193 protein-coding genes and 5 pseudogenes are annotated in these 205,368 nt (G+C 33.8%); 107 read left to right on the top strand and 91 right to left on the bottom strand.

What is annotated here, in order from left to right:
• Window positions 1-539 (bottom strand): helix-turn-helix domain-containing protein (locus SYN6308_RS25645; protein WP_017295825.1); only part of this gene is annotated, 539 nt, incomplete at its 3' end.
• Between the two features lie 267 nt (window positions 540-806).
• Between SYN6308_RS25645 and SYN6308_RS17900 the strand changes: the two genes are divergently transcribed.
• Both SYN6308_RS17900 and SYN6308_RS17895 read left to right on the top strand, forming a co-directional pair.
• Window positions 807-1,286 carry a hypothetical protein gene (locus tag SYN6308_RS17900; RefSeq protein WP_017295823.1) on the top strand — a complete coding sequence of 160 codons (480 nt, stop codon included), beginning with the start codon at window positions 807-809 and terminating at the stop codon, window positions 1,284-1,286.
• Between the two features lie 51 nt (window positions 1,287-1,337).
• Window positions 1,338-1,574 carry a hypothetical protein gene (locus tag SYN6308_RS17895; RefSeq protein ID WP_144051466.1) on the top strand — a complete coding sequence of 79 codons (237 nt, stop codon included), beginning with the start codon at window positions 1,338-1,340 and terminating at the stop codon, window positions 1,572-1,574.
• A gap of 178 nt (window positions 1,575-1,752) precedes the next feature.
• Here SYN6308_RS17895 and SYN6308_RS22925 read toward each other — a convergent pair whose 3' ends face one another.
• Window positions 1,753-3,897 carry a ComEC/Rec2 family competence protein gene (locus SYN6308_RS22925; protein ID WP_017295821.1) on the bottom strand — a complete coding sequence of 715 codons (2,145 nt, stop codon included), beginning with the start codon at window positions 3,895-3,897 and terminating at the stop codon, window positions 1,753-1,755.
• A gap of 30 nt (window positions 3,898-3,927) precedes the next feature.
• On the opposite strand from SYN6308_RS22925, the pseudogene SYN6308_RS17885 reads away from it, so the two are divergent.
• Window positions 3,928-4,188 (top strand): annotated as a pseudogene (locus SYN6308_RS17885) (TetR/AcrR family transcriptional regulator); the annotation flags it as partial.
• Here SYN6308_RS17885 and SYN6308_RS17880 read toward each other — a convergent pair.
• The 5 genes from SYN6308_RS17880 to SYN6308_RS17860 form a co-directional block, all read right to left on the bottom strand.
• Complete coding sequence (locus tag SYN6308_RS17880) at window positions 4,185-4,889, bottom strand: PHP domain-containing protein (RefSeq protein WP_017295819.1); 705 nt, start codon at window positions 4,887-4,889, stop codon at window positions 4,185-4,187. The pseudogene SYN6308_RS17885 and the gene SYN6308_RS17880 sit on opposite strands and share 4 nt — an antisense overlap.
• A 106-nt stretch (window positions 4,890-4,995) precedes the next feature.
• Window positions 4,996-5,226 (bottom strand): hypothetical protein, encoded by a 231-nt coding sequence (locus SYN6308_RS17875; protein ID WP_017295818.1) that lies wholly within the window; start codon window positions 5,224-5,226, stop codon window positions 4,996-4,998.
• A 266-nt stretch (window positions 5,227-5,492) separates the two neighbouring features.
• On the bottom strand, window positions 5,493-6,473 hold the full coding sequence (ygfZ, locus tag SYN6308_RS17870) for a CAF17-like 4Fe-4S cluster assembly/insertion protein YgfZ (protein WP_017295817.1): 981 nt from the start codon (window positions 6,471-6,473) through the stop codon (window positions 5,493-5,495).
• A 133-nt stretch (window positions 6,474-6,606) separates the two neighbouring features.
• On the bottom strand, window positions 6,607-7,347 hold the full coding sequence (locus SYN6308_RS17865; protein ID WP_017295816.1) for a nucleotidyltransferase family protein: 741 nt from the start codon (window positions 7,345-7,347) through the stop codon (window positions 6,607-6,609).
• A gap of 84 nt (window positions 7,348-7,431) precedes the next feature.
• A complete protein-coding gene (locus SYN6308_RS17860; protein WP_026102149.1) occupies window positions 7,432-8,427 on the bottom strand; it encodes a glycosyltransferase in 996 nt (331 codons plus the stop codon).
• A 51-nt stretch (window positions 8,428-8,478) separates the two neighbouring features.
• On the opposite strand from SYN6308_RS17860, the gene SYN6308_RS17855 reads away from it, so the two are divergent.
• Complete coding sequence (locus SYN6308_RS17855; protein WP_017295814.1) at window positions 8,479-8,730, top strand: AbrB/MazE/SpoVT family DNA-binding domain-containing protein; 252 nt, start codon at window positions 8,479-8,481, stop codon at window positions 8,728-8,730.
• A 131-nt stretch (window positions 8,731-8,861) separates the two neighbouring features.
• On the opposite strand, the gene SYN6308_RS17850 is transcribed toward SYN6308_RS17855, so the two are convergent.
• The 5 genes from SYN6308_RS17850 to cysK form a co-directional block, all read right to left on the bottom strand.
• Window positions 8,862-9,203: a type II toxin-antitoxin system PemK/MazF family toxin gene (locus SYN6308_RS17850; RefSeq protein WP_017295813.1), complete on the bottom strand. Its 342-nt coding sequence runs from the start codon at window positions 9,201-9,203 to the stop codon at window positions 8,862-8,864.
• Window positions 9,190-9,414, bottom strand: a complete 225-nt coding sequence (locus tag SYN6308_RS17845) for a hypothetical protein (RefSeq protein WP_017295812.1) — start codon at window positions 9,412-9,414, stop codon at window positions 9,190-9,192. The genes SYN6308_RS17850 and SYN6308_RS17845 overlap by 14 nt, the downstream gene beginning before the upstream one ends.
• Before the next feature lie 67 nt (window positions 9,415-9,481).
• Window positions 9,482-10,414, bottom strand: coding sequence for an NAD-dependent epimerase/dehydratase family protein (locus SYN6308_RS17840; RefSeq protein ID WP_017295811.1), 933 nt, complete (start codon window positions 10,412-10,414; stop codon window positions 9,482-9,484).
• Window positions 10,415-10,765: 351 nt separating this feature from the next.
• A complete protein-coding gene (locus SYN6308_RS17835) occupies window positions 10,766-11,455 on the bottom strand; it encodes a J domain-containing protein (RefSeq protein WP_017295810.1) in 690 nt (229 codons plus the stop codon).
• A gap of 1 nt (window position 11,456) precedes the next feature.
• Entirely contained in the window at window positions 11,457-12,395 is a 939-nt protein-coding gene (gene cysK, locus SYN6308_RS17830; protein ID WP_017295809.1) for a cysteine synthase A, read from the bottom strand.
• An 81-nt stretch (window positions 12,396-12,476) separates the two neighbouring features.
• Here cysK and SYN6308_RS17825 point away from each other — a divergent pair, with 81 nt between their 5' ends.
• The 3 genes from SYN6308_RS17825 to SYN6308_RS17810 are packed head-to-tail and all read left to right on the top strand — an operon-like array spanning window position 12,477 to window position 15,460.
• Window positions 12,477-14,765, top strand: coding sequence for a CHASE2 domain-containing protein (locus tag SYN6308_RS17825; protein ID WP_237741232.1), 2,289 nt, complete (start codon window positions 12,477-12,479; stop codon window positions 14,763-14,765).
• Between the two features lie 10 nt (window positions 14,766-14,775).
• Window positions 14,776-15,075 (top strand): hypothetical protein, encoded by a 300-nt coding sequence (locus tag SYN6308_RS22920; protein WP_017295807.1) that lies wholly within the window; start codon window positions 14,776-14,778, stop codon window positions 15,073-15,075.
• Window positions 15,056-15,460 (top strand): type II toxin-antitoxin system VapC family toxin, encoded by a 405-nt coding sequence (locus SYN6308_RS17810; RefSeq protein WP_017295806.1) that lies wholly within the window; start codon window positions 15,056-15,058, stop codon window positions 15,458-15,460. Before SYN6308_RS22920 ends, SYN6308_RS17810 begins: the two co-directional genes overlap by 20 nt.
• 114 nt (window positions 15,461-15,574) lie before the next feature.
• Here SYN6308_RS17810 and SYN6308_RS17805 read toward each other — a convergent pair whose 3' ends face one another.
• The 5 genes from SYN6308_RS17805 to SYN6308_RS17785 form a co-directional block, all read right to left on the bottom strand.
• The gene (locus SYN6308_RS17805; RefSeq protein WP_017295805.1) at window positions 15,575-16,891 is read right to left on the bottom strand and encodes a TIGR03279 family radical SAM protein; all 1,317 of its coding nucleotides are present in this window, start codon (window positions 16,889-16,891) and stop codon (window positions 15,575-15,577) included.
• Between the two features lie 326 nt (window positions 16,892-17,217).
• A complete protein-coding gene (locus SYN6308_RS17800) occupies window positions 17,218-18,138 on the bottom strand; it encodes a diguanylate cyclase (protein WP_017295804.1) in 921 nt (306 codons plus the stop codon).
• Window positions 18,139-18,793: 655 nt separating this feature from the next.
• On the bottom strand, window positions 18,794-19,417 hold the full coding sequence (locus SYN6308_RS17795; RefSeq protein ID WP_017295803.1) for a precorrin-8X methylmutase: 624 nt from the start codon (window positions 19,415-19,417) through the stop codon (window positions 18,794-18,796).
• A gap of 130 nt (window positions 19,418-19,547) precedes the next feature.
• Entirely contained in the window at window positions 19,548-20,321 is a 774-nt protein-coding gene (locus SYN6308_RS17790) for a hypothetical protein (protein ID WP_017295802.1), read from the bottom strand.
• A 167-nt stretch (window positions 20,322-20,488) separates the two neighbouring features.
• Window positions 20,489-21,001: a cupin domain-containing protein gene (locus tag SYN6308_RS17785; RefSeq protein ID WP_017295801.1), complete on the bottom strand. Its 513-nt coding sequence runs from the start codon at window positions 20,999-21,001 to the stop codon at window positions 20,489-20,491.
• Window positions 21,002-21,173: 172 nt separating this feature from the next.
• Here SYN6308_RS17785 and SYN6308_RS17780 point away from each other — a divergent pair, with 172 nt between their 5' ends.
• From SYN6308_RS17780 to htpG, 4 genes and pseudogenes are all read left to right on the top strand, one after another.
• A complete protein-coding gene (locus SYN6308_RS17780; RefSeq protein WP_017295800.1) occupies window positions 21,174-21,491 on the top strand; it encodes a cupin domain-containing protein in 318 nt (105 codons plus the stop codon).
• Between the two features lie 111 nt (window positions 21,492-21,602).
• A pseudogene (locus SYN6308_RS17770) lies at window positions 21,603-21,770 on the top strand (CHAT domain-containing protein); the annotation flags it as partial.
• Between the two features lie 191 nt (window positions 21,771-21,961).
• The gene (gene blaOXA / locus SYN6308_RS17765; protein ID WP_144051465.1) at window positions 21,962-22,837 is read left to right on the top strand and encodes a class D beta-lactamase; all 876 of its coding nucleotides are present in this window, start codon (window positions 21,962-21,964) and stop codon (window positions 22,835-22,837) included.
• A gap of 338 nt (window positions 22,838-23,175) precedes the next feature.
• A complete protein-coding gene (htpG, locus tag SYN6308_RS17760) occupies window positions 23,176-25,134 on the top strand; it encodes a molecular chaperone HtpG (RefSeq protein ID WP_017295796.1) in 1,959 nt (652 codons plus the stop codon).
• Window positions 25,135-25,162: 28 nt separating this feature from the next.
• Here the strand turns inward: htpG and SYN6308_RS17755 are convergent, their stop codons facing one another.
• Window positions 25,163-26,281 carry a glycosyltransferase family 4 protein gene (locus SYN6308_RS17755; protein WP_017295795.1) on the bottom strand — a complete coding sequence of 373 codons (1,119 nt, stop codon included), beginning with the start codon at window positions 26,279-26,281 and terminating at the stop codon, window positions 25,163-25,165.
• A gap of 251 nt (window positions 26,282-26,532) precedes the next feature.
• Here SYN6308_RS17755 and proB point away from each other — a divergent pair, with 251 nt between their 5' ends.
• From proB to SYN6308_RS17730, 5 genes are all read left to right on the top strand, one after another.
• Entirely contained in the window at window positions 26,533-27,642 is a 1,110-nt protein-coding gene (gene proB, locus SYN6308_RS17750; RefSeq protein WP_017295794.1) for a glutamate 5-kinase, read from the top strand.
• A gap of 444 nt (window positions 27,643-28,086) precedes the next feature.
• Complete coding sequence (locus tag SYN6308_RS17745; protein ID WP_017295793.1) at window positions 28,087-29,613, top strand: peptide ligase PGM1-related protein; 1,527 nt, start codon at window positions 28,087-28,089, stop codon at window positions 29,611-29,613.
• A 69-nt stretch (window positions 29,614-29,682) separates the two neighbouring features.
• Window positions 29,683-30,429 (top strand): group I intron-associated PD-(D/E)XK endonuclease, encoded by a 747-nt coding sequence (locus SYN6308_RS17740; protein WP_017295792.1) that lies wholly within the window; start codon window positions 29,683-29,685, stop codon window positions 30,427-30,429.
• Between the two features lie 35 nt (window positions 30,430-30,464).
• The gene (gene dcm / locus SYN6308_RS17735; RefSeq protein ID WP_202803869.1) at window positions 30,465-31,544 is read left to right on the top strand and encodes a DNA (cytosine-5-)-methyltransferase; all 1,080 of its coding nucleotides are present in this window, start codon (window positions 30,465-30,467) and stop codon (window positions 31,542-31,544) included.
• Window positions 31,545-31,644: 100 nt separating this feature from the next.
• Entirely contained in the window at window positions 31,645-33,534 is a 1,890-nt protein-coding gene (locus SYN6308_RS17730) for a S9 family peptidase (protein ID WP_017295790.1), read from the top strand.
• A 441-nt stretch (window positions 33,535-33,975) separates the two neighbouring features.
• Here the strand turns inward: SYN6308_RS17730 and SYN6308_RS17725 are convergent, their stop codons facing one another.
• On the bottom strand, window positions 33,976-34,980 hold the full coding sequence (locus SYN6308_RS17725) for a vitamin K epoxide reductase family protein (protein WP_017295789.1): 1,005 nt from the start codon (window positions 34,978-34,980) through the stop codon (window positions 33,976-33,978).
• A 314-nt stretch (window positions 34,981-35,294) separates the two neighbouring features.
• Between SYN6308_RS17725 and dnaK the strand changes: the two genes are divergently transcribed.
• The 5 genes from dnaK (at window position 35,295) to truB (ending at window position 44,614) form a co-directional block, all read left to right on the top strand.
• The gene (gene dnaK / locus SYN6308_RS17720) at window positions 35,295-37,493 is read left to right on the top strand and encodes a molecular chaperone DnaK (RefSeq protein ID WP_017295788.1); all 2,199 of its coding nucleotides are present in this window, start codon (window positions 35,295-35,297) and stop codon (window positions 37,491-37,493) included.
• A gap of 102 nt (window positions 37,494-37,595) precedes the next feature.
• Window positions 37,596-41,810 (top strand): DEAD/DEAH box helicase, encoded by a 4,215-nt coding sequence (locus tag SYN6308_RS17715; RefSeq protein WP_017295787.1) that lies wholly within the window; start codon window positions 37,596-37,598, stop codon window positions 41,808-41,810.
• 138 nt (window positions 41,811-41,948) lie between these two features.
• Entirely contained in the window at window positions 41,949-42,728 is a 780-nt protein-coding gene (locus tag SYN6308_RS17710) for a photosystem II S4 domain protein (RefSeq protein ID WP_017295786.1), read from the top strand.
• Window positions 42,729-42,746: 18 nt separating this feature from the next.
• Window positions 42,747-43,304: a manganese efflux pump MntP gene (locus SYN6308_RS17705; RefSeq protein WP_017295785.1), complete on the top strand. Its 558-nt coding sequence runs from the start codon at window positions 42,747-42,749 to the stop codon at window positions 43,302-43,304.
• 422 nt (window positions 43,305-43,726) lie between these two features.
• The gene (gene truB, locus SYN6308_RS17700) at window positions 43,727-44,614 is read left to right on the top strand and encodes a tRNA pseudouridine(55) synthase TruB (RefSeq protein ID WP_017295784.1); all 888 of its coding nucleotides are present in this window, start codon (window positions 43,727-43,729) and stop codon (window positions 44,612-44,614) included.
• A 52-nt stretch (window positions 44,615-44,666) separates the two neighbouring features.
• Here truB and SYN6308_RS17695 read toward each other — a convergent pair whose 3' ends face one another.
• A complete protein-coding gene (locus SYN6308_RS17695; protein WP_017295783.1) occupies window positions 44,667-45,287 on the bottom strand; it encodes a M23 family metallopeptidase in 621 nt (206 codons plus the stop codon).
• A 173-nt stretch (window positions 45,288-45,460) separates the two neighbouring features.
• On the opposite strand from SYN6308_RS17695, the gene SYN6308_RS17690 reads away from it, so the two are divergent.
• Window positions 45,461-45,757, top strand: coding sequence for a hypothetical protein (locus tag SYN6308_RS17690; RefSeq protein ID WP_017295782.1), 297 nt, complete (start codon window positions 45,461-45,463; stop codon window positions 45,755-45,757).
• A 56-nt stretch (window positions 45,758-45,813) separates the two neighbouring features.
• Window positions 45,814-46,230: a DUF3750 domain-containing protein gene (locus SYN6308_RS17685; protein ID WP_017295781.1), complete on the top strand. Its 417-nt coding sequence runs from the start codon at window positions 45,814-45,816 to the stop codon at window positions 46,228-46,230.
• 138 nt (window positions 46,231-46,368) lie between these two features.
• Here SYN6308_RS17685 and psbM read toward each other — a convergent pair whose 3' ends face one another.
• On the bottom strand, window positions 46,369-46,473 hold the full coding sequence (gene psbM, locus SYN6308_RS17680) for a photosystem II reaction center protein PsbM (RefSeq protein ID WP_015221999.1): 105 nt from the start codon (window positions 46,471-46,473) through the stop codon (window positions 46,369-46,371).
• Between the two features lie 414 nt (window positions 46,474-46,887).
• Between psbM and acsF the strand changes: the two genes are divergently transcribed.
• Window positions 46,888-47,964, top strand: a complete 1,077-nt coding sequence (gene acsF / locus SYN6308_RS17675; RefSeq protein WP_017295780.1) for a magnesium-protoporphyrin IX monomethyl ester (oxidative) cyclase — start codon at window positions 46,888-46,890, stop codon at window positions 47,962-47,964.
• A gap of 184 nt (window positions 47,965-48,148) precedes the next feature.
• Here acsF and SYN6308_RS17670 read toward each other — a convergent pair whose 3' ends face one another.
• The 6 genes from SYN6308_RS17670 to clpS form a co-directional block, all read right to left on the bottom strand.
• Window positions 48,149-51,508, bottom strand: coding sequence for a methyl-accepting chemotaxis protein (locus SYN6308_RS17670; protein WP_017295779.1), 3,360 nt, complete (start codon window positions 51,506-51,508; stop codon window positions 48,149-48,151).
• 109 nt (window positions 51,509-51,617) lie between these two features.
• Complete coding sequence (locus SYN6308_RS17665; RefSeq protein WP_017295778.1) at window positions 51,618-52,226, bottom strand: Uma2 family endonuclease; 609 nt, start codon at window positions 52,224-52,226, stop codon at window positions 51,618-51,620.
• Window positions 52,227-52,528: 302 nt separating this feature from the next.
• Entirely contained in the window at window positions 52,529-52,729 is a 201-nt protein-coding gene (locus tag SYN6308_RS17660) for a DUF6887 family protein (protein ID WP_017295777.1), read from the bottom strand.
• A gap of 92 nt (window positions 52,730-52,821) precedes the next feature.
• A complete protein-coding gene (locus SYN6308_RS17655; protein ID WP_017295776.1) occupies window positions 52,822-56,202 on the bottom strand; it encodes a methyl-accepting chemotaxis protein in 3,381 nt (1,126 codons plus the stop codon).
• A gap of 284 nt (window positions 56,203-56,486) precedes the next feature.
• Entirely contained in the window at window positions 56,487-56,783 is a 297-nt protein-coding gene (locus SYN6308_RS17650) for a DUF2103 domain-containing protein (RefSeq protein WP_017295775.1), read from the bottom strand.
• Window positions 56,780-57,085 (bottom strand): ATP-dependent Clp protease adapter ClpS, encoded by a 306-nt coding sequence (clpS, locus tag SYN6308_RS17645; RefSeq protein WP_017295774.1) that lies wholly within the window; start codon window positions 57,083-57,085, stop codon window positions 56,780-56,782. Before clpS ends, SYN6308_RS17650 begins: the two co-directional genes overlap by 4 nt.
• 189 nt (window positions 57,086-57,274) lie before the next feature.
• Between clpS and SYN6308_RS17640 the strand changes: the two genes are divergently transcribed.
• The 3 genes from SYN6308_RS17640 to SYN6308_RS17630 all read left to right on the top strand — a co-directional run bounded on the left by SYN6308_RS17640 (window position 57,275) and on the right by SYN6308_RS17630 (window position 58,343).
• Complete coding sequence (locus tag SYN6308_RS17640; RefSeq protein WP_017295773.1) at window positions 57,275-57,706, top strand: bacteriohemerythrin; 432 nt, start codon at window positions 57,275-57,277, stop codon at window positions 57,704-57,706.
• Window positions 57,707-57,828: 122 nt separating this feature from the next.
• Entirely contained in the window at window positions 57,829-58,065 is a 237-nt protein-coding gene (locus SYN6308_RS17635) for a NifU family protein (RefSeq protein WP_017295772.1), read from the top strand.
• A 56-nt stretch (window positions 58,066-58,121) separates the two neighbouring features.
• On the top strand, window positions 58,122-58,343 hold the full coding sequence (locus SYN6308_RS17630; protein ID WP_017295771.1) for a type II toxin-antitoxin system HicB family antitoxin: 222 nt from the start codon (window positions 58,122-58,124) through the stop codon (window positions 58,341-58,343).
• Between the two features lie 421 nt (window positions 58,344-58,764).
• Here SYN6308_RS17630 and SYN6308_RS17625 read toward each other — a convergent pair whose 3' ends face one another.
• Window positions 58,765-61,716, bottom strand: coding sequence for a glycosyltransferase (locus tag SYN6308_RS17625; RefSeq protein WP_017295770.1), 2,952 nt, complete (start codon window positions 61,714-61,716; stop codon window positions 58,765-58,767).
• A 287-nt stretch (window positions 61,717-62,003) separates the two neighbouring features.
• On the opposite strand from SYN6308_RS17625, the gene SYN6308_RS17620 reads away from it, so the two are divergent.
• Window positions 62,004-62,822: a lysophospholipid acyltransferase family protein gene (locus SYN6308_RS17620; RefSeq protein ID WP_017295769.1), complete on the top strand. Its 819-nt coding sequence runs from the start codon at window positions 62,004-62,006 to the stop codon at window positions 62,820-62,822.
• 272 nt (window positions 62,823-63,094) lie between these two features.
• Here the strand turns inward: SYN6308_RS17620 and SYN6308_RS17615 are convergent, their stop codons facing one another.
• On the bottom strand, window positions 63,095-63,619 hold the full coding sequence (locus SYN6308_RS17615; RefSeq protein WP_017295768.1) for an alpha/beta hydrolase: 525 nt from the start codon (window positions 63,617-63,619) through the stop codon (window positions 63,095-63,097).
• A 209-nt stretch (window positions 63,620-63,828) separates the two neighbouring features.
• On the opposite strand from SYN6308_RS17615, the gene SYN6308_RS17610 reads away from it, so the two are divergent.
• The 3 genes from SYN6308_RS17610 to SYN6308_RS17600 all read left to right on the top strand — a co-directional run bounded on the left by SYN6308_RS17610 (window position 63,829) and on the right by SYN6308_RS17600 (window position 66,482).
• Entirely contained in the window at window positions 63,829-65,136 is a 1,308-nt protein-coding gene (locus SYN6308_RS17610) for a hypothetical protein (RefSeq protein WP_017295767.1), read from the top strand.
• An 85-nt stretch (window positions 65,137-65,221) separates the two neighbouring features.
• Window positions 65,222-65,797, top strand: a complete 576-nt coding sequence (locus SYN6308_RS17605) for a nicotinate-nucleotide adenylyltransferase (protein ID WP_017295766.1) — start codon at window positions 65,222-65,224, stop codon at window positions 65,795-65,797.
• A complete protein-coding gene (locus tag SYN6308_RS17600) occupies window positions 65,778-66,482 on the top strand; it encodes an NUDIX hydrolase (RefSeq protein WP_017295765.1) in 705 nt (234 codons plus the stop codon). Before SYN6308_RS17605 ends, SYN6308_RS17600 begins: the two co-directional genes overlap by 20 nt.
• 36 nt (window positions 66,483-66,518) lie before the next feature.
• On the opposite strand, the gene SYN6308_RS17595 is transcribed toward SYN6308_RS17600, so the two are convergent.
• Window positions 66,519-73,295 carry a translocation/assembly module TamB domain-containing protein gene (locus SYN6308_RS17595; protein ID WP_158412765.1) on the bottom strand — a complete coding sequence of 2,259 codons (6,777 nt, stop codon included), beginning with the start codon at window positions 73,293-73,295 and terminating at the stop codon, window positions 66,519-66,521.
• Between the two features lie 382 nt (window positions 73,296-73,677).
• On the opposite strand from SYN6308_RS17595, the gene SYN6308_RS17585 reads away from it, so the two are divergent.
• From SYN6308_RS17585 to SYN6308_RS17545, 10 genes are all read left to right on the top strand, one after another.
• Window positions 73,678-75,201: a carbohydrate porin gene (locus SYN6308_RS17585; RefSeq protein WP_017295763.1), complete on the top strand. Its 1,524-nt coding sequence runs from the start codon at window positions 73,678-73,680 to the stop codon at window positions 75,199-75,201.
• A 137-nt stretch (window positions 75,202-75,338) separates the two neighbouring features.
• Entirely contained in the window at window positions 75,339-75,860 is a 522-nt protein-coding gene (gene purE / locus SYN6308_RS17580; RefSeq protein ID WP_017295762.1) for a 5-(carboxyamino)imidazole ribonucleotide mutase, read from the top strand.
• Between the two features lie 77 nt (window positions 75,861-75,937).
• Window positions 75,938-77,182, top strand: a complete 1,245-nt coding sequence (gene sbcD / locus SYN6308_RS17575) for an exonuclease subunit SbcD (protein ID WP_017295761.1) — start codon at window positions 75,938-75,940, stop codon at window positions 77,180-77,182.
• A 121-nt stretch (window positions 77,183-77,303) separates the two neighbouring features.
• On the top strand, window positions 77,304-77,492 hold the full coding sequence (locus SYN6308_RS24085) for a (2Fe-2S)-binding protein (protein WP_071590994.1): 189 nt from the start codon (window positions 77,304-77,306) through the stop codon (window positions 77,490-77,492).
• A 153-nt stretch (window positions 77,493-77,645) separates the two neighbouring features.
• Window positions 77,646-79,142 (top strand): protein kinase domain-containing protein, encoded by a 1,497-nt coding sequence (locus SYN6308_RS17570; protein ID WP_017295760.1) that lies wholly within the window; start codon window positions 77,646-77,648, stop codon window positions 79,140-79,142.
• Window positions 79,143-79,451: 309 nt separating this feature from the next.
• Window positions 79,452-79,862 (top strand): tellurite resistance TerB family protein, encoded by a 411-nt coding sequence (locus SYN6308_RS17565; protein ID WP_017295759.1) that lies wholly within the window; start codon window positions 79,452-79,454, stop codon window positions 79,860-79,862.
• A 68-nt stretch (window positions 79,863-79,930) separates the two neighbouring features.
• Window positions 79,931-80,929, top strand: coding sequence for a hypothetical protein (locus SYN6308_RS17560; protein ID WP_017295758.1), 999 nt, complete (start codon window positions 79,931-79,933; stop codon window positions 80,927-80,929).
• A gap of 23 nt (window positions 80,930-80,952) precedes the next feature.
• On the top strand, window positions 80,953-81,786 hold the full coding sequence (locus SYN6308_RS23560; RefSeq protein WP_017295757.1) for a hypothetical protein: 834 nt from the start codon (window positions 80,953-80,955) through the stop codon (window positions 81,784-81,786).
• Window positions 81,787-81,798: 12 nt separating this feature from the next.
• Window positions 81,799-82,251 (top strand): hypothetical protein, encoded by a 453-nt coding sequence (locus tag SYN6308_RS17550; protein WP_017295756.1) that lies wholly within the window; start codon window positions 81,799-81,801, stop codon window positions 82,249-82,251.
• A 43-nt stretch (window positions 82,252-82,294) separates the two neighbouring features.
• On the top strand, window positions 82,295-83,638 hold the full coding sequence (locus SYN6308_RS17545; protein ID WP_017295755.1) for a hypothetical protein: 1,344 nt from the start codon (window positions 82,295-82,297) through the stop codon (window positions 83,636-83,638).
• Between the two features lie 99 nt (window positions 83,639-83,737).
• On the opposite strand, the gene SYN6308_RS17540 is transcribed toward SYN6308_RS17545, so the two are convergent.
• Window positions 83,738-84,976, bottom strand: a complete 1,239-nt coding sequence (locus SYN6308_RS17540; RefSeq protein ID WP_017295754.1) for an LL-diaminopimelate aminotransferase — start codon at window positions 84,974-84,976, stop codon at window positions 83,738-83,740.
• Between the two features lie 278 nt (window positions 84,977-85,254).
• Here SYN6308_RS17540 and SYN6308_RS17530 point away from each other — a divergent pair, with 278 nt between their 5' ends.
• The 18 genes from SYN6308_RS17530 (at window position 85,255) to SYN6308_RS17445 (ending at window position 103,453) form a co-directional block, all read left to right on the top strand.
• A complete protein-coding gene (locus SYN6308_RS17530) occupies window positions 85,255-85,641 on the top strand; it encodes a YidH family protein (protein WP_017295752.1) in 387 nt (128 codons plus the stop codon).
• 180 nt (window positions 85,642-85,821) lie between these two features.
• Window positions 85,822-86,298 carry a diacylglycerol kinase family protein gene (locus SYN6308_RS17525; RefSeq protein ID WP_017295751.1) on the top strand — a complete coding sequence of 159 codons (477 nt, stop codon included), beginning with the start codon at window positions 85,822-85,824 and terminating at the stop codon, window positions 86,296-86,298.
• A 17-nt stretch (window positions 86,299-86,315) separates the two neighbouring features.
• Window positions 86,316-86,903, top strand: a complete 588-nt coding sequence (locus SYN6308_RS17520) for an anthranilate synthase component II (protein ID WP_026102143.1) — start codon at window positions 86,316-86,318, stop codon at window positions 86,901-86,903.
• A gap of 189 nt (window positions 86,904-87,092) precedes the next feature.
• Entirely contained in the window at window positions 87,093-90,248 is a 3,156-nt protein-coding gene (locus SYN6308_RS17515; RefSeq protein WP_017295749.1) for a hypothetical protein, read from the top strand.
• An 81-nt stretch (window positions 90,249-90,329) separates the two neighbouring features.
• Window positions 90,330-93,494, top strand: a complete 3,165-nt coding sequence (locus SYN6308_RS22910) for an Eco57I restriction-modification methylase domain-containing protein (RefSeq protein ID WP_052312617.1) — start codon at window positions 90,330-90,332, stop codon at window positions 93,492-93,494.
• A gap of 104 nt (window positions 93,495-93,598) precedes the next feature.
• A complete protein-coding gene (locus tag SYN6308_RS17505; protein ID WP_026102141.1) occupies window positions 93,599-94,159 on the top strand; it encodes a hypothetical protein in 561 nt (186 codons plus the stop codon).
• Between the two features lie 105 nt (window positions 94,160-94,264).
• Window positions 94,265-94,627 (top strand): endonuclease domain-containing protein, encoded by a 363-nt coding sequence (locus SYN6308_RS17500; protein ID WP_017295748.1) that lies wholly within the window; start codon window positions 94,265-94,267, stop codon window positions 94,625-94,627.
• Between the two features lie 304 nt (window positions 94,628-94,931).
• A complete protein-coding gene (locus tag SYN6308_RS17495; protein ID WP_017295747.1) occupies window positions 94,932-95,159 on the top strand; it encodes a hypothetical protein in 228 nt (75 codons plus the stop codon).
• 213 nt (window positions 95,160-95,372) lie between these two features.
• The gene (locus SYN6308_RS17490) at window positions 95,373-95,594 is read left to right on the top strand and encodes a hypothetical protein (protein WP_017295746.1); all 222 of its coding nucleotides are present in this window, start codon (window positions 95,373-95,375) and stop codon (window positions 95,592-95,594) included.
• 7 nt (window positions 95,595-95,601) lie between these two features.
• On the top strand, window positions 95,602-96,000 hold the full coding sequence (locus SYN6308_RS17485) for a putative toxin-antitoxin system toxin component, PIN family (RefSeq protein WP_017295745.1): 399 nt from the start codon (window positions 95,602-95,604) through the stop codon (window positions 95,998-96,000).
• A 384-nt stretch (window positions 96,001-96,384) separates the two neighbouring features.
• Window positions 96,385-96,573 carry a type II toxin-antitoxin system HicA family toxin gene (locus SYN6308_RS17480; RefSeq protein ID WP_017295744.1) on the top strand — a complete coding sequence of 63 codons (189 nt, stop codon included), beginning with the start codon at window positions 96,385-96,387 and terminating at the stop codon, window positions 96,571-96,573.
• Window positions 96,574-96,575: 2 nt separating this feature from the next.
• Window positions 96,576-96,791 (top strand): type II toxin-antitoxin system HicB family antitoxin, encoded by a 216-nt coding sequence (locus SYN6308_RS17475; protein ID WP_017295743.1) that lies wholly within the window; start codon window positions 96,576-96,578, stop codon window positions 96,789-96,791.
• 139 nt (window positions 96,792-96,930) lie between these two features.
• Window positions 96,931-97,146: a type II toxin-antitoxin system HicB family antitoxin gene (locus SYN6308_RS17470; protein ID WP_017295742.1), complete on the top strand. Its 216-nt coding sequence runs from the start codon at window positions 96,931-96,933 to the stop codon at window positions 97,144-97,146.
• A gap of 1 nt (window position 97,147) precedes the next feature.
• Window positions 97,148-97,372 (top strand): type II toxin-antitoxin system HicA family toxin, encoded by a 225-nt coding sequence (locus SYN6308_RS17465; RefSeq protein ID WP_017295741.1) that lies wholly within the window; start codon window positions 97,148-97,150, stop codon window positions 97,370-97,372.
• Between the two features lie 33 nt (window positions 97,373-97,405).
• The gene (locus SYN6308_RS17460; RefSeq protein ID WP_017295740.1) at window positions 97,406-97,663 is read left to right on the top strand and encodes a hypothetical protein; all 258 of its coding nucleotides are present in this window, start codon (window positions 97,406-97,408) and stop codon (window positions 97,661-97,663) included.
• Window positions 97,664-97,717: 54 nt separating this feature from the next.
• A complete protein-coding gene (locus tag SYN6308_RS17455) occupies window positions 97,718-101,401 on the top strand; it encodes a helicase-related protein (RefSeq protein WP_017295739.1) in 3,684 nt (1,227 codons plus the stop codon).
• 255 nt (window positions 101,402-101,656) lie between these two features.
• Entirely contained in the window at window positions 101,657-102,451 is a 795-nt protein-coding gene (locus SYN6308_RS17450; protein WP_017295738.1) for an MBL fold metallo-hydrolase, read from the top strand.
• Window positions 102,452-102,586: 135 nt separating this feature from the next.
• Window positions 102,587-103,453: a carbohydrate ABC transporter permease gene (locus SYN6308_RS17445; protein WP_017295737.1), complete on the top strand. Its 867-nt coding sequence runs from the start codon at window positions 102,587-102,589 to the stop codon at window positions 103,451-103,453.
• 358 nt (window positions 103,454-103,811) lie between these two features.
• Here the strand turns inward: SYN6308_RS17445 and SYN6308_RS24995 are convergent, their stop codons facing one another.
• From SYN6308_RS24995 to SYN6308_RS17430, 3 genes are all read right to left on the bottom strand, one after another.
• On the bottom strand, window positions 103,812-103,961 hold the full coding sequence (locus SYN6308_RS24995; protein WP_017295736.1) for a hypothetical protein: 150 nt from the start codon (window positions 103,959-103,961) through the stop codon (window positions 103,812-103,814).
• Window positions 103,943-104,218, bottom strand: a complete 276-nt coding sequence (locus SYN6308_RS17435; RefSeq protein ID WP_017295735.1) for a hypothetical protein — start codon at window positions 104,216-104,218, stop codon at window positions 103,943-103,945. The genes SYN6308_RS24995 and SYN6308_RS17435 overlap by 19 nt, the downstream gene beginning before the upstream one ends.
• 426 nt (window positions 104,219-104,644) lie before the next feature.
• Window positions 104,645-107,830: a reverse transcriptase domain-containing protein gene (locus SYN6308_RS17430; protein WP_017295734.1), complete on the bottom strand. Its 3,186-nt coding sequence runs from the start codon at window positions 107,828-107,830 to the stop codon at window positions 104,645-104,647.
• A 14-nt stretch (window positions 107,831-107,844) separates the two neighbouring features.
• Here SYN6308_RS17430 and SYN6308_RS17425 point away from each other — a divergent pair, with 14 nt between their 5' ends.
• Entirely contained in the window at window positions 107,845-108,381 is a 537-nt protein-coding gene (locus SYN6308_RS17425; RefSeq protein ID WP_017295733.1) for a hypothetical protein, read from the top strand.
• Between the two features lie 13 nt (window positions 108,382-108,394).
• On the opposite strand, the gene SYN6308_RS17420 is transcribed toward SYN6308_RS17425, so the two are convergent.
• The 4 genes from SYN6308_RS17420 to SYN6308_RS22905 form a co-directional block, all read right to left on the bottom strand.
• Window positions 108,395-109,213 (bottom strand): hypothetical protein, encoded by an 819-nt coding sequence (locus SYN6308_RS17420; RefSeq protein WP_017295732.1) that lies wholly within the window; start codon window positions 109,211-109,213, stop codon window positions 108,395-108,397.
• A gap of 107 nt (window positions 109,214-109,320) precedes the next feature.
• A complete protein-coding gene (locus SYN6308_RS17415; RefSeq protein WP_144051463.1) occupies window positions 109,321-109,728 on the bottom strand; it encodes a hypothetical protein in 408 nt (135 codons plus the stop codon).
• Between the two features lie 318 nt (window positions 109,729-110,046).
• Window positions 110,047-110,397, bottom strand: a complete 351-nt coding sequence (locus tag SYN6308_RS17410; protein ID WP_144051462.1) for a DUF6444 domain-containing protein — start codon at window positions 110,395-110,397, stop codon at window positions 110,047-110,049.
• Between the two features lie 57 nt (window positions 110,398-110,454).
• Entirely contained in the window at window positions 110,455-112,158 is a 1,704-nt protein-coding gene (locus tag SYN6308_RS22905; protein ID WP_083879543.1) for a TnsA endonuclease N-terminal domain-containing protein, read from the bottom strand.
• A 337-nt stretch (window positions 112,159-112,495) separates the two neighbouring features.
• Between SYN6308_RS22905 and SYN6308_RS17400 the strand changes: the two genes are divergently transcribed.
• Complete coding sequence (locus tag SYN6308_RS17400) at window positions 112,496-112,900, top strand: DNA sulfur modification protein DndB (protein WP_202803868.1); 405 nt, start codon at window positions 112,496-112,498, stop codon at window positions 112,898-112,900.
• Here SYN6308_RS17400 and SYN6308_RS22900 read toward each other — a convergent pair.
• On the bottom strand, window positions 112,889-113,470 hold the full coding sequence (locus SYN6308_RS22900; RefSeq protein ID WP_017295727.1) for a COP23 domain-containing protein: 582 nt from the start codon (window positions 113,468-113,470) through the stop codon (window positions 112,889-112,891). The genes SYN6308_RS17400 and SYN6308_RS22900 overlap by 12 nt on opposite strands.
• 198 nt (window positions 113,471-113,668) lie before the next feature.
• Here SYN6308_RS22900 and SYN6308_RS17390 point away from each other — a divergent pair, with 198 nt between their 5' ends.
• The 5 genes from SYN6308_RS17390 to SYN6308_RS22895 all read left to right on the top strand — a co-directional run bounded on the left by SYN6308_RS17390 (window position 113,669) and on the right by SYN6308_RS22895 (window position 120,418).
• Complete coding sequence (locus SYN6308_RS17390) at window positions 113,669-114,475, top strand: hypothetical protein (RefSeq protein WP_017295726.1); 807 nt, start codon at window positions 113,669-113,671, stop codon at window positions 114,473-114,475.
• Between the two features lie 222 nt (window positions 114,476-114,697).
• Window positions 114,698-115,738: a hypothetical protein gene (locus SYN6308_RS17385; RefSeq protein ID WP_017295725.1), complete on the top strand. Its 1,041-nt coding sequence runs from the start codon at window positions 114,698-114,700 to the stop codon at window positions 115,736-115,738.
• Window positions 115,739-116,064: 326 nt separating this feature from the next.
• Entirely contained in the window at window positions 116,065-117,378 is a 1,314-nt protein-coding gene (locus SYN6308_RS17380; protein ID WP_158412764.1) for a M48 family metalloprotease, read from the top strand.
• 290 nt (window positions 117,379-117,668) lie between these two features.
• Window positions 117,669-119,384 (top strand): tetratricopeptide repeat-containing S1 family peptidase, encoded by a 1,716-nt coding sequence (locus tag SYN6308_RS17375; RefSeq protein WP_017295723.1) that lies wholly within the window; start codon window positions 117,669-117,671, stop codon window positions 119,382-119,384.
• Window positions 119,385-119,470: 86 nt separating this feature from the next.
• A complete protein-coding gene (locus tag SYN6308_RS22895) occupies window positions 119,471-120,418 on the top strand; it encodes a S1 family peptidase (protein ID WP_083879541.1) in 948 nt (315 codons plus the stop codon).
• A 217-nt stretch (window positions 120,419-120,635) separates the two neighbouring features.
• Here SYN6308_RS22895 and SYN6308_RS17360 read toward each other — a convergent pair whose 3' ends face one another.
• The 5 genes from SYN6308_RS17360 to recR all read right to left on the bottom strand — a co-directional run bounded on the left by SYN6308_RS17360 (window position 120,636) and on the right by recR (window position 131,991).
• On the bottom strand, window positions 120,636-124,019 hold the full coding sequence (locus SYN6308_RS17360) for a tubulin-like doman-containing protein (RefSeq protein WP_017295720.1): 3,384 nt from the start codon (window positions 124,017-124,019) through the stop codon (window positions 120,636-120,638).
• A 191-nt stretch (window positions 124,020-124,210) separates the two neighbouring features.
• The gene (locus tag SYN6308_RS22890; RefSeq protein ID WP_017295719.1) at window positions 124,211-127,528 is read right to left on the bottom strand and encodes a tubulin-like doman-containing protein; all 3,318 of its coding nucleotides are present in this window, start codon (window positions 127,526-127,528) and stop codon (window positions 124,211-124,213) included.
• Between the two features lie 83 nt (window positions 127,529-127,611).
• Complete coding sequence (locus SYN6308_RS17350; protein WP_017295718.1) at window positions 127,612-128,523, bottom strand: vWA domain-containing protein; 912 nt, start codon at window positions 128,521-128,523, stop codon at window positions 127,612-127,614.
• 296 nt (window positions 128,524-128,819) lie between these two features.
• On the bottom strand, window positions 128,820-130,697 hold the full coding sequence (gene glmS / locus SYN6308_RS17345) for a glutamine--fructose-6-phosphate transaminase (isomerizing) (protein ID WP_017295717.1): 1,878 nt from the start codon (window positions 130,695-130,697) through the stop codon (window positions 128,820-128,822).
• A 694-nt stretch (window positions 130,698-131,391) separates the two neighbouring features.
• A complete protein-coding gene (recR, locus tag SYN6308_RS17340; protein WP_026102139.1) occupies window positions 131,392-131,991 on the bottom strand; it encodes a recombination mediator RecR in 600 nt (199 codons plus the stop codon).
• A 218-nt stretch (window positions 131,992-132,209) separates the two neighbouring features.
• Between recR and pabB the strand changes: the two genes are divergently transcribed.
• Window positions 132,210-134,294 carry an aminodeoxychorismate synthase gene (gene pabB, locus SYN6308_RS17335; RefSeq protein WP_017295715.1) on the top strand — a complete coding sequence of 695 codons (2,085 nt, stop codon included), beginning with the start codon at window positions 132,210-132,212 and terminating at the stop codon, window positions 134,292-134,294.
• Window positions 134,295-134,480: 186 nt separating this feature from the next.
• Here the strand turns inward: pabB and cobO are convergent, their stop codons facing one another.
• On the bottom strand, window positions 134,481-135,092 hold the full coding sequence (gene cobO, locus SYN6308_RS17330) for a cob(I)yrinic acid a,c-diamide adenosyltransferase (protein WP_017295714.1): 612 nt from the start codon (window positions 135,090-135,092) through the stop codon (window positions 134,481-134,483).
• Between the two features lie 141 nt (window positions 135,093-135,233).
• Here cobO and SYN6308_RS17325 point away from each other — a divergent pair, with 141 nt between their 5' ends.
• The gene (locus tag SYN6308_RS17325; RefSeq protein ID WP_237741231.1) at window positions 135,234-137,903 is read left to right on the top strand and encodes a hybrid sensor histidine kinase/response regulator; all 2,670 of its coding nucleotides are present in this window, start codon (window positions 135,234-135,236) and stop codon (window positions 137,901-137,903) included.
• 290 nt (window positions 137,904-138,193) lie between these two features.
• On the opposite strand, the gene SYN6308_RS17320 is transcribed toward SYN6308_RS17325, so the two are convergent.
• Entirely contained in the window at window positions 138,194-138,679 is a 486-nt protein-coding gene (locus tag SYN6308_RS17320; RefSeq protein ID WP_202803917.1) for a photosystem I reaction center subunit XI, read from the bottom strand.
• 189 nt (window positions 138,680-138,868) lie between these two features.
• Between SYN6308_RS17320 and SYN6308_RS17315 the strand changes: the two genes are divergently transcribed.
• Window positions 138,869-138,985 carry a photosystem I reaction center subunit VIII gene (locus tag SYN6308_RS17315; RefSeq protein ID WP_017295711.1) on the top strand — a complete coding sequence of 39 codons (117 nt, stop codon included), beginning with the start codon at window positions 138,869-138,871 and terminating at the stop codon, window positions 138,983-138,985.
• 156 nt (window positions 138,986-139,141) lie between these two features.
• Here SYN6308_RS17315 and SYN6308_RS17310 read toward each other — a convergent pair whose 3' ends face one another.
• Window positions 139,142-139,861 carry an LmeA family phospholipid-binding protein gene (locus SYN6308_RS17310; RefSeq protein ID WP_017295710.1) on the bottom strand — a complete coding sequence of 240 codons (720 nt, stop codon included), beginning with the start codon at window positions 139,859-139,861 and terminating at the stop codon, window positions 139,142-139,144.
• A gap of 152 nt (window positions 139,862-140,013) precedes the next feature.
• On the opposite strand from SYN6308_RS17310, the gene SYN6308_RS17305 reads away from it, so the two are divergent.
• From SYN6308_RS17305 to SYN6308_RS25195, 4 genes are all read left to right on the top strand, one after another.
• A complete protein-coding gene (locus SYN6308_RS17305; protein WP_017295709.1) occupies window positions 140,014-140,769 on the top strand; it encodes a pseudouridine synthase in 756 nt (251 codons plus the stop codon).
• A 177-nt stretch (window positions 140,770-140,946) separates the two neighbouring features.
• Window positions 140,947-141,771, top strand: a complete 825-nt coding sequence (locus tag SYN6308_RS17300; RefSeq protein WP_017295708.1) for a helix-turn-helix domain-containing protein — start codon at window positions 140,947-140,949, stop codon at window positions 141,769-141,771.
• A gap of 33 nt (window positions 141,772-141,804) precedes the next feature.
• Entirely contained in the window at window positions 141,805-143,019 is a 1,215-nt protein-coding gene (gene ctpA, locus SYN6308_RS17295) for a carboxyl-terminal processing protease CtpA (RefSeq protein ID WP_017295707.1), read from the top strand.
• Window positions 143,020-143,205: 186 nt separating this feature from the next.
• Window positions 143,206-143,343 (top strand): hypothetical protein, encoded by a 138-nt coding sequence (locus SYN6308_RS25195; RefSeq protein WP_192816140.1) that lies wholly within the window; start codon window positions 143,206-143,208, stop codon window positions 143,341-143,343.
• Window positions 143,344-143,349: 6 nt separating this feature from the next.
• Here SYN6308_RS25195 and SYN6308_RS22885 read toward each other — a convergent pair whose 3' ends face one another.
• Window positions 143,350-143,613 carry a hypothetical protein gene (locus SYN6308_RS22885; protein WP_017295706.1) on the bottom strand — a complete coding sequence of 88 codons (264 nt, stop codon included), beginning with the start codon at window positions 143,611-143,613 and terminating at the stop codon, window positions 143,350-143,352.
• Between the two features lie 99 nt (window positions 143,614-143,712).
• Between SYN6308_RS22885 and SYN6308_RS24075 the strand changes: the two genes are divergently transcribed.
• Genes SYN6308_RS24075 through fic form a run of 3 tightly spaced genes read left to right on the top strand, consistent with a single transcriptional unit; the run spans window position 143,713 to window position 144,800 of the window.
• Window positions 143,713-143,952: a DUF4258 domain-containing protein gene (locus tag SYN6308_RS24075; RefSeq protein WP_071591020.1), complete on the top strand. Its 240-nt coding sequence runs from the start codon at window positions 143,713-143,715 to the stop codon at window positions 143,950-143,952.
• The gene (locus SYN6308_RS17285) at window positions 143,949-144,191 is read left to right on the top strand and encodes a DUF2283 domain-containing protein (RefSeq protein ID WP_017295705.1); all 243 of its coding nucleotides are present in this window, start codon (window positions 143,949-143,951) and stop codon (window positions 144,189-144,191) included. Before SYN6308_RS24075 ends, SYN6308_RS17285 begins: the two co-directional genes overlap by 4 nt.
• 3 nt (window positions 144,192-144,194) lie before the next feature.
• Window positions 144,195-144,800: a protein adenylyltransferase Fic gene (gene fic, locus SYN6308_RS17280; RefSeq protein WP_017295704.1), complete on the top strand. Its 606-nt coding sequence runs from the start codon at window positions 144,195-144,197 to the stop codon at window positions 144,798-144,800.
• On the opposite strand, the gene SYN6308_RS17275 is transcribed toward fic, so the two are convergent.
• The 6 genes from SYN6308_RS17275 to SYN6308_RS17255 all read right to left on the bottom strand — a co-directional run bounded on the left by SYN6308_RS17275 (window position 144,797) and on the right by SYN6308_RS17255 (window position 151,231).
• A complete protein-coding gene (locus SYN6308_RS17275) occupies window positions 144,797-145,027 on the bottom strand; it encodes a hypothetical protein (protein ID WP_017295703.1) in 231 nt (76 codons plus the stop codon). The genes fic and SYN6308_RS17275 overlap by 4 nt on opposite strands.
• A gap of 228 nt (window positions 145,028-145,255) precedes the next feature.
• Window positions 145,256-146,302, bottom strand: coding sequence for an MORN repeat-containing protein (locus tag SYN6308_RS17270; RefSeq protein WP_017295702.1), 1,047 nt, complete (start codon window positions 146,300-146,302; stop codon window positions 145,256-145,258).
• 240 nt (window positions 146,303-146,542) lie between these two features.
• Window positions 146,543-146,806, bottom strand: coding sequence for a hypothetical protein (locus SYN6308_RS25335; protein ID WP_202803867.1), 264 nt, complete (start codon window positions 146,804-146,806; stop codon window positions 146,543-146,545).
• 46 nt (window positions 146,807-146,852) lie between these two features.
• On the bottom strand, window positions 146,853-147,578 hold the full coding sequence (locus tag SYN6308_RS22880; RefSeq protein ID WP_202803866.1) for an MFS transporter: 726 nt from the start codon (window positions 147,576-147,578) through the stop codon (window positions 146,853-146,855).
• A 29-nt stretch (window positions 147,579-147,607) separates the two neighbouring features.
• The gene (locus SYN6308_RS17260) at window positions 147,608-148,594 is read right to left on the bottom strand and encodes an iron-siderophore ABC transporter substrate-binding protein (RefSeq protein WP_237741230.1); all 987 of its coding nucleotides are present in this window, start codon (window positions 148,592-148,594) and stop codon (window positions 147,608-147,610) included.
• Window positions 148,595-148,735: 141 nt separating this feature from the next.
• Entirely contained in the window at window positions 148,736-151,231 is a 2,496-nt protein-coding gene (locus SYN6308_RS17255) for a TonB-dependent siderophore receptor (RefSeq protein WP_017295700.1), read from the bottom strand.
• A gap of 240 nt (window positions 151,232-151,471) precedes the next feature.
• Here SYN6308_RS17255 and SYN6308_RS17250 point away from each other — a divergent pair, with 240 nt between their 5' ends.
• Together SYN6308_RS17250 and SYN6308_RS17245 are read left to right on the top strand one after the other, a co-directional pair.
• Window positions 151,472-151,762 (top strand): type II toxin-antitoxin system Phd/YefM family antitoxin, encoded by a 291-nt coding sequence (locus SYN6308_RS17250; RefSeq protein WP_017295699.1) that lies wholly within the window; start codon window positions 151,472-151,474, stop codon window positions 151,760-151,762.
• Window positions 151,746-152,072, top strand: a complete 327-nt coding sequence (locus tag SYN6308_RS17245; protein WP_017295698.1) for a type II toxin-antitoxin system RelE/ParE family toxin — start codon at window positions 151,746-151,748, stop codon at window positions 152,070-152,072. Before SYN6308_RS17250 ends, SYN6308_RS17245 begins: the two co-directional genes overlap by 17 nt.
• Window positions 152,073-152,133: 61 nt before the next feature.
• Here SYN6308_RS17245 and SYN6308_RS17240 read toward each other — a convergent pair whose 3' ends face one another.
• Window positions 152,134-153,153 carry an AraC family transcriptional regulator gene (locus SYN6308_RS17240; protein ID WP_017295697.1) on the bottom strand — a complete coding sequence of 340 codons (1,020 nt, stop codon included), beginning with the start codon at window positions 153,151-153,153 and terminating at the stop codon, window positions 152,134-152,136.
• Window positions 153,154-153,230: 77 nt separating this feature from the next.
• A complete protein-coding gene (locus tag SYN6308_RS17235) occupies window positions 153,231-154,754 on the bottom strand; it encodes a TonB family protein (RefSeq protein WP_017295696.1) in 1,524 nt (507 codons plus the stop codon).
• 167 nt (window positions 154,755-154,921) lie between these two features.
• Between SYN6308_RS17235 and SYN6308_RS17230 the strand changes: the two genes are divergently transcribed.
• The 8 genes from SYN6308_RS17230 (at window position 154,922) to SYN6308_RS17200 (ending at window position 161,984) form a co-directional block, all read left to right on the top strand.
• Window positions 154,922-155,572, top strand: coding sequence for a MotA/TolQ/ExbB proton channel family protein (locus SYN6308_RS17230; protein ID WP_017295695.1), 651 nt, complete (start codon window positions 154,922-154,924; stop codon window positions 155,570-155,572).
• On the top strand, window positions 155,559-155,960 hold the full coding sequence (locus SYN6308_RS17225; RefSeq protein WP_017295694.1) for an ExbD/TolR family protein: 402 nt from the start codon (window positions 155,559-155,561) through the stop codon (window positions 155,958-155,960). Before SYN6308_RS17230 ends, SYN6308_RS17225 begins: the two co-directional genes overlap by 14 nt.
• A 212-nt stretch (window positions 155,961-156,172) precedes the next feature.
• Window positions 156,173-156,865, top strand: a complete 693-nt coding sequence (locus SYN6308_RS17220) for a histidine phosphatase family protein (RefSeq protein WP_017295693.1) — start codon at window positions 156,173-156,175, stop codon at window positions 156,863-156,865.
• Window positions 156,844-156,984, top strand: a complete 141-nt coding sequence (locus SYN6308_RS24990) for a hypothetical protein (RefSeq protein WP_158412763.1) — start codon at window positions 156,844-156,846, stop codon at window positions 156,982-156,984. The genes SYN6308_RS17220 and SYN6308_RS24990 overlap by 22 nt, the downstream gene beginning before the upstream one ends.
• Window positions 156,985-157,203: 219 nt before the next feature.
• Window positions 157,204-157,506 (top strand): hypothetical protein, encoded by a 303-nt coding sequence (locus SYN6308_RS17215; RefSeq protein WP_017295692.1) that lies wholly within the window; start codon window positions 157,204-157,206, stop codon window positions 157,504-157,506.
• An 8-nt stretch (window positions 157,507-157,514) separates the two neighbouring features.
• Entirely contained in the window at window positions 157,515-157,820 is a 306-nt protein-coding gene (locus SYN6308_RS22875) for a type II toxin-antitoxin system VapC family toxin (RefSeq protein ID WP_017295691.1), read from the top strand.
• Between the two features lie 172 nt (window positions 157,821-157,992).
• Complete coding sequence (locus SYN6308_RS17205) at window positions 157,993-160,743, top strand: DNA methyltransferase (protein WP_017295690.1); 2,751 nt, start codon at window positions 157,993-157,995, stop codon at window positions 160,741-160,743.
• Window positions 160,744-160,988: 245 nt separating this feature from the next.
• On the top strand, window positions 160,989-161,984 hold the full coding sequence (locus SYN6308_RS17200; RefSeq protein ID WP_017295689.1) for a helix-turn-helix transcriptional regulator: 996 nt from the start codon (window positions 160,989-160,991) through the stop codon (window positions 161,982-161,984).
• Window positions 161,985-162,062: 78 nt separating this feature from the next.
• Here SYN6308_RS17200 and SYN6308_RS17195 read toward each other — a convergent pair whose 3' ends face one another.
• From SYN6308_RS17195 to SYN6308_RS22870, 4 genes are all read right to left on the bottom strand, one after another.
• Complete coding sequence (locus SYN6308_RS17195) at window positions 162,063-162,755, bottom strand: Uma2 family endonuclease (RefSeq protein WP_017295688.1); 693 nt, start codon at window positions 162,753-162,755, stop codon at window positions 162,063-162,065.
• Window positions 162,756-162,782: 27 nt separating this feature from the next.
• A complete protein-coding gene (locus SYN6308_RS17190) occupies window positions 162,783-163,265 on the bottom strand; it encodes a GNAT family N-acetyltransferase (RefSeq protein WP_017295687.1) in 483 nt (160 codons plus the stop codon).
• A 37-nt stretch (window positions 163,266-163,302) separates the two neighbouring features.
• Window positions 163,303-163,671, bottom strand: a complete 369-nt coding sequence (locus tag SYN6308_RS17185) for a hypothetical protein (protein WP_017295686.1) — start codon at window positions 163,669-163,671, stop codon at window positions 163,303-163,305.
• Between the two features lie 116 nt (window positions 163,672-163,787).
• Window positions 163,788-164,228: a hypothetical protein gene (locus SYN6308_RS22870; RefSeq protein WP_017295685.1), complete on the bottom strand. Its 441-nt coding sequence runs from the start codon at window positions 164,226-164,228 to the stop codon at window positions 163,788-163,790.
• A 316-nt stretch (window positions 164,229-164,544) separates the two neighbouring features.
• Between SYN6308_RS22870 and SYN6308_RS17175 the strand changes: the two genes are divergently transcribed.
• The 5 genes from SYN6308_RS17175 to SYN6308_RS17155 all read left to right on the top strand — a co-directional run bounded on the left by SYN6308_RS17175 (window position 164,545) and on the right by SYN6308_RS17155 (window position 170,356).
• Window positions 164,545-167,049: a TonB-dependent siderophore receptor gene (locus SYN6308_RS17175; protein ID WP_017295684.1), complete on the top strand. Its 2,505-nt coding sequence runs from the start codon at window positions 164,545-164,547 to the stop codon at window positions 167,047-167,049.
• A 27-nt stretch (window positions 167,050-167,076) separates the two neighbouring features.
• Window positions 167,077-168,042 (top strand): ABC transporter substrate-binding protein, encoded by a 966-nt coding sequence (locus SYN6308_RS17170; RefSeq protein WP_017295683.1) that lies wholly within the window; start codon window positions 167,077-167,079, stop codon window positions 168,040-168,042.
• A 102-nt stretch (window positions 168,043-168,144) separates the two neighbouring features.
• On the top strand, window positions 168,145-168,522 hold the full coding sequence (locus SYN6308_RS17165) for a DUF1636 domain-containing protein (RefSeq protein WP_017295682.1): 378 nt from the start codon (window positions 168,145-168,147) through the stop codon (window positions 168,520-168,522).
• A gap of 266 nt (window positions 168,523-168,788) precedes the next feature.
• On the top strand, window positions 168,789-169,016 hold the full coding sequence (locus tag SYN6308_RS17160; protein WP_017295681.1) for a hypothetical protein: 228 nt from the start codon (window positions 168,789-168,791) through the stop codon (window positions 169,014-169,016).
• A 320-nt stretch (window positions 169,017-169,336) separates the two neighbouring features.
• A complete protein-coding gene (locus tag SYN6308_RS17155; protein WP_017294352.1) occupies window positions 169,337-170,356 on the top strand; it encodes an IS630 family transposase in 1,020 nt (339 codons plus the stop codon).
• Window positions 170,357-170,812: 456 nt separating this feature from the next.
• Here SYN6308_RS17155 and SYN6308_RS17150 read toward each other — a convergent pair whose 3' ends face one another.
• From SYN6308_RS17150 to SYN6308_RS17130, 5 genes and pseudogenes are all read right to left on the bottom strand, one after another.
• Window positions 170,813-171,850, bottom strand: a complete 1,038-nt coding sequence (locus tag SYN6308_RS17150) for a FecCD family ABC transporter permease (protein ID WP_017295679.1) — start codon at window positions 171,848-171,850, stop codon at window positions 170,813-170,815.
• A gap of 91 nt (window positions 171,851-171,941) precedes the next feature.
• Window positions 171,942-172,178, bottom strand: a pseudogene (locus tag SYN6308_RS25640) (type II toxin-antitoxin system RelE/ParE family toxin); the annotation flags it as partial.
• 44 nt (window positions 172,179-172,222) lie between these two features.
• Window positions 172,223-172,456 carry a hypothetical protein gene (locus tag SYN6308_RS17140; protein ID WP_017295677.1) on the bottom strand — a complete coding sequence of 78 codons (234 nt, stop codon included), beginning with the start codon at window positions 172,454-172,456 and terminating at the stop codon, window positions 172,223-172,225.
• Between the two features lie 40 nt (window positions 172,457-172,496).
• On the bottom strand, window positions 172,497-172,757 hold the full coding sequence (locus SYN6308_RS17135) for a type II toxin-antitoxin system Phd/YefM family antitoxin (protein ID WP_017295676.1): 261 nt from the start codon (window positions 172,755-172,757) through the stop codon (window positions 172,497-172,499).
• A gap of 87 nt (window positions 172,758-172,844) precedes the next feature.
• Window positions 172,845-173,861 (bottom strand): FecCD family ABC transporter permease, encoded by a 1,017-nt coding sequence (locus SYN6308_RS17130; RefSeq protein WP_017295675.1) that lies wholly within the window; start codon window positions 173,859-173,861, stop codon window positions 172,845-172,847.
• A 213-nt stretch (window positions 173,862-174,074) separates the two neighbouring features.
• Here SYN6308_RS17130 and SYN6308_RS17125 point away from each other — a divergent pair, with 213 nt between their 5' ends.
• The gene (locus tag SYN6308_RS17125; protein WP_017295674.1) at window positions 174,075-174,884 is read left to right on the top strand and encodes an ABC transporter ATP-binding protein; all 810 of its coding nucleotides are present in this window, start codon (window positions 174,075-174,077) and stop codon (window positions 174,882-174,884) included.
• 293 nt (window positions 174,885-175,177) lie between these two features.
• A complete protein-coding gene (locus tag SYN6308_RS17120) occupies window positions 175,178-175,378 on the top strand; it encodes a hypothetical protein (protein WP_017295673.1) in 201 nt (66 codons plus the stop codon).
• A 103-nt stretch (window positions 175,379-175,481) separates the two neighbouring features.
• On the opposite strand, the gene purD is transcribed toward SYN6308_RS17120, so the two are convergent.
• Window positions 175,482-176,744, bottom strand: coding sequence for a phosphoribosylamine--glycine ligase (gene purD, locus SYN6308_RS17115; protein ID WP_017295672.1), 1,263 nt, complete (start codon window positions 176,742-176,744; stop codon window positions 175,482-175,484).
• A 295-nt stretch (window positions 176,745-177,039) separates the two neighbouring features.
• Here purD and SYN6308_RS17110 point away from each other — a divergent pair, with 295 nt between their 5' ends.
• A complete protein-coding gene (locus tag SYN6308_RS17110; protein WP_017295671.1) occupies window positions 177,040-177,261 on the top strand; it encodes a hypothetical protein in 222 nt (73 codons plus the stop codon).
• Window positions 177,258-177,614 (top strand): type II toxin-antitoxin system VapC family toxin, encoded by a 357-nt coding sequence (locus tag SYN6308_RS17105; protein WP_017295670.1) that lies wholly within the window; start codon window positions 177,258-177,260, stop codon window positions 177,612-177,614. Before SYN6308_RS17110 ends, SYN6308_RS17105 begins: the two co-directional genes overlap by 4 nt.
• Before the next feature lie 384 nt (window positions 177,615-177,998).
• On the opposite strand, the gene SYN6308_RS17095 is transcribed toward SYN6308_RS17105, so the two are convergent.
• Window positions 177,999-178,259 (bottom strand): hypothetical protein, encoded by a 261-nt coding sequence (locus SYN6308_RS17095; RefSeq protein WP_017295668.1) that lies wholly within the window; start codon window positions 178,257-178,259, stop codon window positions 177,999-178,001.
• Window positions 178,260-178,261: 2 nt separating this feature from the next.
• Window positions 178,262-178,609, bottom strand: coding sequence for a DUF6883 domain-containing protein (locus tag SYN6308_RS17090; protein WP_237741229.1), 348 nt, complete (start codon window positions 178,607-178,609; stop codon window positions 178,262-178,264).
• A gap of 185 nt (window positions 178,610-178,794) precedes the next feature.
• On the opposite strand from SYN6308_RS17090, the gene SYN6308_RS25190 reads away from it, so the two are divergent.
• Genes SYN6308_RS25190 through SYN6308_RS17075 form a run of 3 tightly spaced genes read left to right on the top strand, consistent with a single transcriptional unit; the run spans window position 178,795 to window position 179,644 of the window.
• Window positions 178,795-178,938, top strand: coding sequence for a hypothetical protein (locus SYN6308_RS25190; protein WP_017295666.1), 144 nt, complete (start codon window positions 178,795-178,797; stop codon window positions 178,936-178,938).
• Between the two features lie 14 nt (window positions 178,939-178,952).
• Window positions 178,953-179,228, top strand: coding sequence for a hypothetical protein (locus SYN6308_RS17080; RefSeq protein ID WP_017295665.1), 276 nt, complete (start codon window positions 178,953-178,955; stop codon window positions 179,226-179,228).
• A 2-nt stretch (window positions 179,229-179,230) separates the two neighbouring features.
• Window positions 179,231-179,644, top strand: a complete 414-nt coding sequence (locus tag SYN6308_RS17075; protein WP_017295664.1) for a type II toxin-antitoxin system VapC family toxin — start codon at window positions 179,231-179,233, stop codon at window positions 179,642-179,644.
• 259 nt (window positions 179,645-179,903) lie between these two features.
• On the opposite strand, the gene pgsA is transcribed toward SYN6308_RS17075, so the two are convergent.
• The 9 genes from pgsA to SYN6308_RS17020 form a co-directional block, all read right to left on the bottom strand.
• A complete protein-coding gene (gene pgsA, locus SYN6308_RS17065) occupies window positions 179,904-180,422 on the bottom strand; it encodes a CDP-diacylglycerol--glycerol-3-phosphate 3-phosphatidyltransferase (RefSeq protein WP_017295662.1) in 519 nt (172 codons plus the stop codon).
• A 241-nt stretch (window positions 180,423-180,663) separates the two neighbouring features.
• Window positions 180,664-181,782, bottom strand: coding sequence for a branched-chain amino acid ABC transporter permease (locus SYN6308_RS17060; RefSeq protein WP_017295661.1), 1,119 nt, complete (start codon window positions 181,780-181,782; stop codon window positions 180,664-180,666).
• A 224-nt stretch (window positions 181,783-182,006) separates the two neighbouring features.
• Window positions 182,007-183,725 (bottom strand): serine/threonine-protein kinase, encoded by a 1,719-nt coding sequence (locus SYN6308_RS23545; RefSeq protein ID WP_017295660.1) that lies wholly within the window; start codon window positions 183,723-183,725, stop codon window positions 182,007-182,009.
• A 506-nt stretch (window positions 183,726-184,231) separates the two neighbouring features.
• Window positions 184,232-184,843: a LabA-like NYN domain-containing protein gene (locus SYN6308_RS17045; RefSeq protein WP_017295658.1), complete on the bottom strand. Its 612-nt coding sequence runs from the start codon at window positions 184,841-184,843 to the stop codon at window positions 184,232-184,234.
• 240 nt (window positions 184,844-185,083) lie between these two features.
• Window positions 185,084-186,694 carry a methionine--tRNA ligase gene (gene metG, locus SYN6308_RS17040; protein WP_017295657.1) on the bottom strand — a complete coding sequence of 537 codons (1,611 nt, stop codon included), beginning with the start codon at window positions 186,692-186,694 and terminating at the stop codon, window positions 185,084-185,086.
• 236 nt (window positions 186,695-186,930) lie between these two features.
• On the bottom strand, window positions 186,931-187,359 hold the full coding sequence (locus tag SYN6308_RS17035) for a PIN domain-containing protein (protein WP_017295656.1): 429 nt from the start codon (window positions 187,357-187,359) through the stop codon (window positions 186,931-186,933).
• A 3-nt stretch (window positions 187,360-187,362) separates the two neighbouring features.
• On the bottom strand, window positions 187,363-187,569 hold the full coding sequence (locus tag SYN6308_RS17030; protein ID WP_017295655.1) for a hypothetical protein: 207 nt from the start codon (window positions 187,567-187,569) through the stop codon (window positions 187,363-187,365).
• 84 nt (window positions 187,570-187,653) lie between these two features.
• Window positions 187,654-188,031, bottom strand: coding sequence for a nucleotidyltransferase domain-containing protein (locus tag SYN6308_RS17025; RefSeq protein ID WP_017295654.1), 378 nt, complete (start codon window positions 188,029-188,031; stop codon window positions 187,654-187,656).
• An 11-nt stretch (window positions 188,032-188,042) separates the two neighbouring features.
• On the bottom strand, window positions 188,043-188,678 hold the full coding sequence (locus SYN6308_RS17020; RefSeq protein WP_017295653.1) for a metallophosphoesterase family protein: 636 nt from the start codon (window positions 188,676-188,678) through the stop codon (window positions 188,043-188,045).
• Window positions 188,679-188,763: 85 nt separating this feature from the next.
• Between SYN6308_RS17020 and SYN6308_RS17015 the strand changes: the two genes are divergently transcribed.
• Window positions 188,764-189,462, top strand: coding sequence for a formylglycine-generating enzyme family protein (locus SYN6308_RS17015; RefSeq protein WP_017295652.1), 699 nt, complete (start codon window positions 188,764-188,766; stop codon window positions 189,460-189,462).
• Between the two features lie 40 nt (window positions 189,463-189,502).
• Here SYN6308_RS17015 and SYN6308_RS23540 read toward each other — a convergent pair whose 3' ends face one another.
• The 5 genes from SYN6308_RS23540 to ndhC form a co-directional block, all read right to left on the bottom strand.
• The gene (locus SYN6308_RS23540) at window positions 189,503-190,714 is read right to left on the bottom strand and encodes a diguanylate cyclase domain-containing protein (RefSeq protein WP_017295651.1); all 1,212 of its coding nucleotides are present in this window, start codon (window positions 190,712-190,714) and stop codon (window positions 189,503-189,505) included.
• Between the two features lie 178 nt (window positions 190,715-190,892).
• Window positions 190,893-191,159, bottom strand: coding sequence for a YciI family protein (locus tag SYN6308_RS17005; protein ID WP_017295650.1), 267 nt, complete (start codon window positions 191,157-191,159; stop codon window positions 190,893-190,895).
• 110 nt (window positions 191,160-191,269) lie between these two features.
• The gene (locus SYN6308_RS17000; RefSeq protein WP_017295649.1) at window positions 191,270-191,797 is read right to left on the bottom strand and encodes an NAD(P)H-quinone oxidoreductase subunit J; all 528 of its coding nucleotides are present in this window, start codon (window positions 191,795-191,797) and stop codon (window positions 191,270-191,272) included.
• A gap of 3 nt (window positions 191,798-191,800) precedes the next feature.
• On the bottom strand, window positions 191,801-192,535 hold the full coding sequence (gene ndhK / locus SYN6308_RS16995; protein ID WP_017295648.1) for a photosynthetic/respiratory NAD(P)H-quinone oxidoreductase subunit K: 735 nt from the start codon (window positions 192,533-192,535) through the stop codon (window positions 191,801-191,803).
• 136 nt (window positions 192,536-192,671) lie between these two features.
• On the bottom strand, window positions 192,672-193,034 hold the full coding sequence (gene ndhC / locus SYN6308_RS16990) for a photosynthetic/respiratory NAD(P)H-quinone oxidoreductase subunit C (RefSeq protein ID WP_017295647.1): 363 nt from the start codon (window positions 193,032-193,034) through the stop codon (window positions 192,672-192,674).
• A gap of 183 nt (window positions 193,035-193,217) precedes the next feature.
• On the opposite strand from ndhC, the gene SYN6308_RS16985 reads away from it, so the two are divergent.
• A complete protein-coding gene (locus SYN6308_RS16985) occupies window positions 193,218-195,140 on the top strand; it encodes a transglycosylase domain-containing protein (RefSeq protein WP_017295646.1) in 1,923 nt (640 codons plus the stop codon).
• Window positions 195,141-195,402: 262 nt separating this feature from the next.
• On the opposite strand, the gene psbU is transcribed toward SYN6308_RS16985, so the two are convergent.
• The 3 genes from psbU to psbD form a co-directional block, all read right to left on the bottom strand.
• Window positions 195,403-195,831 carry a photosystem II complex extrinsic protein PsbU gene (psbU, locus tag SYN6308_RS16980; protein WP_017295645.1) on the bottom strand — a complete coding sequence of 143 codons (429 nt, stop codon included), beginning with the start codon at window positions 195,829-195,831 and terminating at the stop codon, window positions 195,403-195,405.
• Window positions 195,832-196,192: 361 nt separating this feature from the next.
• Window positions 196,193-196,393, bottom strand: coding sequence for a DUF433 domain-containing protein (locus SYN6308_RS16975; RefSeq protein WP_017295644.1), 201 nt, complete (start codon window positions 196,391-196,393; stop codon window positions 196,193-196,195).
• A 107-nt stretch (window positions 196,394-196,500) separates the two neighbouring features.
• Window positions 196,501-197,556: a photosystem II D2 protein (photosystem q(a) protein) gene (psbD, locus tag SYN6308_RS16970; protein WP_017293493.1), complete on the bottom strand. Its 1,056-nt coding sequence runs from the start codon at window positions 197,554-197,556 to the stop codon at window positions 196,501-196,503.
• A gap of 237 nt (window positions 197,557-197,793) precedes the next feature.
• Between psbD and SYN6308_RS16965 the strand changes: the two genes are divergently transcribed.
• Window positions 197,794-198,066: a hypothetical protein gene (locus SYN6308_RS16965; RefSeq protein ID WP_017295643.1), complete on the top strand. Its 273-nt coding sequence runs from the start codon at window positions 197,794-197,796 to the stop codon at window positions 198,064-198,066.
• A gap of 143 nt (window positions 198,067-198,209) precedes the next feature.
• Here the strand turns inward: SYN6308_RS16965 and SYN6308_RS16960 are convergent, their stop codons facing one another.
• Window positions 198,210-199,910, bottom strand: coding sequence for a GldG family protein (locus SYN6308_RS16960; RefSeq protein WP_017295642.1), 1,701 nt, complete (start codon window positions 199,908-199,910; stop codon window positions 198,210-198,212).
• Window positions 199,911-199,951: 41 nt separating this feature from the next.
• Window positions 199,952-200,152 carry a hypothetical protein gene (locus SYN6308_RS16955; RefSeq protein ID WP_017295641.1) on the bottom strand — a complete coding sequence of 67 codons (201 nt, stop codon included), beginning with the start codon at window positions 200,150-200,152 and terminating at the stop codon, window positions 199,952-199,954.
• Between the two features lie 68 nt (window positions 200,153-200,220).
• On the opposite strand from SYN6308_RS16955, the gene SYN6308_RS16950 reads away from it, so the two are divergent.
• From SYN6308_RS16950 to SYN6308_RS25845, 4 genes and pseudogenes are all read left to right on the top strand, one after another.
• Window positions 200,221-200,448, top strand: coding sequence for a photosystem I reaction center subunit IV (locus SYN6308_RS16950; protein ID WP_017295640.1), 228 nt, complete (start codon window positions 200,221-200,223; stop codon window positions 200,446-200,448).
• A 33-nt stretch (window positions 200,449-200,481) separates the two neighbouring features.
• Complete coding sequence (locus SYN6308_RS16945; protein WP_017295639.1) at window positions 200,482-201,339, top strand: DNA-formamidopyrimidine glycosylase; 858 nt, start codon at window positions 200,482-200,484, stop codon at window positions 201,337-201,339.
• Between the two features lie 331 nt (window positions 201,340-201,670).
• Window positions 201,671-202,081: pseudogene (locus SYN6308_RS25850) on the top strand (Uma2 family endonuclease); the annotation flags it as partial.
• Between the two features lie 116 nt (window positions 202,082-202,197).
• Window positions 202,198-202,380 (top strand): annotated as a pseudogene (locus SYN6308_RS25845) (Uma2 family endonuclease); the annotation flags it as partial.
• A 102-nt stretch (window positions 202,381-202,482) separates the two neighbouring features.
• Here SYN6308_RS25845 and SYN6308_RS25625 read toward each other — a convergent pair.
• From SYN6308_RS25625 to SYN6308_RS16920, 4 genes are all read right to left on the bottom strand, one after another.
• A complete protein-coding gene (locus SYN6308_RS25625; RefSeq protein WP_272943065.1) occupies window positions 202,483-202,752 on the bottom strand; it encodes a toxin-antitoxin system TumE family protein in 270 nt (89 codons plus the stop codon).
• A 123-nt stretch (window positions 202,753-202,875) separates the two neighbouring features.
• Window positions 202,876-203,196 carry a hypothetical protein gene (locus SYN6308_RS16930; protein ID WP_017295637.1) on the bottom strand — a complete coding sequence of 107 codons (321 nt, stop codon included), beginning with the start codon at window positions 203,194-203,196 and terminating at the stop codon, window positions 202,876-202,878.
• A 73-nt stretch (window positions 203,197-203,269) separates the two neighbouring features.
• Window positions 203,270-203,584, bottom strand: coding sequence for a type II toxin-antitoxin system RelE/ParE family toxin (locus SYN6308_RS16925; protein WP_017295636.1), 315 nt, complete (start codon window positions 203,582-203,584; stop codon window positions 203,270-203,272).
• The gene (locus SYN6308_RS16920; protein WP_017295635.1) at window positions 203,581-203,838 is read right to left on the bottom strand and encodes a ribbon-helix-helix domain-containing protein; all 258 of its coding nucleotides are present in this window, start codon (window positions 203,836-203,838) and stop codon (window positions 203,581-203,583) included. Before SYN6308_RS16920 ends, SYN6308_RS16925 begins: the two co-directional genes overlap by 4 nt.
• 163 nt (window positions 203,839-204,001) lie before the next feature.
• On the opposite strand from SYN6308_RS16920, the gene SYN6308_RS16915 reads away from it, so the two are divergent.
• Together SYN6308_RS16915 and SYN6308_RS16910 are read left to right on the top strand one after the other, a co-directional pair.
• Window positions 204,002-204,229, top strand: a complete 228-nt coding sequence (locus SYN6308_RS16915) for a hypothetical protein (RefSeq protein WP_017295634.1) — start codon at window positions 204,002-204,004, stop codon at window positions 204,227-204,229.
• Window positions 204,222-204,467 carry a type II toxin-antitoxin system RelE family toxin gene (locus SYN6308_RS16910; protein WP_040466885.1) on the top strand — a complete coding sequence of 82 codons (246 nt, stop codon included), beginning with the start codon at window positions 204,222-204,224 and terminating at the stop codon, window positions 204,465-204,467. Before SYN6308_RS16915 ends, SYN6308_RS16910 begins: the two co-directional genes overlap by 8 nt.
• Window positions 204,468-205,368 lie beyond the last annotated feature (901 nt).

The following is a 205,368-nucleotide window of genomic DNA, read 5'->3' as shown; positions in this document are numbered from 1 at the left end:
TATCCACAAATATCACCCCATAATAAGTGACATTCATCCACAAAAAATATTTTTAAGTTCCCCAACTCTATTTTTTCTTTATTTTTCTCGATATATTCCTTTATTTCTTCTTTTTTTTTATCCACTAAATCTTGATTTTTTTGTGGATTTTTCTTTTGGGATTTTTTCCATGATATTTGTCCTTCATCTAATAGATCATAATAGCTTGATTTTGCCTGATAAGTTACTCCGTACTTTTGGGCTATATAATATTCTAATTCCCCTAAGGTCAAACTTTCTTGACTGTTTAGCCATTGAAACAGTTCTGTTTTTTCCTCTTTACTCAAATATCCCACCGAACCTTTATATCCTAATTTGAGTGCTTCTATGCCATGAATAATATATTGTTCTTTCCATTTACTAATAAATCCTGAACAGACCTGGAGAATTTTCTTGATTGCCCGATGTGAATAACCTTGAAGGGTCATTCTGACTGCTAATGCCCTTTTTAATTCTCTAGAATCTGGATTTGATTCGATAAACTGGTCTAATTCTTTCACAATTTTTCTTACTAATTGTTTTTAGTATTTTCTCACAAATGATTCCTTATTGCTATATAATAAAATTTATTGGAGAAAATAATTACATTTATTTAGACAATACATATCAAACAGAAAAAAGAAATTATACTGTTAGTAAAATCGATAATCAACTTCAAATTACATCCTCAAATTTTATAGAAGTGATGAAACCTCGTTAAATAATCTGCATAAATTACTAATTTTCTCCTGATATATAAATAGCAGAAAAATCAGAAAGTAAAAATTATGGATACTTGGAAACAACTCAAATCCACCTATAGAAAAGCCTACCATCAAATTATCACCGAAAAACCCTATGAAGATGAACAAAAATATAAAACCTTTGCCTCTTGTGTCGCTATACTATGTCATGATAACGTCAAATACTCACTGCGCGATCGACTCTTATATTTAAGTAAATTGGCTGACTTATCAGGAGGACCTACAGTCAGGGAACACGCCTGTATTAATTCTGCCTTTGCCATTGGTGATGCTGTAAAAATGGAAGAAAATGGGTTAATTTGTTATGCTTTAGACGAAAGATTTCCCTTCCCCGGCACATGGGATTATCAAAAAGCCTATAATTTCTCTATTCCCTATATCTTCGGCGAAATAATGCCCATTCATATTACAATGTGGTTAGAAGAAAGATGTTTTGACGACTCCCCCGAAGACATCCAAGAAATTCAAAGACGATTAGAAACTTCATCTGATTATCAGTATTAAAAGCGCATAATTTCCTCAATCTTTGCGGATAAATAAATGGGATATAAAGTTATGAAAAAATCAACTATGGATAATATCAAAGAAATTAGAGACTATCTTTACAACGAATTGTGCAACCTTGAATCCAAAGACAAACATAATCGAGACTTAATGAGGAGAAAAATTAATCAACTTAATTTACTGTTAGAAATGTTAGACAATTTTGAAGAAGAATTAACCCGATATGAATTGATGAAAAATATCCAACTTAAATTAATTCATACAGAAACTCAGGAATATCCCTTATAAAAATATAAAGCAAATATTCAATTTATTTTACTTGATTACCTGATTGCCTGACACCTTATCTTAACCGATGATTTTATGTCGAACTCAGGTGATTTTCTCCCTTCTGCTAAATACTATTATAGCACATAAGATATGTTTAGTATGTTTGTAGTCCAAAATATTGTTGTTTAAAAAATATTTAATTTTCTCCATAACTAATAAATCCTTTTTCTGGTTGCCATTGAATAGCACCATTTTCCCATGATAAAACTTTTATATTATTAGCGAATAAATTATCTAATTTTTCTTGTTTGATGTTGAATAAATTTGTGATTAGTATTTGTGGATTTAGGGCAATAATTTGTTCTAAATTAGTCACATTTGAGGAGATAATTATATCGCTTTTGATAGTATTTGAAGGAATTTTGTTGTTATTATTTTCTATTAAAAGCCATGTTTTATCAAACAATTTAAAGTGAATATAATCATTATTTTTCTCGATTATTTCTAAAGATTTTAAAGGCTTTTTAGTAGGATAAATTACAGATTTGATCGAGATATATTGTTGCAATAATGTTAAAGCTAATTGATTAGTTTTATCGGAATTAATTAAGACTAATTCTAAACTATTAATACCTTGAGATTTCAGAAAGGCAAGGATATTAAAACGAACATTATTTTTATCATTGAGATTAATTACAGCATTTTTTCCTTGATTTTGAATGACAATGACAGGTTTATCTCTGGTAGTCATTATGGTTAATTGTTGGAGAGTAAACTTTTGATAGATGAGGGGAATTGTGAGCAAAATAACAGTAAATAAAGTTAAATTTAACCAATATTTTTGACACCATTTATTAAACTGAATTAATAAAATAAGTCCATAAATCAAAAATATACTTAAAATATTAATTTTACCTACGGCTAAAGAACTAAAAGGCAATTTATTACTTATTTCTACTAAAATAATTAACAACCTAACAATAGGATATAACAAAAGTGCGATCGAACTCCCTAAAACGGGAATAAAAACACCGATAAAACCCGAAAAAATTCCTACTAAAGTAATTATAATTACGAGGGGAGTTGCCAAAATATTGGTAAAAATTCCGTAGGGGGGAATATGATTAAAGTGATAGCAAACCAGAGGTAATGTCCAAATAGTAGCGGAAAGTGGCACGGCGACTAAGTTTGCTATGGTAGGAGGCAACCAATCTAACCTTTTGACAATGGGAGGTAAAGAGACGATTAAGCCCAGAGTAGCCATAAAGCTGAGTTGAAAGCCAATATCCCAAATCCACAATGGATTGATTAATAGCAATATTACTCCGACTAACAACAGACTAGCACAACTTTTCACCGATCGATCGTTGACTATGGCAATCAATCCCGCAACCCCCATTAAGCTCGATCGAAGGATAGAAGGATAAAACCCCGTGATAGTGGCATAAATCACCAGAGAAATCATGCCAATTATTAAGCGTTGACGGGGAGACAGAGATTGACAAAAAAATAAAACAGTGCCTAATAACAAAGAAACATGAAAACCAGAAGCCGCCAGAGTATGGGCTAATCCTGCCAGACGGAAGGAGTTTTGTAAATCCAAATCCAAATCTACCGCGCGACTACCAATCACCATGGAAGAAACCAAATTTCCCCAAGGTACATCTAAATAACGTACATGGGTTTGAATCATCCGCAGACGTAAAGAAAATAAAAATTTTTGCCAACTATTACCTTCTTTTTGCAAAGCCACACTTTTAGCAGACAACCCCGAAAAAATCCCTTCCCTTTCCAGATAACTAGCGAAATCGAAACCTCCCGGATTAAGAGGAGGGAGAGGTTGATATAATTTACCGATGACAGTAACTTGAGTGGAAGGAAATAAACCCTTCACCGATAACAAAGGCGCTGTTACATAAACTTTTCCGGTGACAGGTTGAGAATTACCAGAAATGTTGACTAATTTTTCAACTTGTAAAACGAATCTCGCTTTTTGGTTTTGATTGAGACGAGGATTAGAAATAACTTTCCCTGACACTGCTATATTTTCACCAGAGTTAAGAGTTGATATTTGATTACTAATATCGAGGGTATCGGCAACAGGAAAACGCCAATGATAATAAAAAAAACCACCGATAATAATTAAGGCAAGGAAAAAAGTACTAAAAACCTTGACTCGTCTGATAGGCTTAAAAAAAATGATGCCACTCCCGACTATACAAAGACTAAGGATAAGCAAACAGAAGAATAAACCTTGAGATAGAGTAAATAATCCCGTGAATAATAAGCCGATGATATAGGCGATTAATCCACTGTAGATATAAAGATTTTTTCTTTGCATAGTGCAAATTGATGTGAAGAATGTGGGCGTTTTCCTGAATTAGCAAGGATTCATCTTAATCATGTGGTGAAACCTAGTATTAAGATTATCACCGAATACTTAGCCCGTTTTCCAGACTTAGCCATTGAGGATACCGAAGCCACCGTTAGAATTTTTATGGGCGCATTAGCTAACTTTATTATCTTACAGGAAATCTTAGGCAGTAAAGATATTATACCTTTTGAGTGCGATCGAGTGATTAATACTTTCGTTAATTTAATTTTTCCTCGCAGTAAAATCGATCCTAATTAAAGACGTACTAAAATATTATCACCATGGGTATCAGTGCCACAAGTCTTATATAAATTATATTTATAAGCAAGACTTTTCACCGTTGCAGTTTGTTTTTCACTGGGTTGCCAAGGGTTTGGATTACCATAGGCATAATAAGTTTCTACTCCATCAATACCTAAATCAAAGGCTTCGGGTATCAATTCTTTTGCACTACGGCGGTAACGGGCAGGATGTGCCAACACCACCAATCCTCCAGCCTCATGAAGACTATTTATAACTCTTTTTGCTTCTGCATCTTTTCCTTGGGGTGCATCTCCTCTCAAGTACTTTTGTAAACTTCTAGCCTCAGGATTAAATCCATAACCTAAAATATGAACATTCGTACCATTTAATTCGGAGGTAATTTCAATACCTGTCCAAAGATGGGGTAAATTATGATAACGATGAGATAATTTTGTGAGATAATTTTTGGCTCGATCGAAACCATTAACGCTATGATGATCTGTAATGGTAAATCCTTTCAAACCTATAGATAATGCTTGTTCGACTAATGCTTCTGGTGTTAATTGTCCATCGGAACAATTGGTGTGTAAATGAAAGTTATAATGATTCGGACAACTAAAAGTATCTACTTTCTCCCATATTGATCTTAATTTTACTGTATCCTGCGATCGATCGATCTCCGATAAGAAGGCAGTTTTGTTTGTTGTTAATAGCATATTTTGCTCAACTATTACGAATTATTAAATTCAATGTAACAAAAAATTGGAAACATTGACGAGAAAATATTAAAAAAATCTTAAATTTTTTCTGATGATAGTAATATCAACTCTTTATATCAGTGGAAATACTTATGATAATTTTTACCTTTGCTAATCTCAAAGAATTTCCATAGTTAATACCTATTTCTATATAAGTTGTTGGTTTTAACACTTGATGAAAATTATTTAAAGCATCAAGATAGTTAATTCCTTCTACAGAAAAGTAATTTTCTTGATCTATTTCTTTATTGACATCTTCAAGATATTTTTGTATATTAGATATTTTAAGCCTCATAATTATTATTACCTGAGTGAACTATAAAATTTTAGGTGGTGTAAAGGTTGCGGAAAGGGTGTCAGGTATTAGGTTAAAGAATTTATAAAAAAAATATCTAAATTGATTTTATGATGTTCAATTCGGGAAATTAAATATTTAATGTTCGGAAAAAAAAGCTGAAACCTGCTACCTGATGCCTAAAACCTGCCCTTCTCCGATATTCTTACATCGAACTGAGGTATTATTGATAAAATATAATGGATTTGATTAAATCAAGAATTATTTTAAGATTTAGGCTCATAATATTCATGATTAATAAAAGGTATATTAATTACCTCTCCTTCTACTTCTCCTATGGTAACTTTTAAGCCTATATCTCCAGCTTTTGTGCGGATATAGCCCAAGGCAAAATTTTCTAATTCTGTTTCTAAGTAACTGGTAATTTTCCCAACTTTTTCTCCTTCTACCATAATTATTTTATCTTTTTCAGGATCGATCGAACCCTTTAATTTAATACCCCAAAGTTTTTGTTTTACACCTTTATAAGTATTTAAACGAGCGATAGTTTCTTGCCCAATATAGCAACCTTTATTAAAAGAAATGGCATCCCATAAACCACTTTCAAGGGGATTAAATTCATCGGTTAATTCATGATTAACTCTAGGTTTTCCTCGTAAAATTTGCAGATTTTCATAATCTTCATTATTTAATAAAATAGGATTTTTTGCGGTTAATTTATCCCAGATTTGATGGGCTTTTTCTTGGGGAATAATCAGGTTATAACCAGTTAATTTTAAATTACAACCCACCGTAATAATTAATTCTATATCCTCGATCGTAATTATTTTATGGCTAAATTCTGAACTATTTAAAAACTCATTATCAACCCATTCTGATAATAAATCTTGACTTTTTTCTCCGATTAGTGTAAAAATTCTATAGTCATTAGTAACGTCTTTTATCGCTACTTTATCAAAAGGAAAAATATATCGATCGAGCCAATCATATAAAGGTTTATTTTGATGAGGAGATACTAATAATAATACCTGATTTTCTTGAACATAAGCACTAACTAAATCTATATTTCTGCCCGTAGAATTAACTAAAACAGTATCACAACCTTCCCCTACTTTTAAACCTTGAATATTGTTAGTACTTTGATTATGTAAAAAACGCAGTCGATCGTCTCCTGTTATACTAAGTAAACCATGATGAGTTCGATCGATTAAAGCCACAGAATTGTTAATAAAATTTAAGTCAATCATTATTTTTTAAAATACCAATTAAAGTTTCAATAAAAATTTTTAATTTGTTCGTAGTTAGGGCTTCAGCCCTTGTTTTAGTAATTAATAGAGATGTCTAATAGACATTGATTAAAAGACAGGCAAGATGCCTGTTTTACGGAGTGAAAGTCCAATTATTTTTGATAAATTTTTCCGCTTGAATCAAAGTTTTAGGAGTACCAATATCTAAAAAAGGAGCTTCCGTTATATGTACTTTAATTTTACATCCTTTTTGGAGTAACTCCGGAAAAACATCATATTCAAAACTTAAAGGTTTTTTATCAGGAAATTTGTTAATCACAGAATGTTTAAAAATATAAACTCCTGCATTAATAACCCCTTTTCCCTGCTGTTTTTCCGCAAAAGTAATTAAATTATAATCATCATCATATTTTAACGAACCATAACGAGAAGCATCGGGTAAAGATAACCCTAACATAACCCCTTCTACGTCATCATTTTTCAAATAATTAAACATTGGATTTAAGTCCGTAAAGATGAGAGAATCACCATTAGTGACTAACCACGAATCAGGTATTTGATTAGACAAATTTACTGTATTAATAAAGCCTCCTGCTGTGCCTAATGGTTCATTTTCTTGATAACAATTTATATTAATTTTTGCAAAAAATTCCTGCTTAAAATATTCTTCTATCACTTCCCCTAAATATCCCGTAGAAAGGATAAATTTATCTATATTTTGTTGTTGTAAATAGTTAATAATCCACTCGATAAAAGGTTTATTCGCTACTTTTGCCATGGGCTTAGGAATATTGGGTAAAAGATGCTTAACTCTCGTACCAAATCCCCCTGCTAAAATGACAGCGATCGAGTTTTTAATGTAACAATTTATCATAATATAATTAACAGTTTGTAGTAATGACTTTAGTTTTTTTTACTTATTTTTTTATTAGGGCTAAAGCCCAAACTACGAACAAGTTTAGAAAAAAGACTTAATTTTTTTAATCACTTTCTCTAAAGAAAAAGGCTTATGTTTAATAATAGAAGGAATATTAGCAGGATAGGATTGTTGATGATCAAAAAAGAGATTGATTTCTTTCAATATATGATCAAAACGTTCTTTTATTAAAGGTAAACGATAATTATTTACAATGTCAAGATTAATTGAATTTGGTTGCCAATTTTCTACAGCAGATAAAATTCTTTGCACATCATATTCCTTAGAATAAACTCGCAATTTATGACAGTTAAAACTTGGGTCTAAATAATCCGATAAAGCATCATTTATACTAGAAAAAATTGTACATCCACAAGCCATTGCTTCTAAAGGAGGCAACCCAAAACCTTCACTAGCTCTCGCTTGTACCCAATATTCTGTGGAGTCATAAAGATAGACTTTTGTTTGATTAAAAATAGTGGCTAAATCCTCCACCCAGTAATCAATTAAGGTCAAATTGCAGTGAGGATTTAACGCTGGTACAAGTTCTTCAATTAGATATTTGGAAGATTTGCGTTTCTGTACTAATACATCGATCGATCTCTCTGATGATTGACATTGATATTTGTCGGAAATCTCATTCGGAAGATAAAAAATAAGGTTATTTGGTGCAAATCTGCCCCAATAGGCTTGAGAATGCTTACTAACGTTAATTATTGGCACTTTTGACGGTATTTTAAATTTATATCCAGTACTGTGAGCAAAGTAAACTACATTAAATTTGTTAAGTTTTGTTAAAAGTAGTGGAATATCAGGACCCCAATGAATAACATAAATATTGTTAGCCGCACTAATATCTTTAATTACCTCATCTAAGTACAGAATATTCCCTTCTTTCTTCCGATAGGTGACGGGTTGTACATCGCATATACCTTGAAAATGCTCCTGCGCGATCGACATAAACTTCATTTGAGCGATATGCCCTCCGCTATTGATATTCATTTCGGGGAAGACAAAATAGAGATTCCTTTGTGTCATGGTTTATTTAGTTAGTGTTATTATACAATGTATAATTTCAATCAAAAAATTATGGAAATTGAATTAAAAAAGTGGGGAAATAGTCTTGGTTTGCTTATTCCTCATACTTTAGCGAAAAGTTTAAATTTAGATACACAGTCAGTAGTTGAATTAATTCAAGAAAATGATAGTTTAATTATCAAAAAAAAGAAAGAATCTTTGACTCTTGATGAATTATTAGAGAGTATTCCATCGGATTTTACTTATCCTGATGATGTGAAAGAATTTATGAATAGTGAATCAGTGGGAGAAGAATTAATTTGATAAAAATTCAAAGGGGAGAGATTTTGAGAATTAACTTAAATCCTATTATTGGGAAAGAACAACAATTAGTTTCAATATGTTAACCTATGATATATTTGCTACTGGAAGTAAATGTTTAATAAATTTAACCCTTAAGGATTCAACCCTAAATGCAACTTAATTGCCATGTCAACTATAGTCATTATATTTTGATTAAGAGTAAAAATTCGATCGTCCTTCAATCTTTGTTTAGAAATTGTCCTAATTTGTTGGGCTTGAATTTTTGAGTCTTTGGGTAAACCCGACTCATTTTTAGAGATAAACACCTCAAAAGGATAAACTTTAATGGTATTAGAAGTTATAGGCAATACCGTAACAGTGGAAGCCATGCGATTATTGATGTCATTACTAACGATTAAAACAGGGCGAATTTTGGCAATTTCTGAACCAATAGTCGGATTAAGATTAGCATAGAAAATATCACCACGTTTCATCACTTAATCCATCTCCGGCTAATACATCCCATGAATCATCTATTTCTCTGTTAGCTTCTGTGTAGGCATTTTCTAATTCTTTTTCTCGAAGTAAAATTAATGCTTCTTCTACTATTTGTGAAATAGATTTACAATCTTTACTCTTTTTATAATTCTCCATAAATACTGCTAAATCAGCAGAAATGGAGATAGACATTTTTTTCGCAGTCATAAGATTACTAAAAAGTAGTTAAAATTTTTACTACTCAATAGTAACACTTTATTTTCTTTGTTTTAGTTTAAACGTTAGAGTAAATGGTATTGCGTAAAATAGTATAACCCTTGATTAACTCTTTGATACCTCTGGCTAATGTCCAATCTGGGGTAAAACCAGTACTTAAAATTCGGGCATTAGAAACAATATAATCTCTTTTATCAGGGTCTTCACCAATAGGTGCTTCAATATAATAGAAATTGGGTATCTGTTTCTGAATTTCGGCACATAGCTCTAATTTTGACAGGTTAGCATCTTCCAAGCCTACGTTATAGGGTTTTCCCTTCATACTCTCAAAGTTGTCTAAACCGTGTAAAAACACTTTTACCACGTCTCGAATATGGATATAATTGCGCTTAAAGTGTCCTTCAAATACTACCACAGTTCGATCGGTCACGGCACGATATACAAAATCGTTGACTAATAAATCAACTCTCATGCGAGGAGACATCCCGAAAACCGTAGCCAAGCGGAAACTAATACTATTTTCTCTTTCTAAAATGGCTTTTTCAGCTTCTACTTTAGTCACACCATAGGCGGAAATGGGGCGTAATGGGCTTTCTTCGGTACAAAATTTACCTTTTTCTCCGATACCGTAACCGCTATTGGTAATCGGCACTAAAAATCTTTGCTCTTTACTAGCTAAACGGCATAACATTTGAATAGCGTCTCGATTGGTGGTTTCTGTGGCTATCTTGTCTCTACCGCATAAAGGCGCACCAACTAACGCCGCCAAAGGAATTATTACATCGGCATCTTTAACTAAATCTTTCATTAAACTTTCCTCTCGACAATCTCCCCTAACTACGTTAAAGCCATCATATTGGCAACATTCTGCAAGACTGTTTTGATGAAACATAAAGTTATCAACTACAGTTACTTCGTATCCTTTACTTAATAAGACAGGAGTTAACACAGAGCCGATATAACCTGCACCACCAGTAATTAAAATTTTCATAGTTTATAATATCAAGTTTAAATATTTGTTAATATTTGCCGTATTTAATCATAAAGGATAAGGGTAATTAACAATTAACAATTAATAATTACTTATCATCTTAATTCCTTATTGTACATTCCTATTACCTATTCTCTAAGATGTTTTAATTTGTGGCTCTTCTACAGTAGTTATGATAAATTACTAGAAAATAATCGCTTAAAACTTTAATATATATATAGTTTTGATAATTTTAAAAATGCAATTGTTATAAATTGACAGTTTGAATTTAACCTAATACCTGCTACCTGATACCTGACACCTTTTTTTTAACATAATTTATCACGATGAGAAGTAAAAGAGCCTAATTTGTTAATTAAATTTTTGTGCCATTTCTGAGGCATTTTGACTAATTTCTTCCGCTAAATTAAATAATTCTCTCCCCGTGTGTAAGTAATAATCATCATAGGTTTGAGTGAATCTTTCTAATTCTTCTATACCGTCCATAATATGGTTTAATCCATAGTAAAGATTAGCTGCAATTCCTGCATAAATACTAGGATTTGGTTGAGAGGTTAAAATATTTTTCGCTTTTTCTAATCTAAAATGACAGCTATCCAAATAATTAGTAAATTCTAGCATCAATCGATCGTCAAATAAATCTGCTGATAATTCTTCTATCTCGGTTTCCAGTGGATAAATAATTTTATTAATCAGATTAAATACGGGCAAATAAACTTCTTTTAACCAACGAAATTGCGAAAATTCATCTTGTTTTTGCTGTTGTCTATTATATTGATAATAGCTAGTAGCATGATGACTATTATTGTGTCTATGGTTAACGGAATTATTGAATTTTTCTTTGAGTTTTTGATCATAAATATAACGATTTTTTGCATCACTAAGCACCTCATAGGCTGCATTTAAAGTGATAATATGATCATGATTAGCGTTTTCGTGTTGGCTGTCGGGATGAAATTTCTTGACTAATTTTCGATAAGCCTGTTTAATTTCGATCGAACTAGCGTTAGTTTTTACCTGTAAAATTTCGTAATAATTCATCTTAAACTAAATCTTGAAATAACACTGTACTCAAATAACGTTCTCCAAAACTAGGCTGAATCATGACAATAAGTTTACCTTCGTTTTCTTTTCTTTGAGCCAATTTTATCGCTCCAGCCAACGCCGCACCAGTGGAAATACCTGATAAAAGTCCTTCTTCCCGTGCTAATCTTCTACCATAGTTAATCGCTTCCTCATCAGTAACGGTGATAATTTCGTCTATCAACTCGGTGCGTAATACTTCAGGTATAAATCCTGCCCCAATACCTTGTATTTTGTGGGCGCCGGGCTTTCCACCTGATAGTACAGAGCTGTTACTTGGCTCAATGGCAACGGCACGAAAAGAAGGTTTACGCTCTTTTATGAGTTCTGCAATACCAGTAATTGTACCACCTGTACCGACTCCTGACACCAAAAAATCTATTTTCCCTTCGGTATCTTCCCAAATTTCTTCTGCTGTAGTTTGATGATGAATTTGAGGATTAGCGGGATTTTGAAATTGTTGCAACATATAAGCATTTGGGATAGTATCAGCGATTTCTTGGGCTTTTTGGATACAACCTTTCATGCCTTCACTACCGGGGGTTAACTCTAATTTTGCCCCATAGGCGCTCAACATTGCCCGTCTTTCTAAACTCATGGTTTCAGGCATGGTTAAAATTAATTTATAACCCTTCGCTGCTGCCGCCATGGCTAAGGCAATTCCTGTATTACCAGATGTCGGCTCAACTAAAATCGTTTTTCCTGCCTCGATTAATCCCTCTTTTTCTGCCGCATTAATCATATTAACTCCAATACGATCTTTTACAGAAGCCGCAGGATTCATCCCTTCTAATTTGACGATAATTTCCGCTACACATCCTTCACTTTGAGGAATACGGTTAAGTTTGACTAAGGGGGTTTTTCCGACTAATTCTGTGATGTTATTGGCAATTTTCATCTTTATATCTAATATTTTAATTTCTGTTATCCATTATTTTACTGATTTTTGCTCGATCGTTCACTTCGATTTTCTCAAAATATGAAGACAGTTAAACCATTGAACAGGGGAATGTTAAAATTTATGTTCGATCGAGCTGGATATAATTTAATTAAGCTGAGTAAATTTGCGATGAAGTCTTTTTGGTGGCAATGGCGAGGGGTATGGATTGCGACTCCTTTTATATCTTTTTTGATTATTTTTAGTCGCTATCTGGGGTTATTTCAACCCTTTGAATTATTCGCATGGGATTTTTTAGTCAAAATTCGATCGCACAGCGCCGTTTCACGATCGAACCAACCTCAAGATAATAGAATCGTTATCGTGGGTATAGGAGAAGAAGACGTTGAAAGAATAGGCACTGCTTTAATCTCCGATGAAATTTACGCTAATTTACTTAAAAAACTGCTCAATTTTCAACCTGTTGCCATCGGTTTAGACGTTTATCGAGATGTACCTATGCCCCCGGGTACTGATGAACTAAATAAACTTTTTGCGGAAAATAAAAATATCATCGGTATTGAAAAGATGATAGGTAACAACAGAGAATATCGAGTTAAGCCTAATCCCATTCTTAAGGTAAAGAAACAAATCGGCTTTAATGATGTTATGCTCGATCGAGATAATAAAGTTCGCCGTGCTATACTGGCTTTACCCGATCGAAAAGCCTTTAGTTTGGGGATGTATTTAGCCTTACTCTACCTTGAAAAACAAAACATTACCCTAGAGGTAACAGAAGATAAGTTATGGCAATTAAAAGATACCGTATTTATCCCCTTTGAAAAAAATGATGGGGGTTATCGTAATGCTGACAAAGGTGGTTATCAAATTTTGCTCAACTATCGAGGCAACGTTAACCATTTTGAAACCGTAAGCCTTTTTGATATTTTAAACGATCGAGTGCCTTCAGACTGGGGAAAAGACAAAATTATTTTGATAGGATTTGTCGGGGAGAGTTTCCAAGATGTCCATTTAACTCCCTATACTAACACTCCAGATCAACGAATGTCCGGAGTCGAAATTCATGCTAATATCATCAGTCAAATTATTAGTAGTGTAACCGACGATCGACCTTTAATCAAAACATGGTCGCAAACTCAAGAAAACCTCTGGATTATAACATGGACAATGATCGGTTCAGTGATTATTTGGCAATTCAGAAAAGCGGATAAATTTCTTCTTGGTATTATCATATTTGTTATCGCCCAAATCGTCTTATTAACTTCTACCTATGTAGCTTTTTTAAATAGCTGGTGGATACCGGTAATTCCCCCTTTTGTCGGTTTAGTCGCATCCGCAGGAGGCATAACGATTTATACCGCGCGCAATGCCGAGAAAATTAGACAAACTTTTGGGCGTTATTTGAGTCAAGAAATTGTTAACACTTTACTCGAAACTCCTCAAGGGGTAAAGCTAGGAGGAGAAAGACGCACTATAACTATTTTAACCTCTGATTTAAGGGGATTTACCGCCATTAGTGAACAATTACCACCAGAAGAAGTTGTTAAAATTCTTAATTACTATCTCGGTTATATGGCTAATATTATTACAGAATATCAAGGTACGATCGATGAATTTATGGGGGATGGTATTTTAGTTCTCTTTGGTGCTCCCGTAATTCGTAATGATGACTCTGATAGATCGATCGCCTGTGCATTAGCCATGCAACTGGCAATGGAAGATGTCAATAAACAGATGAAAATATGGGGTTATTCTCCCTTAAAAATGGGTATTGGTATCAACACAGGGGAGGTAGTTGTGGGGAATATTGGTTCAGAAAAAAGAACAAAATATGGTATCGTGGGCAGTGAAGTTAACCTAACTTATCGCATCGAATCCTATACTAAAGGTAGGGATATTTTAATCTCCGAAAAAACCTTAAATATTTTGAAATCGAACGTAGAAATAGCAGAAAAAAAAGAAGTTTCCCCCAAAGGAGTTAAAAAACCTATTTCTATCTATAAAATAATCGGTATAGAAGGTAAATTTAATTTAACTTTACCCGAAACAGAAGAACAAATTATTCCCTTAAAAGAGATAATTCAAATTAGATATTGCCTACTCAATGAAAAAGATGTTAGTCAAGTTTACTTTTTAGGAAATATTGAAAAAATTATTATCAAAGATATTGAAAAAGGAGCACAAATTACCCTTGCTATACCCGATTCTTTTTTACCTAATCCCCTTGATAATTTAAAATTAAATCTTGTTGATAGCCATTATACTGATGATATTTACGGCAAAGTAATTAATAATGATTTAACCACAAAAATTTTTACGATATATTTTACCCATCTACCCCAAACCGCAGAAAAATTATTATACCCCTAAGTAAATTATTATGCACACTATTCAAACCCAAGTTACGGTAAATAAAGATCATATATTAAATCTTACCTTACCTGAAGATATAACAGAAGGAACATATCAAGTGGTAATTGTCATGAATCCCAAACTTGATAATTACAATACCAATGATCAAAAACAAACAATTACACCACAGCAAGAAATGAATGAAATTATGAAATTTGCTGGTTGTTGGGAGGATTTATCGGAGGAAGAATTTAAAGATTTTTCCGAGGAAATAAAACAACGTCGTCAAAATTCAAGGAGATTTTCTGATGAAACCCTGTTTACTTGATACCGATATTCTTTCTCTTTTTTTTCGCAATCATCCGCAGGTAGTTAAAAATTTTAATTTATATTTACAAGAATATCAAAAACTTAACTTTAGTTTAATCACTTATTATGAAATATTAAGCGGTTTAAAACATCGAGATGCTTATAAACAAATTGACAAATTTTTGACATTTTCTTCCCAAAATAATATTATTCTTTTAAACATAAAATCTATAAGTATCTCATCTAAAATTTATGCTAACTTGAGAAAAAAAGGCACTCCTGTTGATGATATTGATTTATTGATTGCAGGAGTTGCTATAGCGAACAATTTAATGTTAGTTACTCATAATCAAAAGCATTTTGGTAAAATTGAGGGATTAGAATTGACAGATTGGACACTCTAAAATTATTAATAAAATTATTCAGAAAAAATTTTTATAAGTTCGTAGTAAGGGTTTTAACCCTTATTTTATTAATGTTTGGAAATGTCTAATAATGATTTTATTAACTGTAAAAAATTACTCAATAATTCGATCGAGCAAATGGTTAATATCTTTGACAGGGATAATATTAATATCCAATTTTTTTGCTACTTCTTCCACTGTTAAATCATCTAAAAATTTTTGCTCATCATGCTTTAACATTACCGATGGTAGTAAGACATTTTTAGGGAAGTTTTTATCTGCTAAATGGTGTAATAAATCTTCCCCCGTTAATAAACCAGTAACAGTGATTTCTTGTCCCCAATATAAACTATTTAAAGCCACTAAATCCACTTGTAAATTATCCACTTGATTTAAGCGATTAATCAGAGGTTGAAAAGCAGTTTCTACCGCATTACCCACAATCCATGTAAATTGTTTGGGAGTAGATATTTGGGAGGGTAATTTTTCTTGAGCAATACTCTGAAATTCTTTGATAAATTGACGAATTGAGCCAACACCGTTACCAATTTGCGGATAGTCTTCGTAGTGAGATTCTGGGGGTAATTCTTCCTTACCTATCAAAAACCATTCATCCGCTAACCATGCAAAAGTTGAGCCACATTTCTGTTTAAATTGTACTTGCAATTCCTGTACTTGTTTAATTACTTCCCTTGCTTTTTCTGTGGTTACGGGGATTAATTCATCTTTGTCGGGTCTAAATTTCGTCAACCCTACAGGTACGATCGCAGCACTAATAACCGCAGGAATGTCGCCTTGATGAAAGGAGAATAAATCTAACAAGGTAGTTTCAAGGTGTTTTCCATCATTAATATTAGGGCAAACTACCACTTGAGCATGAATTTGTAAACGTTTTTCTTGAAACCATGCTAATTGTTGTTTGATTTCTCCTGCACGATGATTTTTGAGTAAACGACTTCTAATATCGGCTTCCGTAGCATGAACAGAAACATATAAAGGAGATAACCGCATTTGTTCAATTCTTGACCATTCTTTTGCGGTTAAATTTGTTAAAGTTAAATAACTACCATAGAGAAAACTGAGTCTATAATCATCATCTTTGAGATAAAGTGTATCTCTTTTGCCTGTCGGTTGTTGATCAATAAAACAAAAAGGACATTTATTATTACACTGAATTAAACCATCAAAAAGTGCAGTTTCAAACTCTAAACCTAAGTCTTCGTCATAGTCTTTTTCTATCTCTAAAAAATGACTTTTTCCCCTTTTATCAATTACTTCTAATTCTAAATATTCATCAGCACAAAAAAACTGATAGTCAATTAAATCTCTCGGTTGTAATCCATTTATAGTTACGATCGAATCTCCCGCTTCAAAACCCATTTCGGAGGCGATCGAATCTGGTATAATACGACTAATAAGGGCTGGTTTCATTTTTTTGAGTTTTTTGTTAAAAAATTTTTGCGGATAATATAATAATATCGATACAAAACAAATCTGATGGTTAATTATGTTTATTTACGGGGAAAATCATTCTCAATTCTCCATTCTCAATTCTCCATTCTCAATTCTCCATTCTCAATTCTCCATTCTCAATTCTCCATTCTCAATTCTCCATTCTCAATTCTCCATTCTCAATTCTCCATTCTCAATTCTCCATTCTCAATTCTCAATTCTCCATTCTCCATTCTCAATTCTCAATTCTCAATTCTCAATTCTCAATTCTCAATTCTCAATTCTCAATTCTCAATTCTCCATCCTCAATTCTCTACTCTATTTCTACCATTATTTTTAGCACGATATAACGCCATATCACCCCTAGAAATTGTTTGATTGACGTTGGCATCATCGGGATTATAGACAGAAATCCCAATACTAACTGTTACACTTATTTTATAATCCTCAATCTCGATCGTGCCATTTTCAATACTTATTCTAATACGATCAGCCGCCATTATCGCACCTTCTAAGGTGGTTTCTGAAAGAAAAACGATAAACTCCTCTCCTCCCCATCTAGCACATAAATCCTCTTGACGAAGACAATCAACACATTTTCGAGCAACAAACTGAATTACTTTATCCCCAATGGGATGACCATAAGTGTCATTAATTTTCTTAAAATAATCAATATCGAGAATTAGTAAAGAAAAATCTCTTTTTTGTCTTTTGGCTAAATTAAATTCCCTTTGCGCTAAGGCAATAAAATGACGGCGGTTAGAAATCCCTGTTAACTCATCGGTTTTGGCTAATTTCTCTAACTCGATTAATGCTTTTCTTAACTCATCTCTCGTGAATTTTAATTCTAAATGATTTTTAACTCTTGCTAATAATTCTTGATTATGAAAAGGTTTTGTAATATAATCAACTGCTCCTAAATCAAAAGCCTTTAATAAATCTTTTTTTTCGTCACTAGCGGTAATAAAAATAATGGGAATTTCCTGCAAATTTGGGTTTATTTTAATAGACTCACATAGCTCTAAACCATTTATATTAGGCATCATTAAATCTAATAGTATCAGATCGGGAGTTACCTTGTTCAAATATGGGATAACTTCTTCACTACTACTTAATATCGTCATTTTATACCCTTCTTTTTTCAGCAATTTTTCCAATAAAATTCGATTAATGGAGTTATCATCCACTGCCAAAATAAGAAAGTTTTTGGGATTATAATTAGCCATACAGATTATCTTACATTTAGTCGATCGATTTCAAAGGACATAACTTCATCTAACAAACATCATAATTGCTCACAAGAACATCATATAATATTATTCAATTATTTGTAACAAAAAATATAGTAAAAAATGACTATCAAGGCTGATGAGTCAATAAAGGTAAGTAGGCAAAAAAACGTTCTGTTTGATGATATTTTCAGAAAAAATATTGTTAAATAGAACATCCATTTGGTAAGATGAAGTTGGTCATTGACCCTCCTAGCTGACTAAGAGGCCGCCCTTGTGGCATAAAGTATGTACTCGGCAGAGTCTAGGGAAGTAATCAGCCCAATACCAAGTAATGGCAAGGTTGAGATGCAAATAGAATTTTTTGTTCTATGAGACTGCGGAAGGCAGTTTCCTGCTCGGGTTGGCGAAAGCCATAAAGGTAGCAATACCAGAGATGCTGTGTAAGTCTTGATCATACTTAGATTGAGTTCGGAGTAAGATAAAGCAGTGGCATTTGAGACGAGAAGCCTACACTATACCGCAAGGTTAGTGTTAGGTACTTCACAAATCTACAATTTATTTTCTATTAGTACTTATAATTTTATCTTACTTCTTACTCTTTTTTGATTAAGGAAAATAGATTTTACTTTTTATTTTGCACTCGTGTCCATTAGGGCAAAAAATTTTCTTTCATTGACATAACTAACAAAGCATTGACAATGGCAGAGGCAACCGTTGAACCGCCTTTATGCCCTATAATTTGTATTTGAGGAATGTCTAACTTGGCTAAATATTCCTTAGATTCTAATACTGACACAAATCCTACGGGTGCACCAATGACTAAAGAAGGGTTAATTTTTTTAGCTTCATATTGTTTGCACAAAGCTATTAATGCTGTGGGTGCGTTACCGATTACATAAATTGCTGTAGGATATTTTTCACAACATTGGATTAAACCTGTTTCTGTCAAAGTTTGTCCTAATTTGGCTTCTTTTACCTGTTTTACCGCTACAATTATCTCATTTTCATGGGTTTTTGCTACCATATTACGGATACCTTCTTTGATCATGCTAACATCCGTGATAATGGGTGTTTTTGCTTTTAAAAGTTCGATCGAGCTTTTAATGACACTGGAACTACACTGAAGCCGATGTAAAAAATCAAAATCCGCTGTTGTGTGAATAATACGGCGTACAATATTATATTCAGCATCACTGAGATCATGTTTACCGATAATATTATCGATGATGGCAAAACTTTTTTCGATAATAGGATTACTTAAATTGCTATACAAAATAATAATATTTATTAATTAATAAGTCTAATTTCTAATTTATAAGTTACATAAAATAACTATTTATATGAGATTAAAATACTATTTTTGGAAGCGGGTGGGCATTGCTCACCCTACTAATTTTGAGTTTTTAATTAAGTTTTATAGTTGCCCATTCTGGTTGACGATTATAATTAATCATATCGGTAAATTTTCTTAACTCAAATTGTTTTAATTGAAAAAGATGAGCAGGATTTTCTATCCATAAATCATTAACTTCTTTAATGGCAGATTCTACTTTTCCTAAATCAATATCCCCATCAATTTTATCAAAATATCCTAATGTCACATGGGCTGCAAAATCATATTGTTGCTCAATGCCTAGCTTCATGATTTGCTCATTTTGATAGATTAATTGACGCAGTTTAATAATAGGCTCATAACTAGCCTCAGTGGGAGAAAGGCATACTGCAATAGCCCTAGGGAAAATAGATAAACCTAAAACTTCTAATTCTAAAGGTGGTATTTCTCTTAAAGAAAATTTATATTCTTGAAAAATTTTGTCCATTTCTGCAATTAATAAACTATCAAAATTAGGATTCTGTTTAACTGCATTAATATAGGTTTTCTCCCAAATTAAATCGGCAATGGTAAGATGGAAACTTTCTAAGGGTAAACCTAAGAAAAAATCAGAGCCTAACTTTTCTTTTAGTTGAGAGACAATAAGCTCTAAATCTTGGTAAAATTTTTGGTTATAATTATCTTCCCCTTGGGGTGGGGTAATAATACTAAATCCAGGAAATTCTACAGGTTTGCCATTAATAAATTTAGGAGATGACTGTATATTTTTTAGTTGTTGTTTATAGTTAGAAGGTACAGTCATTTGTACCACTCTATTTACATAATTTTGATAATTTCCATCCATTTTTTTTATCCTTTTTTATAGTTGTATAATGAGTTTATGTTGACTTATTTAGGCAATATTTATAATTTGAGTTTATAGTCAATGACTATTATAAATTTATCTGCTTTTTTCTGTCAATCAAAAGTGTTAATTTTATTCTCTAATCATCATAAATTATTGATTAATTCTCATGCCATAGCATTGTTATAAGTGAATTTGGTAATAATATCTGTCAAATGAGGGTATAATTTTATTAATTCAGTTCGATCGCCCAATGTGAAGTCAGCAAAATCGAAACCCGGAGATACGGTACAACCGATTAAACTATAGGAATTCGGTTGACTAACATGGGAGGCAAACCAACAACCATGAGGAATTACTAATTGTAAAACTTCATTTTCTTCGGGGTTTTGCCCTAGTTTAAATCGGTGATATTCTCCTTGATTATCGATGATATGAACTGTTAAGGTTGTGCCACTATAAAAATGAAAAATTTCATCACTTTTAAGTTTATGAAAAGCGGAAAATTCTTCATCTAATAAAAGATAGTAAATAGCTGTACTGACGTTTCTATCTCCATCATATCTTGTTAATAATTTATCTTGATTAATTCGATCGAGACTACGATAAGTTTCTTTATAGTATCCTCCTTCGGGATGTTTTTGTAGGTTTAATTTTTCAATCCAAAATTGTGCATTCATTCTTGATCATTATCTTTAATTTTTATTTAATATACTATAACTATGGCAATCCTTCTTGTCTATCTATCTTTTGTAGAGATATACCTGTAACAATTATACTTTAATGTTGCAAAAAACCATTGCCTATTGCCCATTTGACTTTCCCTACTTTCATCAATAATAAATTTTGTCTATGAAAACCGTTAATAATTTATGGCATAATTTGCCTTCTCTAACTAATGGCGAAGACTTTTCTGAACTGCTCAAATGTGGTAATATTACGATCGAAAGAATTGTGAGTAGTAATCAACCTGATGATAAAATTTACTGTCAAAATCAAGATGAATGGGTAATTTTATTAGAAGGAAAAGCACAGTTAAAGATTAAGGATGATCTGATTAATTTACAAGCTGGAGATTATCTTTTTATTCCTTCCCAAACACTCCATCAAGTAGTCAAAACATCGGTTAATTGTGTTTGGTTAGCAGTGCATATTTATCCTTATAATTAAGTTTAATATATCCTTTATATATGGGTAAAAATTTAGAAGAAACTATCGCTAACTTTTTAGTAAAATATCATAAAGAATATGTGTTAATTATCGATCACCAAGGAAGAAATTATCTTTATTAATCCTCAAGAAAGTCTGAGTATTAATGAATTGAAAACCGCTTTAAATCAAGCTATAAAACAAGGATTAAATTTAGCTATATTTAACTCCTGTGATGGTATCGGATTAGCCCAAGAATTAAGTAAATTAAACATTCCCCAAGTGATTGTGATGAGGGAAAATGGTATGACTAGCTATGAATTAAATGAGTATTTTTCATTAATTCATATTTGATCTAGTTCGATCGACTGTGATATGATAACAAGTAGATTGGGTTGAGGTAACGAAACGCAAAACACCTTCAAATCTCTGATAAAAAGAAGATAAAATTATAATCCGTAGCAAAAATATGCTTTTCTTCACCAGAAACTATGATGTTATTAAATCTTCAATTCAAACTTTTTATTTCCATTCCGATTTTACTAATTTTTTCCACATTTAATCTCTCTCCCCCCGTGTTAAGTGAAAACAGATTTTCCCTTTCTCAAAAACAGATAGACTTAAAAAATGATGGGGATTTTAGTCAACATTTTGACAAATTAGGAGTAGAAGGTTCAATTATAATCTATGACTCGAAACTCGATCAAACCTTTGAACATAATTCCCAACGTAATATTACTCCTTTTCCTGTTGCTTCTACCTTTAAAATACTTAATTCTCTTATTGCCTTAGAAACTGCTGTCATCAGAGATGAAATTGCTGTTTTAACATGGGATGGAGTCGAAAGAAGCCTTCCTGTGTGGAATCGAGACTTAAATTTAAAAGAGGCGTTTCAAATATCAGGTGTTTGGTTTTATCAAGTATTAGCTCGTCGCATCGGGTATAATCAAATGACATCATGGATAAAAAAAGTTGACTATGGTAACAACAATACAGGCAATCCAGAAGACATTGATCAATTTTGGTTAAACGGAAAATTACAAATAACTCCTCAACAACAGATACAGTTTCTCCGTCGTCTTCATCATAACGATTTACCTTTTGCTGACAGGACAATTTCGATCGTCAAAGATATAATGATTAATGAGAAAACTCCAGACTACACCATTAGAAGTAAAACGGGTTGGTTTGGTTATGGAAATCCAGACATTCAAAATATTGGTTGGTATGTGGGTTATGTGGAAACAAAAAACAACGTTTATTTTTTCGCCACCAACATTGATATTAAACAAGAAAAAGATGGTATTGCCAGATTAGAGTTAACTCGTCTTTGTCTTGAAGATTTAGGGGTTTTTGCATTTAAGTAGGGTAAACCACATCTTGATTTAGTTTGATCGAGTGTGACATGATAGCAAGTAGGTTGGGTTGAGGAAACGAAACCCAACACATCATCAAATCTTTAGTTTACAGTAACCACTAAAAAAGGCTAAAGCCTACAAACTTTGTATTTATACGATTTATCCAATAATAACAAAAAAATATGATTTCGATCGAACGAAGGAATCTCAATCTCATAATTGTTGGTAAAATGTGTAAGTCTTTATTTTGTTGGGTTTTATTCTTTAGAAAAGACGACTAAATTTAAAGATTTTTCATCAATCCAACCTACATATATAAAATATTAATTAAGAGTAAATCAGAAACTATGACTACTGTTTTAGAAAAAGGAAATATCTCTATCCATACAGAGAATATTTTTCCCATTATCAAAAAATCCCTTTATACTGATCATGAAATCTTTTTAAGAGAGTTAATTTCTAACTCCGTTGACGCTATTTCTAAAGCAAAAATGGCATCCTTAGCAGGAGAAATTACTAACGATTTACCCGAAGCACAAATTACTGTCGCCATTGATAAAGAAAAGAAAACCCTGTCTATCAGCGATAACGGTATCGGCATGACAGTAGATGAAATCAAAAAATATATCAACCAAGTCGCCTTCTCCAGCGCCGAAGACTTTATTACTAGATACGGTAAAAGCGCCAATGATTTAATTGGGCATTTCGGTTTAGGCTTCTATTCGGCTTTCATGGTAGCGAAGCAAGTAGAAATCGACACCTTATCATATCGTGAAGGTGCAACTGCTGTCCACTGGTCTTGTGATGGTTCACCCGAATTTCAATTAAGCGACTCCCCTCGCACTACCCCCGGCACAACTATTACCCTCACCATCATGGATGAGGAAACAGAATATTTAGAGGAATCTCGTATTAAAAACCTCATCAAAAAATACTCTGACTTTGTACCTGTTGCCATTAAAATGGGGGATGAGCAAGTTAACCGTCAAAAAGCGTTATGGAAAGAATCCCCTCAAAATCTCACCGATGAGGATTACTTAGAATTTTATCGTTATCTGTATCCTTTTCAAGAAGACCCGTTATTATGGGTACATCTCAATACTGATTATCCTTTTTTACTCAACGGTATCCTATTTTTCCCTAAATTACGTCCCGATGTTGATGTTTCTAAAGGGCAAATTAAGTTATTCTGTAACCAAGTCTTTGTAAGTGATCATTGTGAAGAAATTATACCAGAGTTTTTAATGCCCTTACGAGGTGTTATCGATAGCCCTGATATTCCTTTAAACGTCTCCCGTAGTGCTTTAACTAATCATCGCACTGTCAGACGCATTGCTGATTTTATCAGTAAAAAGATCGGCGATCGACTTAAATCCTTATACAATGAGGATAAGGCAAAATATATCAGCAGTTGGGAAGATGTCGGCACATTTGTTAAATATGGTGCATTGAGAGACGAGAAATTTAAGAAACAAGTCGAAGACTTAATTATCTATCGCACTACCTATCAAGCTGACAAAGTAGCAGAAATTCCCAAAGTAGAAGTTGATTCGGGTGATGACGCTTGGAAAGAAGTGACTTCGGAAGATAACCAACCTTATACCACTTTAAAGGAATACTTAGAGCGTAACAAAGAAAAACACGAAAAACGGGTGTTTTACTGCAATAATGCTCAAACTCAAAGCACTTATGTTGATTTATACAAGAATCAAGGCATTGAAATCTTATTCATGGATTCTTTCATTGACACTAACTACTTTATCCCCTTCCTTGAAAGAGAATATACCGATGTGAAATTCTCAAGGGTGGATTCGGAGTTAGACTCTAGCTTGGTGGAAGATGATAAAGCCAACGAAATTGTTGACGCTAATAGCAACAAAACCCGTGCGGAAGTCATCAAGGAAATTTTTGAGAAAGCCATTAATAAGCCCAAAATTAACATCAAAACTCAATCCTTAAAAAGTGAAACTCAGGAAGAAACTCCTCCTGCCATGGTATTGTTACCCGAAGCCATGCGCCGTTTCCAAGAAATGACGGCGATGATGCAACAACGGGAGATGAAGTTTCCTGAAGAACATATGTTAGTAATTAACACCGCACACCCTTTGATTGAAAATATCTATCAACTCAACAAAGGTGCAATCATTCAAGGTAGCGGTGAATCTCCTACTCAGGAAATGGTTAACCTCATGTGTCAATACGTCTATGATTTGGCTTTGATGGCACAACGGGCGTTTAATGCAGAAGAAATGACGGATTTCGTAGCTCGATCGAACAAAGTGTTAACTAAATTAACCAAGCGCTAAAATGTAGGGTGGGCATTGCCCACCTTTTTTATTTAATTTGTAATTCTCTATAAAGTTTTTCTAATTTAGTGAGATTATCCTTGAGGGTATATTTTTCTAATACTCGATTTCTGGCTTTATTTCCTAATAGTTTAATCATTTCTGGATGATGGACAAACAAGGGTAAAATGGTTTTTAATTGTGCAGTAACTTCATTAGTACTCATCACGATACCAGCATGGGATAACACTTCACCATCCGCCCCAGCATCGGTGGCTACACAGGCTAAACCACAAGCCATAGCTTCTAATAATGAGAGGGATAAGCCTTCTACTAGGGAGGGTAAAATGAAGACATCTGCACCTCTTAAAATGTCGATGCGTTTTTCATCATCGAGAATTGCACCTAACCAAATTATTCCATCTTGTTCATTATATAAGGGTTTTAATGTGGGTGTTAAATTACCATCGCCGATAATGATTAGTTTACCATGAAGGTTCATCTCGGCGTGTTTCCAAGCCTTGAGTAAGGATTCTATGTTTTTTTCTGTGGCGATTCTTCCTTGATATACATATATTTGTTGTTGAGGATATTGTTGCTTAAAGTAAGAGTTTCCCTGACTATATTTTTGAGTATCGACTCCGTTGGGTATGATTGCTAGTTTCTCAAAGGGTACTCCCAATTTCACCAATAAATCTCTTTGTAGTTCTGAAAATACGATCGTACAGTCATATTTAGCTAAACAGGGGGCGTAAAGTTGATAGGTTAGATATTGAGTGCCAGATTTGATATTACGCCAACGACTATCAAAAGGAGGGTGAAAGGTAGCGACAAGGGGAATATTTAATTTTTGGCACACTTCGGGAAGGGTAAAATCAAGGGGAGATAAGGTAAGGGAAGCGTGAACTAAATCTGGTTTTAATTCTTGGAGCGATCGTAATAGGATTTTACTAGATTTTGGTGCATGAATAGTATAAATTTGAGATTTGTAGAGAAAAGGAAGATTAACTTCCGCTAAATAATTTTCTGGGCTAGATTCTTCATTTTCTTGGCTAAAGTGAAGAAAACTAACTTGATAACCCCTATCTAACAGAGCGTTTGTAATTTCTCTGCTATAAGTTACGTTGCCACAAAAGGGAGATTTTTTTCCTAGCCAAGCAATGTGCATTCAATTGATCTTTTTTTGATAAATGTTAACTTAAACAAAATTTTATTAAAGTTTGTCAATAATTATGACTTTAATTCTCTCATTGGTCAAATTTTCATCGATGAATAGTCAATCAATTATTAGATACCTCATGTCAAAAAATGCCCGTAGATGCTATAAATTTTACGCCTCTACAATGATTTCACTGTCTAAAAATTTAATTTATGGATAACTCTCACTTCTAATTTCTATTAAATAACTTCTAACCCCCTATGGCACAAACCATCGTTATCAAAATCGGTACATCTAGCTTAACTCGCCCAGAATCAGGAAATTTAGCCCTTTCTACCATCGCTTCTTTAGTAGAAACTTTAACCAGCTTACGTCGAAACGGTTATCAAGTTATTTTAGTTTCTTCTGGTGCTGTGGGAGTCGGTTGTGCTAGATTAAATATGATCGATCGACCTAAGAATATTAACCTAAAACAAGCTATCGCCGCCGTAGGGCAAGGAAGATTGATTAGAGTCTATGATGATTTGTTTAGTCATTTAGGACAACCTATAGCTCAAATTCTCCTCACCCGCAGAGATTTGGTGGATAGGAGTTGTTATGTTAATGCTAGTAATACCTTTAACGCTTTATTAGATTTAGGGGTAATTCCCATTGTCAACGAAAATGACACTGTCGCCACAGAAGAATTAAAATTCGGTGATAACGACACTTTATCCGCTTTAGTTGCCAATTTAGTTAACGCTGATTGGTTGTTTTTACTCACGGATGTCGATAAGTTGTATTCTGCTGATCCTCGTATTGTACCATCAGCAACCCCCATTGATTTGGTTAATAGTGAAGAATTTAAACAGTTACAAGTTGATGTTACTAATAGTGGAAGTGGTTGGGGTACGGGGGGAATGATTACGAAATTACGAGCGGCACGCATCGCCTCTAGTGCAGGAGTGACAACAGTAATTACTAACGGCAAAAATCCTGATAACATACCTAAGATTTTAGCAGGAGATTCGATCGGTACTAAGTTTACTGCCCAACCGAAAACCGACAACGCACGAAAAAGATGGATTGCCAACGGCTTAGTTGCTATGGGCAAAATTTACCTAGACGATGGCGCCGTCAAAGCCTTATGTCATCAAGGCAAGTCTTTATTACCGGCTGGAGTCACCCATCTTGAAGGAGAGTTTGGCGCCAATGAAGCTGTGGAATTAGTCAATCAACAAGGGCAAGAAATAGGTAAAGGCATCGTAAATTATAGCAGTGAAGAATTAACTAAAATTAAAGGGCAAAAATCGGGAGATATTGCTAGTATTTTGGGCTATTTTGGCGTAGAAACTGTTATTCACCGAGATAATTTAGTGATTTTTGAATGATTTGTTTTCTAGTTTCTGAAGATTTCGATCGTGCTTAGAGACTGATGACATATAATAGTTTTATTCCTCAAAATTTCGTTAATTTCTGCAACAATTATCCCTAAAGATTTTAAATTAATTTTGATATTTTTCTTATAATAATGCTCTTTCATAAAACCATTATAAATAACTTTATCTTCATAATTTAAAATGGCAATTTCCCTTAATTTTTTTTGCCTTCTGTCTCTAAAAAAAAACTAGATTTTCAGTATATTGACTAAGAAAATTTAATGTTTTATTTAACAAGTTATTCGTTAAGATTATTTTTGATGTCTATTTTAGATCGTAACTGATAAGAGACTCATTTTGTGGTAAATATTATTAAAAAATGATAAAAATTGTAAATATTATCGATTTTAAGCTCGATCGACTCCTATATTAGAATAAAGTATTAAGGTAAAAAATATGGCTATTACCCTTGAAGATAAAGAGCATTTTCGATCGTTACAAAATCAATTAAGAAATTATTGGCAACAAGGAGATATATTAGAAGAAGATGATCAAGATATTTTAGTAATTCCCTCCTTTAGTATAGATCAAGAAGTAGGCAAAAAAGTTGTTGGTTTTTTACATTATGAAGAAAGACTATTATTTTCCTTAATTCGTTTAAGAAATCCTCATACTCGTCTAATTTATGTCACGGCTCAACCCCTTTCACCTATTATTATTGACTACTATTTACAACTATTACCTGGCATACCTTTTTCCCATGCCAGAGAGCGATTATTATTATTAACAACCTATGATTCTTCCCAAAAAGCATTAACACAAAAGATATTAGAAAGACCACGTTTAATTAAGAAAATTAAAAACTTTTTACGACCAAATAAGAGTTATATGGTATGTTTTAATTCTACCGTTTTAGAACAAGAATTATCAGTAAAATTAGATATTCCTTTGTTGGCTTCTAGCCCAGAATTATTGTATTGGGGCTCGAAAGGAGGCAGTAGAGAAATTTTTGCTGACTGCAATATTCTTCATCCCGATGGCAGTCCATTAGTTTATAATATCGATGATTTAATTAGAGAAACTACCTTATTATTAACCAGAAAACCCTATTTAAAAAAAGTAGTAATTAAACTCAATGAAGGTTTTTCAGGAGAAGGAAATGCTGTTTTAGATGTTAGTGGAATTTCGGGCTTATTTTCTGTTGATTTAAGTTTAGAAAAACAACTCAATTTAGTTAGTCAAATTATTCACGAAGCAAAAGTGCAAGGAGTAGGAGATACATGGGTAACTTTTTGCGATCGAATCCCCGAATTAGGAGTTATTGTCGAGGAATTTATTGAAGGAGAAATCAAATTTTCCCCTAGTATGCAAGGCTATATAACCCCTAGTGGAAAAGTCGAAATAATTTCTACCCATGATCAAATTTTAGGAGGAGAAGACGGACAAATTTATCTAGGTTGCAGTTTTCCCGCCTTAGAAGATTATCGTTTACAACTGCAAGAATTAGGTTTAAAAATAGGGTTAGCATTAGCAAAAAAAGGAGCAATGGAGAGATATTCTGCCGATTTTTTAGCGATAAAAGAGAATAATAAATGGTTATTATATGCCATAGAAATTAACCTCAGAAAAGGAGGCACAACTCACCCATTTATGACGTTAAAATTTTTAACCAATGGCAACTATAATTGTGAAGATGGTTTATTTTATAGCCCCGAAGAAAAGATAAAATATTATATCGCTTCCGACAATTTACAAAAACCCCAATATCATGGATTATTACCTTACGATTTAATGGATATTATTGCTAAACATCATTTACATTTTGATAGTAGCACCAAAACGGGAACAGTATTTCATCTAATGGGCGCTTTATCAGAATTTGGTAAAGTTGGCTTAACCAGTATTGGCAATTCATCGGCAGAAGCCGAAGATATTTACAATAATGTTGAGGCTATTTTAGATGAAGAAACAAAACAGGATTGATTTTTTTATGTAAATTATTATAGAATAATATAATAAATTAATAAACCTTAAAAAAATTATATAAATATTATGAATGATATTGATTTAATTAAAGAACTTATTGATAACAATTATGTAAAAAGAGCTATAGGAGATATTGCAGAAAAATATAAAATACCAAAATCTGAGTTAAAAAAATTTTACACTTTAACTTTTTTTTCTGAAATTGCAGAAGATATTGATTTGAAAAAATTAACGGAAATTAATATTCAGGAAATAGAAAAAATGATTTCTGAAGATAAGAAACAAAAATTCAAGTTTATCAAAACAGAATTTAAAAATATTTTAGAAAAATGTTTGTATATAGCAGTAACTAATGGTTTTAAAGTTAATATCAATAATATTGATAGTGGAATAATGACTTCTAATGCTGGAGATAGTGCTGAATTTATTTTTGTAGCTAGGGCAATTTTAGCAGGATTTAATTGTAGTAGTGTAGATGTTAGAAGTAGCAGATATGATGCAATTATAGATTATAATAATAAACTTTTAAGAGTTCAAATAAAAGGAATTAGCACAGGAAATAATATTAGTTTTAAAGACAGAGATAGAGGAGGGCAAGGAATAGATTATACAAATGAAAGAAATAGAGGAAAAAGAATTACATCTCAAGATTGTGACATTTTTGTGGCGGTGGATAAGCAAGTGGGAATATGTTATATTATTCCGATGGATTGGGCTGATAGATTGGATGATAACCATTGTGTAAATATAAAATTAGAAGATATTTATACCTATAAAGAAAATTGGGATGTTATCAAACAAAAAGTTCTTTAGATCATTCTTATTTAAGTTGAATAATAGTAAAATATATGATGTTAATTAAAGATTTAGAAACTACAATAACTCAGGAAATACCAAACAATAAGTTAGGTATAAATTCTCTAATAGTGAATATTAATAAAACTCAAGAAATCAAATTTATTGATCTTTTTGCAGGAATAGGAGGTTTTCATTATGCCCTAAAAAATCAGGGTTTTAATTGTGTTTTTGTCAGTGAAATAGATGAAAAAGCACGTCAAACCTATAAATATAATTTTTATAAAGATAATCCTATTCTTTTTGATGAAATGGATAATATTTTATTCAATCATGATATAACAAAGCAAAATCCTTATCAAATACCATCTCATGATATTTTATGTGGGGGATTTCCCTGTCAATCTTTTTCTATTGCAGGGTATCGACAAGGTTTTCAAGATATAGGTAGAGGAGATTTAATTTTCTATATTATCAATATTATAAAAATCAAAAAGCCTAGAATAATTTTTTTAGAAAATGTTAAAAATTTATTGAATCATGATAAGGGAAAAACTTACGAACAAATAAAAATATTAATCGAAAAAGAGGGTTATTTTGTTACAGAAAAAGTAATGAATACAATGGACTATGGCAATTTACCACAGAATAGAGAAAGACTTTATATTTTAGCATTTAAAGAAGAAAAAGATTTTAATAAATTTCAATTTCCTAAACCGATTAAACTAACCAAAACATTAGAATCTATTTTAGAAAAACGAGAAATAGATGATTACTTTTACTATAATGATAAACCACTATTTTCTAAACTTAAAAATGATGTAATTAAATACAATACGGTATATCAATGGCGGAGAAAATATGTAAGAGAAAATAAAAGCGGAGTTTGTCCTACTTTAACAGCAAATATGGGTACTGGAGGTCATAATGTGCCGATTATTAAAGATAACAAAGGCATTAGAAAATTAACTCCGAAAGAATGTCTTAGGTTGCAAGGGTTTCCTGCTGACTTCAGTTTTCCTGCGGAGAATATTGTTTCAAGAAGTCATCAATATAAACAAATTGGTAATTCTGTATCTATTCCTGTCATTGAATCGATCGCAAAACAGATAAAAATAGCTTTGTTAAATTAATTTAATTAACATATATCACTTCTATACTCGTCAGAGAATTAAATCGTTGAGTCTTGAAATTTTGTGTCAAGATAAAGATTAAGAAATTATAAAGGGAAATATGACACCAACGACAATCGCAAATTATGGCACATGGCGATCGAGCATTACTTCAGATTCGATCGTATCTGGTACAATCGGTTTAAGCGCCGTAAAATTTGATGATAATGATAGATATTGGCTAGAAAGTCGCCCCTCCGAAGGCGGTCGATCGACTCTGGTATGCTTAAATGAAGATGGTACAACAGAAGATATTACCCCAAAACCCTTTAATGTGCGTAGTCGTGTTCATGAATACGGAGGAGGTGCGTTTCTCATCCATGAAAGTATCATCTACTTTACCAATTTTACAGATCAAAGGATATATGTACACAAAAAAGGGGAAACGCCTCAACCTCTTACCGCCGAATCCTCTTTGCGCTATGCCGATTTTGTCTTAGATAAATCTCGTCATCGTTTAATTTCCGTTGCCGAAGATCACAGTAATAATAACACCGAACCTGAAAATAAGCTAGTTTCGATCGATTTAACCACAGGAGAAGTGAAAAACCTCGTTACAGGTGCAGATTTTTATACATCCCCCCGTCTCTCTCCCGATAACTCTCAATTAGCGTGGATAGCTTGGCATCATCCGAATATGCCTTGGGATACTACAGAATTATACCTAGCAAATATAAACCCTGATGGTAACTTAACCGATATAACCTTAGTGGCAGGAGGCAAAAATGAATCCATCTGTCAGCCCGAATTTAGCCCTGATGGTGTATTATATTTTAGTAGCGATCGACGTAATTGGTGGAATATATATCGTAGAGAAAAAGACGGTAACATAGAATCCTTATATCCCCTCGATGCCGAATTTGGTTATCCCCATTGGGTTTTCGGAGAATCAGTTTATGGTTTTGCCGATGAAAACACCATCATTTGTACCTACAATCAAGACGGCATTTCTCATTTAGCCAGTTTAGACACCCACAATAAAAGCCTAACCGATCTTAACATTCCTTTTACCAACATCGCCTATTTAGAAGTCCAAAGAGATCAAATCCTATTCACAGGAGGTTCACCCACCCAACCCACAAGCGTTGTACAATTAGACGTTGCCACAGGAGAAACCAAAATCCTGCAACAATCGAGTAACTTAGATATTGACAAGGGTTATTTAAGCCAACCCCAACAAATTGAATTTCCCACCAGTAACGGCAAAACCGCCTTTGCATGGTATTATCCTCCTCAAAATAAAGATTTTTCTGCACCTGAAGACACATTACCTCCCCTCTTAGTCAAAAGTCATGGAGGACCTACCGCAGCAACCACCGCCAGTTATAATTTAAGGATACAATACTGGACAAGTCGAGGTTTTGCTTTTGTCGATGTTAACTATGGTGGTAGTACTGGTTACGGGAGAGATTATCGCCAGAGGTTAAATAAAAATTGGGGTATTGTGGATGTGGAAGATTGCATTAATGTTGCTAAATATTTAGCTAAACAAGGGGAAGTTGACGAAAATAAATTAGCAATTTCTGGTGGTAGTGCTGGAGGTTATACCACTTTAGCGGCTCTCACTTTTTATGATACCTTTAAAGCTGGTGCTAGTTATTATGGTGTCAGTGATTTGGAGGCATTGGCAAAAGATACCCATAAGTTTGAGTCTCGCTATTTAGACAATTTAATTGGTAAATATCCCGAAGAAAAAGCTATTTATCAAGCTCGATCGCCCATTAATTACATAGAGAAATTATCTTGTCCTGTGGCATTTTTTCAAGGATTAGAAGATAAAATTGTTCCTCCAAATCAAGCAGAAATGATGGTTAAAGCTCTTGAAAAAAAAGGCATTAAAACTCTTTATGTCACCTTTCCTGACGAATCTCACGGCTTTAGAAAAGCAGAAAATATTAAACGTGCTTTAGACAACGAATTAGAATTTTATACTTTTATTTTTAACTCGTAAAATGAGTATTTTTTTAATTTTTATACTTAAAATATATTCGTTTAACTTTGTCTATCCAAAGCCTTAAAACTCCGCAGTTTTAACCTGAGTGAACTATAAAAATAGATGATGAATGACTTGGAAGACAGGCAGACAAGAAGACAGGAAGATTGTACTTTGCATAAATCAATAAAATTATTTTAAAGGGCATCGAAATATTAGGAATTTTTCTACCATTCGACTTGTCCACTTGTCCACCTGTCTAGTTTTCATCATTTTCTTTATGTCGAACTGAGGTTCATTTTATCTATTAACAGCATCAAAACCTTGATGTTTCAGTATTTCTCCTATCTCCTGTCTCCTAACTCCTATCTCCCTAATCGATAAAGACTATGAGGCAACCCCTACTTATTACTCATCACTTTCCCTTAACCAAAAATTTGAGGATAAAAATCTCCTACTCTAGCGCATTCCGTATTTAAAATCAGTATTACCTGTATAACCTGTTAATTCTGCTAGTTTTTCTAAACTTTGTACCCCTTCATAGATAGTACCATCAATAACCCATGTGGGAAAAGCCCTCACTTTGGCATCAATACATTTTTGAGGTGCAGGAGCAACACCTTTGGGATCACATTCTACTTTTGCCATTTCTTTAAAGGCTTCTTTCCCAAATAGTAGTTTTTGATCATAACAATGAGGACACCAGTAAGCTGAATACATGACGGCGTTATTTTCCGCTAAGTGTTTCGCTAAAGCAATTTCGGCTTCCCCTGATGTGGTGGTGATTTCCCATCCTAAAGGCGGTTGAGGTGCTGTTTGAGCTTGAGGAATGGGGATTTTTTGCCCCTCTGGTAATTCAATATTCGGGTTTTCTGTGATAACTGGAGCTACATTAGCATAAACTCCCAAAGCACTCACCAAGGTAATTAGTGCGATCGCAATCCCCGTAAACAATATTTGTCCCATATCTTCCCATTCGTGTCCAATAATCGTTAAAGTGAGTAAACTAAATGAAAATAATGCTGACCCGATACAATAAGGGCATACAGCTTGAATTTTAAAGGCTAAAACGAACATTAAGTAACTGCTAAAGGCTGCCATAGCAAAGCTACCCATTACCATGAGCCACCATGTGGACTTTTCTAATTTTTGTCTTAATTCTTTGTTTTTTTCTGGATTGATAAATAAAGGAGTTAAAGCAAAAATTGCCATACTCAAATAGGCAAATGAGCCTAAGATACTTAGGGGAGGCCCTGTTTTGCCTTGAGGATCAAATGGATAGGCATAGGCACTGTCTAAGACGCTATCACAGCCTCCAGCACCAGCCGTACAGGCTATTTCAGCCCCTCCTAGTTTACTTAAAGTTAAATAGATAGTTAAAATTAAACCCACAATGGCGATCGCACCGATAATAAATCGGGATTGACGTTGAATCCAAGGCAGGTTACGGCGACGACGTATCATAATAATTTTTAATAATGGATTTTAAGGCTATTGAAATTTTAACAATAAATTTATGATTAACTCAGGTTAACTTATTTTTGAAGAAGAAATATAATAGACCTCTTGCAAAATAAAAAGTAGAATCTATTTTAGAGTGGAAAACATAAATTTCTAACTTATTATTTATTAGTTATTACTCATTACTCGACTTTTGCAAGAAGTCTAATGAGAGTCATCTTTTTAACATTTTCAAGATAGACTAAATAAATAGTAAACTAGAAAAACCTCGATCGAGGCAGGATAGATAACGAAAAAACTGGAGAAAAAAAGTAACAATGGGTAGAGTCGTTGGAATCGATTTAGGCACAACAAACTCAGTAGTAGCAGTGATGGAAGGGGGAAAACCTCTTGTTATTCCTAATTCCGAAGGCAGTCGCACTACCCCCTCTGTGGTAGGTTTTAACAAAGATAGCGAGTTAGTCATTGGGCAAATGGCAAGACGACAAGGAGTCTTAAATCCCCAAAATACCTACTATGGTATTAAGCGTTTCATGGGACGCAAATATACAGAATTAAATGAAGAATCAAAACGTGTACCCTACACTATTCGCCGTGATGAAATAGATAATATCAAAATTCGTTGCCCCCGTCTCAAGAAAGAATTTGCTCCCGAAGAAGTGTCGGCAATGATATTACGCAAACTGGCGGAAGAAGCGGAGAGATATTTAGGGGAAGAAGTCACGGGCGCTGTAATTACAGTACCAGCTTACTTTAATGATGCTCAACGTCAAGCCACCAAAGACGCAGGAAAAATCGCAGGGTTAGAAGTATTAAGAATTGTGAACGAGCCTACGGCGGCTTCCCTCGCCTATGGTTTAGAAAAAAGACGCAGTGAGAAAATTTTAGTATTTGACTTAGGGGGAGGCACTTTTGATGTTTCTATCCTTGAAGTGGGAGACGGAGTTTTAGAAGTGAGGGCGACTAGCGGTGATACTCAATTAGGAGGCAATGATTTCGATCGAAGAATTGTTGACTATCTGGCTGAGGATTTTCTGGAAAAAGAAGGGGTGGATTTAAGACGAGATAGACAATCTTTGCAACGGTTAACGGAAGCCGCTGAAAAGGCAAAAATTGAGCTTTCTGGGGTGAGTAACACGGAAATTAATTTACCCTTTATTACCGCTACGGAAGATGGTCCAAAACATATCGAAACAACCCTTAGTCGTGCTAAATTTGAGGAGTTATCAGGGGATTTAGTGTCTCGTCTTCGTCGCCCTATTCAACGAGCTTTGAAAGACGCTGGTTTAAGCCCCGTGCAAATCGATGAAGTTGTGTTAGTGGGTGGCTCAACTCGTATTCCTCTGGTACAAGAACTCGTGCGTAGTTTTATCGATATTGAGCCAAATCAAAATGTTAATCCTGATGAGGTTGTAGCGGTGGGTGCGGCGGTTCAAGCTGGAATTTTAGGAGGAGAGGTCAAAGACATTTTACTCCTTGATGTGACTCCTTTATCCATCGGTGTGGAAACCATCGGCGGTGTAACAAAAAAACTTTTACCCCGAAATACTACAATTCCCGTAAGACGATCGGACATATTCTCTACTTCAGAAAATAATCAAACGTCTGTGGAAATCCATGTAGTGCAAGGAGAACGAGAAATGGCAGAAGATAATAAGTCTTTAGGACGTTTCAAGTTAACGGGCATTCCTCCTGCACCTCGTGGTGTACCACAAATTCAAGTATCTTTTGATATTGACTCTAACGGTATTTTACAGGTGATTGCTAGAGATAAAACTACGGGGAGAGAGCAAAGAATTATTGTTCAAGGGGCTTCCACTTTATCACAGTCGGAGGTCGATCGAATGATGCAAGAAGCTCAAGAATTTTCTAAGGAAGATAGAGAAAGACGGGATAGAGTGGAAAAACGTAATAGTGCCAAGGCTTTAACAGATCAAGCCCAACGCAGACTACGGGAAGTTACCCTAGATTTTGGTAGTCAATTTACTAATCCTTATCGTCGAGATATAGAAAATCTTTGTAGTGAAATTCTCGACAGTTTAGAGAAAGACGACGATCGACGCTTAGACAGAAGCCAAGCAGATTTGCAGGATGTTCTCTATGAATTAAACCGAGAAGTCAGATTACAATATGATGATCAGGAAGAAGGATTTTTCGAGTCTATTAAAAAGACTTTCATCGGCGATGATGACGATGATTATAACTATCGAGATAAAGATCGAGATCGAGTATATCGTAACCCTGATACCACTTTATACGGTGCAAAAGTAAATCCCCCTAGGTATGAGCGAGATTATGATAATCCTAACAACTATGGTTATGGTAGCGGAGGCTTATCAAATCCTCGAAATTCCAGAGGTTCGCAACCAACTTCATCTCGTTCTCAACCTCGCCGTTATGAAGATTATCCCCCAGAGAACGATCGAGGAGAAAGAGGCGATCGAGGTTACAATGTAGGAAAGAAAAGAAATATCCCCTACGAAAATGGTTGGGAAGACGATGACGACTGGTTTTGATGATTGATGGAGAGATGGGGAGACAGGTGGACAGGAAGAAAGCAACATTTATTCGTTTTTAATTCTCCATTCTCAATTTTTCATTAATTATCTATAAATTTCATGCTTAATTCTTACATCAATCCTAGTGAAATTCGTCAACAATTAACTAAAACCTATCAACAATTACCATCGACTCAAAAAAAGATGGTACAACTGTTTTCGATTATTTATGCTCCCATTAGTCGATCGAGCTTCGTATTGTGTTTGAGATCATTAGAGATTAGGGACGATCGAAATGCTTATTTCACCTTAACTACACTTCAGCCCTACTATGACAAATTTACAAAATTAAATTTAATTACTCAAGGACAAATAGACAAAAGCCCTCAATGTAATCCCCTGTTAGCGGAAATTGCGACTCGTGATGCGATTAAAGAAGGATGGTTTAATGATGTTGTCAAAACACTTAAAACACAATTAACCCCGAAGGATAAATATACCCTTTACCGTGGTCAAAATTCAGCTTATTTTTTACAACTTTTTCGGATTCATCTCTATCTAGGTGATGTTGACGGGATGTTGGATGAGTACGATCGATATTATCAATATAATGGTGGACATCCTTCTTTATCTTGGAGTGATGTAGTTTTAACCATTGGTAATAATCCTTTCGATGGTGAATGGTTAAAAAATCAACCCTTAAAATTGTACGAGGAGATAATCTCAGGGATTATCTTTGAATCGGAAAATAAATTAATACCTGCGGGGGATGCTTTTCAAGTTTTTCTCGATGAATGTTTGGAAGGAGGAAAAAATCAATCTGATTATCTTTTGATGTTGTTATCACAACAACTATTATTACAAGGTAATTGGGACATATTAGATAATTATTTAGACAGAATAAGCTCTGAACATCAACAGGATAAAAAATTGTATTTAGCTTGGCGTTACTTTGTTACTGGTGACAACGATAAGTCGATCGAGCTTTATGCCGATGCCTATAAAACATATCAAAAATTATCACGGAAGAAGAAAATTTATTTTAATACTGTTTCCGGTATCTTTTATATTTTTGCCTTAATTAAAGACAGTTCTAGTCAAAATTTACAAAAAGCAAAAGAATATGTTAATATTGTCGCCAACGAAGATCAAAGTTGGTTACAGGATATATATAAATATTTGAGATCATTGCTAGATTTCTTATCAGGAGATTTGAGACAAAAACAAGTTATTCTCTCCAGAGGAATCCTATATTATAAAGATAAAGGAAATACTCCCCTTAAAACTCTTATCTCTTGTTTGTGTCATTACTGGGTAGATGAAAAAACCGCCAAAACTACCTTAACCAAGTATGTCTTACCCCTTTTCAAAGATGCTCAAAATTCGGGCTACTATTGGATAGCAAAGGAAGCCTATCTATTATTAAATACCCTGCAACCCAATAAAAAATTAGACATCAAACCTGAAGTTTTGAAGTTGTCTCAAGATTTGGGAATACCAACTTTATCAGGGTTAATTCACGCTCCCGAAGAATGGGAATTAACCTTAAAAGCATTGATGGAATTGCAACCCCATGATACCTCTGCTACTGCTACTATCAAAGAAAAACGATTAGCGTGGTTTCTACAACTAGGGAATTATGGGTTAAAAATACAACCGAAAGAACAAAGTATTAATAAAACGGGAGCATGGGGTAAAGGGCGTAATATTGCCCTCAAAAGACTAACTAAAACCCCTGAAGAATTTGATTATATTACCTCCCAAGATATGAAAGTTTGTCAAAATATTGACGGAACTCCGTATTATGGTGGCATAGAATACGAAATCAGGGAAAGGGCGATCGTAGATTTAATCGGGCATCCCCTAGTTTTCTGGGAAGATCAACCTAATATACCTATAGAAATTGTAAAGGGTGAACCTGAATTATTAGTTAAAAGAAGTTCCTCCAATCAAATAACTTTACAACTTAATCCCTCTTTAGAGACTTTAAGAGACGTAATTTTTATGAAAGAAACTCCCACTCGTCTTAAAGTTATTTATATACAATCTCAACATAAACGTATTCAAGAAATTATCGGTTCAAAGAATAAACTAACCCTTCCTGCTAAAGCAGAATCAAAAATACTAGAGGCGATCGGGCGTATCTCTAACCTTGTGACGATTCATTCTGACATAGGCGGAGAAGTGGAAAATATCCCCGAAGTGCCTTCCCATGCTATACCCCACATTCATCTTTTGCCCGTTGCAGAAGGTTTAAGAGTTGCCTTATTGTGTCGTCCTTTTGGGGATGAAGGTATTTACTATACTCCGGGCAATGGAGGAGAAAGGGTAATTGCAGAAATTAAAGGAGAAAGATTACAAACCAAACGAGATTTATCCTTAGAAAAAAAATTAGCCCAAGATGTTATTAAGCAATGTCCTACTTTGATTTTATACTCTGGAGAACAAGGGGAATGGTTGATTGAGAATCCAGAGGAATGTTTAGAATTATTGTTAGAGTTACAAGCCTTAGATGATCAAGTTATCGTGGAATGGCCTCAAGGGCAAAAATTCAAAGTGACTCACCAAGCTAATTTTGATAGTCTGCGGTTACAAATTCGAGGACAAAAAGACTGGTTTTCCGTGGAGGGAGAATTGCAGTTAGATGAAAATTCAGTGTTAGAGTTACAACAATTACTCGAATTATTAGATGAGAGTCCTAGTCGTTTTATTGCCCTCAGCGATGGGGAATTTATCGCTTTAACTCACGAATTTCGTCAACGGTTAGAAGAATTAAAAGCCTTTTCGGAAAAACAGGGTAAAGGCAGACGTTTTCATCCCCTTGCTTCCCTTGCTATGGAAGAATTTATCGATGAATTAGGACAAGTGAAAGTCGATCGAAATTGGGAAAATCATCGTCAAAAGTTAAAAGAAATGAGGGATTTTGAACCTCAAATTCCTTCTACCTTACAAGCAGAATTGAGAGATTATCAGATAGACGGTTTTAATTGGTTAGCTCGTTTATCTTATTGGGGGGTAGGCGCTTGTTTAGCGGATGATATGGGTTTAGGGAAAACCTTACAAGCCTTAGCGGTTATTCTCACCCGTGCCAATCAGGGGGCAAGTTTGATTATTGCGCCCACTTCTGTCTGTTTCAACTGGGAAAGTGAGGCAGGAAAATTTGCTCCTACCCTCAATCCGATTATGTTTGGTACGGGCGATCGACAAGAAACTTTAAATCAGTTACAACCCTTTGATTTAGTCATCTGTACCTATGGATTATTACAACAAGAGGAAGTAGCAGAAATGTTGGCTCAAGTGCAGTGGCAGACGATCGTACTCGATGAAGCCCAAGCCATTAAAAACATTACCACAAAACGCTCTCAGGGCGCGATGAAACTGCAAGCTGAATTTAAACTGATTACTACAGGCACACCGATCGAAAATCATCTAGGGGAATTGTGGAATTTATTTCGCTTTATCAATCCGGGGTTACTCGGCACGATGGAGAAATTTAATGAACGTTTTGCCAATGCCATCGAGAGAAATAAGGACAAAAACGCCCGTCAGCAGTTGAAAAAATTAATTCAACCTTTCCTACTGCGACGCACAAAAAGCCAAGTTTTAACGGAATTACCACCGCGCACAGAAATTACCTTAGCGGTAGAATTGAGCAAAGAAGAAATGGCTTTCTATGAGGCTTTGAGACGGGATGCCATCGCTAAGTTAGAAAATAACGATGCACAGGCAGGGGCGAAACATTTACAAGTGTTAGCTGAAATTATGCGTTTAAGAAGGGCTTGTTGTCATCCTAGTTTAGTCAAAGGAGATTATGGACTAAAAAGCACAAAATTAGAGGCTTTCGGGGAAATTGTCACAGAGTTACTCGAAAATCGTCATAAGGCTTTAGTTTTCAGTCAATTTGTCGATCATTTACACATTATCAGAGAATATCTCGATCGACAAAACATTACCTATCAATATCTTGATGGTAGTACTCCTGTCAAAGAAAGACAAAAACGAGTTAACGCCTTCCAATCAGGGGAAGGAGACATTTTTCTCATTAGTTTAAAAGCAGGGGGGACAGGGCTTAATTTAACCGCTGCCGATTACGTTATTCATATGGACCCTTGGTGGAATCCTGCTGTCGAAGATCAAGCGTCCGATCGAGCGCATCGTATAGGACAAAAACGCCCTGTTACAATATATCGTCTTGTCGCTAAGAATACGATCGAGGAAAAAATTGTTGATTTACATAGCCAAAAACGAGATTTAGCCGATAGCTTACTAGAAGGAAGTGAAGTCAGTGGCAAAATTTCCACAGATCAATTACTTGGTCTTATTAGCGAAGTATAACTTATTCCAAAAAAAATGTTTGTAGTAAGGGTTTTAAAGCATTTTCTGTCCCCTCTTTCCCCTCTTATTTTTATCATTTTATGGTTCACTCAGGTTATACTTAGGAACTTATGGATTGTTAAAACAGTAAAATCATCAATGTTACCCAGAGAAGAATTACTTAAAAGAGTCGAAAATCGAGAAGAAATCGCCAAAATCATCGATAAAGCGGAAAAAGCAATCAAAACATGGGAATTAGTCGTCACAGACTTTCTCTCTCCCCCAGTATTAGCAGAAGTTAATCAAATCTTTTCTAGTCTCACGGAAGTTAAAGTTATTCCTTGGGGGGGCTATCCTCAAGCAGAAAGGCAAAGAGTCGGCATTCATCGAGAGGAAGTTTTTGCTGATGAAACACAAATCCCCTTAGTGGCTTTAGACATCGCAGGAAATTTTTTGTTTGATACGGCAACCCATCGAGACTTTTTAGGCTCAATTTTAGGCACGGGTATTGTAAGGGAAAAAGTAGGAGATATAATCGTCTTGGGAGAAAGAGGTGCTCAAGTAATTGTCGTGGAAGAAATTGCCGATTTTCTGGAAATATATTTAGTACAAGTGCGTTCAGTTCCTGTGAAAACTAGCAGAATTGAGTTAACCGAGTTAAAAATTCGCCCTCCCAAAATTAAAGAAATGACAACAGTAGAGGCTTCTTTAAGATTAGATGCGGTGGCTTCCTTTGGTTTTGGCTTGTCTCGTGGCAAAATGGCGGAGGCAATTAGTAACGGTGATGTGCGAGTTAATTGGAAGGAAATTACCCAACCTAGTTATAATATCAAACAGAATGATTTAGTTTCTTTTCGAGGTAAAGGCAGACTAGAAATTGGCAATATTGAAGTTACCAAAAAAGAACGTTATCGCATTAATTTAACAAGATTTGTATAAAAAAAAGGTGAACTTTTAATGAATTTAATTACAATTTTTTTGACTTCGATCGGATTAGCAATGGATGCTTTTGCTGTCTCTATTGGAGGTGGTATTTCTTTAAAAAAAGTTACCCCAAAAGATGCGATCGTTATTGCCACTTTTTTTGGTGGTTTTCAGTTTATCATGCCCTTATTAGGTTGGTTTTCAGGGTTATTTTTTCGAGATTTTATTATCAGTTTTGATCATTGGATTGCCTTTGGTTTATTAACTCTAATTGGTGGTAAAATGCTTTATGAATCTTACCAAGATGAAGAAGAAGACGAAGGAACAGATTTTCGTAATTTATACGTTTTATCAACCTTAGCCGTTGCCACCAGTATTGATGCTTTAGCGGTAGGTTTAACATTTTCCGTGATTCAAACTCCCATTGTGGAAGCATCAGTTATTATTGGAGTTATAACTTTTTTAATCTGTTTATTCGGAGTATTTGTAGGGAATAAATTTGGTCATTTATTTGAAAAACAAGCAGAAATAATTGGTGGGATAATCTTAATTGGAATTGGTGTTAAAATTTTAATTGAACATCTATCATAAATCTTCTTATAACTGATTATTGATTGCTATAATATAGAAAAACCTGCTTGGTTAAAATGATTATCAGTTGTCAAAGTTGACAGAAAAATCTATTGGGGCTTGTATTTTTATCTGTTTAATTTTTGATAAAACTCCTTGTTTTAAACTATTTTTTTTATCATTATATTCCTTAATTAATTGATAAATTTCATTAAGTTCTGACTCAGGTATTTTGTCAATTTCGGCTTATATTGTTTTTTTGACAATCATAATTGTACTCTTAATTTTTTATTTATTCTTATCATACCAATAAAAATATTAATCTAAGTCTAATTCTTTACTCAAACTATGTTTATTTTACAAGTAATTTAAGATTGCTATTATGATAAACTATTGAAACGACTTGAAACTGAACTTCAACCTATATTTCTCGATAAATAATAATGGATGGTTTTCTGAATCTTAATAAACCTCAAAATTTCACTTCCCATGATTGCGTCGCTAAATTGAGAAAAATTTTAAAAACCAAAAAAATTGGTCATGGTGGTACATTAGACCCATTGGCTACGGGAGTATTACCTATTGCGATCGGCAAAGCAACCCGTTTATTACAGTTTTTGCCCACCCAAAAGGCTTACCAAGCAACCATTAGATTTGGTATTGTCACAACTACGGATGATTTAGAAGGGGATATTATTAGTAAAAAATCTGCTACAGATTTGACTTTAGAAAAAATTATCCCTTATTTACAAGAGTTTATCGGAGAAATAGAGCAATATCCTCCTGCTTATAGTGCTATCAAAAAAGATGGTAAAAAACTTTATGAATTAGCACGAAAAGGAGAAATAATTGATATACCGAAACGATTGGTAAACATTACGAATATTGAGGTTTTATCTTGGCAAAGTGGAGAGTTTCCAGAATTAGTTTTAAATATCGACTGTGGTAGTGGTACTTACATAAGATCGATCGCACGAGATTTAGGGGAAAAACTAGGTAAGGGGGCAACTTTAGCTTCGTTAAATCGAACTCTTAGCTGTGGTATGAGGTTAGAAAATAGCTATAATTTTGAGGATATTATACAAGGCAAAGAAACGGATAATTTTAGTTTAATTAATCTTGATTATCCCTTACAAAATTTACCGAGTATTTATTTAGGAGAAGATGATACTAAACGATGGAATCAAGGACAAAAAATCGTTACTGAAGATGAGTATTCAGGAGAATTTTATCGTACCTATAATAATCTTTCTGAGTTTATGGGTATCAGTGAATTAAAAATTGATGACACGATAAAATTATTTAAACCAAAAGTTGTTCTATCTTCGTAAATTAGAGGAGGAGACGTAAAATTTTACGTCTCTACAATTAGTTGTAGCTAAATTAAATTCTTTGAGCGAACATTTGTCTTAATACATCGGCAGGATCAATATATCTACCATTATACATCAATCCCCAGTGTAAATGAGGTCCTGTGGTGCTTCCTGTCATGCCTACTCTACCAATTCTTGCCCCAGCTGGAATATTTTGCCCCATGAATAACATAATACCGCCATTTCGATCGATCAAAGCCTGTCCTCTAGTTGTATTTTCTACTGTACCCATAAGGTGACAATATTCGTGAGTCCAATTTCCTGATTTAATTCTAATCATCGTACCACACCCTGTGTGATCTGATAAGTGAACAACTTGTCCACTCCACCAATTACGAACATAACTACCAAGAGGGGCGGCTAAATCTAAGCCTTGGTGCATTCGTCTATCTCCAGAAATAGGATGTATGCGATAACCAAAACCAGAGGTATAGGCTTGAAAATTCTCCACAGGAAAAGAGGCTTGACTCCAAGAAGCAGTAATGGGTACAGCTTGTTGAGCTTGTACCGCTTCAAGTTTGGTGATAATAAAATTATGGGCAATAATTAGAGTTAGTGTCGCTATTAATAAACCCGATAAATATATTTTAGACTTGAACGATCGAGTTATTCTGACAATCAGATTAAACATTACTCCTCACACAAGGTTAACAACAAATAGACACAATTTAAGACATTATATTCTATAGCGGGTAATTAGGGGTTAATCAAAAAAGTCGAATGATCAAAATAGGAAAGAGGGAATAGTTTTACAATTATTATTATGGGTAATATTTGCAACAAATATCTTCATTAGGTTTTAACATGAGTACCATAACAGATAATGATTTAAAAGAGTTAAAAGATTTAATTAATTCTAAATTTGAACAAGTCGATCGTAAATTTGAAAAAGTCTTTGAGGAGTTAACATCTATAAAAGTAGATATTGCTACTGTGAAAAGTGATGTTAATGGATTAGGTAAAAGATTAGATGAAACTAAAGAGGCACTGAGTAAAAGGTTAGATAACCTTGAGTTTATCGCTCGAAGTGTTATTGGAGGGATTTTAGTTGCCTTGTTATTGGGGTTAAGTAAAATACTTTATCCCAACCTACTCAGTTAATCTCCCCTAAAAGGCACTAATATTGCCTCTTTATTTAATTAAACTCAGATAATATCATGACTTTAAATGTTGATTTGAGAGTTGCAAAAATCCCTTTTATCGGTTATATTGCTGTTCATTATTGGTTTGTGATTGAGGAAGACGGTTGTCAACAACGGTGGGAAGTGTGGCAAAGTCAAAATTTAGTGCCTAGTAGTTGGGGGCATTTACATTATAATTTGATGACGGCAACTAGGGGCGTTGGCAATGGGGAGAGTTGGTTAGAAATTCAATGGCAAGGGGAAGAAGCCCAAAATTTAAGACAGGTTATTCAAGAATCTCCCTTATTTTATCCTTATAATAATGTGTATCGTTATTATCCGGGTCCTAACAGTAATACTTATGTTCAGTGGGTACTCGATCGAGCTGAAATTAATTATGTCTTATCGTGGCGCGGTTGGGGTAAATATTTCGATCGAAGAAAACAAATATAGAAGAATTTAAAAGAGAAAAACTAGGAAAAATAGTTTAAAAAAACTAAAATCAAAAGTGATTTTATCCTAGTAATAATCTCTCCTGTTGAGATAACAACTGTAACAGTAAATTATCTATGTTTTTCTTAAATAGGTTTATTAAGCCTCGTTTTTTCCAGTTTGAATATATAAAATCAAGAGAAAAACCGTAGGCACAAGCACAAATAAAAGGGTGGCAACAAAGCCTAAATCATTAACTTGCATTTTTTATTATTCTCAGAACTCAACTGACGATAACTAGAATATCATAATTTTGTATTTTCACTCTTGATAGAGAAAAAAATATATATAAATAATTGTAAATTTTACTTGACATTTTTTATTTAATAACTAATGAAACATAAAAACTGTTAACATTATTGTTTTTTAACCAACTAGGGAAATTGAGTTTTGAGAGATTGCTTCGTGCCTCGCAATGCTACGCACCTCACCGCAATGACAAAAAAAATCATTCTCAATTCTCCATTCTTAATTCTCCATTCTCAAGGATTGTTACAACTCTTAATAAAATAGATTCGTGACATGGTAAAGATTTTGTTAAACTTAGATTTAACTTAGATTTTTCGATCATGAAACTGCTCGATCGAATAGCAATAAATATAGTTTTTTAAAAATATTATGGTAACAACAGTACAAAAACCCGAATACGAAGAAATACGTCCGGGAGTCAAAGCACCAGCGAAAGAAACTATCCTAACACCCCGTTTCTACACCACAGATTTTGATGCTATGGCAAAAATGGACATTGCCGTCAACGAGGAAGAATTACAAGCAATTCTAGCCGAGTTCAAAGTGGATTATAATCGTCATCATTTTGTCCGTAATGCCGATTTTGATCAATCATGGGATCATATTGATGGTGAAACTCGCCAATTATTTGTAGAATTTCTTGAACGCTCTTGTACTGCTGAATTTTCGGGATTTTTATTGTATAAGGAATTGGGCAGACGTTTAAAACATAAAAGCCCTGTGTTGGCTGAGTGTTTTAACTTAATGTCAAGAGATGAAGCCCGTCACGCTGGTTTCTTGAATAAAGCTATGTCTGACTTTAACTTATCCTTAGATTTAGGATTTTTAACCAAGAGTCGTGACTATACTTTCTTCCAACCTAAATTTATTTTCTACGCTACCTATTTATCTGAAAAAATTGGTTATTGGCGTTATATCACTATTTATCGTCATTTAGAGCAAAATCCCGAAAGTCGTATTTATCCTATCTTCAAGTTTTTTGAAAATTGGTGTCAAGATGAAAACCGTCACGGTGATTTCTTTGATGCTATTCTCAAAGCTAAACCTGAATATTTAAATGATTGGAAAGCGAAGTTGTGGTGTCGTTTCTTCTTGTTATCGGTATTTGCCACAATGTACCTTAATGATTTACAACGATCTGACTTTTATGCTTCCATTGGTTTAGATGCGAGAAGTTATGACAAACACGTCATTGAGAAAACTAATCATACCGCAGGGCGAGTTTTCCCTGTCATCATTGATGTGGACAATCCTGCTTTCTATGATAGTTTAGAAATTTGTGTAAGTAATTGTGAAAAATTACGAGCTATTGATGCTAGTAATTCGATCGCACCTATCAAATTCCTTCGTAAATTGCCTTTATTCTTGTCTAACGCTAGTCAATTTATCCGCTTATACTTCATTAAGCCCATTGATTCCGAGTCTTTACAAGGAAACGTACTTTAATAAAAGAGAGGAGATAGGGGATAAAAGAAGTAAATATTTATAAATAAAGAAGTTGAGTCTCTTTTTATCTTTATGGTAAGAGAGGCTTTTCTTTTTCTACATAAATGACAGAATCAGAATACCTCTATTATTGTGTAAATTTTTACTTCTTACTCATTACTCATTACTCATTACTCATTTCTCTTTAGCTGACTTTAAACTGAGAAACGTTAGATTCTAATTTTCGAGCAACGTCTTGTAATTCTACAAAAGAATCGGATAATTGAGTTACCGAAATAGTCGTTTTCTCAGCAATTCTAGCAACATCCTCCATTTTAGATTTTACTTCTTCGGAGTTTTCTGATTGCTCAAAAGCTGCCGCCGCAATCGCTTCTACTAATTCGTTAATTTGAATAGTAGCCGCCGCAATCTGGTTTAAACTTTGACGGGTTTCTTCCACCAGTTTACTCCCTTCGATTACCTGCTCACTACCTTCCTCCATAGCGGTAACAACCACTTTAGTTTCATTGAGAATCTCGTTAACCAGTTTATCAATATCCGAGGTTGCTTGAGCGGATTGGGTGGCTAATGCCCTTACTTCTTCAGCGATTACGGCAAAGCCCGTTCCCTGCTCTCCTGCCCGTGCGGCTTCGATCGAGGCTTTTAAAGCCAAAAGGTGAGTTTGGGCGGCAAAACGTCCGATTAAACCCACAACGGTAGCGATATTTTGGGTGGTATCCCCTAATTTTTTCACTTGTTCGGCGGCTTGTTGTACTGTGACTCTGATTTCTAAAATCGATCGAACAGTACGATTCATGGCGGAATCCCCCATTTCCACACTTTCTTGGGCTTTTTGCAGTGCTTCTTCCGCTTGTTCGGCACTTTCTGCGACAAGATTACTCGATCGACTCATTTGCTTAATAGTACTTAATACATCAGTGATACTTCCTACCTGTTCTTCAATTTCTTGACGCAAAATTCTGACATCATTTTCGTTATTACTGGTAGTTTGAGACACTTCTCCCGCCGCTGTTTGTACCTGAGCAACAATTTTTCTGAGACTCTCGATCGTAGCATTATAGGAGTCGGCGATCGTGCCAATTTCATCTTCTGTTACAGATGCCCGAATGGTTAAGTCTCCTTGGGATACGGGATCAACTTGCATGAGTAATTCTAAAGCTCGTCTTTGTAATAACTCTTTTCCTTCCCGTTGGATTTTTTCCGCATTTAACTGTAAATCGAGAAGTTTTACCCGCTCTAAACTTAAACCGACTTGGGTTGCTAGTTGGGAAAATAGCTCAATTTCCGCAGATTCCCAGTTACGCACATCAGAACATTGATGACAAATAAGCAACCCGATTAATTTACGGTTCACTAAAATAGGCGCGACTAAATTTGCTCTCACCGCAAAAGGTTCTAATTGTTTGAGGTGACAAGTTGTTAAACCAGCTTTATAAATGTCTGGAGTGGCTTGTACTCTACCCTGTTGATATTTTTCTACATAGTTGTCAGCAAAACAAGGATCAAGAATTTGAGCCCCTAAAGCAACGGGATAATTTAAACTTACGGATTCAGCCGTAATTGTACCTTGCCAATTTTCATCAAATTCATAGACTATAGTTCGATCGGTTTTTAAGGCAGTACGAATTTCTTTAACTGCCGAATCTAGTACCTGTTGACGATTTAAACTAGAGGCAAGAGAAAGGGTAATTTCTTTTAATTGATCAGCTCGATTTGCTGCGGCAATCTGATTTTTGAGGATGTTTACCCTGTCTAAGATTACCCCAAATCTTAGGGCAATTTGACCTAAAAAGGCAATTTCTCTTTCTTCCCATTCATGATGTTTACGACAGTGATGGGCGATTAACAGAGCAAATAGTTGTCCTTGAGTTACGATGGGAACTACTAAATTAGATTTAATTTGTAGTCGGTACATTAGGGCTTCGTGTTCGGGAGCAAAACCTGCGGTATAGACGTTTTCTGTGGGTACAACTCGACCGTTAATATAAGCCTGTCTTAATTCTGGTGGAATACAAGGATCATTGATTTTTTCGTCAACGGCACTAGGTAAATCAAGGTCTCCTGCTTCATTACTAATGTAACCACTCCAATCACCTTTAAAACGATAGATTACCAGTCGATCGACCTGTAATATTTCCTTCGCTTTGGGTAAAGCTCGATCGAACACTTTATTAACATCATCCTCATCCAGAGTAGTTGAGCCAGTAATATCTTGGAAAAGACTAACTTTACTTGCATCTAACATCAAAAAAGACTCACTTTCTTCAATATTATCCGCCAAGACATTAAAAGTACGAGCTAACTTCCCTATTTCATCATCTCCTTGAACAGTAGTTCTTCTACTATAATCTCCTTCGGCAAATTTTTCTGCGGTTAGCTGTAAAGATTCAATGGGTTTTGCAATCACACGCCCTAACACTAAAATTAAGAGAAGATTGACAATAAGTACAGCTACTGCTGTTTGCCCTTGAGCGCTTAAACTATTAGAAATAATTTGATTGAGAGCTTTTTCTGATGTCCCCCTCACCAAAATTCCCACAGGTTGCTCTTGAAAATTTTTAAGAATCTGCCCTGTCAGAGTATAGGTTGTATCTCCTACTTTATCCCTGATAGAGACAATTTCATCGGGATTTTGGATGGCGAGTTCAAAAAGTGCATTGGTAGCTAAAGGTTGTCCTCTTTCAGTTTCCGTTTCTGTTAAGGCACTGGATAATTTAAAATCTTTGTTTCCAGTGATTTTATAAATCGCACTATACCCTCCTTGGAATACCTTGAGGGTATCTTCTACGATGGAAAATTTGCCGTCAACAACGTCTCCAGATATTAACACTCCAATTACTTGTTGAGTACCCGGACGAAAAACAGGGGTAAAGGTATAACGAATTAAGACATCTTGATTTTGAGAAAGACTAGAAAAAATGGGAGGTAATTCTTTAACTAAATCTGCCCAAGGCTTAATTTCTGTGGTTTTAATTTGTTGGGGATTGTTGATAACTTGAGAGACTAAATTATTAGGATTAAATACTTGTCCAGTTCGATCGTTATTAGCATTGACAATAATTCTTTGATCTAATCCCACAAGGGTCGCATATTCAATATTACGCGCTTTGATCTCATTTTGCAAAATTTGACGCACGATCGATCGATCTTGAGGGCTTAAAGTTCCCCCATTAACCTTAGTCAAAGCCGCATTGATAATCGCAAGGTTATCCGATTGCCCACGAAAACCGAACCCCATTTGATTAACTTTGATACTGTAGTTAATTTTAGTTGCTTCTAACTCAGAGATAGACTGGTTAGCTAATTGCTCTCTACCTCCTTGAACAACTTGAATAAATCCTACCCCTAATAACGCTGCGATCGATATTGCTTGGGCTGTGACTAATACAAATACCTGTTTTTTCCGAATGGAGATGTTATAAAACCATGTAACAATGGGCAATGGCTCTTTTTTCGGGGTTGGTTTTATAACTACTGGAATGGGAGCTTTATTTACAGATACGGAAGAAGTGTTGAATTTAGGTTTTTCGGGTGCTTGAGTCATGATAAGAATTAAGAATTAAGAATTAAGAATTAAGAATTAAGAATTAAGAAATTGCCTTAATCCGAATGGGAGTTAATTTAGATCAATATCTAGTAATAATTATATTTGCTTATTTTTCAAATAGTTCTAACGGAGTTAACTTTAATTTGGGAAAAGTTGAGGATTCTATTCGGTTGTCTCCTTGATAGGATTTTATTTGATAAATATTATTTTCATCTAAGGTACAAACAAAAATAGTGGGTTGTTTTGGATTTCCTAACCACGATCGACTAGCTACAGCAAGATAATCAATTAACCAATATTCCTTAATACCTAATAACTGATACTCCGTTAACTTATCGATATAGTCATCTTCCCAATTAGTAGAAACAACCTCCACCACTAACACTGGGGCATCATATAAAACCGATTGAGCCGTTAAATTAGACTCCCAAACATCTTTATCTACTACCGCTAAATCGGGATAACGTCCTTGTTCTTGTCCTGTTTGTGTCTCGGTGCGTATAACTATTCGACCACTGATACGATAATTGAGATTCGATCGTTTAGCTTCCATTTTCAAAATATCCGCTATTTCATCGGCAATATCATCATGTTTTCTTGTTGGTTGTTTGCGCATAATTTCTCCATTAACTAACTCGTAGCAACCCTCCTCATCTGGTAATTGATTAATAAATTGAGAAAAAGATAATTTCGGTTTGGTAATAACGGCTGTCATGGTAATTAATGAATAATGAATAATGAATAATGAATAATTATTAAACCTCTCCCAAAAAAGACTATTATTCACCTGAGTTCGATATAAAAATAGGTGAGGGCTGACTTGGAAGACAGGAAGACAGGAAGACAGGAAGACAGGAAGATTGTATTTCTGATGAATGAATAAAATTCTCTCAAAAGTACATCAAATATTGAGAATTTTTCTCCCTGTCCACTTGTCCACTTGTCCACCTGTCTAGTTTTCATCATTTTCTTTATGTCGAACTGAGGTATTATTTTATTAATTTTTGGAGATGACTATTATATTGATTGAATTTTTGCCTTAAATATATTTTCCAATTCTTTCTCATTCATAGAAGAAACTGGAGGATAGGAAAAAGGATTTTTTTTGCGATTCATTAAAATTTCCAGAGCTTCACTAAAGGCTTTTTCATTATCACGATGATTCGATAGATATTGACGCAATTCTTTATCAGTCATCATTTCTAATTTTTTAGTCATGATTCAAAATTCCATTTTCCTTAGCCTAATACCTAACACCTAACACCTGATACCGAATACCTATCATCACAAAAAAACTTTGCAACTCTTCCTTAATTCACTTTAAACTTACTCACACTCTGTTGTAAGTTCTCTGATACTTTAAGTAACTTTTTAAAAGTTCGAGATACCTGAGTTACCGCCGTCGAAGTTTCATTGGAAATAATGGCAACATCTGCCATCGTTTCGGTAATATCTTCGGAGGTTTGAGATTGTTCAGCCGCAGCAGCTGCGATCGCCGTTACTAATTGGTTAATTTGAGCTGAAGCGGCAGTAATGTTGGTTAAAGATGCTCTAGTTTCTTCCACCAGTCTTGTACCTTCTACTACTTGCTCTGTACCAGATTCCATCGCTTTAACTACATCGTTAGTTTCTTCTTGAATCTCGGCTACCACCTTTTCAATTTCTGCCGTTGCTTGTGCTGACTGACGAGCAAGCGATCGAACTTCTTCCGCAACCACCGCAAAACCTCGTCCTTCTTCCCCTGCGTGCGCCGCCTCAATGGAAGCATTCAACGCTAACAGGTTAGTTTGATCCGCAAAACTACCGATGAGGTTAACTACCTTAGAAATTTTCTGGGTGGACTCTCCTAAACGTTTTACTTTTTTAGCGGTTTCGGCTACGGTTTCTCGAATTGCCAGAATACCATCAACGGTACGGTTCATGGCAACTTCCCCTTCTTCTACACTGCGGTTTGCCTGTTTAACCGCTTCTTCTGCTTGTTCAGCGTTATCTAATACCATTCTGGCGCTAAAGGCTAAAGTTTGGATTTTTTCTAAAGCTATGTTGATGTCATCGGCTTGTCGAATAATCTCTGTTGCCAGATTTTCTACAAACTGTTCTTGTTGGTTTACCACATCATTTACAGCTTTTGTACCCCCTTGTACTTGAGTTACAATTCTTCTTAAACTTTCGATCGTGGCATTATAGGAATCAGCGATCGTACCAATTTCATCTTCCGTCACCGTAGCACGAATAGTTAAATCTCCTTGAGAAACAGGATCAACCTGCATGAGTAGCTCTAAAGCTCGTTGTTGGATAATTTCTCGGGCTTGTCTTTGTTCTAACTCCGATTGTCTTTGTTTAGCTAACAGTTGTATCCTTTCTAAAGCAGGACCAATTTGAGTGGCTAACTGAGAGAGGAAAATCGACTCGGACTCTGTCCATTGACGGGGAGCATCGCATTGGTGAGCAATGAGTAAACCGAGTAAACTACCTTCCACAATAACTGGAGTAACAAGGTTCGCTTTCACTTCAAAAGGTTCTAACTGTTGAATATGACAACTGGTTAACCCAGCAGTATAAATGTTATTGGTGGCCTGTACTCTTCCTTGTTTATATTTATCAACATATTTATCAGCAAAACAAGGGTCTTTAATATTTGCTCCCAAGGCTCTAGGATATTTAGGATCGACGGATTCTACAATTACTGTACCTTTCCAGTCTTGATCAAAGGTATAAATGATAACTCGATCGGTTTTTAAGGCTTCCCTGCCCATATTAGTAGCCACTTCAAAAATTTTCTCTTTCGTCAAAGATTCAGCAATTTTGAAACTAATATCTTTGAGTTTTGTGGACAAGAAAGTATCCAATTGTTGAGACTGCATTAACATTACACGCTCTAAAGCCAGTCCCATTTGGGTTGCTGTTTGGGCGAAAAACTCGATTTCGTTTAGTTCCCAGTTACGGGGTGCTGAACATTGATGGGCAATGAGTAATCCTAATAATTTACCGTTAGCCACAATGGGAGCGACTAAATTAGCTTTCACCGCAAAGGGTTCTAACTGTTTGAGGTGACATTCTGTTAACCCTGCTTTATAAATATCGGGGGTTGCCTGTACTCTCCCTTGAATATATTTTTCTACATATTTATCAGCAAAACAAGGATCAAGGATTCTTGCTCCCAAGGCTTGGGGATAATTTCGATCGACGGATTCAGCAATGATTGTACCTTGCCAGTTCTCATCAAAACTATAGACAACAACTCGATCGGACTGCAAAGCCTGACGAATTTCCGTCACCGCAATTTCAAAAACCTCACTAATATTAAAGGCTTTCGTCATTTCAAGAGTCATATTTTTCAGTAAAGTTGACTGACTAGCAAACATTTGTTGTTCCGATAAGAGAGTTTTTAACTGGGAAGTCATATCATTGATACTATTACCTAAATCAGCTAATTCATCTTTTCCTGACACGGGTACTTGTATATCTAAATCCCCTTGACTAATTTGTTTTACCGCTAAGGTAGTTTCTTCAATGGGAGTCACAAATCTCCCAGCTAAAAGATAAGCAATATAACCAACTCCTATAGCGGAGACTAATATCCCTAAGAAGATAGAATTTAATGCTTGATCCACTGGTTTTAGTACGACCCCAGTATTTCCACCAACTACTATCTTCCAATCCAAATCGATGGGGGTAACTTGTTCCCCCATACTTGCTTCATTCTCTAAAGCCTTAATCGTCACAAATTGTTGACTGTTTGTTGATGTATTCCTTGTTGTTACATGGAGAACTTCACTTGCCATGTCTTCCAATTCTAACTGAGGAAAAAGTTTTTCTAAGGTAACGGAGTCGGCTTCTTTTTGAACGGAATCGATCGTAGTTCGAGGGGTGAGAATTTCAGCTTCTGAGGATACAAATATTTGATCATCTTCGTCAGCCATATAATAGATTTCCCCATCTGTATTTTGACGTTTAGCCATCATTTCTTGAAGGATTTTTACTGGCACTCTAGCCCGAAGAAACCCCTCACTTTGTCCTGTAATGGGATTTTTGAGTACTGTGATAAAATAAACTCCATAAGTGCCATCTACTAAAGATGTCATGGGTTGACTTACGATCGTGCCATTAGCGGCTTTTGCTGCTAGGATATAATTTCTTTGAGCTAAGTTAGGGATGGGTGTGCCTTTGGTTTGAGCGATGACATTTCCTTGATTATCTAAAATAGAAAGAGTATCATAATAACCATATTGTTCTTGATAAGCCGTAAGTTTTTTCGTTAATTCTGCTTTATTTCTATTGCGAAATGCTGGGAAAAACGAAAATGTATCACCTAAAGTTTCGATGTCTAATAAACGATCTCTCACCAAAAGATTAACTTCTGTGGAGATAGAGTTAACTTTTTCTTCTTCGTTTAACTTGATTTGGGCTTTAAATGATGTACTTACTAATACTGAGACGATCGAACCTACTACTATAATTGGTATCACTCCCAACGCCACTGCGGAAGAAATAAATTTAAACCGCAGATTTTTCGATTCAACCCATGAAATTAAACCTTGTTTTGAAGAGGAATTCTGATTATTTTCTGGGGAGGGTTTGATTCCATTAACATTATTTTCCGACGTAGAATTGCGAATATTTGTTGGTAAATTATTGGTTTGGGTTTCTGGGTTAAGTTGATTGGGTTGTTGGGGGGAAGTCTGAGTCATGGAATCTTGCCTCTAAATAACTGAAATTTAATTTAAGTATTTTTACTTATAAACTAGGGTTAAAATGCACTATTTAGAATGTCAAATTGACAATTCAAAACATCTTTTTTATTTACGCATCTCAACACTAGGCTATTTTATTCATCTTAATATATGCTATCAATTAATTCTAACTCAATTAGCATTGAAAGATTACTTTTAATTAGAGTCTGCTGAAAAAGTCGATCGATTAGGTTTTAAGGTGTAGCTTAATTTTTGATGACTTCCGTTGTATATCAGCAAGATCATCGATCGTCCACAATCTTTGTAATAATAGACTCTAATTCTGTTTGCTCTAAAGTGGTAATAATAAAAACTTCCTGTACACTTTTACCACATCTAGCGATGAGTTTATAACCCCCCCGAATGGGTACAGATACCTTGAGTTTCATGTGAGGAATATGACTGCGCGATCGACTTAATACCGCAGGAGTAACAGTTTTGATACCCTCATAGGTAACAAGTTTTTCCAAAATCGCAATTAAACCGTCAAGGTGGGTGGAGTGATTCCAAACGATTCTACCATCGGATGATTTACTCATGCTTCCTCCAAAGGTGCCATTGTTAAGCCTTCTCGTCTTAATTGTTGATGATATAATTCAGCCTGTTCCAAAGAGCCACACCACACTAAGGCTTGTCCGTCAAAATGTACTTGATTGGTTAATTCCCATGCCAAATCTTCTGTCATATTGGGAATATATTTCAGCAAACAATTCGCTACATGATCAAAAGTGTTAAAATCGTCATTGAGAACAATTACCTTAAAATTAGGATAATGTTTACGAATAACTTGACTGGATTTAGTGGGGGCAATAATTGTACTTCCTAAAACCGTTGGAGTCATATTTTCAATTATTTAGAAGGAATGTTAACTTGAGGATTTGATTAAACATAACTAGATTATATAGCAAATTTTCCCTAGTTGGCTAAAATTAATGAGAGACAAAGGTTGACAGGTGGACAGGTGAACAAGGTGGGAATTAAAATGTATTAGTTTAACAATTCTCAATTTTTAAGTGGAGATTATCAACATATGCCGATCGCATTTTGGCGAGATGAATATATTACCGGAGAGCAAGAAATTGATACACAACATCAAATCTTGTTTAGCATAATCAATGAATTACATGATGCTATGATTAGTGGTGAAGGTCGAGAAATTTTGGGAAAAACTTTAGATAAATTGGCAACATATACATCTGAACATTTTGTAACCGAAGAAGCCTTGATGGAAAAATATGAATACCCCAATATTGTTTTACACAAACAAAAGCATAGAGAATTAAGGGAGGATGTATTAACTCTGCAAAAATTATTTAAGGAGAAGGAAAAATTTTTAACGGTGAAAGTATCTCAATTTATGACAGATTGGTTAATTCATCACATTAAGGGGGAAGATTTAAAAATGATCAATTTTATTAAGGAAAATAGGAATTATCATCAAAAATTTCCCACAGATAAGTAAACTTTTTTGAAAAAGAAAAGCCTCCTGTTTTGTCAGCCCTCAAAATCTTTTTCTGGTTCGATCGATCCAAGTCCTAACTAGGTATAATTAACAATATTAGACCATAGTAATTATTATCAATTATGTCTTTAGCCTTAACCAACGAAAATGTAGAACAAGTATTAGACGAATTACGCCCTTACCTCATGGCTGATGGTGGTAATGTGGAATTAGTCGAAATTGACGGACCTACTGTAAAATTAAGATTACAAGGTGCTTGTGGCTCTTGCCCTAGTTCGGCAATGACTCTGAGAATGGGTATTGAGCGCCGTTTAAAAGAATATATCCCCGAAATCGCTGAAATTGAGCAAGTTATTTAGTAGGGCTTTAGGAGTTAGGAATTAATAGTAGTGAAGTCAAGATGAAATATAAAAGAATGTCAATTAAATATGAATTAATTATTTACTGGAGTGAAATAGATAATAGTTTTGTGGTGGAAGTACCAGAATTGTCAGGTTGTATGGCAGACGGTAAAACTTATGAAGAAGCTGTTAAAAATGCCGAGATAATCATTCAAGAATGGATTGAAACCGCCCAAGAATTAGGAAGGGAAATCCCCAAACCAAAAGAGCGTTTAATATCAGGTTTGCTTCAATAATTATAATTTCACGCAAAGACGCAAAGACGCAAAGTTTTATTGTAATTTTAAAAAATAAAGAGGCATTAATCAATAATCCACCGTGTAATTCATTACACGGCTAACATTGCTCGTTCAATAAATTGAACTCAAAATTTTTGAAGATGAATAACATTATTCACTATTTAGGGTTTGCTGAATAAATCAGAAAGCTATTAAAATCAACGGTTTAGACTAGACATCATACATTAGTGAAAAAGTGCGCCGTTTTGAGGATTTTTATTCAAAAATTCGACACTTTTGACCTATTTTTTTAAATACAACTATACTCATTCTATCTATCAACCGCATCAAAATCTTGATGTTTCAGTATTTCTCCTATCTCCTGTCTCCTGACTCCTCTCTCCTATCCTCATCAAAAGACTTTGTCAGCAACCCCTATTTAGGTTTTCCATAAATTAGCGTGTTGTTCATGACGATTATCATGGAAAATATCATAGTTAAGATTGAAGTTATTATTGCCTAATTTATTGGCGATTTGATGGTGTAAATTAGTAATTTTTTCCCCTAACTTTTTCGTTTGCCATAGCATTTTACCTGATGAAAAAGTTGTTAAGTCTTCTATCCAATCTAGTTGTCGATAGGCTAAAAATAGCTCGTCAATAGTTGGTTTTAACTGTAAAAGAGGAGAAGAAGGTTTTATTTCTCCTAAAAAATTAACTAAATTATAGCTATATTCTAAATCACTGCTGATGTGGTTACAATAAGATTTTCTATAGGCTAAAGTTTTATATAAAAATTGTTCTATTTCTTCAGGATTTTTGTTATTGAAAGCGTATTTAATGCCTCCTAAAGTGCGATGTAAATACCAAGCCCGAATATCCTCCACTTCTGCCATCGGGCTTTGAGTTGTGCGCTCGTCAGGGTAATTCCAAAATAGCCCTAAAACTTGGTTAACCATTTTTGTTTTGATATGGGGTAACACTCGGTTTTTAAACTCTGTATCTCCAGCGCCACGATAGCTAGAGTCATAGTAACCAAAGCGTTGATGAATATTTTTACGGTATAAACCGCCTACGAGGGAAAGGTAACAAGTATCGAGGTAAACTAAATTTTGGTCATAATTAGTTCGATCGTACAGCATAATATCATTAACATGGTTGCCTTGTAAATCCACATCGGTAACTAAACTATGACTTATTACCCAGTCGATGTCTGGATTTTGCTCTAATTCTTCTGCTAATATTTCTAAACATTCGGGCAAAATCGTCTCATCAACCCCTAAAAAGGTGATATAGTTCGATCGAGATAGTAAAATCCCTCGATTCCATGCTTTTTGGATAGTTTCTCGATTATGGGAGCGTAAATAGACGATTTCTAAGTTTAATTCTTCTTGCAGTTGTTGAAAAACTTGGTATTCTCGATCGGGCGAACCACTATCGACTAAAATGATTTCAACTTCACCTTTTTTGACTAAAGTTTGATCAGCTAAAACTCTTAAAAATAAGGGTAATTTATCGGAGGCATTATAAAGAGAAACTATCACTGAGACTCGATAACTTTCTTTGTGCCTTTTTTCCTCTAAAAATTCGTATTCTTCCTCTGAATATTCGAGGTTATTTTGATAAGTTTCATTCAAAAGATTAAAACATTTTTCTGTTTGTTGATGGATGTCTTTAAACATCGCTTCCGCAGTTTTTGCTTCAGGTTTAAACCCTTTTTCTACTAAAGTTTTAACAACATAAGGTAACTCATTAAATCTGTCATAACCTAAAGCCCTCATGCTTCTAAGGTAATAGGTTGAGGCAACTAAATCATTCCCTCGCATTCTTTCTAAACGGGCAATTTCTCGCCAAACTCTTACTCTGTCAATGCGAAAAGCACTCTGTATTTTACCTTTAATTCCTTTGGCTTCTGGTTCAAAAGTTTCTGCTAAATTCCATACTTGTTGCAGTTTTTTTTCTAAGTCTAATTCTGATTGTTCACTTAAAGCAAATACTTTCTGATATTGAGATGTTAAAAAGGGGGATTTTAGTAGTTGATAAGAGCGGGTATCTTCTCCATAACTAAGTACTTTTTGTTTTACTTTTCGTAAGGGAGGTTTGATAATTTTTTGAATAATTGTTGACTGAATATTTTTTGCTAAACTTTGTTTTTCAGAGTGAGATTTAACGTAACTAATTAATTGACTATACCACTCATTTAACTCTGCGGATGTCTCTTGATTTTCTGTACTTTCAACTTGATAAATGTCGCTTAAATTAGGATCATTCGTATTAGTATTAAGGGTTAATAAAATCTCGTTTAAATGTTGTCGATAATCGTGATAATTTGCTAAGATTTCTGTTAACTCAGGCAAACAATTATAAGTATTATCCACATCAATTTTAATATAGGGTAATTGAGGAAAATTTTCATCTAAAAATTGACAAACTCCTGCACCACTACCGATAGCAGTAGGGCATCCTGAAAATAAAGATTCAAGAGCCAATAAATTTAAAGTATCGTAACGAGAAGGTAAAAAAGTAATGGCAGGTTTAGCAAAAAGTTTTGTTAGTTCTTCACGAGGTTTTGACGGTTCAATGGTAATATTAATTAGTCTTTTATTTATCATCGATCGAAGTAAAGACTCAGAAGAATCACCAAATTCACTATAACTATGAGGACCAATGATACTAGCTTGATGATAAGATTGAGAAGATAACCACCATACTAAATTAATAAAAATATCTGCTCCTTTTCTTTTTTCTGTTCTACCGATAAAATATAAATTAGGTTGTTGATTTTGATTAGTTAAAGGTTGATTTTGAGGTAAATCAATAAAGTGTAAAGGATTAAAATATTGAGTTTCTAAACTTACTAAATCTGCCCATTCTTTAAGGTAACTTTTACTAATACCATAGCGAATATCCGCCGTTTTAAACTGCATTTTTTCCTCTAAATCTAAGGGGATATTAACATCATTTGAACCAAACCAATCTAATCTTAAAGTAGTGGATATTTTGCCGTGCATAGATAGGGCGACTTTTTCACACTTTACCCGATGAAATGCCAAAGCAGGACGCAAAAAGAGGGTATATTGTTCATAATCTGGCGCATCTACCACATCAAATTCATAACCAGTCACGGAATTAGCGATATTACTAGCTAAAATAAACGATCGATATACCCAACGAGGAGGGGTTACATTGATATAATGATGAAGGTTTTGAAGATCATAAATGGGTTTATAGGGGATGCTATGGGCATTTTCAGGACGAAGATTGTTAATATCTTCTCGATCGATGAGATAATAGAAATTAATGTGAGGATTTTTTTCGATAATTTGACGATAAAAAGTTTGTCCTCCTCCTATTTTTAAAAATAAATCGAAATCAGCGATAAATACTTTCATATTTTTGATAATAAGACGAATATAAATTAAGAATCATTGATTAAAAATCATACTAGAAAAAGGTCAATAATTTAGTTAATTTTACTAACAATTTTATTAATATAGCAATCAGGAATCATTTGTGAGAAATAAATTATTAGAAAAAATATCGAAGATACGACTAATCTTGCCTTTTGCCTTTTGCCTCTTGCCTTTGATGATAAGATAATTTTCACAACTCATAACTGACTGCTATATTTTAGTTAAAATTAAGGATAAAAAGTAATCTAAACTCGATCGCAATTTTAATGGATAAAAATTTTTTTGGTTGGTCATTAAACCAACGAGACCCTGATACAATAAAACAATTAATGCCATTTTGGGAAATTCTCTATAAGTATTATTTTCGAGTGGAAACCAGTGGTTGGGAAAACATCCCCCATGGACAAGTTTTGTTAGTCGGCTCTCATAATGGCGGTATCGCAGCCCCTGATATGGTCATGATGATGTATGATTGGTTTAGGCGTTTTGGTACTGAACGATTAGCCTATGGTTTAATGCACCCTATCGCATGGACTGCTTATCAAGGTATTACCAATATGGCGGCGAAAACTGGGGCAATTCGAGCGAATCCGAAGATGGCGATCAAGGCGATCGAATCTGGTGCTAGTGTATTAGTATATCCGGGAGGAGCTGAAGATGTGTTTCGTCCTTATACAGAAAGAAATAAAATAAAATTTGTCGGTAGAAAGGGTTTTATTAAACTAGCCTTACGTTATTCTTTACCCATCGTACCTCTTATCTCAAAGGGCGCTCACGAGAGTATTTTTGTTCTAGCCGATTTATATGAAGACGTGAAAAAGCTGAATAAACAGGGCTTATTTCCTTGGATTTTCGATCTTGATCCTAAAACATTCCCTATTTATCTAGGTTTACCATGGGGTTTAGCCTTAGGTCCTTTACCTAATATACCATTACCAGTACCCATGACCACCAGAGTTTGTAATCCTATTTATTTTGATAACTACGGCTTGGAGGCGAGTCTCGATCGAGCTTATGTACAAAAGTGTTTCGATCGAGTGGTGAATGAGATGCAAGGGGAGTTAAATATTTTATATTGTAATTAGGGTTTGCCTCATAGTCTTTTGATGAAGAAAGGTTTTCGGTGTTAGGTGAAGTCCTTTTTATTGTTGGTTTGTAATATTAAAAACGAATGTCAAAAAATTTTCCAAAAACCTTTGACAAGACTTGACAAAAATGATATATTATTTATAATGGGAATATTTTATTTTTTAAATTTAGATAAAAAGATTCCCATTATGATCTTTATATTTTTTATTATTACCAAAAATTAGAAAAAAGTCAAGGGAAAAAGCAAAATTTTTCTCCTTTATTTGATTTATTTTGGCAAAGGGAGACTTCCTAAGATACCGTTTATTTGATTGTAAATTTCCATTAAGCGATCACCGTTGATGTGGACTTCTTCGGTAGGATAGTTTTGAGCAACTTCCATGATACTAATATTATTATCCTTTAAAGCAGAAGTTACGATCGCACCCCTCAAAGATTCTTTACTTGCTCTGTCACTGGGGGTAGTAATGACTTCAGCAAAGACATTTAAGACAATACCGCCAATGGGGTTATTTAACATTTTTGATAACATAACGCCATCTACGGGAATTTTGCGACAGAGGGCATTTTTAACATTATCTTCTTTTTGATTTGCCAATCGTAAGTAATAGGCTAAAGCTGATGAGACATCCCCAGTGTCACAAAAACTGGTTAAGTCTGCCACGGGGATGGAAGGGCGTAACATACTATATTTTAAAACAATTTGTTCAGCACCTAGGGCTTTTTGAACAGGATTGAAGACAAAACCAATTAAAATAGAAAGGAGAAGACCGTAACGAGTTAAGGAAAACATATACAATATATTGATAAGGATAATTTTAATCTACTTAAATTAAACAGACGTAAACACTAAAAAAAAGTTCAATAGTGAATAGTGAACAATTAACAATTATTAACTTCCCTAATACCCTAATACCCTAATACCCTAATACCCTAATACCTAATACCCTAATACCCTAATACCCTAATACCTAATACCTAATACCTAACACCTAATTAATTATGAATAGTCCAAATACTGCTATTATGCAGTCGATCGAACAATTAAATTATCGTGTTACCGTGGGAGATGTTGCCACTAAATCAGGCTTGGATTTAAACATAGTTCAAAAAGAATTATTAAAATTAGCAGAAGATACTAACGGTAATTTGCAGGTAGCAGAAACGGGAGATATAGCTTATTTATTTCCTAAAAATTTTCGTAGTATTTTAAATAATAAGTATTGGCAATTACGTGGGCAAAAAGCCTTAGAAAAAACGTGGAAAATAGTCTTTTATTTGATTAGAATATCCTTTGGTATATTATTGGTATCCTCTATTCTCTTAATGCTAATTGCCATCGTGGTAATAGTTATTGCGATTAATAGTAAAGGAAATGACGATAATGATAATAACTCAAGTCGAGGAGGAGGAGGAGGAGGATTTTTCTTTTTCCCTCGTTTTTGGTTTTCCCCGGATATTTTCTGGATATTTACCCCTGATTATCAACAAAGACGTTATCAAAGACAACTGAGTAATTCAGCAGAAAATGAGCTTAATTTTTTAGAATCAATTTACTCTTTTCTTTTTGGTGATGGCAACCCTAACTCTAATTTAGAAGATAAACGTTGGCGCAGTATAACTACAGTCATTGAAAATAATAATGGTGCGATTATAGCAGAACAATTAGCTCCTTATTTAGATAATATTAATAATTATAGTGAAGGGGATGAGGGTTATATTTTACCAGTATTAACTCGTTTTAATGGTTATCCTGAAGTATCGGAAGAAGGAGAGATTATTTATTATTTTCCAGAGTTGCAAGTTAAGGCACAAGAAAGAGAAAAAGTATCGGTATCTCCTTATTTAAAAGAAAATTTATGGACATTTAGTTTAGCTACTAGCAGTCAAAAAATGTTAGCGGTTGGTTTGGGTGCTGTTAATATTGTATTAGCTTTAGTATTAGGCTCATTATTAACATCAGATATAGCTGAAGAAATTGGTGGTTTTATTTTATTTATTGAGTTTCTTTATCCATTATTATTAACCTATGCTGTAAGTTATTTAGGTATTCCTTTAATTCGTTATTTTTGGTTACAAAATCGCAATAATAAAGTTAAGGAGAGAAATTACTATCGAGAAGAAAAAGCGAATTTATTAGAATCTAGTAAAGAGTTAGAGTTAAAGATTAATTATGCTCAAAATTTTGCTAATCAGACAATAATTAGTCAAGATAATTTAGCCTATTCTACAGAAAAAGATTTATTAGATCAACAGTTAGAGCAAAAAAATAAGATTGATGATGAATGGCGTAAAAGAATGGAGAATTGAGAATGGAGAATGGAGAATGGAGAATTAACAATTAATAATTTTTCTTCCGTTACACCCTAACACCCCAACTCCCTAACCTACCACTATGTTTGTTGCTTTATTTGGTACAAGTGCTGATCCACCAACGATCGCGCATAAAAGTATATTATGTTATTTGAGTCAAAATTATGATTTAGTAGGGGTTTATGCTTCCGATAACCCTTTTAAAAGTCATGGTTGTGCTTTGCTCGATCGAACCAAAATGCTAGAATTACTCATACAAGATATTAAACTGAGTAATATTGTTAATTGTCAGGATATTAGTGATAGACGTACAATTAATACCGTTGTAAAGGCAAGGGAAAAATGGGGGGAAGATATTGATTTGACAATGGTGATAGGGGGAGATTTGGCACAACAAATTTTTACATGGTATGAAGCGGAAAAATTATGGCGACAAGTGAAAGTTTTGTTAATACCAAGGGAAGGTTATAGAATTGAGCAGGAAACCATCGATCACATTATATCTCGTAGTTTAGGATGTTCGATCGCTCCTTGTGAAATACCGCCATTTTCTTCTACGGATTATCGTTATAATCACGATAGCGCGGTGTTAACTGATAAAGTAAAGAGCTATATTCACAAAAATCGTTTATATTTGAATGACGAATCAAGTTGTTAAAGTGAAGCAAAATCTAGCACAATTTAAAGTAGGAGTTGATAATGTTATCTTTTCTGTGGACACTATCAAGAATCAACTTTTAATTTTACTGGTAAAACGTGAAGAAGAACCATTTAAAGAATATTGGAGTTTACCCGGCACTTTAGTCAAACAAGATGAGTCTTTAGAATCGGCGGCTTATCGCACCCTTGCAGAAAAAATCACCGTCAAGAATCTTTACTTAGAGCAATTATACACCTTCGATCATATATCTAATCAGGAGTTCGATCGATACCTTTGTGTAACTTATTTTGCATTTATGCGGTATGAAGACGCAAAAATTACTAAAAATATTAAAACCGTGACATGGATAAACTTAAATGCCATCCCCTCCCTTGCTTTCGATCATAATAATATTTTAGAATATGGTTATCAGAGACTACGCAATAAGTTAGAGTATAGTCCGATCGCTTTTGATGTGTTACCTGAATTATTCACCCTTTATGACCTTTATCAACTTTATATCACAGTTTTAGGTGAAAATTTCACAGATTACTCCAATTTTCGCTCACGATTGCTCAAATTAGGGTTTTTAATCGATACAGGAGAAAAAGCGAACAAAGGTGCAGGAAGGCCAGCTACGCTGTATCGCTTTGATAGTAAGGCTTTCGCCCCTCTCAAAGATAAACCTTTATTATTTGTGTAGTAATAAGTAGGGTCTGCTGAATAAATCAGAAAGCTATTAAAATCGATGTTCAAATTCTACCACTCCTCGACTATCTCGATCGAAATCACTAGAACCTCGTAAAATAGTTTTATCATTAAGACGATAAAGGATATTATATTGAGGTGCTTGTTCATCCGTGAGAATTTTAGTAATAGATAAAGAAAAATCCTTAGTAATATCTAAACCTAATTCAGCACCAAAAGCAAGACTAGAAGTGCGTTTTTCACTATCAAAAATTTGCGTAGGAAATAGCCTTAATTGATTAAAACCAAAGTTTTGCTGTAACTGCCCTTGTACACTACCTAAAAGAGCAGCACTAGCCAAATTAGCCAATCCTAAACTACTATCTCCTTCCGTAAAATTATCGAAAAAACCTCCTCCTAAAAGAGCAATAATTTCAGTTTGATTTCTTTGAGGGCTACTGCTTAAAATTATATTATTTTCTAAGTTATCACTCCAACCTTTAATACTGGCATTTATTCTGACAGTTTGAGCGGTATTAAAAGAAGAATTGCTAAAATCTTCAATTTCATTCGGATGATAATTATTAGTTAATTTATAACGATTTGTTTCTGTTACTCGACTTTCTAACTGTATATCCAAATAAGGATTAAAGCCATTATCTGGAGTAAATTTAGCGATATTATTTCCATTAGCTAAGTTAAATTGGCTGGTAAAAAGATTAAGATTGCCTCCTGTTAAATTAATAATTCCTTCGGGATTTAAAGTGCTTAAATCTCCATTTAATTTCAAACTTCCCTCCGCTTTTAAATAAAGTAATGGTGATTGAGTGATACTAATATTGTTACCTAGTGTCAAATCTAAGTTATCAATTTTTACATTAGATAATATGCCATTATTTTCACTATTATTTTGATAATCATTGAATTTATTATTAAGAGAAATTTCTCCATTGTATAATTTGATTTTACCGCCAATTTTAGGCTCGATCGAACTTCCCCTAATGAATACCATCGCTTGAGTATTTCCTTGATATAAATTATCAATATCCAAAGCCAAATCATCAATACTAATAGTTAAAAATTCATTAGAAAAACCACTATCAATAATAGGTAAACTACCACTAATATGAATATTTCCACCATTAAAATTACCAGTCAAATTCGGAATAGTCAACTGAGAAAAATCGAATAAAACTTCTCCATTAATATCCTTAATAGATTTATCAGCGAGAATTTTACCATCAATAACACCATTTTCAAAAGTAGCAATGCCCTGAGTTTCAACATTAGTAATTGTATTAGTTAATTGATAGTATTTTCCATTAATATCTAAATTAATATTACCATTTCCACTAAGCCAATTAAGCTGATTATTTGTGACTATATTTAATAAACTAAAACCTTCTTTCGCTAAATTTAAACTTACTTGAAATTCATTATTATCAGCAATAATAGAATTAGGGAATAATTGAAAAGGTAAACTACCAATTATTTTTAAAGGTTGAGAATTATCTGTTAAATTACTATTAGCTAAAAAATCAAAACGAGAGTTTCTAAAACCAAAACTAGCTCTTGTTTCATCAATTTTAGTACCATTTATCTTTGAGTCAATAATTTCTATATTGCCCTTTGCAAGAGGTTTTTTTTCACTTCCACTAATAGCAATTGTTGCGTTAATATTACCCTCTATATTAAAATTGTTAGGCAAACTTATAATTTCTTTAAGTTGAGAAATAGAAAAATCTGATAACTTAATATCACCTGAAATTCTTTCTTTTGAATAAGTACCACTTAAAGATAAAATGCTATCATTATTTTGAATTTGGATAGGTAATAAAGTCAATAAACCATTGCCAAAACTACCACTAGCTTGAACAAAATTTGCCTGATATTTTCCCCATTGCCAATCATCCCCACGAAAATCAAACTCACCTTGAAAACCGTTATTAAAAGAAAAAGAAAAATCAACATTACCCCGAAATTTTCCGTCTAAATCTTCTAAAACAGGAATATTGGCATGAATGCGGTTAGCTTGTTGTTGTTTTAACTCAGCTTGAATTTTTCCGAATAAATCTAAGGTATCTAATAAAGAATCTTCATCACTGTGAATCGAAGCTAAAGGTTTGAATTCATTATCGAAATTAGAGACAACTGAAGATGTTGACTTTTCTTCTTGGTTAACAGAATGGGAGACAACTGGAGATGTTAACTTTTCCTCTTGGTTAGCAGAATGGGAGACAACTGGAGATGTTAACTTTTCCTCTTGGTTATCAGAATGGGAGACAACTGGAGATGTTAACTTTTCCTCTTGGTTATCAGAATTGGAAACAACTGGAGATGTTGACTTTTCCTCTTGGTTAGCAGAATTGGAGACAACTGGAGATGTTGACTTTTCCTCTTGGTTAGCAGAATTGGAGACAACTGGAGATGTTGACTTTTCCTCTTGGTTAACAGAATTGGAGACAACTGGAGATGTTGACTTTTCTTTTGAGTTATCCGAATGGGAGACAACTGGAGATGTTAACTTTTCCTTTTGGTTATCAGAATTAGAGACAACTGGAGATGTTGACTTTTCTTCTTGGTTATCAGAATTGGAGACAACTGGGGGGTGACTCTTTTCCTTTTGGTTATCCGAATGGGAGGCAACTGGAGATGTTGACTTTTCCTCTTGGTTATCAGAATTAGAGACAACTGGAGATGTTGACTTTTCTTCTTGGTTATCAGAATTGGAGACAACTGGGGGGTGACTCTTTTCCTTTTGGTTATCCGAATGGGAGGCAACTGGAGATGTTGACTTTTCCTCTTGGTTATCAGAATTGGAGGCAACTGGAGATGTTGACTTTTCTTTTGAGTTATCAGAATTGAAGACAACTGGAGGGTGACTCTTTTCCTTTTGGTTATCAGAATTGGAGACAACTGGAGATGTTGACTTTTCCTCTTGGTTAACAGAATTGGAGACAACTGGAGATGTTGACTTTTCTTTTGAGTTATCCGAATGGGAGACAACTGGAGATGTTAACTTTTCCTTTTGGTTATCAGAATTAGAGACAACTGGAGATGTTGACTTTTCTTCTTGGTTATCAGAATTGGAGACAACTGGGGGGTGACTCTTTTCCTTTTGGTTATCCGAATGGGAGGCAACTGGAGATGTTGACTTTTCCTCTTGGTTATCAGAATTAGAGACAACTGGAGATGTTGACTTTTCTTCTTGGTTATCAGAATTGGAGACAACTGGAGATGTTGACTTTTCCTCTTGGTTATCAGAATTGGAGGCAACTGGAGATGTTGACTTTTCTTTTGAGTTATCAGAATTGAAGACAACTGGAGGGTGACTCTTTTCCTTTTGGTTATCAGAATTGGAGACAACTGGAGATGTTGACTTTTCTTTTGAGTTATCCGAATTGAAGACAACTGGAGATGTTGACTTTTCTTTTGAGTTATCCGAATTGAAGACAACTGGAGATGTTAACTTTTCTTTTGAGTTATCCGAATGGGAGGCAACTGGAGATGTTAACTTTTCCTCTTGGTTATCAGAATTGGAGGCAACTGGGGGGTGACTCTTTTCCTTTTGGTTATCAGAATTAGAGACAACTAGAGATGTTGACTTTTCCTCTTGGTTATCAGAATTAGAGACAACTAGAGATGTTAACTTTTCTTTTGAGTTATCCGAATGGGAGGCAACTGGAAGGGTTGTCTTTTCCTCTTGGTTAGCAGAATGGGAGACAACTGGAGAAGAATATAAGTCTTTTGCTTTTCCATATTGTTGAGGTTGCCATGGGGAGGAAAAATCTTTTAAGTCAAAAATCTCCCAGCTACGCAAAAAATTCTGAATGTCTCCTTCTTTGATTTCTACTTTTCCTTTGACTTGGGGATTGTTTGCTAAAGAAATTAATTCTCCATTAAATAGATATTCATTTTCTCGATGTTGGATTTTTCCTTCTTCAATTTTAATAACATCCCCTTCCGAAATTAATTTGGTGGTAAGGGTATCTCCTTGAAAATTATTTACTATAGGTTTTTCGATAAGAATATTGGAGGCAATAAAGTTATTGTCTATTAAGTTGACTTCTATGTCTGCCGAAAAATTCCCCCCTATTTTTTTGATGTCATCGGGAAGATAGGTTAACCAAGTTTTTGTTACTTTATCTAAGGGGATATTATTCGCTGTCACGGCTAAAGTCTCATTTTTCCTGACGGCTTCTATTCTACTATTGTTGTTTTGTATCTCTATTTTTTGAGGTTGGTTTTGGTTATCTATATCTATATAAAGTTTATCTTCTGCTGTTATCGAGTCTAGTTTGATATTTATACCTTTTTTTGCAGAAGTTGTTAAATTTCCTGTTAAGGGTGAAAAGTCTATATTGGCTAGTTGAAATTTATTGAGATTGATTTTTCCTGTTAGGTTTGGTTGTGATATATCTCCCATAAGTCTGCCTTGAAAGTCTATGTTTCCTTGATATTTAATCACATCTAAAGAGGAGGGTAGGGGTAAGGTTTTTAAGTCTATCCCTTTGGCAATAATTTCTAAGTTGACTTCTTTTAATGTTTCGGTTTCTTTGTCATAGCTTATTCTCCCTCTACCATAAACTTTATCGTAAAGGGGGGCAGTTCGATCGAACCTAACCTCTTGAATCTCTAAGGCTTTACCATTCCAGATAAAATCTGTAAATAAAGGTTGATGAATAATATCAATACCCTGACTAAAAATTAAATTGCCTTCTAGGTTAAGGTTATCTGCTGTCAAATTATTAACATCCCCCCTCCAACTAATTTCTCCGGTGACTCCCCCCCGAAAGTTATCCCCGAAATCCGCTAAAGAAAAATTTGTCAAATTAGTTTGCGCTGTAAAGTTATCCTTTTGCAAAGTAAAGTTATCTATCTCTACCTTCCCTTGAGGCAAAAATAAATTTCCTTTTCCTTGAATCATCATCTCATCATCTTTATTTAACACCCCTCCAGCTCGCAACTCTCCTGTAATTATGGCAGTTTCGATCGAGCCTGAAGACAAATTAAGAGAAGGCAACTGAGACAGTGACAAATTATCGAGTGTCATCTGGGTTTGCCAACTTCCCTGAGTCAAACTGGTGTTATGAAAGATAACCCTTCCCCCCGCCAAGTCAAAATTAAATTTTCCCGTCAAATCAATATTTTCTGCGGTTATCTCCTGCCGTCTTCCCCTGACAAAAAATTCTCCATTTAATAAAGAGTCATCGCAACCAAATTTTTCACAATCGAGATTAGGTAATTGTGTTAACCTTACCCCCGACACCTTAACCTCTCCTCTCCAAGTGTCGGGATTAATCTCGAAATTATTAATCATCGCCTTTCCCGTTTCTAACTCTAAGCTAGAATTTCCAGTTAATTTACTTTGTGATAAATTATGCCAATTGCCGAATAACTGATAATCTCCATTAACTAAGCCAATCTTCATCGGCAACTCTTGCTGATAAAGAGTCGCTACTTTTTCTCCTTCTATATCTATCCCCCTAAATGCGAGGGAAAAACTGTCATCTTTTTTGCTTAAATTTACCTTGCCATTGCCGTTAACTTTTCCGCCGATAGTTGGCAACAACTCAAAATTATTAATCACTAATCCTTGAGAAAAAATATCGAAGTCAGCTGAGATTTTATCAAAAATTATCTTATCAACTTGTGTCTTACCAACACTTCTAATTTTTGTCGCTATTTTTGGTTGATTAATATCCCCCGTGATTGTCAAGTCTGCTGCGATTTTGCCTTTCGTGACTAAATCCCCCGTGTCAATTTTGAGACTAGAAAAAACTTGGCTAATTTCTAGAGGATTTTTCGCACTCACTTGCAAATTTAATTGATTATTATTGATACTACCGTTAACTTTTGCAGGAATTAAATCAAGGTTAGTTTCGACATTTTTTAAATTAATAACTTCGTTGCGAATTTGCAAATTTCCTGCACTTTTTGTTAATTTATTAGCTATATTTGGTAAGGTTAAATTAACTAAATTAAAGTCTAAATTAGCTTCCAAATTCTCTAATTTTTCTTGAACAAAATTTAAACTAAAGTCCCCGTTAATATCGCCAGAATCTATGCCTACAGGCAATTCTACAAAATCATTAAGAATATTTGTTGCTAAATTTTCAGTATTTATTCTCAGTAACCATTGTGTTTTTTCGGGATAATGTAAACCAGTAACTGCTATTTTATTTTGATTATTTAATCTTCCATTAACTTCAAAAAATTGTTTATTTTTTTCAAAATTTATGTTTGCCAACTCTAGGTTAATTTTTGTAATATTTTCTTGATAATTACCTTGACTTTTTCTTGATTTTATGTTAATAAATCCATCAATTAAAGAGATATTATTTATATGAATAGATTTTCCTAAAAATTCATTACTTATCTCATCATTTAGGTTAAGTTGAATCCAACTATCATCTTTATTTTGTTGTAAAAATCCTTGAGGATTTAAGATATTAAGTCCAATATTTATCTCTTGATTAGCTAATAATTGTAGGGGATTGAATTTGATTTCTACTCCCTCGGCAATGACAAAATCATTCTCTATTTTGGTTGTTTCAATACTGCTTTCCCCTAGTCTAATGGTATTGAAAGAAATTGCCTCTATTTTACCTAGTTTAACAGGACGAGAGATAAAATCAGTAACGGATTTTTCGATCGAGGGGATTAATTGTTGAGTGAAAAAATACCAACTATAACTAACACCCCCCCCCAAAGATAAAAGTATCAAATAAGTAAGCCAACGCCAAAAATTATTATTTTGGGTGATGTCTGAGGGGGTTTCGTTTTTGTCGTCTGGGTTTTGAGAAAGAGAATAAGGGGAATTAATCATAATCTTATACATCCAAGATTGGCGGATTTTAGTCGTATTAATCAAAGATGTGAGGAAATCTTATTTGCATTATAGCAATTCACCATCAACGATCGATACCGAAAAAATGTGGGGATTGGGGAATTAGGGGATTGGGGTATTGGAGTATTAGGGTATTGGGGGATTGAGAAGTTTCTCTATAAAAAACGATGAAACTTTATTGTCTGTTACTTCCTTTCACCAATCAACTCATTTTACCCCAACTTTGAAAATTTCCTCCTGTTATTGCCATTTACTTGCATTTATTTTTGAAATAGGTTATTCTTTATTGAATAATAAAGTCAATAAAATATGAATTAAGTGTGAGGATTTTATGTCGCAATATCTAAGAAAAGTCTCCGTTATGGGGATTATCTCCGCATTGATGGCTTCTTCTGTAGGTGCGATCGAAGTACCTATGAACTTAGATTCAGAAATGAGTCAAGTTAATTCAGTCTCCCAATTACGGGATGTATCCCCTACCGATTGGGCATTTGAAGCCTTGAGAAGTTTGGTGGAGCGTTACGGGTGTATTGTAGGGTATCCCGATCGAACTTTTCGAGGGAATCGTGCTTTAAGTCGCTATGAATTTGCCGCAGGATTAAACGCTTGTATGCAACAAATGGAAAGACTAATTGCCGCTAGTGAATCAGTTATGAGAGAAGATATTGAGAAATTAAAGCGATTAATGCAAGAATTTGAAACAGAATTAGCCACTTTAGGAGCAAGAGTTGATAACCTAGAAGGTAGAGTCGCTTTCTTAGAAGATCATCAGTTCTCTACTACCACGAAACTCAGTGGAGAAGTAATTATTAGCTTGGCAAATGCCTTTAATTCAAAGGCTTCTAGCTATGATGGTTTAATTAAGGGCTCAAAGCCAGTTAATGAAAATCAAGCCGTATTAGCCAATCGAGCGCGTTTCAATTTTGATACCAGTTTCATGGGAAAAGATAGACTAAGAGTGCGTATTCAAGGAGCAAATATTCAGGCTTTTAACAAAAATACTGATATGACACGATTAAGTTATGACACCAATACCAGCAATGATGTCGTATTAGATGATTTATTCTATCGTTTTCCCATTGGTAACAAAGTAACCGCTTTTGTTGGTACTAATGCCATGAATATTGATAAAGTTTTTAATGTGGATAATCCTTACTTAGAAAGTGATGCTACTGGTACTTTAACTCGCTTTTTCCGTCGTAATCCATTAGTATTTCGTGGACCGGAAGGAGCAGGAGGCGGTGTTAAAATTAAATTAAATAATCAATGGAACTTTAATACTCTTTATGTAGCACGAAACGCATCTAATCCCGAAGAAGGGCGAGGTTTTTTCAATGGTGCTTTTAGTACAGGCGCTCAGATTGGTTTTTCTCCTAGTAAACCCATTAATTTATCTGTAGCTTATCTTTACACCTATGAGCCTGAAGGAAATGTGAATTTAACTGATAGTACAGGAAGCCCAAGGGGAAGCAATCCTTTTGATGGTAGTGCGGTAACAGCTAATCGAGTTGGTTTACAAGGTAGTTGGTTAATTGGCAATAAAGTTAATATCTCTGGTTGGGGTGGTTATGCCTCTGCCGATAATTTGCAACGTCAAGGCACTGGTAGAAGTAACCGAAGTAGTACTGATTTATGGACATGGGCTGGTAATGTTTCTTTACTTGATGTCGGCAAAGAAGGCGCTATTTTATCTTTTCTAGGGGGTATGCCTCCTAAAGCCTCAGACGATCGAAATACATCTTACACGCTTGAACTACAATACAAGTATCCCATTACAGACAATATTATCATTACCCCGGGGGCGTATGTGGTAGTTAATCCTAACCATGATAGTCGTAACGATGCCATATGGGTAGGTGCAATTAGAACTACTTTTAGATTCTAGTTGCCCCCCCTTTTGTTTTTTATACCTTATTCTTATTTTAAGCGATCGTGATTTCGATCGCTTTTTTTTGCTAACAAATTATTGAGGAGCAGTATAGTATAATCATACTTATTTAATTCGATCGAAATTATTAATCAATGTCTCACACATCTCCCGAAATAGCCATAATTATGGGTAGCGATTCCGATTTACCCACCATGAAAAGTGCCATCATCATTTGCGAAGAATTTGCAGTAGCTTATGAAGTAGAGATAGTTTCCGCCCATCGCACTCCCTTAAAAATGGTAGAATACGCCCAAAACGCCCATACTAGAGGCATCAAAGTTATTATCGCTGGGGCGGGAGGTGCTGCCCATTTACCCGGTATGGTTGCCTCTTTAACCCCTTTACCTGTCATTGGTGTACCCGTTTCAACGAAACAGTTACAAGGTGTTGATTCTTTGTATTCGATCGTGCAAATGCCGAGGGGAATTCCCGTTGCGACAGTAGCCATTGGTAATGCCGAAAATGCCGGTTTATTGGCGGTGAGAATTTTAGCTAGTCAACAACCCGAATTGTTACAAAAAGTTAAAGAATATAGCCAAAAATTAGAAAATATGGTAAATGAAAAACAAGCCAAGTTAGATGAATTGGGCTATGAGAAATATTTAGGGAATTAGGGGGGGAATTAGGGAGTTAGGGGGATACATTGTTCATTTTTAATTCTTAATTCTTAATTCTTAATTCTTAATTGTATATGAAGATTCTCCATTTAAGCGACATACATTTAGGCAGTAGTTTTAGTCACGGAAAAATTAACCCAGAAACGGGGTTAAATACAAGGTTAGAAGATTTTATTCACTGTTTAAGTATCTGCATCGATCGAGCCATTGATGATAAAGTGGATTTGGTGTTATTTGGGGGAGATGCCTTTCCTGATAGTACTCCAGCACCCTATATTCAATCAGCATTTGCGAGGGAATTTTGTCGCCTAGTAGAAGCTCAAATTCCCACAGTCTTATTAGTAGGAAATCATGATCAACACAGTCATAGTCAGAGGCAAGGCGGAGCAAGTTTATCGATTTATCATACTTTAGGAGTGCCTAATTTTATTGTCGGAGAAAAATTAGCAACCCATTTAATTAATACTAAATCAGGGCAAATACAGGTTATTACATTACCTTGGTTAACTCGATCGATTTTACTAACACGCCCTGAAACCGAAGGGTTATCGGCTGAGGATATTAATAAGTTATTGATTCAAAAAATTGAACCTATTTTAGAGGCAGAAATCAGAAAATTAAATACCGAAATTCCCACAATTTTATTAGCCCATGTCATGGCAGAAAGAGCTAATTTAGGGGCAGAAAGATTTTTGGCAGTGGGAAAAGGTTTTCAAGTGCCTTTATCTATCCTAGCACGTTCTGAGTTCGACTATGTAGCTTTAGGTCACGTTCATAAACATCAAAATTTGAACAAAAAAAACAATCCTCCTGTGGTGTATCCCGGTAGCATTGAAAGGGTGGACTTTTCAGAAGAAAAAGAAGAAAAAGGCTATGTTTTAATTAATATTAATCAGAAAAAAGTTGCTTGGGAATTTTGCATTTTACCCGCTCGTCCTTTTATCACTATTGAAGTGGATTTAAGTGAAAGTTCTACCCCTCAATATCACTTGTTAAAAGCCATCGAAAAACACAATATTGAAGATGCCGTAGTGCGATTAATTTACAAGATTCGATCGGAACAAATAGAGTTAATTTCTACCACAGAAGTCAAACAAAAACTATGTCTGGCTCATAATTATACCATCAAACCTGAGCTAATCACCCAATTAGCTCGTCCTCGACTACCAGAATTAGGCATCGGCAAAAGTTTAGACCCTCTTTCGGCATTATCCACTTATCTTAATAATAGGGATGATTTACGGGATATTGTCCCCGATATGTTAACCGCCGCCGAAACTCTTTTGTCATCCGATCTGAGTATTTCGATCGAACTCTAAGTTTTGAGAATATCTCACGCAAAGACGCAAAGGCGCAAAGAATACGCAAAAAAAATCTTGACAATTAACCAATAATAATGATATTATTTCTCAATAATCCCAAAATTTTTAAATAAATAATATGTACGTTTGTATTTGCAAAGGTATAACAGAAAAAGACATTCATCAAGCCGTAGAGCAAGGAATTTCTTCCTTAGAAAAACTCTGTGAGGTGACTTCAGTTTCCACTGATTGCGGTTGTTGTGCTGATCACGCTTGTAAAGTTTTGTCAGAAGCCATGAAAAATCGATCGTGTGGCAGGTTGGGTTAAGAATAACGTAACCCCAGAATCAAATACTTTTTTTATTGTATTCTACTGGCTAAGTCCAGATTGTAAACAATTGTTGATGTTTCGTTAGACATTTTTAATTTAAAGACTATAATACTTCTATGTCATATTTAGTCATTAATTAAAGAAAAAGCCATGTTAGGAATGTTTGCTGGCGGCGATCGCAACAAAAAAAACGACAAAAAAAGTACGAGAGATTTATCAACGATAGATAAAGGTTATCGTTTAGCGGATAAATACGAAGTTATCAAAAAAATAGGTGAAGGAGGTTTTGGGGCGGCTTTTTTAGTCAAAAGTTTAACCGCTAATGTATCAGTTAACTATGTTGCTAAAGCCCAAAAATTAACCAATAATCCTGCTCAAAATCAAGATTTAATTACTAGATTTAAGAGAGAATCTCAGACGTTACAAAAATTAGGTAGTGCGCATGGACAAATCCCCTCTTTATTTGACTTTTTTGAATTTGAAGGAAATTTTTACTTAATTCAAGAGTATGTAAAAGGGCAAACTTTAGCCGATGTTTTAATGGCAAAAGTGCAGAAAAAATCAACATTTTCTTCTCAAGAAATTATCGATATTATTTTATCCTTACTAGAAGTATTAATTAAAGTTCACGGAGAAAACGTGATTCACCGTGATATTAAACCTCAAAATATCATTTTAAGAGAAGGTGATAATAAACCAGTTTTAATAGATTTTGGTTTAATTAAAGAGGTATCTTACTCTACTTTAGATCAAACAGGTACTCAAGCAGGAACTATGGGATATTGCCCTTTAGAACAAATGTGTGGCAAAGCCATGTATCAGAGTGATTTATTTGCCGTAGGAATGACAATGTTAGTTTGTTTAACGGGTATTGGTGCCCATGGTTTTAAAATTGAACCAAATCCCATTGTTGATCCGCAAAATGCTAAGGTCAGATTAGACGGTTTAGAAGAAATTATTGGGAAAATTTTAACTGTTTTTATCCAAGAATCTTTAGCTGTTTTACCTCAAAATCGTTTTGAATCTGCCCAAGAAATGCGTGAGACATTACTTCAGATAAAAAATGCTCAATATATGGCTATGGGAGCTAATCATGCGAAAAATGAAATGGAAAAGATGCGCAAAGAAATTGAGAGACTTAAAGGGCAATTAAAAACTCAAGATAAAGATTTTAAGCATGAAAAATCTGGGATAAAGCAAGTCGCAAAAGATAATAAAATTAATCAAATTATTACGACTCAAAAAGAAGTTGATGGATTTAATATTATCAAAAGAATCATAAAAAATAATGGTTTAGATGACACTCGTTTAAAATTAAAAGATACTGTAGAATTTTGTGGTATTAATATTGATAATGACGAGAAAAAAACCTTAATTAGACTTTATTTTAATGATGAAAATAATCTTAATTTTGCCATTATTTTAAAAGATGGAAAAGAGGATAAATATGAGCTAAAAACATTGAGAGGTATTTCACCGAAAAAAGAGAAAATCCTCGATCGAGCTAGAGAATTAATGACTAATAAAAAAGCCCCTGCCGTATCTAATAATGCGTTATTAGATACGGCGATTGATCAAATGCGTATTCCTCAAAAAGAAGAACAGAAAAAAGGTAAAGATTTAGGTAAATTTAAAGATTTATTTTAAATGATATTGTGTCATTGCGAGGCACGAAGCAATCTCCTATTCTATTTTGTAAAAGTTTTTATTTCTCATGAGAATAAATAATTTAATCATAAAAAGGGATCATGATCCCTAAACAAGTTCGTAGTACGCTCTTTAGAGCGATTAACGGCTAAAGCCTTACGGGCATAATATATTTATTATGTCCCGACAAACATAAAAAAATCAGTCGATCAACGATTAGCAAAAATAACATTAATGTTACTGCATAAAATCATCGAATCAACCTGATAAGTATATAGAACATTAATTAATATTGGAGAATATTGTATCATGGCAAGAAAAACAGCCAGTTTACCCGCCGCCGAAGCCTTTACCATAATTGTTTTGTTTAGCGCCATAGGTGATGGTAGCTTAGATGAGCAAGAAATGGACATCATCGTTAACGTCTTAGCACGAATGAACACATTTCGATCGTATCGAGGTAGTATGAAACAACTGCTAGAAAAATCCATGAAATATTTATTAACGAATCCTGGGGAGGCATTAGGAGAAAGTATTGCATCCTTACCCAAAGACTTACACGACACCGCCTTTGCTGTTTCTGTTGATATTATCATGTCCGATGGAAATGTGAGCGAATCAGAAGAAAATGCGATGTTATTGTTAGCCGATAAATTATCAGTAACAAAAGCAAAAGCGAAGAAAATTATCGAAGTAATGATAATTAAAAATAAAGGCTAAAAAGTAGGGTGGGCATTGCCCACCACATCAAAAAATTATCCATTCATCAAACATAAAAAATAGAAAAAATGAGTAACTTAACAGTAAGAGTCAGAACAAAAAAAGATTTAACCCAACTCTTAAAACAAGGGGGTAGCGGTTGGTGGACGATCGCAAAATTTAGAGACGAAAATTTAACGAACATCGAAGTTTATAATTGGGATGGAAGTTTAGCAATTAAAGCCGAATATGATCCACAAACGAGTCAAAGAAACGAAAATAATAAATTATATTTAGGCTTTAAAAATGCCAAGATTGAAACCGTTAATCCTCCTTTAAAATGGCAAGGTAGAAATCCCGTTAATTATGTAGAAGATAACCCCAATGATAGTAAAAATTTCAAAGTAGAAATCGATCATCGCTTAATTGATCAAAATTTAGAGGAATTAATCGCAGGGGTTGTCGAGAAAAAATTTAAAGAATTGATACCTCCAAAAGTAGAACAAAAACCAGAGAAAAAAGAACCAACTCGCAGAGAATTATTACAGGATTTATTAAGTAAAAACTATGGACAAGAAATCGAACTCTTAGACTATCAAATCAATAAAAATATAGTCAGAGGTTGGTTTATGGAAAAACGTAGAGAATGGTATTTTGATTTTGAATTAGACTTAGGAAGAAAAGATTTAGGTTATAAACCCCATAACTTTATCCGCAATATGTCCGATGAGGCATTATACGAGATTTATCCCCGTTTAAAAGACAATGAAAAAGCCTTAATTTTCAATTTAATTCGCCTAACTTTTAATTATGGTGGCGAAGTTTTATTACTCACAGAAGATGAATTTCCCGAAGATATAGAAGAATACGGTTTTATTCCTCAATCTCAATGTTTTCCTCTGATTATTTATAACAATCAGAAATATAAAATGTTAGGTGGTTTTTATCTATTTAATAACTCGAAAAAATCCTTATCAGAACAAATTATTGCTGATAATAATGATGATAGTGTCAGAGTTTTTGATGATTGGGAAACGGCTTTTAAACAGCTAGTTAAAAGATTAAATTATTATCGTGCAGAAAGTTAATTTAAAAGAGGAGAAAAAAGATTATGAAAGGAACAATTCTTGACTATTCAGTAGAAAATGATCTCGGCTATATTTCTGGTGATGACGGAAAAGGTTATACTTTTACTAAAAGTAATTGGACAGATACAGACTCACTGCCTAAAAAGAATCTCAGAGTAGATTTTGATATAGAAGGCAATAAAGCGATCGATATTTTTGTTCTTTTAGAAGTAAAGTCTAATTCAGAGAATTTAAACACAGATAATAAACTAGGAAATATTTGGAATTTAACAGTAGATTTGTCGAAAAAGTGTTATACCTCTTTATCTAATAAAGATAATAAATTCTTTCAAAATTTGCTGAATTTTATTAAAAATAATCAATGGAAAACAGCTACTGCTTTACTAATTTTATTTGGAGGCTATTTTATTTTTAGTCCCCAAATAAATGGGTGGCGTTCTTTCCAAGATACACGAATAGGACAAGGGACTGAACAAGAACAAGAGACGGAAAAAGAATCTAAGGGAAGACTTATTGAAGTATCCGAGAGTTTGCCGATTTTATTGGAAGATTACAATAAATTGGTAGATGATTTTGAGGGTACGGGCGCTACTGAATCCATCAAAAACAGGGCAAGAAGTCTTTACACACGAGCGAAAGAAATTGAAGATTTGGCATCAATGATCGCACTGAGGATCGGAAACTTCATAAATGATAGTTCTAGCTACACTACAGAAGAAATCAAGGAATATGTTGCTAAGGATGTAATACTTGATGATTCTAGTTTGAGAGAGTATCAATACTTAGCTTATGAGATAAGAGATATGGCGTCTGAAGTACGGCAAAATTGTCAAAAAATAATTCATAAACCTTACTAACTTATAAAATTTATGTTTTTAGTCAAAGATTCTAGCCCATTAAGAGAACAGCGTATTTTAGCAATCTTAAAAGAAGATGCCTCACTTTCATTGCTTCTTTCTGTAATTCATTTTGAGTGGACAATTCGTCGAGCAATTATTGTTTTAGGTACATCTCCTAATGTGGAAATACGTCAAAAATTGAAAGACGAAAGAGGTGGACTTGATGGTTACAAAAAAGTTTGGAAAGATGAGGTTTTTCTACGAGTAAATAAAAGATTAACTGAAGTAATTACAGACTGGGATAACCTCAAAAAAGCCTTTAAATTGAGAAATGCTCTTGTACACGGGATTTCTTCATGTGGTCAAGATTATGCGATAGAAAAAGCTAATTGTGTTATTGAGGCTTCAAGAATTATTAGGAAATTATCATCTGATTATGGATTTGATTTAGATACAAGATTACCTGTTAGAAGAAAAAAGTAAATTTTTAGCATACTTCAAATATAAAAAACAAGATTTAAAGATTATGAAAGGTGTAATTTTAGGTTATTTTGAAGAAAAAAATAGCGGTTATATTTCAGGAGATGACAATAACCGTTATGAATTTACGATCGAAGACTGGAAAGAAAAAGAAAGGAATCCAGAAAAAGGTATTAGGATAGTTTTTGTTACCGATGGCAAAAAAGCTAATGATATTTATGAATTAAAATTTGAGTTAAATTTAGAGAAAGATCAAAAAAAGTTTAATTTTTCTTTGCCCGATTTTTTGAATCAAAATAATAAATTAATTAAGCAAGTTTTATTATTCGGAGGAATTAGTCTTATTAGTATTGGATTAATTACTTTAACCCTCTTTTTCTTGAGAAGTAAACAAATAGAAAAAATTGAAGCTAGTCAAGTAATAGTTGAGTCAATTAATACTGATTATTTATCGAATAATATAGAAGAAATTAAGGAAATAAAAAGTAAACTTGAAAAAGAATTAAATGAAATAAAAAGTATTCCTACTTATCCCATGTCTGCTTATGATCAAGGACAAGAATTAATATCAATAATTAACGAAAAAATTAATCAAGTTACGGAAAAAGAAAACGCATTAATTGAATTAGAAAAACAAGCAAAAGATAATTTTTCTTTATCTATGAAATCAGCAACAAAGGCGACAGAAATGGCAAAAAATCCTCCCCATAGTGCTGAAGTTTGGCAACAAGCAAAAACCGAATGGGAATCAGCGATTGACTATTTAAAATCTGCCCCAGAAAATGCTTCTTTACAAAAAGATATTAAAGAAAAAATAGATACTTATACCACTCGTTTAAAGATGGTAGAAGAAAGATTAAAACAACAGCAAACTGCCGAAAATAATTTTAAATCTGCTATCAATAATGTCAACTCAGCAATTCATTTAACGAAAAGTTATCCAGATTCTTTGAGTAGTTTACAAGAGTCGGCTCAAAAATGGGAAACAGCAATTTCTCTTTTATATAAAATACCAACTGGTACAACATTATCCGAAGAAGGGAAGAAAAAAATACCTGAATATAAAAAAAATTTATCGGCATTAAAAAGTAAAATTAATCAGTTAGACAATCAAGATAAAGCTAACTCTTTTATTGAGGATTTTATGACGACTATTAGCAGTTATAGTTATAAACCTTTTATTGATGATGCTAAATACTGGTGTAGCTCGATGTTAAATAGCCAATCTTCTTTTGAAACTAGCATAGATAATCATGTTATTTTATGGAGAAAAATTAACCCTAATAGTGCAGTATATCGTATAAGAATTGAGACTGGATATACGGTAAATGATTATACTATTAATCTAAACAAAACATCTTCGGGATGGTGTATTTCTCAATTGGAATAATCTATATTTATTAGACATCAACCATATTTTAGGTAGAAACGTAATTTTAGGTAGAGACGTAAAATTTTACGTCTCTACAAGAGTAGAAAAAAATCTAGTCTAAGAAAAATTCATAGTAGTAGTAATGCGTCTCATGGCTTCGATGACGTTTTCACGGCTATTAAAGGCACTCAGACGAAAATAACCTTCTCCTGCCGCACCAAAACCAGAACCCGGAGTACCCACTACATTAACATTCTGTAATAACTTATCGAAGAAATCCCAACTTGATAAACCATCAGGAGTTTTTACCCAGACATAAGGCGCATTGACTCCGCCGTAAACGCTTAATCCAGATGCTGTTAATTCGTCTCGGATAATTTGGGCATTTTCTAAATAAAATTTGACTAATTGCGCAATCTGTGCTTTTCCTGCTTCGGAATATACCGCTTCTGCTCCTTTTTGTACAATATAAGAAACACCGTTAAATTTAGTGGATTGACGGCGATTCCATAGTTTCCAAATTTCGACATTTGAACCATCACTGGCTTTTCCGATTAAGTTTTTCGGTACTACGGTTAAGGCGCAACGAGTCCCCGTAAATCCTGCATTTTTGGAAAATGAGCGAAATTCGATCGAACAGTCTTTAGCCCCTTCAATTTCATAGATAGAATGGGGTAAACTAGGATCAGTGATAAAGGCTTCGTAGGCAGCATCAAAGAGAATAATCGCATCATGTTTTTTTGCGTATTCTACCCATGCTTTTAAATACTCTTTCGTGGCGATCGCACCCGTGGGGTTGTTAGGAAAACAAAGATAAATTAAATCAACAGGCTCAGTCGGTAATTCTGCTGTAAAATTGTTTTCAGCACTAATAGGAAGATAAACTAAACCTTCATACTCCCCTTTTTCGTTGGCATCTCCCGTATGTCCTGCCATCACGTTCGTATCCACATAAACGGGATATACGGGGTCAGTTACAGCAATTTTGTTGTTTTTGCCAAAAATATCGAGAATGTTGCCTGTATCGCACTTAGAACCATCGGAAATGAAGATTTCATCGGCGGATATATCACACCCTCTACTCTGAAAATCATGTTCGGCTATTTTCTCTCTTAACCAACTATAACCTTGTTCGGGTCCATATCCTTTAAATGTAGCACGATCGCCCATATCAGCAATAGCTTGAACCATGGCATCTTGACAGGCTTTCGGTAAAGGTTCGGTAACATCACCAATGCCCAATCTGATAATATTAGCGTTGGGGTTTTCTTGGGCAAAAGTATTAACTCGTCTAGCAATTTCGGGGAATAAGTAACCTGCTTTTAATTTTAAGTAATTATCGTTAATTCTAGCCATTATGAATATATGTTAAGATTTTCTTCCTTAGTTTACCATTATCTGAGGTCTTCCTTGTTTCGATCGAGGAGGGAGGTGTTAGATTAACGATAAAATGATGAAGATGAGAGGGGGAAGAGGGGAAGGGGAAAGATGGACAGGTGGACAGGTGGACAGGTGGACAGGTAGAATTTTTAAAATCTTAATTCTTAATTCTTAATTCTTAATTCTTAATTCTTAATTCTTAATTCTTAATTCTTGCCTACCCTTATCAGCAAACTTTAGATGCCTATTCGCTTATGACTTCTCCCTATAATCTTAATAACGAATTGGCAAAAGAACGTAATCGAGCCGCCGCCGAGCGTACATTAATGGCGTGGATTCGTACTTGTCTTTCTTTAATTAGCTTCGGTTTTGGAATCGATCGTATTTTAGTAGCTATTCATCAGGCTTTTGAAACAGAAGTTGATTCTTTCCCCCTTTCTCGTTTTTTGGGATTATCTTTTATTATCATTGGAACTTTAGCTTTATTAGCGGCGGCTTTAAGTCATCGTCAGGATTTAAAAAGGATCGATCGAGGTGATTTTATTTATACTTCTCGTTTATCTCTCAGTTTTGTGGTTTCGATCGCTCTAATTGTAGTCGGTATATTGGCATTTATCGGTATTTTAATTAAAGGAGGATAATTTTTTGATCTCCAGGGGATTTTTTCTTCCTCAAATCTTGAAAAAATAAAGCATCATCAGTAAAATAAATGTGCTTTCGGGAGAAATAGTAGCTAAAATACCATCATAAAGTGAATAAAGGAGTAAATATCCATTTATACTTAAGTATCGATCGAACATTAATTAACAAAAGTTAACAATATGAACAAGTTTCAAATCTTTCACGACAATATTTCTACCATTCCTAATAGTGAATCTGTTATTTTATTGAAAAAAGAAAAACGTAACTTATCATGGAAAGTAGCTACTAACCTCTTTTCTAGTTTTAAGTATGCTTGGCAGGGAGTAAAATATGCCTTCAAAACTCAACGTAACTTCCGTATTCATACTCTCATGACTTCTATCGCCATAAGTCTTGGTTTTTATCTGCAAGTAACCACCGTCGAAATGGCAATTATTTCTTTAACTTGTGCCACTGTTCTTGTTTTAGAATTACTCAATACTGCCATCGAATCTGTGGTAGATTTAACCGTTAAGCAAAATTACCATGAATTAGCTAAAATTGCTAAAGATTGCGCTGCGGGTGCTGTTTTAATCTCGGCGATCGCATCTGTATTCGTAGCAGGTTTTATTTTGTTACCTCATGGGATAGACTTAATTATCTCACTTTTGAATTGACCATAGGAGAAAATAGATTGATTCTGGTTATAGATAACTACGACAGCTTTACATATAACCTAGTACAATACTTAGGAGAATTAGGCAATAAATATCCCGTTGCCCAAAACATCAAAGTATATCGCAATGATCAAATTACCATACAAGAAATTATAGAGTTAAACCCTGATGGTATAGTCATTTCACCCGGTCCGGGGAATCCTGATTCCGCTGGAATTTGTTTGGAATTAGTCACACAATTAGCCCCAACTTATCCCATTTTAGGGGTATGTTTAGGACATCAAACCATCGGACAAGCCTACGGTGGTAAAATAATCTCCGCTCCAACTTTGATGCACGGTAAAATATCCCCCATTAATCATCAAAATAGTGGGGTATTTCAAGATATACAAACCCCCTTTAACGCCACTCGTTACCATAGTCTCGTGGTTGATAAGAATACTTTTCCCTCTGTGTTAGAGATTACCGCTTGGACTGATGACGGTATTATTATGGGTATCCGACACAAAGAATATCCTCTAGTGGAGGGAGTACAATTTCATCCTGAAAGTATTTTGACGGAGTCTGGATTAACATTATTAGAAAATTTTGTCAAAAACCTTTAGCTTAATCACCAATATTGCAATATTGTAAATTTTATTTGCTAGATAGAGAAAATTAGTAGTATCATATTAAATAAAGTTAACAACAATTACTGAAAATAATTCAGATTAAAAACAAACCGATGTTTTTCTCTGAGAAATAAAATTTTGTTGTTGAAAAAATAGCATTTATTTTTACTACTAATTATTATCATGGTTAATCGCTTAAGAGAGGAAGATTCTTCACTAACTACTGTTGATTATAGTCTTTTATTTGACCAAATTTTAGAGCATTTAGATAAGGTTACTAATCCTTTTACTTTTTCTAAGGATAACAAAAGATTAAAGATTGATATGGACTCGATCGCCTATAATATAGCATTATCTAATCAAGTACAATTACCTGCAGATTGTGATAAGTTCGATCGAGTTGTCAGCGTTAATTTTAGTAGTAAAAGTATTGATAAATTTCCTGAAAAAATTAGACAAATCAGAGATAAATTAAAAAAATTATTGTTATTAATACAAGATAATAATCCTTCGTTATTAGATACAAATATTGAAAATATATTGACAGATATAACTAAATGGAAGTCAGAGGAGATAATTAATCCAAAAGATAATAAAGTTAAAGGTTTTAAATTTAATTTTAATGATATTTATGGTATTAAAAAGCAAGAATTAAGTTTGCCTAAAATACCTGATAAAAATGGAGATAAATCTATCTTAAAACTTCATAGATTAACCATTACCGTCAGTAAAATTAAAGAATTTGAAGCAGAAATAAAGAAAAGTTTAGAGACTTATGTTAAAACACAATTTAATCATCTTGACTCTGATGCCAGAGAAACTTTAGAAGAAAAATTAGAGGATTTTATTAACTATAAACAAAATCGAAGAAACAATAAAAAATCGGAGATAGAAAACTTAATTGACTTAATCAAAAATGAAACTGTTGCTAGACTTAAAAAAGAGGCACAAATTCATTATTTAAGATATATTTTGCAACAGGAAGATGTGAGAAAACAGCCTGAATCTATTTATTTAGAAGACTTAATTCGGCGAATCAAATTATTAGAAGATTATTTGAATGATAACAACAAAAGTGACACTGATTATCAAGTTAATTATGAAGGTTTGCAACTTAATTATAAAGACTTATTAGCGAGGGGAGAAGCCTACAATATTTTACCAGTTATTCCCATCATTGAAGGGTATTTAGGGGAAAGTAGTAATGAAGTCAAAGGGGAAAAATCCTTTAGTTTTGCTTTAAAACTGAAGTTAAATGGGGGAGTTAAAAATCAAGGAGAAAACACTAATTCTAGTTTTGCATATTATCTAAATTTACTTAATCCCCATAGTAGTCAACACAAGGAAGAATTAAAGAAGGGAGATACGGGGAAAAGAAAAATTTTACGCATCGCTTTATTGTTTACTTTTATTTTTGCTTCTCGCCTTGACGCAAAAGCATCAGATTATGATATTGAAGGGGAATTAACATATAATCCTCTGAAATTTTGGGAAAATGATGTGATGAAAGTTTTACAAGAAAATGATGAGGAAGAGAAAAAAAAGATTTTCCATATTATTTATCTTGGTATTCAGAGAATCAATGCAGAGGAGAAAATTCAAAAATTAGTAAACTTATTAAAGAAATTTTTAGAATATAAATCTCAGATTCCTTCTTATCCCCATAGTTTACAAATTGGTATCCATAAAAATATTTTAGAAACCGATGCGGAAACAATTAATACCAATAGTGATGATAACTTTTTTCGTCAAACGATAAAGACGAAGGATTGCTTAAAATACTTAGTCATCGGGGAAGCCATTGCCAGTGATGATTATTTATACCATTTACCTGTCAGTTTTACCATTGAGGATATTCGATATTATGACACTCAGGAAAATCAAACTCTGAAGTTAGCTTATAATTTAACTAATATTAAGGCTTTGCCAATTTTATTTGTACCTTTATCAGATAACAAAGCTAAAAAATTATATCAAGATTTTTTTGAAGAAAATAAAGATGATAAAGATGAAAAACATAAAAATAGCCTTATTGTTATCGACTATAATCATCTTCTTCTTTCTAATATTGGTATTCCAGCAAATAATCAAACAGAAAAAAGTAAAATTATTTTTGAGGATTATAAGTCACCGAAAGCCTTTATCTATCGTTTTGTCTTTGCCTTATTAATTTATCTTGCCATGGAGGTTATTTTAGAATCGGTATCGAAAAAGATTTTTATTCCCATTATGCGGTTACATATTAAAGATAGAGATTTACCCTATAATGAAGAACATTTTATTCGATCGTACTCAAAAATTCTCGCCCATTTATTAAGAAAGAAACATTTAGCCAACGCGCAAGGATTAGACATCACAGAAAAAGGTAGAGGTTATCGTTTAAGAAATGGTTTAACTTCTTTATATTCCGTTTTACCCAAAAGTTTTATTATCACCAATACTAACTATCAACCAAAGTTAGAGAAATTGGCTTTAATTATTGTTTCTAGTCGAGAAGCCGATGCTAACTATAAAGACAAAGAAGCAGGAAACCGCCTTACTAATTTATATGGTGAAACTATCCGCATTATGAAAGAAGGTAATAAAATCACGGTAAGAAATGACCAAACTTTTAACGATAACTATAATAAAGAGGATATGTATCAAAATCCAACTATTTTAGTGGAAGAAGTAGAAAGACTATACAAACAGGGATTTCGTCATTTTCTTTATATCGCAAAATCTCCTTATTCCAGTAACCTCAACGTTACCCATGAAGACAAGGATTTATATTTCATGTCAAAGGCAATATTGAAAAAGATGAAAGGGGAAGGAGAAAACGAAAAAAAAGATATTCGCATTTATCCCATTTTCTTCGATAAATATTATGTTGTTTCCTTAAAATATAAAACCAACCCTCCCAACTCTTTTTATATTCAAAACACCGAAGACTTAGGTAATTTATTTGACGATGAATCTCAAAAATCCGTAGTTTTCTTCAACTTATTCAATGGCTTATCTGTCGGCAAAGCCGAAGAAAGAAATTATCGAGGGGTGATGTCTTATTCCACGTTACTCAATACCTATCAGGGAATATTAGATAACCAAGATATTAGTCAAGGCTTGATTTACGATAAAGAAGACAACAATCTCAAGGATGATATTTTGCAATACCTTACTTTATTTCATTTTTCCCGATATGAACAATATAAAAGTAGTAGTATCAGTTTAAAACTTAATCCTTATGAAAGTATTATTGGTGAATCCTCTGTTGGCAAAGACAGTATTTTACCTTTTAATAAGAAAACAGAATTTAATCTTCTTGCCTTTCTTTCTGATGTAAAACGTGCTTTATTTTAAGTCAAATTTAGAGAAAAATTTTAGAAATTAGGAATCTATCCAATTATCATTATACCAAAGGGAAAAAAAGGAGAAAAACCAATGAAAATTAACCGTAAAAACATTACCAAATATCTTGACAATTTGAATTTTGAATCATTGTTTATTGAAGAATTAGGATGGGATTATCCCGCAGATGATACTGAAAAATATATTTCTATTGATGAGCAAATATTCACCTTAAAACCTATTGCTGATAAACGAGGTTTTAATGTCTTTTTATGCTTATTAGAAAATCAATCAATTCCCCTTGTTTCTACCCTCAAAAAAATTGATCAAGAAATTAGTAAATATTCCTACGAACATTTTATCATTTATGCTTCTGAGTTAGACCAAAATCAAAAATGGCAATGGGTAAAAAAAGAAGCTAATCAACCTTTAGCAAATCGTACTGTTGAATATTCTACCCACAAAAAAGAGGCTTTATTACAGATATTAGATACTATTTATATTGACTTAGATGAAGAAGAAAAATTGAATTTAACAGAAGTTCGATCGAGAACAAAACAAGCCTTTGATGTGGACAAAGTTACCAAGAAATTCTATGATAAATTTAAGAAAGAACATAGTCAATTCTTAGGTTTTATTGAAGGAATAACTGTTGATTTCGATCGACAATGGTACGCATCTTTAATGCTTAATCGCCTAATGTTTGTCTATTTTATCCAGAAAAAAGGCTTTTTAAATAGTGATCTAAATTATCTTAGAAATAAACTAAATGAAATAAAAAATGATCCCCCCCAACCCCCCTTAACAAAGGGGGGAGTAAATACAGAAAAAGTCCCCTTAAATAAAAGGGGAGTAAATACAAAGAAAGTACCCTTAAATAAAGGAGAATTAAATACAGAAAAAGTCCCCCTTAGTAAGGGGGAAACAGGGGGATCAAATCTAAATTTCTATTCTTTCTATCGCTACTTTTTATTAAGATTATTTCATGATGGTTTAGGCAGTCAAAATCGCACTCCCGAATTAGATCAATTATTAGGCAAAATACCCTATTTAAATGGTGGCTTATTTGAAATTCATCCCCTCGAAAATAAGTATCCTAACATTGAAATTAAAGACGAAGCCTTCGAGAAAATATTTACTTTCTTTGATCAGTATAACTGGTATTTGGACGATCGACCCTTAAAATCTGATAACGAAATTAACCCCGATGTTTTAGGTTACATCTTCGAGAAATATATCAACCAGAAGCAAATGGGGGCATATTATACCAAAGAAGACATCACCGAATATATTAGCAAAAACTGCATTATTCCCTACTTATTTGATAGTGTATTAAGAGAATTTGATCCCCCCCCGCCCCCCTTACAAAAGGGGGGAGTAAATACGGGAAAAGTCTCCCTTAATAAGCAGGAAAATACAGAAAAAGTCCCCCTTAATAAGCAGGAAAATACGGGAAAAGTCCCCCTTAATCAGCAGGAAAATACAGAAAAAGCCCCCCTTAATAAGGGGGGTTTGGGGGGATCATCCTTATTTCAATTATTAGCAGAAAACCCCGATCGATATATTTATGATGCAGTTAAAAAAGGAGTAAATTTATCCTTACCTGATGACATTGCTAAAGGAATAAATGATGTTTCCCAGAGAGAAAATTGGAATCAAACCGCCGATAAAAATTATGGCTTACCCACAGAAATCTGGCGAGAAGTAGTAGCCAGAAGAAACCGTTATTTTGAAATTAAGGAAAAATTAACTAATGGTGAAATTACTAATATTAATGACTTAATTACCTATAATCTTAACATTCGTCAATTTGCCCAAGATGCCATTTCTAACCTTAATTCACCCTTAACTCTCAAGATTTTCTATGAAAAATTAGCCACTATGTCTATTTTAGATCCAACCTGTGGCAGTGGTGCATTTTTATTCTCAGCTTTAAACATTCTTTATCCTCTTTATGATACCTGTTTAGAAAGAATGCAGGAATTTGTTGAAGAAAATAATCGCCCCCCTTCTAAGAACAAAAACATAGAAAAAGTCCCCCTTTCTAAGGGGGAAACAGGGGGATCTAAAAGCGATAATGATCCCCCCCAACCCCCCTTGACTAAGGGGGGAGTTCAGAAAATTATCAAAGAATTTCAAGGCATTTTAAGCAACGTTAGAAGTCACATCAATAATAAATATTTTATCCTCAAAAATATCATCCTCAATAACCTTTATGGGGTGGATATTATGGAGGAAGCAACGGAAGTTTGTAAACTGCGATTATTTCTAAAATTAGCTTCTCAAATCGATCCCCCCGCTTTCAGCACCCCCCTTAGTAAGGGGGGAAGGGGGGATCAAAATTATGGTATTGAGCCATTACCTGACATTGATTTTAACATTAGATCGGGCAATAGTTTAGTGGGTTTTGCTAACTATGAAGAAGTAGAAAAAGCCGTTAAGGGCGATCGACAAGGTAAACTAGATTTATATGATGATATGGCAGTGATAAACGCTAAAGCTAAGGCAGTAAGCGAGGTTTATCAAACTTTTAGAAATATTCAAACCCAAAGCGATGGCGTTAATTTTACAGAAACTAAAGCAAAGTTAAAGGAAAATTTAGCTAGTTTAAACGAGGAATTAAATAATTATTTAGCTAAAGAATATGGCGTTGATATTAAGAAGAAAAAAGACTATGAAAAATGGTTAACTTCTCATCAACCTTTCCACTGGTTTACGGAGTTTTATTCGATTATTAATAACGGCGGTTTTGATGTGATTATCGGCAATCCCCCTTATGTGGAATATAGCAAAGTTAAAAAGGATTATGAAATTAAGGGTTATGAAACGGAAAAATGCGGCAATTTATATGCTTTTACGGTAGAAAACTGTTTAAATCTATTGAATAATAAAGGTTTACTAGGATTTATTATTCCTCTAAGTAGTTTATCAACTCCTAGAATGACACCCTTATTTGAGTATTATAAAAAACATAATATTTATAGTTGGTTTAGTTTTTTTGCAGGAGATTCTAACCCTAGTACACTTTTTTCAGGAGTAAAAAGTCAATTATCAATTCATATTCTTAAAAAACATAAATTTTTAGTACATACAACTAATTATGTTAGATGGTTTGAAAAATATAGACCATATTTATTTGATAATATTACTTATAGCAATCAGGAATCATTTGTGAGAAATAAATTATTAGAAAAAATATCGAAGATACGACTAATCTTGCCTTTTGCCTTTTGCCTCTTGCCTTTGATGATAAGATAATTTTCACAACTCATAACTGACTGCTATATATCAATTCTAGTTGCTTATCTAATAATTTTGTCTATAAAATAGGTTCATATATAGAGTTAAGTATTTTAGAAAAAATGAATCTTCAAAAGCCTATATCTTTATGCTTTACAAAAGAATCAAAAAATAAAGTTTATTTTAGAAATGCGAGTGGATCATATTATAGATTATTTCTCATAAAACCTCCTACAATTACTATAAAAGGAGAAAAAGTATTATCAACGACTCTAAAAGAGAAAAATATTAATGTTAATAGTAAAATTTTTGTGGCTTCTTTAAGTAGCAATTTATTTCACTGGTTTTGGGTAGCTTTTTCAGACAATTATCATATTACTTCAAAAGAATTTGAATACTTTAAATTAGAGTTAAAATATTTAGATAATAATAAGAAGTTAATCAATTTATGTGATTCTATTATGGAAGATTATGAAAAAAATTCAAGTATTAGAATTGAACAAGATATGAGAAAGGGATTAAAAAGAGAAGTACAAATTTTTGAACCAAGAAAATCAAAATCAATAATAGATGAAATAGACAAAGTATTAGCCGAACATTATGGCTTTAGTGACGAGGAATTAGACTTTATAATTAACTATGATATAAAGTATCGCATGGGCAGAGAATTAGACTCAGACTAAAAAAGCCCCCCTTATTTAAGGGGGGTTGGGGGGATCAAATCAAATTATTTAAGGGGGGTTGGGGGGATCAAATCAAATTATTTAAGGGGAGTTGAAAGGATCAAAATGAACTATTTACCATATAATAAAAATCTTGTTACTAGGGCAAAAGAATTAAGAAACAATATGACCAAAGCAGAGAAAAAACTTTGGTATGATTATTTAAGAAGTTTTAAATTTAGAGTATATAGACAACGCCCTATTGATAATTTTATAGTTGACTTTTATTGTCCTCAATTAAAATTAGTAATAGAAGTCGATGGAGAAAGTCATTATCAAGAAAATGCTCAAGAATCTGACTCACAAAGAAGTAAAATATTAGAAGGATATGGATTAAAAGTAATTAGATTTACTAATGAAGAAGTTTTAAGTAATTTAGAGGGAATTGTAGCAATAATTGAGGAAATGATCCCCCCTAACCCCCCTTGAGAAAGGGGGGAATAAATGGGCAGAGAATTAGACTCAGATTAGAATTAAAAAGGAGAAAAAATTGAACTTTATTATTATTAGTGATATTTCCCAAATAGAAATTATCGCTATAGATAAATCTATTAGAGAAGTAGAAAGACTAAGAAAAACTTATGGCAGGGGTAGATAGCGAAAATTAAAAGGAATTGCTACTATTGAATTAGAAGATACAACCATTTGTCAAGCCGAACTTCATTGGTATGAAGCTCATGGAATAGGTAAAAAAGAAATCAAAATTAAGTACATTTTAGATTGAGTAAAAGCTATGAATATTTTAGATAAAAAATTAGTGATATGTATCAAAAATGATGATTATTTAGCATCATTAGAAATTAAGAAAATTTATGAAATTATACCAGATGAAAAAGCAAAAAAACATAATATGATTAGAGTTATTGATGAATCAGGAGAAAATTATCTTTATCCTAATTCTTATTTTTTGCCCCTTGAATTAACTAATTCTAGTCAAGAGTTATTAGCTTTATTTCACTAATAGATGAAGTAGATAAAGTATTAGCCCAACATTATGGCTTTAGTGAATAGGAATTGGACTTTATTATTAACTATGATATAAAGTATCCCATGGGCAAAGAATTAGACTCAGATTAAAAGAATTGTGAAAGTTCTTAACTTTTTCAAGATAAAATTAACCGTTGATTAAAGGTAATCATGCTATAATATTATAATAAAAAAAGGAGTAAAAACAATGGCGACAATTACAATTAAAGTAGATCAAGAAGTAGCTCAACTTTATCAAGAAGCGGATATTAATAAACAAGAAAAATTAAAGAATTTAATTAAACTATTTTTAAAACCTGAATTGGCAGAAAAAAGTCTTAGTCAAGTCATGAAAGAAATTGCAGATCAAGCAGAAAAAAGAGGTTTAACTCCTGAAATATTAGAGGAGATTTTAAATGAAGAAGAGTAAGAGATTTGTGTTAGATACAAACATATTAGTTAGTGCTTTATTAATTAAAAATTCTTCCGCTATTCAAGTAATAGAAACCATCGAAAAACTAGGAATAATTTTATATTCAGAGATGACATTTTTAGAATTAGAACAAGTTTTAAACCGTCGTAAATTTAAAAAATATTTTACAGAAGAACAAAAACAAACATTTATTGTCAAATTACTAGAAATTTCTGAATTAATAGAAATCACGGAAACTATTACTATTTGCCGAGATGCTAAAGATAATAAATTTTTAGAATTAGCAGTTAGTGGTAAAACTGACTTTATTATTACAGGAGATCAAGATTTATTAGTATTAAACCCTTTTAGAAATATAGAAATTATCACAATTAACGAATTTTTAACGAGATTTAATAATTAGGGTTTGCTGAATAAATCAGAAAGCTATAAAAATCAAAGGTTTAGACATAATACATTCACCAAAAAGTGTGCAGTTTTAAGGATTTTTATTCAAAAATTCAACACTCTTAACCTGATTTTTTAAAATACAACTATACTTATTCTATCTATTAACAGCATCAAAACCTTGATGTTTCAGTATTTCTCCTATCTCCTGTCTCCTAACTCCTATCTCCCTAATCGATAAAGACTATGAGGCAAACCCTAATTAGATAAAATATTAGCCTAATATTATGGCTTTAGTGAGGAGGAATTAGACTTTATAATTAACTATGATATAAAGTATCCCATGGGCAGAGAATTAGACTCAGATTAAAATAAAAAAGGAGGAAATTTATTATTATTTATGAAAGTTCGTGAAGTAATCAAACGACTAAAAGCTGATGGTTGGTATGAAGATAGAATGAGAGGTAGTCATCGAGTTTTGAAACACCCTAATAAATCTGGTATTGTTGTGATACCCGGTAATTTTGGAGATGATGTAGCCATTGGCACACTTAAAAGTATTTGGAAACAAGCACAATTGGAGGATTAAAAATGAAAGAGTATTATGTAATTTTTGAATGGGCTGGTAATAACTATTCGGCTTATGTGCCTGATTTACCCGGTTGTATTTCCACAGGTAAAACCTTAGAAGAAACAGAGGTAAATATTAAGGAAGCGATCGAGTTATACATAGATGTATTAAAGGAAGATAATATACCAATTCCCGAACCTTTAACTAAAGCAAAATCTATCTTTATTGCTGCTTAAAAATGGTCATTTTTTAAAACATTTTAAATTAAATATTAGGGCTTTAGTGAGGAGGAATTAGACTTTATTATTAACTATGATATAAAGTATCCCATGGGCAAAGAATTAGACTCAGATTAGAATTAAAAAGGAGGAAATTATGAGTCAATATTTTAATGTAGTTATTGAAAAAGACGAAGATGGCTATTTAGTTGCTTCAGTGCCTTCTTTGAAAGGATGTCATACACAAGCAAAAACAATGGATGAATTACTAGAGAGAATAACAGAAGCTATTGAACTTTGTTTAGAAGTAGAAAAAGAAGAATTTAAACCCTTAGAATTTATCGGAGTTCAAAGAGTAGCTATTAATAACTAAAATGAGTAATATCCCGGCTTTAAATGGAAAGAAGATGATTAAGGCTTTAACAAAAGCTAATTTTTCAGTGATTAGAATTAAAGGAAGTCATCACTTTTTAGCACATCCTGACGGCAGAAAAACAGTTATTCCAGTTCATGGAAATGAAACCATTGGGAAGGGTTTATTTGCCCAAATTTTAAGAGATTGTGATTTAACAGTTTATGAATTTTTAGACTTGTTATAAATATACTCAGATTATAATAAAAAGGAGGAAATTATGAAAACTTTAATTAGATTAAAAATCGAAAAGTGTATAGAAGATAAAAAAGATAGTTCCAAGAAAGGAGTTTTATCAAAAATTAAACAAATAAAAATACAAGCACTAACAGATTTTTCTGTAAATATAGGCAATGGATTAAGTAAAAATTATAAACAAGATGCAACAGAAATTAATGAGTATTTATTAAATTCTAATAATGTAGAAGTTGTATCCTTAACATCAGAATTATTAAAGGATATTTTAAATGAAAACTAATTTTTAAAGAGATTTAATAATTAGAGCAAATATTAGTATTATGGTTTTAGTGACATGGATAAAACTTCAGCAAACTTCGGCAGATTATTTGAAATTGGATTTAATATCGGTATCCTTTCCTTTATTAATCAAGAAAAGATTAAGCATAACTTTTCGACTATTTATCAAGATGATTTAGAAAAAATCAATCTGAGTAAAATTGAAACAAAAATCCTTGATGATTCTAAAGTTATTGATACTAAGGATAAACAGATTATTAAAGATTGGATATTGATGTTATTGCAAAAGGGTTTTTTGTCGGGATTTAATTTGTTTCGAGAATATGCCGATACTATTGTGGATAATCAAAACTATCATCGTTTAGAAATTGTTTATTGTCAGTGTAATTTTGTGGAAGAAAGTAGCTTTAGTATTGTCAAGCATAAAAGCGAAAAAGAAAATTTCTCTTTGATTCTCTCTCAGTTAGGTGAAATGGAGATAGATATTGATAGATACCTCAAGGAAGGGGAGTTTTTACGCGCGGATACTCTCATCCTGATTAAACGGCGACAAAAATATTATCTTTTAATTGTCGATTTATCTATTTTTTCGGTTAAGTCTTTTCAGGATGTTAAGGATTTACAAGACATCGAAAACTGGAAGCAAATCCTGCTGACGGAAGTTAATTATTTACGATCGAAAAGTGTTTTTTCAGGATTAAATATAGATACAGGGGAAAATGGGGATAATTTAGGAGTTAATTTTACTAACGACTTAACTAAATATTATCAAGGCTTTAAGAGACAGGATAAGGAAACGATAAAACTCATTCAAGCGGGTAGTTATGGTTATAGTTTCTATCAATTTTTATCTCGACAGAAAATTATTAATCCCGATACTGACATTAAACAAATCAATATTATGGGTTATAGCGACAGAAGTGTAAATGCTATTACCGTTACCCCCGATAACATTAACTTACTCAAAACTTGTCAAAAAATTTATTATCAGCATCACAAAAAAGACATCTCGGAGGCGAAAAGCAATATTGTCGAGGTGATTAAATATAATGCTAGAAAAAGTTTTCCCGATGGTAAAAGTTTTATTAACAATCTATTTAATCTCTTCCCCTCTGCAAAACCTTACATCAAATCGATTTCTCATACAGAAAAGATAACAGAATTTGTTAACTCGATCGAACCAATTTCTCCCGAATTAGCAACGACTCTACAACTTCCTCCCCATCTGACTCTAAGAAATGCCCATAGTCATCTTATCACCCAAGCCTTGAATCAAGAGAAACTCACTTACTTATTTCTCACAGGCAATCCCGGTATTGGTAAAACCACTGCCATCGTCACATTTTTAAAGAAATATTTTAACGATGGTTTTCTCTTTTTATATATTAGCCCCCGCACTCAAGTTAATCTCGATATTATTAATAAGTTTAATGACATAAAAAAACAAGAGTTAGTCGCCATCAATAGTAATGCCAATTTGATTAAAAATAATGGCGGTAAACCAACCATTCAATACTTTACTTCTGCTGATAATGATGACTGGCAAGGAGAATTTTCTCTCAAAAATGTTAACTTTATTGATGGTAATAATCCGACTCCCCGTCAAGGTAAAATTAATTCACAAATTCGGCAACAATATCAAGATACATTCCAAAATGCAGAAAATAAAGGTGTTGGAGTCTTAAATAGTCTTTGTCAAGGAATTTCCGCTATCATCCAAACTAAAAATACCCGTCATTTAGTCGTCTCTCTTTCGATTCAATCTCTGAAAAAATTAAATGAAAATGACGATACTCTCAAACATCTCGATCGAATTTTGGAATCTGTTTATAATGCTAGAGAGAATAAAATTATTGACTCAAAAATGACTGCCGTTGCCAAAAGATTTAAACACTTTTTTGTCATGATTGATGAAATAACTGGAGATAGTAGTGGTGTCGAATTTTTATCGGGAATTAATCGATTTTTTGATAAATATAATCTCACTAATAATAGTTATGGTTTTAATCCTAAAATTATTATAGCCGATGCCTCGATCGTCGATGAACAAGTAATTAATCAACATCTCAAAGATAATAAAACCGAACCTGATAAAATATATTATCGTGGTGTAAACTCAACAATTTTACCTCTATCCGTCACAAATTTTGACTTTAAAAGAAAACCAGCCCAAATTATTAATACTAACTCTTATCCCGCCCAAAGTTTAACCATTAATTATCAAATTTTGATGGAAGTAAAAAAATATAATGAAAATCTTTATGAGGAAAAAACTAAAAGTGTAGTTAGGCAGTTGCAAACAACAATTATTGATGAAATAAAATCTATTTTAAGTAATCCAGATAATGAACAAATTATTGTTTATATTCAAGACAAAAATCGCCTAAGAAATTTAATTACTGAATTAGAAAAAATCTATCCAGACTTTAGGGAAAATAAAGACTATTTACAAATTCATAGTAATAACTCCGAAGCTGATAAACAGGAAATAAAACAATTCCAAAATCAAGCAAAAATTATTTTTATGACGGCTTCAGGAAGTCGAGGTTTATCTTTTCCTAAATCCAGACATATCTTAGTTGATATACCTCGTTTTAATATTGAACAAAATTTAATGGAAATTATCCAAGTTATCTATCGTGGTAGAGGGGAATTTATCGAAAATGAAGTTACCAATACTAATGATAATCAGGATAAATTTTTATATTTTTATATGTGGGAAGAAGCTATTTTTTATGATGAAGAATCTGCTCAATTATCCTTACAAGAAAAGGTTTTAAACGTTATCAATATGCTGATTTTACTGAAAGCCTCGATTATAACAAGAATTAATGGTTACGGTAAAATTGGTAACAATAATTATTTAATTATCCCTATTGGTGGTAAATCTGTATCTTCGGTTGGGGAGACTTTTAGTGCCAAAATGAAAAATTTAATTACTTTATTAAACAAAGAATATTCTACTAACTATAAGGCACAATATTTAAAGGAAATAGCTGAAGAATTAACGAGAATTTTAGATAAAACAGATTTCCTTTTAAAATGGATAGATAATAATGATAATAAAAATAACCTTATTTCTTATCTTAATATTCGAGAATCTTTTAGCGATAAATTTATTAAATCTGTGAAAAATAATCTTTATAATTTATTAAATATCGGCAGACTCGAACCTAGTTTTATTAGTGGAAATATGTTAATTATTCCTTTAAAAAATCGTAAAATTAAAGAAACTTATGAATTGAAAGTTATTAAAGAAATCTATAAAGATTTGTTGTCAAAACTTAAATCTATTAGTAATAGTGATCAATTTAATCATAATTTAATTACTGCTAGTCACAGTGCGATCGAACTCTTAGAAAAGATGAATAATGATGATATAATGACTAAATATATTCAACAAACTAGCCAACAATTTGATCAATATTATGCCTTTCCTTTCTTTATCTTAATACATCCTCAAATTATTAAAGAATATTTAGAGAAAGAAACCGAAAGAAAAATAGATGAAGACAAAAGTTTTCGATCGATTTTAGAAACTTATTTAAGATATATATTTCCCTTACAAAATGTTCTACCCATTGGTTCATATTATCATGAATTTCCTTTTCTATTATTTAATAGTTATACCTTTAACTTATTAAGATATAAGTTATTTACCGATCAACAAATTTTCTCCTCATCCCAGTTAAATATTCTCAATTTAATTCTCTGTCAACAAAATCAGCAAAATGAATAAAAATAACTTTGTTACCTTGAAAAAGTCTCAAAATTTTAATTTTTAGGTATTTCTCCTGTCACCTAACTTCTCTCTTTATCACTCACACTTTTAAATTACTTTTAATTACAAGTATTTGTAAATTGATGCAACAATTACCAGAAAATATCCATCAATATATATAAGTATGGACAAAAAAAGTTAATCTTGATCGCTCCTACTTTGTTAAAGTGTTTTTGATATTATAAAATTCAACTATCTTCTACCATTTACATTATGATTAATCGTCGTGACTGGATTCGCTTAACTGGTACAGGAGTATTAACTACTCTTTTAACCACTAAATACTCTCAAGGAAAAAAAGCGATGGCATCTCCTAAGCAAGTCAGTATAGAATGGTTAGGTCATAGTGCCTTTCTGTTTTCCAATCCCCAAATTAGAATTTTAGCTAATCCTTTTACTCCCTTGGGTTGTACTGCTAAATATCAAGCACCTAAACCCATAGTCGATTTAGTTATGATTAGCAGTAGATTACTTGATGAAGGTTCGGCTTCGGGTTTACCCAATAATCCTCAATTAATGGTTGAACCGGGGGTGTATAATGTAAATAATATTGAATTTCAAGGGATTAAAACCCTGCACGATCGAGAAGGCGGTAGAAGATTCGGTGATAATATAGTGTGGAAATGGACTCAAGGAGGGGTAAAATTATTACACTTAGGCGGTATTGCCTCCCCTATTTCCATCGAACAAAAAATCTTAATGGGTACACCTGACATCATTTTTATTCCCGTAGGAGGAGGTGCAAAGGCTTATAACGCAGAAGAAGCCATGAAAGCGATCGAAATTTTAAACCCTAGAATGGTAATTCCCACTCAATATTTAACCAACGCCACGGAAGCAAATGTTTGTGAATTACAAGGAGTACAAAGATTTGTTGACTTAGCCAAAGAAGCAAATTTTAATATCAACATAATAAAAGGTAATCGTATCACCGTGCGCCCTGAAGATTTCCCATCAGAAGGTACTTTAGTTCGAGTTTTTGATGGCAGTAATCTCATAATTAATTGAGAATGGATAATTGAGAATTAAAAATGAAGAATCATCGAGAAAAATAATCATAGTGAAATTTATAATAACTTATTTAGCACTTGATGACAAAATTCTAAAATTTTAATTACAAGTAAATTATATTTATAAACTTTGATGAAAATTACTAGAAAACTGACTCCGTATCTATTCTTAATTCCAGCTTTAATTATTCTCTCCATCATTGTTTTTTATCCTGCCCTACAAGCCTTTTCTTTGAGTTTTACCAAGTTTGGCTACGATTTAACCCAGCCTCCTGAATGGGTAGGGTTAGAAAATTTTAAACGTCTGGCTGAAGATAAATTATTCCGTCAAACCCTGATAAATACTTTAATTTATCTCCTAGGAGTTGTACCCCCTTTAGTTTTTCTCTCCTTGATATTAGCTATTGTTGTCAATCAAAAATTGCGAGGAATTAACTGGTTTCGTACCGCTTACTATACTCCTGTAGTGGTTTCTATGGTAGTGGCTGGTTTAGCATGGAAGGCGATTTATTGGTCAAATGGCATTTTAAACCAATTTTGGTTTAGTCTAGGTTTTAAGGATGGTATTCCTTGGCTAACGAGTCCAGATTTTGCCATCTGGAGTGTGATGGTTGTCACCATTTGGAAAGGGTTAGGGTATTACATGGTTATCTATTTAGCAGGATTACAAGGTATATCTCCTGAATTGTATGAGGCGGCTTCGATCGAAGGTTCAGATGGTTGGAAGAAACACTGGGATATTACAATTCCTTTAATGAAACCTTATATTTTTTTAGTGGCGGTTATTTCGGCTTTAAGTGCCACTAAAGTATTTGAAGAAATATATTTGTTAACTCAAGGAGGCCCTCGTAATGCGACAAAAACTGTAGTTTATTATCTTTACGAAAAAGCCTTTAAAGATTTAGATTTTAACTATGCTTCTACTATGGGTTTAGTACTTTTTACCTTTATTTTAGTCCTTTCGATCGTCAATTTATCTTTATCTCGTAAAGTGAGTTAAGTTTGTTCATAGGTGAGAAGAGGTGATTGAGTATGAATTATTTACATATGTAATAGATAAATAAAGTTGTATAATTTTAACGCTCGTAAACACCTATTTTCGTTATTACTTTTCGTTACTTTCAAAAATAAAGTTGTATATTATTGAATTTAATAGGAAACTGCTAAATTACACAAATAAAATTCAAGGAAATAAAGTTGTATAATTTTTAAATCCTTTGCATAATAAGCCTTTAGAGTAGGTGCTAATTTAGATTTTATTTATAACTTAATTAGCGTTATGGGAAGATAAACTAATTTAGTATTGCACTAATGATCAAAATTAGATCGTTGGAATAAATCTCAACGTAACAGAAAATTTAATGCAATCCTTTGGCGATACGATCGATCTGATACTGTCCATTACCTAACCAGTGTCCAAATAATCTATGTGCATCTTGATCATTCCATGCGTCACATTCATGATTAGAGTCGGGATAAGGACTTTTTACTAGAGGTTTAAAATCCAATGAGGGGGGTTATATTTATTATTATCGAGAGACTCTAAAAAACGACATAATTGATCACATCTTTGATTGACTAATTGTACTCTGTCAGGGCGATTTTGTAAAGTCTTGATATTCTTTTTAAACTCCTCACCATAAACTAATTTATCACTTAAAGAAGCTAATAATTCCCGTTGATAATAGTGATTTTTTGCCTGTAACCAAATTAATTGTCCCCATTCACAAAAGGCTACTTCAGCTTCATTTTCAAGATAAAACAACAGGGCTTCAGAAATACTACTACATTCATTTTTCTTAACAGTAAAACCGTTATCTAATTTACGAAAAATAGTTAAATTTTTGCCGATAATTTCTTCAGTATCTAACTTAATTGGTAAATTAGAGTGACTAAGAGTCTTGTTCCACCGTTATAAATTTCCATCATCCGAAAATAAAGTGGGTAAATTTAGATCAAATTCAATTAGAGAAAAAAGAATAATAAGATTATGAGTAATAAAAAAGTTAGTAAATTAATAAAGTGACTGTCTTATTCCAGGAATTAGAAGCGATTCTGAAGGAATCTGTTATGCAGTAAAGAAAGATATTCTGATAATTTTTCCATCGTCCTGTTGTAATATCGAGTTTGGATAATTAGTTATAAATGAAGATATGCAGTTGCGATCGTATCTGAATCCCCAAAAAGTTCTTTATGGAGAATTTGAGCCAGTCATAGTTTCCATTTCTGTAACAGGATATTTCTTAGCATAATATTTTGATAATATTTCGGGTTCATCTTGACTAAATAAATTATTTTTATTTGAATTATTTATTAGATTACACAAAACAAACTGTATAGCGTCAATTAGAATTAAATTATGACATTGAGAATCTTCACATTTATCTTCTAAGCAGTTTACATAATTAATAAAATATTGCTTTTGCAGTTGTTTTAAATAATCGGTAATAGTTTCTTCTCCATAAACTTGACCCAAGATTAAAATATAATTTTTGATTAAATATAAATCTTTTTCTTCCTCAATTAATCGTTGTAATTTTTCTCGACTTAATTTATTTTTAATATCAGTTAATTGTTTAATAAATAAAATCACTTCCGATGCTTTCAATTTTTCACAGATAGATGTATCTTTTGATTGAATATACTCACATATTAAGTCAATACCTTTTTCTGGTAGAGGTGATTTAATATCAGCTAAAGCACGAATAGCATGAGATTTAACGTAAGAATTTAGACTACTCTCAATAATTTGCTCTAAAAGTTCCAAAGCACGATCTAAATTAGCTAAACTCCGACATAAGAAATGTACAGGTACTAACCAAGGTTTTTCAATAATAATTTTCACTAAATCATCAGCTATATCATCTAATCCTAAAGTACATAAACGTCCTGCAGTAAATTTTAAACGACGTTGAGCTTGTTTTTCTTCTTTTAAGGATAAATCATCTTTATCTAGTTCAGATAAATTTTCTTTCCACAAATTAATTAATTCTTTTTTGAAATCAATTAGTTCTGAATACCAGTTTTTATTTTTCTGTTTAAATTCTTCTAACCAATGTTCGCCATCTGACTGTATCGGAAATTCAGTAAACTTTAATTCGTGATTTATTGCCCAAATATTTAGGCGTTTAGGTATATTGTCTAATGTAAATTTGATAATTTTTTGTGATATTTTAAACATCATTTGAGCGAATGATTGCCAGAAGTCTAAATCTGTTTTTCTTTCGTTATAAGATTGAGATATATTTCTTTGCAACCATGCTCTTGAAATATTAATACCAATCAGTTTTATGAGCTTATAGTAATCCGAGATAAATTGTTCACGATTATTTTTATATTCTTTAATAAAATCATCATTAATATTATAAATAGATAATAATAATCTTCTGAATTTGTTGCTTAATTGATCCAATTTTTTATCTAAAGTTGTCTCGCTAATATATTCTTGTCCATCTTCTGGAAATCTTTGAGTTTTTTCATCAGATAATTCTAATCCTATTACCTTGAACTGAGTTTTCAAGTCGGACTCGATTTTATCAAAACTATTTTCATTATCATCAAATGTAATTACCATATCGTCAGCATAACGGGCTAAGTTTACTTGTTGTAAATAGCTTAATTCTTGTGGTGGTTCTCTAAAAATTCGATCTATTTTTGCTAAATAAACTTCAGCCCAAAAACCTGAAGCAATATGTCCTTGCGATAAACCACAGCCATAAGTATGTTCTTCTTCATGAACTTCATTCTTAAAATCTCTGAATATAATTTTTTCTAAAATTTCTGTTATTCTTTTTTCAGTGGACAAATACTTATTAATATTGTTTAGTAATTCTTTTTGTTTAATATGTTGATAACATCCTTTAACATCAGAACGAAAGACACTATTATCTTTAGCATTTTTATGGGTTTCTCTGATATATTTTAGCCATTGATCTAACCAGTAATAATATAAAAATTCATCTCGATCATCGTTTAAACGATGGCTATAACTATTTTGTAAATCTAAATCATTAACTGGACAAGATTGAATAATACTAGCTGATAGGATTTGTTCTTCTATTCTTGGTAATGTTTTAGGACGAGATTTATTTGGATTTTTTGGTAAATTATAAAATAAAGTATGCTCAACATTCAAAGCCATCCATTGTCTAGCTAGTATTTTTTGACGTAATCTATCCAATTTTCTTTCAATGTCATCGTCAAATAATTTGATTTCTGCTTCATCGGCAAAGGTTTCATGGAGAATGTAACGGCGAGAGCGTGACCATGCTAATTCAATATTTTCTAAGTTTAATACAGAATGTAATTGTTGATTATTTTGATAAGATTCATTAGTAAAAGTAGAATAATCGTAGTAATATTCAGATGGATAAGAATCTTTATTTTTTTCAAAAAAGGAACTTATGGGATTATAGTAATGAACCGTTGTCTCAATTATTTCTTTTCCATTAGAAATTGATATTTCTTTTCTGAATTTTTGAGTTATTAAGCCTAATTTTAGATTCCATCTGTAACGATCTTTTGTAGCAATACTTAATAAACTTAGTCGATCTAATTCCCATTTTTCTAAAATCGATTTTATTGCTCTAGTTTCTGCTGAACCAAACTCAGGATTACTAAATTTTTGATCATTAAGTGCTTGATCTATTAATTCCTGTGCAGGAGTCTCTCCCCTGTTAAAACAATCCCATAAAGGGCGAATAACGTTACATATTCCGAGAAAAATAGAGTGACTATTTAGTGGTTTAAATCTATCGATTAACTCGTCAATTCCTTCAGGGAAAGCTCTCTTTAAAATATCATATTTTATATCAATTAAATAATCATTAAATTTATTTTTTAAATCGTCTAAAATTTCTTTATATAATAAAAGCATATTTTCACTAGGATCTAAACCAATTAAATAAATCCTAATGGGAGAAATAGGTTTATTTTTTTCGACTAAAAACTTTTGATATTCGATGATTAATGTTAATAACGCTAAACTACCAGCCCCTGCACCACAGCCAATATCGATGAATGTCACAGATTGCCATGTTAAAATATTTGTACTATTATTTTCTATATTCTCTAGTTCTGTTATCACTAAAGACTGTAAAAACTTAAAGTAGTGTGTGGGGAAAAAACAATAAAATTGTTCTAAGATATGATTTTTGTCATCACTGTTTACATTTGGTGCATTGGATTGATAAATTTTGTTCACACATTCTCTATAGTTAAAATCTTGTTTAAATTTGGGATTCTGTTTACAATAATCATCGATTATTATTGAGTAAATATTTTGTAAATAATCAGGAAATTGATATGCTTCTTTATTTTTTAAATTTTCTAAAAATTCCTTGACTAAACTTAGGTTAGCAGTACTTAAAGTTATCATTACAATTAATTATTATGTTAGAAAAAATTGGTAAAATTCAGGGGCAAAATCTCCAAGATTTACATAATTGGTGTCAAAATCATCGATATTTGCTCAAGCCTACGATTAGTCGTTATGCTAAGGGTAGAAAAGAGTTATGGATTCGTCGTTATTGTGATTTAAAAAAACAACCAACCATTACAGAAGGTTTTAGAGATGAGCGTTTAGAAGCTCTAGGCGATCGAGTTTTACCCAATTTTGATATTGGACTACTATTATTGTATCAACAAGGAGTAAAAATTAACCTACATCGAGATCATACAGTTTTTTCATCCACTGCTGTTAGCATCAATTTGGGTGAGGCAACTTTTTTAATGGCGGAGATGGTAGGAAAAGGAGAAAAATTACAACCTCAGTGTTATCATCTAACAGATGGAGAGGTTATTAAATTTAATTGTAAAATGTTACATGGAATCAAAGCTGTAAATCAAGAGCGTTGGTGTATCATTTTCTGGCATCTTAAAGATATATTTCGCAACACTATTAGTAAAATAATCATCAACAAAATCTAATATTATTTGAAGACTAAAGATTATTTGTTAGTTTTTTCCACACTTCTAGCTTCTCTAAAGGTAAAAAATAATAATTAGAATAGTGATAGTGACGTGGATTTGCTTTTTCTGCTCCTAAATATAAAGCTATGATTTTTTGTCCTAAACCATCAACTTCTATTCTGATCAACGAACCCTTTTTATAAGGTAATTTACCTCCATTAGTTGGATCGTAAAGTTCTCCTTTAATAAATAAAAAATATAATTCTTTTAATATTTTTACATCATTTAAACAATAATCAATTACTTCTTGTTTTTTCCCTTTCTGCCATAAAACAGGAGCTAATTCACCCGTAGATGTTTTATTAATAGTTAAATTTGCTCTCGATAAGTCTTTAAGTGCATAACCGTTTCTAGTTAAACCATAGACGTATTCAGCAGGTTGATTTGTTGCTATACGAATTTCTGACAATAGATCATAATTTGTTTTAATATCAATACCGTTAGCCTGACATAATTTGTCATCAAATGCTGTTGAATTAAAACCGACAATTTTATCAGCTCGATTGACTATCTTTTGTAAACAATTGAAGCTATTTAAGTTATTCCCAAGATGTTGATTTAGTAAATTATTCTCATTAACAAATGCTTCAAATTTACCTAGTGGTTTAGGAATTGTTAAACGATTTTCCCCCATTTTTAGTAAATCATAATTACGCCAAGTACCAACAACAGAAATTCCCATACCCGAATAATCATCCCAACCTAGACAATAGGATAAATTATGATCTATTTTTTCTGATTTTGAAAGGATACAATTAATAATTTCTGTATCATAAATTAGAATATTCATTACAATATACTAATAAAGTTTTATTAAACATATTCGGCAGGTCTTCTAAGCAGAATAAAAGGATTACCAGCTATGATGTTATAGCCTGAATATTGACTAAGAGCGATCTAACTTGCATTAATCCACTCAGAATGATCATTATTCCATAAAGGATGCCTTAATATCAAAATATCCTTACGATCACGTCTTTGATGTTTAAAGCCGATTAAAGATCCAAATTGCACAGGTGAACTATATCCCAATAATTGGAGAGTAGCTGGAATTGGTGGGTTATTACCTTGTCTCAAACGACTCCAAGGGTTAAGTTGATTACCCCAAGGTGTTTGTAAATCGATAATAGCATTTGCATCACTCACCAATCGAGCCATATCTAAGGCTAACTTCCAATCTAAAACAGGATGGTAGGGTAAATTACGATAATCTTGCAAACATACATTACAGGAAGTATCACATTTATCAGCGTGGGTTGACTGTAACCATTTATGAGCAAGACTATTAACAAGATTAACTGTCAAAGAATAATATAGTTGGAAACTCCAAACAGTTTCAAAATACTAATTTTCCGTTAGTCAGGATAAAAAGAAAATTAAATAAAGTTGGAAACCATTGCTGGTTTAATCAGGTAAAATTGAGAGAATCAATGTATTCATCAAGAATTTGTTGTATTGATGGTAACATCTCAATCTCTTTTCTTAAACCAGCCTTACGGACAATTTGCCATTTTTTTGCAAATATTCCTTCTTGACTAAAATGCTCGATCGTGTAATAGGGGAATAAAGTTGTATAATTTAACCTTCTCTAAGGTACTTTTTTCATTGTTATTTTGGAAGTGTTCAAAGTCGATAAGGATGGTCGTCTGTTCCCGATAGTTTCTCTCTACAACATTTACAGGTTGGTGGTAAGTGGTCTTCCACCCTTTGGCATTCTGATTCGGGATATAATTCTCTGTGATTTCCAACATGACCTTTTTGTCCACCTCTTTTTCTTTTTGTTTTTTTGGGTTTTTGTTTCTTTTCTGGTTTGACAATTTCCGTTGATGGTGAAATGTTTGAATTGTTTGAATTACTATTAACTTTCTCTTCCAGATTTTCTTGTCTTTTTTGTAATTCTTCCAGTTCTTTTTCTAGTTGTTCAATTCTCTGGTTTTGATGCACTACAAAATTTTTCACCCCAGAAGGAGTCAAATCCCATTCTTCGATGGTGTAAAATTCGTTTTCAGTAGTTGCTCTTGTTCCATGTCTCTAAACTACCATATTTCCCCCCCCTGAACGTTTACGAATTATCTCTGCTAGTTCTTGGATAGTGTTTTCTTCAACGCCTAAATTTTTAGATCGTTCATATTCTTTTTCGGTGCAACGGTTTTGAAGAATCCCTTGAACACGGGAACGATTACTTTGAGGAATTTTCGCTTGAGATGTTTGTTTGTGTGCTTCTGAAACAATTTGTTCAACTTGGGCGTGAAAATTAGCTTGAGTTTGCTGTTTTCTAGTTTTAGAAGATTCTTGATATTGTTTTTGTAATTCAAAATATTCAACAACTTCATACCAATCTTTACCCTTAAATCTGAGATCGGCTTCAACTAAATTACAGGTGATTAAGACTGGGCTATCACGCAAACGTAAATAAATATGATCCACGAAACGAGGATCATAAGCTATTTTGACTTTCCATCGTCTCTCATTTCTGGCTTTGACAAACCATTGCTCTCTTAAGGCTAATTCACAAGTATAGCAACAACCGTTGTAATAAATTCCTTGAGCCGTTACAGATGCTTGTGCTGATGGTAATAAATTCAGACGAATAACATCTTCTGATTGAGTTCGCAAATGACCTACTCGATTTTGTATTCCCCAATTCCATAAATCGATGGGATAAGGTTGCAGATAATCCTGAATCATAAATTCATCCATTGAGTAATCCTTCAAATAGTGATTATGATTATGATCAAGGATTTGATGAATCATTAGTCGTCGAAATTGATGTAAGTCCAAAACTGCATCTAGTCGATAATCCTTATCCCCTCTTTCTCGTTGTTTTCTAACCGCTCCGGGTAGCCAATGAATCATCTTTTCATTAGTTAAGCCAAAATTTCTTTCGACAATTCCTTTCCAATCTGCTCGATAAGGCGGTGTATTAGAAACACGAATATTGAGAGCATTCACTAAATTATCAGCATTGTAACCTTCAAATTCACCTCGATCGGCTAAAATAGATTCAGGCAAATGATGATAAGGCCAGTCTTCAGGAGTAATCTCAATTCCATACTGACGGCAAAACTCGACTTTATTCGTAGTTACATTCTCAAGGGCTAACATCGCGCCGAGCCAACTAGGTCCTTCTAAACTGACGCTAAACCCGACTATCATGCGAGTGAAAACATCTATTACAATATAGATTACAGGACGACCAATAATTTTATTTCGATCCAAAGAACTAACCAAATAAATGTCGCCGATCGTGGCATCTATCTGATAAACAGAACCAGGTCCAAATGCTTCAGATAAAGGATATAGATTTTCCAAATCGTGATAAGGATGAAGCCAAGATAGATTTTTAACAAGATTTTCGGGAATTTCTTGTTCTGTGACAATTCCCCAATCAATATTTCTTTCTTGCCAATATAAACGCTCAATTTCTAACTTTTCAATGGTTCTATGGGATTGAATATCCTTACTTTGCCTGAGAGTTCGAGCTTGTTCTATGGTGTCTATTTTTTGACCTACCGTGAGCAAAAAATCAGTAGTCATCACGATCGGCTCTTTTGTTTGGGGGTCTATTGGGTGATTAATTCCTGCTAATTCAGCAATGGCAATGATTTCCTCTAAAGGTAATAGGGGATATTGCTTTCTTATGTCATAAATAACAGGCGACCATTCCAACAGATAAAAGTAGGATAGCTCAAAGTTACTCATAAAATGTTGAACTGTTATATAAAACTTACTCATAGTTACCTATGACGTTTACTTCTTGCTTCTACCAGTCAAGTCGGCTTGATACTGTCCACAAGCGTTGATTCGGGTGTAACCCACCCTACTTTTATTATTCTAATTAATTGATTAATCTTGAATAATAACTAATTTTTATTTAATTTAATCTTTAAATTAAATAGTTTTAACAGTCTTGGTTATCGACTTCATTAAAAGCTAACATATTTTAAAAAAATGTCAACCTTTATCCCGTGAGTAGGTATAAACAACTATAATAAACTATTAGTTAACAGTTAAAAGCTCTTTTACTTTTTATGCCTTTTATACGAGTTGCTAAACCTTGAGATGCTACATCTTGAATCAACAACCAAGGTTGATAGTCAGAGCCTTGTTTAAGGATACTCGTATTCCTGTTATTCTTTATCACTCCGACATCAAACAGAGTCACAATGATTCTTATTTAGAGATTAATAATGAAGATTATGCCAATGTAATTGCTAAAGCTGTTATCGATCGAGTGCCAATATTTCGTGATTTAACGGAGATGAAACGTAGTAGTTTGCCAATGCGATCGCACTATCTATTTACCCTAAGTTCGATCGACAAAGCTACCCAAGCCCTATTGATAAACTATGATGATGATGAAAAAATATTTGAATTAATAAGATGCGATCGCATTTTACTAATTCAACACCACATCAAAAATACGACCTTGCTGAGTTTAATTAAGATTACAATATATCTTTACTTAAAACAATGATTGTCGTTCTACATTGCTTTCTTGTGTTTCTGTTTTTATTTCATTATCCAACGTAGCATCTTTCTCTTTTAAGTAATCTTCAAAATCTATATAAACACGGCCAAGAGTTTCATTTAAGGCTTGGTTTGTCGCACCACTGCGAACATCAAACAATTGACGCAATGTTTTACTCGCATCTTGACCTTTTTTCAAAGTAAATAACTGAGAATCTCCGTTACAGGGTACTGTTTTATCTTTTAAAGCACATATAATGGGTAAACCATTGCTGGGATGTCTTCCTGTGGTTATTACTTTTAAACTTCCCTTATCGCTAAAAGATTGAAACCGATTAGAAATCATTTCACAACGAGTTTTATTATCATAACCAGCATCGTTAAAAGCCCCCGATACCCATCTGATAATTGCAACATTTTGATTATTTCCCGTACTGACCATAGTTGCCGGGACTCCTTTATCAGTTCCGCAAAAAAATTTTCTCTGTTGACTTAACACAGGAGGAGAAAAAATAGAACCCAAGGCTAAAGCCGATACTGTGAGAACTAAACCACCGAAAATATTATCCTTTTTCATAATTTGTTAACTCTCAGAAGTTAATTTTAATTAAATTCATTATAGACTATATCCTTAAAATTTGTTGCATGGGTTAGGAAACTATTACAATCAACTCCTCATCAAAAGACTTTTTGTGCAACCCCTAATTAATAATTTACTATTAGAGATTTATCATTTACTATTAAGGTATCAAAAAATCATTGAAGTAAGTTAGGTATGCCATCCCCAGACAGTTGGACTTGTAACGGAGTTCCTCAGAACGGAAAAGAATACTCAGGATTAGGTTTTCCTCATGATCCCCACGAGAACTACTCCTCAGATTGCGAAATTTGTGGACTCCCTAAAGATTCCGTTATAGTTCCACCGCCACCACCACCACCACTACCAATCACAGCCTTGTTAGTTGCTCTTTTGGCACTGATAATAGGAGGAGGGGGTCTATTTTTTTTGTTTGCGAATAGTTGTCAACAAGGACTTGAGAAAATTGAGGGTGTCTGCATAGATCCTTTCCTAGAACCTTATGAAGTAGCAAAAAGTCAAGGAGATCAAGCTATTAATCTTTTTAATAATTATCAGTCTCCAGAGGATTTGGAAGAAAGTAATAATTCCTTAGAAAATGCCATTAAACAATTGCAAGAAATTCCTTCCACTGCTTTAATTCATCCTCAAGCATTACAAACTATGGAAGTTTATACATCAGAAAAAGAAAAAATAGCTAAATTGATTGATTTAGAAACAATAGTATTAGAAAAATTGACGAAGATTGATAAGAAGATTAATGAGGCAAAAAAACTAAGTGATAATGCTAAAAATCTTTCTGAATATGAACAAGCTAAAAAGAAATGGCAACAATTACAAAACGAATTAAACCCAGAAGATTTTAAATCTAGTCAATTAGCCTTCAAAAAAATACAAGAATATCGTGATCAATCTGATTGGGAAATTCAATGCTTAGACAAAAAAATTAGTGGTGATGGAGATTGTTGTACATTGACACCACAGCCTTCCTATTGTCTTTTCTAATAATCTGAACTTCCGTATTTGTAACAAAAGATTGATAAATCCACAAATCAGATTGTAACCTTGAGTAGTATGATCGAATATGGGAGATTTTTGCTTAATCTTAAAAAATGCAAGTTAAATACTTTTTAGCTCATTTATATCAATTTATTAATTTAATTGAATATAAATTCAATTTATAATTTACTATTGAGATATAATAACAATCATTCAAGCAAATAGGTTATGTCATCTCCAGAAAGTTGGATTTGTAATGGAGTTCCTCAGAACGGAAAAGAATACCCCGGATTTGGTTTTCCTCACGAACCCCATGAGAACTACTCGTCAGACTGTGAAATTTGTGGACTTCCTAAAGAGTCAAGCCTCCCTCAATCAGGTTCTTCTGGTTTTAAGCCTCCGAACAGAGCTTTATTGGTAACTCTAGGAGTGTTTGCTTTCGTATTGATAGCGGGAGGCTCAGGCACGTTTTTTGTTCTTTCTAATCGTTGTGAACAAGGACTTGAGAAAATTGAAGGTGAATGTATAGATCCTTTCTTAGAACCTTATGAATCGGCAAAAAGTCAGGGAGATCAAGCTCTTAATATCTTCAATAATTACCAGTCTTTAACCGATTTGGAAGAAAGTAATAGCTCTCTGCAAAATGCTTTGAGTAAACTCAAAGAAATTCCTTCAGATGCCTTAATTCATCCTGAAGTGTTAAAAACTATGGAGATTTATGAATTAGAAAAAGAAAAAATAGCGGAATTGATTGATTTAGAAACAGTCGCATTAGAAAAATTGACCAAGATTGAGAATGATCTGAATGAAGCAAGTCAGAAAAGTAGTAATGCTAAAAATCTTTCTGAATATCAACAAGCTAAAGAAATCTGGTTACAAGTACAAAATGAATTAAATTCCAAAGAACTTGAATCTAAATTGGCTTTAAACAGAACACAGGAATATATTGTACAGTCGAAAGATCAAATTCAAGACTTAGATGCAAAAATTAAAGTAGAACAAAATCAAATAGCAAGACAATCGTCACCAATAGCAAGACAGAGAGTTACAGGTACAAATACTGGTACAAGTACTGGTACAAGAACAGTTACAAAAAAACCATCAAACAATTCTTCAGTCACGACAAAAAAACCAACTTCTCCTTCTACTCCTACAACCAAGTCTTCTCCTCGAAAACCAGTCGTTACGAAAAAACCACAAGCACCTCGATCGACATCTCCATCAGATCCTTGTGCGAGAACACCACAACCTCCATCATGTGTTTTTTAATACAGTATGGTATTTTGTATTCAACTTAAAATAGTGACTAACGATCTAATTCTTAAAACATCAAACAATTTTTATTAATCATTTAGTTAATTCATCTAAAATCCATGCCACAAAAACAATTTTTTAAAATTCCCAAAAAGTTTTATCTGATCCTCTGTTTCACTTTGGTTCTTACATTGATATTCTCTCATAACGGTTTTATCTCTGCAATAACTTTAGACAGTAAACCTAAACAGTTGTTAGTCAGTTCAAATACAGATAAACAATCTTATGAAATTAGCCAAGGTGTTCGAGTTCCATCTTTTAATAGTAATTACTATTCTCGAATGCTTCAGGCTGATCAGTTTTATAAACAGGGTAATCTCGCAAAAGTCAAAGAAATACAAAGTGCTGTAAAACCTGAATTTCCACCATCAGAACCTCTTGTCGCTAATGATAATCCAGAGAATTTATCAGGTGCTGGACAACGACACTGGAATAATGCCCAGAGAATGATCGATCGAAATTTAAGAGATTCCACATTTATTTACTTAAATTTTTTAGTTGTAGGAAATAAAGAAAAAAATATAGCTCCTACAGATCCAGACTTTATACCGGGATATTTTGCTCTTGTGGATGCTTACGAAAAGACGGCAGAACAAGAAATTAAGAAAGGACATGAAAAAAAAGCAAAAGAATTAAATGTTCAAGCACTAGGGGTTGTGGAAAGTTTGGCTTCTCGTTTTCCCGAAAGGGCAGATTTGTTGGATAAACAAATAGAGATGTTACTCAAAAACAAAAAATACATAGAGGCTTCTATTGCCGCTAACCAATTTGCTCTCAATTATCCAGATAATCCCAAGTCGGCTGAATATAAACGAGATGCTCGAAAATATGAGGATCAATATATTAGAGAACTCAGAATAGAAATAACAGCACTTTCGGTGATAGGAACTGCATTGGGAAACTCTCCAGACTATGGATCACTAATGGTATTGTTACAAGGAGAGAAAAATGCGGGAAAAGTTTTTGCAGAGTCCTATAAAAAAAATGGTTCTGTTGTCGAAAATGAACGAATAAATAACTATGTTAGTAGTATTGGCAAAAAATTAGCTAAATTTGCGGGGAGAGAAGATTTCGAGTATGAATTTGTTGCTCTACAAGACGATAACCCTGGTGCTTTTGCATTACCGGGGGGCAAAATTTTTATTACCACAGGAATGTTGGGCTTAATTGATTCAGAAGCTGAGTTAGCAGGAATTTTAGGGCATGAAATCTCACATTCTGTTTTGTCCCATAGTTTTAGAAAAATAGCTAACAGTTCGATCGCATCTATGATCCAGAGTTTTCCCATCATCAACAATTTCCCTGTTAGTAATTTACTTATGGCTGAAGCAAGTCGAGATTACGAAAAACAAGCTGATATTTTAGGGACTAGACTTTTATCTTCCTCTGGTTATTCGGCGGATGGGGTATATAATGTAATGTTTAAGTTACAGCAAATAGAGGGTAAATCTCAAGGAATACAAAATTGGTTTCGTTCTCATCCTGTCGCAACGGATAGAGTCAAATATATTGGCGAATTTATTGACTTAAATGGTTATAATCGTTATGCTTATGAAGGAGTACAACCATATAGAGAAGCTCTTAACCGAAAATAAAAATATTAGATCGGTTTTAGGTGTTAGCTATAACGTGTATTAAGTAATAAACTTTTCCCAAAATTATAATTTTTGAACAGTATTTCGGGCTTCTAGCCCGAATCTCAATACTGCTGAGTTAAGCCCCCCTGTCCTCAACTTTGAGGGAGTCAAACTTGGTGAAAGTCCCCATTATTAGCGATTTAGGGGCAGACAAAATAACTTGAGCGACTAATCGAACAGTATTGCGACTACGCTCACTAACCATAAAAATTGTAACTAAAAACAATTAAATATTTGAGGATTTTTTGATGATTAATAACTATATTTCTGGATTATTATTTGCTACCTGTTCCATAGTGTTGATTCAACCTCAATTAGTTCAGGCTCAAAATGTTGCTGAAATTGACAAAATTGCACAGCAGGTAACTGTCAAGATTGAGACTTCAGGCGAGCCCGGATCGGGGGTTATTATTGCTAATTATCAAGATAAGTATTATGTACTTACCGCAAGACACGTTGTCAATAAAGTTAAACAAGGGGAATTTTTTAAATTACGCACCTATGACAAAAAAGAACACGAATTGGATATTACAAAAGTACAATATTTGCCGAATAATCTTGACTTAGCTTTAGTGGAATTTAGGAGTAAAAATAGTTATCCTGTGGTCAAAATATCCACATTTAACTATGCAATGTATCAGACAAGGGATTATACAAACAAACTTTTTACCGAAAATTCAGATAAACATTATGTATTCGTTTCGGGTTGGCCTATCCTTAAAGATGAAGAAAAAAGAATTTTTGCTACTGGTTATTTATTTGATAATTCAGGTTCGGCTATATCTTCTCCACCAGATCCATCTCAAGATGATTTTTTAGGTGGTTATGAGCTAATTTATACCAATCTTACTCACCCGGGTATGAGTGGAGGTCCTGTTTTAGATACTAAAGGTCGTTTAATTGGCATTCATGGTCGTGCTGATGGCCGTGAGATTGGTGATGAAGATGAAATTATCAAAAACTATTTAAATGAGGTGGGTGTCCCCGTAAGAATAAAAATTGGCTTAAGTTGGGGCATACCCATTAATACTTTTATGAATTGGGCTTCAACACAATCGATTAATTCTTTGTTAACAGTTGAGCAACAAGCTCCTCCTGTGATGAGTGAAACAACGGTTTCTGATTGGTCTCCCCATACGCCTTTAGACAAAAAAAACCCTTATTATTGGCTAGAACGGGGAAATCAACTGTGGAGAATCGGTAAAGTTTCTGAGGCTAGGGGAGCTTTTCAACAGGCGATCAATCTCAAGGAAGATTTATATTTAGCTTGGTTTGCCAAAGGTTTTGCTTCTGGTTTTGACAGAAAATTTGATATTGCCCTAGAATCTTGCGAAAAAGCTATAACCCTTCAGGTTAATCCTTCTATCTATAAATACGAAGCCTATCGTTGTAAAGCAGGAGCTTTATTAGAACTAAAAGATTTTCAGGGTGCGTTGGATTCTTTGAATGAAGCGTTAAAGCTAAATACACATAATCCAGCTGATTGGATGACTCAGGGTGAATTATATTATGCTTTAGGAAATCTTAAAGAAGCCACTAGCTCGATCGATAAGGCAGTGAAGTTGAGGGACGAACAAGGTTTACCTCCTTCTGCTTTAATTTACAATAACAGAGCTTTTATTTGGATAGAAAGACAAGAGTATGAGTTAGCAAATAAGGATATAGAACAAGCATTAAAGATCGATCCTAAATATGTTCCAGCATGGGTCAACAAAGGTATGTTGCTTGAGGCTACAGACAGGGATGAAGAGGCGTTAAATGCTTATAATCAGGCACTCACAATGGCAGAGGATGATTATAATATCTGGACTAACAAAGCATTCGTGGAGTTCAAAATGGAACTTTATATCAACGCTAAAAAATCCTTAGAAACCGCTTTAACTCTTAAACCCGATTATCAACCTGCCATAAATAGTTTAAAAGTCGTAGAGGAAAAAATTTCAGACCTCAACAGGGGAAGGTAAGGGGAATAAGACTGAAATTATACACAAAATACGTTATTATTGCCTAAGTCCTGATCAAAAGACTTTTTCAGCAGATCGTAATTAGAATGAAATACAATTTTTTGCCACTATTGCTTATCTCTATGGTGGCGGTTCACTCTATCAGTATTAGTAAAGATAAATTACAGTATTGGTCATACAATAATTTGTCAACGATAATTGAAAGAATCAATAATATTGTTTTACCTGACACTAATAAGCCTTCTGAAACTTCGGTGAGTCAAATTGCCACGGAAGTAACTGTTCAAATATGGAGTGACGATCAATTTATTGGTTCAGGTACAATCATTTCTAAAAATGATCATAGGTACGAAATTATTACTAATAGTCACGTTTTAAGAAGTGGTACGAATGATAGCTATGTTATTCAAACTCATGATGATACATTTTATGATGCTCAAGTAATTGCCTATAACAGTCAAAAAAATTTTTGTTGGGACTTAGCTGTTTTATCTTTTCAATCTCCACAGAAAAATTATAAAACAACAACTGTTGCCCCTGTTAACTCTTACGGAATGGGAGACTCGGTGTTTGTGGCTGGTTTTGTGATTGACAATGATCAACAGGAATTAGAAACAAACAAAAAAAGTAATCATGCTAAGTCTAATAAATTTCTGTTCACCACTGGAAAAGTTTATTCAATCTTGGATCAATCTTTAATGTCTGGTTATCAAATCGGTTTTACTAATATGCTTAAAAAAGGCATGAGTGGAGGTCCATTATTAAATCAAAGTGGAGAATTAATTGGCATCAATGGCAGACACGCTTATCCTTTATGGGAGTCAGCCGATTTTTATAAAGACGGTACTCAAGCCTCTGAGGAGGTACAACAAGTTATTGATTCTCATAGTTGGGCAATTTCGATCGAAACTGTACTTCAGTTTTATCAAGAGATTCAAAATAGTTCTATAAATACCTCAAAAGAGATAGAATCTAGTACTTCTGCCATTCAAAAAAGTACAACCCCAGAAGATCAATTAGATTTATGTCGTTAGAGATTCCTTCCAATACTATTCGGTTAGTGACTCAAGTTATTCTGTCCGCCCCTAAATCACCAATACTGGGGACTTTTACCCAGTTTGACTCCCCCAAAGTTGGGGGCGGGGGGCTTAACTGGGCGGTTTTTATATCGAACTCAGGTATGGGTGGGTAATTCCAGATGATTTAACAAAAAATCTGAGTGGTGGGCAATGCCCACCCTACAAAAATAAATCAAAGTCCTAATAATTGCTTTTTAGCCGCATCAAACTCCTCTCTGGTGAGAAAACCCTCCTTATACATCTCCATTAACTCTTTTAATTTTGCCATGCTTTCACCATTGTTACTGGTACTTTGACTTGAGCTTGGGGGGGAAGGGGGAAGTTCCTCTCGACTTGTTTCCTCTTGAATAACGAACTCTGCTTCTAGGGTTTGAGGTTGTGCTTGTAAAACTTGGGTAGCAACGGATTCAGTCAAGAAGGAAGGTGTTGAAGATGCGGAAGCCATAGTTCGATCGTCTGTTTTTAACTTATACTCTCGAACTAATCTTTCAATGATAGCACTATCTTTGAGATACATTGGATTTTGATCTCCGCCAAAATCTTGTAATTCTCTTGCTCTTTCCAAGAGATAATCTTGAAACTTTTGGAAAATAGGAGTCTTATAGGCTTCATTTTTTGCCGCCGCTTCATAGATACTGTTAACCTGCCGTTGGATTTCTTCTTTATCAGGCAAACAGACGGGTACTTCTAAAACCTGAGTTACTTCTTCCCAGTTGGAGGCAACATCTACCTTTCTCATGCCTATTTCCGTCTCAACTTGATAACGAATAGTCGGTTCTTTGGTAGCTTGGTTAATGTCCGCAAATAAGATATTAAAAGCTCTAGCCTGAACCACTAATTCATAAATCCTGTCATCTTCGGGGAAAATATCCCAGATTGCTAAGGCTTTGGAGAGGTGTACGGGGATGGGTAGTTGGGCGTGTTTTCCTGCTAATTTATCTCGTTTGGCTTGAATACTTTGTCCTAGCCATTCTTGATAGGATTGTCGAATTACTTCCATTCCTTCAATACAACGAAGAGAAAAGCCCCCCATCTCTTGAACAAAAACAAGACGATGTCTTTCGTTGTCGCCAATAGGTTTAATATTGTCATCAGGCTTTTTGATAAATTGCGTAATCACAGGTAGCATTTTCTGGGAAGCATTATCAGTGGCGTTAAAACCGCCTAAAATAGCTACACTTTCATTCTTAGCAGGTTGGAAACCAGCCCCGTCTAAGATACCCCTGTTAAGCATAATTAATGGGTGGGACTGTTGATGGACACGACGAATTCGATCGACTTGTTCTGTGGGATCATTATAAAGTTTCAGGAAACGAGTACAAGAAGATAATTCCGTTCTAACTTTACTAGCTTCGGGCGCTTGTTCAATGACTTTTTTGCCTCTTTGATAAATAATATCCTGCAAATCGGGATGGTTAATGTCTTGGATAGCGGTTAAATCAAAGAGACGCATAGTTTCATCGGCTTGACGATTTTCTTTCCAAAGGGGACTTGCTTGGTTGAGAATATCATCGGACATGATTCCGCAAATGGAATCTAACCCCTGATCATAGGCAGTTCTAGCTCCCTGATAGCCTCCTGCTGACTGTTCGATTAAATCTTGATAAAGATCGTTTAATTCTTGTCGCTCGAATAATTTAATCCCGTTAACTTGAAGGGCATCGGCGCTGTCTGCTTCTTCTTTTGATTTTTGATTGAAATAATCTCTGATTTTAATAGCTATCTGGCGGAATTTATCAAAACGTCGTTGCAAAAGTTGAAGGTGCTGTTGAAGACGATCGAGAATTTCTAAGGCAATAGCTCGTGATTTTTTCCGAACAAGGGCATTGGTAGCGCCCTCCACCGCAGTTAATGCGGTATCGCACAACTGTTCCATTTTTGCCTGTTTGGTGACACCAAATTTATCTTTAAGTTCGTTAATATCCTGTTTAATGGTTTCGTACTGTTTATATTTTGCTTCTTCTATTTTGCTTTGGACTTCTAGTTGTTTTCTCAACTGTTCGGCAGTATTTTGAAAGACTTGATCTACAGTTAATAAAAAAGATTCAGCAAATTTTACTCCTCGATTACGATCTTCAAGGATTTGGTAGAGTTCCTTTTCCAGAGCTTCACAACCTTGAACAACAATAGCATCTTGATTACGATACATAACTTGATGATACTCTCCATGAACTCTGCGATCGGGGCTGTTGTCTTTCAGATTTTCGGCTTGGAAAGTTTCTAGTTTCTCTTGAAGATATGGGATGAAAGTGAGAATCTTACCTTTTTCAGCGCCCATCATATTAACCCCTTGTTGAGTACACTGTAAAAGATTCTTTTCAGTAATTTCCGCACGAATTTGGTTAAGCCATTGGGAGATGAGGGCTGATAGGGGGCGATCTTTTGCCATCGTCACATCGGTAATTAGTTCTGTTTCCGTGAGACGCATTCTTTTGAGAATTTCCCCTCGCACTAATTCCAGCATTTCTGGAGGTAATTGTACTGAATCATTAAGCCACCAGTTAACGAAATCTTTAGCAAGGCGATTTCCTAAACAAGCACGAATTTGAGTGATGGGTATTTCGATGGCAGATAAGCCAAAACTCAGAAATTGCTTGGGGTATCCTCTTCCTTGGTTGTCTTTGCCATGCCATTTTTGTTTGATATTATCCCGAATACTACGTTTATGAGGTGCAAAACCAGAAGTCATATCAAGAAAAATATTCTGGGCGATGGCTTCTCTGATTTGTCCTAAACTAAATTCTGTTTGTCCATTTTTCGTACCCACAAGATAGGTAAAGTCGAAGGGGGGTTTTTCACTGCGAACAAGGTCAAGATTACTGGTACTATACTTTTCCTCAAAGACAGTGCGATCGTCGCCAAAATAACTTAATTCCATCAAAGCCGCATAACCGTTTGCCATAACTCCACTGCCCACGCTAATACCAGCAAAAGCATTGGGCATAGGTACTATCCCTGTTATTTCAGTCGTTCCTTCTCCTTGAAGCCAGTGACGAATACAGTAGGCTAAATCAATGAGCATCCCACTACCCGTACCACCAGAAATAGAACCTGTTACAAATACGTTAAGCTCGTTTGCTACTTCTATGCCTAGAGTGTCATACATATATCGGTTTTTTCCTTTAACTCTTTGAATAACTGAGAGGAAAGAGTCTCGAATTTTGGCATAGTTACAAAAAAAAGCAAATCGTCCACAAGCTCGGATTTGCCCTGCGCCTTGCTCTAGGGAGGTGACACTTCTTTCTAGTTCATTGGGAAACCACTTTTGAATCCAAGGATAATTATTCATATTCTTGAGTCTAGTTTCCACCTCTGTCCCCGTGACGGTGGCAAGACAGATTTCCGCATCCTTAAATTTACTTCCTGCGGCTTTAGGATTAGTTACTTTATAATTTTTGTCGGTATCAATCCACAGAAAACCGAGAATAGGAAATTTATCTAAACTACCATAGGTTTCTTCTGCAAATCTTCGCACTCTCGATAGCACTTCAGCGCCCGTTCCCCCAACACCTATCAAAACGGTGGGGGATATTCCTCTTTTCTCTTGTTCTGGCATAGTTTTTCTCTTTTTATCTATGATATTAAGTGTAAATAATAAACTTGATTGTGTTCTGACTATTTTGTTACGTTTTTTAAAGTGCAAAGAGTACGATCGAGCAACGCCACTTCCTAATCGTCTTTCTAATCAAATTGATTTCAAATTGAACTTTTAAAGATTGCTTCGTTCCTCGCAATGACACCATTTCTTTATGGTTGTGTAAGTCCTAGCAATCGTTTTTTACCCGCCTCAAACTCTTCTTTGGTGAGAAAACCTCCTTTATACATCTCAATTAACTCTTTTAATTTTGCCATACTTTGCTCTTGTAGAACTTGAGTATCAACGGATTCCGTCAAGAAGGAAGGTGTTGAAAATCTTGAAGCCATAGTTCGATCGTCCGTTTTTAATTTATACTGTCGAACTAATCTTTCGATGATAGCACTATCTTTGAGATACATCGGATTTTGATCACCCCCAAAATCTTGTAATTCTCTTGCTCTTTGAGTAAGATAATCTTGGCATTTTTGGAAAATAGCAGTTTTATTATCTTCATTGTCTAAAGATGCTTCATAGATACTGTTAACTTGACGTTCAATTTCTTCTTTATCGGATAAACAGACGGGAACTTCTAAAGCCTGAGTTACTTCTTCCCAGTTAGAAGCCATATAGATTTTTTTTGTACCAGTTTCTGTCTCAACTTGATAACAAATGGTTGGCTCTTTGGTGGCTTGGTTAATGTCCGTAAATAAGATATTAAAAGCTCTAGCCTGAACCACTAATTCATAAATCCTGTCATCTTCGGGGAAAATATCCCAAATTGCTAGGGCTTTGGAAAGGTGTAATGGAATAGGAGTTTGAGCGTGTTCTCCTGCTAGTTTAGCTCGTTTAGCTTGAATAGTTTGTCCTAGCCACTCTTGATAGGATTGTCGAATCACTTCCATTCCTTCAATACAACGGAGAGAAAAGCCCCCCATTTCTTGGACAAAAATCAGACGATGTCTTTCGTTGTCCCCAATGGGTTTAATATCATCACTATGAGGAACAAATTTTTGAATTATGGGTAACATCTTTTGTGACGCATTATCGGTGGTATTGAATCCTCCTAGTATAGCCACGTCGGTATATTTATAAGGAGTAAAACCTGCACCATCCAAAATAGGTCGATTGAGCATAATCATGGGGTGAGATTGTTGATATACAAGACGAATCTTTTCCACTCGTTCAGTGGGATCATTATATACTTTGACGAAGCGAGTCGATGAGGATAATTCGGTTCTAATCTTACTGGCTTCGGGCGCTTGTTCAATGACTTTTTTACTTCTTTGATAAATAATGTTTTGTAAGTCAGGATGATTTATTTCTTGTATGGCGGTTAAATCAAAAAGACGCATGATTTCATCGGCTTGACGGTTTTCTTTCCACAAAGGACTTGCTTGGTTGAGAATGTCATCAGAGATGATTCCACAAATAGAGTCTAATCCCTGGTCATAAGCAGTTCTAGCACCCTGATAACCTCCTGCTAACTGTTCCATTAAATCTTGATAAAGATCGTTTAATTCTTGTCGATCGAACAGTTTAAGACCATTGATTTCAAGGGTATCAGCGTTGTCGGCTTCTTCTTGTGATTTATGATTGAAATAATCTCTGAATTTAATAGTAATCTGGCGGAAATGCTCAAAGCGACGTTGCAAGAATTTAAGGTGCTGTTGAAGACGCTCAATAATCTCTAAAGCAATAACTCGTGATTTTTTGCTGATTATGATATTAATAGTATCTTCTATGGCGGTTAATGCGGTTTCACACAACTGTTCCATTTTGGCTTGTTTAGTGATACCAAATTTATTTTTTAGTTCGTTAAAGTCTAGTTTAATTTCTTCATAGTTTTTATAGTATTCTAGTTCGATCGCTCTTTCAAATTCTATTTCCATTTCAAGTTGTGCTATTGTTTCGTCAAAAAATTGATCTATTGCCATTAAGAATAATTCAGCAAATTTCACTCCTCGATTACGATCGTCTAAGATTTGATAGAGTTCTTTTTCCAGAGCTTCACAACCTCTGATAATAATGTTATCTTGATTGCAGTACATGATTTGATGATATTCCCCATGTAAGGTGCGATCGGGGCTGTTGTCTTTAAGGTTTTCGGCTTGGAAAATTTCTAGTTTCTCTTGAAGGTATGGAATAAAGGTGAGAATTTTCCCTTTTTCTGTGCCTATGATACTGAAACCTGTTTTGGTGCATTCTAAAAGATTTTTTTCGGTAATTTCTTCCCGAATTTGGTTAAGCCATTGAGTGATGAAGACAGATAAGGGGCGATCTTTCACCATTGTTACATCGGTAATTAGTTCTGTTTCTGTGAGGCGCATTCTTTTGAGAATTTCCCTCGGCACTGATTCGAGCATTTCTGGAGGTAATTGTACCGAATCATTAAGCCACCAATTAAGTAAGTCTTTCGCAAGGCGATTTCCTAAACAGGCACGAATTTGATTGATGGGTATTTCAATGGTGGATAAACCAAAGCTCAGAAATTGCTTAGAATAGCCTCTTCCCAGTGTATCTTTTCCCCCCCTTACTAATTTATTCCTAATACCTTCTCGATAAAGAGCAAGGGGATAAGAAGTCGTATTCAAAAAGAGTTTTTGAGCGATAAGTTCCCTTATTTGTCCTAAACTAAATTCAGTTTGTCCATTTTTTGTACCCACGAGATAGGTAAAATCAAAGGGAGATTTTTCACTGCGAATAAAATCAAGATTACTTTTACTATATTTTTCTTCAAAAACAGTGCGATCGTCGGAAAAATAACTTAATTCCATCAAAGTCGCATAACCGTTAGCCATTAAGCCACTGCCCACGCTAATACCAGCAAAAGCATTGGGCATAGGTAATATGCTGATTATCTCATTATAGTTTATGTCAGGAACTGGAAAATACTGAAGCCAATGACGAATACAATAAGCTAAATCAATTAACATTCCACTACCCGTACCACCACAAAGAGAGCCAGTAATAAATACTTTAAGCTCGTTTGCTACCTCTATCCCAAAAGTATCATAGATATATCTATTGTGTCCATTGACTCTTTGAATCGCCCCTAGGAAAGAGTCTTTGATTTTGGCGTAGTTATGAAAAAAAGCAAACCGTCCATAAGCTCTAATTGCAGAAGGACTGCGGTTTAGGTTTTCGAATGTAAAATGTTCTGTTAGTTCGTCGGGAAACCACTTTTGAATATAAGGATACTGCTCTATATTCCTGAGTTTGATTTCCAACTCAGTATCTGTCAAGGTTGCTAGGCATTTTTCAGCATCTTTAAATTCACTACCTGCGACTTTGGAGTTACTTACTCTATAGTGCTTGTCGGTATCAATCCAGAGAAAACCAAGAATGGGAAATTTATCTAAACTACCGTAGGTATCTTCTACCAATCTACGAAGTCTTGACAATACTTCTGCCCCCGTTCCTCCTACTCCGATCACAATGGAAGGAGTTATCCCCGCCCTATATCTATTATATCTTTCTGAATATAGCATACATACTCTCTTATTTTTTGTATATGGCACTAGACATTTTCACTAATTGAATTGGCATTAGTGCCATGCTATGGATAAAGTTTTTAACATCCAGAGAAGAAGGGAATACCCCAAAAACGCCAAAGGAAAAAAAGTGTTGCTGTTGTCCAAAAAAGAGCATTGGATAAAGCTAATTTCCCAGATTGATCTATATTTAGATTGAATAATCCTTGAAAAACCCATCGATCCAATGGAAGGACTAAAACCCACATTAGGCAAATCCAACTCATGGCTAACCAAAAAATAATCCATTTCAAGTTACTGTTAAACTCTTGAAAAAAGTTGTTAGTGAAAAAAGTGATTAATTGACTAGTGCTACCCGATAAATAAGTTCCCCCAGTAGCAATGGACGCTCCTAATAATTGAGGTGCTTCCCCACCAACGACAATAGCGTTAATTTTTACGTTGTTTAGTTTTGCATCCGTTACGATCGTAGGAGAAACATCACCTTGTCCATCCGTCACTAAAATCATTTCTCTACAATTTTTTTCGATGGTTTTTAAAGAATCAATAGAGGTTCTGATAGCTAGGTTAAAGTCAGTGCCATTACCCATGGCTTCACTGCGTAAACTTTGATCCTCTTGTAATGATTTTAATAAGGATTCTTCTACTTTTTGACTATTACTATCAAATTGGTTATTTAAGGGTTGTATTTCTCCCCCAAATCCAAATATTTTGACTTGGTTTGGACGGCGTAAAGTTTCTTGGTTATTTTCTTTTAGATAGGCTTGTACTGCTTTTACTTGCTGATTAAGAATTGTACCAGTAGCATTGAACCTGTCTATATTGCTTTCATATGTGCTTCCGCTTACGTCGAGTGCGATCGCAACTGCCACTTGAGGTCTGCCAAAACCCAATAGCCAAAAGAGAAGTAACATAGTTAAGCAGATTCCTAGTAAGATGAGAGGAATTTGAAATAGTGGATAACTCCAAAGTTTAATACGATAATTTGTCATTATATTAACCTATCAAAAATATTGTAATATGCAGTGTCAAAAAAATTATAGTTGATTTTAATAAGATCGATACAAGTATAGAACCCATTTGGGATCTTTTTTCAGAAAAGTGATACCCGAACTTCCAGCCGTGGGTTTGTATTGAAGTAATGACTTGCATTTTAAACAAAATTGTGTTGTGAGAAAGTTTGGTTTTTACCTTCATAGTTTCCAACTTTATTCTCTAGTTTCCAAGTTTATTATTCAGTTTCCAACTATATTATTCTTTCACAAGGTGGGCAATGCCCACCCTACCGTTATTCTACTGTTACAGATTTCGCTAGGTTACGAGGTTGATCTACGTCTAAACCGCGCATGGATGCAATGTAATAAGCTAGTAACTGCAAGGGGATCACCGCCAAGATAGGAGACAAGATTTCTTCTACTTCAGGCACGAGTAAAGTATCTTGAAACATATCTTCTTGATGGTTTTGGGGTAAAACACCGATTAAACGGGCATCCCTCGCCTTCGCTTCTTGGGCATTGGAAATCACCTTCTCATAAACACTTCCCCCCATTGCGATCGCAACTACGGGTACATGAGCATCTAAAAGCGCGATCGGACCATGTTTCATTTCTCCTGCGGGGTAGCCTTCAGCGTGAATATAACTGATTTCCTTGAGTTTTAATGCACCCTCTAAAGCAATGGGGAAATTGATACCTCTACCTAAGAAAATAAAGTCTCTGGTATCAGGGAATTGATGGGCTAAATCCCGAATTTTGGACTCCTCACTGTGGATAATTTGCTCAATTTGGGTGGGTAATTGCAATAAACCTGTTAATATCTCCTCCATGCGTGAGGGGGTGACGGTTTTTCTTCTCCAAGCTAAATCAAGGGCTAACACATAAAAACCAATCACTTGAGCCACAAAAGTTTTCGTGGCGGCAACTCCAATTTCGATACCTGCATAGGTATTAATTACTTGATCAACCATACTTCCTAATGTACTCTCAGGACGATTTGTAATACCCAAAATACGAGGTTGATAGGGGGTTGTGAGGTTCGATCGACGTTGACGCTCCATCTCAAGTGCCGCAAGGGTATCCGCCGTTTCCCCAGATTGAGTAACGCCTATTGTAATTGTATTACGCATTATGGGGGTGGGAGAATAACGAAATTCTGAAGCATATTGTACAAAAGTAGGTATTTCTGCAATTTGTTCTAGTAAATATTTACCAACTAAACTTGCGTGCCAAGATGTACCACAGGCGACGATCTGGATATGTTCTAAGTCTTGATATAATTCGGGTTTGAGGTTAAGGGTAATAGGGTTTTCATCGGGGTTAGTTTCACTATGCCAATCGGGGTTAAGGTAGGCTTCTAAACAGGTACGCACCACGGAGGGTTGCTCATGAATTTCTTTGAGCATGAAGTGACGAAAGCCTTGTTTTTCAACGGTAACAGGACTCCAATCGAGGGTACGAGGGGTTTTACGGAGGCGTTTCCCTGAGAAATCATAAACTTCTACTCCTAAAGGGGTTAAACGGGCAATTTCCCCGTTTTCTAAGGATAAAACCGTGTTGGTATGGTTAACTAAGGCGGTGACATCGGAAGCACAGAAAAACTCCCCTTGTCCAAATCCGATGGTCAGGGGAGCGCTTTGACGGGCTACAATTAATTCATCGGGATAGTCAGCACATAAAACAGCGATGGCAAAGGCACCATCTAAATAGGTAATGGCTTTGTTAACCGCATCCATGAAAGGATCGTCACTGTCAGGGTTATAATATTGGGCGATAAGGTGAGGGATAACTTCGGTATCGGTATCGGAGATAAATTGATGCCCTTTGCTAATTAATTCTTTTTTTAAGTCTTGATAATTCTCAATGATGCCATTTTGCACTACAGCAATTTTACCGTTATTATCTTGGTGAGGGTGGGCGTTATATTCTTCTGGTTTACCGTGGGTTGCCCATCGAGTATGCCCGATACCTATTTTAGCGGTGTTGGTTTCTTTTTCTAATTTCGATCGAAGGTTATATAATTTGCCTTTCGCTCTAGTAGAATAAATTTTATTATCGACGATGGTGGCTACTCCTGCTGAATCGTAGCCTCGGTATTCTAACTTTTCTAAGCCACTAACTAAAATATCAATGGCGGTTTGTGTACCAATATAACCAACTATTCCACACATAATTCTAATAATCAATAATTTTAATGTTGATACATTATACGCATTAAAACAAAATCATGATGAAAAGTCTATCAGTGAAGATAGGGGAAATATCAAAGAGGGTGAGGGAAAAAATGGTTGGTAAATTACCGTAAATTTGACTTGAAGTAATGAGTAATGAGTTTTTTACTCTAGAAAGAGCTTTTAACTGTTAACTAATAGTTTATTATAGTTGTTTATACCTACTCACGGGATAAAGGTTGACATTTTTTTAAAAATATGTTAGCTTTTAATGAAGTCGATAACCAAGACTGTTAAAACTATTTAATTTAAAGATTAAATTAAATAAAAAATTAGTTATTATTCAAGATTAATCAATTAATTAGAATAATAAAAGTAGGGTGGGTTACACCCGAATCAACGCTTGTGGACAGTATCAAGCCGACTTGACTGGTAGAAGCAAGAAGTAAACGTCATAGGTAACTATGAGTAAGTTTTATATAACAGCTTGGTAACAATCATAGATTAAAAGTTCTTAAATTGTTTGAACGTTCATGGTTTTATTCCAATACATGATGATGGGAGTTTTCTTAACTCATTACTCAAAAACCCAACTATTTATCTTCCCAACTAAAATTTCGTTCACCCCAATACCATGTTACCCCTTGCCTTTCTTAATGTAAATAGACAATTAATTCTGCTAACTCACTTATTGTTAGAAATCACCTAAGTCTCTCCTGCCTTCTAACGCTCTTGCTAAAGTCACTTCATCAGCATATTCTAAGTCTCCTCCCATGGGTAAACCAAAAGCAATACGGGTAACTTTTGTAAAAGGTTGTAATAGTTTTCCCACATATAAAGTAGTGGTTTCTCCTTCAATATTCGGACTAATCGCCATGATGACTTCTTTGATATTGCCTTGTCCTACTCTTTGTATTAATGTTTGAATATTAAGTTGTTCGGGGGTGATACCATCCATAGGAGAAATAACACCTCCTAAGACGTGATATAAACCTTGATATTCCCGTGTTTTTTCTAGGGCGATGACATCTTTCGAGTCTTCTACTACGCAAATCACATTTTGATCTCGATTTGGATTGCGACATATTTCACAAATAGGATCGGCTGACAAGTGATAACAACGTTGACAAAAACCAATTTGTCTTTTAGCATCAAGAATTGCTTGGGCGAGTTTTTCTGCGTCTTTGTCACTACGCTTGAGGATATGAAAAGCTAGTCTTTGCGCACTTTTTGCCCCTATACCGGGTAACTTTTGTAATTGTTCGATTAATTTTGCTAATGGTGGTGTAAAAATAGTGTTAAATCTCCTTTGTTTCTTTGTTTGTAGTAAGGGTTTTAACCCTTTTTTTACTAATTTTTCTTAGATGTCTATTGTCAATTTTATGGTTATTTGTCTATAAATGGATCATTATTTTGATCAATAATTTATTTTAAAGTTACAAAGTTCGATCGTGAAACGGCACTGCGTGATCGAACATTACCTATTAGTTATCTTTTTAATTTAAAAATTCTATGAGAAGTTTAATCATCGATAATTTTGATTCTTTTACTTATAATATTTATCACTTATTAGCGGAAGTTAATGGGGTAAATCCTTTGGTTATTAAGAATAATCAGTTATCTTGGCAAGAAATAAATGAGCTAAATTTTGATAATATTATACTTTCTCCGGGTTCGGGAAATCCTGAAAATATCTCCGATTTTGGGGTGTGCGGTGAGGTGTTATTAAAGGCAAATATTCCCGTTTTAGGTATTTGTTTAGGGCATCAAGGTTTAGGTTATTTTTATGGGGCAAAAATTAAGAGATCGATCGAGCCTTTTCACGGTAGAATTAGTAAGATTTATCATCAACAAAAGTCTCTTTTTTGCAATATTCCTTCTCCTTTTTCAGTGGTGCGTTATCATTCTTTAATTATTGATTATCCTCTCCCCTCAGACTTAGAAGTTATTGCCACAACAAAGGATAATTTAATTATGGGAATTAGGCATAAATTTAAGCCTTTTTGGGGTGTACAATTTCACCCTGAATCTATCTGTTCTGAATATGGCAAGGAGTTACTAATTAATTTTTATAATTTAACTCAAAGTTATCATAATTCTAACGATAAAATACATCAAGGATTAAAACCCTTACTACAAACTGACTCAAAATCAATTAGTTACAGTACAATAAATAGTGATACTTGTCAAGACAAAACTTTTAATAAAGAGTATCAAATTTATAGTAAAAAGTTAGATATTTTTGTGGACTCTTCTCTAGTTTTTCAAGAAATTTATAGTAAATCTAGTCATAGTTTTTGGTTAGATAGCAGTATGGTAGAAGAAGGTTTATCAAGATTTTCTTACATGGGGGATGCTCAAGGAGAAAATAGTTTTTTAGTTGCATACAATGTTAATAAGCAAGAAATTAAGGTAACGAAAAACAATGAAATTAATACTTTTACAGGGGATATTTTTACTTTTTTACAGGATATTTTAGATAATTATCGATGGGATAATCAAGATTTGCCTTGCAATTTTAATGGTGGTTTAATGGGTTATTTTGGTTATGAGTTAAAAGCATTGTGTGGCTATGAAAATAAACATCAATCTTCTTTACCTGATGCTCAATTTATGTTTGTCGATCGAGCCATCATATTTGATCATATTTGTCAAGAAATTTACTTAATTTTTTTAGATAAAATTAACCAAGAAATAACGGCGAATAAATGGTTTAATGACATCGAAAATAAACTAAAATTAGTAAAGTCAAAACCAGCTATTAAGAGTAAAAATTATCAACACAATTATAGTTATAAATTAAGTAGAAATAGTCAAGAATATTTAGAGAATATAGAAACTTGTTTAGAAAAAATTAAACAAGGAGAAAGTTACGAAATTTGTTTAACAAATCATCTTTACTTACCTAGTATTAACGAGCCTTTAAATTATTATTTACAGTTAAGAAAAATTAATCCTACGCCCTATAGTGCCTTTTTACAGTGGGGAGAAATGACTATAGTTTGTTCTTCTCCTGAGAGGTTTTTACTATTAGATAAAGAGGGTATTTTAGAATCAAAACCTATCAAGGGTACAGTAAAAAGAGGTAAAACCAAAACAGAAGATATACAGCTAAAAAATGCTCTCAAATTTAGCGAAAAAGAACGAGCGGAAAATTTAATGATTGTGGATTTGTTGCGTCATGATTTAGGTAGAGTTTGTGAAGTGGGGACTGTTACTGTACCGAAATTAATGTCGATCGAAACCTACAACACAGTACATCAAATGGTGTCCACTGTCAAGGGAAAAATCAGACAAGGAATCACCGCCATAGATTGTATTAAGTCTTGTTTCCCCGGAGGCTCAATGACAGGCGCACCAAAAAAGAAGACACTAGAGATTATAGACGAGTTAGAAACAGAAGCAAGGGGCATTTATTCGGGTAGTATCGGATTTTTAGCCCTCAATGGTACTATGGACTTAAATATCGTCATTCGTACCGCTATTATAACCCCAAATCAGAGTTCGATCGGCGTTGGGGGTGCAATTACGATTTTATCCGATAAACACAAGGAATTTGAAGAAATCATCCTCAAAGCTCAAGCACTATTAGAATGAAGAATGAAGAATGAAGAATGAAGAATTAAAAAACAAATTTTAACTATCTCCCTGTCTGCCTGTCTTCCTGTCTTCCTGTCTTCCTGTCTTCCTGTCTTCCTGTCTTCCTGTCTGCCTGTCTTCCTATCTGCCTGTCTTCCTATCTGCCTGTCTTCCTATCTGCCTGTCTTCCTATCTGCCTGTCTCCTAAAACTCAATTCCCGCTTGCGCCTTAATTCCTTGTTCTTTAAAAGGATGTTTAATCAGTTTCATTTCTGTTACTAAATCAGCCCTGTCGATTAACTCCTGTTTTGCACCTCTCCCAGTTAAAATGACATGGGTATCTTCGGGTTTTTCGGCTAAAGTATTTAAGACATCATCTAAGTTTAAATAGTCTAATTTTAAAGCAATATTAATTTCATCTAATAATACTAATTTATAGTCAGCATTAAGGATAAAATCTTTGGCTTTTTCCCATGCCTTATTCGCCATTAAAATATCCCTTTCTCTGTCTTGGGTTTCCCATGTAAAACCCTCCCCCATAGCATAAAATTCTAATTGATTTTTCCACTTTTCTAATACTTCTTTTTCCGCCGGTTGCCATGCACCTTTGATAAATTGTACGATCGCCACTTTGTAACCGTGACCTAACGATCGAATTACCATACCTAAACCCGCCGTAGTTTTACCTTTACCATTACCAGTATGAACAATAATTAAGCCTTTTTCATCCGTCATATTAGCTAAACGTTGCTCTTGAATTTCTTTACGGCGCTGCATTTTACGCTTATAATCAATATCGGTTAATTCAGTGTTCATATAATTTATTTTTTATTGCATAAAGATATAATTTTCATTCTAAGATAAAATTGCCTTAAAATTAAGTAATTAACTTATTAAAATATTATGTTACTTTTTTTGTCTCTGCGTTTTCGGATTATTCTATTATTAGTTATACCGATGATTAGTAGTGTTGGATTAGTGGGGTATATTTCTTTCTCTAATAGTACTAAAGCTGTAGCTAAATTAGCCACAGAGTTACAGATAGAAATTAATGAAAAAGTTGAACAAGAATTAAGCTATTATTTATCAACTCCTTTACAAATTAATCAAATTAATTTAGATAATAATAGTTTTGGAATGTTAAACTATAATGATTTTCCTTTAATGGAGAAATATTTATGGAAACAAATTAATAATTTTAGAGCTATTGGTTTTATTGGTTATGCGAATGAACAAGGTCATTTAATTGGGGTAGAAAGGCTAGATAATGATAATATTGAGTTTAATATTATGGATGATTCTTCACCCTTAAATTTAAGAATTTATGGCACAGATAATCAAGGTAAAAGACTTGAACAAAAAACTGTAATTCCTAATTTTATCAATCAACAACGCCCTTGGTATCAAAAAGCAGTTAAAGAGGGAAAAGCCACATGGAGTGATATTTTTATTTATCAAGGCACACCCCGTTTAGCTATTTCTGCGGTGGTGCCAATTTATGATAAAAATAATCAATTAGAAGGAGTTTTATTTAGTGATTTATTACTATCTTTAATTAGTAATTTTTTAAAAGAATTATCCATAGGTAAAACTGGAGATATTTTTATTATAGAATCATCAGGAGATATTGTAGCTAGTTCTTTAGAACATCCTTTTATTATCACTAATCCTAAAGCAGACAAACTTAAACAAGAAGCAAAAAGAGTAAATATTATTAATAGTGAATCACCCAAAATTAGAGAACTTTATCAAATAGTTACCCAAAAATTGGGTAATTTTAAGAATATTAAAAACTCTGAATTTTTACAAGTAAAACTAGATAATATTCCTTATTTTGTGCAAATTTTCCCCTTTGAAAGTAATTTAAATAAACCTTGGTTAGTGGTAATTTTATTACCAGAAGCAGATGTAATGGGGGATATTGAAGCAAATACAAGGATAACAGTAATTATTTGGCTTCTTACTCTGATTGTCTCTTTTTTTATTGGTTTATGGACGACTGACTATATCAGTCAACCAATTTTACAACTTAATGAAGGTGTCTCTCGTCTCAAAGAAGGTAACTATGATAATCCTGTGGTTGTGACTCAAAAAGATGAGTTAGGTAATTTAGCCATGGCTTTTAATCGTATGGCGAAACAAATACAGGATTTATTACAAAACTTAGAGGAGAAAGTACGATCGAGGACAGATGAATTATCTAAAGCCAAAGAGAAAGCCGAAGTAGCGAATCAAGCTAAGAGTGAATTTTTAGCGAATATGAGTCATGAATTGCGTACTCCTCTTAATGCTATCCTAGGATTTGCTCAAATTATTTTAAGGGCAAAAGATGTACCTCAAGAGCATCAAGATAGTATTAATATTATTAATCGTAGTGGGGAACATTTATTAAATTTAATTAATAATATTTTGGATTTATCGAAGATTGAAGCAGGTAAAATTAGTTTAAATGTAGAAAAAATTGATCTTTATCAACTATTAGATGATATTGAAGATATTTTTAAATATAAATGCGAAAAAAAAGGATTACAATTAATTGTCGAAAAATTAGATAATATACCACAATTTATTGAAGCTGATGCACCTAAACTGAGACAAATTTTATTAAACTTAATTAGTAATGGTATTAAATTTACAGAAGAAGGTGGTATATGTTTGCAAATATCTAACATTGAAGAAGATGAAAATAATTTGATATTATTGTTTATAGTTAGGGATACAGGAAAAGGTATTCAAGTCGAAGAATTAGATACTTTATTTGAACCTTTTACTCAAACTAAAACAGGAAAAGAAGTTAATGAAGGCACTGGATTAGGATTATCTATAACGAAAAAGTTTGTTAACTTAATGGGGGGAAAAGTAGATGTTTTTAGTGAAGAAAATCAAGGAAGTGTTTTTTCTTTTACTATCAAAACTAAATCAGTTTCTTCTGATGAAGTAAATTCTCATAATATAGTTTCTCAAGTAATTGGCATTGAAAAAAATCAACCTAGATATAAAATATTAATTGTTGATGATAAAGACATTAATCGTCAATTATTAGTAAAATTATTAACTCCATTTGAATTTATTTTAAAGGAAGCAAATAATGGGAAGGAAGCCTTAGAAATATGGGAAGAATGGCAACCAAATTTAATTTTTATGGATATGCGAATGCCGATATTAGATGGTTATGAAGCTACTAAAATAATTAAAAGTACGGTGAAAGGTAATGCAACGGCGATTGTGGCGGTAACTGCTAGTGTTTTAGAGGAGGAAAAAGCGATTATTTTATCAGCAGGATGTGATGATTTTGTGAGGAAACCTTTCCGTCAGGATACGATTTTTTCTATGTTAACTCAGCATTTAGGAGTTCGTTTTATTTATAGTGATATAAACGATAATTCTCCTCCGAAAAAATCTCTGGAATTAATTTCATCGGATTTTGCGATTATGTCTGAGGAATGGTTGGAAGAATTATATCAGGCTAGTATTGAATTAAATGAGGATTTAATTTTAAGTTTAATTCAACAAATTCCTGCTGATAAAGAATACTTAAAAGAGGGATTATCTAATATTGTTAATTCTTTGGAGTTCGATCGAATTACTGATTTAATTGAAAATATCCTCAGCAAGGAAATAATTTGATATTGATGGAAGTAAGGAATGGGAAGTGGGGAATGGGGAATAGTTTTTTTATAACATCAAATTATGACCTTCACAAGTATATCTTTTTACTTCTAACTCATTACTCGTTACTTCTTACTCCTTACTGCTTACTCCTTACTTCTAACTTCTTACTCCTTACTTATTACTTCTTATTTTTTTACTTTCTCTTACAAGTTTTGGGTAGATGTAAGATATGAGTTTAATACTTTATGTCATAAAATAAAAAAGGTGGGCAATGCCCACCCTACTATATTAATAATGGTTTATGATTATGATGACCAAATACCACTAGCAACTTCAATTAAGGGTTTTAAGTGGGGAGTTTCACATAAAAAGAATGCAAAAAATGCACCGCCACAAGCGCCTAATAAGAAACCACCTGCAAATTCACTCCAACCCTCTTTGGTAGCTAAATCCATAGGTACATTAGGAGTTGTTAAAGTTTCAGTAGGCTTACTTACTCCTACCGCACCATAGATAGATAAACAAATGGTGAGGATGGATACTAAACCAATAGTAGCCAATAAACCAGCAGTAGGTCCATAATCGGTTAAACGGAGAGGTCCTAATACGGCAAAAGGACCGTATAATAAGTAACCATGCGCCATGCCGACTTCTAATCCACGACGATTAGCGGATAAACCTTGACGGTAAGCAGGAAGGGCATTAATAAAGGCTTTGGTAAAAGCTGATCCATTTACAGGTGTGGACAAATTTCCTACTTGAGGATCGTTACCGCAATTAACTACGTCAATACTCATTGCTTTTATGTAATCTCCTTAAAGTTTTTATCAAAATTGAACTATTTTTAGGTTACTTTAACTCGATCGAGGGTGAATGATGATTTTTTGTTAAGAATCTTTATATTTGATCCTTTTTGGTCTAACTTCACAGTATTATCCTTTTAAGTTAATTTTATTTTTTAAAATAGGAACATATCAATCATGATTGGAGATTTTGCAGCCGCTTTTTTACCTAGTATTTTAGTACCTGCCGTTGGTTTAGTTATGCCTGCGGTAGTCATGGGATTATTATTTTTACAAATTGAAAGTGAAGCGTAATCCTTGATTAGGGGTTGCTGAAAAACGCTTCTGATGAGGAGATGTGTTAGGTGTTAGGTTTTAGGTTTTAGGTTTTAGGTGAAACACATCCAAGTTTACTGACTAGGGTGAGAGAGGGTTTATTGATAAGTAAAAAAATACTGTATAGTAAAGTTTTTATTCACTAACAACTTTCAATTTACCGATACAGGATAAATTTTGAGAGGTTACAATTAATTTTTCTAAGGCGACATCGTTACCTAAATCCACTTCAAAGTTATTAATAATAATGTTTTCTATGGTGGGAATGCCAATAATTTCTATGGGGTTGAAAAGAAGGGTTCGATCGTCCTTTAATGTTAAGTTAGAAGTAATGGTGAGGTTAAATTTTTGTTCGATCGAATTAGTTAAAACGGCGGTTAAAATAAACTTATCATCTTTAAGGGTGATATTATGCCAAAAAAAGTTATATTGAGCTAAAATTTTTTCGTAGTCTGGTATTTGTTGATGGTTTAAAAGTAAAGAAACTAAATCAATTAATCCCTGATGTAAAAGAGTAGATTCGAGAGAAGTTTGTAAGTCATTGTCAGATAAAATTACCTCTCCCTTAACGAAAATTGGCTGTAAAAGTTTTAAGGGTTTTCCCCTTAATATTCCTCCTAAATTAACGGCAATATTTTCAGTATTAACGGAGGCTTTACTAACATGAATACCCTGATAAATAGCTTTAGTGGTTTCGAGGGATACTTGATTAATTTTTCCTGTCAAAATTTGCTTATCTCCTGCATGAATTTCCATGGTTAAATCTTCTACGGTTTCTAATTGGCTACGCAACCAAAATTTAATCGCTGGAGTTAGGATATGACTGATAATTTCTGATTTATTTTTAATTGCCATGAATTTTAAAAATTGATTTTAAATAAAAAGAATAAAATTATTACAATATAGACTTGAATAGAGAATTAGTTATATTTTCAATTTCCCTTAATACTGAACATCTTTTCAAGAAATAATTTATCATATTTAAAGTAAGAGAATCAAAAATATTTATGACGGAAAGAGTACAAAAAATTTTAAGAGAATGGGGTATCGCTTCTCGCAGAGAGGCTGAAACAATGATTTCTCAAGGGAGAATTAAAGTTAATGGGGAAAATATCCAGTTGGGAGATAAGGCGAATCCTTTAAAAGATACGATCGAAATTGATGGTAAAGTTTTAAATAAGAATTTTCGCCCTTCGTTAGTCTATATTTTACTGAATAAGCCTAAAGATTACATTTGTACTTGTGATGATCCTGAAGGCAGAAAAACAGTGATGGATTTATTACCTTCTCAGTTAAAATCAGGGAGGGGGTTACATCCGGTAGGGAGGCTCGATCGAAATTCTACGGGGGCGTTATTATTAACTAATGATGGAGAATTGACTCTGAATTTAACTCATCCCCGTTACCACTTAGAAAAAACCTACATTGTCACAGTAAAAGGTAATATTACCAATAAAATTGTACAACAATGGTCAGAAGGATTTATGTGGGAAGGAAAACAAACCCTTCCTGCGGAAATAACCGTGACTCAAAGACATAATAATCAAACTAAAATGGAGATAGTACTTCAAGAGGGGCGTAATCGTCAAATTCGCAATATAGGGGAGTTTTTTGGTTATCCTGTGATTAGTTTACATCGAAAAGCCATCGGATTTCTCAAAGTTGGTTCATTACCTTACGGAAAATATCGTCATTTGACAAAAGAAGAAATTACAATGTTGAAACAAACTGAAAAAGTCATGATAGAGGATTTGAGGAGATAAGCTGAAAGGGAAGACGAGGAAAGAGAGAAGATTGATTGATTTATTCCTAAAAAGAATTTAATTTTTGCGTCTTCTTTGCGTCTTTGCGTCTTTGCGTGAAAAAAATATTACTATACTTTAATGATTATTTTTAAATTTATTTTTTATTTTAATAGTTAAATAGGGACAATATTAATTATGAATTTTTTAAAAAAACCAGCTATAGAAATTATCAATTATGACGAAATAAGGCAAGAACAATTAGATAATATCGCAACTATAATAACAGAAAAACGTTTAGAATTAGAGTTCGATCGAGCAGTTATATCCAATAACTTACACATTCCCATTAGTATCTTAAAAGCCATTGAAAATGGTGATTTATCCCATTTACCTGAACCAGTTTTTACAATACAATTAATCAAAAAATACGCTAATTATCTTCAATTAAATGGAGAAGAATTAACTGAGAAATTTCCTTTAGAATTAATGCCAAAAGTAAAGACTAAAAAGTATATTTTTCAAGGATTAAAATTTAACTTTAGACTAAATATTAAACCACAACATTTATATATATTTTATTTTTTACTCTTGTTTTTTTCCATTAAAAGTTTAAGTACAATCTTAGAATCATCCCTTTTTACTCAAACTAAAATACCCCAAAAACAAGTCATAGAAACAAAGACAAATCCTCCCATTCCTTCCCCTCCCGTTAATACGAATCCCGAAGCTATTTCTATTGTGGAAAAAAAAGAAGAAAAGCCTCCCACTCCCACAGAATTAACGGTTAAAGTCGCCTTAAAAGATGATTGTTGGGTGAGAATTTCCGTTGATGGTAAACCGACTTTTGAGGGTATCCTTACCAAAGGCACAGAAAAACAGTGGGTAGCCAAACAAAAAGTGACTATTCGCGCAGGAAATGCCGGAGGTTTAATGGTGAGTGTGAATGGTGAAAAACCTCAAGAGTTTGGTAAGGTGGGACAAGTACAAGAAAATACTTTTGAAATGCCAACTCGTTTATAATTATACTTATTATTTATAAATTTAATTATCCCTATGAAAAAAATCTGTGTAAATATCGTTATCATTCTACTTATTTTTTGTATTAATTTCCTATATATTCCCCAAGCTAACGCTTATACAGAAGAAGAAAAAATTTTATTGCAGTCGTGGCGCTTGGTAAATGAGGCTTATGTAGATGACTCTTTTAATCATCAAAATTGGTGGCAAGTTAGACAAGAATTTCTTAAAAAACCCTTACACGATCGAGAAGAAACCTATAATGCCATAAGGGAAATGTTAGCGCTTTTAGATGATCCCTATACCCGTTTATTACCCCCAGAAAATTATCACAATTTACAAATTACTACCTCTGGAGAATTATCTGGTATCGGTTTACAGATAAGCATTAACCCAGAAAATAATCAATTAGAAGTTGTAACACCTTTACCTAGTTCTCCGGCGGAATTAGCTGGTATTCAACCAAGAGATCAAATTATAACCATTGATGGTATTGATACTCACACTTTAACCCTTGACGAAGCAGCGAATAAAATTAGGGGAGAAATTGGTACAAATGTAATTCTTGAAATTAAACCGAAAGACAAGGATAACCTTAAAACCTATGAATTAACGCGCGATCGACTTTCCCTAAGTTCGGTAAACTATAACTTAGATAAGTCTAATCCTAGGTATCCTATCGGTTATGTACGCTTAAATCAATTTAGTGCCAATGCCACCCAAGATTTAGCCCATGCTATAGTTGATTTAGAAAAAAAAGGAGTAAAGGGTTATATCCTCGATTTGAGAAACAATCCGGGGGGATTACTACAAGCTGGAATTGACATCGCTCGTTTGTGGCTTGAGCCTAGTACGATCGTTTATACTGTCAATCGTCAAGGAATTTTAGGTAGTTATGACGCTGACGGAGATGCCATTACTGATAAACCATTAGTAGTATTAGTGAATCAAGGTTCAGCAAGTGCCAGTGAAATTCTTGCAGGAGCATTACAAGATAACCATCGAGGAGTTTTAATGGGAGAAAAAACCTTCGGCAAAGGCTTAATTCAATCCCTCTTTGAGTTACCCGCAGGCGCAGGAATTGCCGTTACTGTAGCCAAATATGAGACTCCTAGTCATAAGGATATAAATAAATTAGGCATTACCCCCGATCGTATTGTAACCCAAGAACCGATTAGTTACTTTGAAATTGGCACAGAAAAAGATTTGCAATATCAAAGCGCCCTGGCTTATTTAACAATGAAGAATTAACAGTTGCCTATGCTAATAGCTAAAGCAACTAATAAAATATAATTTTATCCCGACGATCGAACTTCTCCAAAATCGATCGAAACCTATCAAACTGTAGGTTGGGTTAACGAAGTGTAACCCAACATCCTCAAGAATATGATCGTTCTTAGATACAATACTTGAATAAATCTGACAATTAATTAATTGATGACAGAAATAAACGCTAATTATGATGAACCTTGGAAGGAGGCGATCGGGGATTACTTCAATCATTTTTTAGACTTCTTTTTTCCAGAAGTATATATCCCTCTTTTGTCAAACTCCGAATCAACGATCAAAAAATAGAAACAATTATCCTGTAGGAAAATATAATTTAGAACCATGAGTGATCGATAATAAATTATTCAATCCTTCTAATAATCCTGATGAATTTACCATTTTTAACCATGGTGTTATTAACCAAAATAAGATTAATGGTTCAATCATCCTTACTATTTTCTTTAAACTTTTTTTCCAAGTATTTATTTCTTCTATTTCTTCTATTTCTTCCTCTTCTTCTTTTTCAGCTTCGGAAAATAGTAATTTTTTAAATGGTTCTGTTTGCCAACTTACCATGGTATAAATACTATTTATTATACCCCACCACTTTTCAATACTTTGCTATTTTTGTCAAACGATAATCTTTCCATCCTAATTCTTGTTTACACTGCCTAAATCCATATTCTACTAAAGTCATACGGTAGAAATCAAATAAAGTTAGAATGGATTGAAGAAACATTAAAAAGTCCAGATAAAATAGTAGTTTTCAATAGTGAGAGTGTATCTGAAGCTGAAACTTGTTGTTGGAAGTCTATTCCTGAATACGGAAATAGGGCTTTAAAAGTTGTGTATAATCATAGGAAAAATCCCCCGTTAATCATTACAGTTTATTTTGATAGAGGCTATAAAAAATGATTTCTATAAGTGAGTATGATCCTGAAGTGGATGCTATCTATTTTCAGCTAAAAAATGAGGCAGTATTAGAATCGGAAGAAATATCTAAAGGGATTGTAGTGGATTATGATGAGAATAATAATGTTGTTGGATTAGAGTTTTTGGGGTTGCATAATATCACTATTGGGGCAATAAGAAAGTTAAAATCCATTATTTCTAAAGATGATATGGCACTGCTGAAAGAACATATATTATGTTAATTTATGACATTAACCAATAAACTAAACATCACTAATCAGGTTGAGTTGGCAAAAGCTGAGGAAAAAATCAGTAAACCAAAGGCTAAACAACTATTTGACTCTGGGGATATTACTAAGGTAGAGGTTGGCACATTTGCAGGACTTGCTTTCATTCATGGCTATTTATTTGGCGATGTTTATGATTTTGCCGGACAAATCCGTAAGGTGAATATTGCTAAGGGCAATTTTCGTTTTGCTCCTGTGATGTATTTAGAACAATCCCTCAAGCATATCGACAATATGGCTCACGGTAGTTTTGACGAAATTATTGAAAAGTATGTAGAAATGAATATCGCCCACCCCTTCCGTGAGGGCAACGGACGAGCTTCCCGTATTTGGCTTGATGTCATGCTGAAAACCGCCATAAAACAGGTTATTCACTGGAATTTGGTGGATAAAGAGGATTATCTTTCTGCTATGCAACGCAGTGTAGTTAAAGACGTTGAAATCAAAGTTTTACTACAACAAGCTCTCACTGACAAGATAAATGACCGTGTTATCTTTATGAAGGGCATTGATGTGAGTTATTTCTATGAGGGTTATAGTCAATTCAAAACGGAGGAGGTTTAGATTCGATCGAACTCCTCTGGTTCTTGCTCTGAAACTTTAGTAAGTACATTTTGTAAATCTTCCCAACTACCTTTTTTTGCTCTTTCTGCTAGAAAATTTTTATCCATATAGCATAATTGATTAGATAAAGCAATATTAACTAACTCATCTATAGACATATTTTCTTGGCTAGATATATTCTTTATTTTTTCATACAAAGAATCTGAAATTTGAGCATTAATAATCATAGTTAAATTTCTCCTAATAATTGTAAAAATTCTTTAGGTTTTAAAATATTAATCCCTAGTTTTATGACATTTTTGAGATGCTTTTTATTATAGCTGATGATAAAGTTACATTGAGCTTTTAAAGCTAAGTCAATTATAAAATCATCATAAAGAATGGCAACATTTTTCCCAATGCTTGACTTTGATGGATTTATAAATATTAAATCCTCACACTAAATTCTAAATTTCCTAAATAGGTTGATCATCTTTCCAATTACCATCAATTATTGTACCATCGGCAAAATTATAAACCCCTTTACCATTTTTCTTACCATTAGCAAACTCGCCCTTATAGGTATCACCGTTGGCATAATCACAGATAACATTACCATTTAACTGATTGTTTTTGAAAGTGCCTTGACAGACATCTCCATTGGCAAAGGTAAAAATGCCCTTACCTTCAAATTGTCCATTGACAAATTCACCATCATAACGATTACCATTAGCAAATTTATAAATCCCCTTACCCACCTGCTTCCCGTTGTCAAAATCTCCCTCATACACTCCTCCATCGGCAAATTTATAAATACCCTTGCCGTGAGGAATACCATCTTTGATTTCTCCCTCATAATTATCACCACTAGCATATTTTCTGACACCTTTACCTGTTATTCTTCCTTGTTGAAAAGTGCCTTTATAACTACCACCATCAGCAAAAGTATAAATTCCTTCCCCTTGGGGTTGATTATCTACTAATAACCCTTCATATCGATCGCCATTGGCGTAAGTACAAATGCTCTTGCCGTTGATTTTACCATCCGTCACCATCCCTGCACAAGTGTCGCCGTTACTATAGATAAATTTACCTTCCCCTTGGGGTAAACCGTTAACAAAATTTCCCTCATAGCGACTACCTTCAGCAGATATATAAACCCCTTTCCCCTCTAATTTACCCTTTTTAAATAACCCTTCATATCTATCCCCTTCGGCAAAAACTCTGATACCTTGCCCTTCAAATTGACTTTTTTGAAATTCACCTTCATAATAACCACCATCCGCAAAGGTATATTTGCCTTTACCTTGTTTTTCACCTTCGACAAAATTACCCTCGTAGCGATCGCCGTTACTAAAAGTACATTTGCCCTCACCGTTGAGATTACCCCCCGAAACGTTACCTTCGCATTTACCACCATCAGGAAGGGTAATGGTATTAGCAAAAATAGGCAATGATGTCATAGTAAATTCGCTAAGGATTACACTAAGTAAAGATGTGAATAAGAGATTTTTCGCTTTCATAATACTGAATTTCTGCTTTTTTGATGTGATGTTTAAGACTAATGCAGAGTTGATTTATTGATTTTATGATTAATTTATATGTTATCTTAATTAAGAATCTTTAGCAAATAAAATGACAATAAACATGGACTTAGTTATAGGCAAAATCCTTGTTTTGCGGTACAAAAATAGTAACTTTTGAGGAACTTAATATATAGATTTTCGCTTTAAGTCTTAATTTCTAATTGAATTAATTTATGATTAATCAAGAAATTTTGTAACTTTACAGCTAACTAAAATTATCATCATGGCACTTATTCCTATCAATAAAGCCATACCACTACCTGAAGTTAAGGAAAATTGAGACTTCATTAAGGGTTCAAAAATTCGATCGCTCAACACTCCTGCGGTTAAACTAGAGAAAGTTGTAACGATAATACCAATGAGATAATCAGCACCGAAAACCCTACCTTGTAAATGATGAGGAATTTCAGCATACCATATTGCCATATAAGAACTAATCATCAAAGGGTGCTGAAATAACCATGTAAATCGAAGTACAATCCACAAACTAGGAATCGAAATCAAAGCTAAAATTAACATACTGAAACCCGTACCCAAAAAACCGAAATAAAGATATGACAATCACCATTGATAGCAATTCAGGATGGGAGTAAATATAGCGGAATCCAAAGGTTAAGTTATGAATATGATCTACTTTTTCTTGATCTTGTTTGATACTATGGGGAATATGAATAATCAGGATAGAAAAAAATGCGATCGAAAATGTTATCATATCGATTAAGGTAATACCCAATAGACCTATCATCGGAAATAAAACACCTGCCAAAGCCGGAGAGATAATTCCTGCACCATAAGCCACCATCGAACCCATACTACTGGCACGAGTATAATGTTTTTCGGGCAAAATCAAGGGTATAAGAGTAGAGTAGGTAAGGGATTGAATGTTACCAAAGCAACCAATAATCGAAGCAATAAGATAAATATGCCATACTTGCAAAATCCCCAAAAAGGCAAGAATCCCCACGGAAAGAGTACAAAAAGCTGAACCTGTATCACTAATAATTAATAGTTGTTTTCGGGAAATTCGATCGATTAAAATACCGGTTAAAGGGGTAATGATAACTTGGGGTAATTGATAAAAGACAAGGATAAGTACGATGGCGGTGGCTGATTCGGTTTTTTGCCATACCCACAGAGTTAGGGTAAAATAAGTCATTCCACTACCCACTGAGGAAAATAATTGCCCAAACCAAAGAATAATAAAGGTTTTCACATTAATTAAAAAATATCTCACGCAAAGGGTTATAATGTCGGTAGTAGTTGTTTTTTAAGCTCGTTAAGGTATAATTCTGTGCCGATCGCACCTGTTAAACCGAAACATAAATAAGCAGGAATATAATAAACTTTTCCTTCTTTACTCGCTGATAAAGATTGCGCAATCTCATTTTTTGACCATTCTTTTTGTAATTTTGTCACCTGATGTTGCCCAAAATTATTCATATCTGTCAGAGTCTCTAATTGAGTAAAGTCATAACCTAGCAAGATAATTAAATCCGCTTCCTCTAATTGTGGTAATACTTCCAATGAAATCGTGGTAAAACTATCCGATGGTGATGAATTTGACTTCTGAGGAGATACCAATTCAAATCCCAAATCTTTGACTAACGAACTACATAACCCTCTCGAATTATCAGAAACAAACTCTTGCACTCCTGTCGCCCGAAGTAAAAGCACTTTTGGATATTTCTCGACAATGGGAGTAAATTCTGTTTTTGCTTCCGTTATTTTGGCTTTCGTTGTCTGTAATACTTTCTCCGCTTCCATTTCACTGTTAAACGCCTGTGCGATCGCCCTCATACTTTCTTCCCCATCAGCCCAATTTACCAAAACAGTGGGAGCAATTTTTGATAAAGTTTTGTATTGTTGGGCATTATTACTTTCAATGCCTAAAATTAAATCAGGTTTCATCTTTAAAATACTTTCCAAATTAGGACTATAAGCAAGTCCTACATTCGTCATCGATTCATTGAGATACTTTCCTAAATAGGGAATTTGTTGAACAGGATTCGTATAATCTTGACTAGAAAAATTAACTTGATCTGCGAATGCTACAGGTTGAATTTCTAAGGCTAAAAGATGCTCTAAAACATTAGGACCAAGTGCTATAATGCGTTTAGGTTCGCCACATACTTTCGTTTTCCCTATTTTATGACTAACTTCACGACAATTATCATTATCATTATTATTGTTAGAGTTAGAAATCTCAATATTTTTATTACAAGAAATCAAAAAAAAACTAATTATTATTAGTAGAAAATAGTTAAAATTTTTCATATAATTACTTAATCTATTAGTAGGTTGGATTAGCCACAGCGTAATCCAACAAAATTTTTTCTAAAAAATTAGACGATCGAACCTATTAAAAACATCTTAAAACTTAACCGAAAATGCTCCAATTACAGAAAAAGGTTGCCCCGGAGAATTACCAAATAGACGGGAATTGTTGGTACTGCTAATATATTCTGCATTAAATATATTATTAAAATTTAAACCCACACGCCAATCATTTTTCTCGTAAAAAATCGCCATATTTGTCACAAAATAACTATCAATCTCAAAACTATTGGCTAAATCTCCAGCGCGATCGCCCACATAATTAAAACCTAAACCTAAACCTAAACCCTCCAAATCTCCCTCTTGAATTTGATAGGTAGTCCACAATCCGGCACTATTATAAGGAGCATTAAACAAACGATTACCGATGGGAATAGTATTATCATTAGTAACTCTGGCATTCGTATAAGCATAATTAGCGATAATATTCCATCCGGGCAATATTTCCCCCACAATATCAAACTCAATACCATTACTACGTTGCTCCCCTGTCGTCACTGAGAAAAAAGCATTATCAGGATCACTGGTGGCTACATTTCTCTTACTTATATCAAAATAAGCTAATGTGGCTAATAATTTTCCCTCTAAAAACTCCGCTTTTACTCCAAATTCAAAACCTTCCGCCCTCTCTGGTTCAAGGGTATCACCATTAGCAGTCTGCCCCAAGTTAGGTTTAAAAGATTGAGAATAATTGCCATAAATCGACACCGTTTCAATGGGTTTATAAACTACCCCAATTCTCGGACTCCAGTTATTATTGGACTGGCTAGTATTTTGAGCAGTATTCCGAAAAGTAACGTCATCATAACGCAAACTAGCCAATAAGATAAACTGTTCACCAAAGGAAATTTGATCTTGTAAAAATACTCCCACTTGATCATATTCCGTATTAAAGGGCGGAAAAATAGGAACATTAGTTAAATCTGGACGGCGAACTAATCCATAAATGGGATTAAATATATTAATGGGCGTTGGTTTAGAAATATCTATTTTTGTACCTTGATCATCGAGACGATTAAAATTCAAATCAACTCCAGTCAGTAACTCATGTTTAACATTTCCTGTCTCAAATTTACCTAGCACACTCGTATTAACACTATAATCATCAGCACGATAATTTCTCTGGGCAAAAAAGCGTAGTAAATCCCCTGTTTTTTCGTCAAAATTAAAGGGTAAGACAGTATTGACATTGTAGCTTTGCCCCATATAACGAAAACCATGATTTAATCTCCAATCATCGTTAAATCGGTGTTCAAAATCATAACCAACGGTAATAGATTCATTGGTAGCTACGTCATTGGGTTCGTTGATAATCCTTTCACGGGGTACAGAAACAATTTTATTTCCTTGAGCAACTAAACCTAAATCAAAGGAATAATCTTCGTCTAAATATTCCATTAAGACTGAGAATTTCGTTTTTTCTCCGATATTAGCCGTTAAAACGGGAGCTATAAATATTTTTTTTGTATCCGTGTCAAAGTCTCGAAAAGTCTTACCATTCTGATAGGCAAAATTTAAACGAGATAATAGGCTTTTATCTTCTGTTAATGGTACATTGAGATCGAATTGAGGACGTACTAAACCATAACTACCCAGTTGAAATTTAGCTTCTAAGAAAGGATCAGCTAATGGACGTTTTGTCACTAAATTAATAATACCCCCCGGATCGTTTTGTCCATAAAGCACGGAAGAAGGTCCTTTTAATACTTCGATTCTCTCTACGTTAGCAGTTTCCTGAGAACCGAAATTGTTATTAATTCTAAAACCATCTCGAAAAACCGCCCCCCCAGTAAAGTTATCTGTGGTAAAACCTCTAATGGTTAACCTACTCGCTACCCCAAAGGGATTCAAATTACCTATTACACCACTAACGTTACGCAAGGCTTCATCTACCCTAATCACTTGTTGATCTCTTAATATTTGTTGGGGTACAACTTGAATGGATTGAGGTGTATCCAGAATTAGGGTATCCGTACGAGTTGCGCTGGTGGCAGAAGGCACAAAATAATTATTTTCTTGGGGTGCTTCTCCTGTAGCGATGATTTCGATCGAACTCTCTGTCTGTGCTGTAGATGTGCCTTGTTTTGCCGTTAAAATCGTCTCCAAAGGGCTTGTTTGAATGTCCACGATCGGGGGAGCGTTCGTGCCTGTAATAGTTACTCTAACTCGATTATCGGGCAAATTAACCACATTAATTAAAGGGATACCTTCTACGGGATTACTAAGCAAAAATTCCTCTCCAGTAGCAAGATTCAGCACCACATTAGGAATATCGGCAATAAGGGCGTTTTCTGTTATAGAAATTTCAGGAGAGGATAATTGTTGATTGGTTTGCAATAAAAGATTAATGCCTTCTTCCGTGGGAATTACTTTAATATTGGTAATCTCAATAATATTGACTTGTGCCGTTTCTGCCGGTGAGTTATTGATAATATTTTGCTCAATAATCTGTGATTCTTGGGCTAACACCGATGGACATAAAAAACCTAAAGTTAAGACAGTCAGCGATAGATTTTGCCTGATTTTCTTCATTTATTTTTGCTCCTCACTTTTCATAATTAATGAAAATATTTACTATTAAGTGAGTCAATGATAAGAGATGGAAGAAATACTAATCTTTGTGAAACGGACTTTTTTCTTTGTGAAACGGACTTTTTCAAGAAATATGATAGAAATTTAATCTCAAAATTTCAAAAAAAGTATTGTTGGTTTTTGTTTACATTAATCTTTGTGTGCTAAATTAGATGTAAATTTAATGTAAAATTATTACTCATGATTAATCTAAGTCGAGATATTCAATCTCTTTCTACATTTAAGCGTAATACGAATGATTTAATCAGTCAAATGAAGCAAAGCGGTAGCCCGATGATTTTAACCGTAAATGGCAAGGCAGAAATAGTCGTACAAGACGCTATATCCTATCAACAATTATTAGATAGAATTGATCGCCTTGAGACAATTTTAGGGATTCAAAGGGGTTTAGCTGATGTGAAACAAGGTAATACTCAATCTTTGGACGATTTTATGAAAGAGATGGAAATAAAACATGACATACCAAGTTAAGTTAACAGCCTATGCTAAAGGCGAAATTGAGTCAATTTATTTGTGGCAGAAAAAATATGATCGCAATTATGCTGATTCGTGGTTTCGTGGTTTAATGAACACCATTGCCACTTTGCAAGAAAAACCTTTACGTTGTGCTTTAGCAAGGGAAAATAATGATTTTATGGAGAAGATTAGACAGCTAATTTATGGTAAAAATACTAATCGTTATCGAATTATTTTTATGATTGACGGTGATTTAGTTCATATTTTATCTGTACGTCATGGCGGTAAGTCGAATCTTGATTTCAATCCTTTGGATTTAGAGTAAGTGGGGATTGCTGAATAATCGTAAAACCCCTTAACACTATTCTCAATTTTCGATTGATTTTTCACTTGCTTAATTGATAGTTTTTTGGACTTTGAGCAAATTTACGCCTAAATGCGGTGCTAAAGGCTTCAGGGTTGGAATAGCCCACTCTATGGGCTATTTGGGCTATAGTTAAATTAGAATCTCTTAGTAATTCTTGGGCTTGTTCCATGCGATAATTATACAAGTAACCAAAGACTGTTGTACCGAATAGTTGTTTAAATCCCTGTTTTAATTTACGATCGTTCAATCCCACCTTTCTCGCTAATTCTTTGATAGAAGGGGGATTAAGAGAAGATTTAATTAAAATATGTTTCGCATATTCTACTCGATCGAGGTCATCTTTTTTGAGACTTAATTGTTGAGGATTAAGTATTGATGAATCAACACTACTGAATTGTAAAGCAAATAATTCTAAGGCTTTACTTTCTAAATATAATTGCTTCGTTAAACCATGATAAGGACATTGATAAATTTGAGATAATGCTCTTAATATTTCAGGATTATTTCTTCCTAATGGTAAATGAAATTTAGAAGTTCGATCGCCATTAATTAAGTTAAAAATAGGATGAGAATTTGTTTTTTCTCCTGTGTAAAAACCTTGAAAATAGTCCACTGGTGCATAAATACTGATTACCTTAATAGGTGTATTACAAGACCATTTTTCTATTTCCATTAAATCGGGTAAATGGTAAAGATAATTTTTACCCGTAGATTCAGTATAATTGGGTTGAATTTCAGATGTATTAAAAGTTTTGACAGCAGACATTCCTGAAAGATAAAAATGTGATGTTAGAGGGAAAATACTTTCATGTTTACGCTCTAAGTACATAGTTTCTTTCAACTGTGCCTCAATAATTTCGATGGTTAACCCCCCTCTTAAACTAATTTGACGATTATATCCTCTGCCCAACTGAGGGGAAAAATGAATAATTGCTTCTTGATTTTTAACTTCAAAAGTTAACTCATTCCAATCCACCTTTTGACGACGATTAGCCAAAAGGATAACTGTATTAGGATCAAATATTTGAGATTTATCCATATTGATTATGACAAGAAGTAACAATTATTTGTGATGGAGAATCCCTTTTGATAACCTCTAATTCAAGGGCAAAGTCCTCAATTTTGGTCATTTTCTTGAACCTCAATGTTAGGTGAAGGTATTTCAGTGGGCAATATTTCTTTCGATTTTACTTCTAACTCCTGCTGTTTTTTCAATTCTGTTTCTCTTTTTTCCCTTTCAATTCTAGCTTGTGCCTCCCTTTCCTGACGCTCTTTTTCTAACTGTTGCTGACGTTGTAATCTTTCTTTTTCCAGTTGTGCTTGTCTTTCTTGACGCTCTTTTTCTTCGCTTAATCTTGCCTGTCTTTGCGCTTCTTCTTTCTTCTGACGAGCAAGTCGATCGAACTCTGACCCAGCTACAGTAAAATTAATACTAACCTGCACCGAAGCATTATTCACCCTAGGAGAAGAAAAACGCATTTGTCGGGCGGCTAACAATGCCTGTCGATTTACTTCCCCGTTACTATGGGGATTAACTACACTCACCCCTAACACATTACCGCTACTATCCAAATTTACCTTAACCGTGGCTTTGCCTTCTACCCCTTGTAACTCAGAAGGATAAGAAGGATTACAATTACTAATACATTTGATACTCTCAGGGGGGGGAGAAGTGGGTTTAGCTTGGGGGCGTTGTGGTACAGATTGACTGGTAGCAGCGATATTGCTAGGAATACCAGATACCGTATTTTTCGAGTTATTGTTACTGTTTTGACTATTGCCACGACTCAGGCTATTTCTTAAATTACCTACTCCCTCCCCTTGATTATTGGTGTTATTAACAGCAGTGGGAGTTTTACCATTACCACGAGATAGTCTGCCACTGGAAACGGGTGTATCTTCACTCATACGCGCAACGGTGGAAGTTGAATTACTATTGCTATTTTCTACCCTTGCAGTGGAGTTAAAGCTATTACTTAAAGGGTTATTACTACTATTCTCAACAGGTTTTACGGCACGGGGGGCGTTATTTCTGCCTAAAGTGTTACTGGTTAAAACCTCTTGAGGTTGAGTGATAGAAGGTTGAGGGGAAGGGGTGATAGTGGGAGAGGGTGATAGTGGGAGAGGGGAAGAAGTGGATGTTACTTGAGGTTGAGGGATATTTTCAACAATTTCTGGAGTTTTTTGAGGTTGGGGGTTATTTTCGACAACTTCTGGGGTAATAAGCGGTTGAGGAGTGGGGGTTGTTTTTACAACTTGTGGCGCTGGAGAAGGGGGAGTTATTTCCCTTTTAGTTACGGTGGGTTGAGGTTTAACTGTCTCTAATTTCGGTTGCGGTTGCGATTTAACTACTTCTTTTGGTTGCGGTAAAGGAGGCTTAACCGTCTCTAATTTTGGTTGCGGTTGTGGTTTTACTTCTGGTTTCGTGACGGGTTTTTCTTCTGGCTTAATTTCAGGCTCTTGTACTACTATAAATTCTATAGGCTTAATTTCTTCTATCAAAGGTTTTTCCATGGAATTTAGCACGGTAAACATAATACCATGAAGGGCGATCGAACCGAGAACCCCAACGGTAATAAGTTGACGAGTTTTATCGGCTTCCTGTTGACGTTGCTCAATACAAGTTACTGAATAAGTCATGATGAATCAATTATCTAAGGTAAATCGGGCTGAAAGATTTTATTTCACTCTTACATTGCAAATATTTTCTGATACTATTGCTATTTATTTGCGTTAACAGTTAAACTTTGCTATATTAAAATATTAAATTAATTAATAATAATTTGCAACTAAATTTTAGCAAGTAAATGTCAACTATTGAACTATTACAAGCAGGTGGTATCGTCTCAATTCCCCTGTTATTCTTTTCTGTTATTACGATCGCACTCATTATAGAGCGTTTTTGGTTTTGGATGAGAATTAAGTCAAGGGAAAAGGTTTTAGTGAAAGAAGTATTAAAAATTTATCGCTCAGATTATGTAACAGCTATTGATAAGTTGCGTAAAAATATAGATTTACCTATGGCGAGAATCTTCTTAGAATCCCTCGAATTAGAAAATCCTAATGCAACAGAATTTCGTTTAGCATTAGAAACTGCTACCCAAGCGGAGTTACCCTTATTGAAAAGATTTAACACTTTTTTTCAAACAGTGATTACTATCGCACCTTTATTGGGATTACTCGGCACAATTTTAGGTTTAATCCAATCTTTTGCCTCCCTTGAGTTAGGTAATGCTGGAGGCACAAACACCGCAGGGGTGACAGGAGGAATTAGTGAAGCCTTAGTTTCTACGGTAATGGGTTTAGTAGTTGCGATCGTTACTTTAATGTTTGCCAATGTTTTTCGCTCATTTTATTTGCGTCAAATTGCCTTAATTCAAGAATATGGGGGGCAATTAGAACTTTTGTATCGTCGTTTTTATGAAGAAAAAGGAGAAAAATCCTATGCGAATACCTGAAGAGCAAGATGTGCAAGGAGAGATTAATATAGTGCCAATGATTGACGCTATTTTCTCTATTTTGGCATTCTTTATTATATCTAGTATTTCTTTAATTCGATCGGAAGGTTTACCCGTTAATCTACCCTCTGCAACCACCAGTGAATCGCAAAAAGTTGCCCAAATTAATGTCACCATTCAACCTGATGGCAAAGTTTTCTTAAATAAACAACCCATTCAAGTTAATAGTTTACAGGGTGCAGTCACAAAATTAATCCCTGAGAATCAGCAAGGAATGATTATTATTAATGCCGATGAAAAAGTAAATCATGGCATAGTAGTTGCCGTTATGGATGAAGTAAGACAGGTTAAAGGGGCTGGTTTGGCGATCGCAGCTAATAAAAAATAATGATGGGGAAGGGGTGATGGGGAGATAGGGAGATGAGGTGATGAGGAGAGAGGGAGATATTTTTGTTAATGCTAATTCTTAACTCAGTTAAAAATACACCTTTATTAAGCCCTGATAATAACGCAAAATTGTCATTCTGAGCGATAGCGAAGAATCTAAAAGTGCTGATAAATAAAGGCTAAAGCCATTACTACTAACATTAAATAAAAAACATGATAAGAAAACAAATATTAATTGTCACATCTTTACTTCTTTGTTTAAATCTTGCGTCTTATTCTCCTGTAAAAGCAGAATCAGTTAATTTGATAGCACAAAATGAAGAAATGAGCGAAGGGGAAAAAGCCAATGCCGAATTTAAAGACACCATGAGTGGCACTGAATTAGTTAATGCTTTACGTCAAGGGGGATATATAATTTATTTCCGTCATGCTCAAACAGAAAAAGACTATGCTGATCAGCTTAACGCAGTTATGGGGGATTGTTCCACCCAGAGAATGTTAAGTGAAGTGGGTTGGCAACAGTCGAGACAAATTGGGGAAGCCTTCCGTCAGTATCAAATTCCAGTGGGAGAGGTTATTTCTAGTCAATATTGCCGTGCGTGGCAAACGGCGGATTTAGCTTTTGGTAAGTATGTTAAAAATGGCGCTCTTAATTTTCCGAAAGCCGAAGACTATACCGATGAACAAATTGTGCAAATGAAAGCTCAATTAATGCCCATGTTAACCGCAGTACCGAAAATGGGAACAAACACCATTATAGTCGGTCATGACGATCTTTTTGAGGCGGCTACAGGTATATATCCAGAACCTCAAGGTATGGCGTATGTAGTAAAACCTGACGGTAAAGGAGGATTTGAGTTAATCGCCAATGTGAAAGCCGATGAATGGATGAGTTTAGGGAATTAATTAGACATATCCAACAATTAACATTTTTTCTTGGTAGTTTGGGCTTCTATCCCAATTTCTGGAAAAGTTTATTAGACAAAAAAGCCGTTGAGTTAGTGTTTAGTATAACCATTCACTAACTGAAATACGGCACAAAACACAAATACAAATAATATCTATAGTGTACAGAATCTGTGTATATTTTTTGTTTCAGTCGCCCTGAAACATTTTTCTTATTCATAGGTTGGGTTACACTAACCCAACAAAAAAAAACTTTGATGAAATAAATCTATTAAGTGAAAAAAAAAGAGATATAATTAATTTATAATAATTTCTAATTCAGATTAAAGTAAATTAATATGGAAGCCACAAAAGTTAAAGGTATAGTTAATGAAAAAGGAGAATTAATAATTGAAGATGAGATTAATCTCACTGCTGGAGAAGTTAAAATTGTTATCTTAAAAAACGATAATTTAAAGAATATTAAAAAAGAAAATAAATTATCAATTAATCAAGAAGAAAAAAAGATAAATAAACCTATTTGGGAAATAGCTGAAAATTTAATTGAGGATATGAGTGAAGCCGAAAAAGCAGAAATGCCAAAAGATGGAGCATTAGAGCATGATCATTATATTTATGGAACACCTAAGATAAATAAATAGATTAACCCATGAGAAAAATTTTTGTAGATACTTTCTATTGGGTAGCTTTAATTAATCCTCAAGATGATTGGCATAAAGAAGTCTTAAAAATCAGTTATTTACTTTCAGAAATAACTTTTGTCAACACTGAAGAAGTATTAACAGAAGTGTTAGCTTTTTATTCAAAATCTGGTTATAATCTCAAAAAAAGAACGACAAATTTTGTTAAAAGTATCTTAGAAAATACTCAAATAGAAGTAATTGAACAAACTCATAAATCATTTAGTTTAGGATTTAAGTTATATCAACAACGTTTTATAATTCTTTTCCCATAGGTGTTGCTGAATTAAGATATGATTAGCCTCTAAGGGAGGAAAGGGAAAAGGGTGATAAGGAGAAAGGGTGAAAGGGTAATTATCTATATATATTTTTTGGTTTTTTTTCACGGCTAATCCACCCTACTTGTGAGTTATAATACAAAGTAGTTTAGTACGATCGAGCCTTTCCATGACAGACAACCATCAAGATAACCTCGAAAAATTTATTACCTTTTGTCAACAACATATAACTGGACAAGAAAGGAAAGAAGCCCAAATATTTCTCGATCGATTTTTTCAGGCTTTCGGTTATGATGGTGCATTGGAAGCTGGGGCAAAATACGAAGAAGCTATTAAAAAGGGTAGCAAAAAGAAAAATACTGGTTTTGCTGATTTAGTCTGGAAACCTAAGCTACTGATTGAGATGAAAAAGCGAGGGGAGGACTTATCGAAACATTATGCCCAAGCCTTTGAATATTGGTCAAGACTTGTACCCGATCGACCCCGTTATGTGATATTATGCAACTTTGATGAATTTTGGATTTTCGATTTTGACTTACAATTAGATGAACCTGTAGATACAGTCAAGCTAGAAGATTTAGGCAAACGCTACTCCGCCTTTAACTTCATGGCAAGGGTAGAAAGTAAACCCATCTTTAATAACAATCAAGTTGACGTTACCGAAAAAGCAGGGAGACGACTAGGGGAATTATTCCAAATCTTGCAACAAAGACTTAATTTTCGCCCCCCTACCCCCAATTCTGGGGGAGTGACAACGGAAAAAGTCCCCACTCTTGGGGATTTAGGGGCAAATCCTATCCTCAAAATTCAACGCTTTATCCTCCAATGCGTCTTGGCAATGTTTGCCGAAGATAGGGGATTATTACCCAATGATTTATTTCTGCGTTGTGTAGAAGAATGCTTAGAAGGTGCGAGTAGTTATGATATATTAGGTGGTTTATTCCGTGAAATGAATAACAAAGGAGTCACTCCCGCAGGAAAATATCAAGGAGTCGAATACTTTAACGGTGGTTTATTCAGTATAGTAGAACCGATCGAACTTACCAAGCCCGAATTAGAGATATTGGCAACCGTTGCGAAGCAGGATTGGAGTAAAATTCGCCCTGCCATTTTCGGAAATATTTTTGAAGGCACAGTTAACGCTAAAGAGAGACATAGTTACGGAATGCACTATACTTCTGAAGCGGATATTATGAAAATTGTGCGCCCAACTATTAGTAAATATTGGGAAGAATTAATCGACAGTGCAAATACCATCAAAGAATTAACTAATTTACAACTCAAATTACAGGAATATAAAGTATTTGATCCTGCTTGTGGTAGTGGAAATTTTCTCTACGTTGCCTATCAAGAATTAAAAAGAATTGAACAGTTATTGTTAGACAAAATTAAGGATAAAAATAAGGGTAAAAATCAACAAATTAATATGAGTTTTGTGACTCCAAATCAGTTTTATGGTATGGATATAAACCCCTTCGCAGTGGAGTTAGCAAAGGTAACTTTAATGATAGCGAGAAAAGTTGCGATCGACAAGTTTAATTTAACCGAACCTGCGTTACCTTTAGACAGTTTAGATAATAACATAATTTGTACAGATGCTTTATTTAGTGACTGGATAAAAGCCGATGCAATTATCGGAAATCCTCCCTTTTTAGGAGGAAAACACATGAGATTAAATTTAAGCGATGAATATGTAGAGAAAATATTTAGTAAGTTTAATGATGTTAAAGACTCAGTGGATTTTTGTAGTTATTGGTTTAGAATTGCCCATGATAATTTAACAGAAAATGGCAGGGCGGGATTAGTAGCGACTAACTCTATTTCTCAGGGAAAAAGCCGTAAAGCATCCCTTGATTATATTATGCAAAATAAAGGCTATATTCACGAGGCAATTTCTACTCAAGAATGGTCAGGGGAGGCAAATGTTCATGTTAGTATTGTTAATTGGTGTAAAATTATTCCTAATAGTTATATCTTAGATAATTATTCAGTAAATAGTATTAATTCCTCTCTCACTTCGGAAATAGATGTTACTCAAGCTAAAAAATTAAAGATAAATCAAAATATCTGTTTTCAAGGAGTTTTACTCGTAGGAAAAGGCTTTATTATTACTGAAAAACAAGCTAAAGAATTGATAGTAAAAGATAGTAAAAATAAAGAAGTAATTAAACTATTTTCTATGGGAGATAATTTAGCAAGTAATCCTCATGGAAAACCTGATAGATGGATTATTGATTTTAATGATTTAAGTCTTGAATCTGCTAGTGATTATAAGTTACCTTTTCAGTATCTTCAAGAAAATGTTAAGCCAGAAAGGTTGAATAATAGAGCAAAAAGAGCGAGAGAAATTTGGTGGCAATTATTCGCACCTCGCCCTAATTTAAGAAAGGCTATTAAAGATTTATCCATGTGTTTTGCTGTGCCTAGAGTGTCTAAATGGGCGATATTTATTCCTTTTAATACTGAATGGTTAGCAGGAGATAAATCAGTGATTATTGCTTCTGATGATTTTTATATTTTAGGTATTTTAACCTCAAAAATCCATCGTATTTGGGTTAAAGCTCAATGTTCAACATTAAAAGCTGATACCGCTTATACTAATACCACTTGTTTTGAAACTTTCCCGTTTCCCTCACCCCCAACCCCTCTCCCAAAGAGCGAGGGGAGTAATAAAATTGTGCAACAAATAAGAGATAAAATGGTAGAATTGCACGATTATAGAACAGAACAAATGAATAAAAAACAATGGGGAATTACTCAGTTATATAATGCCTTTTTTCATGAGCCTAGTAGTAAGTTATATCAACTTCATCAACAGTTAGACAAATTAGTAATTAAAGCCTATAATTTTGATGAAAATGGAGATATATTAGAGCAATTATTAACCTTAAATAGTTTGATCGTTGAAAGAGAAAATTAATTTTTAACTGATTATTTAATACTAATAATTATGATAATATTTTTGTGAACTCACTTGAGTAGAGTTATGCTTTTAACAATGAAATTTATTTCATTGTGGGTTAATTATTTTGAGTGATAAATTATTTTTTCATAACGGTTTTGATTCATAACTCACTTTGCAATAAATTGACAAAGCTAATAGCTAAAGTTTGCTAAAGCAACTAGAGAAATATTATTTTATCCTTAAATCAACCATAGAAAAGAATGATTAAACTTTCAACTGTTAATTGGGCTAATTATTGGCAACAAGAATCAGAATCTTTCATTACTTCATCAGGAGAAAAAGAATTGATTTGGCGTGAAAAAGGTTTATTAGGATATTCTACTGAAAAATATATCCCTTTACGCAATGGTTTATATTTAGAAATTTCTGATTATCAAATGTATGAAAATATAGTTTTAACCAGTCAATATAATGATCAAAATGATGATCATTTTGTGGTTAACTTTGTGGTTTCAGGTAATGTTAAAACTATCCATCATGGCATCACAGATTATGTTTTAGAAACCGCAGGAAAAAATTATATTGAGTTTTGGGATTCTCGTCAGGAAACAGAATATTGGCAAAAGGGCGATCGAATTTTGAAAGTTAGAGTAGGGATTTCATTGGAAAATTTACGAGAAATGTGTCAAGATTCTTGCCATACTTTACCCTCAGAATTGCAACTATTAATTAAGGGTAAAAATGTGCCTCCTTATTATCGTCAAGGAGAAAATAATATTAATATGAATAGTGCTTTAAATCAGATTATAAATTGTCCTTATCAGGGATTTACTAGAAATTTTTATTTAGAAAGCAAGGCTTTAGAATTATTTGCTTTGTGGTTAGGAGAAAATAATAATCAAGAAGAATTTTATCAACAATCTTCTCTCAGTAAAAAAGATATTATCGCTTTAGAAGAAGTAAAAAATATTATGGAGAAAAACTTACAAAATCCTCCCAGTTTAAAAGAATTATCCCGTCAATTATGTATTAATGAATATAAATTAAAGTCTGGTTTTAAGGAGTTATTTAATACCACAATTTTCGGTTATTTACACGGTAAAAGAATGGAGTATGCCCACAGTTTATTAACACAAAAAAAGATGAAAGTAACAGATGTTGCTCAGATGTGCGGTTATGCTAGTTTACCTTCTTTTTCTAAGGCTTTTAAAAAATATTTCGGGGTTAATCCGAAGTTCGATCGAATCAAAAAATAGAATGCGATCGTACACTAAAAATTTAACTTAAATAGTTTAAATTTAACTTCATACCTAACACCTAAGATAATATCTTTTTTAATCAAGATTTATACCTTGTTGACGCAATTTTTCTTTTAATTCTTGTAATTCTTTTTCGGCTTTTTGTGCCGATTCATCACCTGTCAAAAGTAAATTAGCATTTTCATCGCACCAACGCAACCAAACACCCTTAAAATTTTCAAATTCGCCTTCCCATAAAGTTAATCCTAAATTAACTCCTTCTAACCAAGTTTCTGAGGTTTCTTGATAATTTATTCCCATGAGTTTAAATATCCTTAAAACCTGTTCACTTAAATATTTTTGAGGATCAAAAACAACATAATAAATGACTCTCATATTTTGATAAATTTTTAGCTTTTCATCTAATTCTCCTCCTACTTTATTCGAGACAATTTCGATCGCAACTTCAGGAGTTTTTCCAAATTCCCAAACAAGATAACAACGATGATTTTTTTCCCACAAATTGGGTGGAGTTGTCACATCTAAACTCAAGAAAAAATCGGGAACGATGGGAGGTTGACCTATATTATAATAAATACCAACATTGGCACAGGCTAAAAAAACTTGTTCTTTTCTGACATTATAAAGAATGTTCGTTAAAAATCTTTGTTGTTTTTCTGAACCAAAATTATCCACTGGTGTATCATCCTCTGTAATTAAATTGCTAACGTCAGGTTTGGGGATAAATTTTACTTCGTTGTTAGTGGGAATTTGTACTTGTGCTACCATTGTTATCTATTTCCTTAAACCTTTTTTTCATTGTAACTTTTTCTGCCAAAATAACGCTTTACCCATATCAGGATTTAACTGATAACCGTCAAAACCAAAGGTTTTATAAGCCGATTGTGCGATCGAATTTCCTTCTAATACTTCTAAAGTGAGTTTACAACATCCTAACTCAAGGGCAATATCTTCAACCTTTTGTAATAATAATTTAGAGATACCCCGACGACGATAATTAGGGGAAACGATTAAATCATGAATATTCAATAAAGGTTTACAGGCAAAAGTTGAGAAACCTTCGATCGTAATTATTAACCCTGCTGGTTTATGATCTACAAAAGCTAAAATTGTATGAATAGATTTTCTTTTTGCCAATTCACTAACTAAGTTAGTTTTGACGTAATCCGATAATTCTTCCCCTCCTCCCATAGAATCAAGGGCATAGGTATTCATTAAATCGACAACTGCTTCCCTATGGAGAGGTATATCGAAATTTGCTTTAATAATTTCTATCATTTATTTGTTTGTAGATTATATATATATATCATTAATACTAATTGAGTGAATCTTCTATCAAGGATGCAAATTGCTCAGAAAAACTTGAGAGTTTATCTAAAATATCTATTTCGGTTTTTAAACCAATTAATCTTTTAGTTGTTTTTACTTTCTCCAATAATGCAGAACTTCTTTTAACACACTGCCTTCTCTTTTCTTCACGTCCAGAGGGATTTAAAAATGTCAATATATAAGCTGATACTGTTGATAAAAAAGTAATAAAAAATAGAATTATTTTATTAGTAAAGTCAGAAAAAGTAAGAATTGCACTTATAGAAGAAAAAATCACTGCAATCAATCCAAAAATAAGATAAATAGAGAACCATCTTTGTGACCAAATTTTATTATCATTTTTGAACTTTTCCAAATCCTTAATTAATTCTTCACACCAAGCAATTGATTCCTGTTCTATTTTTTTTGTAACTGTTCTGAATTTAAAGTTGCTATTCTTGATTCTTGTAAATTCTCTTTTTCTTCCATCTTTTAAGATAAACTATTTAACAAATAATCAATATAAAATGTCACTTCTTCAGCTTCTGATTTAACAAGCCCATTATTTTCTTTAAGAAATTCTAAGGCAGAAATACAACAAGATAAAGAAATATCTAAACTTTGATAAAGTTCTTTTAATCCGTTAAGAAGATAATTATCGATGGGTTCTGTACTATCAGCAACAAGACAATAAGTTATACATCTAATAAAATACTCAATATCTCTAATGCAAACTTGCTTCCATTGTTCTTTTTCCTCATATTCTGGAAATTTTTGCAATATAAATAATGAACATTCAACTGCTAATTGATGCTCTCTTTCTGATAAGTTTTTTGCTGTATTTAATCTTGTAGATGCTTTTCGATAATAATTTACTAAATTATCTACTTTTAAATTGTTACTAAGTCGATTTCTTTTTGTAGTACTTTTCATCTTTAGAATTTTTAAAAAACCTAATTAACTTATATTTTGACATAAATCTATTTATATCTAATTACTTTGTCACTCAAAATTAGCTAAATTCGATCGACAAGCATTTTTGACATAAATCTATTCACATCAAACTATTTTGTTTCTCATTATATCTACAATATTTATATTTGATTCAATTTTACTACTAGATACTAACAAAAAAAACTCCGTTTAGGATAAATAAAATCCCTTTGGGATAAGAAAAAATTGTCAAGATTCTTTACACTATAAATTTAACTGCAAATTATATGCAATAGTGTGAAGGAGTAAAAGAAAAATGAAATCATCTTGGTTATGGTGGGGAATAACTTTACAAAGTCTCTGGTTAATCTCTGCTGTCAACGCTGAAACGACTGTTAAACAAGCCCAAAGAGTCGCAGATTTACAGAATTTAAACACCTCTGCTCAACTGTTAGGGCAAAATCTTCAAGAGTCTATAACCATTACAGGATTAGACTTTAAAGCCACTGATAACGGATTAGATATTATCTTACGATCGACCCAAAAAGATGATATACAACCACTAATCTTTATTAATAATGAGGAATTAGTTATTGAATTATTGAATACTCAATTAGACATTCCTCAAGGTTCAGAATTTGTGGAAATTAACCCCACCGATGACATTAGCGAAATTCAAGTAACCTCCCCTGATACAACTTTTGTGCGTATCACCATCAAGGGAAAAGAGGGCATTCCCACCGCCCAAGTTATGCCCTCATCAGAAAATCTGGTTTTAAGTATTACAAAAGGGCAAACCGTAGCTACTGAAAATAATCAAATCGAGATTGTCGCAACCCAAGAAAATCAACCTAATAACACCTATTTTGTGCCGTCATCTTCCACCGCTACGGGTACGAATACCCGTTTATTAGATGTGCCTCAATCTATTCAAGTTGTACCTCAAAGAGTGTTAGAAGATCGCAACGTGAGGGAATTAGGAGACGCTTTACGCACCGTGACAGGGGTTGTGGAGGGTAGCGGTAGGGGTACGAGTGTATTTGGACCTGCGTTCATTATTCGAGGTTTTCATACTCAGGGTAATGTTTTTCGGGATGGTATTCCTTATTTCACATTAGCCCCAATTAGCACTACAGATATAGAGTCGATCGAAGTCTTAAAAGGCCCAGCATCGGTGATGTTTGGCGCAGGTGAACCGGGGGGTATTATTAACTTAACCTCGAAAAAACCCCTAGACGAGCCTTATTATAAGGTTTCCGCCACCATTGGTAGTTTTAACACCTACGAAGTGACAGCAGATTTATCCGCCCCTTTAAACGAGGATAAAAGTATCAAGTATCGTTTGAATTTCTCCTATGAGAATTATGGTAGTTTCCGTGATTTTGTCGATGGCGATCGAGTTATGGTATCTCCAGTCATTAGTTGGCAAATGGCAGAAAGAACCAATCTTAACTTTTATGGGCAATATGTAGGTAATAGAGAAACCCTTGATGAAGGTTTAGTCGCCAGTAACGGCAAGATGCTTAATTTACCTCGTGAGCGATTTTTAGGGGAAGATTTTGCCAAGTTTGAACAGGATCAATATATGATCGGTTATAACTTTAAGCATGAATTTAGCGATAATTGGTCATTCCAACATAACCTACAATATCTCAACTATAAACCTTTAAGATATGGCCCTTTATTTGACTCCTTTGACGCAGAAACAGGGGAACTTTTCCGCCTTGCCTACTCTGCTGATGGTAGTTACAATCGCTTCTTTACTGATGCCAAATTCACGGGAGATTTTAACACAGGCTCGGTTAAGCATAAACTCTATGCAGGTGTAGAATATCGTTACAATTCTGAGCGCCCCGGCTTCCAGTTTAGTGACTTATATCCATCCATTAACGTTTTTGATCCTATCTATATTGGTAAGTCTTTTGCAAGGAAAACCGAATTTTTTAGGGACGATCGAGTATCAAGAATAGCCTTTTATTTTCAGGATCAAGTGGAATTTAGTCCTAATTTTAAACTATTAGCAGGATTTCGTTATGATCATGCCGAACAAAATCGTACCGCAGGATTTGTGGGTGATCCTCGTGACGAATTTGAGCAAAATGATAGTAAAGTGTCTCCCCGTATCGGTTTAATTTATCAACCCGTTTCTAACGTTTCCCTTTATGCCTCTTACACCTCCTCTTTTAATCCTTCCTTTGCAGGAAGTCGTAACGCTGATAATTCAACTTTTGAGCCTGAGACGGGGCAACAGTGGGAAATTGGGGTAAAAACAGACATATCAGAGCGTTTTAGCATTACTGCATCTCTTTTTGACATCAGAAAGCAGAATATCGCCGTAGAAAATCCTAACGATCGATTTTTCTCCATCCAAACAGGGGAACAAACCAGCAAAGGCTTTGAACTATATTTAGGAGGGGAAATCTTGCCGGGGTGGAATTTAACAGCAGGTTATACTTATTTAGATGCCTTTGTGAGTAAAGACACCACAGGATTAACAGATAATCGTTTACCCAACGTACCAGAAAACCAGTTTAGTTTATGGACAACCTATGAAATTCCCGAAGGCGACTTGAAAGGTTTAGGCTTTGGTTTAGGGCTTTTTTATGTGGGTGAAAGACAGGGAGATATTAGCAATACTTACAGCATCCCTAGCTATTTCCGTACAGATATGGCGTTATTTTACAGACGGGATACTTGGGATGTACAGCTAAATATTGAAAACCTGTTTGATAATACTTATTTTGTGGCAGCGGATGAGTATATTGCCGCATCTGTAGGTAAACCTTTTGCTGTATCGGGTAAGGTTTCTTTCCGCTTCTAAAAGGAGGAAGCTCATCTCATTAACATCATGAAAAAATATCTAATCCTACTCCTAATTAGCTTATTCTCTTGGGGTTGCCAAAGTGCTAATTCTCCTCCCGTTGCCGTTAATCAAAATTGTCGTCAAGTCAACCACTCTCAAGGTGTAACTTGTATTCCTGATGATTGGCAAACTTTAGTTACCCTCGATTCTGTCACCGCCGAAGGTTCGATCGCACTTGGTATAACACCTTTAGGCACAACATTCTCAGGCATATCTAAACACTTAGAGGATAGATTAACCGATGTCAATAATATTGGCATAACAGGTGAACCGAATATCGAGAAAATTCTCGCACTGAAACCAGATTTAATTATCGGTATCGATAGCCAAGAAAATATTTATCCTCAATTGTCTCAAATTGCCCCCACAGCCCTGATCAAATTTAATCATAGCGGTAACTGGAAGGCTGTATTTCAAGAGTTTAGCACCCTCATAGGCAAAAAAAAGGTAGCAGAGCAAGTAATGGCGAAATATGACCAAAGAATTGCAGAATTTAGGTCAAAAATAGGTGAAAATCCCCCAGTAGTATCTGTGGTAAGGATTTATCCTGATAGCATTAACCTCTATTTGCAAGACTCTTTTATCGGGACAATTTTAGTCGATGCTGGTTTACCTCGCCCAGAAAGTCAAAATCTCTCTGCTGAAGAAGCGAAAAAAATTGCAGGAAATGAGATTCAAATGAGCATTAGTAAGGAGTTATTAACTAAAGCTGATGGCGATGTAATCTTTATTTGGACAGGGGAAAATGACCCGAAAATTAATGAAGAATTACAACAAAAAATATTAGCACTAAAAAAAGATCCCCTCTGGCAAAATTTAAAAGCTGTCAAAAATGGGAGGGTTTATCAAGTGCCTAGTTATTGGATTGGAAGCAGTTCGATCGCAGCTAACTTGGTTTTAGACGATTTATTTAAGTATTTAATTAACGAAAAAAAAGATAATCAAAACTGACATAGTAGTAACTTTATTTTGTCATTACCAGACATGAAGTAATCTCAATTAATCTTGATTTTTGATACCAATACCTAATAATAATTAATAAATATAAAAACTATGAAAAACGAAAAATTATTTATCTGTAAATCTTGTCAAATTTCTGTTAATCAAGAAATCTTAGAAGGTAAATCAGGAGGTTATTATCTTCATAAAAACTTGCTAAAAAATGCCGAACACTCATCTATAGAAATAGTAAAAAGTGGATGTTTATGGACTTGTAAGCAACCCTGTGCAGTATCTTTTTTAGCTAACAATAAATATACCTATCATTTTGTCAATATCCCTCCCTTAGATGAAAAATATCATCAAGCCTTACTAGAATTTGGTGAGTTATATGCAGACAGTGAAAACGGTTATATTTTACCAGCAAAAGTCCCAGAAATTTTACAAGAAAAACTCCTCGTTAGAATCCCTGCCGTTGACACCTACAAATAGGGTGGATTAAATATAAAACAAAAAAAAGACAAATTAAGCTATAACAACGATTTAAAAGTAGGGTGGATTAGGCGTGAAAAAACTTAATCGTATGATAAAAAGTAATAAATAAAGCCGTAATCCACCATAATTATTCGATTAGTAATTAGATATAAAAATAGGGTAATTTAAGCTGTTATTATTTATTGTTATTTTTGTTGTTTGATAATTTTTTTTTTTGGTTACGCTATCGCTAACCCAACCTACAAATAATTAATATTTCATAAGTGAATAAAGCAAAAAATCTCAATACTTTTTTAATATTATGGGTAGGAATTACTCTGTCAACTATTGGCTCACAAATGACCAATTTTGCGGTAACATTATGGGCATGGGAAGCCACAGAAAAAGCTACCCCCTTAGCTTTAATTTTATTTTTTACTCAAACACCGAGAATTATCGCCTCTTTATTTGCTGGAGTTATTGTTGATATACTTAGCAAGGGCATAATTTGATATTACAGGCTGAATATGTTAACATGAGTAAAACTAAAAAATCTAACTGAAATATGTTACACAATTTTAGCGAAGAAGAAAAAAATAATATTTATTACCATAGATTTCATCATCCTCATCCCCGAGTTCAATTGAGAATGGAAGTTTTATGGTTATATATAGCAATAAGGAATCATTTGTGAGAAAATACTAAAAACAATTATACTTGGCGAGGGTATAACTTGAGTTTGGTGAAGGTAGGCAAAAGGCAAGTAGGCAAAAGGCAACTGTACATTTTGCAACATCAGATTATAACCTTGATGAGTATAGTAAGAAAAATTGTGAAAGAATTAGACCAGTTTATCGAATCAAATCCAGATTCTAGAGAATTAAAAAGGGCATTAGCAGTCAGAATGACCCTTCAAGGTTATTCACATCGGGCAATCAAGAAAATTCTCCAGGTCTGTTCAGGATTTATTAGTAAATGGAAAGAACAATATATTATTCATGGCATAGAAGCACTCAAATTAGGATATAAAGGTTCGGTGGGATATTTGAGTAAAGAGGAAAAAACAGAACTGTTTCAATGGCTAAACAGTCAAGAAAGTTTGACCTTAGGGGAATTAGAATATTATATAGCCCAAAAGTACGGAGTAACTTATCAGGCAAAATCAAGCTATTATGATCTATTAGATGAAGGACAAATATCATGGAAAAAATCCCAAAAGAAAAATCCACAAAAAAATCAAGATTTAGTGGATAAAAAAAAAGAAGAAATAAAGGAATATATCGAGAAAAATAAAGAAAAAATAGAGTTGGGGAACTTAAAAATATTTTTTGTGGATGAATGTCACTTATTATGGGGTGATATTTGTGGATATGTTTGGGGGAAAAAAGCAGAGAGAATAGAAGTGCCAATTAGAAATGAAAAAGAGAGACAAACTTATTATGGGGGAGTAAACTATAGAACAGGACAGGTATTTATTAAGGATTATGAAGTAGGCAATACAGAAAATACAATAAACTTTATAAAATACTTAATATCAAAAAATAAGGATAGTCAAATAGTAATAATTTGGGATGGAGCAAAATATCATATAAGTAAAGAATTAAAGGAGTATTTAGGAAAAATAAATGAGGGAAAAGAACAAGAAGACTGGTTGGTAAAATGTATAAAATTAGCACCAAATGCACCGGAACAAAATCCCATAGAAGATGTCTGGTTACAGGGAAAAGAAATATTAAGAAAATACTGGAATATGTGCAAAACCTTCAAAATAGTAAAGTGGTTATTTGAATGGGCAATTAAAGAACATATATTCAGTTTTCCCAAACTATCAATGTATGCTTCTTTCTCATGAATCATTCCTGATTGCTATATTTCCTCCTAAATCAATCAAATAAATATAATCAAATTCATCCTTTAAACACTTTCTAAAACCATCAAAAGTTACAGTATCAATTAGAGATGAATTCGTAATAAAAGCAATAATTCCCTCATCATTTAACCTATCACTTGCCCAACGAATAAAAGATCCTGTTGGCGAAACAAATCTTAACCTGTATTAATTAGAAATAAAGCAAATTATGAAGATGAGACAGGTGGACAAGTGGACAGGTGGACAAGTGGAAAGATGCCAAAATTATCAATATTTGTACATTTTTTTCACATCAAACGGATACATAATTCGTTGATTTTGTCAAATTTTATGTAACAAAATGTTTCGCCAACAGACTCATAAAACGGGTGTACATATCATAAATTCTATTTGAATTTTGAGCAGTTATGATGAACATTGACTACAATTTATTTCATTTTAGCGAGATTTGCTCAACAAAAAGATAAAGTAAGGTGCACCAATAATCGCTGTAATAATACCACAGGGAAGCTCAAGGGGTGAAAATAATAATTTTCCTAATAAATCAGCACTGACAACCAATAATCCCCCCACTAAAGCGGTAACAGGAATTAAACCTTGATGGGTATTGCCTACCAAGAAACGGGCGATATGAGGTGCGATTAAACCCACAAAACCCACCGCTCCTGCGATCGAAACACTAGCACTAGAAAGCGCTACACTGGAGATTAAAAGGGTTAACTGTGTTTTTTGCAAGGATAAACCTAATCCCTTGCCTAAATTTTCTCCCAAATGAAGACTATTTAACTCCTTACTCATTATCCACGTCACGAGGGTAAAAATCAGAATCCAAGGCAATAAAATCAAAACCTGTGTCATGGTTTTTCCATAGACACTACCCGTTAACCAGATTAAGGCTTGAGAAACACTGTTTATCTCTCCAAAGGTTGTAATAATATTCGTGATAGCAGAAACAATGAAATTAAAGCCAATACCCACTAATATCAAACGGATAATCGAATTTTCTCCTTGCCACGCCACCGCATAAATAGCTAATGCTACCAATATTCCCCCCATAAAAGCGGAAAAAGGTAATAAAGCAATGGGTAAGGAAGGAAAAACCACGATAAATAAAACGGCGGCTAATCCCGCACCAGCATTGATACCAATAATACTAGGATCAGCTAATGGGTTACGAGTAATAGTCTGCATGATACAACCTGCCATCGCCAACCCCACTCCCACTAACCAAGCGGTAAGGGTGCGCGGTAAACGAAGGGTATTGATAATAAATTGAAAATCAGATTCGGTGTTAAATCCTAAAAGGGTTTTAATGACATTTACGGGAGAAATATAATATTCGCCGTAACTAATACTAATGGTAATGGCAATTAAAGATAGTATCGTTAAAATTACTAGAGTTTTCGGCACTCTACTATCTAACCATAGCGAAAAAGATGGTCGGTTCGATCGAATGACAATAAAAGAATCTTTCATATTATGAAATATCAAAAAAAAGTTGACTGAATCAATAAAATTATTAAAAAATTAAGTTTTATGAATCAAAGTAAAACATAACCATCAAAGCTCAATAGACTTGATCATGAGAACCTATATTTAAGAGAACTAATAAATCCTCATTAGTAGTTACATCTTTTTCTATCACGAAAACAATACGACAGTCATACCAACAAGAACAAGCTCTAAAACCTTCTAAGTCGCCTTTTAACTTATGAGTAGCAAGGTTTGTCGCTGATAAATCCATAACCATTTGTTTTAAAGTTTCCTCAACTTGTTTCTCTAAATATTTATTTCCCTTGATATATTTTCGTAGTGATTTTTAAAATCGTGAAGTTAAAACAATTTTTCTCATTCGACTTCTTCTGTAAAGTTTAGATAATTTCTTAAATCTGCGATCGCATCTTCCACCGTTTGCGAGGGCAGATTACCTTGTTTAAACTCTGCGAAGGCTTCTTGAGACTCTTTAGCTAACTGTTTGCGTCTATTTTCTGAATTTCTTTGACTAACAATTTTAATTAGTAACTCTTGTTGTTCTAATGATAATTCTGCTACTTCGTCTAAAACTTGTTCAAATGTAACCATAATTTTTATAGGATAGTGTAATATCTAAATGATTTTTAGTTTAATTATAGGTTAGCGAAAGCCTCAAAAATTCATCTTCCGATACCCAATCATCCTCTAACTCGACTTGTTTAACGGATTCTACTAACCCCTCAATGGATTGTAAATAGAGAGTTTCCTGTAAACTATTCCAATCCTCCTTAGACAATAACACTGCATCTCCTTTTTTGCTAGTGATAATGCGTGCTACATGATCTTGGTTCACTTGTTCTACTAATCCGAATAAATTGGCTCTTGCCGTACTTGCGTTTATTACTTGCATAATAAGATTTATTTTACCATTATAATTAATAACCTTAAAAAATCACTCTTTACTCTCGTCACCTCATCACCCTCTCACCCCTTCTCCCTATCCCCTAATCCTTTTGCGAATAAGATAGATAAAGAAAGGCGCACCTAAAATTGGCAAAATTAAACCTACTGGCACTTCTTGGGGTTTAATAATTAGCCTACTTACTACATCTGCATTAAGGAGTAAAATTGCACCGCCAACCATAGAAAAAGGCAAAATCCAACGATAATCATTCCCTACCAATAAACGCACCAAATGGGGCATAATTAAACCTATAAAACCAATAGGCCCAGCTAACGAAACACTAGCACCTGCTAAAAGTATTACTGCAACCATCGCTCCAACTTTAATTAATAGAGTATTTTGCCCCAATCCTTGAGCAGTTTCTTCCCCTAAACTGAGAATCGTTATTTGTCGGGCTAAAATGAGGGCTAAAATCAAGCCGATGACAAAATAGGGGAATATCTGTTTTATTAATTGTATATCCCTTCCTGCGATCGAACCTGCTAACCAAAAACGAATTTCATCGAGGGTGCGTTGATTAACAATTAAAATGCCACTGGTGACGGAAGAACAAAAAACAGTAATGGCAGAACCTGCTAAAGTTAAACTAAGAGGTGATAAACCTTTCTTACTCAAGGAAGCAAAAAAATAAACTGCCATCGCACTGATGGTTGCACCCAAGAAAGCAAAAAGAGCTAAAATATTCAAACTGGGATTATTTACTAAAAAAGTAGTGATTACTACTGCCAAAACTGCACCGCTATTAATCCCTAAAATGCTAGGATCAGCTAAAGGATTACGAGTGATACCCTGCATCAAACTTCCGGCGACTCCTAAACCTGCACCCACTAATAAAGCAACGATTGACCTTGGTAGTCGGATTGTCGTAATAATTAAGTGAGATGTTGAGCCATCAAAGGCGGTGAAGGCTTGAGGTAAATCCTGCCAAGCAATATTTGCAACTCCAAAGGTTAAACTAGCCAAAAAACTAAGACATAAAACCCCTATCGCCACCATGAGGGGAATAATTAAAGGAATTGATAAATTTTTACTCTTGAGATTAATTCTCATTTTGATGATAATAAATATAAATTAATTACTAAAATATATCATTAACTGTTATTCTAAACAAGCCCCGTGAAAGTGATGGGGTGATGGTGTGATGGTGTGATGGGAGGATGAGGTGATGAGGTGAAGGGGGGAAGGGGGGATAATATTTAGTATTATCTTTCTTAATTTTTAATTCTTAATTTTAATAGTTGCTAAATATTTTTGAAAACGCAAATGAAACAAATATCCGCTCGACAACTAACTCTAGGTTATCAAAATATAAATATTATCAATAATCTCAATTTAGATATTCCTCAAGGAAAAATAACTATTCTTATCGGTGGGAATGGTTGCGGAAAATCCACTCTCCTTAAGGGTATCGGGCGTATCCTTAAACCCCGACAAGGGGCAGTTTATCTTGATGGTAAAGCCATTCATCAACAAAAAAGTGCCATCGTCGCCCAAAGTTTAGGTATGTTACCCCAAAATCCTACCGCCCCCGAAGGCTTAACCGTCAAAGACTTAGTTATTCAAGGGCGTTATCCCCATCAAAAATGGTGGCAACAATGGACTTTAGAAGATGAAGCTCAAGTTAATGAAGCCCTTGCAATGACTGGTATTCAAGATTTTGCTCACCGAGAATTAGATACCCTTTCAGGAGGGCAAAGACAACGGGCGTGGATAGCCATGACTTTAGCACAAAATACAGAAATATTACTCTTAGATGAACCTACCACATTTTTAGATTTAGCTCATCAAATTGAAGTATTAGACCTCTTAAAAGAATTAAATCATAAACTCGATCGTACGATCGTAATTGTTTTACATGAGTTGAATCTAGCCTCCCGTTATGCAGATTATTTAGTTGCCATGAAAGAAGGTTACATCTATGCCCAAGGAAAACCAGATGCTGTGATGACTCCAGAAATTATCAAGGAGGTATTTAATTTGGATTCTCATATTATCTTAGATCCAATTACCAATACTCCTCTTTGTATCCCTATTAGTGCTTATCTACCAACAAAGATTAAATCTATACTTTAGACTGAATGAAAAGGAAATCAGAAAAAAGAGAAAATAGAGAGAAAATAAAAATAACCACAAATTTGATTCTCCCCATGAAGAAATATAGTAAGCCTAAATGAATTGTGCGAATGCTATCGTGAAGTGAGGCGGTGCGATCGCATCTGATATTTTTACCGAGGAAATGGATTGACGATACCATAAGAATTTGGCAAAAATAATGTTAAGGTTTATTAACTTTTCCCTTATTTTGTAGCAATTTATACAGAATTTTATTATTATAGTGAATGTAAGCAATCAACCAAGAAAAAATTATGAACACTACTCAAAAAGCCCGTGCATTAATGATGCGTCACGATAAAATGATCAGAAATCGTCAACAGTCTATGTTAGGCAGAGTTGCGGAAGAAATCGGTATGGATGTTAATAATACAGAATATTATGAAAATTTAAAATCTGCTCCCTTATCTAGTTTTGCTCGTAATTACGATCGTAGCAATAGTACTTTAAGTTAATCAGCAATTTAAGCAAAAATGAATATTAAAAGTGAGACGTAGATAGATATTCAGACTATTTACGTCTATTTTCTTTTCCGTTTTAAGTTGACTAAAAAATCAACTATTTTAAAATTCGATGTCCTATATCTCTACGATAGTACATATCTTCAAAATGAATTTTCTTAACGGCGCAATAAGTAGCTTCGATCGCACTTTGGAAATTTTCAGCGATACAAGTTACCCCCAAAACCCTACCACCATCGGTGACAATATCATCACCTTGTAGCTTCGTACCTGCATGAAAGACAGTCGCACCATCTTTTTCAGCTTCAGTAATACCAGTAATCATCTTGCCTTTTTCATAACTAGCAGGATAACCTCCCGCCGCCATCACCACACAAACAGCACTACCGCCCTGCCATTCAAAAGGTGGTAAATCTGCAAGTTTTTGTTGCGCACAGGCTAATAATATATCCCCTAAAGAGGTTTTTAACATGGGTAATACCGCTTGAGTTTCGGGATCGCCAAAACGACAATTAAACTCCAAGGTTTTAGGTTCACCTTCGGGAGTAATCATCAATCCTGCATACAACACCCCCCGATAATCGATACCTCGTTTTTGTAAAGTTTTTAAAGTTGGTTCTAAAACTTCTTTAGTAATTCGATCGAGCAAAATAGAATCCACAATAGGAGTTGGAGCGTAAACCCCCATACCGCCAGTATTTGCCCCCGTGTCACCTTCTCCGATTTGTTTGTGATCTTGAGCTGGTAACAAAGGGCGTACAGTTAAGCCATCTGTCAGCGCTAAAATTGATACTTCCTGCCCCGTTAAAAACTCCTCTATGACCAGTTTATTGAAGTTTTGGGCAAAAAGTTCCTCCACTGCCTCTAGGGCTTCTTCTTCGCTCATTGCCACCACAACCCCTTTTCCTGCCGCCAAACCATCAGCTTTAACTACAATCGGTGCGCCTTCTTGACGAATATAGCTTTTTGCTTCTTCTTTATCGGTGAAGGTTGCAGATTTTGCCGTAGGGATACCCCCTTCAATCATTAAATCTTTCGCCCATGACTTACTCGCTTCAATGGTTGCACCCTCTTGATTAGGTCCAAAAACTTTGATATTATGGGTTTGTAAATAATCGGTGATACCTAACGATAACGGTAATTCGGGTCCAACTACCACCAGTTCGATCGAATTTGCTTGAATTAAGTTTAGAATCCCCTCAAAATCATCTACTGCGATCGCCACATTTTCACAGTTTTTTAATACAGCAGTACCACCATTACCCGGAGTACAAAAAACTTTTTCCACAGTATCCGACTGTAACAATTTCCAAGCTAAAGCGTGTTCTCTGCCACCGCTACCAACAACTAAAACTTTCACTCTCGTCAAAAATTCCTTTCATGAAGATCGTTATTTATTGTACCTTTTAACTAACATTTTCTAAAAATTTTTGAGAGATTCTATTTAAGATATTGTGAAAACAAATAAATTGCTTTAAGAAACTATGATGATGAAGAAATTGTGTATGAATGATGCACGAATTTAAGGATTGAATTATAATCACTTTTTAGATTTAGAGAAGTTTGAGTGTGATTATTTTTCTGAGAGTGTGAGGTACGATCAATAAAACTAAACACCTTATAATTAAAATAAATCAATTATTTATGGAGGAAAAATGAGAAATCAATCTGTTGCCACAATGAGTTTCAAAGATTTAGAATATTTAATCAATGAAATTATTGATCGAAAACTTAATAATACGAAATTGAAAAAACAAGATGATTTAGGAAAAACAGAGATTGTTAAACAAATAGATAATTTGAGACAAAAAATTAACGCAAAATATGGGGAATTTCCTGATTCTATTGATCTATTACAAGAAGATAGAATAAGATGAACAAGAACAAAATTGTAATTGATAGTAGTGTCGCCATTAAATGGTTTATTCCGCAAAATTATTCTTTTGAAGCGAATAAAATACTTTCTGCTTACGAAGCTAATCAATTAATTTTAATAGCACCAGATTTGATTTATGCCGAAATTGGAAACATTGTCTGGAAAATACAGCGATTTCAAGGTTTAAATCAGGAATATGCTCAAAATATTATTGATTTATTTCAAAAGATACAAATAAACATAATTTCTGCTGATGACTTGCTCCGAGATGCTTATGATTTTGCTGTCAAATATCAAAGAAGTGTTTATGATAGTCTTTATGTTGTTTTAAGTTTAAGAGCTTTTAACTGTTAACTAATAGTTTATTATAGTTGTTTATACCTACTCACGGGATAAAGGTTGACATTTTTTTAAAATATGTTAGCTTTTAATGAAGTCGATAACCAAGACTGTTAAAACTATTTAATTTAAAGATTAAATTAAATAAAAATTAGTTATTATTCAAGATTAATCAATTAATTAGAATAATAAAAGTAGGGTGGGTTACACCCGAATCAACGCTTGTGGACAGTATCAAGCCGACTTGACTGGTAGAAGCAAGAAGTAAACGTCATAGGTAACTATGAGTAAGTTTTATATAACAGAAAATTGTAGATTTGTTTCTGCTGACGAAAAATTATACAACGCTATTCATCAAGATATATTCAATATAAAACTTTTAAAAAATTGGGAAAATAGTTAAGTTATGATTTGATGCTCATAAACTGTTTCTACTCCTAAAGTTTGCATAAAAGCATCTTTTTCATCTTTATTTGCTGTGATAAAATTACTATTAGCATCATATTTAACCCAACCACCAAATAATTCAACTAAATAAGCCTCACCATTATTAAAAACTTCAACAATTGTTCCTATAGTTTCTTGAGGTGCAATTCCTCCATCACTTAAGGTTATATTTTCAGTTAATTTAACATTATCAAATAATTGAAATTGAGTCATTATCAACCTCCTAATCTATCAGGGAATGCTATCACCAATTTAGCAACATTATCATTAAATAAAACAATCCAAACGGTTCTAATTCTTCTGGTTATACCAGATTTACCAGTAATGTCAATATAAGCCCGATATAATTGTCCAAATTCATTTTGATTTTGAGGTTCTAATAAATCCACATTTACTTCCTTTAAAATAGCTTCCTTAATCCCTTCTGGAGAAATAAAACCCATGATTTCTCGCCAAAATTTTTGTTTATCGCCACCTTTACCATTGCCACGACTAAAAAGATATTGTACTTTAGCTAAAGGAATGTCAAAATTATTCGGTGAAATCAACTTATCAAACGACAATCAATTTAACCCCCTTAATAAATCAAATAATTTGATTATAGCTTGTTCATATATCCTCTAAAATCGATCAGTTTTGAAGGAAGTTGGGAGTTCGATCGATCTTTCATTGATTGAAAATACGAAACCTTCCCTTCCTATTGAGATATAATGATGATTTGAGGAATAATGGAATAATATTGAGTGAGATGAAAACAATTACCCTGCAAATAAACGATCGTATCAATGAGGAATTTATGACTCTTTTGAAGCATTTTTCAGAGAATGAATTAAGGATTTTAGAAGAATCTGAGTATGTTAGTGATGGAGTATTATTAGTGATGGAGTATTAATAGAATGAGTAAAAATGCAAGGTTTGAACAAAGGAGATTTAACCGTGATTAAACAACTAGAAAAAGCAATTAGTAAATTATCAGAATTGTCGGAATCAGAGCAAGAGACGATCGCGCAAATAATCATAACAACAATTGAGAATAAGAAAGAAGAAAAAAATGGTTATGTAGAGGATGATCCATTAGCAGAATTAAGGAATAGTGACTTTATTGGTTGTTTTGCTGATGAACCAGATTTAGCCGAAAAATCAGAGCAAATTGCTCAAGATATTATCTCGAAGAAAGGTTAATTATGATTATTGCTGACACTGGTTTTTTTATAGCTTTAGGAAATAATAAGGATCAATTTTATGAGGTAGCAAAACAAAAACTTGTTACTCTTAAAGAAAAATTAGTTATTACCTATCCAGTAATAGTAGAAACCAGTTATTTATTATTAGAAAGATGCAATAAAGAAGTTCAATTTAAGTTTTTAAATCAGTTAAATAAAGGTAGCATCGATATTTTTCATTTAAGTAATGATAATTTAACGAGAATGATTGAGTTAATGAAAAAATACTCTGATTTACCAATGGATTTAGCAGATGCTTCTTTGGTGGTTTTAGCAGAAGAAATTAAGGAAAATCGAATTTTAACTACAGATTTTAGAGACTTCAATATTTATCGTTGGCAAGACAATAAAAAATTTAATATTTTATTAACATAGTTTTTATAAATAAATGCTCAATCAATTAATCTAAGAATTTGTTAATGAAGCTCTAAGATTTTTAATTAAAATTAGCAAAGAAAATAAAGATCAAGTTATATTTTGAGTACGATCGATCTTAGGAGAGTTGGTGGTGCGATCGATTTTTAGTAAGTGGGAAGTTCGATCAGTTTTGAAGGAAGTTGGGAGTTCGATCGAGCTTTATCTGAACAGATAGATCAAGTCAGTTTAATTAATTTATAAAGTCTTTACACTTTAATCATGTGGACTCAATAATATAAATTAAACCAGAAATAATCGTTAATACCACCGATACCCAAAAACAAATTATTCCTACAGTTTGCCACATACCCACTAAAGGAATAATTAATAAAGCGATCGCTACAATTTGCACGACAGTTTTTAGTTTTCCCCAAATATTTGCGCCAGAGATACCCTCTTTTTTGCTTAATTGAGGATTCACTCGCCAACCTGCGATCGCAATTTCCCTGACAAGAATAATTAATACTCCCCAAGCAGGAATAACTTGTCTTTCGATGAGGATAAGTAAAGGAGTTATAACCAAAATTTTATCCGTTAAAGGGTCTAAAAATTTCCCTAATTCGGTAATTTGATTTAATTTTCGGGCTAAATAACCGTCTAACCAATCCGTTAAGGAGGCAATGATAAAGATACCAAAAGCTAACCATTGAAATTCGATCGATGGTTGATATAACAGGTATATTAGGGGAATAACGAGAAAAATTCGACTTAATGTAATGGAATTAGGTATATTCATAAAATAATTAATAATTAATAATTAATAATTAATAATTAGGAGTTAATATTATCACCTATTATTAATTGTTATAATTTGAGTTCAATTTATTGAACGGAAAATGTTAGCCATGTAATTCATTACACGGTGGGTTATTGATTAAAGTGTTTTTCTTTTGAGTAAACATAGCTTAACATGGTGGGCAATGCCCACCCTACAATCTCCATTACTTAATTCTTAATTCTTAATTCTTAATTCTTCTTTACCTTCCGAGGGATAATTCTTGTTTTTTGCCTAAAATTCCTTGAGGGCGCCAAACCATTAATACCATTAAGATTAAGCCAATTACCATGACTCTTAATGCACCTACTTGAGAATCGCTGATAATGTCGGAATTGCTGAAAATAAAACGGGTTAAGGAGTCGTAACCCCAAAAAATGATCGCTCCTAATATTACTCCGGCATTATTTCCCGAACCGCCTAATACTACTATAATCCAAGCGTTAAAGGTTAATAAAGGCTCAAAACTGGAGGGGTAAATCGTGGTTAATTGCCAACTATAAAACGCTCCTGCCACTCCTGCGATCGCACCTCCGAGCATAAAGGATTGTAATTTATACCAAAAAACATTTTTACCCAAGGCTTTGGGGATTTCTTCGTCTTCTCGAATGGCTTTTAACACTCTACCCCAAGGGGAATGTACTAATAAATCTAAACCATAATAAGTTAAGGCTAAAATCATCAACATTAATAACATTAATCCTGCCTTATAACTGTAATTATAGAGTGCGATCGAACCGTTAATATAGACTAAAAGAATAAAAACAAAGGCGATACCACCCCAAATAGTAACACTGAGACGACTAGAGGGCTGAAAACTTTTGCCTTGAATCTGACGAGTTAACCCTAATTGCTGACGAATATTTTGCCATAATTGCCACAGCACAAAAGCGGTTAATAAGGTTAATAACAAAATCATCGACATTTTACCGAAAAAATTGGGCTGAAATTTACCAAAGGGTAAAGGATAACTTTGTATTCCAAATGTTCCTTTTGTTAACCATTGTTCATTTTGTACGATCAAACGTATTAATTCTGATACCCCAATGGTCACGATCGCCAAGTAATCTTCCCGTAACTTCAAGGAACTAAGTCCAATTAACAAACCTAAAACAGAAGCGCCCACCGCACCAATAATCACCGCTAAAAATAGGGGTACACCTTTTTCCGACAGAAGTACTGTAACGTAAGCTCCGATCGTCATAAATGCTACATGACCAAAATTAATTAAACCCGTGAATCCCCACTGTAAATTTAAGCCTAATGCAAATAAAGCATAAAGACTTGCGGATATTGTTAAAAATACCAGATATTGAACCATTGACACTCTCACACGCTAAAAATCAATGATCCATAATAACCTTAACCGTCAGTAAAAAAGCAGATAGGTTGCTTAATATTAATAAATTTATCTCAAAAGTTGCCCTTGTTTTCTTAAAAATAACTGTTAAATATAGTCAAGTTCGATCGTTTATATGATGTTCTTTACAATAGTTCATTGAGCAAAATAATTTTTCTTTATATTTTAGAAAAAGAACCATTTTTTTATTTTTTCATTTTGGCTTCTAAAGCATTTCTATTATCAATAGCCGTTGTATAATTAGGGTCTAATTTAATAGCTCTAGTATAGTCAATAATAGCTTTTTCATACTGTTCTAATTTCTCGTAAATTTTAGCCCTATCCCCATAATAATATTTATTAGTAGGGTATAATTCAATGGCTTTTGTATAGTCCATAATAGCTTTTTCATACTGTTCTAATTTCTCGTAAATTTTAGCCCTTTTCTCATAATAATATCCATAATTAGGGGCTAATTCAATGGCTTTGGTACAATCAATAATAGCTTTTTCGTACTGGTTTAAATAATAGTAAGTTAAACCACGATTATTATAAGCATAGGTATAATTAGGGTCTAATTCAATGGCTTTGGTATAATCAATAATAGCTTCTTCATACTGTTCTAATTTTTTGTAAGCATCACCACGATTATTATAAGCATTGGCATTATTAGGGTCTAATTCAATGGCTTTGGTATAATCAATAATAGCTTTTTCAGACAGTTTAAATTTTTCGTAAGCATCACCACGATTATTATAAGCAGTGGCATCATTAGGATTTAATTCAATAATTTTGGTATAAATGTCTAATAATTTACGAGCTTTGGTATAATCAGGAACTAATTCAAAGGCTTTAGTATAATCAATAATAGCTTTTTCATACTGGTTTAACTCTTCGTAAGCATCACCACGATTATAATAAGCGCTGATATAATTAGGGTCTAATTCAATGGCTTTAGTATAATCAATAATTGCTTTATCATACTGTTTTAATTCTTTATACTTTTTAGCTCTATTAAAATAAAATTTAGCATCTTCTAAAGATGAATCAACAATATTTTCATTAATTTCTAGGAGGGTAAATATTTTCTCTTTTTGCCCAGTATTTATATTAATCTTATTCTCTAATTTTTCCAGTAAATTAGTAATGGTAAAACGTTTTTTATTTTCTTTACTTAAACAACCTTCAATAATATTTTGCCAAAACTCAGGAATTTGACTGACATTAACTTCCTTATTTACCACTTCCTTCATTAACGCTAAAGGAGTCTCACTATTAAAAGGTAATTCCCCCGTTAATGTCTCATAAATAACCACCCCAAATGACCACATATCCCAAGCTGAGGAGATTTTTCCCTCGTAGGCTTCTGGTGGTGCGTAACCCATTGATCCCATCAATGTGGTGGTTTTTGTAGAATTATTTTGGACACTTCTCACTAAACCAAAGTCTGAGATTTTCCATTTATCCCCTACTTTTAAAATATTCCCCGGTTTCAAATCTCGATGAACAATTACAGGATTTTGACGGTGTAAATAATCTAATCCTTTGGCTATATCTAATACTAATTGTTTAACTTTTTCTTCTGGTAATTTACCTTTTTTCAACTCATCTTCTAAACTATAATCTGCTTTTTCCATTAATAAATAGAGAAATTCAAAATTATTTAATGTACATTCTCCGCAGGTATAACAATCGAGTAAATTCTGCTGTTTTAAAGTGGTGGAAAAAATCAATTCATCTAACTGTTTATCGGGGTTATCGGTGATAATTAGTTTAACTGCTAATTCTCGAATAAATCTATCTCTTACTACTTCATCCGCTAAATAGACACCACCAAAACCTCCCGAACCTAACAACCTTTTGAGGTAATATTTATTATCAATATTTTCCCCTTCGAGCATTTTAAATAATAGTTGATTATTCATCTTTGTTTAACCATTAAAAATATATAAGAATACTATTTGAATTGTAAAATTCGATCGAATACTGTTCGGTTAGTCGCTCAAGTTATTTTGTCAGCCCCTAAATCCCCAATACTGGGGACTTTCACCAAGTTTGACTCCCCCAAAGTTGGGGGCAGGGGGGCTTAACCGAGCAGTATTGAAATTCGATCGAACCTTGCCCCCTTGAAAAAGCAGTTTTTTTCATTCTCCAAATTTGATTTAACTCAAAACTATAATTGATAATAAATCTAATTATTTTTTCAGATTAGCAAATCAATTATTATTAAAAACCGTGATATTTTCTGTAGAAATTGAGTTCAATTTATTGAACGGTATCTATTAGACGTATAATTCATTACACGTTGGGATAATGGTTTAGACTCATAACTCGCAAGGTAACAAGATTTGAACTCGATCGAATTTAGCTTTTGATTTTTTTGTAACTTTAATGAATATTTAAAACGCAAACTTAAAAATCCCTAATTATTTTAGAAATCTGGGGGATCACGAGTTTCGATGAGGTGATAGGGGGAAAAACCATCGTAGGTTAAATTTGATTTACGGGTTTTTTGTATATCTTCTCGAATTTGATCTAAGTCAATATATCGATCGGCTACATTAATTAAACTATCACTGGTCATCGATCGTAAACTGACAACTTCGATACGAGCGCCCCGATAACTGACGGCATCCACAGCATAGGCTAAATCACCATCACCGCTTACCAACACGGCTGTATCATATGAGCCGACTAAAGCCATTAAGTCCACGGCAATTTCTACGTCTAAATTAGCTTTTTTTGAGCCGTCGGGTAATTGTACTAAATCTTTAGAGATGACTCGATAACCGTTCCTTCGCATCCAGAGTAAGAAACCTTGTTGTTTTTCGTTAGTTCGATCGACTCCCGTATAAAAGAACGCCCTGAGTAATTTTGCACCAGCAGTTAAACGATATAAAAGTTTAGTGTAATCGATTTCCACTCCTAACTGTAAGGCAGCATAAAATAGGTTTGAACCATCAATAAAAATGGCAACTCGTCCTCTATTTTCTAAGACTTGTTCGGGAGGAAAAACGGGATCACTATCAAAATTATCCCACATTGTTTTATCCTTATTTTTGAGTAAAATATATTAAAAAATTGTTGTAAAAAAGAGATTAAAATAAACTTTAAAAAATCAAAACGTAACAATTATTAAATTTAGTTTTATATAAACTTAATATAGCAAATCTCAATTATTTATGATCATTAAATATTTATAAAGAAACCTATAAGTTAATGCCATAAAGCTCATAGGAAATTCTTATATAATAAATATCACAATACAATTTAGATTAGGATATTAGTTTTCTTGGGTAGGTAATTCTAGCTTGGCAAAAACTGGAGAAGGTTTGGGTAAATCTTGATTTAAGGGTAAAATACCCCAGTCAAAATGACCTCGATCGATCTCAATCTTTCCGCCTAAATCTCGATCGTTAAAATCAAAATTAAAGCCTAATTGATGATAAATTTTATTACTAATATTAGGAATAATTGGAGCTAAAACAAAAGCAGAAAATCGTACAGATTCTAATACGGTATAAAGGATTTTTTCCACTTCTTTTTGTTCACCTTTTTTGTATAAAGTCCAAGGCGCACTTTCATCAATAAATTTATTACAACTACGCACTAAATTTAAGGTAGATTCACACACTAAATTAAATTGATAAAGTTTATAACCTTGAAAAAGATTTGATTTTAAAGTCTCTCCCATTTGCTTCGGAATATTATTGTTACTAATATCATTCCCTGTTATGGAAGGTAAAATACCACCACAATATTTATTCAACATTCCTAAGCTACGATTAAGTAAATTCCCAAGGTCATTTGCTAAATCTGCATTGAGAATATTCACAAAACGGATTTCGTTGAAGTCACCGTCTTTACCAAATTCAATTTCTTTGAGAAAATAGTAACGTACGGCATCAGAACCGTATTGATCTAGTAAACCAATGGGGTCAAGGGTATTACCTAAACTCTTACCCATTTTTTGTCCATCTTTGGTTAAAAATCCATGACCAAATACTTGTTTTGGTAACGGAAGTTTAGCGGACATCAGCATTGCGGGCCAATAAACGGCATGAAAACGCAAAATATCTTTACCGATAAGGTGTAAATCAAAGGGATACCATTTTTTGAGGGCATTTTCCATCGAAGCCTCCTCATCTTCATCTAAAAGGGCGGTAATATAACCTAAAAGAGCATCAAACCAAACATAAATAGTATGATGAGGATCATTGGGAATAGGAAAACCCCAAGAAACGTTAATCCTAGAGATAGAAAAATCTTGCAATCCTTGTTTGACGAAGTTTAAAACCTCATTCCGTCTGGTTTCCGGCTGAATAAAATCTGGATGACATTGATAAAATTCTTCTAACTGTTGTTGATAGCGTGAAAGACGAAAGAAGTAGTTTTGTTCATCTCGCCATTCGGCTTTTAAATTGCTATGAATGGGGCAACAACCATCTTCTAACAGTTCTCTTTTTTCCTTAAATTCCTCACAGGCGACACAATACCAACCTTGTTGTTGATCCAAATATATATCATTTTCTTCCCACACCCTTTGAAAAAAATCTTTAACAATGGCTTCATGATTTTTTGCTGTGGTGCGACTAAATCGATCGTACTGAATATTAAGTTTTTCCCATAATTGAGCGAAACTCTCAGAAATTCGATCGCAGTGTAATTGAGGATCAACTCCCGATTCTTCGGCGGTACGTTGAATTTTTTGCCCATGTTCATCAGTACCCGTAACCAATAGCACATCATCACCGCAAAGCCTATGCCAACGAGCAATGACATCAGCAATCATGGTAGTGTAAGCACTACCGATATGAGGAAGACCGTTAACGTAATATAGAGGAGTAGTTAAAGAAAAGGTGTTTTTTGAAATAGAGTTATTAAAACTATTCATTTAAAAGTGAGATTGTAAATTTAGAACCTAAAATGTTATATTTAATTTTCTTATAATCTATTAATTGTAAACCTTTTCTTATCCTTTAGCTTTTTTTAACTTTTGTTAACCTAATTTTTCTGGCACTAATTTATTAAAATCTTTGATCTGATTAGATTTTACGCTGATTTTTACTGCTTCGATCGTTCGATCGAATTAACGAATACTGGGTAAATCTTGTATTGCAATATGCACACTTAAATATTTAAAATATAAATTAAAGTTTCCGTTGTCCAAGTAGCACGTCCACACCCGATAAAATCACAGTCTTTTGTCCAAATATCTATACCAAGTAACAAAGAAATAGCTACCGTTTCCCAATCATTTGGATCTCTTGGAATTAGGTTTTTAGCTTTGTTTTCTAAGTGCTGATAGTCATTTAACGACACAATATTAATAACTTTATCAATGATATTTCTTGCATCATAAAGTCTTTTTATTCCGTCAGGATAAGATATTTTATTTTGTTGAATCATTAAGTTTATTCTTTTATTTAATTCATAATTGGCTTCACTGAAAACCCTTTCAGAAATATATAAAGTTAATCGAGAATTTTTAATTAATTCTTGTCCTCTCTTTCTTAATAATTCTCCTATTAAAATATTGGCATCAACCACTAAAAACATAATTTAATAAGGAAAAGGATTACTAGGGTCTAAAATTTCGATTAACTCATCCACTGTTATATTTGCAGATTTTGCCATTTTCTCTAATGTCTCATTGAGTTGAGAAAATAACTTATCTAATTCTTCAGGGTCTTTCTTTTTTACGCCGATTTTTTTTCGATAATATTCAGCATCTTTAGCGATTTGTTCCAATTCTTGAGTTCTTGTCATAAAATCTCCTTTTTATGATTAACTATTTTCTATTATAGTTTAGACTTTATGATTCATAATTTAATGAACAAATATTTAGCAACTTCACCCTGCGACAATATTCCATTGATGCAATTCATATTCTACACAACCATTTTTCACAAGGGGATCATTAAGCACGATCGAATCTGCCTCATCCCGGGAATTTGCCTTAAAAATCAGCATTCCGCCCCCTAATTCAGCCCAATAACCAGTTTTTGCTTCGTGACCATCCGCAATTAATTGCTTAACATAAATAATATGCTCTCCTACATATCGATCGAAAGTAACTTTATCTTCAAATTCTACCAATAAATCGACATCACTATTAATTGTGGACTCATCTCTTGCAAATGAACCAAAAATTGCTATAGAATGAACACCATAACTTTTAATAGTGGATAAATTTTGTTTAATAAAACGAATTAAAGATTCTCTATTCATTTGTTTGTTAATTAGGGTTTACATAATCCTAATGGTAATAAATAGCCTTCTAAAATGACAAATTCGATCGAGTTTTCGAGGTTATCATAAATACCATAGCGAATAAATTTACCGCCGTGACGAGGATAAGCAATCGCACCAAAACAGATAATAAATCTATCTTCTTTATCTAAATCATAGATACCATCATCCACATAATAAGGGGTTGATTCTGCAAAAGATTGACATTTTTCACCATACATTATCGGGTAGTGTAAATGTCCAATAAAACAAATTTGATAATCAAATTCATCAAAAACATTCCACGCCTCAATATGACTTGTTATCGCCCACTGTTTCGCTTTTTCCCTAGGAGAAATATGGGTAAAACAAAGGTTATCAAATTTTATTTTTTCAGGAAGATTACTTAACCATTTTTTAACATCTTTATCTAAATCACAATCATTAAATTCATCATGATTTCCTCGTACACAAGGGATATTTTTAGCTCTAATTAATTCTATCACTTCTCGATCGAACTCTCCCCCTTCCACCAGATCACCTAAACAGATAATTTTATCGATATTTCCCCTTGAATCAATATCTTGTAAAACCGTTTCTAGCGCTTTTAAGTTACCATGAATATCAGATATTATTGCTATTTTCATTGTCAAATAATCTAATTTTTTCTGTAAATTTAGCCATTAACGAAAATTTTACCCTTATTTATAATAAAAAATATCAGTAGATTATATGAATATTAAAATCAAACTAGATGACAAGATTGATTTAACCTTAGTAAAAATTCCTTCAGGTACTTTTATTATGGGTAGTGATGAGGGTTATAATTGGGAAAAACCACCCAAAAAAAAGAAAATTGCTCATCATTTTTATATTAGTAAATATCCCATTACTCAAGCTCAATATCAATTAATTATGGGAGATAATCCTTCCCATTTTCAAGGAGATGATAATTTACCTGTTGATAGTATTTCTTGGGATTTAGCCATCAAATTTTGTCATAAATTATCTCGTAAAATAGGCAAAAAATTTAGACTACCCACAGAAGCAGAATGGGAATACTCCGCTAGGGCAAATACGACTACAGAATATTTTTTCGGTAATGATGAAGAAAAACTCGATCGATATGGATGGTATTGTGATAATAGTGAGGGAAAAACCCATCCAGTAGGGCAAAAAAAGCCTAATCCTTGGGGCTTATACGATATGTTAGGCAATGTGTGGGAATGGTGTCAGGATGACTGGGAAGCAGATTTTAGTCAATATCCCGCCGATGGTAACATTTTAATCAATCCCAACTCTAGTGAAAAGTCTTTGCGAGGTGCTTGTTTTTACTCTCATACTTATCACTGTCGTTGCTCATTTCGCAGTCATTATTACCCTTATGCCTGTTATTATAGTTTTGGATTAAGGGTAGTTTGTGCTAAATAAAAATTAGTAGAGGTTGAATATTATTCAACCCGTCATGGCTTTATCCGTGTTTAATTATGTCGATAAAATCTGCAAAAGAAATTGTTTCTTGAGGATAGATAGTATAGCCATTAATTCTCACACTAACATATTGAATATTTTGGGAAGGAGAGTCAAAAGCAATTTTGGCATTATCGATATTTTGAGTAATTTTTTCCCCATATTTTTTAGTGTTATTCTCATCACTATTTGGTAAAATAATCCCAAATTCATCTCCTCCATAACGAGCAATAAAACTCTCTATATCCCTAACAGAATTTTGAATAATATTAGCTATTTCCATTAAACATCGATCGCCCTGTTGATGACCATAAATGTTATTATAAGATCGAAAATGATTAATATTGCAAAAAATCAGAGAAAAAGAAGCCTTATTGTTAAGACAATTTTGCCATATTTGTTCTAAGTTCGATCGAAAATAACGGCTATTCCCTACTTTTGTTAATGAGTCTCGATGATTAATCAATGATTGATTATTAAATATTATTTCCTTAATAAAATACAAATTAAACTGCTGAAACCAATCAAAAGACTTACTGGCACATCCTTTAATAAATTCATCAACAATTTGAGTAATCTTATCTTGCTGTTGTTGTCTAATTAAGATATTAAATTTATCTGTCAAAGATACTTTATTTTCCTCTTTTTGCCAAAGATTATGACTATTATTAATAATAAAATGATCACAATTTTCTAACTTCAAGAAAATTTTTATATGCCCCAAAAGATTATCCGTAAAATTAGATTTACTAACCTCTGATTTAGTTATATTATCTTTATCACCAGCCATGACTAAAATAGGAGGAAATAAAGATGAATTAATAGCAGGTTTTAAAGCATAACAACCGTATAAAATAATTCCCAAAGGAAGTATCGTTAAATTAGATAAAGATTGTAAAATTGCCCGGCCTCCTGCGGAATGTCCAAAAACAATTAAATTATTAGCAAAATTCGTTTTCGTGAAAAAGTCAAAGTCAAAATTATTAATGTCTTGAAAAAAAAGATTAACAGAATTATCATCAGGACATAAATAACCTTCCCCTTGATAAAAATTGGGAATCATAACTCCATAACCTTTTTCTGTTAATAAATTTGCTAAATATTGATATTCTTTTTTATCAACATCCACACCTTGTAAAATAAGAATTGTTATCCCCGTAAAATTTTCTTGATTCGTGTTAGGAGGATAATAAAAATCTGTAGGAATATTCATATAATAAAAAGTTTGTAGTAATGGGTAAAGCCATTTTCTCTCTGATTCTTATGCTTCCCATTTTCTTACAAAAAATAATCATTTTGACACTCTAAAGAGTTTACTACAAACCTTGAGACATTAATTTTTTACCGTTTAATCATCAACAGGTAATTTTATGAACAAATATTTAGTAACTTCACCCTGCGACAATATTCCATTGATGCAATTCATATTCAACACAATTATTCTTCACCAAAGGATCATTAAGCACGATCGAATCTGCCTCATCCCGTGAATCTGCCTTAAAAATGAGCATTCCGCCCCCTAATTCAGCCCAATAACCTGTTTTTGCTTCGTGACCATCCGCAATTAATTGCTTAACATAAATAATATGATCTTCCACATATCGATCGAACACTTCTTTATTGACGATACCTTTTTCTATTTTGACAAACCAAACCATGATAAGTAATGGAGAATGGAGAATGGAGAATGGAGAATGAAAACTTAGAGGATTATTGAAGATAGTCGAGACTTTTAATTGTTAATTGTTAATTATTAATTGTTAATTGATTAATATGCGTCTTGAAGTTCGTAAAAATCAGGAGAAATATAATCCTTGCGTAAAGGAAAACCCACCCAATCTTCAGGCATCAATAAACGTTTTAAGTTCGGATGTCCTTCATAAATAATGCCATACATCTCATAACTTTCTCTTTCCTGCCAGTCGGCGGATTTCCAAATCCAGTAAACCGAAGGAACTTTGGGTTCATCCCGATTAAGATATACTTTGACTCTCACTTCTTCAGGATTAGTAACATTATCTCCCACTTTAATTAAATGGTAAAAACTGACTAATTCCTTTCCAGCACCTAAATCATAAGCACCTTGACACTGAAGATAGTTAAATCCATAGGCATATAAAGCCGTAGCAATGGGAAGTAAATACTCAGGCTCAACTTTAATTAATTCTATGGCTAAGTGATCTTTTTCGAGGACTTCATGATCAAAACCGTTTTCGGTTAACCATTGGGAAGTAACTCCTGCCTCCACAATAGAACTTTTAGCCGTAGTTTCGGGGGTATTATTAGTTTCTGTCATTAATTAAGCCTCCTGTTTAACCGTAGTAGCAGTATCTAAAACGGGTAATCCCATAGCGGCGGCTAATTCGGCAGGGGGATTTTTTCTCGTTTCACTGCGTAAATATTTACCATCTAAAATGGGAGCAACTACCTTCATATTATGGGTAGTTGAATAATATCGATGGGTTTGAGATTGAATTTTACCCCGTTCTTGAATAGACTCGTTAGCAACTTTTTTTCTTAACTTGATTACCGCATCGAAAATGGCTTCAGGGCGAGGAGGGCATCCCGGAATATACACATCCACAGGAATTAATTTATCTACCCCTCTCACTGCTGTAGTGGAGTCACTGCTAAACATTCCTCCAGTGATGGTACAAGCCCCCATAGCAATAACGTATTTAGGTTCGGGCATTTCTTCATATAAACGCACTAAAGCTGGTGCCATCTTCATGGTAACTGTTCCCGCTGTGATAATTAAATCAGCTTGACGGGGACTCGATCGAGGCACGAGACCAAATCGATCGAAATCAAAGCGAGAGCCAAGTAAAGCTGCAAATTCGATGAAACAACAAGCAGTACCATAAAGTAAAGGCCATAAACTAGAAAGCCTTGCCCAGTTGTGTAAATCATCAACGGTAGTGAGGATAATATTTTCTGATAAATCCTGAGTCACCTGATTTCGAGCAATGGGATTCAGAATTTTATCCGTAGTTTGTTGTTTGAGTGTAGCTAAATCGGGAGTCGAGTTTGTCATAAATTTTTTTTTACGAAAATAGCATTATTTACAATAATAACCTTAGTTCGATTGAACAACTGAGAAGACAGGGAAAAGTAAGAAGTAAGAAGTAATGAGTAACAATTTTCAATTCTCAATTCTCAATTCTCCATTCCTAAGACCATTCTAAAGCACCTTTACGCCAAGCATAAACTAGAGCGACGATTAAAATAGAAATGAAGATAAGTGCTTCCACAAAAGCCAATAAACCTAAAGTATTAAAAGCTACCGCCCAAGGATAAAGGAAAACGGTTTCCACATCGAAAACCACAAACACAAGGGCAAACATATAATAACGAATATTAAATTGAATCCATGCCCCTCCAATGGGTTCCATACCAGATTCATAGGTAGTAAGCCTTTCGGGACCTCCTGTTTTTGGACGTAATAATTTAGAAGCTGTTAAAGCCAAAACAGGAACGGAACTACTAACAATCAAAAAACCTAAAAAATATTCGTAACCAGTAAGAACAAACATATATAGTTAATAGTGAATGGTAAATAATGAATGGTAAGTAATCGATCGGTGTTATTACTTAATTCCTGATTTATTATAAGATCTTTATGCTAGAATCAAGCGCAGTTATTTTTTTTCCGAATATAATATAGACTTAAAACTGCTATATTGTTTTCTCGATCGAAACTTTATTGGTTAAAAACTGTGTCATCTACCACTATTAAACGGCAAACTCAAAATCCAAAACCTAGTAATCCTAACTTTTTTGTAGGAGTAGCTAAAACCGCAGGGGGAACTTTTCTCAGTTTAACCCTATTAACCACATCAGCTATTGCAGGGGGAATGGTTGGTTTAGCAATTAGTTTTCGTAACTTGCCTGATGTAAGAGTTTTAAATAATTATGTGCCTTCCCAAACCAGCTATGTTTACGACATCAAAGGAGTTCTTTTAAGTACCTTTCATGGCGAAGAACATCGCACAACAGTCCCCCTAGATCAAATATCACCTCAGTTAAAAAGAGCCGTCATGGCCATCGAAGACAGTAGTTTTTATGATCATAAAGGGGTAAATCCCAATAGTGTAGCAAGGGCAGTAGTAGTTAATGTTCAAAGTGGAGGAGTGGTAGAAGGGGCATCGACTTTAACAATGCAGTTAGTCAAAAATGTCTTTTTGTCTCATCAACGAAAATTCTCTCGGAAATTAGCAGAAGCAGTATTAGCGTTAAGAGTAGAGCAAGTATTCGAGAAAGACGAAATTTTAGAAATGTATCTCAATAACATCTATTGGGGTCATAATAATTATGGAGCAGAAACCGCCGCCCAAAGTTATTTTAATAAATCTGCTAAGGATTTAACCCTAGCAGAAGGGGCAATGATGGCGGGAATAATTCAAGCACCTGAAGTCTATAGCCCTTTTGCTAATTATGATATAACCAAGCAAAGACAAGCGATCGTGCTTAATCGTATGGCTGATTTAGGGTGGATTACCCAAGTCGAAGCCGACGAAGCAAAAAAAACCCCCTTACTCATTGGTAAACCAAGGGCATGGCAAACCAGTAAATTACCCTACGTCACCGATGCGGTAAAACAAGAAATTATTGAAAAATTTGGACAAGATACCATTACCAAAGGTGGAGTAAATGTACAAACTACGATCGACTATAAACTACAAACTCAAGCCGAACAAATCGTCAAAAATGCCCACCGCAACCTCCGTAATTCAGGAGTTAAAGCCGATCAAATGGCATTAGTTGCCATCGATCCTCGTACCCATTTTGTCAAAGCAGTGGTAGGAGGTATTGACTACGAAAAAAGCCAATTTAATCGAGTATTACAATCAAGAAGACAACCCGGCTCTGCATTTAAACCCTTCGTTTTTTATACCGCCTTTGCTAGTGGAAAATATACCCCCTATTCCAGTGTACCTAACTATACAAGAGGGTTTCGAGAAGGAAGCGGATATTATCGCCCTCAAAACTATGGCGGTAGTCATGGAGGAGGAGATGTAAGTATCAACCATGCTTTAGCCATATCTCTTAATATTCCTGCCGTAGTCTTAGGGCAAAGAGTAGGATTAGACAGAGTCATCGAAGTTTGTCGCACTTTAGGTATTGAAAGCCCATTACAGCCCGTTGTTTCTCTCCCTTTAGGTCCCATCGGTGTTACACCTATGGAAATGGCTAAGGCTTACGCAACCTTTGCCAATAACGGTTGGCAATCAGAAACTACCATGATTATGCAAGTCACCGATAGCAAGGGTAACATGATGTTAGATAATACCCCCAAGCCTAAATTAGTCTTGAATGAATGGGCAACCGCATCCTTAAACAGTAGTTTACAAAACGTAATTCAAAATGGAACGGCTACGAATGCGAATATTGGGCGCCCAGCCGCAGGTAAAACAGGTACAACATCAGGAGAAAGAGACGTGTGGTTTGTGGGGTATGTACCGCAACTTTCTACTGCCGTCTGGATTGGTAACGATGATTTTAACCGTAGTTTAGGAAGGGGAGTAACAGGGGGAGGATATGCCGCACCTATTTGGAGACAATTTATGACAATGGCATTGCAAAATGAACCTGTTAGATATTTTCCCTCATCTTCTCAATTTACCAAGCCTAAACCCTAATAATTAATGAGGAATGAGGAATTAGAAATTAGGAATTTATATTTGATGTACTTTTGAAAGAACTTTATTCATTCACAAGAAATACAATCTTCCTGTCTGCCTGTCTTCCAAGTCAGCCTTCATCTATTTTATAGTTCACTCAGGTGAATTTGGGTATTAATCCATAAATCATCTTTTATTGTTAAGAATTTTACCTAGCACCTAAAACCTAACACCTAAAACCTCTCCTCACCAAAAGACTTTTGCAGAAACCCCTAATTAATTAATAAACACCAGCGTTATAGCGCCCATCTCCTTCGTTGAAAACTTCAGCTAAAGGAGTAGCGGTAAAGTTGTCAAGGTTGGCTTGTAATCTCTCTTTTTGAGTCTCACTTAATCCGGGTATGTTTAAAACATCTTCTACTTGCTCATAAGGAGCATTTTGGATGATAAGACTAGCTAAATTAGGATAAAATCCTTTTAAACCACGAAAATCACGGATGTCACTGTTATTTACGTCAATTTTTTGACCAAATTCAGTACCTAATAAATCATCGGCAGCATTACGGCGAGTGTTTTCCATCGCTACTAAACGAGGACTACCTTGTAAAATAGTATCAAAATTTAATGCCTGAGCAGGTTGTGAAAAGACGATCGAAGATAAGAATATAGTTAAACTAAATACGGTAACAATACGTTGCCATAACTTCATGATTCGGAAACCTCCAAAAAATAAGATAACATGAATAATTTTTTTATATGTCAAACCAAGGGAATTAAGATCACTGCGTTGAGTTTCATTACTTGAACACTGTATTTTTTATCCACAAGGCTTATTGCTATTCGATTTTATCAGTCATTCTGACTTTTTCATGCACTGGTAAGGTAAAGATTTGTAAAGAGGTATTAGGTATTAGGTTAAAGAATTGACAAAAAAATATATCTTAATTGATTTGTTTATGTTCAATTTTTTGATAGAATTATATCATCTTCTGAAACCTGCAACCTACCTAAATCAGACATTCTTGTATCGAACTGAGGTAATATTAATCTGATAAAGAAATACTTTTGACTTAAATTAATTTTGTCGCAAAACATAATACTAACAAAATATCGTCTAACTCTAAATCTTCATAGTCCATTAAAATTTCTTCTGTCGTCATTCCCGCACTCAATAACTCTAAAATCATTTCTACAGGATAGCGTAAACCCCTTATACAAGGCTTTCCATGACAAATATGAGGATCGATCGTAATACGTTCTATCAGTTTCATTGTGAGCAATAAATATTGTTATGGTACATCTTCTCTATTTTAGTTCGATCGAAGATCAAAAAAGCCCCTGTTACGGGGCTTCGGATGGAAGATATTATCCTTTCAGTTTAGAGAGCGTTACCACGAGGTAATACTTCTTCAGGAAATTCAAATTTCTCATGAGGTTGATCTTGAGGCGCCATCCATGCGCGTAAACCTTCATTTAATAAAATATTTTTAGTATAGAAAGTTTCAAACTCAGGATCTTCAGCCGCTCTCAATTCTTGAGAAACGAAATCATAAGCACGGAGGTTAAATGCTAAACCGACAATTCCGATCGAACTCATCCATAAACCAGTAACGGGTACAAACAACATAAAGAAGTGTAACCAACGTTTGTTAGAGAAGGCGATACCGAAAATTTGAGACCAAAAACGGTTAGCTGTTACCATGGAGTAGGTTTCTTCAGCTTGGGTAGGTTCAAAAGCGCGGAAGGTGTTAGCTTGTTCACCATCTTGGAATAAGGTGTTTTCTACCGTTGCACCGTGAATAGCACAGAGTAAAGCACCCCCTAAAATCCCCGCAACACCCATCATGTGGAAGGGGTTGAGAGTCCAGTTATGGAAACCTTGTAAAAATAGGATAAAACGGAAGATTCCTGCTACACCAAAGGAAGGAGCAAAGAACCAGCTAGATTGTCCTAAAGGATACATTAAGAAAACACTTACAAATACAGCGATCGGACCAGAGAATGCGATCGCATTATAAGGGCGAATCCCTACAAGGCGAGAAATCTCAAATTGACGTAACATGAAGCCAATTAAAGCAAAAGCTCCGTGTAATGCTACGAAAGGCCATAAACCACCGATTTGAAACCAACGAGTTAAACTACCTTGAGCTTCAGGACCCCACAAAAATAGTAAGGAATGTCCAAAAACATCCGCAGGAGAAGAAACCGCAACGGTTAAGAAGTTAGCACCTTCTAAGTAGGAACTAGCTAAACCGTGAGTGTACCAAGAAGTAACAAAAGTTGTACCAGTCAACCAACCGCCTAAAGCCAAGTAGGCACAAGGGAATAAAAGGATACCAGACCAACCAACGAAGACAAAACGGTCTCTTTTGAGCCAGTCATCTAGGGCATCAAACCAGCCTCTTTCTGGCGCGCGGCCAACTGCAATGGTCATAAAACGAACTCCGAATGAATATGATTACTAAAAACGCTATTCAAGTATTTTTTAATAGTCTTGATAGTTTTGACTATTCTGAGAAAAATTTACTTTTCTTAACGTTAACTTATAGTAACATTTTATGGGAAAATTGCAATGTTTGACAAGTAAATTGTTAAAAAAACCTTAAAAATCTTAAAATTGTTTAATATACAATAGTAATTAAAGCAATCCTACCTAGAAACTAAAATAATTATGTTTACGATCGATTTATTAGTTAGATACATTCCTCTGCCTATTTCCGTAGAAAAAAAAGAGGAAGCGGAAGCAAAAGCTCTTTATCAAAGTATTTTAGATACCATCAAAGGCGATGATGTCCAAATTATTGAATTAACCTGTGATAAACAACCCGATAAAAAAATAGCTGTGTTGAGTAATCAAGTGACGGGAGTAATTATTTCTCAGAGAGATGGTACAGCACCTGGTGCAAGAGCCCCCGGATTTTTTGGTGCCCTTGCCGATAAATAGGGGTTGAGGAAAAAATCTTCTGATGAAGACGAGACAGGGAGACAGGTGGACAGGTGGACAGGGAGACAGGAAGACAGGTGGACAGGTGGACAGGTGGACAAGAAGAAGGGGATATTTTCTTAATTCTTAATTCTTAATTGATTTTATCGACTTCGTTGCCACCATGTGACGATCGAAACTGTGAAACCCAAGGCAGGTATAATGATAATGGCTAACCAAGTGATGAGACTAGCTTGAAAACCACTCAAGTTAATTCTGCGATTAGTGGCTTCTTTGGGGCTAATGGATAGAGTTCGATCGTCCTGATTACCTAACCATGCCACAGTGTTAACAAATAAATCGCCGTTGAGTTGTTGTTGAAACCAACCATCGGTGGCAAAATTGCCGTTACCGATAACTACCATTCTCGTTTCTGATGGTTTATCTTGTTTAACTACATCTAAAGTTGTCTCTTGGGGTGTCTTGATAGTGGGAGGAGATGGTAAATCAGATTCTTGATCCTCTTTTTTTGGCTCTAAGGATGGTAAATCATTATTTAATTCTAATTTATCATTTTCTTTGTTTAAAGTATCTTCTTGAGGTTGTGAAGCATCCCTAAGAGGATTTTTTTTAGCTAAAGCAACTCCAATATTTAAAGGACCGGGCAAGTCAACAGTAGTATCTAATTCGACAGTTTCTCCTTCGGGGTTGTTTTCTCCCCAAGATTGGCTATTAGTAATCAGTAAAGGAGTGGTTATGATGTTTTCCCTCGAATCGGTTATGATAGCTCTAGCCCAAGGAAAAAGGGTAATACCGTTATTAAAGTCTTGGGTAATAGGATGATTACCATATTCTACTACGATCGTGACAGAAGGACCTAAGCCAAATACTTCTCCTGCACCTGAAGCATCGACTACTAATCTATCATCAAATTTTACCCCCCATTGTTGCAAAATTGGATCAAGGTTAACGTTAGTTTGAGCATTATACATTACCAATAAATTACCACCATCTTCCAGATATTTTTCAATAACTTTGATCTCTCCTTGTAATAATTCTTTTTCGGGGTTATTAATTATCAACACATCAGCATCAGGGGGAATTAAGGGAGAAGTGGCAAGGGTGAGGGGATAAACAATATAGCCTTTATCGGTTAAAGTGGTGACGGCTTGGGAGATACTATTTTGTCCTGCTTCGATCGATGGTTCACCGTGTCCTTGTAAAATGTAGATAATGGGTTGGCTTGTTTGTTGAATTTTAGCAATGGCGTTAGTTAATTTGACTTCAGAAAGACGACTTTGAGGGGATACGGTTTGTACTAATTGTTTTCTGTCTCCTGATTCTAAATAAACATCTCCTAAACGGGTGACGTTGAATTTTTGGGCTAAGTTAATGCTAACTTGAGGATCGACAAATTGATATTGAAATAAGTTATTTTTTCTAGCATAATCTTTTAGTAGTTTTCGATCGAAATCATTGGAAGGAGAATCAAAAACATACACTGTCATGGGTTGATTTAAATTCTTAACTAACTGTTGCGACTGAGGAGAAAGGGTATAAAGTTGATTTTCCGTTAAGTCAAATTTAAGAGAATATCGTAACCCTAAAAAGTTCACTAAACCCAGAATGAATAATAAGGTAACGGTAGAAATTATAGCGTTGACGGTAACTTCCGTCGATCGTTTACCCCAAAAACCTCTATTGGTATAGAGAAATATAACTCCCCCTGCGATAAAAACAGCTATTCCGCCCCCCACCATAGCGATAACGAGGTTAGCTAAATTAGTATTAATTTGTTGTAAAACTACCCCAACGGATATTAAAAAGATGCCAAGAATAAAGCAGAAAAGAATATATTTTTTCATGGGTAACTGAATCAATGACCAAAACCTAATATACAGCGAAATTATCCTAACACGGAAAGAATTTTCAAGTTTGTAGTAATGGCTTTAGCCGTTGTCTCCCCTCGCCTGTGGGAGAGGGGTTGGGGGTGAGGGCGAAAAATTTTGCTACCGACTTTGAAACCAAAGTTGGGGGGAGAAGGGCTTAACCGAGCAGTATTGAAGTTAATCTTGAAAAACTTAATAAAACTTAAACAAAAATTCATGCCAGAAAGCCAAACAAGTAGTAATCTGTTATTTAATGGTCATTTTCAAAAGAATATTAAATTAACCTATGGCAATCCAACGTGGTTCAAAAGTGAGAATTTTACGCAAAGAATCCTACTGGTACAAAGATGTAGGAACTGTTGCTAGTGTTGATAAAAGCGGTATCATTTACCCTGTAATTGTCCGTTTTGACAAAGTTAACTATAGCGGTTTTAGTGGTAGCCCCAGTGGCATTAATACTAACAATTTTGCCGAAAATGAACTAGAAGAAGTTTCCGCACCTGCGAAAAAATAAGCTAGTTTGAATCCATTGCATAGGGCTTAATTTATGCCTGAATTACCTGAAGTAGAAACAGTGTGTCGGGGGCTAAATAAAGCAACCTCCGAACTCACTATTATTGGTGCAGAGGTGTTATTATCTCGCAGTTTGGCTTATCCTGATGTTGAGATTACATTCACGGAAGGAATTAAGTCACGAAAAATTATTACATGGCATAGACGGGGTAAATATTTATTAGCTCAATTGTCTCAAGGTTGGCTTGGGGTACATTTACGCATGACGGGACAATTGTTGTGGTTAAATAGAGATACGCCTTTACAAAAACATACTCGTATTCGTCTATTTTTTCCTGATCATCAAGAGTTGCGTTTTGTGGATACGAGAACTTTTGGGAAGATGTGGTTTATCCCTGATGACGAAGCCCCCGAAGCCATTATTACAGGTTTACAAAAGTTAGGTTATGAGCCTTTTTCGGCTGATTTTTCAGAGGATTATTTACGATCGAAATTAAGTAAAAGTCGTCGCCCCATTAAAACGGTTTTACTTGATCAAAGTCTTGTAGCAGGGATAGGAAATATTTATGCAGATGAGTCTCTTTTTAAGTCTAATATTCATCCTCAGACCTTGGCTTGTGATTTAACGTTTTCACAAATTTCAGCGTTAAGAACGGCAATTATTGAGGTTTTAGAAAGTTCGATCGAGGCTGGAGGTACAAGTTTCAGCGATTTTTTGCAAATTACAGGGGTAAATGGTAATTATGGCGGTATGGCTTGGGTTTATGGAAGAAAAGGTGAACCCTGTCGATCGTGCGGTACTTTAATTGACAAAATGAAGCTGTCTGGTCGATCGAGCCATTTTTGTCCTCAATGCCAAATGAGTGATAATAAGGAAATATTGGTTAAATAAAGCTCGATCGCGCAGCGCCGCCCTCGATCGAACCTTTTGTAGTAAGCCCTTTAGGGCTTATGGGAATGTGTTATTACCTGAGTGAACTATAAAATTTTAGGTGGTGTAAAGGTTGCGGAAAGGGTGTCAGGTATTAGGTTAAAGAATTTATAAAAAATATATCTAAATTGATTTGATGATGTTCAATTCGGGAAATTAAATATTTAATGTTCGGAAAAAAAACCGCCAAACCTGCTACCTGATGCCTAAAACCTGCCCTTCTCCGATATTCTTACATCGAACTGAGGTGTTATTATACTAATTATTTACGATCGAGAGGAGAAATATAATAATGACTGCTTATACTATTAACTTCGATGTAATTTGTACCATTGATGATGAAAAATTTTATCAACTTTGTCGTCATAATCCTGAACTAAAATTGGAACAAAATCAAAAAGGAGAATTAATTATTATGCCACCAACAGGAGGAGAAACAGGTAAAAAAAATTCTGAATTAAATGCCGATTTTGTGATTTGGAATCGTCAAAAAAAACTAGGATATATCTTTGATTCTTCTACCTGTTTTAAACTACCAAAAGGGGGAAATCGATCGCCTGATGTCGCTTATATTCAAAAAGAAAGATGGGATAATTTAACAGAAGAAGAAAGGATAAAATTTTCACCGATTGCTCCTGATTTTGTTTTAGAATTAATGTCAAAAACAGACTCATTAAAAGATATAGCAGTCAGTTATGAGTTGTGAAAATTATCTTATCATCAAAGGCAAGAGGCAAAAGGCAAAAGGCAAGATTAGTCGTATCTTCGATATTTTTTCTAATAATTTATTTCTCACAAATGATTCCTGATTGCTATACTCAAGAGAAAATGGCAGAATATATGGACAATGGAGTTAAATTAGGATGGTTAATTAATCCTCATAAAAAACAAGTAGAAATTTATCGTCAAGGACAAGAAAAAGAGGTTTTAAATAATCCAAAAACTATATCAGGAGGACATATTTTGCCTGATTTTGTTTTAGATTTAAGTATTATTTGGTAAACTAATTTTGACTTTAGTAGAGTTCGAGCGCGCGGCACCGCCCTCGAGCGAACTCTTTGTAGTAAGCTCTTTAGGGGGAATAAAATAATAACTATTGACAATTTATTTTTCTTGAATTTCATCCTCAATTAAAGTAATAATTTGAATAATATTTCTCAATTCACTAGGTTTTACTGTCAATTCATTGCCGATATGAACATGATGAGGAAAGTTAGATAAATTAGGAAAATGCTCTACATTATCCCAACGTTTTCTTAACTGTTGCTTATTTTTATCCATCCACTGATAACGATAAGTTAGAGGAATACATTGTTCGTTTTCTACTTTGAAAAATTCAGCTATTTCTAAAAAATCTCCGTTTTTAAAAGTTATTTTAGCTCGAAAATATCCTTGATCTGCGATCGCTCTCTCTTTGACTATTTCTACATTATCAATCAGTTTACTTGTTGTTAATCTGAGTTTAATGTCATTAATATAATCTCATGTGATCATATCTTAAAGTTGAGATTTCAGTAAATTTAAACGCTCTTGTAATGAGTGCCACATTTGATAAAAAGCACTCCATTCAACAAAGTCGATTTCATCTCCTAATTTACCTTTTTTAAATTGTTGGTAAAATTGTTCAGATGATAATTTATATTGTTGTTCAAAAGTTCGTAAATCAATCTCTATTTCCTGAATTTCTTGCTCAATACTTTTAATTTCTTCGAGAAAAACATTTCTTAGAGATATAGCAAATATATCGCTATAAGCGCCTTGTTTAGAGATAGTTTCTAACACTTGTAATTGATTGATTATTTTTTCTTGAGTTATCATGTTATTTTAATCGTTAATATTAGTTTATTGATAAAAGAACCATAGAATCATATCTTTCAAGTTGATAATTTTATTATCTATTTAGTATAGTTTCAATATCACGATTTCCCTGAATAACTCTGACAATAATGAGTAAGTTATCAGTGTAGAAATAAAAAATAAAAAATTTGTTAAAATCTTTAACTCGATATTGACGTAATCCTTTTAATTTTGGATGGGCAAATTGACAAGATTTACCAAGATTTGGCATTTGTGCAAGTAAAGCAATGATTTCTCTGGAGGAGTCAAAAAACTTCAGAGCGATATTTTTATTTTCTCTTACCAAATACTGAAATAAATCATCTAAATATTGACTTACTTTAGGAGATATTCTAATTGATAAACTCATAAAATTTCGCCATTATTTTGGTTAATTAATTTCTGTCTTTTTTCTTCCAACCATTGATCATTTACTTCAATAAATTCTGGATTTTCTAATCCTTCTAAAAGTAGTTCTTCTAAATGTTTTTCCGTTTGTTTTTCTCTATCTTTTTGAATTAAATAATTTACATATTCACTGATGTTATTATAGCCTTTTCTGTCAATTTGTTCATTGATAAAATCTTGCAAATCTTCGGCAACGGAAATACTTAATTGATTCATATTTTTATCCCTAGTTAGTCAATAATTTATTTTATTGTGACATATCTTTTGGATTGAGATAGAAGTTCGATCGCGCAGCGCCGCCCTCGATCGAACTTCCTACTCCCCATCAAGAGCGATATTTGATTATAATGCTACCTAGTGTAGATAATATCGAAAAAATATGACTGTTTATAATGAAATATTAAATCAAATTCAAACTCTCAGTATTACTGACCAAAATCGACTCTTTCAAGAGTTAAAAAAACGTTTTGATAATTTAGATGATGATTTTACAAGTGAAGATTTAGACGAATCTGAGTCTGAATGGCAAAATTATCTTAAAGGTAGTGATCAAGGTAAATCTCTCCAGAGTCTTGAATTAGAATTATTTGGAGGAGAAATTGAATAACTGGAATTTAATTATTCTTAAAAAAGCAGAAAAATATTTGCAAAAATTATCTCTCGATGAACAAAAACGAATTATTCAAAATTTAAAATTGTTGATGCGAGATAAAAGTTTAGTTGATATTAAACCATTAAAGGGTCGTTTGGAATGGCGTTTAAGAGTAGGAGATTTTCGCATTTTATATCGAGAAGATAAAGAAAATCAAACTTATGTTGTTACAAAAATTGTGCGATTCGTTTAGGTCAAAGTTGAGTCTCATAGAGACACCTAGAAGCCAATTCTAGCCCAACGTAAACCTAGCAAGGTATATCAAAAAACCTCAAGAGAAATTAAGACCCATCACAGGGCATCCTCGAAGGGCAAACTCAGAACCTAGATAACTTAATAACTGTTAAAAACAAAAGAATGGTAACATTCAGGCAACACTATAAATAAGACGGAAATCAAGAGAAATGTAACAAAACTTTACAAAACTCAGTGCGGATTACCGAACCTGCGAAGTAGTGATAACCGAACAAGTATTTAAGTACTGATGTACCTTGACAACTTGTACTTCCGTGATGGTGCAAAACCATCCGCCCAGATGTTGGGTTGACAGCATATCCCTCAGTCACTTGAAATTGGTAATCTCATAGGCTGAAGCAGGGAAAGTAAGGTGTTCATACTACTAGCCTACCAAGTGGTACACATCACGCATTGTTGACTAAGATTACGCAAGGAACTCTCGTTTGAACCATCGATAGGACAAACTAGCTAAAAAGGCTGACAAGCTAGACCAAAAAGGTAACTCCTAACATACCAGTAGTCTGATTTTACTAATCTGGAAACATCTATACAGGACGGTGGATAGAGAGAATCTAAGGTCAACGAATACGGAAGACAGGAACGAAGTAACCTCCGAACGGCTCTCAGAGAGGTCGAAACTCTGAGTAGTAACCAGCGTAAGCCCCAAAGAGGAGAGATTGTGTAAGAAGCCAATGGCCTTTATGTAATGTAAAAGATATGCTGACGTACACACTGAGAAATGTAATGTATAGTTTTAGTAGTAATTAAGAAGTTATGAACGTAAAGTATAAATGGAACGCTTGGAATCAAATCGATTGGAAAATCGTAGAGGTTGCAGTGTTTAAGTTACAAAAGAG

It is taken from the genome of Geminocystis herdmanii PCC 6308 (assembly GCF_000332235.1).
In the GTDB taxonomy this organism is placed as follows: domain Bacteria; phylum Cyanobacteriota; class Cyanobacteriia; order Cyanobacteriales; family Cyanobacteriaceae; genus Geminocystis; species Geminocystis herdmanii.
This window is presented reverse-complemented; position numbering and strand designations above follow the sequence as displayed.

Bases quoted from the DNA above. Each gene is read 5' to 3' on its own strand.
- SYN6308_RS17900 (WP_017295823.1), top strand. From the start codon at position 807: ATGGATACTTGGAAACAACTCAAATCCACCTATAGAAAAGCCTACCAT.
- SYN6308_RS17895 (WP_144051466.1), top strand. From the start codon at position 1,338: ATGAAAAAATCAACTATGGATAATATCAAAGAAATTAGAGACTATCTT.
- SYN6308_RS22925 (WP_017295821.1), bottom strand. From the start codon at position 3,897: ATGCAAAGAAAAAATCTTTATATCTACAGTGGATTAATCGCCTATATC.
- SYN6308_RS17880 (WP_017295819.1), bottom strand. From the start codon at position 4,889: ATGCTATTAACAACAAACAAAACTGCCTTCTTATCGGAGATCGATCGA.
- SYN6308_RS17875 (WP_017295818.1), bottom strand. From the start codon at position 5,226: ATGAGGCTTAAAATATCTAATATACAAAAATATCTTGAAGATGTCAAT.
- ygfZ (WP_017295817.1), bottom strand. From the start codon at position 6,473: ATGATTGACTTAAATTTTATTAACAATTCTGTGGCTTTAATCGATCGA.
- SYN6308_RS17865 (WP_017295816.1), bottom strand. From the start codon at position 7,347: ATGATAAATTGTTACATTAAAAACTCGATCGCTGTCATTTTAGCAGGG.
- SYN6308_RS17860 (WP_026102149.1), bottom strand. From the start codon at position 8,427: ATGACACAAAGGAATCTCTATTTTGTCTTCCCCGAAATGAATATCAAT.
- SYN6308_RS17855 (WP_017295814.1), top strand. From the start codon at position 8,479: ATGGAAATTGAATTAAAAAAGTGGGGAAATAGTCTTGGTTTGCTTATT.
- SYN6308_RS17850 (WP_017295813.1), bottom strand. From the start codon at position 9,203: ATGAAACGTGGTGATATTTTCTATGCTAATCTTAATCCGACTATTGGT.
- SYN6308_RS17845 (WP_017295812.1), bottom strand. From the start codon at position 9,414: ATGACTGCGAAAAAAATGTCTATCTCCATTTCTGCTGATTTAGCAGTA.
- SYN6308_RS17840 (WP_017295811.1), bottom strand. From the start codon at position 10,414: ATGAAAATTTTAATTACTGGTGGTGCAGGTTATATCGGCTCTGTGTTA.
- SYN6308_RS17835 (WP_017295810.1), bottom strand. From the start codon at position 11,455: ATGAATTATTACGAAATTTTACAGGTAAAAACTAACGCTAGTTCGATC.
- cysK (WP_017295809.1), bottom strand. From the start codon at position 12,395: ATGAAAATTGCCAATAACATCACAGAATTAGTCGGAAAAACCCCCTTA.
- SYN6308_RS17825 (WP_237741232.1), top strand. From the start codon at position 12,477: ATGAAGACAGTTAAACCATTGAACAGGGGAATGTTAAAATTTATGTTC.
- SYN6308_RS22920 (WP_017295807.1), top strand. From the start codon at position 14,776: ATGCACACTATTCAAACCCAAGTTACGGTAAATAAAGATCATATATTA.
- SYN6308_RS17810 (WP_017295806.1), top strand. From the start codon at position 15,056: ATGAAACCCTGTTTACTTGATACCGATATTCTTTCTCTTTTTTTTCGC.
- SYN6308_RS17805 (WP_017295805.1), bottom strand. From the start codon at position 16,891: ATGAAACCAGCCCTTATTAGTCGTATTATACCAGATTCGATCGCCTCC.
- SYN6308_RS17800 (WP_017295804.1), bottom strand. From the start codon at position 18,138: ATGGCTAATTATAATCCCAAAAACTTTCTTATTTTGGCAGTGGATGAT.
- SYN6308_RS17790 (WP_017295802.1), bottom strand. From the start codon at position 20,321: ATGGATGGAAATTATCAAAATTATGTAAATAGAGTGGTACAAATGACT.
- SYN6308_RS17785 (WP_017295801.1), bottom strand. From the start codon at position 21,001: ATGAATGCACAATTTTGGATTGAAAAATTAAACCTACAAAAACATCCC.
- SYN6308_RS17780 (WP_017295800.1), top strand. From the start codon at position 21,174: ATGAAAACCGTTAATAATTTATGGCATAATTTGCCTTCTCTAACTAAT.
- blaOXA (WP_144051465.1), top strand. From the start codon at position 21,962: ATGATGTTATTAAATCTTCAATTCAAACTTTTTATTTCCATTCCGATT.
- htpG (WP_017295796.1), top strand. From the start codon at position 23,176: ATGACTACTGTTTTAGAAAAAGGAAATATCTCTATCCATACAGAGAAT.
- SYN6308_RS17755 (WP_017295795.1), bottom strand. From the start codon at position 26,281: ATGCACATTGCTTGGCTAGGAAAAAAATCTCCCTTTTGTGGCAACGTA.
- proB (WP_017295794.1), top strand. From the start codon at position 26,533: ATGGCACAAACCATCGTTATCAAAATCGGTACATCTAGCTTAACTCGC.
- SYN6308_RS17745 (WP_017295793.1), top strand. From the start codon at position 28,087: ATGGCTATTACCCTTGAAGATAAAGAGCATTTTCGATCGTTACAAAAT.
- SYN6308_RS17740 (WP_017295792.1), top strand. From the start codon at position 29,683: ATGAATGATATTGATTTAATTAAAGAACTTATTGATAACAATTATGTA.
- dcm (WP_202803869.1), top strand. From the start codon at position 30,465: ATGATGTTAATTAAAGATTTAGAAACTACAATAACTCAGGAAATACCA.
- SYN6308_RS17730 (WP_017295790.1), top strand. From the start codon at position 31,645: ATGACACCAACGACAATCGCAAATTATGGCACATGGCGATCGAGCATT.
- SYN6308_RS17725 (WP_017295789.1), bottom strand. From the start codon at position 34,980: ATGATACGTCGTCGCCGTAACCTGCCTTGGATTCAACGTCAATCCCGA.
- dnaK (WP_017295788.1), top strand. From the start codon at position 35,295: ATGGGTAGAGTCGTTGGAATCGATTTAGGCACAACAAACTCAGTAGTA.
- SYN6308_RS17715 (WP_017295787.1), top strand. From the start codon at position 37,596: ATGCTTAATTCTTACATCAATCCTAGTGAAATTCGTCAACAATTAACT.
- SYN6308_RS17710 (WP_017295786.1), top strand. From the start codon at position 41,949: ATGTTACCCAGAGAAGAATTACTTAAAAGAGTCGAAAATCGAGAAGAA.
- SYN6308_RS17705 (WP_017295785.1), top strand. From the start codon at position 42,747: ATGAATTTAATTACAATTTTTTTGACTTCGATCGGATTAGCAATGGAT.
- truB (WP_017295784.1), top strand. From the start codon at position 43,727: ATGGATGGTTTTCTGAATCTTAATAAACCTCAAAATTTCACTTCCCAT.
- SYN6308_RS17695 (WP_017295783.1), bottom strand. From the start codon at position 45,287: ATGTTTAATCTGATTGTCAGAATAACTCGATCGTTCAAGTCTAAAATA.
- SYN6308_RS17690 (WP_017295782.1), top strand. From the start codon at position 45,461: ATGAGTACCATAACAGATAATGATTTAAAAGAGTTAAAAGATTTAATT.
- SYN6308_RS17685 (WP_017295781.1), top strand. From the start codon at position 45,814: ATGACTTTAAATGTTGATTTGAGAGTTGCAAAAATCCCTTTTATCGGT.
- psbM (WP_015221999.1), bottom strand. From the start codon at position 46,473: ATGCAAGTTAATGATTTAGGCTTTGTTGCCACCCTTTTATTTGTGCTT.
- acsF (WP_017295780.1), top strand. From the start codon at position 46,888: ATGGTAACAACAGTACAAAAACCCGAATACGAAGAAATACGTCCGGGA.
- SYN6308_RS17670 (WP_017295779.1), bottom strand. From the start codon at position 51,508: ATGACTCAAGCACCCGAAAAACCTAAATTCAACACTTCTTCCGTATCT.
- SYN6308_RS17665 (WP_017295778.1), bottom strand. From the start codon at position 52,226: ATGACAGCCGTTATTACCAAACCGAAATTATCTTTTTCTCAATTTATT.
- SYN6308_RS17660 (WP_017295777.1), bottom strand. From the start codon at position 52,729: ATGACTAAAAAATTAGAAATGATGACTGATAAAGAATTGCGTCAATAT.
- SYN6308_RS17655 (WP_017295776.1), bottom strand. From the start codon at position 56,202: ATGACTCAGACTTCCCCCCAACAACCCAATCAACTTAACCCAGAAACC.
- SYN6308_RS17650 (WP_017295775.1), bottom strand. From the start codon at position 56,783: ATGAGTAAATCATCCGATGGTAGAATCGTTTGGAATCACTCCACCCAC.
- clpS (WP_017295774.1), bottom strand. From the start codon at position 57,085: ATGACTCCAACGGTTTTAGGAAGTACAATTATTGCCCCCACTAAATCC.
- SYN6308_RS17640 (WP_017295773.1), top strand. From the start codon at position 57,275: ATGCCGATCGCATTTTGGCGAGATGAATATATTACCGGAGAGCAAGAA.
- SYN6308_RS17635 (WP_017295772.1), top strand. From the start codon at position 57,829: ATGTCTTTAGCCTTAACCAACGAAAATGTAGAACAAGTATTAGACGAA.
- SYN6308_RS17630 (WP_017295771.1), top strand. From the start codon at position 58,122: ATGTCAATTAAATATGAATTAATTATTTACTGGAGTGAAATAGATAAT.
- SYN6308_RS17625 (WP_017295770.1), bottom strand. From the start codon at position 61,716: ATGAAAGTATTTATCGCTGATTTCGATTTATTTTTAAAAATAGGAGGA.
- SYN6308_RS17620 (WP_017295769.1), top strand. From the start codon at position 62,004: ATGGATAAAAATTTTTTTGGTTGGTCATTAAACCAACGAGACCCTGAT.
- SYN6308_RS17615 (WP_017295768.1), bottom strand. From the start codon at position 63,619: ATGTTTTCCTTAACTCGTTACGGTCTTCTCCTTTCTATTTTAATTGGT.
- SYN6308_RS17610 (WP_017295767.1), top strand. From the start codon at position 63,829: ATGAATAGTCCAAATACTGCTATTATGCAGTCGATCGAACAATTAAAT.
- SYN6308_RS17605 (WP_017295766.1), top strand. From the start codon at position 65,222: ATGTTTGTTGCTTTATTTGGTACAAGTGCTGATCCACCAACGATCGCG.
- SYN6308_RS17600 (WP_017295765.1), top strand. From the start codon at position 65,778: ATGACGAATCAAGTTGTTAAAGTGAAGCAAAATCTAGCACAATTTAAA.
- SYN6308_RS17595 (WP_158412765.1), bottom strand. From the start codon at position 73,295: ATGATTAATTCCCCTTATTCTCTTTCTCAAAACCCAGACGACAAAAAC.
- SYN6308_RS17585 (WP_017295763.1), top strand. From the start codon at position 73,678: ATGGGGATTATCTCCGCATTGATGGCTTCTTCTGTAGGTGCGATCGAA.
- purE (WP_017295762.1), top strand. From the start codon at position 75,339: ATGTCTCACACATCTCCCGAAATAGCCATAATTATGGGTAGCGATTCC.
- sbcD (WP_017295761.1), top strand. From the start codon at position 75,938: ATGAAGATTCTCCATTTAAGCGACATACATTTAGGCAGTAGTTTTAGT.
- SYN6308_RS24085 (WP_071590994.1), top strand. From the start codon at position 77,304: ATGTACGTTTGTATTTGCAAAGGTATAACAGAAAAAGACATTCATCAA.
- SYN6308_RS17570 (WP_017295760.1), top strand. From the start codon at position 77,646: ATGTTAGGAATGTTTGCTGGCGGCGATCGCAACAAAAAAAACGACAAA.
- SYN6308_RS17565 (WP_017295759.1), top strand. From the start codon at position 79,452: ATGGCAAGAAAAACAGCCAGTTTACCCGCCGCCGAAGCCTTTACCATA.
- SYN6308_RS17560 (WP_017295758.1), top strand. From the start codon at position 79,931: ATGAGTAACTTAACAGTAAGAGTCAGAACAAAAAAAGATTTAACCCAA.
- SYN6308_RS23560 (WP_017295757.1), top strand. From the start codon at position 80,953: ATGAAAGGAACAATTCTTGACTATTCAGTAGAAAATGATCTCGGCTAT.
- SYN6308_RS17550 (WP_017295756.1), top strand. From the start codon at position 81,799: ATGTTTTTAGTCAAAGATTCTAGCCCATTAAGAGAACAGCGTATTTTA.
- SYN6308_RS17545 (WP_017295755.1), top strand. From the start codon at position 82,295: ATGAAAGGTGTAATTTTAGGTTATTTTGAAGAAAAAAATAGCGGTTAT.
- SYN6308_RS17540 (WP_017295754.1), bottom strand. From the start codon at position 84,976: ATGGCTAGAATTAACGATAATTACTTAAAATTAAAAGCAGGTTACTTA.
- SYN6308_RS17530 (WP_017295752.1), top strand. From the start codon at position 85,255: ATGACTTCTCCCTATAATCTTAATAACGAATTGGCAAAAGAACGTAAT.
- SYN6308_RS17525 (WP_017295751.1), top strand. From the start codon at position 85,822: ATGAACAAGTTTCAAATCTTTCACGACAATATTTCTACCATTCCTAAT.
- SYN6308_RS17515 (WP_017295749.1), top strand. From the start codon at position 87,093: ATGGTTAATCGCTTAAGAGAGGAAGATTCTTCACTAACTACTGTTGAT.
- SYN6308_RS22910 (WP_052312617.1), top strand. From the start codon at position 90,330: ATGAAAATTAACCGTAAAAACATTACCAAATATCTTGACAATTTGAAT.
- SYN6308_RS17505 (WP_026102141.1), top strand. From the start codon at position 93,599: ATGAATCTTCAAAAGCCTATATCTTTATGCTTTACAAAAGAATCAAAA.
- SYN6308_RS17500 (WP_017295748.1), top strand. From the start codon at position 94,265: ATGAACTATTTACCATATAATAAAAATCTTGTTACTAGGGCAAAAGAA.
- SYN6308_RS17495 (WP_017295747.1), top strand. From the start codon at position 94,932: ATGAATATTTTAGATAAAAAATTAGTGATATGTATCAAAAATGATGAT.
- SYN6308_RS17490 (WP_017295746.1), top strand. From the start codon at position 95,373: ATGGCGACAATTACAATTAAAGTAGATCAAGAAGTAGCTCAACTTTAT.
- SYN6308_RS17480 (WP_017295744.1), top strand. From the start codon at position 96,385: ATGAAAGTTCGTGAAGTAATCAAACGACTAAAAGCTGATGGTTGGTAT.
- SYN6308_RS17475 (WP_017295743.1), top strand. From the start codon at position 96,576: ATGAAAGAGTATTATGTAATTTTTGAATGGGCTGGTAATAACTATTCG.
- SYN6308_RS17470 (WP_017295742.1), top strand. From the start codon at position 96,931: ATGAGTCAATATTTTAATGTAGTTATTGAAAAAGACGAAGATGGCTAT.
- SYN6308_RS17465 (WP_017295741.1), top strand. From the start codon at position 97,148: ATGAGTAATATCCCGGCTTTAAATGGAAAGAAGATGATTAAGGCTTTA.
- SYN6308_RS17460 (WP_017295740.1), top strand. From the start codon at position 97,406: ATGAAAACTTTAATTAGATTAAAAATCGAAAAGTGTATAGAAGATAAA.
- SYN6308_RS17455 (WP_017295739.1), top strand. From the start codon at position 97,718: ATGGATAAAACTTCAGCAAACTTCGGCAGATTATTTGAAATTGGATTT.
- SYN6308_RS17450 (WP_017295738.1), top strand. From the start codon at position 101,657: ATGATTAATCGTCGTGACTGGATTCGCTTAACTGGTACAGGAGTATTA.
- SYN6308_RS17445 (WP_017295737.1), top strand. From the start codon at position 102,587: ATGAAAATTACTAGAAAACTGACTCCGTATCTATTCTTAATTCCAGCT.
- SYN6308_RS17430 (WP_017295734.1), bottom strand. From the start codon at position 107,830: ATGATAACTTTAAGTACTGCTAACCTAAGTTTAGTCAAGGAATTTTTA.
- SYN6308_RS17425 (WP_017295733.1), top strand. From the start codon at position 107,845: ATGTTAGAAAAAATTGGTAAAATTCAGGGGCAAAATCTCCAAGATTTA.
- SYN6308_RS17420 (WP_017295732.1), bottom strand. From the start codon at position 109,213: ATGAATATTCTAATTTATGATACAGAAATTATTAATTGTATCCTTTCA.
- SYN6308_RS22905 (WP_083879543.1), bottom strand. From the start codon at position 112,158: ATGAGTAAGTTTTATATAACAGTTCAACATTTTATGAGTAACTTTGAG.
- SYN6308_RS22900 (WP_017295727.1), bottom strand. From the start codon at position 113,470: ATGAAAAAGGATAATATTTTCGGTGGTTTAGTTCTCACAGTATCGGCT.
- SYN6308_RS17390 (WP_017295726.1), top strand. From the start codon at position 113,669: ATGCCATCCCCAGACAGTTGGACTTGTAACGGAGTTCCTCAGAACGGA.
- SYN6308_RS17385 (WP_017295725.1), top strand. From the start codon at position 114,698: ATGTCATCTCCAGAAAGTTGGATTTGTAATGGAGTTCCTCAGAACGGA.
- SYN6308_RS17380 (WP_158412764.1), top strand. From the start codon at position 116,065: ATGCTTCAGGCTGATCAGTTTTATAAACAGGGTAATCTCGCAAAAGTC.
- SYN6308_RS17375 (WP_017295723.1), top strand. From the start codon at position 117,669: ATGATTAATAACTATATTTCTGGATTATTATTTGCTACCTGTTCCATA.
- SYN6308_RS22895 (WP_083879541.1), top strand. From the start codon at position 119,471: ATGAAATACAATTTTTTGCCACTATTGCTTATCTCTATGGTGGCGGTT.
- SYN6308_RS17360 (WP_017295720.1), bottom strand. From the start codon at position 124,019: ATGCCAGAACAAGAGAAAAGAGGAATATCCCCCACCGTTTTGATAGGT.
- SYN6308_RS22890 (WP_017295719.1), bottom strand. From the start codon at position 127,528: ATGCTATATTCAGAAAGATATAATAGATATAGGGCGGGGATAACTCCT.
- SYN6308_RS17350 (WP_017295718.1), bottom strand. From the start codon at position 128,523: ATGACAAATTATCGTATTAAACTTTGGAGTTATCCACTATTTCAAATT.
- glmS (WP_017295717.1), bottom strand. From the start codon at position 130,697: ATGTGTGGAATAGTTGGTTATATTGGTACACAAACCGCCATTGATATT.
- pabB (WP_017295715.1), top strand. From the start codon at position 132,210: ATGAGAAGTTTAATCATCGATAATTTTGATTCTTTTACTTATAATATT.
- cobO (WP_017295714.1), bottom strand. From the start codon at position 135,092: ATGAACACTGAATTAACCGATATTGATTATAAGCGTAAAATGCAGCGC.
- SYN6308_RS17325 (WP_237741231.1), top strand. From the start codon at position 135,234: ATGATTAGTAGTGTTGGATTAGTGGGGTATATTTCTTTCTCTAATAGT.
- SYN6308_RS17315 (WP_017295711.1), top strand. From the start codon at position 138,869: ATGATTGGAGATTTTGCAGCCGCTTTTTTACCTAGTATTTTAGTACCT.
- SYN6308_RS17310 (WP_017295710.1), bottom strand. From the start codon at position 139,861: ATGGCAATTAAAAATAAATCAGAAATTATCAGTCATATCCTAACTCCA.
- SYN6308_RS17305 (WP_017295709.1), top strand. From the start codon at position 140,014: ATGACGGAAAGAGTACAAAAAATTTTAAGAGAATGGGGTATCGCTTCT.
- SYN6308_RS17300 (WP_017295708.1), top strand. From the start codon at position 140,947: ATGAATTTTTTAAAAAAACCAGCTATAGAAATTATCAATTATGACGAA.
- ctpA (WP_017295707.1), top strand. From the start codon at position 141,805: ATGAAAAAAATCTGTGTAAATATCGTTATCATTCTACTTATTTTTTGT.
- SYN6308_RS25195 (WP_192816140.1), top strand. From the start codon at position 143,206: ATGACAGAAATAAACGCTAATTATGATGAACCTTGGAAGGAGGCGATC.
- SYN6308_RS22885 (WP_017295706.1), bottom strand. From the start codon at position 143,613: ATGGTAAGTTGGCAAACAGAACCATTTAAAAAATTACTATTTTCCGAA.
- SYN6308_RS17285 (WP_017295705.1), top strand. From the start codon at position 143,949: ATGATTTCTATAAGTGAGTATGATCCTGAAGTGGATGCTATCTATTTT.
- fic (WP_017295704.1), top strand. From the start codon at position 144,195: ATGACATTAACCAATAAACTAAACATCACTAATCAGGTTGAGTTGGCA.
- SYN6308_RS17275 (WP_017295703.1), bottom strand. From the start codon at position 145,027: ATGATTATTAATGCTCAAATTTCAGATTCTTTGTATGAAAAAATAAAG.
- SYN6308_RS17270 (WP_017295702.1), bottom strand. From the start codon at position 146,302: ATGAAAGCGAAAAATCTCTTATTCACATCTTTACTTAGTGTAATCCTT.
- SYN6308_RS25335 (WP_202803867.1), bottom strand. From the start codon at position 146,806: ATGATTAGTTCTTATATGGCAATATGGTATGCTGAAATTCCTCATCAT.
- SYN6308_RS17255 (WP_017295700.1), bottom strand. From the start codon at position 151,231: ATGAAGAAAATCAGGCAAAATCTATCGCTGACTGTCTTAACTTTAGGT.
- SYN6308_RS17250 (WP_017295699.1), top strand. From the start codon at position 151,472: ATGATTAATCTAAGTCGAGATATTCAATCTCTTTCTACATTTAAGCGT.
- SYN6308_RS17245 (WP_017295698.1), top strand. From the start codon at position 151,746: ATGACATACCAAGTTAAGTTAACAGCCTATGCTAAAGGCGAAATTGAG.
- SYN6308_RS17240 (WP_017295697.1), bottom strand. From the start codon at position 153,153: ATGGATAAATCTCAAATATTTGATCCTAATACAGTTATCCTTTTGGCT.
- SYN6308_RS17235 (WP_017295696.1), bottom strand. From the start codon at position 154,754: ATGACTTATTCAGTAACTTGTATTGAGCAACGTCAACAGGAAGCCGAT.
- SYN6308_RS17230 (WP_017295695.1), top strand. From the start codon at position 154,922: ATGTCAACTATTGAACTATTACAAGCAGGTGGTATCGTCTCAATTCCC.
- SYN6308_RS17225 (WP_017295694.1), top strand. From the start codon at position 155,559: ATGCGAATACCTGAAGAGCAAGATGTGCAAGGAGAGATTAATATAGTG.
- SYN6308_RS17220 (WP_017295693.1), top strand. From the start codon at position 156,173: ATGATAAGAAAACAAATATTAATTGTCACATCTTTACTTCTTTGTTTA.
- SYN6308_RS24990 (WP_158412763.1), top strand. From the start codon at position 156,844: ATGGATGAGTTTAGGGAATTAATTAGACATATCCAACAATTAACATTT.
- SYN6308_RS17215 (WP_017295692.1), top strand. From the start codon at position 157,204: ATGGAAGCCACAAAAGTTAAAGGTATAGTTAATGAAAAAGGAGAATTA.
- SYN6308_RS22875 (WP_017295691.1), top strand. From the start codon at position 157,515: ATGAGAAAAATTTTTGTAGATACTTTCTATTGGGTAGCTTTAATTAAT.
- SYN6308_RS17205 (WP_017295690.1), top strand. From the start codon at position 157,993: ATGACAGACAACCATCAAGATAACCTCGAAAAATTTATTACCTTTTGT.
- SYN6308_RS17200 (WP_017295689.1), top strand. From the start codon at position 160,989: ATGATTAAACTTTCAACTGTTAATTGGGCTAATTATTGGCAACAAGAA.
- SYN6308_RS17195 (WP_017295688.1), bottom strand. From the start codon at position 162,755: ATGGTAGCACAAGTACAAATTCCCACTAACAACGAAGTAAAATTTATC.
- SYN6308_RS17190 (WP_017295687.1), bottom strand. From the start codon at position 163,265: ATGATAGAAATTATTAAAGCAAATTTCGATATACCTCTCCATAGGGAA.
- SYN6308_RS22870 (WP_017295685.1), bottom strand. From the start codon at position 164,228: ATGAAAAGTACTACAAAAAGAAATCGACTTAGTAACAATTTAAAAGTA.
- SYN6308_RS17175 (WP_017295684.1), top strand. From the start codon at position 164,545: ATGAAATCATCTTGGTTATGGTGGGGAATAACTTTACAAAGTCTCTGG.
- SYN6308_RS17170 (WP_017295683.1), top strand. From the start codon at position 167,077: ATGAAAAAATATCTAATCCTACTCCTAATTAGCTTATTCTCTTGGGGT.
- SYN6308_RS17165 (WP_017295682.1), top strand. From the start codon at position 168,145: ATGAAAAACGAAAAATTATTTATCTGTAAATCTTGTCAAATTTCTGTT.
- SYN6308_RS17150 (WP_017295679.1), bottom strand. From the start codon at position 171,850: ATGAAAGATTCTTTTATTGTCATTCGATCGAACCGACCATCTTTTTCG.
- SYN6308_RS17140 (WP_017295677.1), bottom strand. From the start codon at position 172,456: ATGGTTACATTTGAACAAGTTTTAGACGAAGTAGCAGAATTATCATTA.
- SYN6308_RS17135 (WP_017295676.1), bottom strand. From the start codon at position 172,757: ATGCAAGTAATAAACGCAAGTACGGCAAGAGCCAATTTATTCGGATTA.
- SYN6308_RS17130 (WP_017295675.1), bottom strand. From the start codon at position 173,861: ATGAGAATTAATCTCAAGAGTAAAAATTTATCAATTCCTTTAATTATT.
- SYN6308_RS17125 (WP_017295674.1), top strand. From the start codon at position 174,075: ATGAAACAAATATCCGCTCGACAACTAACTCTAGGTTATCAAAATATA.
- SYN6308_RS17120 (WP_017295673.1), top strand. From the start codon at position 175,178: ATGAACACTACTCAAAAAGCCCGTGCATTAATGATGCGTCACGATAAA.
- SYN6308_RS17110 (WP_017295671.1), top strand. From the start codon at position 177,040: ATGAGAAATCAATCTGTTGCCACAATGAGTTTCAAAGATTTAGAATAT.
- SYN6308_RS17105 (WP_017295670.1), top strand. From the start codon at position 177,258: ATGAACAAGAACAAAATTGTAATTGATAGTAGTGTCGCCATTAAATGG.
- SYN6308_RS17095 (WP_017295668.1), bottom strand. From the start codon at position 178,259: ATGACTCAATTTCAATTATTTGATAATGTTAAATTAACTGAAAATATA.
- SYN6308_RS25190 (WP_017295666.1), top strand. From the start codon at position 178,795: ATGAAAACAATTACCCTGCAAATAAACGATCGTATCAATGAGGAATTT.
- SYN6308_RS17080 (WP_017295665.1), top strand. From the start codon at position 178,953: ATGCAAGGTTTGAACAAAGGAGATTTAACCGTGATTAAACAACTAGAA.
- SYN6308_RS17075 (WP_017295664.1), top strand. From the start codon at position 179,231: ATGATTATTGCTGACACTGGTTTTTTTATAGCTTTAGGAAATAATAAG.
- pgsA (WP_017295662.1), bottom strand. From the start codon at position 180,422: ATGAATATACCTAATTCCATTACATTAAGTCGAATTTTTCTCGTTATT.
- SYN6308_RS17060 (WP_017295661.1), bottom strand. From the start codon at position 181,782: ATGGTTCAATATCTGGTATTTTTAACAATATCCGCAAGTCTTTATGCT.
- SYN6308_RS23545 (WP_017295660.1), bottom strand. From the start codon at position 183,725: ATGAATAATCAACTATTATTTAAAATGCTCGAAGGGGAAAATATTGAT.
- SYN6308_RS17045 (WP_017295658.1), bottom strand. From the start codon at position 184,843: ATGTGGGATAATTTTGATAGTGATCCCGTTTTTCCTCCCGAACAAGTC.
- metG (WP_017295657.1), bottom strand. From the start codon at position 186,694: ATGAATAGTTTTAATAACTCTATTTCAAAAAACACCTTTTCTTTAACT.
- SYN6308_RS17035 (WP_017295656.1), bottom strand. From the start codon at position 187,359: ATGTTTTTAGTGGTTGATGCCAATATTTTAATAGGAGAATTATTAAGA.
- SYN6308_RS17030 (WP_017295655.1), bottom strand. From the start codon at position 187,569: ATGACAAGAACTCAAGAATTGGAACAAATCGCTAAAGATGCTGAATAT.
- SYN6308_RS17025 (WP_017295654.1), bottom strand. From the start codon at position 188,031: ATGAATAGAGAATCTTTAATTCGTTTTATTAAACAAAATTTATCCACT.
- SYN6308_RS17020 (WP_017295653.1), bottom strand. From the start codon at position 188,678: ATGAAAATAGCAATAATATCTGATATTCATGGTAACTTAAAAGCGCTA.
- SYN6308_RS17015 (WP_017295652.1), top strand. From the start codon at position 188,764: ATGAATATTAAAATCAAACTAGATGACAAGATTGATTTAACCTTAGTA.
- SYN6308_RS23540 (WP_017295651.1), bottom strand. From the start codon at position 190,714: ATGAATATTCCTACAGATTTTTATTATCCTCCTAACACGAATCAAGAA.
- SYN6308_RS17005 (WP_017295650.1), bottom strand. From the start codon at position 191,159: ATGGTTTGGTTTGTCAAAATAGAAAAAGGTATCGTCAATAAAGAAGTG.
- SYN6308_RS17000 (WP_017295649.1), bottom strand. From the start codon at position 191,797: ATGACAGAAACTAATAATACCCCCGAAACTACGGCTAAAAGTTCTATT.
- ndhK (WP_017295648.1), bottom strand. From the start codon at position 192,535: ATGACAAACTCGACTCCCGATTTAGCTACACTCAAACAACAAACTACG.
- ndhC (WP_017295647.1), bottom strand. From the start codon at position 193,034: ATGTTTGTTCTTACTGGTTACGAATATTTTTTAGGTTTTTTGATTGTT.
- psbU (WP_017295645.1), bottom strand. From the start codon at position 195,831: ATGAAGTTATGGCAACGTATTGTTACCGTATTTAGTTTAACTATATTC.
- SYN6308_RS16975 (WP_017295644.1), bottom strand. From the start codon at position 196,393: ATGAAACTGATAGAACGTATTACGATCGATCCTCATATTTGTCATGGA.
- psbD (WP_017293493.1), bottom strand. From the start codon at position 197,556: ATGACCATTGCAGTTGGCCGCGCGCCAGAAAGAGGCTGGTTTGATGCC.
- SYN6308_RS16965 (WP_017295643.1), top strand. From the start codon at position 197,794: ATGTTTACGATCGATTTATTAGTTAGATACATTCCTCTGCCTATTTCC.
- SYN6308_RS16960 (WP_017295642.1), bottom strand. From the start codon at position 199,910: ATGAAAAAATATATTCTTTTCTGCTTTATTCTTGGCATCTTTTTAATA.
- SYN6308_RS16955 (WP_017295641.1), bottom strand. From the start codon at position 200,152: ATGAATTTTTGTTTAAGTTTTATTAAGTTTTTCAAGATTAACTTCAAT.
- SYN6308_RS16950 (WP_017295640.1), top strand. From the start codon at position 200,221: ATGGCAATCCAACGTGGTTCAAAAGTGAGAATTTTACGCAAAGAATCC.
- SYN6308_RS16945 (WP_017295639.1), top strand. From the start codon at position 200,482: ATGCCTGAATTACCTGAAGTAGAAACAGTGTGTCGGGGGCTAAATAAA.
- SYN6308_RS16930 (WP_017295637.1), bottom strand. From the start codon at position 203,196: ATGATAACTCAAGAAAAAATAATCAATCAATTACAAGTGTTAGAAACT.
- SYN6308_RS16925 (WP_017295636.1), bottom strand. From the start codon at position 203,584: ATGAGTTTATCAATTAGAATATCTCCTAAAGTAAGTCAATATTTAGAT.
- SYN6308_RS16920 (WP_017295635.1), bottom strand. From the start codon at position 203,838: ATGAATCAATTAAGTATTTCCGTTGCCGAAGATTTGCAAGATTTTATC.
- SYN6308_RS16915 (WP_017295634.1), top strand. From the start codon at position 204,002: ATGACTGTTTATAATGAAATATTAAATCAAATTCAAACTCTCAGTATT.